The sequence below is a fragment of the Janthinobacterium sp. LS2A genome (genome assembly GCF_036543145.1).
Taxonomy (GTDB): domain Bacteria; phylum Pseudomonadota; class Gammaproteobacteria; order Burkholderiales; family Burkholderiaceae_D; genus Janthinobacterium; species Janthinobacterium aestuarii.
In genome coordinates, this window is record NZ_JAZHPB010000001.1 from 1 (window position 1) to 230,686 (window position 230,686).

205 protein-coding genes and 6 tRNA genes (1 of these 211 cut by a window edge) are annotated in these 230,686 nt (G+C 62.7%); 125 read left to right on the forward strand and 86 right to left on the reverse strand.

Annotation, left to right across the window (positions count from 1 at the left end):
* Positions 1–122 precede the first annotated feature (122 nt).
* On the forward strand, positions 123–752 hold the full coding sequence (locus V3C40_RS00005; RefSeq protein ID WP_034754929.1) for a LysE family translocator: 630 nt from the start codon (positions 123–125) through the stop codon (positions 750–752).
* On the opposite strand, the gene V3C40_RS00010 is transcribed toward V3C40_RS00005, so the two are convergent.
* Positions 715–1,443 (reverse strand): YceI family protein, encoded by a 729-nt coding sequence (locus V3C40_RS00010; protein WP_331776094.1) that lies wholly within the window; start codon positions 1,441–1,443, stop codon positions 715–717. The genes V3C40_RS00005 and V3C40_RS00010 overlap by 38 nt on opposite strands.
* Positions 1,444–1,989: 546 nt before the next feature.
* Positions 1,990–4,683, reverse strand: a complete 2,694-nt coding sequence (locus tag V3C40_RS00015; RefSeq protein ID WP_331776095.1) for a M1 family metallopeptidase — start codon at positions 4,681–4,683, stop codon at positions 1,990–1,992.
* Positions 4,684–4,935: 252 nt separating this feature from the next.
* On the opposite strand from V3C40_RS00015, the gene V3C40_RS00020 reads away from it, so the two are divergent.
* Positions 4,936–5,559, forward strand: a complete 624-nt coding sequence (locus tag V3C40_RS00020) for a glutathione S-transferase family protein (protein WP_331776096.1) — start codon at positions 4,936–4,938, stop codon at positions 5,557–5,559.
* A gap of 150 nt (positions 5,560–5,709) precedes the next feature.
* Here V3C40_RS00020 and V3C40_RS00025 read toward each other — a convergent pair whose 3' ends face one another.
* From V3C40_RS00025 to V3C40_RS00040, 4 genes are all read right to left on the reverse strand, one after another.
* On the reverse strand, positions 5,710–7,821 hold the full coding sequence (locus V3C40_RS00025; RefSeq protein WP_331776097.1) for a prolyl oligopeptidase family serine peptidase: 2,112 nt from the start codon (positions 7,819–7,821) through the stop codon (positions 5,710–5,712).
* 178 nt (positions 7,822–7,999) lie between these two features.
* Positions 8,000–8,659, reverse strand: a complete 660-nt coding sequence (locus tag V3C40_RS00030) for a hypothetical protein (RefSeq protein ID WP_331776098.1) — start codon at positions 8,657–8,659, stop codon at positions 8,000–8,002.
* A complete protein-coding gene (locus V3C40_RS00035; RefSeq protein WP_331776099.1) occupies positions 8,652–9,287 on the reverse strand; it encodes a DUF4304 domain-containing protein in 636 nt (211 codons plus the stop codon). The genes V3C40_RS00030 and V3C40_RS00035 overlap by 8 nt, the downstream gene beginning before the upstream one ends.
* 125 nt (positions 9,288–9,412) lie before the next feature.
* The gene (locus V3C40_RS00040; RefSeq protein WP_331776837.1) at positions 9,413–9,808 is read right to left on the reverse strand and encodes a RidA family protein; all 396 of its coding nucleotides are present in this window, start codon (positions 9,806–9,808) and stop codon (positions 9,413–9,415) included.
* Between the two features lie 128 nt (positions 9,809–9,936).
* Here V3C40_RS00040 and V3C40_RS00045 point away from each other — a divergent pair, with 128 nt between their 5' ends.
* Positions 9,937–10,869: a LysR family transcriptional regulator gene (locus V3C40_RS00045; protein WP_331776100.1), complete on the forward strand. Its 933-nt coding sequence runs from the start codon at positions 9,937–9,939 to the stop codon at positions 10,867–10,869.
* Here V3C40_RS00045 and V3C40_RS00050 read toward each other — a convergent pair.
* Positions 10,853–12,475, reverse strand: coding sequence for a CehA/McbA family metallohydrolase (locus V3C40_RS00050; protein WP_331776101.1), 1,623 nt, complete (start codon positions 12,473–12,475; stop codon positions 10,853–10,855). The two genes, V3C40_RS00045 and V3C40_RS00050, sit on opposite strands and share 17 nt — an antisense overlap.
* 404 nt (positions 12,476–12,879) lie before the next feature.
* Here V3C40_RS00050 and V3C40_RS00055 point away from each other — a divergent pair, with 404 nt between their 5' ends.
* The 7 genes from V3C40_RS00055 to V3C40_RS00085 are packed head-to-tail and all read left to right on the forward strand — an operon-like array spanning position 12,880 to position 23,618.
* Positions 12,880–14,175: an MFS transporter gene (locus V3C40_RS00055; RefSeq protein WP_034754948.1), complete on the forward strand. Its 1,296-nt coding sequence runs from the start codon at positions 12,880–12,882 to the stop codon at positions 14,173–14,175.
* A gap of 10 nt (positions 14,176–14,185) precedes the next feature.
* Positions 14,186–16,738, forward strand: a complete 2,553-nt coding sequence (gene nirB, locus V3C40_RS00060) for a nitrite reductase large subunit NirB (RefSeq protein ID WP_331776102.1) — start codon at positions 14,186–14,188, stop codon at positions 16,736–16,738.
* A gap of 12 nt (positions 16,739–16,750) precedes the next feature.
* Positions 16,751–17,104 (forward strand): nitrite reductase small subunit NirD, encoded by a 354-nt coding sequence (gene nirD / locus V3C40_RS00065; RefSeq protein WP_034754999.1) that lies wholly within the window; start codon positions 16,751–16,753, stop codon positions 17,102–17,104.
* Positions 17,101–18,339, forward strand: coding sequence for an NAD(P)/FAD-dependent oxidoreductase (locus V3C40_RS00070; protein ID WP_331776103.1), 1,239 nt, complete (start codon positions 17,101–17,103; stop codon positions 18,337–18,339). Before nirD ends, V3C40_RS00070 begins: the two co-directional genes overlap by 4 nt.
* 22 nt (positions 18,340–18,361) lie before the next feature.
* Positions 18,362–21,031: a molybdopterin-dependent oxidoreductase gene (locus V3C40_RS00075; RefSeq protein WP_331776104.1), complete on the forward strand. Its 2,670-nt coding sequence runs from the start codon at positions 18,362–18,364 to the stop codon at positions 21,029–21,031.
* 29 nt (positions 21,032–21,060) lie between these two features.
* Positions 21,061–21,624 (forward strand): adenylyl-sulfate kinase, encoded by a 564-nt coding sequence (gene cysC, locus V3C40_RS00080; RefSeq protein ID WP_442907222.1) that lies wholly within the window; start codon positions 21,061–21,063, stop codon positions 21,622–21,624.
* Entirely contained in the window at positions 21,621–23,618 is a 1,998-nt protein-coding gene (locus V3C40_RS00085) for a diguanylate cyclase domain-containing protein (RefSeq protein ID WP_331776106.1), read from the forward strand. Before cysC ends, V3C40_RS00085 begins: the two co-directional genes overlap by 4 nt.
* A 3-nt stretch (positions 23,619–23,621) precedes the next feature.
* On the opposite strand, the gene V3C40_RS00090 is transcribed toward V3C40_RS00085, so the two are convergent.
* The 3 genes from V3C40_RS00090 to V3C40_RS00100 all read right to left on the reverse strand — a co-directional run bounded on the left by V3C40_RS00090 (position 23,622) and on the right by V3C40_RS00100 (position 26,243).
* On the reverse strand, positions 23,622–24,539 hold the full coding sequence (locus V3C40_RS00090; RefSeq protein WP_331776107.1) for a pyridoxal-phosphate dependent enzyme: 918 nt from the start codon (positions 24,537–24,539) through the stop codon (positions 23,622–23,624).
* Positions 24,540–24,624: 85 nt separating this feature from the next.
* On the reverse strand, positions 24,625–25,128 hold the full coding sequence (locus V3C40_RS00095; protein ID WP_046684031.1) for a MarR family winged helix-turn-helix transcriptional regulator: 504 nt from the start codon (positions 25,126–25,128) through the stop codon (positions 24,625–24,627).
* Between the two features lie 356 nt (positions 25,129–25,484).
* Positions 25,485–26,243: a DeoR/GlpR family DNA-binding transcription regulator gene (locus tag V3C40_RS00100; RefSeq protein ID WP_175539324.1), complete on the reverse strand. Its 759-nt coding sequence runs from the start codon at positions 26,241–26,243 to the stop codon at positions 25,485–25,487.
* 191 nt (positions 26,244–26,434) lie between these two features.
* On the opposite strand from V3C40_RS00100, the gene glpD reads away from it, so the two are divergent.
* The 8 genes from glpD to glpK all read left to right on the forward strand — a co-directional run bounded on the left by glpD (position 26,435) and on the right by glpK (position 35,619).
* Complete coding sequence (glpD, locus tag V3C40_RS00105; RefSeq protein ID WP_331776108.1) at positions 26,435–27,979, forward strand: glycerol-3-phosphate dehydrogenase; 1,545 nt, start codon at positions 26,435–26,437, stop codon at positions 27,977–27,979.
* Between the two features lie 80 nt (positions 27,980–28,059).
* A complete protein-coding gene (locus tag V3C40_RS00110) occupies positions 28,060–29,154 on the forward strand; it encodes an ABC transporter ATP-binding protein (RefSeq protein WP_070302013.1) in 1,095 nt (364 codons plus the stop codon).
* A gap of 1 nt (position 29,155) precedes the next feature.
* Positions 29,156–30,256, forward strand: a complete 1,101-nt coding sequence (locus V3C40_RS00115) for an ABC transporter ATP-binding protein (RefSeq protein WP_319991131.1) — start codon at positions 29,156–29,158, stop codon at positions 30,254–30,256.
* Positions 30,256–31,140 carry a carbohydrate ABC transporter permease gene (locus tag V3C40_RS00120; protein WP_034754965.1) on the forward strand — a complete coding sequence of 295 codons (885 nt, stop codon included), beginning with the start codon at positions 30,256–30,258 and terminating at the stop codon, positions 31,138–31,140. The genes V3C40_RS00115 and V3C40_RS00120 overlap by 1 nt, the downstream gene beginning before the upstream one ends.
* Positions 31,137–31,943 (forward strand): carbohydrate ABC transporter permease, encoded by an 807-nt coding sequence (locus V3C40_RS00125; RefSeq protein WP_034754968.1) that lies wholly within the window; start codon positions 31,137–31,139, stop codon positions 31,941–31,943. Before V3C40_RS00120 ends, V3C40_RS00125 begins: the two co-directional genes overlap by 4 nt.
* Before the next feature lie 28 nt (positions 31,944–31,971).
* Positions 31,972–32,247 (forward strand): DUF2160 domain-containing protein, encoded by a 276-nt coding sequence (locus V3C40_RS00130; protein ID WP_034755012.1) that lies wholly within the window; start codon positions 31,972–31,974, stop codon positions 32,245–32,247.
* Between the two features lie 72 nt (positions 32,248–32,319).
* Complete coding sequence (locus V3C40_RS00135; RefSeq protein ID WP_331776109.1) at positions 32,320–34,047, forward strand: ABC transporter substrate-binding protein; 1,728 nt, start codon at positions 32,320–32,322, stop codon at positions 34,045–34,047.
* 78 nt (positions 34,048–34,125) lie between these two features.
* Positions 34,126–35,619: a glycerol kinase GlpK gene (gene glpK / locus V3C40_RS00140; protein WP_331776110.1), complete on the forward strand. Its 1,494-nt coding sequence runs from the start codon at positions 34,126–34,128 to the stop codon at positions 35,617–35,619.
* 10 nt (positions 35,620–35,629) lie between these two features.
* Here the strand turns inward: glpK and V3C40_RS00145 are convergent, their stop codons facing one another.
* A complete protein-coding gene (locus V3C40_RS00145) occupies positions 35,630–36,190 on the reverse strand; it encodes a YdcF family protein (protein WP_331776111.1) in 561 nt (186 codons plus the stop codon).
* 54 nt (positions 36,191–36,244) lie between these two features.
* Positions 36,245–36,877, reverse strand: coding sequence for a cysteine hydrolase family protein (locus V3C40_RS00150; RefSeq protein ID WP_331776112.1), 633 nt, complete (start codon positions 36,875–36,877; stop codon positions 36,245–36,247).
* Positions 36,878–37,019: 142 nt separating this feature from the next.
* Between V3C40_RS00150 and V3C40_RS00155 the strand changes: the two genes are divergently transcribed.
* Positions 37,020–37,982, forward strand: a complete 963-nt coding sequence (locus V3C40_RS00155; RefSeq protein ID WP_442907223.1) for a GlxA family transcriptional regulator — start codon at positions 37,020–37,022, stop codon at positions 37,980–37,982.
* On the opposite strand, the gene V3C40_RS00160 is transcribed toward V3C40_RS00155, so the two are convergent.
* Complete coding sequence (locus V3C40_RS00160) at positions 37,965–38,825, reverse strand: tetratricopeptide repeat protein (RefSeq protein ID WP_331776114.1); 861 nt, start codon at positions 38,823–38,825, stop codon at positions 37,965–37,967. The two genes, V3C40_RS00155 and V3C40_RS00160, sit on opposite strands and share 18 nt — an antisense overlap.
* Positions 38,826–38,949: 124 nt before the next feature.
* Between V3C40_RS00160 and V3C40_RS00165 the strand changes: the two genes are divergently transcribed.
* Together V3C40_RS00165 and V3C40_RS00170 are read left to right on the forward strand one after the other, a co-directional pair.
* A complete protein-coding gene (locus V3C40_RS00165; protein ID WP_331776115.1) occupies positions 38,950–39,723 on the forward strand; it encodes a helix-turn-helix transcriptional regulator in 774 nt (257 codons plus the stop codon).
* Positions 39,724–39,781: 58 nt separating this feature from the next.
* Entirely contained in the window at positions 39,782–40,726 is a 945-nt protein-coding gene (locus V3C40_RS00170) for a DMT family transporter (protein WP_331776116.1), read from the forward strand.
* Here the strand turns inward: V3C40_RS00170 and V3C40_RS00175 are convergent.
* Together V3C40_RS00175 and V3C40_RS00180 are read right to left on the reverse strand one after the other, a co-directional pair.
* Complete coding sequence (locus tag V3C40_RS00175; protein ID WP_034754978.1) at positions 40,692–41,039, reverse strand: hypothetical protein; 348 nt, start codon at positions 41,037–41,039, stop codon at positions 40,692–40,694. The two genes, V3C40_RS00170 and V3C40_RS00175, sit on opposite strands and share 35 nt — an antisense overlap.
* A gap of 148 nt (positions 41,040–41,187) precedes the next feature.
* Positions 41,188–41,688, reverse strand: coding sequence for an Lrp/AsnC ligand binding domain-containing protein (locus V3C40_RS00180; protein WP_034754979.1), 501 nt, complete (start codon positions 41,686–41,688; stop codon positions 41,188–41,190).
* A 106-nt stretch (positions 41,689–41,794) separates the two neighbouring features.
* Between V3C40_RS00180 and V3C40_RS00185 the strand changes: the two genes are divergently transcribed.
* The 13 genes from V3C40_RS00185 to V3C40_RS00245 all read left to right on the forward strand — a co-directional run bounded on the left by V3C40_RS00185 (position 41,795) and on the right by V3C40_RS00245 (position 55,472).
* A complete protein-coding gene (locus V3C40_RS00185) occupies positions 41,795–43,084 on the forward strand; it encodes a D-amino acid dehydrogenase (RefSeq protein ID WP_034754980.1) in 1,290 nt (429 codons plus the stop codon).
* 13 nt (positions 43,085–43,097) lie between these two features.
* Entirely contained in the window at positions 43,098–44,213 is a 1,116-nt protein-coding gene (gene alr / locus V3C40_RS00190) for an alanine racemase (RefSeq protein ID WP_331776117.1), read from the forward strand.
* A gap of 88 nt (positions 44,214–44,301) precedes the next feature.
* Entirely contained in the window at positions 44,302–44,859 is a 558-nt protein-coding gene (locus V3C40_RS00195) for an NADPH-dependent FMN reductase (RefSeq protein WP_034754982.1), read from the forward strand.
* A 143-nt stretch (positions 44,860–45,002) separates the two neighbouring features.
* A complete protein-coding gene (locus V3C40_RS00200) occupies positions 45,003–46,577 on the forward strand; it encodes a sensor domain-containing diguanylate cyclase (RefSeq protein ID WP_331776118.1) in 1,575 nt (524 codons plus the stop codon).
* A gap of 117 nt (positions 46,578–46,694) precedes the next feature.
* Positions 46,695–47,231 carry a hypothetical protein gene (locus tag V3C40_RS00205; protein WP_331776119.1) on the forward strand — a complete coding sequence of 179 codons (537 nt, stop codon included), beginning with the start codon at positions 46,695–46,697 and terminating at the stop codon, positions 47,229–47,231.
* Positions 47,232–47,272: 41 nt separating this feature from the next.
* Positions 47,273–47,689, forward strand: a complete 417-nt coding sequence (locus V3C40_RS00210) for a hypothetical protein (RefSeq protein ID WP_319991139.1) — start codon at positions 47,273–47,275, stop codon at positions 47,687–47,689.
* A gap of 120 nt (positions 47,690–47,809) precedes the next feature.
* A complete protein-coding gene (locus V3C40_RS00215; RefSeq protein WP_331776120.1) occupies positions 47,810–48,163 on the forward strand; it encodes a hypothetical protein in 354 nt (117 codons plus the stop codon).
* 1 nt (position 48,164) lies between these two features.
* A complete protein-coding gene (locus V3C40_RS00220; protein WP_331776121.1) occupies positions 48,165–49,523 on the forward strand; it encodes a TolC family protein in 1,359 nt (452 codons plus the stop codon).
* A gap of 2 nt (positions 49,524–49,525) precedes the next feature.
* Positions 49,526–50,908 carry a multicopper oxidase family protein gene (locus V3C40_RS00225; RefSeq protein ID WP_070301998.1) on the forward strand — a complete coding sequence of 461 codons (1,383 nt, stop codon included), beginning with the start codon at positions 49,526–49,528 and terminating at the stop codon, positions 50,906–50,908.
* Between the two features lie 164 nt (positions 50,909–51,072).
* A complete protein-coding gene (locus V3C40_RS00230) occupies positions 51,073–52,728 on the forward strand; it encodes a methyl-accepting chemotaxis protein (RefSeq protein ID WP_072453002.1) in 1,656 nt (551 codons plus the stop codon).
* Between the two features lie 77 nt (positions 52,729–52,805).
* Positions 52,806–53,570 (forward strand): transporter, encoded by a 765-nt coding sequence (locus V3C40_RS00235; RefSeq protein WP_331776122.1) that lies wholly within the window; start codon positions 52,806–52,808, stop codon positions 53,568–53,570.
* Between the two features lie 90 nt (positions 53,571–53,660).
* Positions 53,661–54,158 (forward strand): hypothetical protein, encoded by a 498-nt coding sequence (locus V3C40_RS00240; protein ID WP_331776123.1) that lies wholly within the window; start codon positions 53,661–53,663, stop codon positions 54,156–54,158.
* 15 nt (positions 54,159–54,173) lie between these two features.
* Positions 54,174–55,472 (forward strand): NAD(P)/FAD-dependent oxidoreductase, encoded by a 1,299-nt coding sequence (locus V3C40_RS00245; protein WP_072453008.1) that lies wholly within the window; start codon positions 54,174–54,176, stop codon positions 55,470–55,472.
* A 42-nt stretch (positions 55,473–55,514) separates the two neighbouring features.
* On the opposite strand, the gene V3C40_RS00250 is transcribed toward V3C40_RS00245, so the two are convergent.
* Together V3C40_RS00250 and V3C40_RS00255 are read right to left on the reverse strand one after the other, a co-directional pair.
* Entirely contained in the window at positions 55,515–56,030 is a 516-nt protein-coding gene (locus tag V3C40_RS00250; protein ID WP_331776124.1) for a DUF6265 family protein, read from the reverse strand.
* Positions 56,031–56,107: 77 nt separating this feature from the next.
* Positions 56,108–56,821, reverse strand: coding sequence for a sensor histidine kinase (locus tag V3C40_RS00255; RefSeq protein ID WP_331776125.1), 714 nt, complete (start codon positions 56,819–56,821; stop codon positions 56,108–56,110).
* 282 nt (positions 56,822–57,103) lie between these two features.
* Between V3C40_RS00255 and V3C40_RS00260 the strand changes: the two genes are divergently transcribed.
* A complete protein-coding gene (locus tag V3C40_RS00260) occupies positions 57,104–57,499 on the forward strand; it encodes a hypothetical protein (RefSeq protein ID WP_034754991.1) in 396 nt (131 codons plus the stop codon).
* Between the two features lie 75 nt (positions 57,500–57,574).
* Here V3C40_RS00260 and V3C40_RS00265 read toward each other — a convergent pair whose 3' ends face one another.
* The gene (locus V3C40_RS00265; RefSeq protein WP_070301992.1) at positions 57,575–58,564 is read right to left on the reverse strand and encodes a GGDEF domain-containing response regulator; all 990 of its coding nucleotides are present in this window, start codon (positions 58,562–58,564) and stop codon (positions 57,575–57,577) included.
* 305 nt (positions 58,565–58,869) lie between these two features.
* On the reverse strand, positions 58,870–61,377 hold the full coding sequence (locus V3C40_RS00270; protein ID WP_331776126.1) for a hybrid sensor histidine kinase/response regulator: 2,508 nt from the start codon (positions 61,375–61,377) through the stop codon (positions 58,870–58,872).
* 425 nt (positions 61,378–61,802) lie between these two features.
* Here V3C40_RS00270 and V3C40_RS00275 point away from each other — a divergent pair.
* The 4 genes from V3C40_RS00275 (at position 61,803) to V3C40_RS00290 (ending at position 62,430) form a co-directional block, all read left to right on the forward strand.
* Positions 61,803–61,879: transfer RNA gene (locus tag V3C40_RS00275), tRNA-Arg, on the forward strand.
* An 82-nt stretch (positions 61,880–61,961) separates the two neighbouring features.
* Positions 61,962–62,038 (forward strand) — tRNA-Arg (locus V3C40_RS00280).
* A gap of 78 nt (positions 62,039–62,116) precedes the next feature.
* Positions 62,117–62,193 (forward strand) — tRNA-Arg (locus V3C40_RS00285).
* 160 nt (positions 62,194–62,353) lie between these two features.
* Positions 62,354–62,430, forward strand: a tRNA-Arg gene (locus V3C40_RS00290).
* A 55-nt stretch (positions 62,431–62,485) separates the two neighbouring features.
* Here V3C40_RS00290 and V3C40_RS00295 read toward each other — a convergent pair.
* The gene (locus V3C40_RS00295) at positions 62,486–63,361 is read right to left on the reverse strand and encodes an AraC family transcriptional regulator (protein ID WP_331776127.1); all 876 of its coding nucleotides are present in this window, start codon (positions 63,359–63,361) and stop codon (positions 62,486–62,488) included.
* Positions 63,362–63,476: 115 nt separating this feature from the next.
* On the opposite strand from V3C40_RS00295, the gene V3C40_RS00300 reads away from it, so the two are divergent.
* Complete coding sequence (locus V3C40_RS00300) at positions 63,477–64,448, forward strand: phytanoyl-CoA dioxygenase family protein (RefSeq protein ID WP_331776128.1); 972 nt, start codon at positions 63,477–63,479, stop codon at positions 64,446–64,448.
* Between the two features lie 82 nt (positions 64,449–64,530).
* The gene (locus tag V3C40_RS00305; RefSeq protein ID WP_070304600.1) at positions 64,531–65,676 is read left to right on the forward strand and encodes an alpha-hydroxy acid oxidase; all 1,146 of its coding nucleotides are present in this window, start codon (positions 64,531–64,533) and stop codon (positions 65,674–65,676) included.
* 40 nt (positions 65,677–65,716) lie between these two features.
* Here the strand turns inward: V3C40_RS00305 and V3C40_RS00310 are convergent, their stop codons facing one another.
* The 4 genes from V3C40_RS00310 to V3C40_RS00325 form a co-directional block, all read right to left on the reverse strand.
* Entirely contained in the window at positions 65,717–66,421 is a 705-nt protein-coding gene (locus V3C40_RS00310) for a hypothetical protein (RefSeq protein WP_139143480.1), read from the reverse strand.
* 120 nt (positions 66,422–66,541) lie between these two features.
* Complete coding sequence (locus V3C40_RS00315) at positions 66,542–67,048, reverse strand: AAA family ATPase (RefSeq protein WP_331776129.1); 507 nt, start codon at positions 67,046–67,048, stop codon at positions 66,542–66,544.
* 253 nt (positions 67,049–67,301) lie between these two features.
* Positions 67,302–68,042, reverse strand: a complete 741-nt coding sequence (locus V3C40_RS00320; RefSeq protein ID WP_219327254.1) for a CPBP family intramembrane glutamic endopeptidase — start codon at positions 68,040–68,042, stop codon at positions 67,302–67,304.
* A gap of 35 nt (positions 68,043–68,077) precedes the next feature.
* Positions 68,078–69,661, reverse strand: coding sequence for a sensor domain-containing diguanylate cyclase (locus V3C40_RS00325; RefSeq protein WP_331776130.1), 1,584 nt, complete (start codon positions 69,659–69,661; stop codon positions 68,078–68,080).
* Between the two features lie 139 nt (positions 69,662–69,800).
* Between V3C40_RS00325 and V3C40_RS00330 the strand changes: the two genes are divergently transcribed.
* The 7 genes from V3C40_RS00330 to V3C40_RS00360 all read left to right on the forward strand — a co-directional run bounded on the left by V3C40_RS00330 (position 69,801) and on the right by V3C40_RS00360 (position 74,699).
* Positions 69,801–70,364 carry a GNAT family N-acetyltransferase gene (locus tag V3C40_RS00330; protein WP_034751971.1) on the forward strand — a complete coding sequence of 188 codons (564 nt, stop codon included), beginning with the start codon at positions 69,801–69,803 and terminating at the stop codon, positions 70,362–70,364.
* Positions 70,361–70,708: an SMI1/KNR4 family protein gene (locus tag V3C40_RS00335; RefSeq protein WP_046684058.1), complete on the forward strand. Its 348-nt coding sequence runs from the start codon at positions 70,361–70,363 to the stop codon at positions 70,706–70,708. The genes V3C40_RS00330 and V3C40_RS00335 overlap by 4 nt, the downstream gene beginning before the upstream one ends.
* Before the next feature lie 15 nt (positions 70,709–70,723).
* Positions 70,724–71,263 (forward strand): GNAT family N-acetyltransferase, encoded by a 540-nt coding sequence (locus tag V3C40_RS00340; protein WP_331776131.1) that lies wholly within the window; start codon positions 70,724–70,726, stop codon positions 71,261–71,263.
* Positions 71,260–71,961 carry a response regulator transcription factor gene (locus tag V3C40_RS00345; protein WP_331776132.1) on the forward strand — a complete coding sequence of 234 codons (702 nt, stop codon included), beginning with the start codon at positions 71,260–71,262 and terminating at the stop codon, positions 71,959–71,961. The genes V3C40_RS00340 and V3C40_RS00345 overlap by 4 nt, the downstream gene beginning before the upstream one ends.
* Positions 71,958–73,181, forward strand: a complete 1,224-nt coding sequence (locus tag V3C40_RS00350; protein ID WP_331776133.1) for a sensor histidine kinase — start codon at positions 71,958–71,960, stop codon at positions 73,179–73,181. Before V3C40_RS00345 ends, V3C40_RS00350 begins: the two co-directional genes overlap by 4 nt.
* Positions 73,182–73,253: 72 nt before the next feature.
* Positions 73,254–74,135, forward strand: coding sequence for an alpha/beta hydrolase family esterase (locus V3C40_RS00355; protein WP_331776134.1), 882 nt, complete (start codon positions 73,254–73,256; stop codon positions 74,133–74,135).
* Between the two features lie 60 nt (positions 74,136–74,195).
* The gene (locus tag V3C40_RS00360; protein WP_319991157.1) at positions 74,196–74,699 is read left to right on the forward strand and encodes a DUF1993 domain-containing protein; all 504 of its coding nucleotides are present in this window, start codon (positions 74,196–74,198) and stop codon (positions 74,697–74,699) included.
* 3 nt (positions 74,700–74,702) lie between these two features.
* Here the strand turns inward: V3C40_RS00360 and V3C40_RS00365 are convergent, their stop codons facing one another.
* Genes V3C40_RS00365 through V3C40_RS00375 form a run of 3 tightly spaced genes read right to left on the reverse strand, consistent with a single transcriptional unit; the run spans position 74,703 to position 77,085 of the window.
* The gene (locus V3C40_RS00365) at positions 74,703–75,158 is read right to left on the reverse strand and encodes a hypothetical protein (RefSeq protein WP_331776135.1); all 456 of its coding nucleotides are present in this window, start codon (positions 75,156–75,158) and stop codon (positions 74,703–74,705) included.
* Complete coding sequence (locus V3C40_RS00370; protein WP_331776136.1) at positions 75,155–76,126, reverse strand: D-2-hydroxyacid dehydrogenase; 972 nt, start codon at positions 76,124–76,126, stop codon at positions 75,155–75,157. Before V3C40_RS00370 ends, V3C40_RS00365 begins: the two co-directional genes overlap by 4 nt.
* The gene (locus V3C40_RS00375; RefSeq protein ID WP_034751962.1) at positions 76,123–77,085 is read right to left on the reverse strand and encodes a LysR family transcriptional regulator; all 963 of its coding nucleotides are present in this window, start codon (positions 77,083–77,085) and stop codon (positions 76,123–76,125) included. Before V3C40_RS00375 ends, V3C40_RS00370 begins: the two co-directional genes overlap by 4 nt.
* Before the next feature lie 190 nt (positions 77,086–77,275).
* Here V3C40_RS00375 and V3C40_RS00380 point away from each other — a divergent pair, with 190 nt between their 5' ends.
* The 6 genes from V3C40_RS00380 to V3C40_RS00405 all read left to right on the forward strand — a co-directional run bounded on the left by V3C40_RS00380 (position 77,276) and on the right by V3C40_RS00405 (position 85,316).
* The gene (locus tag V3C40_RS00380; protein WP_157808778.1) at positions 77,276–77,446 is read left to right on the forward strand and encodes a hypothetical protein; all 171 of its coding nucleotides are present in this window, start codon (positions 77,276–77,278) and stop codon (positions 77,444–77,446) included.
* Positions 77,443–78,303 carry an alpha/beta hydrolase gene (locus V3C40_RS00385; protein ID WP_034751961.1) on the forward strand — a complete coding sequence of 287 codons (861 nt, stop codon included), beginning with the start codon at positions 77,443–77,445 and terminating at the stop codon, positions 78,301–78,303. The genes V3C40_RS00380 and V3C40_RS00385 overlap by 4 nt, the downstream gene beginning before the upstream one ends.
* A gap of 270 nt (positions 78,304–78,573) precedes the next feature.
* Entirely contained in the window at positions 78,574–79,818 is a 1,245-nt protein-coding gene (locus tag V3C40_RS00390) for an efflux RND transporter periplasmic adaptor subunit (RefSeq protein ID WP_070304626.1), read from the forward strand.
* 2 nt (positions 79,819–79,820) lie between these two features.
* Positions 79,821–83,021 (forward strand): efflux RND transporter permease subunit, encoded by a 3,201-nt coding sequence (locus V3C40_RS00395; protein ID WP_034751959.1) that lies wholly within the window; start codon positions 79,821–79,823, stop codon positions 83,019–83,021.
* A 44-nt stretch (positions 83,022–83,065) separates the two neighbouring features.
* Positions 83,066–84,511 (forward strand): efflux transporter outer membrane subunit, encoded by a 1,446-nt coding sequence (locus tag V3C40_RS00400; protein WP_331776838.1) that lies wholly within the window; start codon positions 83,066–83,068, stop codon positions 84,509–84,511.
* A 247-nt stretch (positions 84,512–84,758) separates the two neighbouring features.
* Complete coding sequence (locus V3C40_RS00405) at positions 84,759–85,316, forward strand: fasciclin domain-containing protein (protein WP_442907199.1); 558 nt, start codon at positions 84,759–84,761, stop codon at positions 85,314–85,316.
* A 66-nt stretch (positions 85,317–85,382) separates the two neighbouring features.
* Here V3C40_RS00405 and V3C40_RS00410 read toward each other — a convergent pair whose 3' ends face one another.
* The 6 genes from V3C40_RS00410 to V3C40_RS00435 all read right to left on the reverse strand — a co-directional run bounded on the left by V3C40_RS00410 (position 85,383) and on the right by V3C40_RS00435 (position 88,647).
* The gene (locus tag V3C40_RS00410) at positions 85,383–85,646 is read right to left on the reverse strand and encodes a hypothetical protein (RefSeq protein ID WP_070304632.1); all 264 of its coding nucleotides are present in this window, start codon (positions 85,644–85,646) and stop codon (positions 85,383–85,385) included.
* 42 nt (positions 85,647–85,688) lie between these two features.
* Entirely contained in the window at positions 85,689–86,039 is a 351-nt protein-coding gene (locus tag V3C40_RS00415) for a hypothetical protein (RefSeq protein WP_070304634.1), read from the reverse strand.
* Between the two features lie 115 nt (positions 86,040–86,154).
* The gene (locus V3C40_RS00420; protein WP_331776137.1) at positions 86,155–87,168 is read right to left on the reverse strand and encodes a serine hydrolase domain-containing protein; all 1,014 of its coding nucleotides are present in this window, start codon (positions 87,166–87,168) and stop codon (positions 86,155–86,157) included.
* Between the two features lie 201 nt (positions 87,169–87,369).
* Positions 87,370–87,711, reverse strand: a complete 342-nt coding sequence (locus V3C40_RS00425) for a hypothetical protein (protein ID WP_331776138.1) — start codon at positions 87,709–87,711, stop codon at positions 87,370–87,372.
* A 39-nt stretch (positions 87,712–87,750) separates the two neighbouring features.
* Positions 87,751–88,113, reverse strand: a complete 363-nt coding sequence (locus tag V3C40_RS00430) for a hypothetical protein (protein ID WP_331776139.1) — start codon at positions 88,111–88,113, stop codon at positions 87,751–87,753.
* A 222-nt stretch (positions 88,114–88,335) separates the two neighbouring features.
* Positions 88,336–88,647 (reverse strand): hypothetical protein, encoded by a 312-nt coding sequence (locus V3C40_RS00435; protein ID WP_034751951.1) that lies wholly within the window; start codon positions 88,645–88,647, stop codon positions 88,336–88,338.
* A gap of 209 nt (positions 88,648–88,856) precedes the next feature.
* Here V3C40_RS00435 and ligD point away from each other — a divergent pair, with 209 nt between their 5' ends.
* Positions 88,857–91,346, forward strand: coding sequence for a DNA ligase D (ligD, locus tag V3C40_RS00440; RefSeq protein ID WP_331776140.1), 2,490 nt, complete (start codon positions 88,857–88,859; stop codon positions 91,344–91,346).
* Here ligD and V3C40_RS00445 read toward each other — a convergent pair.
* The 3 genes from V3C40_RS00445 to V3C40_RS00455 all read right to left on the reverse strand — a co-directional run bounded on the left by V3C40_RS00445 (position 91,330) and on the right by V3C40_RS00455 (position 95,627).
* Positions 91,330–93,642, reverse strand: coding sequence for a PAS domain S-box protein (locus V3C40_RS00445; protein WP_331776141.1), 2,313 nt, complete (start codon positions 93,640–93,642; stop codon positions 91,330–91,332). The genes ligD and V3C40_RS00445 overlap by 17 nt on opposite strands.
* A 119-nt stretch (positions 93,643–93,761) precedes the next feature.
* Positions 93,762–94,637, reverse strand: a complete 876-nt coding sequence (gene ku / locus V3C40_RS00450; RefSeq protein WP_331776143.1) for a non-homologous end joining protein Ku — start codon at positions 94,635–94,637, stop codon at positions 93,762–93,764.
* A gap of 3 nt (positions 94,638–94,640) precedes the next feature.
* Positions 94,641–95,627 carry an SDR family oxidoreductase gene (locus tag V3C40_RS00455; RefSeq protein WP_331776144.1) on the reverse strand — a complete coding sequence of 329 codons (987 nt, stop codon included), beginning with the start codon at positions 95,625–95,627 and terminating at the stop codon, positions 94,641–94,643.
* Between the two features lie 127 nt (positions 95,628–95,754).
* Here V3C40_RS00455 and V3C40_RS00460 point away from each other — a divergent pair, with 127 nt between their 5' ends.
* From V3C40_RS00460 to V3C40_RS00470, 3 genes are all read left to right on the forward strand, one after another.
* Entirely contained in the window at positions 95,755–96,324 is a 570-nt protein-coding gene (locus V3C40_RS00460; RefSeq protein ID WP_331776145.1) for a TetR/AcrR family transcriptional regulator, read from the forward strand.
* 66 nt (positions 96,325–96,390) lie between these two features.
* Positions 96,391–98,031 (forward strand): SulP family inorganic anion transporter, encoded by a 1,641-nt coding sequence (locus tag V3C40_RS00465; RefSeq protein WP_072453088.1) that lies wholly within the window; start codon positions 96,391–96,393, stop codon positions 98,029–98,031.
* A complete protein-coding gene (locus V3C40_RS00470; RefSeq protein ID WP_331776146.1) occupies positions 98,028–98,417 on the forward strand; it encodes an Imm1 family immunity protein in 390 nt (129 codons plus the stop codon). Before V3C40_RS00465 ends, V3C40_RS00470 begins: the two co-directional genes overlap by 4 nt.
* A 104-nt stretch (positions 98,418–98,521) precedes the next feature.
* Here the strand turns inward: V3C40_RS00470 and V3C40_RS00475 are convergent, their stop codons facing one another.
* The 7 genes from V3C40_RS00475 to tssF form a co-directional block, all read right to left on the reverse strand.
* Positions 98,522–99,001, reverse strand: a complete 480-nt coding sequence (locus V3C40_RS00475) for a GNAT family N-acetyltransferase (protein WP_219327235.1) — start codon at positions 98,999–99,001, stop codon at positions 98,522–98,524.
* A gap of 72 nt (positions 99,002–99,073) precedes the next feature.
* Positions 99,074–100,201: a T6SS immunity protein Tli4 family protein gene (locus tag V3C40_RS00480; protein WP_331776147.1), complete on the reverse strand. Its 1,128-nt coding sequence runs from the start codon at positions 100,199–100,201 to the stop codon at positions 99,074–99,076.
* A gap of 3 nt (positions 100,202–100,204) precedes the next feature.
* Entirely contained in the window at positions 100,205–102,058 is a 1,854-nt protein-coding gene (locus tag V3C40_RS00485) for an esterase/lipase family protein (protein ID WP_331776148.1), read from the reverse strand.
* Entirely contained in the window at positions 102,055–104,649 is a 2,595-nt protein-coding gene (locus V3C40_RS00490) for a type VI secretion system Vgr family protein (RefSeq protein WP_331776149.1), read from the reverse strand. The genes V3C40_RS00485 and V3C40_RS00490 overlap by 4 nt, the downstream gene beginning before the upstream one ends.
* 12 nt (positions 104,650–104,661) lie before the next feature.
* Positions 104,662–104,916, reverse strand: a complete 255-nt coding sequence (locus V3C40_RS00495; protein ID WP_070258054.1) for a PAAR domain-containing protein — start codon at positions 104,914–104,916, stop codon at positions 104,662–104,664.
* A 29-nt stretch (positions 104,917–104,945) separates the two neighbouring features.
* Complete coding sequence (tssG, locus tag V3C40_RS00500; protein ID WP_219327232.1) at positions 104,946–105,971, reverse strand: type VI secretion system baseplate subunit TssG; 1,026 nt, start codon at positions 105,969–105,971, stop codon at positions 104,946–104,948.
* Entirely contained in the window at positions 105,935–107,740 is a 1,806-nt protein-coding gene (gene tssF / locus V3C40_RS00505) for a type VI secretion system baseplate subunit TssF (protein ID WP_331776150.1), read from the reverse strand. The genes tssG and tssF overlap by 37 nt, the downstream gene beginning before the upstream one ends.
* A 174-nt stretch (positions 107,741–107,914) precedes the next feature.
* Between tssF and tssK the strand changes: the two genes are divergently transcribed.
* The 12 genes from tssK to V3C40_RS00565 all read left to right on the forward strand — a co-directional run bounded on the left by tssK (position 107,915) and on the right by V3C40_RS00565 (position 122,820).
* Positions 107,915–109,261, forward strand: coding sequence for a type VI secretion system baseplate subunit TssK (tssK, locus tag V3C40_RS00510; RefSeq protein WP_331776151.1), 1,347 nt, complete (start codon positions 107,915–107,917; stop codon positions 109,259–109,261).
* Positions 109,262–109,406: 145 nt separating this feature from the next.
* Positions 109,407–112,457, forward strand: coding sequence for a sensor histidine kinase (locus V3C40_RS00515; protein WP_331776152.1), 3,051 nt, complete (start codon positions 109,407–109,409; stop codon positions 112,455–112,457).
* Positions 112,454–114,619 carry a sensor histidine kinase gene (locus tag V3C40_RS00520; RefSeq protein WP_331776153.1) on the forward strand — a complete coding sequence of 722 codons (2,166 nt, stop codon included), beginning with the start codon at positions 112,454–112,456 and terminating at the stop codon, positions 114,617–114,619. Before V3C40_RS00515 ends, V3C40_RS00520 begins: the two co-directional genes overlap by 4 nt.
* Positions 114,620–114,793: 174 nt before the next feature.
* The gene (locus V3C40_RS00525; RefSeq protein WP_331776154.1) at positions 114,794–117,016 is read left to right on the forward strand and encodes a two-component system response regulator; all 2,223 of its coding nucleotides are present in this window, start codon (positions 114,794–114,796) and stop codon (positions 117,014–117,016) included.
* Positions 117,017–117,146: 130 nt separating this feature from the next.
* The gene (locus V3C40_RS00530) at positions 117,147–118,013 is read left to right on the forward strand and encodes an urease accessory protein UreD (RefSeq protein WP_331776155.1); all 867 of its coding nucleotides are present in this window, start codon (positions 117,147–117,149) and stop codon (positions 118,011–118,013) included.
* Positions 118,014–118,025: 12 nt separating this feature from the next.
* Positions 118,026–118,328, forward strand: coding sequence for an urease subunit gamma (locus V3C40_RS00535; RefSeq protein WP_034751936.1), 303 nt, complete (start codon positions 118,026–118,028; stop codon positions 118,326–118,328).
* 23 nt (positions 118,329–118,351) lie between these two features.
* Positions 118,352–118,681 (forward strand): urease subunit beta, encoded by a 330-nt coding sequence (locus V3C40_RS00540; RefSeq protein ID WP_034751935.1) that lies wholly within the window; start codon positions 118,352–118,354, stop codon positions 118,679–118,681.
* A 1-nt stretch (position 118,682) separates the two neighbouring features.
* Positions 118,683–120,383, forward strand: a complete 1,701-nt coding sequence (gene ureC, locus V3C40_RS00545; protein ID WP_331776156.1) for an urease subunit alpha — start codon at positions 118,683–118,685, stop codon at positions 120,381–120,383.
* Positions 120,384–120,396: 13 nt separating this feature from the next.
* The gene (gene ureE / locus V3C40_RS00550; protein WP_331776157.1) at positions 120,397–120,921 is read left to right on the forward strand and encodes an urease accessory protein UreE; all 525 of its coding nucleotides are present in this window, start codon (positions 120,397–120,399) and stop codon (positions 120,919–120,921) included.
* Entirely contained in the window at positions 120,921–121,601 is a 681-nt protein-coding gene (locus tag V3C40_RS00555; protein ID WP_331776840.1) for an urease accessory protein UreF, read from the forward strand. The genes ureE and V3C40_RS00555 overlap by 1 nt, the downstream gene beginning before the upstream one ends.
* 23 nt (positions 121,602–121,624) lie before the next feature.
* Positions 121,625–122,263, forward strand: a complete 639-nt coding sequence (ureG, locus tag V3C40_RS00560; RefSeq protein ID WP_219327223.1) for an urease accessory protein UreG — start codon at positions 121,625–121,627, stop codon at positions 122,261–122,263.
* Positions 122,260–122,820 carry a HupE/UreJ family protein gene (locus tag V3C40_RS00565; protein ID WP_331776158.1) on the forward strand — a complete coding sequence of 187 codons (561 nt, stop codon included), beginning with the start codon at positions 122,260–122,262 and terminating at the stop codon, positions 122,818–122,820. The genes ureG and V3C40_RS00565 overlap by 4 nt, the downstream gene beginning before the upstream one ends.
* Here the strand turns inward: V3C40_RS00565 and V3C40_RS00570 are convergent.
* On the reverse strand, positions 122,817–123,428 hold the full coding sequence (locus V3C40_RS00570; protein ID WP_034751930.1) for a 1-acyl-sn-glycerol-3-phosphate acyltransferase: 612 nt from the start codon (positions 123,426–123,428) through the stop codon (positions 122,817–122,819). The two genes, V3C40_RS00565 and V3C40_RS00570, sit on opposite strands and share 4 nt — an antisense overlap.
* A gap of 250 nt (positions 123,429–123,678) precedes the next feature.
* Between V3C40_RS00570 and V3C40_RS00575 the strand changes: the two genes are divergently transcribed.
* Positions 123,679–123,900 (forward strand): hypothetical protein, encoded by a 222-nt coding sequence (locus tag V3C40_RS00575; RefSeq protein WP_034751929.1) that lies wholly within the window; start codon positions 123,679–123,681, stop codon positions 123,898–123,900.
* 117 nt (positions 123,901–124,017) lie between these two features.
* On the opposite strand, the gene V3C40_RS00580 is transcribed toward V3C40_RS00575, so the two are convergent.
* The 5 genes from V3C40_RS00580 to V3C40_RS00600 form a co-directional block, all read right to left on the reverse strand.
* Positions 124,018–125,082: an alkene reductase gene (locus V3C40_RS00580; protein ID WP_331776159.1), complete on the reverse strand. Its 1,065-nt coding sequence runs from the start codon at positions 125,080–125,082 to the stop codon at positions 124,018–124,020.
* Between the two features lie 56 nt (positions 125,083–125,138).
* The gene (locus V3C40_RS00585; protein WP_034751927.1) at positions 125,139–125,435 is read right to left on the reverse strand and encodes an ArsR/SmtB family transcription factor; all 297 of its coding nucleotides are present in this window, start codon (positions 125,433–125,435) and stop codon (positions 125,139–125,141) included.
* 139 nt (positions 125,436–125,574) lie between these two features.
* On the reverse strand, positions 125,575–126,747 hold the full coding sequence (locus V3C40_RS00590; RefSeq protein ID WP_331776160.1) for a helix-turn-helix transcriptional regulator: 1,173 nt from the start codon (positions 126,745–126,747) through the stop codon (positions 125,575–125,577).
* A 72-nt stretch (positions 126,748–126,819) separates the two neighbouring features.
* Positions 126,820–127,401: a hypothetical protein gene (locus V3C40_RS00595; protein WP_319991186.1), complete on the reverse strand. Its 582-nt coding sequence runs from the start codon at positions 127,399–127,401 to the stop codon at positions 126,820–126,822.
* Positions 127,402–127,565: 164 nt separating this feature from the next.
* Positions 127,566–127,925, reverse strand: a complete 360-nt coding sequence (locus V3C40_RS00600) for a DUF1304 domain-containing protein (protein ID WP_034751924.1) — start codon at positions 127,923–127,925, stop codon at positions 127,566–127,568.
* A gap of 213 nt (positions 127,926–128,138) precedes the next feature.
* On the opposite strand from V3C40_RS00600, the gene sugE reads away from it, so the two are divergent.
* Entirely contained in the window at positions 128,139–128,459 is a 321-nt protein-coding gene (gene sugE, locus V3C40_RS00605; RefSeq protein WP_046684095.1) for a quaternary ammonium compound efflux SMR transporter SugE, read from the forward strand.
* A gap of 22 nt (positions 128,460–128,481) precedes the next feature.
* Complete coding sequence (locus V3C40_RS00610; protein WP_070217979.1) at positions 128,482–128,811, forward strand: SMR family transporter; 330 nt, start codon at positions 128,482–128,484, stop codon at positions 128,809–128,811.
* Between the two features lie 161 nt (positions 128,812–128,972).
* On the opposite strand, the gene V3C40_RS00615 is transcribed toward V3C40_RS00610, so the two are convergent.
* A complete protein-coding gene (locus tag V3C40_RS00615; protein WP_442907201.1) occupies positions 128,973–129,935 on the reverse strand; it encodes a succinylglutamate desuccinylase in 963 nt (320 codons plus the stop codon).
* A 139-nt stretch (positions 129,936–130,074) separates the two neighbouring features.
* Here V3C40_RS00615 and V3C40_RS00620 point away from each other — a divergent pair, with 139 nt between their 5' ends.
* A complete protein-coding gene (locus V3C40_RS00620; RefSeq protein WP_331776162.1) occupies positions 130,075–131,187 on the forward strand; it encodes an acyltransferase family protein in 1,113 nt (370 codons plus the stop codon).
* Position 131,188: 1 nt separating this feature from the next.
* On the opposite strand, the gene V3C40_RS00625 is transcribed toward V3C40_RS00620, so the two are convergent.
* Positions 131,189–131,653 carry a hypothetical protein gene (locus V3C40_RS00625; protein ID WP_331776163.1) on the reverse strand — a complete coding sequence of 155 codons (465 nt, stop codon included), beginning with the start codon at positions 131,651–131,653 and terminating at the stop codon, positions 131,189–131,191.
* A 136-nt stretch (positions 131,654–131,789) separates the two neighbouring features.
* On the opposite strand from V3C40_RS00625, the gene V3C40_RS00630 reads away from it, so the two are divergent.
* The 12 genes from V3C40_RS00630 to V3C40_RS00685 all read left to right on the forward strand — a co-directional run bounded on the left by V3C40_RS00630 (position 131,790) and on the right by V3C40_RS00685 (position 142,514).
* Positions 131,790–131,866 (forward strand) — tRNA-Val (locus V3C40_RS00630).
* Between the two features lie 63 nt (positions 131,867–131,929).
* Positions 131,930–132,006: transfer RNA gene (locus V3C40_RS00635), tRNA-Val, on the forward strand.
* Between the two features lie 213 nt (positions 132,007–132,219).
* Entirely contained in the window at positions 132,220–134,127 is a 1,908-nt protein-coding gene (thrS, locus tag V3C40_RS00640) for a threonine--tRNA ligase (protein WP_034751987.1), read from the forward strand.
* A 12-nt stretch (positions 134,128–134,139) separates the two neighbouring features.
* Positions 134,140–134,700, forward strand: a complete 561-nt coding sequence (gene infC, locus V3C40_RS00645; RefSeq protein WP_205711303.1) for a translation initiation factor IF-3 — start codon at positions 134,140–134,142, stop codon at positions 134,698–134,700.
* A 227-nt stretch (positions 134,701–134,927) separates the two neighbouring features.
* Positions 134,928–135,125 (forward strand): 50S ribosomal protein L35, encoded by a 198-nt coding sequence (gene rpmI, locus V3C40_RS00650; protein ID WP_038493025.1) that lies wholly within the window; start codon positions 134,928–134,930, stop codon positions 135,123–135,125.
* Between the two features lie 26 nt (positions 135,126–135,151).
* Positions 135,152–135,511, forward strand: a complete 360-nt coding sequence (gene rplT / locus V3C40_RS00655) for a 50S ribosomal protein L20 (RefSeq protein ID WP_010399214.1) — start codon at positions 135,152–135,154, stop codon at positions 135,509–135,511.
* A gap of 145 nt (positions 135,512–135,656) precedes the next feature.
* On the forward strand, positions 135,657–136,673 hold the full coding sequence (pheS, locus tag V3C40_RS00660) for a phenylalanine--tRNA ligase subunit alpha (protein ID WP_034751917.1): 1,017 nt from the start codon (positions 135,657–135,659) through the stop codon (positions 136,671–136,673).
* Positions 136,674–136,751: 78 nt separating this feature from the next.
* Entirely contained in the window at positions 136,752–139,178 is a 2,427-nt protein-coding gene (pheT, locus tag V3C40_RS00665; RefSeq protein ID WP_331776164.1) for a phenylalanine--tRNA ligase subunit beta, read from the forward strand.
* 170 nt (positions 139,179–139,348) lie between these two features.
* Positions 139,349–139,696 (forward strand): integration host factor subunit alpha, encoded by a 348-nt coding sequence (locus V3C40_RS00670; protein WP_010399205.1) that lies wholly within the window; start codon positions 139,349–139,351, stop codon positions 139,694–139,696.
* A 10-nt stretch (positions 139,697–139,706) separates the two neighbouring features.
* Positions 139,707–140,111, forward strand: coding sequence for a MerR family transcriptional regulator (locus V3C40_RS00675; RefSeq protein WP_034751915.1), 405 nt, complete (start codon positions 139,707–139,709; stop codon positions 140,109–140,111).
* Positions 140,112–140,321: 210 nt separating this feature from the next.
* A complete protein-coding gene (locus tag V3C40_RS00680) occupies positions 140,322–140,954 on the forward strand; it encodes a response regulator (protein ID WP_010399201.1) in 633 nt (210 codons plus the stop codon).
* 144 nt (positions 140,955–141,098) lie between these two features.
* Positions 141,099–142,514, forward strand: coding sequence for a sensor histidine kinase (locus V3C40_RS00685; protein ID WP_034751914.1), 1,416 nt, complete (start codon positions 141,099–141,101; stop codon positions 142,512–142,514).
* Between the two features lie 64 nt (positions 142,515–142,578).
* Here the strand turns inward: V3C40_RS00685 and V3C40_RS00690 are convergent, their stop codons facing one another.
* Complete coding sequence (locus V3C40_RS00690) at positions 142,579–143,388, reverse strand: Crp/Fnr family transcriptional regulator (RefSeq protein WP_034751913.1); 810 nt, start codon at positions 143,386–143,388, stop codon at positions 142,579–142,581.
* Between the two features lie 225 nt (positions 143,389–143,613).
* Positions 143,614–145,671 (reverse strand): methyl-accepting chemotaxis protein, encoded by a 2,058-nt coding sequence (locus tag V3C40_RS00695; protein WP_331776165.1) that lies wholly within the window; start codon positions 145,669–145,671, stop codon positions 143,614–143,616.
* A 186-nt stretch (positions 145,672–145,857) separates the two neighbouring features.
* Between V3C40_RS00695 and V3C40_RS00700 the strand changes: the two genes are divergently transcribed.
* Complete coding sequence (locus tag V3C40_RS00700; RefSeq protein WP_070304828.1) at positions 145,858–147,534, forward strand: peptide chain release factor 3; 1,677 nt, start codon at positions 145,858–145,860, stop codon at positions 147,532–147,534.
* 122 nt (positions 147,535–147,656) lie between these two features.
* Here the strand turns inward: V3C40_RS00700 and V3C40_RS00705 are convergent, their stop codons facing one another.
* Complete coding sequence (locus V3C40_RS00705) at positions 147,657–149,549, reverse strand: putative bifunctional diguanylate cyclase/phosphodiesterase (RefSeq protein ID WP_331776166.1); 1,893 nt, start codon at positions 149,547–149,549, stop codon at positions 147,657–147,659.
* A gap of 450 nt (positions 149,550–149,999) precedes the next feature.
* Here V3C40_RS00705 and V3C40_RS00710 point away from each other — a divergent pair, with 450 nt between their 5' ends.
* Together V3C40_RS00710 and rnk are read left to right on the forward strand one after the other, a co-directional pair.
* On the forward strand, positions 150,000–150,125 hold the full coding sequence (locus V3C40_RS00710) for a hypothetical protein (RefSeq protein ID WP_331776167.1): 126 nt from the start codon (positions 150,000–150,002) through the stop codon (positions 150,123–150,125).
* Between the two features lie 10 nt (positions 150,126–150,135).
* The gene (gene rnk / locus V3C40_RS00715) at positions 150,136–150,543 is read left to right on the forward strand and encodes a nucleoside diphosphate kinase regulator (protein ID WP_162835757.1); all 408 of its coding nucleotides are present in this window, start codon (positions 150,136–150,138) and stop codon (positions 150,541–150,543) included.
* Positions 150,544–150,593: 50 nt separating this feature from the next.
* Here rnk and V3C40_RS00720 read toward each other — a convergent pair whose 3' ends face one another.
* From V3C40_RS00720 to V3C40_RS00730, 3 genes are all read right to left on the reverse strand, one after another.
* A complete protein-coding gene (locus tag V3C40_RS00720; protein WP_175560449.1) occupies positions 150,594–151,622 on the reverse strand; it encodes a transporter in 1,029 nt (342 codons plus the stop codon).
* Between the two features lie 107 nt (positions 151,623–151,729).
* Positions 151,730–152,425 (reverse strand): YXWGXW repeat-containing protein, encoded by a 696-nt coding sequence (locus V3C40_RS00725; protein ID WP_219327218.1) that lies wholly within the window; start codon positions 152,423–152,425, stop codon positions 151,730–151,732.
* Positions 152,426–152,614: 189 nt separating this feature from the next.
* Complete coding sequence (locus V3C40_RS00730) at positions 152,615–152,851, reverse strand: hypothetical protein (protein ID WP_331776168.1); 237 nt, start codon at positions 152,849–152,851, stop codon at positions 152,615–152,617.
* Between the two features lie 332 nt (positions 152,852–153,183).
* Here V3C40_RS00730 and V3C40_RS00735 point away from each other — a divergent pair, with 332 nt between their 5' ends.
* The 5 genes from V3C40_RS00735 to V3C40_RS00755 all read left to right on the forward strand — a co-directional run bounded on the left by V3C40_RS00735 (position 153,184) and on the right by V3C40_RS00755 (position 159,977).
* A complete protein-coding gene (locus V3C40_RS00735) occupies positions 153,184–155,502 on the forward strand; it encodes a hypothetical protein (protein WP_331776169.1) in 2,319 nt (772 codons plus the stop codon).
* Between the two features lie 19 nt (positions 155,503–155,521).
* Positions 155,522–157,834: an SUMF1/EgtB/PvdO family nonheme iron enzyme gene (locus V3C40_RS00740; RefSeq protein WP_331776170.1), complete on the forward strand. Its 2,313-nt coding sequence runs from the start codon at positions 155,522–155,524 to the stop codon at positions 157,832–157,834.
* A 62-nt stretch (positions 157,835–157,896) separates the two neighbouring features.
* Positions 157,897–158,616 carry an SIMPL domain-containing protein gene (locus tag V3C40_RS00745; protein ID WP_331776171.1) on the forward strand — a complete coding sequence of 240 codons (720 nt, stop codon included), beginning with the start codon at positions 157,897–157,899 and terminating at the stop codon, positions 158,614–158,616.
* Between the two features lie 78 nt (positions 158,617–158,694).
* Positions 158,695–159,093, forward strand: coding sequence for an OsmC family protein (locus V3C40_RS00750; protein WP_331776172.1), 399 nt, complete (start codon positions 158,695–158,697; stop codon positions 159,091–159,093).
* Positions 159,090–159,977 carry a pirin family protein gene (locus V3C40_RS00755; RefSeq protein WP_034751903.1) on the forward strand — a complete coding sequence of 296 codons (888 nt, stop codon included), beginning with the start codon at positions 159,090–159,092 and terminating at the stop codon, positions 159,975–159,977. The genes V3C40_RS00750 and V3C40_RS00755 overlap by 4 nt, the downstream gene beginning before the upstream one ends.
* Positions 159,978–159,986: 9 nt before the next feature.
* Here the strand turns inward: V3C40_RS00755 and V3C40_RS00760 are convergent, their stop codons facing one another.
* The 6 genes from V3C40_RS00760 to V3C40_RS00785 form a co-directional block, all read right to left on the reverse strand.
* Positions 159,987–162,461, reverse strand: a complete 2,475-nt coding sequence (locus V3C40_RS00760) for a TonB-dependent siderophore receptor (RefSeq protein ID WP_331776173.1) — start codon at positions 162,459–162,461, stop codon at positions 159,987–159,989.
* 127 nt (positions 162,462–162,588) lie between these two features.
* Positions 162,589–163,551: a FecR domain-containing protein gene (locus tag V3C40_RS00765; protein ID WP_331776174.1), complete on the reverse strand. Its 963-nt coding sequence runs from the start codon at positions 163,549–163,551 to the stop codon at positions 162,589–162,591.
* A complete protein-coding gene (locus V3C40_RS00770) occupies positions 163,551–164,069 on the reverse strand; it encodes a sigma-70 family RNA polymerase sigma factor (protein WP_072453170.1) in 519 nt (172 codons plus the stop codon). The genes V3C40_RS00765 and V3C40_RS00770 overlap by 1 nt, the downstream gene beginning before the upstream one ends.
* Positions 164,070–164,178: 109 nt before the next feature.
* A complete protein-coding gene (locus V3C40_RS00775) occupies positions 164,179–164,778 on the reverse strand; it encodes a metal-dependent hydrolase (RefSeq protein ID WP_034751900.1) in 600 nt (199 codons plus the stop codon).
* 389 nt (positions 164,779–165,167) lie between these two features.
* Positions 165,168–166,823, reverse strand: coding sequence for an FHA domain-containing protein (locus V3C40_RS00780; RefSeq protein ID WP_331776175.1), 1,656 nt, complete (start codon positions 166,821–166,823; stop codon positions 165,168–165,170).
* A gap of 187 nt (positions 166,824–167,010) precedes the next feature.
* Positions 167,011–167,859: a class I SAM-dependent methyltransferase gene (locus V3C40_RS00785; RefSeq protein WP_331776176.1), complete on the reverse strand. Its 849-nt coding sequence runs from the start codon at positions 167,857–167,859 to the stop codon at positions 167,011–167,013.
* Between the two features lie 148 nt (positions 167,860–168,007).
* Between V3C40_RS00785 and V3C40_RS00790 the strand changes: the two genes are divergently transcribed.
* The gene (locus tag V3C40_RS00790; RefSeq protein WP_331776177.1) at positions 168,008–168,427 is read left to right on the forward strand and encodes a DUF2177 family protein; all 420 of its coding nucleotides are present in this window, start codon (positions 168,008–168,010) and stop codon (positions 168,425–168,427) included.
* On the opposite strand, the gene V3C40_RS00795 is transcribed toward V3C40_RS00790, so the two are convergent.
* The 3 genes from V3C40_RS00795 to V3C40_RS00805 all read right to left on the reverse strand — a co-directional run bounded on the left by V3C40_RS00795 (position 168,408) and on the right by V3C40_RS00805 (position 170,610).
* Entirely contained in the window at positions 168,408–169,358 is a 951-nt protein-coding gene (locus tag V3C40_RS00795; protein WP_331776178.1) for a PP2C family protein-serine/threonine phosphatase, read from the reverse strand. The genes V3C40_RS00790 and V3C40_RS00795 overlap by 20 nt on opposite strands.
* 148 nt (positions 169,359–169,506) lie before the next feature.
* Complete coding sequence (locus tag V3C40_RS00800; protein WP_046684114.1) at positions 169,507–169,959, reverse strand: glycine zipper 2TM domain-containing protein; 453 nt, start codon at positions 169,957–169,959, stop codon at positions 169,507–169,509.
* A gap of 120 nt (positions 169,960–170,079) precedes the next feature.
* Positions 170,080–170,610, reverse strand: coding sequence for a GNAT family N-acetyltransferase (locus tag V3C40_RS00805; RefSeq protein WP_070304745.1), 531 nt, complete (start codon positions 170,608–170,610; stop codon positions 170,080–170,082).
* A 175-nt stretch (positions 170,611–170,785) separates the two neighbouring features.
* Here V3C40_RS00805 and V3C40_RS00810 point away from each other — a divergent pair, with 175 nt between their 5' ends.
* Together V3C40_RS00810 and V3C40_RS00815 are read left to right on the forward strand one after the other, a co-directional pair.
* Positions 170,786–172,234 carry a M20/M25/M40 family metallo-hydrolase gene (locus V3C40_RS00810; protein WP_331776179.1) on the forward strand — a complete coding sequence of 483 codons (1,449 nt, stop codon included), beginning with the start codon at positions 170,786–170,788 and terminating at the stop codon, positions 172,232–172,234.
* 6 nt (positions 172,235–172,240) lie between these two features.
* Positions 172,241–173,146: a LysR family transcriptional regulator gene (locus tag V3C40_RS00815; RefSeq protein WP_331776180.1), complete on the forward strand. Its 906-nt coding sequence runs from the start codon at positions 172,241–172,243 to the stop codon at positions 173,144–173,146.
* Between the two features lie 14 nt (positions 173,147–173,160).
* Here the strand turns inward: V3C40_RS00815 and V3C40_RS00820 are convergent, their stop codons facing one another.
* Together V3C40_RS00820 and V3C40_RS00825 are read right to left on the reverse strand one after the other, a co-directional pair.
* Positions 173,161–174,591 carry an MFS transporter gene (locus tag V3C40_RS00820; protein WP_331776181.1) on the reverse strand — a complete coding sequence of 477 codons (1,431 nt, stop codon included), beginning with the start codon at positions 174,589–174,591 and terminating at the stop codon, positions 173,161–173,163.
* 121 nt (positions 174,592–174,712) lie between these two features.
* On the reverse strand, positions 174,713–175,570 hold the full coding sequence (locus tag V3C40_RS00825) for an MBL fold metallo-hydrolase (RefSeq protein ID WP_219327205.1): 858 nt from the start codon (positions 175,568–175,570) through the stop codon (positions 174,713–174,715).
* Between the two features lie 176 nt (positions 175,571–175,746).
* Between V3C40_RS00825 and V3C40_RS00830 the strand changes: the two genes are divergently transcribed.
* A complete protein-coding gene (locus tag V3C40_RS00830; RefSeq protein ID WP_070220955.1) occupies positions 175,747–175,983 on the forward strand; it encodes a hypothetical protein in 237 nt (78 codons plus the stop codon).
* A 123-nt stretch (positions 175,984–176,106) separates the two neighbouring features.
* Positions 176,107–176,355 (forward strand): hypothetical protein, encoded by a 249-nt coding sequence (locus V3C40_RS00835; protein WP_034751890.1) that lies wholly within the window; start codon positions 176,107–176,109, stop codon positions 176,353–176,355.
* Between the two features lie 16 nt (positions 176,356–176,371).
* Here the strand turns inward: V3C40_RS00835 and V3C40_RS00840 are convergent, their stop codons facing one another.
* Positions 176,372–176,665 (reverse strand): hypothetical protein, encoded by a 294-nt coding sequence (locus tag V3C40_RS00840; RefSeq protein ID WP_331776182.1) that lies wholly within the window; start codon positions 176,663–176,665, stop codon positions 176,372–176,374.
* Positions 176,666–176,715: 50 nt separating this feature from the next.
* Between V3C40_RS00840 and prpB the strand changes: the two genes are divergently transcribed.
* The 7 genes from prpB (at position 176,716) to V3C40_RS00875 (ending at position 187,593) form a co-directional block, all read left to right on the forward strand.
* Entirely contained in the window at positions 176,716–177,603 is an 888-nt protein-coding gene (gene prpB / locus V3C40_RS00845) for a methylisocitrate lyase (protein ID WP_070304753.1), read from the forward strand.
* A gap of 69 nt (positions 177,604–177,672) precedes the next feature.
* Positions 177,673–178,827, forward strand: coding sequence for a bifunctional 2-methylcitrate synthase/citrate synthase (gene prpC, locus V3C40_RS00850; RefSeq protein ID WP_035819899.1), 1,155 nt, complete (start codon positions 177,673–177,675; stop codon positions 178,825–178,827).
* A gap of 11 nt (positions 178,828–178,838) precedes the next feature.
* A complete protein-coding gene (acnD, locus tag V3C40_RS00855; protein WP_331776841.1) occupies positions 178,839–181,433 on the forward strand; it encodes a Fe/S-dependent 2-methylisocitrate dehydratase AcnD in 2,595 nt (864 codons plus the stop codon).
* Positions 181,434–181,532: 99 nt separating this feature from the next.
* On the forward strand, positions 181,533–182,723 hold the full coding sequence (gene prpF, locus V3C40_RS00860; RefSeq protein ID WP_331776183.1) for a 2-methylaconitate cis-trans isomerase PrpF: 1,191 nt from the start codon (positions 181,533–181,535) through the stop codon (positions 182,721–182,723).
* A 144-nt stretch (positions 182,724–182,867) separates the two neighbouring features.
* Entirely contained in the window at positions 182,868–184,424 is a 1,557-nt protein-coding gene (locus V3C40_RS00865) for an MBOAT family O-acyltransferase (RefSeq protein ID WP_331776184.1), read from the forward strand.
* A gap of 9 nt (positions 184,425–184,433) precedes the next feature.
* Complete coding sequence (locus V3C40_RS00870) at positions 184,434–185,660, forward strand: hypothetical protein (protein ID WP_331776185.1); 1,227 nt, start codon at positions 184,434–184,436, stop codon at positions 185,658–185,660.
* Positions 185,661–185,706: 46 nt separating this feature from the next.
* The gene (locus V3C40_RS00875) at positions 185,707–187,593 is read left to right on the forward strand and encodes a propionate--CoA ligase (protein WP_331776186.1); all 1,887 of its coding nucleotides are present in this window, start codon (positions 185,707–185,709) and stop codon (positions 187,591–187,593) included.
* A 44-nt stretch (positions 187,594–187,637) separates the two neighbouring features.
* Here the strand turns inward: V3C40_RS00875 and V3C40_RS00880 are convergent, their stop codons facing one another.
* Positions 187,638–188,351, reverse strand: a complete 714-nt coding sequence (locus tag V3C40_RS00880; protein ID WP_070304769.1) for a S24 family peptidase — start codon at positions 188,349–188,351, stop codon at positions 187,638–187,640.
* Positions 188,352–188,500: 149 nt separating this feature from the next.
* Between V3C40_RS00880 and V3C40_RS00885 the strand changes: the two genes are divergently transcribed.
* From V3C40_RS00885 to V3C40_RS00965, 17 genes are all read left to right on the forward strand, one after another.
* The gene (locus V3C40_RS00885) at positions 188,501–188,917 is read left to right on the forward strand and encodes a FeoC-like transcriptional regulator (protein ID WP_070304771.1); all 417 of its coding nucleotides are present in this window, start codon (positions 188,501–188,503) and stop codon (positions 188,915–188,917) included.
* Between the two features lie 25 nt (positions 188,918–188,942).
* Positions 188,943–189,485: a zinc finger-like domain-containing protein gene (locus V3C40_RS00890; protein WP_034751879.1), complete on the forward strand. Its 543-nt coding sequence runs from the start codon at positions 188,943–188,945 to the stop codon at positions 189,483–189,485.
* A 331-nt stretch (positions 189,486–189,816) separates the two neighbouring features.
* The gene (locus tag V3C40_RS00895; protein WP_072453204.1) at positions 189,817–191,022 is read left to right on the forward strand and encodes a phage tail tube protein; all 1,206 of its coding nucleotides are present in this window, start codon (positions 189,817–189,819) and stop codon (positions 191,020–191,022) included.
* 80 nt (positions 191,023–191,102) lie between these two features.
* The gene (locus V3C40_RS00900) at positions 191,103–191,546 is read left to right on the forward strand and encodes a hypothetical protein (protein ID WP_331776187.1); all 444 of its coding nucleotides are present in this window, start codon (positions 191,103–191,105) and stop codon (positions 191,544–191,546) included.
* A 104-nt stretch (positions 191,547–191,650) separates the two neighbouring features.
* Complete coding sequence (locus V3C40_RS00905; RefSeq protein WP_442907224.1) at positions 191,651–191,890, forward strand: phage tail assembly chaperone; 240 nt, start codon at positions 191,651–191,653, stop codon at positions 191,888–191,890.
* Between the two features lie 51 nt (positions 191,891–191,941).
* Positions 191,942–195,121, forward strand: a complete 3,180-nt coding sequence (locus tag V3C40_RS00910) for a hypothetical protein (protein ID WP_331776189.1) — start codon at positions 191,942–191,944, stop codon at positions 195,119–195,121.
* Entirely contained in the window at positions 195,118–196,587 is a 1,470-nt protein-coding gene (locus V3C40_RS00915; RefSeq protein WP_331776190.1) for a hypothetical protein, read from the forward strand. The genes V3C40_RS00910 and V3C40_RS00915 overlap by 4 nt, the downstream gene beginning before the upstream one ends.
* Entirely contained in the window at positions 196,584–198,065 is a 1,482-nt protein-coding gene (locus V3C40_RS00920) for a hypothetical protein (protein ID WP_331776191.1), read from the forward strand. The genes V3C40_RS00915 and V3C40_RS00920 overlap by 4 nt, the downstream gene beginning before the upstream one ends.
* A complete protein-coding gene (locus V3C40_RS00925) occupies positions 198,065–198,553 on the forward strand; it encodes a DUF4376 domain-containing protein (protein ID WP_331776192.1) in 489 nt (162 codons plus the stop codon). The genes V3C40_RS00920 and V3C40_RS00925 overlap by 1 nt, the downstream gene beginning before the upstream one ends.
* Positions 198,550–199,380: a hypothetical protein gene (locus V3C40_RS00930; RefSeq protein ID WP_331776193.1), complete on the forward strand. Its 831-nt coding sequence runs from the start codon at positions 198,550–198,552 to the stop codon at positions 199,378–199,380. Before V3C40_RS00925 ends, V3C40_RS00930 begins: the two co-directional genes overlap by 4 nt.
* The gene (locus V3C40_RS00935) at positions 199,380–201,365 is read left to right on the forward strand and encodes a tail fiber domain-containing protein (protein ID WP_331776194.1); all 1,986 of its coding nucleotides are present in this window, start codon (positions 199,380–199,382) and stop codon (positions 201,363–201,365) included. Before V3C40_RS00930 ends, V3C40_RS00935 begins: the two co-directional genes overlap by 1 nt.
* A gap of 154 nt (positions 201,366–201,519) precedes the next feature.
* Positions 201,520–203,109 carry a tail fiber domain-containing protein gene (locus tag V3C40_RS00940; RefSeq protein ID WP_331776195.1) on the forward strand — a complete coding sequence of 530 codons (1,590 nt, stop codon included), beginning with the start codon at positions 201,520–201,522 and terminating at the stop codon, positions 203,107–203,109.
* A 70-nt stretch (positions 203,110–203,179) separates the two neighbouring features.
* Positions 203,180–203,608 carry a hypothetical protein gene (locus V3C40_RS00945; protein WP_331776196.1) on the forward strand — a complete coding sequence of 143 codons (429 nt, stop codon included), beginning with the start codon at positions 203,180–203,182 and terminating at the stop codon, positions 203,606–203,608.
* 14 nt (positions 203,609–203,622) lie between these two features.
* Entirely contained in the window at positions 203,623–204,120 is a 498-nt protein-coding gene (locus V3C40_RS00950) for a glycoside hydrolase family 19 protein (protein WP_331776197.1), read from the forward strand.
* Entirely contained in the window at positions 204,117–204,443 is a 327-nt protein-coding gene (locus V3C40_RS00955; protein ID WP_070304789.1) for a hypothetical protein, read from the forward strand. Before V3C40_RS00950 ends, V3C40_RS00955 begins: the two co-directional genes overlap by 4 nt.
* 128 nt (positions 204,444–204,571) lie before the next feature.
* Positions 204,572–204,736 (forward strand): hypothetical protein, encoded by a 165-nt coding sequence (locus V3C40_RS00960; RefSeq protein WP_175444602.1) that lies wholly within the window; start codon positions 204,572–204,574, stop codon positions 204,734–204,736.
* A 499-nt stretch (positions 204,737–205,235) separates the two neighbouring features.
* Complete coding sequence (locus V3C40_RS00965; protein ID WP_331776198.1) at positions 205,236–206,735, forward strand: nucleobase:cation symporter-2 family protein; 1,500 nt, start codon at positions 205,236–205,238, stop codon at positions 206,733–206,735.
* Positions 206,736–206,762: 27 nt separating this feature from the next.
* On the opposite strand, the gene V3C40_RS00970 is transcribed toward V3C40_RS00965, so the two are convergent.
* The 5 genes from V3C40_RS00970 to V3C40_RS00990 form a co-directional block, all read right to left on the reverse strand.
* Positions 206,763–211,805, reverse strand: a complete 5,043-nt coding sequence (locus tag V3C40_RS00970; RefSeq protein ID WP_331776199.1) for a diguanylate cyclase domain-containing protein — start codon at positions 211,803–211,805, stop codon at positions 206,763–206,765.
* 260 nt (positions 211,806–212,065) lie between these two features.
* Positions 212,066–214,333, reverse strand: coding sequence for a phosphocholine-specific phospholipase C (locus V3C40_RS00975; protein ID WP_331776200.1), 2,268 nt, complete (start codon positions 214,331–214,333; stop codon positions 212,066–212,068).
* 1,822 nt (positions 214,334–216,155) lie between these two features.
* On the reverse strand, positions 216,156–217,457 hold the full coding sequence (locus V3C40_RS00980) for a Y-family DNA polymerase (protein ID WP_331776201.1): 1,302 nt from the start codon (positions 217,455–217,457) through the stop codon (positions 216,156–216,158).
* Position 217,458: 1 nt separating this feature from the next.
* Complete coding sequence (locus tag V3C40_RS00985; RefSeq protein WP_331776202.1) at positions 217,459–217,932, reverse strand: LexA family protein; 474 nt, start codon at positions 217,930–217,932, stop codon at positions 217,459–217,461.
* Positions 217,933–218,003: 71 nt separating this feature from the next.
* Positions 218,004–218,687 carry an SOS response-associated peptidase gene (locus V3C40_RS00990; protein WP_331776203.1) on the reverse strand — a complete coding sequence of 228 codons (684 nt, stop codon included), beginning with the start codon at positions 218,685–218,687 and terminating at the stop codon, positions 218,004–218,006.
* 40 nt (positions 218,688–218,727) lie between these two features.
* On the opposite strand from V3C40_RS00990, the gene V3C40_RS00995 reads away from it, so the two are divergent.
* Both V3C40_RS00995 and V3C40_RS01000 read left to right on the forward strand, forming a co-directional pair.
* On the forward strand, positions 218,728–218,934 hold the full coding sequence (locus V3C40_RS00995) for a hypothetical protein (protein WP_331776204.1): 207 nt from the start codon (positions 218,728–218,730) through the stop codon (positions 218,932–218,934).
* A 286-nt stretch (positions 218,935–219,220) separates the two neighbouring features.
* Entirely contained in the window at positions 219,221–220,087 is an 867-nt protein-coding gene (locus tag V3C40_RS01000) for an HNH endonuclease signature motif containing protein (RefSeq protein WP_331776205.1), read from the forward strand.
* 80 nt (positions 220,088–220,167) lie between these two features.
* Here V3C40_RS01000 and V3C40_RS01005 read toward each other — a convergent pair whose 3' ends face one another.
* The 11 genes from V3C40_RS01005 to V3C40_RS01055 form a co-directional block, all read right to left on the reverse strand.
* On the reverse strand, positions 220,168–220,452 hold the full coding sequence (locus tag V3C40_RS01005; protein WP_331776206.1) for a hypothetical protein: 285 nt from the start codon (positions 220,450–220,452) through the stop codon (positions 220,168–220,170).
* Positions 220,453–220,460: 8 nt separating this feature from the next.
* On the reverse strand, positions 220,461–220,838 hold the full coding sequence (locus V3C40_RS01010) for a hypothetical protein (RefSeq protein ID WP_331776207.1): 378 nt from the start codon (positions 220,836–220,838) through the stop codon (positions 220,461–220,463).
* Positions 220,835–221,299: a D-Ala-D-Ala carboxypeptidase family metallohydrolase gene (locus V3C40_RS01015; RefSeq protein WP_331776208.1), complete on the reverse strand. Its 465-nt coding sequence runs from the start codon at positions 221,297–221,299 to the stop codon at positions 220,835–220,837. The genes V3C40_RS01010 and V3C40_RS01015 overlap by 4 nt, the downstream gene beginning before the upstream one ends.
* Positions 221,296–221,625, reverse strand: coding sequence for a hypothetical protein (locus V3C40_RS01020; RefSeq protein ID WP_331776209.1), 330 nt, complete (start codon positions 221,623–221,625; stop codon positions 221,296–221,298). Before V3C40_RS01020 ends, V3C40_RS01015 begins: the two co-directional genes overlap by 4 nt.
* 244 nt (positions 221,626–221,869) lie before the next feature.
* Positions 221,870–223,108, reverse strand: coding sequence for a tail fiber domain-containing protein (locus tag V3C40_RS01025; protein WP_331776210.1), 1,239 nt, complete (start codon positions 223,106–223,108; stop codon positions 221,870–221,872).
* Complete coding sequence (locus tag V3C40_RS01030; protein ID WP_331776211.1) at positions 223,109–223,963, reverse strand: hypothetical protein; 855 nt, start codon at positions 223,961–223,963, stop codon at positions 223,109–223,111.
* Complete coding sequence (locus V3C40_RS01035) at positions 223,960–224,496, reverse strand: hypothetical protein (protein ID WP_331776212.1); 537 nt, start codon at positions 224,494–224,496, stop codon at positions 223,960–223,962. Before V3C40_RS01035 ends, V3C40_RS01030 begins: the two co-directional genes overlap by 4 nt.
* A 200-nt stretch (positions 224,497–224,696) precedes the next feature.
* Positions 224,697–224,969: a hypothetical protein gene (locus V3C40_RS01040; RefSeq protein ID WP_331776213.1), complete on the reverse strand. Its 273-nt coding sequence runs from the start codon at positions 224,967–224,969 to the stop codon at positions 224,697–224,699.
* Entirely contained in the window at positions 224,966–226,528 is a 1,563-nt protein-coding gene (locus tag V3C40_RS01045) for a hypothetical protein (RefSeq protein WP_331776214.1), read from the reverse strand. The genes V3C40_RS01040 and V3C40_RS01045 overlap by 4 nt, the downstream gene beginning before the upstream one ends.
* Positions 226,525–227,994: a hypothetical protein gene (locus V3C40_RS01050; RefSeq protein WP_331776215.1), complete on the reverse strand. Its 1,470-nt coding sequence runs from the start codon at positions 227,992–227,994 to the stop codon at positions 226,525–226,527. Before V3C40_RS01050 ends, V3C40_RS01045 begins: the two co-directional genes overlap by 4 nt.
* Positions 227,991–230,686 carry the 3' portion of a tape measure protein gene (locus V3C40_RS01055; protein WP_331776216.1) on the reverse strand. It continues 2,545 nt past the right edge of the window, so 2,696 of the gene's 5,241 nt are visible here — the last part of the coding sequence; the start codon falls outside the window, past its right edge — the gene reads right to left on this strand; it ends in the stop codon at positions 227,991–227,993. The genes V3C40_RS01050 and V3C40_RS01055 overlap by 4 nt, the downstream gene beginning before the upstream one ends.

The window sequence follows — 230,686 nt, forward strand, 5'->3', positions numbered from 1 at the left end:
GGCAACGCCGTTTGCATTGGAGTGCCCATTTTAATCGACTCTCGGTGACACACGGGCAATTTCATGTCCTGTCCGCCTGACGCCAGCTCCGGTATCATGGCGCCTTTGCCCGCGAGATATTCATGCTCAGTCCCGACCAGTTCCTGGCCTTCCTGGCCGCCGCCGTGTTGATCACCGCCAGCCCCGGTCCCGACAACCTGATGGTGCTGGGCGTGGGCATGTCGCGCGGACGCCGCCAGGGCATGGCGTTCGGCCTCGGTTGCGCCCTTGGCTGCCTCACGCACACGGTGCTGGCGACCATCGGCGTGTCGGCCCTGCTGGCCGCCTCGCCCACGGCATTTACGGCGCTCAAAGTGGCCGGCGGGCTATATCTCGTGTGGCTGGGCATCGGCGCCTTGCGCAGCCGTGGCGGCGCCAGAGTCGATGGCGCGGCGGCCTTGCCCGACGAATCCTTGCTGCGCCTGTTCGGCAAGGGACTGTTTGCCAACAGTATCAATCCGAAAGTCGTGCTGTTTTTCCTGTCGTTCCTGCCGCAGTTCATCGTCGCTGGCCAAGGCAATGCCAGCTGGCAGACGGCGCAGCTGGGCCTGGTCTTCACGGCGCAGGCGTGCGTGCTGTTCGGCCTGCTCGGCTATTTTTCCGGCGCCGTCGGCCTGTGGCTGAACCGCCGCCCGCGCGCCGGCCTGTGGCTGGACCGGGTGGCCGGCACCATCTTCATCGGCCTGGGCTTGCGATTGATCCTGGCACGCTGAGTTCTTGCCGGGCGGTAATGCGGAACGCCAGTTCCATCTGATCCTGCACGGCCATGGCGCCGCCCAGGACGGCGAACGGCACGATGCCGAAGTCGCTCTGTTTCAGCAGCAGGCTGCCGCTGGCCTGCAGGCGGCGTCCATCGGCCGCTTGCTCGACCCGCACCGGCAGCTGCACCGTGCGCGTCACGCCATGCAGCGTGATGTCGGCATCAAACACCTGCTTGTTGCCCGTGCGGCGCGCGGCGATGCTGACCCACGGATAGCGTTCCGCCTCGAGCACGCGCACCAGCATATTGTGGCGCGTGCCGGCGATGGCGTCGGCCGACGGCGTCGTCGTCAAACCGGCCGCCTGGCGCAGGCTTTCTTCATCCACGCTCATCTCGTCAAGCCGGAAGCGGAATTGCGCGCGCCCCAGCGCGGGCGCAACGACGCCCTGCAGGCTGCGGCTGGCCACCACGTGGTCATGCCCGAGCCGCGCCAGCGCACCGCCGCGCCGCACGGTGATGGTCAGCAGGGATTCGTCGGGCGCGATGTGCAGCAGCTGCACGCCCTGCCGCTGCCACGCGGGCGCGGGCATCGCGGCAGGGGTAGCCGGCGCGGAAGCCGGGGCAGGCGCGGGCGGCAGGGGTGTGCAGGACGCCAGCAAGGCGCAGGCAAGCAGGAAAACGGTGCGAAGATTCTGGCTGGGCATGGGGCAGATGGAATAGATGGAACAAGGGCGATGGGCGATGGGGGAATAGTACGCGATCCGCGCGGAGGTGCGCGTGCAATGTTAGAGCTAGGTCATATGGCGGTCATATGACGCTGTTATGATGCTTTTGTTGGCACACAGCATGCGATGCGCAGATCACTACGCTCCGGGAGCGATAGGATGCAGGCATGACTCAACAGCTTAGCCGGTGAGCTCAACCATCGGCACCAGACATGTAAAATTTGTTTTATGGCAATGATTGCAGGGCGGGGCAGGGGAAATACGGGAAACGGGCGGGGATTTAATGAAGTCCTAAGCCTGTCTCAACGAAGGGCTGGCATAGTGGATACATGGCGCACGGAAACCCCGAGCGCAAGGTTGCCGGACACCTCAATGACCGGCACGATTTCCACTTTTTCATGTGTTTTCCCGTTTTATCCCTGCGCTCTGAAACAGCGTTTCAACCGGCTACCGCACTTTGCGAAGCCGGTTTTTTTTGCCTGCGTTTTCATCAGTTCCCGGCACCAGGGTCGGGATGCCAATTACTTAGCCCGCCTGTTTCGCCAGCCACGCATCGACTGCCGGCAGGCGCTCGGCGCGCACCTTGATGCGGTACTTGATACCGGCCACCGAGCTGTCGGCGTCGCCGCGCGCGCTGGCCGGCAGGTTCGCTTGCGCGTACGCTTCCAGCTTGGCGATCATGTCCGGCTGAGCCGAACCGGCGGCCAGACGCGGGAAATAGCGGCTGCGCGAGCTGGCGTCGATGCGCGCATTGACTTGCTCCAGGTGCGCCAGCGCGAAGTCGAAGGCCAGTTCCGGATGCGAGCGCGACACGCGCGAGATCATGGCAGGGCTGTTCGTCACGCCCGGTTCATCCGTCAGTGCCAGCGCCAATGCGCGCTGCGCCAGTGCGGGATCGTCGGTCGAGGCCAGCAAGTCGTACAGCTGATTCTTGACCAGCGGCGTCTTTTCCTGCCGCGCCTTGGCGTGCAGCTGCTCCCAGGTGGCGGCGTCCGCATGCTGCGCCACCACGCCCAGGATGGTACGGCGCAATGGCGCGGGCATGGCGGCGGGATCTTGTTCGTTGGCCGCGTAACGGCGGCGCGCTTCCGCGATCACGCCCGGTTCGCCCATGTCGCCGAGGATGGCGATCAGGTGTCCGCGCAAGGTCGCCACGCTCGATGCTTCACCCGCGCGCGCTTCCCAGCCCGTCTGCGCCATCATCGGCGCCAGGCGCGCCACGGCGAAGCGGCCGAAAGCCTGCTGGCGAACGGCATCACCGGCATACTGTTCGTACAGGCTGCCCAGGGAAGCGGCTACCTTGCCCAGCACCTGCGGATCGGCCGACAGCGGCGTCGCCTTCACCAGTTCCAGGAAGTCGGCCAGGTTTTGCGCACCGGCCAGGCCCAGCGACTGGCTGTCCGCCAGCAAGCCCAGCTGGTCGATCGGCGCCAGGCGCGCAAAGCTGCCCGCCAGCGCGCGCGTGTTGGCCGGCGCGTACACGGTACGGTAGTAGCCGCTCTGGCCCGCGTTCACGAGCAGGGCGCCGCAGCCGGGCACGTTCAGGGTGGCCTTGCCATCCTTGAGCACCACCTTGGCCAGCTTGCCGTTGCCGACCGTCGACGCGATCACGGGCACTTTCCACGACAGCGGTCTCTTATTCGGCTGGTCCTTGGAAAATTCCGTCTGCGTCAAGCGCACGCGCGTATTGCCGTTTTTGCATAAGGTCTCGCCCACCGTGATCATTGGCACGCCCGGCTGCAGGGTGAAATCATGGGCGATGGCGCTGACAGGCTTGCCCGCGGCCGCATCGACTTCGCGCCACAGGTCGTCGGATACGGTATTGCCATACGCATGCTTGCGCATGTAGTTGCGCACGGCCGTGCGCCACGTATCGGCGCCCACATACGCTTCGAGCATGCGGATCACGGCTTCGCCTTTTTGATAGGTGATGCCGTCGAACGCCTGGCTGGCCTGCTCCACGGTGGCGATGCGCTGCACCACGGGGTGCGTGGTGCGCAGCGCATCCTGGCTCATGGCCGACTCGCGCCCGCCGACGCTGGACAGGGCCGTGTTCCATTCAGGGTGCAAACGCTCCGTGGTGCGGCCTTCCATCCACGAGGCGAAACCTTCGTTGAGCCACAGGTCGTCCCACCAGCGCATGGTGACGAGGTCGCCGAACCACTGGTGCGCCATTTCATGCGACAGGGTGGTGTAGATGTTTTCCTTGTCGGCCTGGGTCGAGATGGCCGGGTCGAGCAGCAGGCCATACTCAAAAGTGAACACGGCGCCCCAGTTTTCCATGGCGCCGAAGAACTGGCTGCGGCCCGGCGCGGCGATGTTGTCGAGCTTGGGCAGCGGGTAGCGCACGCCGAAATAATCGTTGTATTCGCGCAGCAGGGCGGCCGACTCGTCGAGCGCGAAGCGGCTTTGCGCCAGCGCGCCCTTCTTCGTGATGACGCCTATTTCCGTGCCGTCGCTCATGGCCGTGGCCCGCTCGAAGTCGCCCAGGCCGAAGAACAGCAGGTAGGTCGACATGCGCGGTGTGGTAGCGAAGCGCACGTGCTTGGTGCCATTGCCCAGGTCCTCGCTGCTGGCGACCGGCATGTTACCGACGGCCATCTGGCTGCTCGGGACGATCACGTCCAGCGCGAAGGTGGCCTTGTAGTCCGGTTCATCCCATGACGGCAGCATGCTGCGCGCGTCGGAATTTTCGAACTGCGTGTACAGCGCGCGCTGGCGGCCCTGCGGCGTGTCGTAGTCGAGCGAGAACAGGCCCGTGGCCTGCGTGCCGATCTTGCCGCTGTAGTCGATGCGCAACAGGTACTCGCCCTTGGCCAGCGGCTGGGCGAAATGCACGGTGGCCGTCTGCTTGTCCGCATCGAAATCGATCTTGCGCGTCACCTGCTTGCCGCCGCCCGCGCCTTCGATGGCGGCAGCGGCAAACTCCAGGTTCAAGGCGTTGAAGGTGATGCTGGCGGTCGGCGCGTCGACGGCGACCTTGATGGCGGCTGCGCCCTTGAAGGTGGAGGCGGCGGCGTCCGGCGTGATCGACAGCGCATAGTGCAAAGGCGTGACGCCGCGCGGCAACTGCGTGGTGGTCGTAGCGGCGTGGCTGGCCGAGGCGTATCTGCTGGCGGGTGCGGCGTGGCCCGCATGGGCGGCGGTGATGGAAGCCAGTGCCAGGACGGCGGCGGCCAGTTGGCTGCGGCGGAAGCGCGGAGTCGGTGTGCGATGCATGGTATGCCCTAGTTTCATGGATAAAACGCCCGCCAGCCGGATGGGCTGCGGGCGTTGATGACGTGTGGGGGACATCGCTGGAACTGGCGGCCAGCGTTCCCGTACAGCAATCTAAGGCGAAACGGGGGCAAAGTCAACGCGCCAGGGGCGCCGCACCATGGCAGTGCGCTGGTATGATGGGTGCCTGACTGTACTGCCGCAGACCTGTCCCGCAGCCGCGCCCGCCAACATAACAAGACGAGACCCAAGCATATGAAACTGATTATCAGCCCCCGCACGCCCAATCCGCGCCGCGTCACCATGTTCATCGCCGAGAAGGGCATCACCGGCATCGAGGAAGTGGCGCTCGACCTGATGGCGGGCCATCACCGCGACCCTGCCTTCCTGGCGAAAAACCCGCTGGGCCGCGTGCCCGTGCTGGAACTGGACGACGGGCGCGTGCTGACCGAGACCCGCGCCATCTGCACTTACCTGGAGGGCTTGCAGCCGCAGCCGAACCTGATGGGAGAAGGTTTCGAGGAGCGCGCGTTCATTGAAATGGCAGACCGCCGCGTGGAACTGCATTTGTTCAGCGCAGCCGCCAACTGGGTGCGCCACGGCCATCCGGCCCTGGTGGCGCTGGAAAACCCGCAGTTTCCCGATTTCGCCACGGCGCAGGCGGGCAAGCTGCGCGAGACGGCGCAATGGCTGGACCAGGTGCTGGCTCACCAGCCGTACATCGCCGGCAACCGGTTTACGATTGCAGACATCACGGCTTTCTGTGCGCTGGAATTCGTGCGTGGCCTGATGAAGTACCGGCCCGGCGCGGAAGGCTTGGCCAACCTGCAGGCCTACCGCGACCGCATCGCGGAACGCCCCAGCGCGCAGGCGAAGTAAGGATATTTTGCTACCGGCCCACGTCAACAATGTTTGTCGGGTTACGCCCGCTGGGCTAACCCGACCTACGGCCTTGGGGACCGACATGCCGCGTAGGTCGGATTAGCGGGGCCGCCGAGGCGCGTGAGCGCGTAATCCGACACCACCACATTACTTCAGCTGCTCCCACAGGAAGGTGTAGGTCAACGCCCACATCAGCGCCTGCTGGTCGTTGTTGGCGGCGCCCGCATGGCCGCCCTCCGTGTTTTCCCAGTACAGCACGTCGTGGCCTTGCTCTTCCATCTTCGCCACCATCTTGCGCGCATGGCCAGGGTGGACCCGGTCGTCGCGCGTCGAGGTGGTAAACAGCACGCGCGGATATTTCTTGTCCTTGAAGACGTTCTGGTACGGCGAATACTTGCTGATGTAAGCCCATTGTTCCGGCACATCCGGGTCGCCGTACTCTCCCATCCACGAGGCGCCCGCCAGCATCTTGTTATAGCGGCGCATGTCGAGCAGCGGCACCTGGCTGACGACGGCGTTGAACAAATCGGGACGCTGCACCAGTACGGCGCCCGTCAGCAGGCCGCCATTGCTGCCGCCCATGATGCCCAGGTGGCGCGGGCTGGTGACCTTGCGCTTGATCAGGTCTTGCGCCACCGAGATGAAGTCGTCATACGCGCGCTGGCGGTTTTCCTTCAGCGCCGCCTGGTGCCAGCGGGGACCGAACTCGCCGCCGCCGCGGATGTTCGCCAGCACATACACGCCACCCTTTTCCAGCCACGCCACGCCGGTGGTGCCGCTGTAGCTCGGTTTGAGCGACACTTCAAAGCCGCCGTAGCCATACAGCACGGTGGGGTTGCTGCCGTCGAATTTCGTCTTCTTGCCCATGATGGCGAAATACGGCACCTTGGTGCCATCCTTCGACGTCGATTCGAACTGCTCCACCTTGTATGGCGTGGCGTCGTAGTAGGCGGGTAGCGACTTGATTTTCGTGCGCTTGTCGCTTTGCGCCGTGGCCAGGTAAAGGGTGGTCGGGTTGAGGAAGTCGGTCATCGTCAGGAAGTACTGGTCCGAGTCGACGGAGTCGAGCGCGCTGACGGCCAGGGTGCCCAGCTTCGGCGCATCGACGGCGCGGCGCTGCCACTTGCCGTTCACATGACGCAGTTCCGTCAGGCGGTTCTTGACCTTGTCCAGGGTGGTGACGAGGATGGCGGACTTGGTCGCCGTCACATTGTCCAGCGACGACGTGGCCGTGGGCGCATACAGCACTTCCAGCTCCTGCTTGCCCTGCATGAAGGCCTTGAAGTCGGTGGCCAGCAAGGAGCCTTGCAGGTAGGTCTTGCCGTTGACTTTCCAGTCCGAGCGCAAGGTGATGACCAGCTGGTCGCGCACGGTGAAGGCCGTAGCGTCGTCCGGCTTCGGCACTTTCTTCAACTCGGCGCCGTCGCGCAGGAACATCTCGCCGCTGTAGAAATCGATTTGCCGCTCGATAAATTGATGTTCGTGGCCTGGCGTGAAATCCTTGTAGGCGCTGGCGCTCAGGTCGTCGGGCTTGGCTTCATACAGCGTTTTCGCCTGCGCCAGCGGCGTGCCGCGCTGCCACTGCTTGATGATGCGCGGGTAGCCCGAGCTGGTCATCGAACCGGGGCCGAAATCGGTGGACACGAACAGGGTATCCTGGTCGATCCAGCTGGTGCTGCCCTTCGCTTCGGGCAAGGTGAAGCCGCCCTCGACGAAGGCGCGCTTGGCCACGTCGTATTCGCGCACCACCTTGGCGTCGCCGCCGCCGCGCGACAGGGAAATGAGGCAGCGTTCGCCTTTCGGATACAGGCAAGAGGCGCCGCCCCAGACCCAGTTTTCACTCTCGCCGGCGGCCAGCTGGTCAAGGTCGATCACGGTTTCCCAGACAGGTTCGGCCAGCTGGTATTGCGCCAGGGTCGTGCGGCGCCAGATGCCGCGCACGTGCTGGGCGTCGCGCCAGAAATTATAGTAAAACTCGCCTTCCTTGCTGACGTAGGGAATGCGTTCCTTCGAGTTGAGGATGGTTTTCAGGCGCGCCTGCAGGGCGGGGAAGCCGGGCTGGGCTTCCAATTCCCTGGTGCTGACGGCATTGTGCTGCTTGACCCAGGCCAGCGGCTTGTCGCCGAGGACTTCTTCCAGCCACAAATGGGGATCGGCCGGAGCGGTGGAGGAGGCAGGCGCGGGTGCTTGTGCATGGGCGATGCCCGCTGCGGCCAGGCCGAGCAGCATGCTGCCGGCGAAGGTGCGATATGACGACATATAGGGTTCCTGGTTGGTCCGATGGAGGCCGCGTTGCAGGCAAAACGGCGCAGCCATGGTGCCATGGATTGCTGCGAGGAACCAGTGTCTATGGACGGCTACTTAAAAAATAATTACTTTTCCAATATTGTTTGCTGGAATGGAAGCTGGCCGCAGAATCTGCGGCGTACTGCCCCCTTCAGGATACGCCAGGCCCCATCAGCGAGGTCACGGTGAGCCGCGTCTGTTCGACATCGCCGCCGTCGCAGTGATAAATCCATAAGGCATCGTTGTCGCGGCTGTCGATGAACAGGATGCGCGTGTTTTCCTCGCCGATGGCCAGGCACTCAGCCAGCTCGGCAGGACTGAACGGTGCAGCCTGCTTCGACCCCGTTCCCGCCGCTTCTGCCAGCGCCTGCGCAAAGCCAGCCAGTTGCCTGACTGCCAGATAGCTTGTTCCATCCACATTGACCTCTTTGCACAACGCGTCCAGGCTGTACAGCGTGAAGGGGGCTTCATCCCTGAAGATCGCCACGTCGGGACGTGGCTTTGCGCTGCGGAGGTGAGCGAGATAGGCCTGGGGCAGGACCACTTTTTCCCTGGCCAGCAATTTTTCCAGCTGCTTGCCGCTTTTCTTCCCTGGCCGGGCGGCCTTGGGCGCGACGGCTTCGCACGTCTGCGCTGTCCAGGCGACTGGATTGAACTGAAACATCCTTGCACATGCGGGGCAGTGCAGGAACATGAAGGTCATTCTTTTGCCGATGGCCGTTTTCAAGAACGCGCCATCCGAGGCATCCATTGCGCTGCTGTCGAAGTGGCGTCCGCAGTCGCCATCGTAGGGACACGTGATGTCAAGCATAGGCGTATTTCTCCATCCGCAAAGCGATCTCTTCTTTTTCTTCCGGAAAAGAGGCTGCGGGATTTTTCTGCCAATAGGCAATGCCTTCGTTCAAGGCCCACAAGGCTTTTTCCTGCTTGCCCGCCATCAGATAAAAATCGCAGGCCCTCGCATGCGATTCTTGCGCTTCGACGAGAGCCAGGGCCGCATTTTCCCAATTGGACAGGCGCTCAAGCCAGGGGACGGCCAACTCCAGCAGATTGTCCCGCAGGCAGGCCATGACCGTTGCCCGATGGGACGGATCGACGAGCTGGTGTTCTTTGTCCTGCTTGCCATCGAGGATAGGGAATTGCCAGTTTCTTATATTCCAGTCCGCCACGCCGCCAACGATATTGTTGACAGGTTCACGGCCGTAGCGCGCCGTGTGCCATGTTGAATAGGATCTGGACGAGACTTGATAGTGACTCCAGAATGCCACGCAGACATCTTCTTCGTTGTGACGGTTGGCCTGGAAATGGATGGCCTGGACGAATTCGTTCTGCGTGCGCTTGAAGGTCAGCTGGCTAGGCGAGAACTTGAAGCCCGCTGCGCTCAGCGGCTCCAGCAAGTACGCTTCAATATTGGCGATGATCAGCGCTTTTGGTTTCATTGCGTTTCCTGGCATGCGTCGGTTGCGCAATGTTGCCATAGATCAGTGCCAGCGCACCTTGCGGCGGGCAATCGTGCGAGGGAAAGCCTGCTGCCATTTCCCTGCACGCTGGCGGACGCCGTGTTCTAGCCCGGCAGCTTGGCCACCACCTTGATCTCGAACTGGAAACCATACAGCCACGTCACACCAACGGCCGTGACCGTCGGGTGCGGTGCCTGGCCCCAATACTCAGTCTGTACGATATCCCAGATGCGCTGGAAGTGCGATTGTGGATCGACGATAAAAATGGTCACGTCCTGCACGTCGTCGAAGGTGCAGCCGGCGGCGTGCAAGATGGCGTTCAAGTTGTCGAAGGCGCGCCGGACCTGGGCGTCGAGCCCGGGTTCGGGCGTGCCATCTTCGCGGCTGCCGACCTGTCCCGAGACAAACAGCAGGCCATTGGCGCGCACGGCAGGGGAATAGCGGTTCTGTTCATACAGGGCTTGGCGGCCCGCAGGGAATACGACGTCGCGTTTCATCAGCTTTCCTTTATTGATACAGCGAAGTTGCTGCCTGGAGAACACTTTATCTGCTGCCAACCTGCGGATAAAGCGGCCAGATCGGACTGGACTATTTGTATAATCCAAACAATCGAATGGCGGAGGCGTGGATGGACAGGTTTGATGCGATGAAGGCGTTCGTGCGGGTGGTCGAGACGGGCAGTTTTACGCGCGCAGCCGCGACCTTGTACATGAGCCGCACCACGGTGACGCAACTGGTGCAGCAGCTCGAGGCGCGCCTGCGCCTGAAATTGCTGAACCGCACCACGCGCAAGGTCAATGTGACGGCCGATGGCGCGGCCTATTACGAACGCATCGTGCAGGTGCTCGATACCCTGGAAGAAATCGAAACGAGCTTGCCGCATGCCGCCGCCTTGCCACGGGGCCAGTTGCGGGTGGACGTGCCCAGTCCGCTTGCCGCCTTGCTGCTGGTGCCGGCGCTGCCCACGTTTCATGCGCTGTATCCCGATATCGTGCTCGACATGGGCGCCAGCGACCGCATGGTCGACGTGATCGCCGACAATGTCGATTGCGTGATACGCGGCGGTGACATCACCGACCAGTCGCTGATGGCGCGCAAGCTCGCCAACTTGCCACTGGGCGTGTATGCGGCACCGGCCTACCTGCAACGGGTGGGCACGCCCTTGCATCCGCTGGACTTGCAGGACAGCGCGCACCGCATCGTGCGCTTTCGCTGGGGACGCAGCGGCAACGGCTTTCCGTATGTGATGCACCGCGAGGGCAAGAGCGTGAAGATCCATGGCCAGTATGTGTTGTCGATCGACGACGGCAACGCCTATCTGGCGGCCGGGGTGGCGGGGCTGGGCGTGCTGTGGCTGCCCGATTATATGGCGCGCCCGCACGTGGCCAGGGGCGAGCTGCTGCCGTTGTTCGAAGCATGGACGGTCGATCCCATGCCGCTCTATCTCGCCTATCCGCCGAACCGCCATGTCAGCAAAAAACTGCGCGTCTTTATCGACTGGGTGGCCGAATTGATGGCCCTGCATTCCGCCCGCCCTGTCGCCATCACGGCAGCTGATTGACCCACACGGGCGCCGACCAGACGATGTTGCCGTCATCCTGCGTCAGCCGCGCGTAATAGAAATGGGGGCCCGGCGCGGGCGTGATGGTGAGATCGGCCTGGTCCGATACTTGTGTGACCGAGCCGTTGCCGCCCGGCACGCCGTGGAAGATGGCGATGGCGGCCGCTTGGCGCCCGGCGCTGTTGCTGAAGCTGGTGGCCAGGCGCAAGGGACCGTGGTTGTCGAAGCGCTCTCCCATCAGCTTGCCATTGGCTGTGAACAGTAATTGCGCATGCTTGTCCATCGTGGCGTAGACGCGGCGCGCGCGCAGCGCGTCGAGGAAGCTGTCGCGTGAAACGGGCGTGCCGGCGGCCGGGCCGGCCACCAGGACGGCCGTGCGGTTGCCATACGACGCGCCCCAGTTGGCGCAGTGGTTGTCCTGGTTGCTGCTGAAGGCCACGTGGTAGCCGGCCGCCAGAGCCCGGTTGCAGGCGGGTTCGTAATTGCTGCGCCGGGTTTCCGTTTCCGCGTCGTTCGTGGAAAACGCGGACGTATTCATGACTTCGCACAGCACCATGGCCACGTCGCCGTCCGGCGTGTAGCCGAGCGGCTGCTCATTGACGAGAAACTGGCCCGTTTGGGCCGGATGGTTGAACTGCCCGATCCAGCCCCGTTCGCGCATCAGCGTGTACAGGCCCGCGTAATCGCCCTTCGGCGTCTCCACGTCGGCCAGCAGTTCCCCGCCGGCATTTTTTTCCCAGCCCAGCAACTGCTCGCTATTGATGATATTCAGGTGGCCACCCTTGTTGATGACGCCCCATTCCATGCCGTACAGGGCCAGGAAACCGGGATGGGCGGCAGTGTAAGCGGCCGCTTCAGCCAGCCCCGTCTGGTACAGCGCGATCGCTTCGGCAGGGGTGGCAGTGCTATTCGTGCCGTCCGAACCGTCGTACATATGGTTGTGCTCGGATGTCAGCAGGACGTCGAGCCCGTGTTCTTGCGCATATTTATAGGCATCGATGGGGCCGTAGGGCGCCGTTTGCGGGTCTTGCGCGCCATGGCAGGCGTCGAGCGCCGCGCCGCCGTCGCTGTGGCGCGTCTGGCTGTGCAGGTTGGCGTAGACGATGCGGTAGCCGGGCTGGCCTTCCAGGCCGGGCAGTTGCTGCAGGCCGGCCTGGAAGGCGCGCACCATGGGCGCCGTGCTTGCACCGCGCTGCACCTGGATGGGCCACTGCTGTTCCACCTGCGCTTCCCGCGGCGTGCCGGCATCGGCCACCGCCAGCAGGCGTAACTGATACAAGCCGTCCTGTGCCAGCACCCTCCGTTCGCGCGCATCGGCGTCGGCGCGGCCATCCCAGGGCAGGTTCACGCTCTTGCCGTTGGCCCCCACCTGTTCCGTGCCCGACCAGCGCCGCAGCACGGCGCCTTGCGGGCCGGGACCCGATAGTGTCAAGGTCCAGCGCACGGCATGGCTGCGGCCTTCGTCGGGATAGGTGAGCCGCACGACAAATGTACGCGCCTGCGTGACACGCTCACCGCGCGCGGCGTGAAAGGGCGCGACAACGGTGGCATCGAGCTCGCTGTGTTCCTTAGTCTCTTGCGCGGCGGCAGTGTTACTCCATGTCATCAGCAACAAACCCGCGCACGCACATGCCATCCATGGCGACCAAGGTGGCCTTAGGCGTCGTCGTTGCAGTGTCTTGACCATCGTGGCCTCCCGCTACTGCTTCAGATGCAGTTTAGACAAGAAATGCCGTCGCTGGTTCCCCGCATGCACCAGCAAGTGGCGTGCTTGCACCGTGATTGGCCATGATCTGGCGCAAAGCCAGTGCGAATGGTGCCGCTTGCCCGTCAGACAAGCTGGCACGGCGCTTGCTAAACAGAAGGTACGGATCAACGGCGATCCCCTGAATAAACGCACAACGGTCCAACGACGGACCACATGGACAACGGCGTCCGCCCAGGCTGATTTTTCATCGGCGGGGGCGGGCGCCGTTTTGTTTTATCAACGGGATATTTCGGGAACCTATCATGGCCAGCCAAAAAGCAACGCGCATCGCGCTCTTCTCCCTCGCCACGCCGCCCATGCGCGCATTCCACCTGACGTGGATGGCATTTTTCGTGTGTTTCTTCGCCTGGTTCGCTTGCGCTCCCCTGATGCCTGTCATCAAGGGCGAGTTCGGCCTTTCCTTGGCGCAAGTGGCCAACATCAATATCGCGGCCGTCGCTATCACCATCCTCGTGCGCCTGATCGTCGGGCCATTGTGCGACCGCTACGGCCCGCGCAAGACTTACACGGGCTTGCTGCTGCTGGGCGCCATTCCCGTGCTGGGCGTGGCCGCGTCGCAAAGCTATGAAAGCTTTCTGTTCTTCCGTCTGGGCATCGGCGCCGTCGGCGCCAGCTTTGTCATCACGCAATATCACACCTCCGTGATGTTCGCTCCGCGCGTTGTCGGTACGGCGAATGCCGCCGCCGCCGGCTGGGGCAATGCGGGCGGCGGCGCGGCGCAGGCGCTGATGCCACTGCTGCTCGGTGCCGTGGTCATGCTGGGCGTGTCCGAATCGCTGGGCTGGCGCGTGGCCCTGCTGGTGCCGGGCGTGCTGATGCTGGTGATGGCCGTTCTCTACTGGCGTTATACGCAGGATTGCCCTGAAGGCAATTACTCGGACTTGCGCGCCGCAGGCACCGCCATCGAAGGTGGCAAGAAGGGTGGCTGGGACAGCTTTAAGGCGGCCAGCACCAACTACCGCGTGTGGCTGCTGTTCGTCACCTATGGCGCCTGCTTTGGTATCGAGATTTTCATCCACAACATCGCCGCCGTGTACTACGTCGACCATTTCGGCTTGTCCTTGAAATCGGCCGGCCTGGCCGCCGGCAGCTTTGGCTTGCTGGCCCTGTTTGCCCGCGCTTTGGGCGGCTGGATGTCCGATAAACTGGCCCTGCGCGGCAACTTGAACAGCCGCGTGACCCTGCTGTTCATGCTGATGATAGGCGAAGGCGTGGGCCTGCTGTGGTTTGCCAAAGTCGACAGCGTCACCTGGGCCGTCATCGCCATGCTGGTCTTCGGCCTGTTCACCCACATGGCGTGCGGCGCCACCTACGCGCTGGTGCCTTTCATCGACAGCAAGGCGCTGGGCGGCGTGGCCGGCATCATCGGCGCGGGCGGCAACGTGGGCGCCGTGGCGGCCGGCTTCCTGATGAAGGGCACGGGCGACATCCGCCAGACATTGATCATCCTCAGCGCGCTGGTGGTGATCTCGGCCCTGTGCGCCATCGCCGTGCGTTTTACCCGTGCAGCGGCCGAACCGAACATGGCCGCGGCCTGAGGAGAGAGTAATGAACCACCCCTTGAACATCGTCGTCCTTGGCCATGGCATGGTCGGACATAAATTCCTCGAACGCCTGGCATTGGAAAACGCGCCGCACCTGTCCGTGACGGTCTTGTGCGAAGAGCCGCGCCCCGCCTACGACAGGGTGCACCTGTCCGAATTTTTCAGCGGCAAATCGGCCGACGACCTGTCGCTGGTGGCGCCCGGCTTCTTCGACAAGGGCAACGTCGTCCTGAAACTCAATGCGCGCGCCGTCTCGATCGACCGCGTGGCCAAAACCGTCACGGCCAGCACCGGTGACGTGCTGGCCTACGACAAGCTGGTGTTCGCCACCGGCTCGACGCCGTTCGTGCCGCCGCTGCCCGGCAAGGAGCGTGATGGCTGCTTCGTCTACCGCACCATTGAAGACCTGGAAGCCATGCTGGCCTGGGGCGGGAAGTCCAAAACGGGCGTGGTGATCGGCGGCGGGCTGCTGGGTCTCGAATGCGCGAAGGCCTTGCGCGATTTGAAGCTGGACACCCACGTGGTGGAATTCGCGCCGCGCCTGATGGCCGTGCAGGTGGACGAGGGCGGCGCGCGCGTCCTGCGCCGCAAGATCGAAGAGCTGGGCGTGACCGTGCACACGCAAAAAAATACCCTGGCCATCGTCGACGGCGAAGAAGCCACGCACCGCATGCAGTTCGCCGACGGCAGCCACCTGGAAGCGGACATGATCGTCTTCTCGGCCGGCATCCGCCCGCGCGACGAACTGGCGCGCGCCTGCGGCCTGGACGTGGGCCCGCGCGGCGGCATCGCCATCGATGACAGCTGCGTCACCTCCGACCCTGACATCTATGCGATCGGCGAATGCGCGCTGTGGGGCGGCCTGGTCTTCGGCCTGGTGGCGCCCGGCTACGAGATGGCCCGCATCGCGGCGCGCCACCTGTTGCAGGAAGAGGGCGAAGCATCGTTCAAGGGCGCCGACATGAGCACCAAGCTCAAACTGATGGGCGTGGACGTGGCCAGCCTGGGCGACCCGCACGGCAATGCGCCGGGCAGCCGCTCCTACCAGTTCATGGATGAGCGCAAGCAGATCTACAAGAAAATCGTCGTTTCCGATTGCGGCAAATACCTGCTTGGCGGCGTGATGGTGGGCGACGCCAGCGAATACGGCACCTTGCTGCAGATGATGCTCAACAAGATCGAGCTGCCGGAATTCCCCGAGTTCCTGATCCTGCCGCAGGCCGATGGCCAGCAAAAGGTGGGCCTGGGCGTGGACGCCTTGCCCGAGTCGGCGCAAATCTGCTCGTGCAACGACGTGTCGAAAGGCGCGCTGTGCGCGGCCGTCGCCGAGGGCGCCACCACCATCGGCGCCCTGAAAAGCTGCACCAAGGCGGGCACCGCGTGCGGCGGCTGCGTGCCGCTGGTCACGCAGATCATGAAGGCGGAAATGCAGAAGCAGGGCCTGATGGTGAACAACCACGTGTGCGAACACTTTGCGTACTCGCGCCAGGAATTGCACCACCTGGTCCGCGTGGGCAAAATCCGCAGCTTCGGCGAACTCTTGGGCGCGCATGGTCAGGGTCTCGGTTGCGACGTGTGCAAGCCCGTGGCGGCGAATATCCTCGCCTCGTGCTGGAACGATTTCGTGCTCTCTCCCGTGCACGCCAGCCTGCAGGACAGCAATGACTACTTCCTCGGTAATATCCAGAAGGATGGCACGTACTCGGTGGTGCCGCGCATGCCGGGCGGCGAAGTGACGGCCGACGGCTTGATCGCCGTGGGCATGGTGGCAAAAAAATACGGCCTTTACACCAAGATCACGGGCGGCCAGCGGGTCGACCTGTTCGGCGCGCGCGTCGACCAGTTGCCGGCCATCTGGGAAGAACTGATCGCGGCCGGCTTCGAGTCGGGCCACGCCTACGGCAAGTCGCTGCGCACGGTGAAATCGTGCGTCGGCTCCACCTGGTGCCGCTATGGGGTGGCCGACAGCGTGGGCTTTGCCATCGAGCTGGAAAACCGCTACAAGGGCTTGCGCACGCCGCACAAGATCAAGTTCGGCGTCTCCGGCTGCACGCGCGAATGCGCCGAGGCGCAGGGCAAGGACATTGGCCTGATCGCCACGGAAAAGGGCTGGAACCTTTACGTGTGCGGCAATGGCGGCATGAAGCCGCGCCACGCGGAACTGATCGCTTCCGATCTCGATGAAGCCACCTTGGTGCGCTATGTCGACCGCTTCCTGATGTTTTACGTGCGCACGGCCGACCGCCTGCAGCGCACCAGCGTGTGGCGCGACAACCTGGAAGGGGGGCTCGATTACCTCAAGCGTGTCATCATCGACGACAGCCTGGGCATCGCCCACGAGCTGGAAGCGGACATGCAGCACGTGGTCGACACCTATGCCTGCGAGTGGAAGGAAGCCGTCTCCAACCCTGCCGTGCGCCAGCGCTTCCGCCATTTCGTCAACAGCGAGAAGAACGATGAAAACGTGGTGTTCGTTGAAGAGCGGGGCCAGATCCGGCCCGCCACTGAACTGGAACGCCGCAGCACCGTGATCCCCATCCTTGCCGTGGAGGCGTGAGCCATGAATGCGATGAATGAACTTTCCGGCGCCACCGCCGACAACTGGGTAGCCATCTGTCCCTTGGCCGACATCGTGCCCGACACGGGCGTGTGCGCGTTGCTGGGTGGCCGCCACGTGGCCGTGTTCCGCGTCGGCGATGCGGCGCCGCGCGTGTACGCCATCGACAATATCGACCCGAATGCGGGCGCTTCCGTGCTGTCTCGGGGTCTCGTCGGCAGCATCGGCGAGCGCGTCGTCGTCGCCTCGCCCATCTACAAACAGCATTTCGACCTGGCCAGCGGCGAGTGCATCGAAGCGCCCGAGCATTCGGTCGCCGCCTGGCCGGCGCGCGTGTTTGCCGACATGGTGTGGGTGGCCCTGTGAATCCGCCAGTCAAGGCCACTGCGCGTCCCTCGCTCGTGGTCGTCGGCAACGGCATGGCCGGCATGCGCACGGTCGAGGAACTCTTGAAACTGGCGCCGGACCTGTACGACATCACCGTGTTCGGCGCCGAACCGCACGGCAATTACAACCGCATCCTGCTGTCGCCCGTGCTGGCCGGCGAGAAGTCGGTGGACGACATCATGCTGCACACGCGCGACTGGTATGCGCAGCATGGCATTACCCTGCACGCGGGCGACCCCGTCGTACGCATCGACCGCAAGGTGCGCACCGTGCAATCGCTGTCCGGCATCACGGTTGCCTATGACCGCCTGCTGCTGGCCACCGGTTCCACGCCGTTCATCGTGCCCGTGCCCGGGCATGATCTGCCTGGTGTGATCGGTTTTCGCGATATCAGCGACGTCGACACCATGCTGCGTGCGGCGCGCACGCACCGCCACGCGGTGGTCATCGGCGGCGGCTTGCTGGGACTGGAAGCGGCCAACGGCTTGCAGCGCCAGGGCATGGACGTCACCGTCGTGCACATGAGCGGCGCCCTGATGAACCAGCAGCTGGACGCACCCGCGTCGATGCTGTTGAAATCGGCGCTGGAAGCGCGCGGCCTGCGGTTTTTGATGCATGCGCAAACGGCGGAAATCCTCGGCACCGACCGCGTACAGGGAGTTCGCTTTGCCGATGGCACGTCGATCCCCGCCGACCTGGTGGTGATGACGGCCGGCGTGCGCCCCAACATCGCGCTGGCGCAAGCGGCCGGCCTGCACTGCGAACGGGCCATCGTCGTCGACGATTGCCTGCAAAGCTACGACCCGCGCGTGTACGCCGTGGGCGAATGCGTGCAGCACCGGCGCGCCACGTTTGGCCTCGTCGCGCCCATCTGGGAGCAGGCGCGCGTGTGCGGCGCCCACCTGGCCGGCGCAGGGCATCGCCGCTACGTGCAGCAGGCCAGCGCCACCAAATTGAAAGTGACGGGCATCGATCTGTATTCGGCCGGCGACATCATCGGCGGCGAGGGCAGTGAAGACCTGGTGCTGCGCGATCCGCGCCGCGGCGTCTACAAGCGCCTGGTGGTGCAGGGCAGCCGCCTGGCCGGCGCCGTGCTGTATGGCGACGTGCAGGACGGCCCCTGGTATTTCGACCTGATCCAGCAGCGCCGCGACATCAGCAAGCTGCGCGCCCATTTATTGTTTGGCCAGGCGCTGTGCGCCCAGGCCGCCTGACAGCGACCAACAGGATACGCCCATGACAAGCTGCACGCCCGTGAAAACCACTTGCCCGTATTGCGGCGTCGGCTGCGGCGTGGAAGCGACACGCCTGCCCGACGGCGCCATCCGCATCGCCGGCGATGCCAATCACCCGGCCAACCAGGGCAAGCTGTGCGTGAAAGGCTCTGCCCTCGGCGACACCCTGAACCTGGAGAACCGTTTGCTGCAACCGCAGGTACGCGTCGATGGCGTCCTGCAGCCGTCCTCCTGGGATGCCGCGCTGGACCAGGTGGCCGGCGGCCTGCGCGCCATCATCGACAAGCACGGCCCCGACGCCGTCGCCCTGTACGTCTCGGGCCAGCTGCTGACGGAAGACTATTACATCGCCAATAAATTCATGAAGGGCTATGTGGGCAGCGCGAATATCGACACCAATTCGCGCCTGTGCATGTCGTCGGCCGTGGCCGGCCACAAGCGCGCGTTTGGCGAGGATATCGTGCCGGGCTGCTATGAAGACCTGGAACTGGCCGACATGGTGGTGCTGGTGGGCTCGAACACGGCCTGGTGCCACCCGATCCTGTTCCAGCGCATCGCCCGCATCCGCGAAACCCGGCCGGAGATGAAACTGGTGGTGATCGACCCGCGCCGCACGGCCACCTGCGAGCTGGCCGACCTGCACCTGCCCGTGAAACCGGGCACCGACGTGTGGCTGTTCAACGGCTTGCTGTGCTATCTGGCGAAGGAAGGCGTGATCGCCGATGATTTCGTGACGCGGCACAGCAGCGGCCTCGATGAGGCGCTGGCCGCCGCCCATGTCGACTGTTCCGATCCTTTGCGTGTGGCGAAAATCTGCAAGGTCGACCCGCAAGCCTTGCTGGCGTTCTACCAGGCGTTTGCCGCCACGCGCAAGGTCGTCACAGCCTTTTCGCAGGGCGTCAACCAGTCGTCTTCCGGCACGGACAAGGTCAACAGCATCATCAACTGCCACCTGGCGACCGGGCGCATCGGCCAGCCCGGCATGGGGCCGTTTTCCCTCACGGGCCAGCCGAACGCCATGGGCGGGCGCGAAGTGGGCGGCCTGGCCAATATGCTGGCGGCCCACCTGGATCTCGACAAGCCGGCGCACCGCGAAGCCGTGCAAACCTTCTGGGACTCGCCGCGCATCGCCGACAAGCCTGGCTTGAAGGCGGTGGAGCTGTTCCACGCCATCGAGGCGGGCAAGGTCAAGGCCGTGTGGATCATCGCCACCAATCCGCTGGTCAGCATGCCGGACGCCGACCAGGTGCGCCGCGCGCTGGCCAAGTGCGAGCTGGTGGTGGTGTCCGACATCAGCACTGGGTCGGACACGAACGCCCACGCCGACGTGCTGCTGCCCGCCCTGGGCTGGGGTGAAAAGGATGGCACGGTGACCAATTCCGAGCGCCGCATCTCGCGCCAGCGGGCCTTCTTGCCGGCGCCCGGCGAAGCGCGCGCCGACTGGGACGTGCTGTGCGACGTGGCGCGCCGCATGGGGTATGCCGGCTTCGATTTCACGGCGCCGCAAGCCATCTTCGATGAACACGCGCGCCTGTCCGCCTTCCGCAATGACGGGTCCACAAAGCGTTTGTTCAACCTGGGCCACCTGGCGGGCCTGGATGCGGCGCGCTACGACGCCCTTGCGCCGCAGCAGTGGCCGCAAGGCCAGGCGCGCCTGTTCGGCGACGGCCGCTTCGCGCATGCCGATGGCCGCGCGCGCTTCGTGCCGACGGCGCCGCGCGCACCGCGCAACCTTCCCGACGAGGACTATCCGCTCATCCTGAATACGGGCCGGGTGCGCGACCAGTGGCATACGATGACGCGCACGGGCAAGGCGGCGAAACTGTCGGGCCACGTCGCCGAAGCCTTCATCGACCTCCACCCGCAGGATGCGCTGCTGTACAGCGTGCGCGAAGGCGAGCTGGCGCGCATCAGCAGCGCCTGGGGCGCGATGGTGGCGAGGGTCGTGCATGGCGGCGGCATCGCGCGCGGCCAGGTCTTCGTGCCGATCCACTGGAACGACGCGAATGCGTCGGACGCGCGCGTGGGCGCCGTCGTCAATCCGGTCGTCGACCCCGTCTCGGGCGAGCCCGAATTCAAGCACACGCCCGTGCGCATCGAGCAGTTCCGCGTGCACTGGCATGCTTTCGTATTGAGCCGCACGCCCTTGAACCTGGACGGCGTGGCGCACTGGACGCGCATCCAGGGCGAGCAGTTCCTGCGCTACGAGCTGGCCGGGCGCCAGCGCATCGACGACCTGGGCGCCTGGGCGCGCGCGCTGCTCGGTGTCACGGACGACAACGCCGACTGGCTCGATTACGCGGACGCCAGCGCCGGCGTGTACCGCGCCGTGCACCTGGACGAGGGACGCATCGCGCAATGCGTGTATGTCTCGCCCCGTCCCGACCTGCCGTCGCGCAGCTGGCTGGCGGGCCTGTTTGCGCACGCGCAGATGGATGCGGCCGACCGCGCCGGCGTGCTGCTGGGCCAGCCCATCGGCAAGGGCGTCGATGCCGGCCCCACCGTGTGCTCGTGCTTTGGCGTGGGGCGCAACACCATTTGCGCGGCCATCGTGGAGCAAAAACTGACGACGACGGCGCAGGTGACGGCCTGCGTCAAGGCGGGCGGCAATTGCGGCTCCTGCGTGCCGGAGATACGACAGTTGCTGCTTGAGGCGCGCAGCGCTGCCTGATAGTCTGTCCTTTCCTGCGCGGCTTTGTTATATTGCCAGCTCTACAGGAGAGAGGCAGTGTGATGACAGCAGGACAACACGACACGGTCTGGCTGACGGGCTTGAGCGGCGCCGGCAAGTCCAGCATCGCCGATGCGCTGGCGCGCCAGCTCAAGGCGCAGGGCCGCGCCGTGGCGGTGCTCGACGGCGACCAGCTGCGCCATGGCTTGAACCGCGATCTCGGTTTTACGCCCGAAGACCGGCATGAAAACATCCGCCGCGCGGCCGAAGTGGCGCGCCTGATGAACGGGGCGGGCCTGACCGTCATCGCCGCCTTCATTTCCCCGTACCGCGCCGACCGGGCCATGGCTGCAGACATCATCGGCGCTGCGCATTTCATCGAAGTTCACGTCAGCACGCCGCTGGCCGTGTGCGAGGCGCGCGATGCCAAGGGCTTGTATGGAAAGGCGCGCGCGGGGCAGCTCGCGCAATTCACGGGCATTTCCGCGCCGTACGAGGCGCCGCTGGCGGCGGCGCTGACCCTGGACACGGGCACCCTGGCGCTGGACGAATCGGTCGAGCGCCTGTGCCACTACCTTCAGCGACGTACGTGACGAACTGGCGAAAACAGCTGCGCCGGCGCCTGCCCGCCAGCCTGAAGGCGCGCATGAGCATGGTCGTCTTCCTGCTCGTGCTGGGCGCGGTCGCCTCGCTGGCGCTGGCCACCCTGGCCGTGGCCGAGCGCGGCATGCGCGACGTGATGGGGCGCCAGCAGTACGTATCGCTGGCCAGCGCCGCCGTCTTCATCGACGAGGAACTCGACGCGAAGCGCAATGTGTTGCGCGCGATCGCGGACAGCCTGGCGGCCAGCGGTGCGCACGACGGCACCGGCCTGCAGCGCTTCCTGGCCGCGCAAACGGTGCTGGGCAAGGAGTTCTATTCGGCCGGCGTGGTCGGTGCCGACGGCATCGTCCTGGCCAGCGTGAGTCCCTTCAAGCCGCAGGCGGGGCTGAACGTGAAGGGCCGCCCTTACTTTGAACAGACGCTGGCGACCCGGCGTTCGGTGATTTCCTCGCCGCTTAACGGCAGCATTTCCGGCATGCCCATCGTGGTGGTGACGCAGCCCGTGTTCGACGCGCACGGCGGCGTGCGCTATGTGCTGGCGGCCAGCGTCAACCTGCGCCAGCCCGATTTCCTCGGCCGTCTCGGCGCCCTCAAGCCGGGCCCTGGCGGCTACCTGTACATCATGACCAGCGAAGGCGTCATCGTCGAGCATCCCGACAAATCGCGCATCATGCAGCATATCGAAGCCCACGGCCCCGTCAGCGTGCCCACGCGGAGCGCCATGCAGGGCTACGAAGGCTGGATGACGGGGACCACCACGCAGGGCATCGATGCCCTGTTCGCCTACCACCGCATCGCCTCGACGGGCTGGATACTGGCGTCCGTGTATCCGATGAGCGAGGCCTTTGCGCCGCTGCACGCCATCCGCAGCAAGATCCTGCTGGCCGCCGTGCTGCTGGCGGCGCTGGCGGGCCTGGCCGGCTGGCGCGTCGTATTGCGCCTGTTGCGGCCTTTGGAACGCTTGCGCCGGCAGGTGCATCAGATCCGCCGCCAGCGCCTGGGCATCGAGGCGCTGCAAATCGAGCGGCGCGACGAGATCGGCGACTTGAGCCGTGATTTTTATTCGCTGGTGGCCGAGCGTGAAATCGCCGAGGCGCAAACGCGCGACAGCGAGCGGCGCTTGAAACTGCTGACGGACCATGTGCCCGTGGTGATCGTGTATATCGACCGCGAACACCGCTACCAGTTCATCAATGCGACGTTTGAGCGATGGTTCGGCGTCTCGGCCAGGGAAAGCCTGATGCATTCCATGCGCGAGGTGCTGGGCGAGGAAGCCTACCAGCTGCGCGAGCAGCACCTGCTGCGCGCCTTTGCGGGCGAGGAGGTCGACTATGAATTCACGGTCGACAACGAGGCGGGGGAGCGCACCTTCCATACCAGCTACGTGCCCGATGTGGGCGAGAGCGGCGCGGTGGAAGGCGTGTATGGCCTGATTCACGAAATCACCAAGACCAAGGCGATGCACACGGCGCTGCAGTTCGCCGCCGCCACCGATACGCTGACGGGCATCGCCAACCGGCGCCGCTTCGACGAGCAGCTGGCGCAAAGCATGCAGCGCACGCGGGCCACGCGCGCGCCGATGGCGCTTGCCTATCTCGATATCGACCGTTTCAAGGCCATCAACGACAGCCTGGGACACAAGGCGGGCGACGAGGTGCTCAAGGAATTCGCCTCGCGCCTGGTGCGCAGCGTGCGCGCCAGCGACCTGGTGGCGCGCCTGGCCGGCGATGAATTCGTGATCATTCTCCAAGGCGTGAACGGCGCGGCCGAAGTGCGCCAGGTCGGCGCCAAGATCGTCGACGCCATCCGACAGCCCTTCGAGCTGGCCAGCGGCCCGCTGCCGGTGACGACCAGCATCGGCATCGCCATCTTCCGCGAAGGCACGCTGACGCCGGCGCAGCTGCTGGACCTGGCCGACCAGGCCCTGTACGCGGCCAAGGGGCAGGGCCGCGATGGCGTGGCGCTGCTCGAGGCGGCGCCGTAGCGGCTACAGGGTGGCGCTCCAGTGGTCGAGCTGCTGCGTGGTGGCCGTCACGCCGCCGCACACGATGACGAGCACATTGCGGTAGGGCGCCAGTTCCGGTACTTTGCCGTAGACGGCCGCCAGCGCCGCGCCGCAGGCCGGTTCCACCACCAGGCGCTGGTCGGTAATAAAGCGCTGGCAGGCGTCGACGGCGGCCCGGTCGGACACCACCACGCTGTGGAGCAGGCGCGTCTGACTGATGGCGTATGCCTGCGCACACACCTGGCGCGCGGCCAGCGAGGTGGCGATGCTGTTGACCGCCGGCAGGGCCACGTGTTCGCGCGCGGCCACGGCCGCCGACAGCGAGGCGGCGCCTTGCGTTTCCACGGCCACGATGGCCACGTCGTCCCAGCCGTTGCGCTGCAAGCCTTCGGCCACGCCGGCCAGCAGGCCGCCGCCACCGACTGACAGCACCACGGCGTCCGGTTTCAGGCCCGCGCTGGCCACTTCATCGATCATGCCGGCATGGCCCTGCCACAGCAGCGGGTCGTCGAACGGATGCAAAAAGGCGTCTTGCGGTGTGAGCATCGATTGGGCCAGCGCGTTCGCTTCCTGCCAGGCGGCGCCGTGCACGATGACTTCGGCGCCCTCCTGCGCGATCAGGGCCTTGGCCCGTTCGCTGGTCGTTTCCGGTACGACGACGATGACGGGAATGCCCAGCTGGCGTCCCGCATAGGCGACGGCGATGCCGGCATTGCCGCCGGAAGATGAGATGAAACGGCTGGCGCCGCGCCGCGCGTATTCTTCGCAGGCCAGGCCGATGCCGCGGATCTTGAAGGAGCCGGGCGGCTGCAAGGCTTCGAGCTTGAGCCAGATGGCGCGTTCGCTGTGCAGGCTCAGCGCGCGCGAGTTGAGCAAGGGAGTTTCGATGTGCAGGGCCATGCGTGTTCCTGGTAAACAGTCAGGCCAGCATCATAGCCGAAGCGCGCGCGCCGCCGCGTCACCCTTGCCGTATGTGTTACTGCTGTCAGTTCAGCGGGGCGCTCTTGAGCTGGTGCGTGCGCGCCACTTCCTTCATCGCTTCGAGCAGGTCGTCGCGCAGCTGGCGCGGCAGCTTGCCGAAGAATTCCTCGTCGTTCTGGTCGGCCATCTCGGCCAGCACGGGCACCAGCGCCTCGCCTTCCGTGGTCAGCTCGATCGAATGCTGGCGGCGGTCGGCCAGCAGGATGGACTTGCTGACCATGCCCTTGCTTTCCAGGCGGTCGATCAGTTTCGATACGGCGCCCTTGCTCATGCCGGACACTTGCGCCAGCACCGTGGGCGAGGTGCAGCCTAGGCGGAACATTTCGCGCAGCACCACCCATTCGGACACCGTCACGCCATTGGCTTCGGCTTTTTTCTGGAAACTGTGGGAAACGTGGTTGGAAACGAAACGCAGCCAGTAACCGAGGTGGGCTTCCAGCTCGCTGACGGGGACGCTGTTGGGATGGGCGGCTTGCGGCATGGCGGCCGATTCAAAATTATGGCTCATTTCTCTTCCTTCACTGGGCGGCGTTGCCGGCATGGTTAAGGCCTTCACGCTTGCTGTCGAGTGGTTTGTTTGGGAACAATCATCGTGCTTGAGGTATTTTTAACACTGTTTTCACAGGAAATCACTCAGCGGCAAAGAGTTTTTTCCTTTTTCCTTACTCTAGATAAATAAAAAGCAATATCAAGCAAATAATCGTATTGCGAGAGAGGAAGATTAAAAAAATAACTCATGTTGCATCAATGGTAACAGCATTTTTGCCGAATTGATAAATATTTCATATCATTCTGTATGCTGGCCCACACAAGACGTATTGCCCACGCGACAGCGCGCAGTTTTACTGCGGAAATGCGGCCCGCTCAGGCCAGCACCACCTTCACGCCCGCTTCGCGCAGCACTTCGGCAAAGCGGGGCGGCGGTGGCGCATCCGTAAACAGGACGTCGATTTGCGCCAGGTCGGCCAGGCGCACGAGCGCCTTGCGGCCGAATTTATGCTGGTCGGCCACCAGCCACACTTCGCGCGACTGCTCGATGATGGCTTGCGCCACTTTCACTTCGCGCGCGTCGAAGTCGCGCAGGCTGCCGTCCTCGTCGATGCTGGAAATGCCGATGATGCCGATGTCGACCTTGAACTGGCGGATGAAGTCGATGGTCGCTTCGCCCACGATGCCGCGGTCGCGCCCGCGCACCACGCCGCCGGCCACGATGACTTCGCAGGCCGCGTTGTCGGCCAGGATGGCGGCCACGTTCAGGTTGTTCGTCACCACGTGCAAGCCCGTGTGCCGGCCCAGCGCGCGCGCTACTTCCTCGGTCGTCGTGCCGATATTGATCAGCAGCGAGCAGCCGTGCGGCACTTGCGCGGCGACGGCGGCCGCGATGCGCCGCTTGGCGTCGCTGTTGAACACCTGCCGCTGGCTGTAGTCGATATTTTCCACGGACGAGGGCAAACCCACGCCGCCGTGGTAGCGGGCCAGCAGGCGCGCTTCTTCCATCTGCTTGACATCGCGGCGCACGGTTTGCGGCGTCACGTCCAGCTGCTGGGCCAGCTCTTCGACGGACATGGTGACCTTCTGGCGCACCACTTCGAGCAGTCGGCGCTGGCGGGGATTCAAGATCATGGTGCTCTCTTTAAAAATCACAAAACGAACAGAAACGAACAAATAGTACTAAAAATATGTTGCTATGGGTTCGTATTCTGGCGTAACCTTATTCATATTGCATGCGTATTACGAAATGGTGATCTTAACGACAGTCGCCGGCGATGCCTAGTCTTTCCTCGCCGGCGTGTCCTGACCTACATGGAGTCCCGATGGCCGCAGCACAGCAAGGTGTGGAGACAGCGATCAAATGCGACGTACTGGTGGTCGGCGGCGGCATCAATGGCGCCGGCATCGCGCGCGACGCGGCGGGACGGGGCTTGTCGGTGGTGCTGTGCGAAAAGGATGACCTGGCTTCCCACACCTCTTCGGCCTCCACCAAGCTGATACATGGCGGCCTGCGCTACCTCGAATACTATGAATTTGGCCTCGTGCGCAAGGCGCTGATCGAGCGCGAAGTGCTGCTGCGCTCGGCGCCGCACATCATGTGGCCGCTGCGCTTCGTCATGCCGCACGCGAAGGGCCAGCGCCCGGCCTGGCTGATACGCGCCGGCCTGTTCCTCTACGACATGCTGGCGAAGCGGGAAATCTTGCCGGCCTCCAGCGGCATCGACCTGACGCGCCATGCGGCCGGCACACCATTAAAACCCCAGTTCAAGCGCGGCTTCGTGTATTCCGACGGCTGGGTCGACGATGCGCGCCTCGTGGTGCTCAACGCCGTCGACGCGGCAGACAACGGCGCGCACGTGCTGACGCGCACGCGCTGCACGATGCTGACGCGCGAAGGCGACGCTTGGCTGGCCACCTTGCAGCACGCCAGCGGCACGCAGACGACGGTGCGCGCGCGCAGCGTCGTCAATGCGGCCGGGCCGTGGACGGCCGAGTTCCTGCAGCAGGCGGCGCCCGGCGGGCAGGGCCGGCACTTGCGCCTGATCAAGGGCAGCCATATCGTCGTCAAGCGCCTGTTCGAGCATGATCACGCGTATATCTTCCAGCATCCGGATGGGCGCATCGTGTTTGCCATCCCGTATGAGCACGATTTCACCCTGATCGGCACCACCGACCTCGACTACCAAGGCGACCGTGGCAAGGTGGAAATCGATGACGAGGAAATTCGTTACTTGTGCGAGCTTTCCAGTTACTATTTCAGCAAGCCGATCGTGCCGGCCGACGTGGTCTGGACGTATGCGGGCGTGCGCCCGCTGGTGGAAGACGCGGCGGCCGACGCCAAGGCCGTCACGCGCGATTACCGTTTCGAGCTGGACCGGGAAGGGGCGCCGCTGCTGAGTATTTTCGGCGGCAAGATCACCACCTTCCGCAAGCTGGCCGAGGAAGCGATGGACATGCTGGCGCCCTTGCTGGGCAACGCGCGTCCGGCCTGGACGGAGCACGCTTGCCTGCCCGGCGGCGACGTGTATGGCGCCGTGCCGCAGAACCGGGCCGTGCGCGAGTTCGGCCAGTTCGTGCAAGGCTTGCAGCGCGAGTATGCGTGGCTGCCGGCGGCGCTGGTGGCGCGCTATGCACGCGCCTACGGCACGCGCATCCACGTGCTGCTCGAGGGCAGGGCGGACGTGGCGGCCATGGGCGAGGAAATCGCCGCCGGCCTGTACGCGGCGGAAGTTGATTATGTGCGGCGCCATGAATGGGCCGTCAGCGCGGCTGACATCCTGTGGCGGCGCTCCAAGCTGGGCTTGCACCTGCCGCGCGAGACGGCGGACACGCTCGACGCCTGGCTGTTGCAGCACCCTTTGCCGTAAGCAGTAAGCAGCACACGTAGGCGACCGCGCCCCACAGAGGGTGCGGCGAAGAATAAGATACATCACTGGAGGAGAAGCGCGTGCAACTGGTACTGGACAAGATCAGCAGGAAGCAGGGGGCTGACGACTTTTTATATCCGATGTCACTGGCCCTGGTGCCGGGCGCCATCAACGTCTTGCTGGGCACCACGCGTGCCGGCAAGACGACCCTGATGCGCGTGATGGCGGGCCTGGACAAGCCCAGCGGGGGCACGGTCACGGCCGATGGCGTCGACGTGACGGGCGTGCCCGTCAGCAAACGCAACCTGGCCATGGTGTACCAGCAATTCATCAACTATCCGGCCTTCACCGTCTACGACAATATCGCTTCGCCCTTGCGCCTGCGCAAGGTACCCGAGGAGCAGATACGCACCAAAGTGTTGGCGCTGGCCGAGCGCCTGCACATCACGCCGTATCTGCAGCGCACGCCCGGAGAATTGTCGGGCGGCCAGCAGCAGCGCACGGCGCTGGGGCGCGCGCTGATCAAGGATGCGTCCCTGCTGCTGCTCGACGAGCCCCTGGTGAACCTCGACTACAAGCTGCGCGAGGAATTGCGCCGCGAATTGACGGAACTGTTTTCCAGCGGCAGTACGACGGTCGTGTACGCGACCACGGAACCGCTGGAAGCGCTGCAGCTGGGCGGCCACGTGGCCGTGCTGCACGAGGGACGTTTGCTGCAGCAGGGGCCGACCCTGGACGTCTTCAACGCCCCCAATTCCATCGACGTGGCGCGCACCTTCAGCGACCCGCCCATCAACCTGATCCCCGCGCGTGTGGATGCGAGCGGCGTGGCGCAGGCGGCCGATGGCCTGTCGATCCATTTGAGCGGCGCACAGCGCGCCCGCCTGGGCGGCAGCACGCAGGTGATCCTCGGCGTGCGCGCGCACAGCCTGCATTTGTCACCGCAGTCCGATGGCGACGTGGCTATCGCAGCTACGGTGGACCTGGCGGAAATCAGCGGCTCGGAAACCTATGTGCATGCGCGCCGCGGCGACCTGGCCCTGGTGGCGCAGCTGGGCGGCGTGCACAACCTGGAGATCGGCAGCGCCTGCACCGTGTATTGCCAGCCGCATGCCTTGCTGATTTTTGCCAGTGATGGCGGCCTGCTGTTCGCTCCTGCGCAAGGAGGGGTGTGACATGGCGCGCATCGAACTGGTCGACCTGGCCCACGCCTACAAACCGAACCCGACGGCCCCCGCCGACTATGCGCTGCGGCCCATGAGCATGGAATGGCATGACGGCGGCGCCTACGCCTTGCTGGGGCCGTCCGGCTGCGGCAAGACGACCTTGCTCAACATTATTTCCGGCCTGGTCAAGCCGTCGCATGGCAAGGTGCTGTTCGACGGCAAGGACGTCACGCAGCTGCCGACCGAGGCGCGCAATATCGCGCAAGTATTCCAGTTTCCCGTCATCTACGACACCATGACCGTGCACGACAACCTGGCGTTTCCGCTGCGTAATCGCGGCTGGAAAGAGATCGAGGTGAAAAAGCGCGTGCAGCAGGTGGCGCAGATGCTGGAATTGACGGGCGACTTGAAATTGCGCGCCAGCGGCTTGTCCGTGGATGCCAAGCAAAAGATTTCGCTGGGACGCGGTCTCGTGCGTCCCGACGTGGCGGCCGTGCTGTTCGACGAACCGCTGACGGTGATCGACCCGCATTTGAAATGGCTGTTGCGCCGCAAACTCAAGGAAATCCACCACGAACTGAAATTGTCCCTGATCTATGTCACGCACGACCAGGTGGAAGCGCTGACCTTTGCCGACCAGGTGGTCGTCATGACGCAGGGCGAAGTGGTGCAGACGGGCAGCGCGCAAGCGCTGTTCGAGGAGCCCGAGCACACATTTGTCGGCTATTTCATCGGCAACCCGGGCATGAACTTGCTCGATTGCACCCTGGACGACGGCGGTGTGCGCGTGGCGGGGCAGCTACTGGCCGTGTCCGCTGCCGCCCGCGCGGCGCTGTCTGGCGCGCAAGGGAAAATCACCGTGGGCGTGCGGCCGGAATTTGTCGAATGCGTGAAAGCGGGCGAGGGTGGCGAAGGTGGCGACCATTGCCTGGACGCCACGGTCACGGCCGTGCGCAACATGGGCACGCATTACCTGGCGGAATTCCAGCTGGGCGGCGCGACGGTGGCGGCCAAGCTGCGCGCCATCGACGCCGTCGCCGGGAATGCTGTGCGGCTGCGCTTTCCGCCGCAACGCACCCTTTACTATGTCAACGATAAGCGGGTGGCCTGATGATACATAACGGTAAAACCGATAACAACCGCCGCGCCTGGCTATTGATCTTGCCCGTGCTGCTGTGCGTAGCCTTTTCCGCCATCCTGCCCCTGATGACGGTGGTCAATTATTCCGTGCAGGATATTCTGAGCCCCACGCAAAAGGTCTTCGTGGGCACCGAATGGTTCCGCATGGTCATGCTGGACGGCGACTTGCACAGCGCTTTGCTGCGCCAGTTGCTGTTTTCCGGCTCCGTGCTGGCCATCCAGATTCCGCTGGGTATTTTGATTGCCCTGTGCATGCCGGCCGATGGCTGGAAGGCGTCCCTCGCCTTGGTGCTGATCGCGCTGCCCCTCTTGATACCCTGGAACGTGGTGGGCACCATCTGGCAAATCTTTGGCCGCGGCGACATCGGCCTGATGGGCTATACCCTGAACCAGCTGGGCTTTGACTACAACTACAACGGCAATTCGCTCGACGCGTGGCTGACGGTGATGGTGATGGATATCTGGCACTGGACGCCTCTCGTCGTGCTGCTGTGCTATGCGGGCTTGCGCGCCATTCCCGACGCGTATTACCAGGCGGCGCGCATCGACGGCGCCTCGCGCCTGGCCGTGTTCCGCTACATCCAGCTGCCGAAACTGCGCAATGTGCTGATGATCGCCGTCTTGCTGCGCTTCATGGACAGTTTCATGATCTACACGGAACCGTTCGTGCTGACGGGCGGCGGGCCGGGCAATGCCACCACGTTCCTGTCGCAGTACCTGACGCAAAAGGCCGTGGGCCAGTTCGACCTGGGGCCGGCGTCCGCGTTTTCCCTGATCTATTTCCTCATCATCCTGCTGTTCTGCTTTGTGTTGTACACGTGGATGCAGCGCGTTGGCACGGGAGACCAGAAATGATGCACAAGAAAATGAGCAGCACCATCCTCGTCGTCTTTCTGCTCGCGTCCCTGTTGCCCATCTACTGGATGCTCAACATGTCTCTCAAGACCAACGAGGAAATCGTCGGCGTGCTGAGCCTGTGGCCCCAGCAATTGACGTTCGCCAATTACCACACGATTTTTACGGACCGGTCCTGGTACAGCGGCTACATCAATTCCATGATCTACGTGGCCTTGAACATGGTGATGTCGGTCACGGTCGCCTTGCCGGCCGCCTATGCTTTCTCGCGCTACAACTTTGTCGGCGACAAGCATTTGTTCTTCTGGCTGCTGACCAACCGCATGACGCCGCCCGCCGTCTTCCTCGTACCGTTCTTCCAGCTGTATTCGACGGTGGGCCTGATGGATACGCACCTGGCCGTGGCGCTCGCGCACATGGTCTTCAACGTGCCGCTGGCCGTGTGGATACTGGAAGGCTTCATGTCCGGCGTGCCCAAGGAAATCGATGAAACGGCGTATATCGACGGCTACAGCTTCCCGCGCTTCTTCATCCGCATCTTCTTGCCGATGATCAAGTCGGGCGTGGGCGTGACGGCGTTCTTCTGCTTCATGTTCAGCTGGGTGGAGTTGCTGCTGGCGCGTACCTTGACGTCCGTCAATGCCAAGCCGATCGCCGCCACCATGACGCGCACCGTGTCGGCGGCCGGCATGGACTGGGGCGTGCTGGCGGCGGCCGGTGTGCTGACCATCGTGCCCGGCGCGCTGGTGATCTGGTTCGTGCGGCATTACATTGCCAAGGGTTTCGCGATGGGGAGGGTGTGACATGGAAAATACCGATAGCACAGCCAGCCTGTTCGGCTGGATGGCGTGGACGCCGGAAGTGGCCATCTTCTTTATTTGCATCGGCTTGATGCTGGCCGGCATGACGGTGTGGCAAATCCGTTCGCCCAGCATCGAGCGCAAGGGTTTTTTGCCCATGCCGACGACGCGCGGCGACCGTTTGTTCATCGGCTTGCTCACGGCGGCCTATGTGAATCTGGCGTGGGCGGGGTTTACGGAAATGCAGCAGGCGATTGGTGCTGCCATCAGTTTTGTGTTGTTGTTGATTGTCATGCGTTGGGGATAACCGGCTTGCCGGTGTTGATGGATGCCGTACCGCCAGCAGGCGGCCGGTAAAAACTATAAAAGGAGATTCACGATGAAATTGAAGTTCACGGTCTTCGCGGCTGCGGCCATGCTCGTGTCGAATGCGGCCCTGGCCGACGCCAAGCAGGCGCAAACCTGGATCGACAAGGAATTCCAGCCATCCAGCCTGAGCAAGGAGCAGCAGCTTGCTGAAATGAAATGGTTCATCGATGCGGCGGCCAAGCTGAAAGCCAAGGGCATCAAGGAAATTTCCGTGGTTTCGGAAACCATCGACACCCACGTCTACGAATCGAAGACCCTGGCCAAGGCCTTCGAGGAAATCACGGGCATCAAGGTACGCCACGACATCATCCAGGAAGGCGACGTGGTGGAAAAGCTGCAAACGTCGATGCAGTCCGGCAAGAGCATCTATGACGGCTGGATTTCCGATTCCGACCTGATCGGCACCCATTACCGCTACGGCGCCGTCGAGCCGCTGTCCGACTACATGGCCGCCAAGGGCAAGGAATATACCAATCCTGGCCTGGACTTGAAAGATTTCATCGGCATCAGTTTTACCACGGCGCCCGATGGCAAGGTCTATCAACTGCCCGACCAGCAATTTGCCAACCTGTACTGGTTCCGTGCCGACTGGTTTGCGCGCAAGGATTTGCAAGCCAAGTTCAAGGCCAAGTATGGCTACGAGCTGGGCGTGCCGCAGAACTGGTCCGCGTATGAGGACATCGCCGATTTCTTCACGAATGATGTGAAGGAACTGGACGGCAAGAAAGTCTATGGCCACATGGATTATGGCAAGAAAGATCCGTCGCTGGGCTGGCGCTTCACCGATGCGTGGCTGTCGATGGCTGGCGCGGCCGACAAGGGCATTCCGAACGGCATGCCTGTCGATGAGTGGGGCATCAAGGTCGCGGCTGACAAGTGCACGCCCGTTGGCGCGTCCATGTCGCGCGGCGGCGCCACCAATTCGCCGGCGGCCGTCTTTGCGCTGACGAAATACATCGACTGGATGAAGAAATACGCGCCGCCGCAGGCGAACGGCATGAATTTCTCGGAATCGGGCCCCGTGCCGGCGCAGGGCGAAATCGCCCAGCAAATCTTCTGGTACACGGCGTTTACGGCCGGCATGACGAAACCGGGCTTGCCAGTGGTCAACAAGGATGGCACGCCGAAATGGCGCATGGCGCCGTCGCCGCACGGCCCGTACTGGAAAGAGGGCATGCAGAACGGCTACCAGGACGTGGGTTCCTGGTTCCTGTTCAAGTCCACGCCCGACGACCGCAAGGCCGCCGCCTGGCTGTACGCGCAATTCGTTACGTCGAAAACCGTGTCGCTGAAGAAATCGATCGTCGGCCTGACGTTTATCCGCGATTCCGACATCCGCCACGATTACTTCACGAAACACGCGAACGAATACGGCGGCTTGATCGAGTTCTACCGCAGCCCCGCTCGCGTGGCGTGGACGCCGACCGGCAACAACGTGCCCGACTATCCGAAGCTGGCGCAGCTGTGGTGGAAGAACGTGGCCACGGCGATCACAGCGGAAAAAACGCCGCAAGCCGCCATGGATAACCTGGCCGAGGAAATGGACCAGGTCATGGCGCGTTTGCAGCGTGCCGGCATGAAGGCCTGCGCGCCCAAGCTTAATCCCAAGGTCGATCCGAACCAGTATCTGTCGGACCAGCACGCTCCATGGAAAAAGCTGGCGAATGAAAAGCCGAAGGGTGAAACGATAGCCTACGACAAGCTGCTGCAAGCCTGGAAAGAAGGCAAGGTAAGGTAAACTGCCGCTGCAGTGCTGAGGGCACGGAGCTTGATGGCTCCGTGCCTGTTTTTACCCGTTTTTCCGCGCCACCAGACAATGACCAAATATATACTTGCTTTAGATCAGGGCACCACCAGTTCGCGCGCCATCCTGTTCGACCATGGGGGACGGCCGCACGCCAGCGCGCAGCGCGAGTTCCGCCAGATTTTCCCCCAGCCGGGCTGGGTCGAGCATGACGCGAACGAAATCTGGGCCTCGCAAGAGGGCGTGCTGCACCAAGTGCTGCGCGACAGCGGCGTGGCCGCGTCCGACGTGGCCGCCATCGGCGTCACCAACCAGCGCGAAACGACGGTGCTGTGGGACCGCGCCACGGGTGAACCCGTCGCCAACGCCATCGTCTGGCAAGACCGCAGAAATGCCGCCTATTGCGAGCAGCTGGTCGAGCAGGGCAAGGCGGACGTGATCCAGCAAAAGACGGGGCTCGTGCTGGACGCCTATTTTTCCGCCACCAAACTTAAATGGCTGCTCGACAACGTTCCCGGCGCCCGTGCGCGCGCCGAACGGGGCGAGTTGGCCTTCGGCACCATCGACAGCTGGCTGATCTACAAGATGAGCGGCGCCCATTTGACGGACACGAGCAACGCGTCGCGCACCATGCTGTTCAACATTCATACTTTGCAATGGGACACGGATTTGCTGGCGCTGCTGGACATTCCCGCCTCCCTGCTGCCCGACGTCGCGCCCTCGAGCGGCGTGGCCGCGCACACGCATGCGGCACTGCTGGGCATCTCCGTGCCGATCGCCGGCATCGCGGGCGACCAGCAGGCGGCCACCTTCGGCCAGGCGTGCCTGAAGCCGGGCATGGCCAAGAATACCTACGGCACCGGCTGCTTCATGCTGATGAACGTGGGCAAGCGCCCCCTGCCATCGAAAAACCGGCTGTTGACGACGGTGGGCTGGAGCCTGGGTGCGGGCAGCGACAAGACCGATTACTTGCTCGAAGGCAGCGCCTTTATCGCCGGTGCGGCCGTGCAATGGATGCGCGACGGCATCGGCATCATCCGCGACTCGTCCGAAGTGGAAGCGCTGGCCACCAGCGTGCCCGATTCGGGCGGCCTCGTCTTCGTGCCCGCGTTCGCGGGACTCGGCGCGCCGTACTGGGACCCGTATGCGCGCGGCACCTTGATCGGCATCACGCGCGGCACGGGCAAGGCGCACATTGCGCGCGCGGCATTGGAGGGCGTGGCGTACCAGAACGTCGACGTCCTGTCCGCCATGCAGGACGACGCGGGCATCGCGCTTTCCGAACTGCGCGTGGACGGCGGCGCGGCCCGCAACGACATGCTGATGCAGTTCCAGGCCGACATATTAAATGTGCCCGTGGTGCGCCCCGTGGTAACGGAAACGACAGCCCTGGGCGCCGCCTACCTGGCGGGCCTGGCCGTGGGCTTCTGGGAATCGCAGGAAGAAATCGCCGCCCAGTGGCAGGTGGGACGCCGTTTCGAGCCGAAGATGGCGGCCGATGAACGCTTGAGCCGGCTGCACAAGTGGCAGCGCGCCGTGGAAAGGTCGCGCGACTGGAGCGAGTAAATGTATTGGCTCAGTGCAGCGCAAAATACACGGCGTAACCTACCGTTTCGCGCGGCACCGAGTACACGTCGCGCAGCTCGAAATAGGGCGCATGCACGTTGCCGCTGACGGTGATGCCGCTGCGCTCCAGCGCCAGCCGGAAGCGGGGCACGTGAAAGTATTGCGTGGCCACCATGGCCGTGTGCCAGCCGTGTTGGCGCATCAGGGCTGCAGCGTTGCGGGCCGTGGCGTCCGTCGTCCAGCCTTGATTATCTTTGATGATGGCGCCAGCCGGCACGCCGCGCGATTGCAGGTAGCGGGCCATAGCTGCGGCCTCGTCAAAACCTTCCTTGCCCGTCGCCCCGCTGACGAGGATGCGCGGCGCCCTGTGTTCCTGAAATTGCTTGAGCGCGACGTCGAGTCGCGCCTGCAGCCGGGGGCTGGGCGTGCCGTCTGGCAAGATGGTATTGCCGGGCACGACGATCACGTCGGCGGCGGCGAGTTTGTCGTTGAGTCCCGCCAGCACCAGGGCGGCGGTGGCCAGCAGGAATACGCCAACAGCGCTTGAGCCCAGCACAGTTATTTTTCGCATCGTTCATCATCAAGTTGGGAATGGACGCATGATACCCGTCCATTCCCGCCGGCGTCAGTTCGCCAGTGCCTTGCGCGCGCGCTGGTTCGACAGATAGATATTGTCGATTTCCAGCGGCTTGCCTTCGCTTACGGCCTTGAGCCAGTCCTGCGTGCTGGCGACGGCGGCGAAATTCGAGTGGAACACGGCGCTGAAGACGCGGTGGATTTCCTCGGCGCTGGCCGTGCCGCCCGCATTGGCATAGGGCAGGGTGCCGGTGGCGTCTTGCAGAAACTCGACTTGCAAGCCATCGTGCGCGGCCTGGTAAATGGTGGCCGCGTCGCAGTTGTGCGTCATGTAGCCGATGACGCTCAGGGTGTCGATGCCGTGGCCGGCCAGCCATTCGCGCAAGTCCGTGCCCGCAAACGCGCTGCCCATGGTCTTGTTGATACGGTGGTCGGCGGCAAACGCTGCCACTTGCGGATGCAGCTGCCAGCCGTCGCTGCCCTTGGCGAAGATGGGGGAAGCTTCCGGCGCATCGTGCTGGACGACGATCACGGGCACGCGGGCGGCGCGGGCGGCGGCCATGGCCTGGACGATGTTCGGCAGGGAAATGTCGACGGATGGATATTCGATGGGCATGTCGCCCGTGAAGTATTCATTTTGTACGTCGATGACGAGCAGGGCGCGGCGTGGGGTGCTGGACATGGGTTCTCCTTGAGCGGTTGAAAGAGGAGACAGTTCCTCGATACAGCCATTTTCAAGCTGCTGGCTGCAAACAAAAAGTGGCCCGAAGGCCTATCTGCGATAAAATCGGGCCATGACTACTTCTCTTGCCCTTGCCGCTCCGTTGACGGTGGCCGTGATCGCCTTCGACGGCATGACGCCGTTTCACCTGTCCGTGCCTTGCCTCGTGTTTGGCGCCCAGACGGACGAGGCCGATCTGCCGCCGTTCCACGTGCGCGTATGCGCCGCCGACACCGTACCGTTGCGCACGGCGGCCGGCTTCGGCATCACGCCCGAGTTCGGCCTGGAAGGGCTGGACGGTGCCGATATCGTCATCATGCCGGCCTGGCACGACGATTGCCGCGATGCGGCCGCGCCCCTGGTCGCGGCGCTGCAAGCGGCCAGCCGGCGCGGCGCGCGCATGGTGGGCCTGTGCCTGGGCGCATTTCCCCTGGCGCAGGCGGGCTTGTTGGATGGCAAGAGCGCGGCCACGCACTGGGGCATGGCGGACCGGTTGGCGGCCCGTTATCCCAAGGTCAGGGTGGACCGGGAAGTGCTGTATGTGGACGATGGCGCCGTGCTGACGTCGGCTGGCGTGGCGGCCGGCCTCGATTGCTGCCTGTATCTGCTGCGCCAATTGGCGGGCGCCGAGGTGGCGAACCGGGTGGCGCGCCGCCTGCTGGTAGCGCCGCACCGCCAGGGCGGCCAGGCGCAGTTCATCGAGCGCCCGCTGCCCGTGTCCGGCAGCGAAGGGCGCTTTGCCGACGTGCTCGCCAGCGTGACGGCCAGCCTGGGCCAGGCGCACAGCATCGATGCGCTGGCCGAACAGGCCGCCATGAGCCGGCGCAATTTCACGCGCCACTTCCGCCAGGCCATGGGCACGTCGTTCAAGCAGTGGCTGCTGAACCAGCGCCTGGCGCATGCGCAAGGCTTGCTGGAAAAGAGCGCGGCCTCGATCGACATCGTCGCGCAAGAGGCCGGCTTCGGCACGGCCCTGTCGCTGCGCCAGCATTTCCGCGCGAACTTGCAGACGTCGCCTTCGGCGTATCGCAAGCTGTTCCGGCAGCAGCTAGGCCAGGTCGCCTGACCATAGCATGGCGGGGTCCCGGCTGTCGTGCGGCAGCATCGCGCTGACGGCGATTTGCCGCGCGATGAAGGCGGCTGGATCGAAGGCGTAGCGTTCCTGGAACGAGACGGTTTCCGCGCTCATCAGTTCGGCATACGTTTGCATCAATGTCGAGGCGCGTATCGGGTCGCCCTGGGCCAGGTAGTCGTCGATGGCGGCCAGCAGCACGCGATAATCCCCATTTTCCTTGCTGCCGCCAAAGTGGAACGACAACTGCCCGCAGGCGCGCCAGATGGGGTCAAGCTCCCCCTCCGGCACCGGCTGCGTGCGCAGCCATTGCAAGGCTTTCAGGGGCGGGCCGCCGAATGACGGGGGCGAGATGATGGCCTGGATGGCCACTTTGACGGCGTCGTCGGTTCTTCCCGCGCGCACGTACTGGCCGTGCAGCAGTATCAGGGCGTCCGTATATTCGGGAACGATGGCCAGCGCCGCTTCCAGCAAGGCGATGGCCGCCTCCGGCTTGCGCTGCGCGATCTGTTCCTTGGCTTCCAGGAAAGCGGCGCGCGGCGAAGCGGGGTCGTCGGCCAGCGATGGCGTGCCGACATACTCATCCTCCGCTGCTGCGTAGGCTTGCAGAAACGCCGTCAGGCTGGAAAAGTGCGGCTGGATGCGCCACTCGTCGTGCCACGTTTCGACGACGATGGGTTCGCTCGCTTCGCGGCCGATGGGCCAGTACAGGCCGAACGTGTCGCCATTGCCCAGTGCACTTTCTGCAAACGGGGTGAAGCCGAGCGGCGGATACGCAGTCGTGTGTTGCCAGTCTTGTTGCGCCGAGATGTGGGCGAGGCTTGCGGGTAATTGCATGGAAGCACCGGAGGAGAAAACGCCAGTGTAGGGCAAGAGGACGCGGCGGGCGCGCGCATCTGCGCATCAGCAAGGGAGCACTGAACTGATAAAATGGAGGCTTCTTCGCCCAGGCGGTCTCGCCATGTCCAGTCCATCACACTTTGCCATCGGCCTCAGCTTTCGCAGCTATGCGCACATCGGCGCGCCGGACCGCCACGATTTCGTACAGCTGGTGCTGCCCATCAGCGGACAGCTATTGCTGGAAATCGATGGCAGGCAGGGGAAAGTCGATACGCAGCTGGGCGTGGTGATCGCGGCGCACGCCTGGCATGTCCAGCATAGCCAAGTGGCCAATCATTCCATCATTGTCGACGTGGACGCGGCCGCCGTGGCGCGCAGCGGCTGGCAACGCCTGCTGGACGGTCCCTACACGGCGATCGGGCCGGGCGCCCGCAAGCTGATGGACTACCTGGGCGTCATGGCGCAGCAGCGGGCGCTGACGCCGGCCATCGTCACGGGCTGGACGCCGCTGTTGCTCGATACCTTGTTGCTGGGAGAGCCGCAGCCCCGTTCGCGCCTGGGCGCACTGCTTGCCCGTGTGCAAGCCGAGCCGGGCTTGCCGTGGTCGACGGCGTCGATGGCGCACTTTGCGAATCTCAGCGTCAGCCGCCTGCATGCGCTGTTTCGTGAAGAAATGGATGCCAGCCCGCATGCCTGGCTGTTGCAGCAGCGCTTAGGACGCGCCTGCGACTTGCTTGCCGCCGGCGATGCCAGCCTCGCCGAGATCGCGCTGGCGGCCGGCTTTTCCGAACAGAGCGCATTGACGCGCGTCATGCGCGACAGCATGGATGTCACGCCAGCGGCCTACCGGCGCGCTTGTCGCGATAAATGGGAGAAATGGTCAACAAGGCAGTAGCTGGCGCCAAGAATCGACGCGGCAGACTTGCCACAATCTCCTTTTCAGGAGATTGACCATGCATCAAGAAAACAAGAGCCGGCTGGGCATGCTGGCTGGCATCGCCGCAGGCGCACTGTGGGGGCTGGTATTCCTGGCGCCGGCGCTGATCCCCGCTTTCCAGCCGCTGGAACTGTCCGTGGGCCGCTACCTGGCGTATGGCCTGATCGCGGCCGTGCTCGTTGCACCGTCGTGGCGGCGCCTGCTGCGCGCCTTGAGCTGGCGTGAATGGCGCGGGCTCGTCTGGCTCAGCCTGACAGGCAATATCGTGTATTACGTGCTGCTGGCCAGTGCCGTGCAGACGGGCGGCGTGGCGATGACGTCGATGGTGATCGGCTTGCTGCCGCTGGTCGTCACGCTCGTCGGCAGCCGCGACCGGCATGCCGTGCCGCTGCGGCGCCTGATCCCTTCTTTGCTGCTGAGCGCGGGCGGGCTGGCCTGCATCAGCTGGCAGTCGCTGGCCAGCCCCCGCCATGCGTCCCTGCTGGGGCTGCTGTGCGCGCTGGCGGCGCTGCTGTCGTGGACGGTGTATGCGGTCGGCAACAGCCGCTGGCTGGGACGGCTGCACTCGGTATCGGCGCAGGAGTGGAATTTGCTCACGGGCGTGGTGACGGGCGCTGCCGCGCTGCTGCTGGCCATTCCCGTCGCGCTTGCCGCACCTGCCGCGCATGGCGGCACGGCCTGGCTGCAGTTTGCGGGTGTCGTCATGGGTGTCGCGCTGCTGTGCTCCGTCGTCGGCAATGGCTTGTGGAACCATGCCAGCCGCGTGTTGCCGCTCACCCTGATGGGGCAGATGATAGTCTTTGAATTCCTGTTTGCCTTGCTGTACGGTTACTTGTGGGAGCAGCGCTGGCCTACGCTGGCCGAGGCGGCGGCCACCATGCTGTTGCTGGCAGGCGTGGCGGCGTGCGCTGCGGCGCACCGGCCGCCTACTTGCGCGGCTCGTGTATCCGGAATTTCCTGACGATACCCGCCTGGTCGAACATGACGGCCACTTCGCGCGTGCCTTTTTCGCCGAGCAGGGGGATCAGCCGCGTCACCTTGGGCGCTTGCAGCTGGTTCTTGTAGACCCAGACTTCATAGCCGGGATCGAAGCTGACGACGGTGGCGTTGCCCAGGGCCGCGTCGAGGTCGAGGCGGGTGGTCTTGCCGACCTTGATGTTCTGATAGATGGCGCCATTGTCCGGCGCGCGGTTGACCTTGTATTCACTGGCGGTGCACATGGCCACGGCCAGGCCCGCGAGGCAGGAAGCTGCCAGTTTGATCAATGTGTTCATAGGGACTCCCAGTGTGCATCACTGCTTCCAATCTCAGAGGGGACGGGCGTGATGTCAGGAGAGGAGTGTGCTTGCGAACCAGGCAATGTGCTACAAGATTATACAAAGGTGCACAAAACGATGCCTTTGGTTCCGGCAGACGGTACTTTTATCGACTCTGCAATACGTCGGTCGACAGCGCCAGCGTTTCCTTGATTTCTTCCATCACCACATAGCTTTTCGATTGCGCGGCGCCCGGCAGCTGCAGCAGCATGTCGCCCAGCAGCTTGCGGTACTCGGCCATTTCATGGATGCGCGCCTTGATCAGGTAATCGAAGTCGCCCGACACCAGGTGGCATTCCTGTACCTCGGGAATTTGCAGCACTTCGCGGCGGAATTGCTCGAAGGCGGACGCGGATTTTTGATTGAGCGTAATCTCTACAAAGACGAGCAGCTTGGCGCCCAGCGCGGCCGGGTTCACCTTGGCATGGTAGCCCGTGATGACGCCGTCGCGCTCCATGCGCTTGACCCGCTCGATGCAGGGCGTGATGGACAGTCCCACCTGTTCACCGAGGTCTTTCATCGAGATGCGGCCATCCTGTTGCAGGATGCGCAGGATGTGGCGATCCAGCTTGTCGAGGCCACGTGCCGATTCTTTAAGGATTCTCATGATTTATTGCTGAATATCTCGATTTATACGTGAACAAATACTGGCTCTTTCCCAATATGATAGCGGTTAATCTGGCGTCAGCCTAAAAAAATATAATGAGGAAACTATGCGTATCGTGATTCTGGGTAGCGGCGTCATCGGCGTCACCAGTGCTTACTATCTGGCCAAGGCAGGACATGAGGTGACCGTCATCGACCGTCAGCCGGGCCCGGCACTGGAAACCAGCTTTGCGAATGCGGGGCAAATCTCGCCCGGCTACGCTTCGCCATGGGCTGCGCCCGGCATTCCCCTGAAAGCCGTGAAGTGGATGATGCAACGCCACGCGCCCCTGGCCATCTCGCTCGACGGCAGCGCCGCCCAGCTCAAATGGATGTGGCAGATGTTGCGTAATTGCACACCGGAAGCGTATGCCGTGAACAAGGAACGCATGGTGCGCCTGGCCGAATACAGCCGCGACTGCTTCAAGGTCTTGCGCGCCGAGGCGGGCATCACCTACGAAGGCCGCCAGCAAGGCACGATGCAATTGTTCCGCACCGAAAAGCAATACAACGACGCCGCCAAGGATATCGAAGTGTTGAAAGACGCGGGTGTGCCGTATGAAGTACTGCAGCGCAACGAACTGTCGCGCGCCGAGCCGGCCCTGGAAGCCGTCAAGGATAAGCTGTTCGGCGGCTTGCGCTTGCCCAACGATGAAACGGGCGATTGCCAGCTGTTTACCACGCGCCTGTCCGAGATGGCCGTGGCGCTGGGCGTGAAGTTCCGCTATGGCGTATCGATCGACGCGCTGCTGACGCAGGGTGATGAAATCGCCGGCGTGCAGTGCGGCGCGGAAATCGTCAAGGCCGACTCCTACGTGGTGGCGCTCGGTTCCTATTCGACGGGCTTCATGAAGCCGCTGCTCGATATTCCCGTGTATCCGTTGAAGGGCTATTCGATCACCGTGCCTATCGTCAACGCGGCCAAGGCGCCCGTGTCGACCATCCTCGATGAAACCTACAAGATTGCCGTGACCCGTTTCGACGACCGCATCCGCGTGGGCGGCATGGCGGAAATCGCCGGCTACAACCTGAACCTGAACCCGCGCCGCCGCGAAACGCTGGAAATGGTCGTCAACGACCTGTTCCCTGGCGGCGGCAATACGGCGGAAGCGACCTTCTGGACGGGCTTGCGCCCGATGACGCCGGACGGCACGCCGATCGTCGGCCGCACGCCGCTGCGCAACCTGTTCCTGAACACGGGCCACGGCACCCTGGGCTGGACCATGTCCTGCGGTTCGGCACAGTTGCTGGCCGACCTGATGTCGTCGAAGAAGCCGGCCATCCTGGCCGACGACCTGTCCGTCAGCCGCTACAGCGGCGCGCAGGGCCATGGCAAACTGCAGCACGCGGCGGCCTGAGATGGGGGCCAGCATGCCTCCGAAGGAACGTAGCGGCGCCATCCTGACGGTGGACCTGGACGCCGTGCGCGCCAACTACCGCTTGCTGCGCGACAAGGCGCACCCGGCCGCCTGCTCGGCCGTCGTGAAGTCCGACGCGTATGGCCTGGGCGCCGCGCAAGTGGGCGCGGCCCTGTATGAAGAAGGTTGCCGCCACTTTTTTGTGGCGCACCTGGAAGAGGGCATCAGCCTGCGCCCGCATGTGGCGCCCGACGCGGACATCTTCGTGCTGCACGGTCCGCCCGTCGGCACGGAAGGCGAATTCACGGCCCATGGCCTGATTCCCGTGCTCAACAGCGAGCCGCAGGTGGCTGGCTGGCGTGCGCATGCGAAGGCGCTGGGCAAAACCTTGGAAGCGAATGTGCAGGTCGACACGGGCATGTCGCGCATGGGTTTGTCGCCGCAGGAAATCGACGCTTGGCTGCTGGACCCGCACTTTCTCGACGGCATCAAAGTGCGCTACCTCATGAGCCACCTGGCTTGCGCCGACGAGCGCAGCAACCCGATGAATGGCGAACAGCTGGCACGTTTTACGGCCATCCGCGCCCGTTTGCCACAATACCGCGCCAGCCTGGCCAATTCCTCGGGCATCTTTTTGTCGCCCGATTATCACTTCGACCTGGTGCGCCCCGGTGCGGCCCTGTACGGCATCGGGCCGCAGGGCGGCGAACCGAATCCCCTGCGTTCCGTGGTGCGCCTGCAAGGCAAGGTCTTGCAGACGCGCACGATTGCCGCCGGCGACCACGTGGGTTACAGCCGCCGCTATACGGCCAGCGAGCCGCGCCAGGTGGCCACTGTTTCCGTCGGTTACGCCGATGGCTGGCTGCGCAGCATGAGCAACCAGGGCCTGGCCATCGTCGATGGCGTGAAAGTGCCGCAGATCGGCGCCATCTCGATGGATTCCATCACCTTGGACGTGAGCGCCATCGCCGAAGAGCGCGTCGCGCCGGGCAGCCTGGTCGACCTGATCTGCGCCGAACACCCGGTCGACGCCGTGGCGGCCATGGCCAATACCATCGGCTACGAGGTATTGACGAACCTGGGCGGGCGCTACTACCGCGAATACCAGGGATTGGCTGGCGCACGCTAAACAGCGCGAAACCCATGATTGTGTGGCAAGATAGCCCCGGTGTGAACTCCACTCCGGGGCTTCTTTTTAACCATCATCGGGGATATATATGAGCCAATATAACGTTGCTATCATCGTCGGCAGCCTGCGCAAGGATTCCTTCAACCGCAAGCTGGCCGACGCCATCGTCAAGCTGGCGCCGCCCGAATTTTCCTTCAAGCACATCGAAATTGGCGACTTGCCGCTGTACAACCAGGATGACGATGGCGCACAGGCCGAGCAGGTGCTGCGCCTCAAATCCGACATTTCCGCCTCGCAAGCCTTGCTCTTCCTCACTCCCGAATACAACCGCTCGATTCCCGGCGTGCTGAAAAACGCGCTCGACCACGGTTCGCGTCCGTATGGCCAGAGCGTGTGGGGCGGCAAGCCGGGTGCCGTGCTCGGCGTGTCCGTCGGTGCCACCGGCACGGCCCTGGCGCAGCAGCATTTGCGCAATGTGCTGTCCTACCTGGACGTGCCGCTGCTGGGCCAACCCGAAATGTTTATCCAGGCCAAGGATGGCCTGTTTGACGAACATGGCGGCATCGGTCCGGCCAGCCTCGGTTTCTTCCAGGGCTGGATGCAGCGCTACGTGGACTGGGTCCGCAAGCACGCTATCCACGCTTGATGCAGATCAAAGCGGCAGCGTTCTGCGTTGCCGCTTGTACATTTTCTTTGACCATGGATGCCAACATTTCAATATTGGCACGGGCGTCTCGGTATAATGCGCTCTTTCTTTAGCGCAATACTTTCCAACTTCTTGCCGACCCCATGTGGACTAAACCTGTTCTGCGCATGAACCTGCGCCGTTTGATCGTGCTCGTGGCCTTTATCAGCGCCCTGGTGTCCCTGGCCAATACCTTCTATGCCAGCTACAGCGTGCAGCGCCAACTGCTGATCGATACGACCCTGGAAGCGAACCACGCGTATGCGAGCAAGCTGGCCAGCACGGCCGAGGATTTCCTGCAGTCGGCGCGCCAGCAACTGGCCTACAGCGCCGGCAGCCTGCCATCGCGCATGGGCGACGATGGGTGGCTGACGGACGAGGCGCAGCGCCTACGTTTGCAAACGAACAGCTTCAATTCCGTGCTCATCGTCGATGCGGACGGCAAGGTGCTGGGCGTGTCGCCGGAAACGCTGGCCCTGAAAAACCGCACGCTCGACTCCGTCGGCGCCGTGCAGGCGCTGCGCGAACGGCGCCCGCTGGTGACGCAGCCCTACGTTTCCTCGGCCGGCAACCTGGTGGTCTTCATTTCGCATCCCATCATTGGCAAGGATGGCCGCTACCTCGGCTATGTGGGCGGCAGCATCTACCTGAAACAGAAAAACATCCTGTACACCATGCTGGGCCAGCATTACTACCGCGACGGCTCCTACCTGTATGTGGTGGACCAGAACCGGCGCCTGCTGTACCACCCGGACCCCGAGCGCCTGGGCGACCTGGCCGGCAAGAATGACGTCATCGACACCATCGTCGCGCAGCAGGGCGGCGGCAACCGGCGCATGAGCAACAGCCTGGGCGTGGACATGCTGGCTGGCTACGCCGTCATGCCGTCGACGGGCTGGGGCATCGTGGCGCAGCGTCCCACGGCCATGACCCTGGCCCCGCTGAACCAGCTGATGGCCAACACGGTATGGCATTCGCTGCCGATCGCCTTGCTGAGCCTGCCATTCATCTGGTGGCTGGCCAGCCTGATTTCACGCCCCCTGATGCAGCTGGCCGACGGCGCGCGGCGCATGGATGCGCCCGGCACGGCCGAGCACATCGCCGGTATCCGGGCCTGGTATGTGGAGGCGGCGCAAATCAAGAAAGCCCTGCTGAAGGGCTTGGCGTTGTTGCAGAACAAGATCGGCAAGTTGAAGACCGACGTGCAGACGGACCCGCTGACGGGCCTGTCGAACCGGCGCGGCATGGCGGCGGCGCTCGACGTCTGGCAGGCGCAGGCGCGGCCGTTTTCCGTCATCGCCATCGACATCGACCATTTCAAGCAAGTCAACGACCAGTGGGGCCATGCCGTTGGCGACGACGTCATCCTGCGCCTGGCGCAGCTGATGCGCGCCTGTTCGCGCGATGCCGACGTGCTGTGCCGTACTGGCGGCGATGAATTCATCATGCTGCTGCCCGACGCCGACCTCGACGCGGCCCTGCAGGTGGCCGAGCGTTTGCGCGCCAGGGTGGCCGCCGCCGTGATTCCCGGCGCAGGCGCCATCACGGTCTCGCTGGGCGTCGTGTCGTCGGAACAGGAGGCGGGCACCACGGACGCCGTGCTGCTGGCTGCCGATGCCGCGCTGTACGTGGCCAAGGAAAACGGACGCAATTGCGTGGGCATCACGGAGCCTGCCTGATAAACTGATCCGCTATTTTCTGTTGCATCTGAGCCTGTCCGCTTTGCCCGCCAGCGCTTACCATGTGACCCTGATCAGCTACAACGAGGACAACGGGCATGGCAGGGATGGATATTGATGACGTTTGAGCAAGCACCTGGCATCCGTTGCGAAGTCGCTGGACAGCCGCACCCGCTGTCCTTCCTAGGCTGCCGCGGACTCAACTATGGCCAGCACAGCGTGCTGCCGCTGCACCCGTTCCGCCTGAGCGTGCCGGAAGCGGCGCTGGCGGCCTTGCTCGACGAGCCGTTCAACAGTTTTATCCAGACTTGCCGCGAGGACGACCTGCAGGACGAGGAAAGCGACTTGCCCGCGCTCAAGGAAGCGGGCTATCCCGACATCACGGCCATGCTGGCGGGCCACCGGCAACTGCTGGCCGAAATGCTGTACGACTTCATGATCAGCGATTTAATGGACGCGATCGGGCGAGCCAGCGGCTACCGGAGTCAGGTTCCACGCTACTGGGGCGACGTGGAGGCGGCGGACAACCGCGCGTATTTCATCGTCAATGAAGTGGAGACAGTCTCTTTTGCCGATGGTCAGGTCATCTTCGAAGGGCAGGGCTACTACGGCACCTACGTCATCTGGCTGACGCACGGCTACGTCCGTAAATAGGGGCTTGACCTTCCTCGTGTGGGAAGGTTTATAGTTGTGTCATGAACCGTGCCTTTTTCCGCTTTCTCGCCCGCTCGCTGCTCTGGCTGCTAGCCGTCACGCTGCCCTTGCAGGGCTTTGCGTCGGCCATGCGCAGCTGCTGCGTGGATGAGCTGGCGGTCACGGTCACGGTCGCCGTCGAGGCAGTGCAGGCGCCCCAGTGCCACGACATGGCCGGCATGCACATGCAGAACCAGCCGATGAAAATGGCCATGGACGATGGCGGCGCCACGCACCACGGCCATGATTGCAGCAACCATGGCGCTTGCACCGTGGGTGCCACGGCGCCGCCCGGCATGCCTGCCTTGCACGCCTTGACCCTGCGCGCGCCGCCTCCGGCGCTGGCGCCCGATTCCCTGTTCGCCGGGCATATCCCGCCTGGTCCCGAACGTCCCCCGAGAAGCACGCGCTCCGCCTGACCGCCCGTTGAACCTGGCGGTGCGGCCATCGCACGTCCCAGCATCCTGAGCCTTGCACCGGCCGCGCCAGCGTTCCAGTCGCGCGCCCGCCGCGCCATACCCTGTCATTCAAGGAATACCATGAAACACCTGTTCAGCCTCGCGCTGGCTGTGCTGCCGCTGGCTGCCGCAGCGCAGTCCCAATCCGCCCCGCAAGAGGCGCAAGCATCCGTGCCTGCCACCACCTACCGCTCCGCCTTTGCCGGCTACCGTCCCGCCGCCGAGGAAGAGGCCACGCCCGACCAGACCTGGCGCGCCGTCAACGACAAAGTCGGCAAGGCCGGCGGCCACATGGGCATGATGAAAATGGATGGCCACAAGATGGACGGCCACAAGATGGAAGGGCACAAGATGCCGATGGCCCAGCCCAACCCCAGCCCCAAGCCGGATAAGCCTGCCCCGCAACATCAGCACCACCAGCATGAAGGACACTGACATGACGCGTTTCAAGAACCCGTATGGCCTCACGCCGCTGGCCCTGGCGGCCGTCCTGCTGCTCAGCGGCTGCGCCAGCTTCAGCCAGGATGGCGGCATGCAGACGGTCTCCGCGCTGGCCGACGCCCGCACGGGCGCCCCGGCGGCGCTGGCGGACAAGGGCGGCGAGGACAAGCTGACGCAATTGCTGGCCCAGCCCCTGGACGCCGACAGCGCCGTGCGCATCGCCCTGATGAACAACCACGGCATGAAGGTGGCGCTGGCCGAACTGGGCGCGTCCGAATCGGACCTCGTGCAAGCGGGGCGCTTGCGCAATCCCGGCCTGTCGTTCGGCCGCTCGCACGGCAGCCACGGCAATGAAATCGACCGCGGCGTCAGCTTCGACCTGGCTGGCCTGCTGACCATGCCGATGCGCGTGAACATCGAGCGGGGCCGTTTCGAGCAAGCCAAGCTGCAGGCCGCCAGCAGCGCCGTGCAACTGGCATCCGACACGCGCCGCGCCTACTTCAACGCCGTGGCCGCCGTGCAGACGGAAGCGTTCATGCAGCGCGCGCTGCTGTCGGCCGAGGCTGGCGCCGAACTGGCCACGCGCTTGCAGCAGGCGGGCAACTGGAGCCGCCTCGACCAGGCGCGCCAGCAAGTGTTTTATGCGGACGCCGCCGGCGACCTGGCGCGCGCGCGCCACCAGGCATTGGTGACGCGCGAGCACCTGACGCGCTTGCTGGGCCTGTGGGGCAAGCAGACCAGCTTTACTTTGCCATCGCGCTTGCCCGACTTGCCGGCCCAGGCGGCGGACGCGGGCAATATCGAGGCGCAGGCGATGGAGCAGCGCCTCGACGTGCAAAGAGCGAAACTCGACGTGCATGCGACGGCCGATGCGCTGGGCTTGTCCAAGGTGACGGGCTTCATCAATGTGCTCGACGTGGGCTACACCAACAAGAGCAGCAGCGAGGCGCCGCGCGAAAACGGCTATGCAGTGTCGCTGGAATTGCCGCTGTTCGACTGGGGCTCGGCGCGCAATGCGAAGGCGCAAGCCTTGTACGAGCAGTCGCTGCAGCGCACGGCGGGCACGGCTGTCAAAGCCCGCTCGGAAGTGCGCGAAGCGTATTCGAGCTACCGCACGGCCTACGACCTGGCGCGCCACTACCGCGATGAAGTCGTGCCGCTGCGCAAGACGATCTCGCATGAAGTATTGCTGCGCTACAACGGCATGCTGGCCAGCGTCTTCGAGCTGCTGGCCGACGCGCGCGAACAGGTCGCCAGCGTCAACAGCGCCATCGAAACCCAGCGCGATTTCTGGATCGCGCAAACCGAATTGCAGTCAGCCATCAATGGCAGCGGCCCAGCCAACAAGGAATAATGATGATTACACGTAGAAACTTTTTCATGAATGCGGGCGCCGTCGCCCTGAGTGCGGCCGCTGTCAGCCGAGTCGGCGCGGCATCGTTGCCGGAAGCCGTCAGCATGGCCGGCGCCGATACCAAGGCGCCGCCACCACCGCCGAACGGGCGCCCGTACAATCCCGTCGTCACCCTCAACGGCTGGTCCTTGCCCTGGCGTATGAACAACAACGTCAAGGAATTCCATCTGGTGGCCGAACCCGTCGTGCGCGAACTGGCGCCCGGCATGCAAGCGAACCTGTGGGGCTATAACGGCCAGTCGCCAGGGCCGACGATCGAAGTGGTGGAGGGCGACCGCGTGCGCATCTTTGTCACCAACAAATTGCCGGAACACACGAGCGTGCATTGGCATGGCCAGCGTTTGCCGAACGGCATGGATGGCGTCACGGGACTGACCCAGCCGGGCATCGCCCCCGGCAAAACCTTCGTCTATGAATTCGTTGCCAAGCGGCCCGGCACCTTCATGTACCACCCGCATGCCGATGAAATGACGCAGATGGCCATGGGCATGATGGGTTTCTGGGTCACGCACCCGAAAGACCCGAACTTCATGAAGGTGGACCGCGATTTCGTCTTCTTGCTCAGCAACTACGACATCGATCCCGGCAGCTACACGCCGAAGATCATGACCATGACGGATTTCAATTTGTTCACCTTCAACAGCCGCGTCTTCCCCGGCATCGACCCGATGGTCGTGCGCCAGGGCGACAAGGTGCGCGTGCGCGTGGGCAATCTCACCATGACGAACCACCCGATCCACATGCATGGCCACGAATTCGAGGTGACGGGCACCGATGGCGGCTGGACGCGCCCCGAATCGCGCTGGCCCGAAGTGACGACCGATATTGCCGTGGGCCAGATGCGCGCCGTGGAGTTTACCGCCACGGACCTTGGCGACTGGGCTTTCCACTGCCACAAATCGCACCACACGATGAATGCCATGGGACATGATGTGCCCACCATGATCGGCGTCGACCACCAGGGCGTGGCGGCGAAGATCAACCAGCTCGTGCCCGGCTACATGGTGATGGGCGAACGGGGCATGGCCGACATGGGTGAAATGCAGATGCCGATTCCCGACAATACCCTGCCGATGATGGCCGGAGACGGCCCCTTCGGCGCCATCGGCATGGGCGGCATGTTTACCACGGTCAAGGTACGCAAAGACCAGAAACCGGGCGACTACCGCGACCCGGGCTGGTACAAGCATCCGGCCGGCAGCGTGGCCCATGAATGGACGGGCGCCTTGCCGGCACCGGTGCGCGGCCAGGGCGCGGGCAAGCCGGTGACAAAAAGCGGCGTGGAGATGACGGTGCGCAAGCCAGGTGGGCACAGCGGGCATTGATGCGCCCCTCCCGGGGACTTGCTAACACGGCAAGCTCCGGGGTGTGTTGCTTCAAATCAATGAATTGTTGCTTAGTGACAATCCGAGCATTTTAGTGACTGTTTTTTCCTTATATTCAAGTCATACGCTTGAATTATTGGCTATCGTCTTGCCTAGGAGGAAACATGTTGAATCAAATGAAAGTGGGGACGCGCCTGCTTGCAGCCTTCTTTTGCGTCGCGCTGATGGGAGCCATCGTGGCCGGCATCGGCATTTTCAACATGGGCAAGATCGATACCATGGCGGGGCAGATGTACAACCATGAGTTGCTGGGACTGTCGTACATCAAGGAAGCCAATATCGCCCTGATCAAGGTGGGCCGCGCGCGCAGCAATTTCCTGCTGGCTACCACCAGCGAAGAGCGCGCCGGGCGCCAGGCCGATATCGCCAAATACCTGGAAGAGAACAAGAACAACCTGGCCAAGGCCCAGCCGCTGTTCGTCACGCCGGCCGCCAAGGAGCTGTTTGCCCGCTTCGCCACCGTTGAGGCCGAGTATGTGAGCACCTTGCAGCAGTCGCTGGCGCTGGCGGCGGCCGAGCCGCTGGCGCAGCGCAGCGCGCAGCTGACGGCGCTGCTGGCCAAGACGCGCCAGCACGCCGATGAGCTCGATGGCGTGCTCGATAAATTGTCATTGCAGAAGGAAGCGCGGGCCAAGGCGGCTGCCGAGCAGGCGTCCGGCGTGTACCAGGCCAGCCGCAGCTTCATGATCGCGCTCGTGCTGGGCAGCGTGGCGGCCGGCCTGGCGCTCGGAGCGCTGATCACGCGCGGACTGACGCGCCAGCTCGGTGGCGAACCGGCGTATGCCGTCAAGATCGCCGGCGCCATCGCCGAGGGCGATCTCACCGTCGAGATCCGCACGGCCAGCCACGACAGTGCCAGCCTGCTGTTTGCCATGAAAACCATGCGCGACAAGCTCGTGGGCATCGTCAGCCAGGTGCGCTCGGGCACGGACACCATCAATACGGCCTCGGGCGAAATCGCCCAGGGCAACCTCGACTTGTCGTCCCGTACGGAAGAGCAGGCCAGTTCGCTGGAAGAGACGGCGTCGTCGATGGAGCAGCTGACGTCGGCCGTGCGGCAGAACGCGGACAATGCGCGCCAGGCCAATGCGCTGGCCGGCGCCGCGTCCGACGTGGCCGGCAAGGGCGGCGCCGTGGTGGGGCGGGTGGTGCAGACGATGGAATCGATCAATGCGTCCTCGCGCAAGATCGTCGACATCATCAGCGTCATCGACAGCATTGCCTTCCAGACGAATATCCTGGCCTTGAACGCGGCCGTGGAAGCGGCCAGGGCGGGCGAGGAGGGGCGCGGATTCGCCGTCGTGGCAGCGGAAGTGCGCAACCTGGCGCAACGCTCTGCCAGTGCCGCCAAGGAAATCAAGACACTGATCGGCGACTCCGTCGAGCAGGTGGAAATCGGTTCCAGACTCGTGCATGACGCGGGCAAGACGATGGATGAGGTGGTCACCAGCGTGCGCCAGGTGGCCGACATCATGCAGGAAATCACGGCCGCAAGCGCCGAGCAAAGCGCCGGCATCGAACAAGTCAACCAGGCCGTGCTGCAGATGGACCAGGTGACGCAGCAAAACGCGGCTCTCGTGGAAGAGGCGGCGGCCGCCGCCGAATCGCTGCAAGACCAGGCGCAGACCTTGACGGAACTGGTGGGCGTATTCCGCCTGCATGCCCAAGCGCAACAGATGGCCGTGCCAGCGGCCAGCAACGTCATGCCGCTGCGCCGGTCAGCGCCGGCCGCCAGGCAGGACGTGCGGCGCCTGGCCTGATAACGGCGGGCCCGGGCGCAATCGGCGCGGCGGTGGTAGGCTGTCGCTATTGCGCGTTTGCCACTTCCGGATCTTTCATGCCGTCTCCCCGCTTGCTTTGCTTATCCTTGCTGCTGTCCCTGGCGCCGCTGGCGCAGGCGCAGCAGGGCGATCCCGTCCTGCCTTACCGGCCTTCCGTGGCCAGTCCCGCCCAGCTGCCCGTGCCGGGCCAGCTGGAATTCGAGGCAGGCGGACTGCTGTCGAAAACGGACGAGACGCGCCGCGCCAGCCTGCCTTACGCTTTCAAACTGGCGTTCACGCCCGAATGGGGCGTGCTGCTCGAAGGCGAGGGTGTAGTGCGTGCGCGCGACGGCACGAGGCGGCGCGAGACGGGCGTGGGCGACACGACGGTCGTGCTCAAGCGCGCCTTTTTGCTCGACAGCGCCACGGCGCTGGGCCTGGAGCTGGGCTGGAAGTTGCCCACGGCCAAGGACAGCATCGGTAGCGGCAAGAGCGACGTGTCGCTGAACGGTATTTTGAGCCGCGACCTGGGCGCCGTGCACGTGGACGCCAACCTGAACGCCACGCGCCTGGGGGCGTCCGACCCGGATACGGGCAGGGTGCAGACGGGCTGGGCGACCTCTTTTTCCACGCCCGTCAGCGGCCGCTGGGGCGCCACGGCGGAAGTGTCGGGCACGCGCTTGCGTGGCGCGGCGGCCACGGCGCAGCTGCTGCTGGCCGCTACCTACAGTCCCACGCCACGGCTGGCCATCGATATCGGCATGGCGCGCGGCTTGACGGCGGCGTCGCCGGACTGGTCGCTGTTCAGCGGCTTGGTCGTGCCCTTGGGCAAACTGTGGTGAGATTGCGACGGAGTTCCTTATGTGTCCTTGCGAACAAACAGTTAGTCACACAAGGTCTACAATGACGGCATAACTAAAAGGAGTGTCACCATGAAAACCCTGATTCTTGCCGCCGCCTTGCTGTCGGCAGCTACCGCTGCCGTCGCCCAGGTCGGCGTCTCCGTTACCGTCGGCCAGCCAGGCTTTTACGGACGTCTCGATATCGGCGACTATCCCGCGCCGCAACTGATCTATGCCCAGCCCGTCATCGTACAGCGCCCGCAATACTATTCGGCCCGTCCGATCTATCTGCGCGTGCCGCCCGGCCATGCCAAACACTGGTCGAAGCACTGCCGCAAGTATAATGCCTGTAACCAAGAGGTATATTTCGTCCAAGATAGTTGGTATAACAACCAATATGTGCCCCGTTACCGCCAGCAGCATGGCGACCATGGCCGTCCCGATTACGGCGACCGCGGCCGTCACGACTACAAGCATGATGACAAGCGCGACAAGCATGAAGGCAAGCGCGACAAGCATGATGACCATCCGGGCAAGGGTCATGGCAATGGCCGCGGCAACGGCAACGGCAACGGGCACAAGGATTAACAGGCAGGAGGATATTTGCATAGTAAAATCGTTATCGTAGGAGGAGGTGCGGGCGGCCTGGAGCTGGCCTGCAAACTCAGCCGTAAGCTCGGCCCCGGCCAGGTCACCCTGGTCGACAGCCGCCTGTACCACATCTGGAAGCCGTCGCTGCATGAAGTGGCGGCCGGCACCCTGGACATTCATCAAGAGGGCCTGTCGTACCAGATGCTGGCGCATGACAATGGTTTTACCTATGTCTATGGTCCCTTGATCGCGCTCGACGCCGGCTCGAACAGCCTCACCGTGGGCGCCATCGCCACGGACAAGGACGAGCAGCTCTTGCCGCAGCGCACTGTCAGCTATGACCAGCTGGTGCTGGCCGTGGGCAGCACGTCGAATTACTTCGGCGTGCCCGGCGCCAAGGAAAACACGATTTCCCTCAATGCCACGGAAGACGCGGAACGTTTCCGCTTGACCCTGCTGAAACTGCTGGCCATGGCCGAGCAGCGCCAGGGCGACGCGGGCCATCCCGGTGTCGACATCGTCATCATCGGCGGCGGCGCCACGGGCGTCGAGTTGGCGGCCGAATTGCGCGAAGCGAGCGGCGTGTATGCCGCGTATGGTTTTCAGAATCTCAACGCCATCAAGGATGTACGCATCACCCTGCTCGAAGGGGCGCCGCGTATCTTGGCACCGCTGCCCGAGCGCGTCTCCATTGCCGCCTCGAAACTGCTGCACCAGCATGGCATCACCGTGGTGACCGATACGCGCGTCACCACGATCGAAGCCGACAAAGTGACGGTGGCCAGCGGCACCAGTTATGCGGCCGACATCTGCGTGTGGGCCGCCGGCATCCGCGCGCCGGAATTCCTCGCCACTTTGGGCTTGCCGACCAACCGTTCCGGCCAGCTGGAAGTGACGGGCATGCTCAACGTGCAGGGCCATGCGAATATTTTCGCGCTGGGCGACTGCGCCGCCTGCACGGGGCCGGACGGCAAGCTGGTGCCGCCGCGCGCCCAGGCTGCCCACCAGCAAGCCGATTACCTGCTGAAAACATTCCTGCTGCAAGCGAAGGGCAAGCCGCCGCAAACGAAACCGTACGAATACCTGGACTACGGTTCGCTCGTGTCGTTCGGCCGCACCACCTCCGTCGGCACCCTGATGGGATCGCTGAAGGGCCTGAGCTGGTTCGTCGAAGGCTTTGTCGCGCGCATGATGTATGTGAGCCTGCACCTGATGCACCACAATGCCGTGCTGGGCAGCGTGCGCACGGCCGTCATGGCCATGGGCCGTTTCCTGATCAAGCGCAGCACGCCGCAGGTCAAGCTGCATTAAGCACGCTGATATCCGAGCAGAAAGGGGCCGCGAGGCCCCTTTTTATTTGCTGCGCGGAATTGGCGCCGCTTCGCAGCGGCCCCGCGTCATGGGGAAGTCGATAGTGGTGAGCTTGCCCTTCAAGGTGCCGGTAATGCTGGCGTGCAAGATGCGCTCGCTGTCGTGGCGGTAGATGATGCGGCTCGGGAAGTCATTGTCCAGGTTGGCGAAGATGAATTCATTCGGCTTGTCCTGGCGCAGCAGGTTGAAGATCACGGGCGGCTGGCCCGACGGCTGCACGATGTAGGCCAGCTGGCCCGGCTCGGTGAGGCGGATCTGCACGAATTCAAACGCCGTCGTCTTGCCGCCCTTGACGGTGCGGCTGGTGCCGAGGAGGGTGCCGCCGGCAGCCGTGCTCCATTGTTCTCCGGAACCGGGCTCGGCGCCGTCGACGTTCCAGCAGCCGGCCAGCCAGGCCAGCTTGTCCACGGTTTCCGGCGGCGGCACGGTATTGTCGGCGGCCTGGGCGGTGCCCATGGCCAGCAGCGCTGCCAGCAGGGTGGGGATCAGTCCTTGCATGCGGTCTCCTGTCGTCGAATAGTTCTGCGGTCCGGGGTGCCCCGGCAGTGTTCTGGCTTGATGCGGCCTGGCAAAGACTATTCTTTCGGAGCCACACGCGGCAAGACGACGGTCAGGGCCGTGCCGCCTTGCGGATTGGCCGCCAGGCTCAGGCTGCCACCGAGGTAATGCACGCGCTCGCGCACGGAGCGCAGGCCGTGCTTGCTCATTTCGACGGGCTCGCTGGCGGGCAAGCCCACGCCGTCATCCTTGACGGTCATCATCAGCGCTTCGTCATTGTCGTCGATGATGATGTCCACTTGCGTGGCATTGGCGTGCGCGGCGATGTTGCCGAGCGCTTCTTCCAGGGTGCGCAGCAGGGCTACGCCCACGTTGCGCGGGCAAATCAGTTCATCTTCGGGCAGGCTGCAGCGCACGGTGATGTTGTGCTGTTCGGCAAATTGCGTGGCCAGCTCGCCCAGCGCGACATTCACGCCGAGAAACTCGAGCTTGTCGTTCCACAGCTTCATCTGCATCTGGCGGTTGGTCTCGATCACATTGAGCAGCAATTGCTTCATGGTCGCCGCACGGTCGAGCAAGGCCGCTTCCTGCGGCATCTTTTGCGTCAGCAGCGACAGGTGCATGGTCAGTGCCGTCAGCGACGAGCCGAGGCTGTCGTGCAGCTGGCGCGACAGGGCGCGCCGTTCATTGTCCCAGCTGGTGTTGACATGGCCGAGCAACTCGCTGAGATCGGCGGCGCGTTCCGCATCGGCCTGGGCCGTTTCCTTGTTCGGATCTATTTGTGCGGACATAGCGCCCCGTGAATGGTGAAAGGTGGACCAAATTCAAGTTGTGGATCATACATGAGGATTTCATCGCGGGGCGCATGGATGGAAAATTTCTGTCTTTTCGGCAATTTTGATCTCCTTCCATCACTTTTATATTGTAGGCAATATTATCGTTTGCGCCAGCAGCTGCCGTTCCTGCCGTTACGTACGGCTGCGCACATACCAGGGCGCCGCACGCTGCCATAGTGGTGTCATGCATTTTCTCCATGCAGCACAGACCCGCTTACCGAAACGAAAGGACATGCCATGAATATCGATACCATCGTCGACCAGGAATACGCCGACAAAAGCTTCCGCGACATCGTCAATGCGCCCATCAGCGCCCTGCGCGGCGTCAGCCCGAAAGATGCCAAGGCCTTGCAGCAAGCGTTTGGCGTGCACACCGTGCGCGAACTGGCCAACCTCAATTTCGTCAAATGGGCCAGCGCATTGGCCATCCTGGCCGATGAAGAGGGCATGAGCGGCGAAGAGCGGGCCAAGGAAGAGTTGCTCGACGACGCCGTGGAAATGACCTTCCCCGCCAGCGATCCGATTTCCGTCGATGCCGGTATCACGCGCATCGAAGTGCCGCCGGAAACGGTCGATGCGCAAACGGACCACCAGCATGCGGGCCAGCATGAGGCAGCCGCTGGCAAGAAATAACGCATCCTGCGCATAAAAAAACCGGCTGGCCGTGAAGGCTTGCCGGTTTTTTTGCGTGCTGTGCGGTAAGAAAACTCAGGCGATCGACGGGACGTTGTTTTTTTGCATGTTTACTTGCGACTGCGCGGCGATCACTTCGTGCGGGATGCAGCAAAAGCGGTTCTTGCCGGCGCGCTTGGCTTCGTACAGGGCCGTGTCCGCCGCGCCCAGCAGCGAGTCGACGGTACTGGCGTCGTCCGGGTAGATGGCGATGCCGATGCTGGTCGACAGGCGCAGGGTCAGGTCGTTGATGAAATACGGCTCGGAAATGACTTCGATCAGCTTGGCAGCCGGTTCGCGCGCGTCGCCCTTGCCGGCCAGGTTGCCCAGCACGATGACGAACTCATCGCCACCGATACGCGCCACCGTGTCTTCCTTGCGTGAGGCGCCCACCAGGCGGGCCGCCACCATTTTCAGGATTTCATCGCCATAGCCGTGGCCGTAACTGTCGTTGATGGCCTTGAAGCCGTCCAGGTCCAGGTACAGGATGGCTGACTTGCCGCGGCTGCGGGCCGATTGCTGCAAGGTATGCTCGATGCGGTCTTCCAGCAGGCGCCGGTTCGGCAAGCCCGTCAGCGGGTCGTGCAGCGCCAATTCCTGCTGCTGCTTGCTGTATTGCGCCAGTTCCTTGTACAGCAGGCGCACTTCCAGCATGTTGTGGATGCGCTTGTGCACTTCCATCAGGTCGAAGGGTTTGCTGATGAAGTCGCGCGCGCCCGCTTCCAGGGCGGCGATCTTGAAACTCGGTTGGGCCGTCAGGGCCAGCACGGGCAGGTAGCCGCCATGCTCGATTTCCTTCAAGCCTTTCATGACCTGGAAACCATTGAGTTCCGGCATTTGCAGATCCAGCAAGATCAGGTCGTAGCAATGCTCCCGGTGCAGGGGGCAAACCTGGGCCGGACGCATGGTGGCCGTCACATTGGTATAGCCGGCATCGCGCAGGATTTCCAGCATCAGGTCAACATTGTCGGGTGAATCATCGACGACCAAAATTTTGGCTTTCAAAATCTCATCTTGGCTGGGCATGTAAGGTCTCGGTTATACGGTCTATGCAACGCTGGCTTCTACCGCAGATGATAGGCTGACGGCTGTGGAAAGATAGTAGCGCCTTGCAACAAGATAGGGCGCACAACAGCGCATGAGTTCGCTTCTGCCGTTCTCGCCGGCCAGGGCCGCCGTCTCCGGCCTGCCGTGCAGGTGTGCTTCTGCATTTCAGTGTAGCAAACTTTCGCTTAGTTGCTTGTAGGACAGTGCCGCGTCTGAAAGTAGGAAGGCTAACCCATGAAAATAGTCATTTTGTACTGCACTATGTATTTCTTTGCATCATCTTTTTAGGGTGGTGTATTGCGGCCCTGTTCAGGGCGGGGGGAAGTTCCGCGCTGCGCGGCCAGCTGCGCCACGGCCGCCAGCAGTTCGGCCGGGTCTATCGGTTTCGAGATCCAGGCCTGGAAGCCGCTGGCCAGCGCCCGCTGGCGGTCCTGCGGTTGCGCGAACGCCGTCAGCGCCAGTGCCGGCAGACTGGCGGCATCGGGGGAGGCGTGCGCACGGATTTGCGCCAGCAAGTCGAAACCGTCCGCGTCGGGCATGCCGATGTCGCTGACCAGCACATGCGGGTGCACCTGGTCCAGCAGTTGCAGCGCTTGCGCCACGCTGCCCGCGCCATGCACGTCGGCGTGGCTGTCGCGCAGGATGCGCGCCGTCAGTTCGCGCGCATCGGCCTCGTCATCGACCAGCAGCACCGTAACGCCGCGCAAGTCGTGGCTGGCGGACGGATCGCCGCCCTTCGGGCGCGCCAGCGCGGCCCGCGTCCCCAGGGGCAGGCGCACGGTAAAGCTGGCGCCCTGCATGTCGCCGGCGCTGCTGACCGTGACCGTGCCGCCATGCTGCTCCACCAAGTGCTTGACGATCGCCAGCCCCAGCCCCAGGCCGCCATGGCGGCGCGTGGTGGAGGCGTCGGCCTGGCGGAAGCGGTCGAACACGTGGGGCAGGAAGTCTTTCTTGATGCCGACGCCGTTGTCGGCCACCGTGATGGCCAGGCGGCTCGCCTCGCGGTGCACGCCGATCTCGACCCGCCCCCCTTGCGGCGTGAACTTCAGGGCATTCGACAGCAGGTTCCAGATCACTTGCTGGATACGGCTGGGGTCGCCCGTGATGGTGCCCGCATCGCTGGCGATGTTGCTGTGGATGGCGATGTGCTTGGCGTCGGCCGCCGGGCGCAGGGTTTCGATGGCCGAGGCGATGATGCTGGCGGGCACGATGGTTTGCAGGTCCAGCAGCACCTTGTCTGAGGTGATGCGGCTCATGTCGAGCAAGTCTTCGATCAGTTGCGCCTGCGCGCGCGCATTGCGTTCGATGCTTTGCAGGCCCCGGTGCAGGTCGGCCTGGTCGCGCGTGCCGCGCCGCAGCACCTGGGCCCAGCCCAGGATGGCCGACAGCGGCGTGCGCAGTTCGTGCGACAAGGTGGTGAGGAAATCGTCTTTCAGCTGGTTCGTGCGCTCGGCGTCGGCGCGCGCCTCGCGTTCGCTGTCGAGCAGCACCTTGCGCTCTTCGGCGGCGCGCGTGGCGGCCGCGTACAGGCGCGTATTGTCGAGCGCGACGGCGGCCTGGGCCGCGATGGCCGACACGATGCGTTCGCTGCGCGCGCTGAACATGCCCGCTTGCGGATGGCCGAGCAGCAAGCGCCCCAGCAACAGGCCCGAGCGCGAACTGACGGGCAGGCTCAGGCAGCTGCGCAGCGGCGGCGCGGCACCGGCGCTGGCGTCGGGCGCGGCCAGCAAGTCGTTCTGGCGCATGGCCGCTCCCTGGCGCAGTTCCGTGGCGATGGCATCGGCCTCGCGCAGGCTGATGCCGTTGACGGCGCGTGCCGATGGCAGGGGGGCGACGCTGTCGTGGACCTCGCCCGCATCGTCATAATAAAAGGCGCCGAAGCGCGCGCCGCTGATGCGCGTGGCCGCATCGACGGTTTCCTGCAGCAGGGCCGGCAAATCGAGGGTGCTGGCCAGGGCCGCGCCCGTATTGTTGAGCAACTCGAGCACGCGCGTTTCATCGCGCAAGGCTTCCTGCGCGCGCTTGACCTGGTCGACGTCGGTGCTCGTGCCAAACCAGCGCAGCAGCTGGCCGCCCTGGTCGCGCACGGGATTGGCGCGCGTCAGGAACCAGCGGTACTGGCCGTCGGCGCCACGGATGGGGAACTCCATTTCGAAGGGCGTGCCATCGCGTAGAGCAGCCTTCCATGCTTGCAGCATGGGCGGCAGGTGCTGCGCGTCATAGGCGATGCTCCAGCCGTCGCCCGCCATCTGCTCGGCAGTGGTGCCCGTGTAGTCGTGCCAGCGCTGGTTGTACCAGGCAATGGTGCCGTCGAAGCTGGCGATCCAGGCCAGTTGCGGGATGGAATTGGCCAGCGCGCGCAAGTCTTCCTCGCTGTGGCGCAAGGTTTCCTCGGTCGCCTTGCGCTGGCTGATGTCCTGGATATATGTGGTCAGTCCGTCGCTGGAAGGGAAGATGCGCACGTCCAGCCAGCGCCCCAGCGGCGGATACAGCAGCTCGAAACTGCTGCTGTGCTGCTGCGCCATGGCGCGCCGGTACTGCGTTTCCAGTTCCGTACCCAGCAGGTCGGGGCAGGCTTGCCACAGGTTCTTGCCCGTCAGGCTCGCGCCAGGCGCGTGCTGCGGCGCCAGCATGGCAGCGCCGCGCGTATTGAGGTAGCGGATGGTCCAGTCGCGGTCGAGCAGGCAAAAGCCGTCGGTAATACTTTCCAGTAAGTTGGACAGGCGCTCGTCGGAGAGGCTCAGCGGCGCTGATGGGGGAAGCAGGTCTTGCTCGCGGTCATGCTTGGCCATCGGAAATCCTGCAACAGTGAGTCTGCCGCACGGGCACTTGCCCCGCCGGGCCGCCGCTAAGCTCAGTTAAATAGGTCATGATGCTCAATGCCCGCCGTCATGCATTAGGGGAGGCACAAACGCCCCTGTCTGGCTGGTATTGTAGCCCCAAGCGGCGCGCCGCCACCGCACGCTTGCGCGCCACCTGCAGATAGCACTGGACAGGCTGGAAAGCAGTCCCTATAATCCCGCTTCTTTCGAGACAGCAACTTCTCGATTCGCTGGGCGCCACTGTGAAAGCAGAAGTGTCCACCGATAAAAAGGCGTGCGCTTTTTGGCAGTGAAAAGGTAGTCGATCATGCGGGGCGGTACTCTGCAAAATCAGCTAAGCGATTGAAAAATCGAACTTTTCAAAGCGAAATGAATACGCTATAATGTTTGCCTGCGCGGCTGTAGCTCAGCTGGATAGAGTACTTGGCTACGAACCAAGGGGTCGTGGGTTCAATTCCTGCCAGCCGCACCAGAATACTGAAAATCAGACTTTGCCTGGTTTTGTTGTAACAAGTTTCACCTCCATGTTGTTGATGGAATGTTGTCGAAGTTTTGCGGCTGTAGCTCAGCTGGATAGAGTACTTGGCTACGAACCAAGGGGTCGTGGGTTCAATTCCTGCCAGCCGCACCAGTATTGCCAAGACGGAGTTCGCTTCGTTTTGATGAAAGTTTCAAGCTTCGCGCCGTCCGGCGAAGTGTGTCAGAGTTTGCGGCTGTAGCTCAGCTGGATAGAGTACTTGGCTACGAACCAAGGGGTCGTGGGTTCAATTCCTGCCAGCCGCACCAGTATCAGCAGTAGTGAAAAAACCCGGAAAGTTCGCTTTCCGGGTTTTTTTTCGTCCAGATGGCGGGCAAGCGGGGGCCATGTTGGCGACCTGGGCAATTGTGAAATATCCGCACGGCGCCCTTTGCCATTCTGCAAAGCCCTGCTATAATCTTGTCTTAGGCGGCTGTAGCTCAGCTGGATAGAGTACTTGGCTACGAACCAAGGGGTCGTGGGTTCAATTCCTGCCAGCCGCACCAGAATATTGGGGGTCAGATTGTAAAATCTGATCCCCTTTTTCGTTTCCGAACGGATTTACGCCAAGTCTTTGGCGCCGCGCCGGTATTGCAGGCGAAACGCGCGCGGCGTGACGTGCTTGGCGGCGCGGAACTGGCGGTTGAAATGCGCGAGGTTGCGGTAGCCCGCCTCTTGCGCGATGACGGCAATGGCGAGATTGCTTTCGATCAGCTGTTGGCAGGCGCGCCCGATGCGCAGCCGCGCCAGGTACTCGCCCGGCGTGCAGTGCGCGTGGCGCTTGAAGCAGCGGTGAAACGCGCCCAGCGACAGGGCGGCCCGCTGCGCCAAGGTTTCCAGTGCGATCTCTTCCCGGAAATGCGCGTGCATGAAGTCAAACACGATGGCCATGCGCTTTTGCTGCCCATCGGCATGCACCGGCGCTTGCGCTTGTGAGGCCAGCGGCCGCGCGGCGCCATCGGCCGCCAGGTCCAGCAGCACGTCGAGCAGCAGCGGCAGGCGCTGCGGCACGGGCAGGGCGTTCAGTTGCAGCAGTTGATGGGCGCAGCGCGTGCTCGCGTCCGCTGAAAAATGCAGAGCCGGGCCGGCGCGGGCCGCCAGTTGCCGCACGCCGTGCAACTCCGGAAAACAGGCCACCAGCTGCTCCACCCACTCGAGCGAAAACCACACGACGACGGCCAGCATCGGTTGCGCGCTGTCGATGCGCTCGCTGGCCGACCACGTGTGCGGCAAATTCGGCCCCAGCAGCACCAGGTCGCCCGGTTCGAAGTCGCCCAGATGGTCGCCGATGTAGCGCTGCCCCCGCGCATTCACGGTCAGGGTCAGCTCGAATTGCGGGTGGTAATGCCAGATGAAGGGAATGGCATCGAGTTCGCGCCACAGCAAGCCCCAGGAGTGGCCCGTCGGGATCGTGACTTGTTCGAATAAAGGCGTCATCGTGACGTTTATTAGCTATGGATGATCAGGATAGTATCAGTATTGGTCGCTCCGCACGCATTTCCCTCTAATCTTCCGTCGCACAATCTGTCTCACACCAACACAGGAGACAGCGATGCAAGACCAGGTTCAGTATGTAAACCCGCAGTACGGCGAAGACCGTCCCGGCAACCCGTCCGTGGCCTACACGGAACAAACCCAGTTGCGCGACATCCAGAAACAGCTGCCGTTGCGCGTGCTGTCCGACAGCGACTTCTTGCACTGGCAAACCTACGGCTACGTCATCGTCAAGGATGCCGTATCGCCCGAGCAGGTGCGCCGTACAACGGACTTTCTGTGGGAATTCCAGGGACTCGATGAGAACGATCCGGCCACTTGGAACCGGGACCAGTTGCGCGACCACGCGATGAAGGAACTCAACGGTTCCGGCATGGTCGAGGCGTATCACAACCAGACCCTGTGGGACAACCGCCAGACCCAGCGCGTCTATGACGCCTTTGTCGACATCTGGGACCGCGAAGACCTGTGGGTGACGATCGACCGCGCCAACCTGAACACGCCGAACAATGGCAAGCGCAAGTTTGGCGGCTTCATCCACTGGGATGCCGACACCACGCTCGACCCGCTGCCCGTCAACGTGCAAGGCGTGCTGGCCCTGTCCGATACGTCGCCCGAGAGCGGCGGTTTTCAATGCTATCCGGAACTGTTCAACAACTTGCTGGCGTGGCGCAAGACCGTGCCGCTTGACCGCAACCCATGGCAGCCGGACCTGGCGAAGGTGCCGTACCCGATGGAATTCATCGCCATGAAGAAAGGCGAGTTGCTGATCTTCAACAGCCTGCTGGCGCACGGCATCCGCCCGAACACGTCGACGGACCAGGTGCGCCTGGCCCAATACATTTCCTTTACGCCGGCCCAGGAAGACAATCAGTCCCTGCGCGACTGGAGGGTGCAAAGCTGGCGCGAGCGCAGCGCGCCGCAAGGCTATGCGTTTCCCGGCGACCCCGAGGAAAAGGAAAAGCTGCGTTATCCGCAAGCGCGCCTGACGGAGTTGGGCGAGAAAATCCTCGGCGCACGCGCTTGGTAAGTGTGGCGGCATTGCCTGCCGGATAGACAATTGCAGGCAAATGCACGATCATGGCTTGACTTGCCATCGACCGAGGAAACGCATGAGTATCATCACCAGCATCGAAGACTTGCGCGTGCTGGCCCAGAAACGGGTGCCGCGCATGTTTTACGACTACGCCGATTCCGGCTCCTGGACGGAATCGACGTACCGCGCCAACAACAGCGATTTCGCCAAGATCAAATTCCGCCAGCGCGTGGCCGTCAACCTGGAAAACCGCAGCCTGGCCTCGACCATGGTGGGCCAGCACGTATCGATGCCGGTGGCCCTGTCGCCCACGGGCTTGACGGGCATGCAGCATGCCGATGGCGAAATCCTCGCGGCCCAGGCGGCCGAGCGCTTCGGTGTGCCGTTTACCCTCTCGACCATGAGCATCTGCTCGATCGAGGACGTGGCGGCGAACACGACAAAGCCGTTCTGGTTCCAGCTGTACGTGATGAAGGACCGCGAATTCATCAACCGCCTGATCGACCGCGCCAAGGCGGCGAAATGCGGCGCGCTCGTGTTGACCCTGGACTTGCAGGTGCTGGGCCAGCGCCACAAGGACTTGCGCAACGGCCTGTCGGCGCCGCCGAAGCTGACGATTCCGAACATCATCAACATGGCCACCAAGCCGCGCTGGGTGGCGGGCATGCTGGGCACGAAGCGGCGCGGTTTTGGCAACATCGTCGGCCACGCCACGTCCGTGTCCGACATGTCGTCGCTGTCGGCCTGGACGCAGCAGCAGTTCGACCTGAGCCTGTCGTGGGCGGACGTGGAATGGATCAAGCAGCGCTGGGGTGGCAAACTGATCATCAAGGGCATCATGGACCCCGAAGACGCGCGCCTGGCCGTCGAAAGCGGCGCCGACGCGCTGATCGTCTCGAACCACGGCGGTCGCCAGCTCGATGGCGCGCAATCGTCGATCGAAGCCTTGCCCGCCATCGTCGACGCCGTCGGGAGCCAGATCGAAGTGCACATGGACGGCGGCATCCGCTCGGGCCAGGACGTGATCAAGGCCGTGGCCCTGGGCGCGAAAGGCGTGTACATCGGCCGCCCGTTTTTATACGGCCTGGGCGCCATGGGCGGGCCGGGCGTGACCAAATGCCTGGACATCATCCGCAACGAGCTGGACCTGACGATGGCCTTTTGCGGCTTGCGCGACTTGCAGCAGGTGGATAAAAAGATCCTGCTGCCGGGCACGTTTTAAGGCCAGTGGGGCGGCAATTGCCTGGCCGTGCTGTCACGTATCAGCGCCGGATGGAGGCCAGTCTGCCATTTGTGAAAAGCAAGGAACGCCTGCTTTCGTATAGCCACTCTTCGTGCGCGCCGGCCGCATCGGATTTTTTGTGCATGCTGACAGGTTTTCCCCAGCCGGAGGCGCGTACCTGCTTCGCGCTCATGCCAATGTTGACGTCGCCTTTTGCTCGCAGGGCGGTCTCGAAGATAATTTCCAGGATGCCTTCTTTGGCCTCTGCTATCTCGATATCTTTGGGTGGCGAGGTGAAAAGATACTCGACAAAATCCAACCGCGAGCGTTTGGCCGGATCGTAGACATTGCGAAATAGCGTCAGCGGTCCCGGCCTGGACTCGAATAGATAGAAGGAGAGCTCCAGCGCCGCGTCCTTGTCATCTTCGAAGACGATCCGCGCATAGTGCCGGAAGTCTTTATCTACATAGCTATGCACGGTGAAACTCGTCGTTTCCGTGACGACAAACTTTTTTCCAGCGGGATTCCCGTCCTCGTCCAATTCCTGGAACTCATAGCGCGAGATGGCTTGTGGATTGGGAACGATCCAATACCTGGTCTGTTTCAAGGACTCAAGCATCAATTTGGCCGCTGCCTCGTTCTTTGTCCGCGCGGCATCGACCGGCGCATATTGCGCCTGTGCGGATCCAGCCAGCAAGGCAAGCAGAATGGCCAGGCCGCTGCCGGCGAACTTCATTATTTTCACGGAGTGCTGTCCTGTTTCTTATTGTGAGACATGCAGAGTATCAGCCGAAACGAAGACATGTCAAAAAAAGCATCCTGGTCGAAAGTACACAAGCTCTTGCCGACAGCCAGCCAGGAAACATTAACGGCTTGTTTGAACGATGTAAAAACCTTCCGAAGCATCGGGCGGCACGAAGTGGCGCGTGATGGCGTCAAAATCAGCGTCGCTGGTGGAAAACGGGTGCAACCCGCTTTCATTGCGCTGGCGCAAGCGCGCCTTGCATTCTTCGTCCGGCACGTCCAGATAGTGCAGCACGTGCGCCACGTCCGCCTGCTGGAACAGCTCGCGCATCCAGGCGCGGCTGGCCGGCGTATTGGCGGGGAAATCGAGCACGACGGACACGCCCGCCTGCAGCATCTGCAGGGCCAAAGGAGCGATGGCCGCACGCAGCCGCGTAGCGCACGCCACGTAATCGGCCAGGCTGGCGATCTGGCCCGGATACAGCTGCGCCAGCAGGCTGTCTTCGCTGATGCGCACGGTCTGTGGCGCGCTGGCCAGCCGGGTTGTCAGAGTGGATTTTCCGGACGCGATCTTGCCGCAGACGAGGTGCAGGGTGGGGGGAGCGGTGGTGCTGGAAGTTGGGGACATGGTCGCTCGCTAAAAAAGAAATGAAGCCTGCGAGACGGTTTGACCAGTGACTGCACATCAAAGCCGCCTCTCAGGCGGCTTTGGCAATCACACTGCTGCTAAGCCACCATCGTTGGAATGGCGGCAATAATCGATGGCAGGGGAGGGAGTGGCGATTGCATGGGGCAACGATGCCATGCGATGGGCCGCGCTGTCAAGCCTCCCTTATGCGCGGCCATTTTCTTGGTCCATGGATGGAAAGCTTGTCGCGACATTATGGCTGCGGTTGCGATATGGCCGCGCGCTGGCTGGGCCGCAGCAGGTAGACGCCATACAGGCACAAGGGCAGCACGGCCAGCAGGGCGATATACGGCAGGATGGACGCGCCGTCTTCGGCCGGGTTCGGCAAGGTGGCCGTCACCAGTGCGTAATCCCATATCCCATGCACGAGTACCATCGGCCATATCGAACGGGTGCGCAGGCGGATGGCCGCATAGCCGACACCCTGCAAGGTGGCGGCCACAGCTTGCCACAAGGCGCCGCTGACGTCGCCCGTGGCCAGGCCGTTGGCCGTATGGGCCAGGCCGAACAGCGCCGAAGAAATCAGGACGGCCGGCCAGACGGCGTAGCGGTCCAGCATGCCCTGCAGCAAGATGGCGCGGAACATCAGTTCTTCCGAGATGGCCACCAGCGCCGCATTGCACGCGACGATCAGCAGCACGCGCGGCTGCGGCCAGCCGCCGGCCCAGGCCAGCAACAGCATCAGCAGCGCATACAGCAGGGGTGGGCAGACGAGCCACAGCGTTTTCCACGGCTGCGGCGCGCACAGGCCCGCTTCGCGGCGCTGTCGCGACGCCAGCAGCAGCGCCAGCGCGAACAGTGCGGCCAGCGCCCACGACAGGCCGATACGGCCGGTGACGGCTGCGCCCGGCAAGGCGTAGCCGGCGGCTTCCAGCCAGCGGCCGCCCATGCTCAAGCCCAGCCAGACGGCCAGTGCGATGAGGGACAGCGGCATGGTGAGAGCGATTCTTTTCCCGGACATAAGCGGCCTCATGCTGCTGCTACGCCGCCGCTGACGCGGTTGCGGCCCGTGTTTTTCGACTGGTACAGCAAGGCGTCGGCCTCGCGTATCAGCTCGCTGCTGTCCGTGGGGCGGTCTTGGCCAGGCTGGACCGTGGCCGCGCCCAGGCTGACGGTCACGACTGCGTTCGCGCTGGCCGCGTGGGGAATCTGCAAGCCTTCCACGGCCGCCCGGATGGCTTGCGCGACTTCCAGGGCGCCCGCCGCGCCCGTGCCGGGCATGATGACGGCGAACTCTTCACCGCCATAGCGGGCCGCCAGGTCTTCGGCCCGGCCGACGCTGCGCGCCACGGCACCGGAAACCGCCTGCAGGCACTCGTCGCCCGCCACGTGGCCATACTGGTCGTTGAATTTCTTGAAGAAATCCACGTCCAGCATGATCAGCGACACTTCATGCCCGCTGCGCTGGGCGCGCTTGAGTTCATGCGCCAAGGTCTCGTCGAAACAGCGGCGGTTGGCCAGCCCCGTCAAGCCGTCCTGCGCCGCCCGCGCCGCCAGGTCTGCATTCGCGTGTTGCAACTGCGTCGTGGCCACGCGCAGGCTGGCTTCGATACGGTCGCGTACGGCAATCTGCCGCATCAGCTTGCGGAACAGGTAGATCAGCGCCGCGCCTGCCGCCAGCGACGCCAGCACGATTTGTATGCTCAAGCGCTGCCATTCGGCGAAAATATCTTCCTCCGATAGCCCCGCCGCCACGATGACGGGAAAGCGCTGCAGGTGGCGATAGCTGTACAGCCGTTCGATTTCGTCCACCTTCGCCGTCATCATGGCCGTGCCGACAGGCCCTTTTTCGCGGTAGGCGCGCAGGACTGCACCCGACGAAATATCCATGCCGATGACGCCGGGCTGGAATGGCCGGCGGTAGATCAAGGTGCCGTCGTCGAGGGCAAAGAAGGCCGTGCCCGTATTGCCAAGGTTGAGGCTATCGTAGATGCGTTCGAAGGAGGCGAGCCCCAGGGTGACCAGCACCACGCCCGCAAAGGAGCCGTCCGCCAATTCCACCCGGCGCGACACGGGCAAGACCCATTGCCCGCTGGATTTGCTGCGTACGGGCGCGCTGATGCGGCTGCCCAGTTGCGCATGCGTCTTGTGATAAGTAAAGTAGTCGCGGTCCGCATTGTTGCCGTCCTGTCCGGTGCCGGACGAGCTGGCCAGCCAGTCTCCGCGGCTGTCAAAAATGAAGACGCCGGCAATTTCCACGATATTTTTCGACAGCTGCTGCAGATGCGATTGCAGCCGCTCGCCGGTCGCGTCATTATTGCCTTCGTTGCGGATGTGCTCGACGATATCTTCCAGCATCACATCGGCGACTTCCAGCTCCATGTACGCTTGGGTCGCCAGGGTGCGCGCCATGTGTTCCGTCGTCGCCCTCGCTTCGTGCAAGCGCACTTCGCGCGAAGACCAGACGATCCAGATGGTCATGCCAAGCAGCATGGCGCACATGCAAAAGAAGGCGATGCTGGCCCAGATGATCACTGGCCGCTTGTGCTTGCTCAAGACCTCGGGCTGCGCCGGGATGGCGTCGGTATGTGCTGCTTCTTTTGTTGCGTGCATAGGCGGATCATGAAGTTGCATCTATGATATGGTGAAACATTGCCATACTACATTAAAAAGCAAGATCACAAAGTTGCCACATCGTTATAGTTGCATGGAATAATAAGCGTTGCCCCTTTGAACCTTTGATTGGAGTCGCATGGCCTACACGAAAACCATCACCACTGAACGCCTGATCCTGCGCAAGCCGCAACCGTCGGATGAAGCGGACTTCTTCGCCATGCATGCCGATCCCGAAGTGATGCGCTATTTCAGCGAGCCGCCATGGCAGGATGCCAGCATCGCCGCGCGCAAGCTTGCCGAGGACATCGCCGCTTTCGAGAGCGAGGAATTCTTCCGTTTCGCCGTCACGCTGAAGGCGACGGGCGAATATATGGGCAGTTGCAGCCTGTTTTCCGAACACCGCCAGAACCGCCGTGCCGAAATCGGCTATGCGCTGGCGCGACCGCATTGGGGCAAGGGCTATATGCAGGAAGCCTTGTCGGCGCTGCTGGAATACGCGTTCATCGAGCGCGACCTGAACCGCCTGGAAGCCGATATCGATCCGCTCAATACGGCTTCGGCCAGCGCCCTGGAACGCCAGGGTTTCAGCAAGGAAGGTTTCTTGCCCGAACGCTGGATCGTCGGAGGCCACGTCAGCGATACGGCCCTGTACGGCTTGCTGCGGCGTACGTGGGAGGCACGGCGCAAAGGCGCCGCGTGAGCCAGCAGGAAACCGAAGCGCTCGAGCGCTGGCTGGGCCGCGCCTTGCCGGCGTACTACCTGCGCTTTCTCCAGGACTGGCAGGAAGGTCTCCGTGGCGAACAGGTATTGCTGTATGGCGCAGAAAGTTTGGTGGAGCGTAACGAAACATATGACACGCTGCAATCCTGCCCCGGCCACATCACCATCGGCGACGACAGCGGCGGGCGCGCCGTCATGCTGGCCCTCGATGATGGCGACCGCGCCGTGTATCTGGTGGGGCATGGATCGATGCAGCGCGACGATTTCGAACTGGCTGCCGATGATTTCATGTCCTGGCTGGCCGCCGATTGCCCGCTGGATTGAGGAGGATGTCAAGCAATGAAAGCTGTCGATTTACCCGTTTCAGCCCATCCACTGGTGACGTTGCGCCAGCTGGAACGCAGTGACGCGCCCGCCTGGTATGCGTACCTGGCCGATCCTGTTGTCGTGGAACACACGAGCTGGGACTTGCGTTGCGCCGACGATCTGCAGGCCAATTTCGATGATTACGCCTCGGCCCAGCCAGCGTCGTCCATCCGCCTGGCCATCGTGCTGCGCGAGGGCGGCCAGCTGGTGGGCACGATCGGCTTCAATGCGATTTCCCCGCAGCACCGCACGGCCGAAATCGCCTACGATCTGTCTCCTGCCGTATGGGGGCAGGGAGTGGCCACGTCCATCGCCGCGTCGGTCATGGACTGGGGCTTCCAGCGCCTGGGCTTCCTGCGCATCCAGGCAACCGTACTGGAGAGCAATGAACGTTCGATCCGCGTACTCGAGCGCTGCGGTTTCGAACGCGAAGGCTATCTGCGCTGCTACCGGCAAATTCGCGGTAGGTCCGGCAATTTCTGGCTGTATGCGCGCATTGCCCACACTCCATGAATCGCTTGCCCCTGAGCATACTGCTGGTGGAAGACCACCTGGCCATCGCGCGCCAGGTGCTCGACTTCCTCGACGGCCTGGGCTGGCAGACCGACCATGCGGGCACGGGGGCGCTGGCCGTGCAATTGGCCACGCGCAACAGCTATGACGTGGTGCTGCTGGACCTGAACCTGCCCGACATCGATGGCTTGCAAGTGTGCCGCACCATCAAGGTGGGGGCACCCAGCAATGTGCCGATCTTGATGCTGACGGCGCGCGATGCGTATGAAGACAAGGCGCGCGGCTTTCGCGACGGTGCCGACGATTACCTGAGCAAACCGTTCGACTTGCGCGAAGTGGCCTTGCGCTGCGAAGCGCTGGCGCGCCGGCACCAGCTGCATGTGCACCAGGAAATGCGCGTGGGCCCCTTCATCTTGCAGACGCGCGAAGGGCGCGCCCTGCTCGGTGACGTGGCGCTGCCTTTGACGCAGACGGGTTTTAAAATCTTGCTGCTGCTGTGCCGCGAGCATCCGCACGCCGTGTCGCGTTCGGCCTTGCTGCAGCATCTGTGGGGCAGCCAGCCACCCGACAGCGATGCGCTCAAATCGCACATCTACGCGCTGCGCAAGCAGCTGGAGCTGGCCGGCGGTGCGGGCATGCTGGTGACCATACCGCAGCTGGGCTACCGCCTTGTCTTCGACACTGCGGCGTTTCCATGAGCAAGTCGATCCGGCAGCGCCTGTTCGCTGCCCTGGCCGGCTTTACTGTCTTGCTGTGCCTGTGCTACACGGGCCTGGCGCTGGTGATTGCCTACGTGACAGAAGACATGCTGGTGCAGCGCCTGCTCGAGCGCGAAGCGGCGGTGGTCAGCCAGCGTTTGCGCCAGCACGGTGAGCTTACGCCGTCTGGTAGCGACCTCATCAAGACATACGCCAGCTACCATGATCTGCCTCAAGTGGTGCGCGAGCAAGTGCCGCCGTCAGCCCCGCGCGGGGAAGTGTTTACCACGACGGGCCAGCATTATCACGTGCTGGCGCTGGACCTCGTTGCCGCTGGCCAGCCCCAGCGCAGCTATCTGCTGGCCGATGTGGCGCCCGTGCTGGTGGTGCAGCGCCTGGCGCAAGAGGTGGGCGGTGTCGTGCTGGGCGTGGCGCTGGCGCTGATCGCGCTGGCCTTGCTGCTGGCGTACTGGCTGGCGCGGCGCCTCGTGCTGCCCCTGCAGCGCCTGGCCCGGGAAGCGCGCCAGCTGGCGCCCGGCAGCGCCGTCCATTTCAGCGAGCGTGACCGCACCGACGAGATCGGTTTCCTGGCGCGCCGCCTGGAAACCACGTTTGCCGAACTACAGGCGGTGTTGCAGCGCGAACAGGCCTTCACCCGCGACGTCAGCCATGAGCTGCGTACGCCGCTGACCTTGATGCACAACACCTTGGCGCTGGCCGAGGCGCAGCCCCTGGGCGGGCAAGAGCAGGCGCAGCTGCGGCAATCGACGGACGAGATGCGCGCCAGCATCGACGTGCTGTTCGCGCTGGCGCGGGCCGAGCAACTGCCCGGCGACGTGGTGGAGTTGCGCGGCTGTATGGAACAATGCCTGCTGCGCCTGCTCGACGAACATCCGTGGGACGCCAGCCTGCTGACCCTGGACTTGCCCGAGCGGCTGGACGTGGCGGGCAACGGGCAGCTGGTCATGTTGCTCATCAATAATTGCCTGGCGAATGCGCTGTTTCATGGCGGCCCCGATTGCCGCATCAGCATTGCGTTTGCGCAAGGCCACCTGAACATTGTCAATACCGTGCAGGCGGGGCAGCCACGGCGCGTCCACGGTTTCGCGCATGGCCAGAACCTGCTGCTGCGCCTGGCGCAAGCGATGCGCTGGGACATTGCTTTCCACCCCGGCGCGACGCAGTACCGTGTCGCCATCGTTCCCACCCAAGTGCAATAAACTCAGCGGATTTCACCGCGATTTCACCTGCTCCTGCTTATGCTGGCTGCTCTTTGACTTGAAGGGAAGCCCATGAAAATCGCCATCAGCCTGTTGATCCTGTCCTGCGTGTGCACATCCGCGCCGGCCCAGGTGAGCAGCCTCGTCTACAAGGAAGACAAGCGCCGCTACATCGTCTACACGCCGCCGTCTTACCAAAGCGCGCCGCAGCAAGCCTTTCCCGTCGTCTTCAATTTCCATGGCGGCGGCATGAGCATGGCGGAACAAATGCTGTACACGCAAATGAACAAGACGGCCGAGCGGCACCAATTCATCGTCGTGTATCCGCAAGGCATCAAGCAGGACTGGAACGTGGGCTTCGGCATGGATTACCTGGCGGGCACGGATGACGTCGGTTTCACGCAAGCCATGTTGAGCAAACTCAAGCAGGATTACCGCATCGATGACAAACGGATCTATGCGACGGGCCTGTCGCGCGGCGGTTTCTTTGCCCTGCGCCTGGCGGCCGAGCTGCCGCAGCAGTTCGCCGCCGTCGCCTCGGTGGGCGCGCCCATGCCGGAACCCGTGGTGCGGCACCATCAACAGCGCGGAAAGGTCGGCATGCTGTTGATACAGGGGACGGCCGACAAGGTCGTGCTGTACGAAGGCAAGGCCGCCGGCTACCTGTCGGCGCAGGGCACCTTTGATTACTGGCGCAAGCACAACGGCATCGATGGCGCCACGCCGCAGCCGCGCCTGATTCCTGGCCCGGCTGGCGATACGACGCAAGTAAGCTGGCTGGAGCAGGGTGGCGATGACGGCGGCGCCAGCGTTGCCTTGCTCACCGTCAAGGATGGCGGCCACACGTGGCCTGGCGCCGATGCCTTCAATGTCGGGCTGCCCATCGGCAAGACCACGCGCGCCGTCGATGCGAATGACGTCATCTGGGAATTTTTCAGCAAGCACCGGCGTTAAGGTGACGGGGACGCGGTTGCCTGTGGCACACTCTTGTCATATTGAATCTTGCACAAGGAAATGATGAACAGCCACCCCGTCACCATATTCTGCCGCTCCTTGGCGCAGCTTTCCGCCATGCTCGACAAGACCGGCACCGCGCCATCGATGCTGGCGGCGCGTTTGCACCCGGACATGCTGCCATTTGCCCAGCAAGTGCGCGCGGCAGTGAGCTTTTCCCTGCGCGGCTGCTGCCCTCTGGCAGGGCTGGACGTGGCCGATTTCAGCGCCGCCGCCAGCCTGCAGGAGCAGATCGCACAGACCACGCGCTACCTCAAGGACATTCCTGCGGAACGTTTTGACGGGCCGCCCGAACGCATCTGCCGCGACCGCGCCGGCTTTGCCGACATCGCGCTGCCGGCCGGCGAATATTTGAACTTGTATATCCTGCCGAATTTCTATTTCCACTTCAGCATGGCGTATGCGATTGCCCGCAGCCAGGGAGCCAGCATCGGCAAGGGCGATTTCGATGGCTATCACGCGTATGCGCCGGGATTTTCCTTCGAGACGCCAGTCGCATCGTAAGAACTACAGTCCCGCTTCCTTCCAGGCGGAAAACCCCAGCCGTTTCAGCAGCCGTCCCGACAGTCCGCAACTCCAGCAGCTGATCTGGATTTGCCGGTGCCGTGCCGGGTTCGCATGCCAGGCTTGCTCGGCGTAATCGAGCAGGGCGTCGCTGAGCGGGGAGGCGTCGGCTGTCGCAGGCAGGCGGTTCATCAGTTCAAACACGCCGTGTGGGGCCTCCTTGACCTGCAGCAAACCGGCCAGCAGGGCGCGCAGCACGGCGCCGTCGATGGAGCCGCTCGCTTGCGTGTAGCGTTGCCGCCAGCACAGGCTGCGCGCTTGCCACAGGGCCAGCAGTGCGGGCACGTCGGCCACCCGCAGTTGTCCGATCAGCTCGTCCGCTTCGTGAAACAGGTCGAGGCGGTCGTATTCCTCGTCGTCGCCGCACAGCAGTTCATCGAGTTCGTGCAATACGCTCATGCCACCACGTTCGTGGGCGTGCCCCGTTCGAACGCTTCCACGTTGCCGATCAGGATGTCCGCCAGCTTTTGCATGGCTTCGCCACTGGCCCAGGCCGTGTGCGGCGTGAGGATGAAGTTGGGCAGGCGTAAATTCAACAGCGGATTGTCGGGCAGCGGCGGCTCCTTCGATAACACGTCGAAGCCGGCGCCGGCGATCACGCCGTTTTTCAATGCTTCAGCCAGCGCCGCTTCATCGACAAGGCCGCCACGCGCCGTGTTGACCAACAGCGACGTCGGCTGCATGCGCGCCAGTTCTTGCGCGCCGATGATGTTGCGCGTCTTGTCCGTCAGCGGCAGGTGCAGGCTCAGCACGTCGGACGTGGCCAGCAGCTCGTCGAAGCTCACTTGCGTCACGCCGTCCTCATCGATGGGGGAGCGGTTGTGGACTTGCACCTGCATGCCGAAGGCGCGCCCCAGCTGCGCGACGGACTTGCCCAGCGCACCGTAGCCGAGCAAACCCAAACGGCTGCCGGCCAGGTCGCGGATCGGGTGGCCGAACAGGCAGAAGCGGTCCGATGCCTGCCACAGGCCCGCTTCCACGTCGGCGCGGTAGGCAAGCAGCTGGCGGCGCAGGGCCAGCATCAGTGCCAAGGTATGTTCGGGCACGGTGGCGCGCGCATAGTCGCGGATATTCGCCACGACGATGCCCCGCTCGCGGCAGGCGGCCAGGTCGATGATATCCGTGCCGGTGGCGGCCACGGCGATCATCTGGAGCTTGGGCAGCTGCGCCAGCTCGGCTGCGCGCAGCGGTACTTTATTCGTGATGGCGATGGTGGCGCCTTGCAGGCGGGATACGGTCTGTTCGCTGCCCTTGGTGTGCGCATGCTCTTCCCAGCTGTGCGCGAAGGCGGGCGGGCGCACGGTAGCGATCAGGCTGTCGCGGTCGAGAAAGACGATGCGGTGGGGCGATGTGCTTGCTGCGGTCATGGCTGGGCCTCGGTCAGGGTGGCGCGCGGGCTCGGGCTGGCGTTCTTGCCCTTGAGCTGCGTGGCCGGGTGGTTGGTAAACATGTCGGCGACCCATTCGACAAACACGCGCACCTTGGCGGACAGATGGCGGTTGGGCGGATAGATCACGTGGATGGGCAGCGGGTCGGATTCCCATTCACTGAGCAATTCCACCATTTTGCCCTGTTCTATCAGCGGCGCAAGCATGAAATGCGTCATTTGCACGATGCCCAGGCCCGCCAGGCCCGCGGCCGAGTAGGCATTCGAGTCGTTCAGGGCGATATGGCTGGGCATGGCGATCTGGATGCGTTCGCCGGCACGCGTGAAATCCCAGTCAAACGTTTTGCCCGTCTTGGCGGAGAAAAAATTCACGCCGCGGTGCCGGGGCAAGTCGTTCGGATGCAGCGGCGTGCCGTGGTGCGCCAGGTAGCCGGGCGAGGCGCACGTCATGAAGTGCAGCACGCCGACCCTGCGCGCGATCAGGTTCAGGTCGCCCAGTTCGCCGCCGCGCACGGCGCAGTCGACGCCTTCCTCGATCAGGTCGACGGGACGATCGCTGCAACCGAGCTCCAGCGAGATGTCCGGGTAGCGGGCAAAGAAATCGGGCAGGGCGGGGATGATCAGTTCGCTGGCCAGGGCCGTGGGCGCATCCACGCGCAGCCGCCCGCTGGGGCTCAATCGCGTGCGCGACAGCGATTCCTCGGCCTCGCGTACGTCCGACAGGATGCGCACGCAGCGTTCGTAATAGGCGGCCCCGTCGGACGTGATGCTGACGTGGCGCGTGGTGCGGTTAAGCAATTTAACCGACAGGCTCGCTTCCAGCGACTGGATCAGGGTCGACACGGTGGCTTTCGGCAGCTGCATGTTTTCCGCCGCGCGCGTAAAGCCGCCCGCATCGACGACTTGGATGAAAACTTCCATTGCTTGCAGCTTGTTCACTTGAATTCCTGTCACTTTATCCGTGATTATTCAGAATCCTGAACAATCAATTCGTCATTGCACTCTTTATCAGATTGTAGATCAAGTCTATAGTTGTTGTACTGCAGCATAAATGTGATGCCGCAGGCAGGACAACAGGAGAAACATCATGGCTTATCGGAATGGAATCTTTGCAGTGCTCGCTCTCGCTATGAGCTCGCTCGCTCTGGCCGCGATGGTATCGACGGATGCGTATTCACTGGCGGCGCAAAGCGAAGCCAGTGCTTACAGCGCCCTGACCCATGAAGTGGGCGGCATCGCCCTGTTGTGCCTGAACGACACGGTACTCGATGCTGCGGTGCAGCCGGTGGTGGCGCAATGAGCGTTGCCGGCACCGTGGCTGAACTGGCTCCTGGCCAGGCGCTGAAGATACGCGATATCCAGGTGCAGGGCGCGCAGGATGCGCTCGCCGCGCGCGTCTACACGGCCGGCGTGCCGGGCGCCAAGCAGTCGAGCCTGATCGTCTTCTTCCATGGCGGCGGCTTTGTTGACGGCGACCTGGACGACGCGGACGACTTCCTGCGCTGCCTCGTGCTGAGCAACCCCGACCACGTGGTGCTGGCCGCGAACTACACCTTGGCGAAGGTGCGGCCATTCCCCGCCGCCGTGGAAGACGCGCATGCCGTGCTGCTGTGGGCAAAAAAGAACAAGTCCAAGCTGGGCTGGACGGGCAAGCAGATGGTGGTGTCGGGCATCGAAGCGGGCGCCAACCTGGCTGCCGTGTGCGCCATGATGTCGCGCGACCGGGGCGGACCGCCCCTCGCGGGCCAGGTGCTGATCATGCCGATGCTCGACCCCGGCCTGTCGACCTGTTCGATGCGCAACTTGCCGACGTGCCCAGACCTGGCGGAAGTGGCTGATCAATGCGCCGCCGCCTACCGTGGCTACCTGCCAAATGCCGCTGACCGTACCCATCCGTACGCGTCGCCATTGCAGTCGAGCCGCCTGAAGAACCTGCCGCCGGCGCTCATCCTGTCCGGAGAAGACGACCCATTGCGCGACGAGGCCGAACAATACGGCAGCAAGCTGATCGCCTGCGGCATCAAGACCACCGTGCGGCGCATGCCCGCCGCGCCGCTGCAGGATGCGGGCGCGCGTAATGAGTGCGCTTGCAAGGTGCATGCCTTGAACGAGATTGCCAGCTTTGTCGCCGGACTGGGGCAGGAGCCCGAGTCATGACGCCGCCATCCGCGGCACCGCAAAAAACTTACACTAATCAGTTTACTTTTTGAGTTTTGGTTGTTACACTACGGAGTGTAGTTCCCATCTTGCCTGAGTTGTGCGATCGCACAGCCAGCTTTGTCGTCCCCGTCCGCTTTTAAATAACTGGCGGCCTGTTTACCTTTGATCGAGCGCCGTCGGGCGCCATGGCACCACCATTCACTTTTTCAGTTGGGTTGCTTCCTGCCGCCCATACCATTAGAAATTTTCATAAAACAGGGAAATAAAATGAAAAACGTTCAACAATTTTCCACTCTGCTGAAGCCCCTGGCTGCCTCGCTCGCGCTGGCGGGACTGGTGGCCGTGAGCCTGGCCGGCTGCGATTCGGCCAATAGCAAGGTGCCCGACGCGCCAGCGGCCGGCGGCCCGCCCATCTCGGCCGCCGCCGTCGTTGAAAAACAGATCACGGAAACGCAGGAATTCTCGGGCCGCCTGGAAGCGATCGAGCGCGTGGAAATCCGCTCGAGAGTCGGCGGTTTCATCACGGCCGTCAATTTCAAGCCGGGCAGCGAAGTGAAAAAGGGCGATGTGCTGTTCGTCATCGATCCGCGCCCATTCCAGGCCGAAGTGTCGCGCGCCGAAGGCACTGCCGCCTCGGCCCGCGCCAAGGCGGAACTGGCCAAGCTGGAACTGTCGCGCGCTGAAAAGCTGCTGGCCGAAAAAGCCATCGCCCAGCGCGAATTCGATGAAAAGGCGTCGGGCCTGAAAGAGCTGGACGCGAATGTCCGTTCGGCGCAGGCCGCGTATGAAGCGGCGAAACTGAACCTGTCGTACACGCAGGTGCAGGCGCCGATCAGCGGCCGCGTCAGCAAGGCGGAAATCACCGTCGGCAACCTGATCGACGCTTCCGCCATCCTCACCTCGGTGGTGTCGACGGACCGCATCTACGCCAGCTTCGACGGCGATGAAGATACCTATCTGCGCGTGGCCGGCACGGCGCAAAAGGGCACGCCCGTCACCGTCAAGGTCGGCCTGGCCAACGAAACGGGCTTCCCGCATGAAGGCAAGCTGGAATTCGTCGACAACCAGCTCGACCCGGCCACGGGCAGCGTGCGCATGCGCGCCACCTTCGCCAACGCCGAGCGCCAGTTGGTGCCTGGCCTGTTCGCGCGCATCCAGCTCGACGGCGGCAACGGCCCGCAGGCGCAAAGCACGGCGCTGTTGATCAGCGACCGCGCCGTCGGCACGGATCAAAGCCGCAAATACGTCTACGTGGTGGGCGCCGACAACAAGGCCGAATACCGCGCCGTCAAGCTGGGCCCGACTTCGGACGGCTTGCGCGTGGTGCGCGAAGGCTTGAAGGCGGGCGAGAAAATCGTCGTCAACGGCTTGCAGCGCGTGCGCCCGGGCGCCCCGGTGACGCCGCAGATAGTGGCCATGGATTTCGATCCGACCGCGCCTGCCGCTCCTGCAAAACCTGAAGCAAAAGATGCCAAGATCGCCGCGAAAGCAGCATCGACTTCCAAGGAATAAACATGAACTTTTCCCGCTTTTTCATCGACAAGCCGATTTTCGCGGCGGTGCTGTCGATCGTCATATTCGTGGCCGGGCTGCTGTCGATTTTCGGCCTGCCCATCTCCGAATATCCCGACGTCGTGCCGCCATCCGTGGTGGTACGCGCGCAGTACCCGGGCGCCAACCCGAAAGTGATCGCCGAAACCGTGGCCGCGCCGCTCGAAGAGCAGATCAACGGCGTCGAGAACATGCTCTACATGTCCTCGCAAAACACGTCCGATGGCGCGATGATGCTGACCGTGACCTTCAAGATCGGCACCAACGTCGAGCAGGCCGAAACGCAGGTGCAGAACCGCGTGCAGCGCGCCTTGCCGCGCCTGCCCGAGGAAGTGCGCCAGATCGGCGTGACGACCGTCAAGTCCTCGCCCAACCTGACCATGGTGGTGCATCTGGTCTCGCCGAACAAGCGCTATGACGATATGTATTTGCGTAACTACGCGGTGCTGAACGTCAAGGATCAACTGGCCCGTTTGCCCGGCATGGGCGACATCCAGATCTTCGGCGCCGGCGACTACGCCATGCGCATCTGGCTCGACCCGCAAAAGGTGGCGGCGCGCGGCATGACGGCCAATGACGTCGTCGACGCGATCCGCGAGCAGAACGTGCAGGTGGCCGCCGGTGTGATCGGCGCCTCGCCAGCGAAGAACTCGGACTTCCAGCTGACCGTCAATACCCAAGGTCGTCTGCAGACGCCCGAGGAATTTGGCGCCATCATCGTGCGCACGAATGCCGATGGCGCCGTGACGCACCTGAAGGACGTGGCGCGCGTGGAAATGGGCGCCAACAGCTACTCGCTGCGTTCGCTGCTGAACAATAATCCGGCCGTCGGCATGGGTATTTTCGAAGCGCCGAACGCCAACGCGCTGCAACTGTCTTCCGACGTGCGCTCCAAGATGGACGAACTGAAAAAAGACTTCCCGCAAGGCGTGGAATACCGGATCGAGTACGACCCGACGCAGTTCGTGCGTTCGTCCATCGAAGCCGTGATCCATACCCTGCTCGAAGCGATTGCCCTGGTGGTGCTGGTGGTGATCATCTTCCTGCAAACCTGGCGCGCATCGATCATTCCGCTGCTGGCCGTTCCCGTCTCCATCGTCGGCACCTTTGCCGTGATGCTGGGCTTTGGCTTCTCGATCAACACCCTGTCGCTGTTCGGCCTCGTGCTGGCCATCGGTATCGTCGTCGATGACGCCATCGTGGTGGTGGAAAACGTCGAGCGCAATATCGAAGAGGGCTTGTCGCCGCGCGACGCCACCATCCAGGCCATGAAAGAGGTCAGCGGTCCTATCGTTGCCATCGCCCTGGTGCTGTGCGCCGTGTTCGTGCCGATCGCCTTCGTGCCTGGTCTGTCGGGCGAGTTCTACCGCCAGTTCGCGCTGACCATCGCCATTTCGACCGTGATCTCCGCTTTCAGCTCGCTGACCCTGGCGCCAGCCCTGTCGGCCGCGCTGCTCAAACCGCACGATGCGCCGAAAGACGCGCTGACGCGCGGCATGGACATGGTCTTCGGCCGCTTCTTCGCCTGGTTCAACCGCTTCTTCGGCCGCGCTTCGCACCGCTATGAAGCTGGCGTAAAAGGCGTGTTGGGCCGCAAGAGCGCTTCGCTGGGTGTGTATGCGCTGCTGGTCGTTGCCGCCATCTTCACCTTCAAGTCCGTGCCGGCCGGCTTCGTGCCAGCGCAGGACAAGCAATACCTGGTGGGCTTTGCGCAATTGCCTGACGCCGCGTCGCTGGACCGCACCGAAGATGTCGTGCGCCGCATGTCCGACGTCATCAAGTCGGTGCCTGGCGTCGAATCGACCATCGCCTTCCCCGGCCTGTCGATCAACGATTTCACCAATGCGCCGAACGCCGGTATCGTCTTCGCCACCCTGAAACCGTTCGACGAGCGTACCAGCAAGGAATTGTCGGGCGGCGCCATCGCGGCCGAGATCAACAAGCGTCTGGGCGGTATCCAGGACGCCTTCATCATGGTCTTCCCGCCACCGCCGGTCAACGGCCTCGGCACCATCGGCGGCTTCAAGATGATGATCGAAGACCGCGGCAATCTCGGCTACGACGCGCTGTACAACGCCACCCAGGCGCTGGCCGCGAAAGCGTACCAGACGCCGGAACTGGCGGGCGTGTTCTCGGGCTACCAGATCAACGTGCCGCAGCTGTTCGCCGACGTCGACCGCGTGAAAGCCAAGCAGATGGGCGTGCAGCTGCAAACGATTTACCAGACCTTGCAGATCAATCTCGGTTCGCTGTACGTGAATGACTTCAACCAGTTTGGCCGCACCTACCAGGTGCGCGTGCAGGCCGATGCGGCGTTCCGTTCGCATGCGCAGGATATCGCGCAGCTGAAGGTACGCAACGACAAGGGCGAGATGATCCCGCTGTCGTCGCTGATGCGCGTCAAGGACAGCTATGGCCCGGACCGCGTGCAGCGCTACAACGCGTATGCCGCAGCCGACTTCAATGGCGGCGCAGCACCTGGCGTATCGAGCGGCCAGGCGCAAGCCGCGCTGGAACGCATCGCCAAGGAAGTGCTGCCGCAGGGGATTTCGTATGAATGGACGGAGCTGACCTACCAGGACATCTTGTCCGGCAATACGATGATCTATGTGTTCCCGCTGTGCGTGCTGCTGGTGTTCCTCGTGCTGGCCGCCCAGTACGAAAGCTGGACCCTGCCGCTGGCCGTGATCCTGATCGTGCCGATGTCGATCCTCTGCGCACTGCTGGGCGTGAAACTGACCGGCGGCGACAACAACGTGTTTACCCAGATCGCGCTGTTCGTGCTGGTGGGGCTGGCGTCGAAGAATGCGATTCTGATCGTGGAATTTGCCCGCGAACTGGAAGAGCATGGCCGTACCGTCGTGCAAGCGGCGCTGGAAGCGTGCCGTCTGCGTCTGCGTCCGATCCTGATGACGTCGATCGCCTTCATCATGGGTGTGGTGCCCTTGGTGTTCTCGAACGGCGCCGGTTCGGAAATGCGCCATGCCATGGGTGTGGCGGTCTTCGCCGGCATGCTGGGCGTGACCTTCTTCGGCCTGTTCCTGACGCCCGTGTTCTACGTACTGCTGCGCACCCTGGCGCAGCGTTTTGAGAAAAAACCAGCCGCCGTTGCCGCCAAGCCTGTCGCCGCGCCAGCGCTGGATCTGGAAGGAGATATATATTGAAAACCAAGGAAATCATCTGGCGCGTCAAGCCCGTGCTGACCGCCATGGCTGCCGCAGTCCTGCTGGCCGCTTGCGCGGCGCCGGAGTTCAAGCAGCCGCAGATCGAGACGCCGGCCGCGTTCAAGGAAGCGCAAACCTTGCCCGCCGTGCAGACGGCGGCCGACGGCACGCGCTGGAAGCAGGGCGTGCCGGCCGAGCGCCAGGCGCGCGGCGAGTGGTGGCTGGCGTTCAATGATCCTGCTTTGACTGGTCTGATCAACGAAGCCACGCAAGCGAATGCCAACCTGGCCATCGCCGCCGCCCGCGTCAAGCAGGCGAGGGCGATTGCCGGCATCGCCGAAGCGGACCGCATCCCGCAAGTAGGCGTGAACGTGGGCGGCCAGCGCAACCGCGCTTCCGCCGTGTCGCTCGGCTTGCCGAACGGCGCGCCGGTGGCGGCCACGAATGTCTACCAGGCCAACCTGACGGCCAGCTACGAAGTCGATCTGTTCGGCCGCGTGGCGTCCAACGTCAGCGCCTCGCGCAGCGATGCGCTGGCCGTGGAAGCGACTTACCGCTCGGTGCTGCTGTCCTTGCAGGCCGACGTGGCGCAAACGTACTTCCAGCTGCGTGCCACGGACGCCGAACTGGCGACCCTGGAGCAGACGGTGCGCCTGCGTGAAGAAAGCGTGCATGTGAACCAGCGCCGCTATGACCTGGGCGACATCGGCGAATTCGATCTGTCGCGTGCCCGCACGGAGCTGTCGACCGTGCGCGCCGAAGCCATCGGCCTGCAGCGCCAGCGCGCCACCAGCGAACATGCGCTGGCCGTCCTGCTGGGCAAACCGGCCGCCAGCTTCACGGCGACCGTCAACCCGCTGCGGGATAGCGGCTTCCTGCCCGTGATCCCGGCCGGCATGCCGTCGTCCCTGCTGGAGCGCCGTCCCGACATCGCGTCGGCGCAGCGCACCATGGAAGCGTCGAATGCGCGCATCGGCGTGGCGAAATCGGCCATGTTCCCGGCCTTGACCCTGAACGCCTCCGGCGGCGGTGCGTCCGATACCTTCTCGGACATCTTCAAGTGGAGCAGCCGCTCCTGGCTGCTGGGCGCCCTGATGTCGATGCCGATCATCGACGGTGGCCGTAATAAAGCTGCCGTAAGCCGCAGCGAAGCGCAGCTGGAAGAGTCGGTGGCGACGTATCGCCAGAGCGTGCTGGTGGCCTTCGCCGAGGTGGAAGACAACCTGGCCGGCCTGCGCATCCTGTCGGGCCAGACGCAGCAGATCGACGAAGCCGTCGTCTCGGCGCGCCGTTCGGCCGACCTGGCGCAAAAGCTGTACGACGCGGGCCGTTCCAGTTACCTGGACCTGCTCGACGCGCAGCGCAACCTGGCGGCCATCGAGCGCAACGCCGTGCAATTGCGCGGCAACCGCGCCGTCACCACGGTGGCGCTGATCCGCTCCCTGGGCGGCGGCTGGGGCGAGACGGAGCCGCAGGTCGCGGCCAACTAGTTTCCGGTCCGCGGCGATAAGCCTGCCGAAAACGGCGTCGTGCTTTGCACGGCGCCGTTTTTTTATGGCTTGCGCAGGCCGGCTTGGCACGCAGCGCGGTAGGTCGGCTTAGCGCATCGCGCGTAAGCCGACACCACCCGCGTCCTCAATCAAGGCCAGACCAAAAAAATAAATTGAATCCAATCCCCGACCCACCACGTAAATACTCCTGCAATCATGCAAACGCCGTCATCCAGGAGATACCATCATGCGCACCTTCGTTCCCGCAGCACTGTTCATTACTTCCATGCTGGCCGCCAGCGCCACGTTTGCCGCCGACATGACGACCATGGTCGGTGGCCAGAGCATGTATCCGTCCAAGGACATCGTCGACAACGCTGTCAATTCGGCCGACCACACGACGCTGGTCGCCGCCGTCAAGGCGGCCGGCCTGGTCGATACCCTGAAAGGCAAGGGCCCATTCACCGTGTTCGCGCCGACGAATGCGGCCTTCGCCAAGCTGCCGGCCGGCACCGTCGAGACCCTGGTGAAACCGGAAAACAAGGCGACCCTGACGAAAATCCTGACCTATCACGTGGTGCCCGGCAAATACGACTTCAAGGCGCTGGCCAAGGAAATCAAGATGCACGACGGTAAAGCCACCTTGCCCACGGCCAGCGGCGGCAAGCTGATGTTCGCCATGAACGGCATGCACAACATCGTGGTGATGGACGAGGGCGGCAACAGCGCCAGCATCAGCACCTACGACGTGTACCAGTCGAATGGCGTGATCAATGTGATCGACTCGGTGCTGATGCCTAAATAAGCGGGCGAAAAACGGACGAAAAAAAAGACAGGGAAAACCCTGTCTTTTTCATTCGTGCCGCCGCGATTACTTGGCTGGCGTTGCTGGCACTGCTGGTTCTGCAGGTGTGGCCGGTGCTGCTTTTTCTGCAGGAGCGGCTTTCTTCGCCTTGTGATGCTTGGCTTTCTTGTGCGCCGCTGGCTTGACGGCGGCTGCCGGCGCTTCTGCCTTGACTGCTGGCGTGGCTGCGACGGCAGGCGTCGCTGGCGTGGCGGCAGGAGCGGCTGGCGCCTGGGCGAAAGCAGCGGTGGCGAACAGGCTGGCGATCAGGGTGGCGATAACTTTTTTCATGATGAAATCCTTGGTATGTGTGGTCAGTAAAGAGTGTCGGAATTACTTGGCTGCTGCTGGTGCCGCTTCGGCGGTGGCCGATGCCAGCTTTTCGTCAGCCTTGGCCTTGGTTTTCTTGGCCTTGTGATGTGCCTTGGCTTTCGTGGTAGCCGCTTCCGCTTTGGCGCTGGCCACTTCCGTTTTTGCGGCGACGACTGCTTTCGCTTCTTTGGCATCCGCTTTGACGACGGCTTGCGCTTCCTTGGCGTCCGCTTTCACGACAGCCTTGGTATGGGCCGCTTCCACTTTGGCAGGAACCGAGGCTGCAGGAGCGGCTGCAGGTGCTGCCGGGGTTTGGGCGAAGGCTGCGGTTGCGAACAGGCCGGCGATCAGGGTAGCAATTACTTTTTTCATGGTGCAGTCCTCAGTGGTGGTTTGTCTGGTATGTCTGTTGGTGCCGGGATGATTCCCGTGTCACTGAGCATAAAACGCGCCCGGGATCGCTGCCGTTGACGGTCATTACAAACGCTTACATCTGCGTGGCACCCGCCTTCAGGATGGCCTTCAGGATGTCTTCCGAACGGCGCTGTCCATAGGGCTTGCCATACGCGTCGGACGCGATGCTGACCACCATGCGGCGCGCAGGTATCACGTAGATCTTGTTGCCGCCATTGCCCGAGGCGAAATGCACGGCGATCTTTTGGCCTCCGATGTCCTGCGTCTTCGCGTACCAGAAATAGCCGTAGCTGTCGGCATAGCGGTCGCCGGCGCCGATGGCCACGCGCGGCGCCAGCGCTGCGTGCAGCCAGGCCGTATCGATCACCCTCTTGCCGTCAACTACGCCGTCGTCGAGCACCATCTGGCCGATTTTTGCCGTGTCGCGTGCGCGCAGCGACAGATTGCCCTGGCCCTTCGGATGGTTGGCCACGTCGCGGCCCCAGCGCCAGCGCGTGATGCCCAGCGGCGCGAACAGCGCCTTGGCGGCGACATCTTCCAGGTCGGCGCCGCTGGCGCTTTCCACCACTCTGCCCGCGATATATGCGCCCAGCGAGTTGTAGCGGTACGTGCTGCCCGGCGCCGTTGCAGACGGCACGCCGCGCACGAAGGCGGCAGGGTCGGGCGCCGCATCGAGCTTGTCTTCATTGCCTGGCGACTGCTCGTCTTCATCGAAGGCGGCCAGGCCCGAACGCATGGTCAGCAGGTCGTCGATGAGCACCTTGCCTGCCGGGCTGCCAGCCACTTCAGGCCAGTAATCTCCCACCGTCTTTGTCGTCGCCAGCTGGCCGCGCGCCACGGCCGCACCCACCAGCAGTGCGGTGATGCTCTTGCCGGCCGAGCGGATGTCGTGCAGGGTGTCGGCCGTCTCGCCGTTGTAATAGCGTTCGGCGACGATGGCGCCATTGCGCAGCACGACGACGGCCCGCAAGTCGCCATGGCTGTCATGGTCCTGGGTGAGCAGGACTTGTTCGAGGGCGGTGGGGGCGTTTTGCGCATTGGCGGCGCAAGGCAGGGAAAGGGCGGTAATCAGCAGCAGGTGGCGCATGGAATAGGCTTCGCGGCGATGGTCGGAGTGCCAGTGTCCACCATCTGCGCCGCTTTGTCGTGCGCAAGCTGCTTTGTTCGCTGAAGTTTGCATGAAGGCGCGCCATGCAAAAAGGACAGCCGAAGCTGTCCCTGGGAATGCGGGCGAAGTGGCCACGCAAGCGCAGACCCGGCGGATGCGTTTGCGTGGCGTCGTTCGCGCTTACTTCGCCGGCGCTGCCGGTGCTGCCGGAACGGTTTCCGCCGCTTTCGCCGCATCCGCTTTTACTTTCGCCTTGTTCGCCTTGTGATGGGCCTTGGCCTTGGTGACTTTGGCGTCGGCCTTGACGCTGGCCACGTCTGCTTTTGCATCGGCGACGACGGCCGCTTCTTTTGCATCGGCTTTCACGACGGCCTTGGTTTCCTTGGCTTCAGCCTTGACCACGGCTTTCGTGTGGGCCGCTTCCGCCTTGGCTGGAGCCGATGCTGCCGGAGCGGCAGGGGTTTGAGCGAAGGCTGCGGTAGCGAACAGGCCGGCGATGAGGGTGGCGATAACTTTTTTCATTGTGTTTTCCTGGCGAGTGATAAGCGATTGTGTGGGGAATTACTTGGCTGCTGCTGGTGCTGCTTCGGCGGTGGCCGATGCCAGCTTTTCGTCAGCCTTGGCCTTGGTTTTCTTGGCCTTGTGGTGTGCCTTGGCTTTCGTGGTAGCCGCTTCCGCTTTGGCGCTGGCCACGTCCGTTTTTGCAGCGACGACTGCTTTCGCTTCTTTGGCATCCGCTTTGACGACGGCTTGCGCTTCCTTGGCGTCCGCTTTCACGACAGCCTTGGTATGGGCCGCTTCCACTTTGGCAGGAACCGAGGCTGCAGGAGCGGCTGCAGGAGCTGCCGGGGTTTGGGCGAAGGCTGCAGTTGCGAACAGGCCGGCGATCAGGGTAGCGCTCAGGTTGAAAATGCGTTTTTTCATGGTGCAGTCCTCAGTGGTGGTTTGTCTGGTATGTCTGTTGGTGCAGGGATGATTCCCGTGTCACTGAGCATAAAACGCGGCCCGGAATGTTACCGTTGACCTTGTTTACACTTTCTTACAATCGGCTGATTTAAGCGACGTTAATTGAAGAAGGCGGCGTAAAAATGCAAAAAGACAGCCGAAGCTGTCTTTTTGCATGGCGCATGAAACGCGCTGTAGGGATTATTTGGCTGCTGCTGCGGTCGCTTCAGTTTTGGCTTCGTCAGCCTTGGCCTTGGCTTTTTTCGCTTTGTGATGGGCTTTTTCCTTGGTGACTTTGGCGTCGGCCTTGGCGCTGGCAACATCGGCTTTCGCATCGGCGACGACGGCCGCTTCCTTGGCATCGGCTTTGACTACGGCCTTGGTTTCCTTGGCTTCCGCTTTTGCCACTTCCTTGGTGTGCTTGGCTTCGGCCTTGGCAGGTGCGGCTGGCGTTTGAGCAAAGGCTGCGGTAGCGAACAAGCCGGCGATCAGAGTAGCGATTACTTTTTTCATGGTGCAGTTCCTCAAGAAGTGGGTTTGTAGTTCAGGAGATCAGCCCCCTGTCACTGAGGCAAAAACGCGCCGTGCGGCAATACCGTTGACACGTTTTTTTCTAATTACAAACACTTACATTTGCGGCGCAGGCACTCTGTTAGCTGGCGTACCGCGCCATGACCTGCAGCGGACTAGACTCGAAGCCATCATCACCGCATGGGGCCGCCATGAAAGCCGCCTTGAAAACGTATCAAGCCAAACGTAATTTCGCCGTCACGCCCGAGCCTGCAGGTGGCGACGAGGATGCAAACGACGTGCTCACCTTCGTCATCCAGAAGCACTGGGCCAGCCGTTTGCACTATGACTTTCGGCTGGAACTCGACGGCACGATGAAAAGCTGGGCCGTGCCGAAAGGCCCCAGCTACGACCCGCGCGACAAGCGTATGGCCGTGCAGGTGGAAGACCATCCGATTGCGTATGCCAGCTTTGAAGGCACGATCCCCGAAAAACAGTATGGCGCGGGCAAGGTCATCATCTGGGATAAAGGGACGTGGCAGCCCCAGCCAGCCACGCCCGATGCGCGCAAGGCGCTGGCGGCCGGCGAACTGAAATTCACCTTGCATGGCCACAAGATGCATGGCAAGTGGGTGCTGGTGCGCATGAAGGGCCGGGAAGACAAACGCAGCGAAAAGCAGCCTGCCTGGCTGCTGATCAAGGAAAAAGACGACTATGCGCGGCCGGTACAGGAATTTTCTGTCGTGGACGAGTTCCCCGACAGCGTCCGGAACAAGGCCATGCCCAAGCGCAAGGTGGCTGCCGCGCCGCCAACTGCCGAGTTGTCCGCCACCCTGTCGCCCCAGCTGGCCACCCTCGTCGATGCACCGCCGCCGGATGCGCAAGACTGGATTTTCGAGGTGAAATTCGACGGCTACCGCATCCTCGCGCGTTGCGATGGCGATCATATTGCGTTAATCACGCGCAATGGCAATGACTGGACAGCAAAATTGCCGAAGTTGCGGCAGGCGTTGGAACAGTTGAGCTTGCCGCCCGGCTGGTATGACGGTGAAATCGTCGTCAACGATACCAGCGGGCACCCGGATTTTGGCGCCTTGCAGCGCGCGTTCGACGCGGAAACGACCAGCGAGATCGTGTACTACCTGTTCGACGTGCCGTACTTCGATGGCCACGATCTGCGGGGCCAGCCCGTCGAGGCGCGCAGGGCGCTGCTGCAAGGGCTGCTGCAGAGCTTGCCCGCGTCGCCCCTGGTGCGCTTCAGCGACGCGCTCGATGCCGCCCCGCAGCGGCTGCTGGACCACGCCTGCCGCCTGGGACTGGAAGGGGTGGTCGGCAAGCGGCGCGGATCGCCCTACGTCACGCGCCGCTCGGGCGACTGGATCAAGCTCAAATGCGGCTTGCGCCAGGAATTCGTCATCGGCGGCTATACGGCGCCGCAGGGCGCGCGCGAAGGGATCGGTTCGCTGTTGCTGGGCGTGCATGATGAGCAGGGCAAGCTGCGCTATGCAGGCAATGTGGGCAGCGGCTTTGACGATGCCAGCCTGCGCGACTTGCGGCGCCAGCTCGATGCGCTGGCTATCGAGACGAGTCCGTTTGAAGGCAAGGCGGGCGGCGTGCGCCAGCCCATCTGGGTCCGGCCGCAATTGGTGGCCGAAGTGAGTTTTGCGCAATGGACCAGTGGCGGCGCCGTGCGCCATGCCGTGTTTCACGGCTTGCGTGAAGATAAAAAGCCGGCCGCCATCGTGCGCGAGCGGGCGCGGCGAATCGAGAAGGAGAAGACAATGGAGAGCAAATCCATGCCGGACTGTACCTTACCGGCCAGTTTCAAGGTCAGTCATGCGGATCGCGTGATCGACAGCGACAGCGGCGCCAGGAAGATCGATCTGGTGTGCTATTACGCGCTGGTGGGCAAGCTGATGCTCGTACACCTGCGCGGGCGCCCCGTGTCGCTGGTGCGTGCACCCGCTGGCGTCGGAGGCGAGCTATTTTTTCAGAAACATGTTGACACTTCGACAATGCCGGGTATCAAACAGCTCGATGCACGGCTGGACCCGGAGCACCCGCCCATGCTGGAAGTGGCCAGCCTGCAAGGGCTGTTGTCCGCGGCGCAGTGGAATGTGGTGGAATTTCACACGCAAAACGCGCTGGCCAGCGCCTATGACACGCCGAACCGCCTGGTGTTCGACCTGGACCCGGGCAAGGGCGTGGCCTGGCCCGCCATTCGCGAAGCGGCCATACTGCTGCGCGCCTTCTTGACGGAGCTGGGCTTGCCCGCCTGGCTGAAAACCAGCGGCGGCAAGGGTTTGCACGTGGTCGTGCCGATCCGGCCCAGGCACGACTGGGACACGGTAAAAGCGTTTTCGCAAGCCATCGTGGCGCACATGGCGCGGCACATCCCGGAGCGGTTTGTCGTCAAGAGCGGTCCCGCAAATCGCGTCGGCAAGATTTTCATCGATTATTTGCGCAACGGCCGGGGCGCCACCACCGTGTGCGCGTGGTCGGCCCGCACGCGCTCGGGGCTGGGCATTTCCGTGCCGCTGGCCTGGGAGGAACTCGACGAGCTGGAGGCGGGCGACCAGTGGAACGTGGGCAATGTGCACAGCCGTCTCGGCGTGGGCAATACCCCGTGGGACGGCTATGCGCGCAGCGCGAAAGGCCTCGACGCGGCCATGAAAAAGCTGGCTTTTACGCCTCCGGCTTGAGCGGCAGGGTGGCGCGCGCCAGTTGCAGGGCTTCCTCGATGGCAGCGTTGAGCTGGGGAATCTCGACGGGTTTGGTCAGGTAGCGGAAAAAGCCCGAGGCCAGGCCATGCCGGATGTCGCCCTTCATGGCGTTGGCCGTCAGGGCGATGACGGGGATGTGCGCCGTGCGCGCATCGTTGCGCAGGATGCGCTGCGCCTGGTTGCCATTCATGCCGGGCAGATTGATATCCATCAGGATGACGTCGGGATGGCGTTCCAGCGCCAGCGCGATGCCCTGGCGCGCGTCGGTGGCCGAGATCATGCGCAGGTGGGGCAGGAAGCTGACGATGTCTTCCACCAGACGCAGGCTAGCCGGATTGTCTTCCACGTACAGCAGCAGCGCCTGGCCGCCGTCATCGTCCCCGCTGTCGCCGGCGGGCTCGGGCAGATATTCCGTGTCCGGCTGCCGGCTGGCGGGCGGCGCGGCCGTGGTGCCCAGTTCGATCCAGAATACGCTGCCCACGCCAATGCAGCTGTGCACGCCCATGCTGCCGCCCATCAGTTCGACCAGGCGCTTGGTGACGACGAGGCCGATACCCGTGCCTTCCTCGCTGCCCGCCTCCTGTCCCAGGCGGTTAAACGGCTGGAACAGTTCCGCCACCTGCGCCTCGTCCAGGCCCTTGCCCGTGTCGCGGATGGCGATGCGCACGTGCTGCGCATCGGGCTGCGAAATTTCCAGCTCCACCTTGCCGTCCGGGCGGTTGTACTTGATGGCGTTCGACAGCAGATTCAGCAGGACTTGCTTGAGGCGCGTATGGTCGGCCCGGACCGTAAGCGGCTCGCAAGCGGGAAAAACCAGGTGGATATGACGCTGCTGCGCCTGCTCTTCCACCATCACGCGCACTTCCTCGATCAGCGCGGGCAGCGTCACCGCTTCCATCGACAGGCTCAGGCTGCCCGATTCGATCTTTGCCAGGTCGAGGATTTCATTGATCAGGGTAAGCAGGTGGCGCCCCGACGTGACGATGTTCTGCACGAAGGCGCGCTTTTGCGGCACGGTGGCGGGCAAGGATTCGTTGGCCAGCAGCTGGGCAAAGCCGAGGATGGCGTTCAGCGGCGTGCGCAGTTCATGCGACATGCTGGTGAGAAAGCGGTCTTTCGCCTGGCTGGCCCGCTCGAGTTCTATTTTCTGTTCGTTGAGCGTGCGCTCGATGCGCTTGCGCTCGGTGATGTCGCGGATGGCCGACGAGACCAGCACGCCTTCGTCCGTTTCCAGCGGCGACAGGCTGATTTCGACGGGAAACTCGGTGCCATCGCGGCGCAAGCCGTACAGTTCCAGGCCCGCGCCCATGGAGCGGGCGCGCGGCGCCGTGGAAAACGACTGGCGGTGGCGCGGGTGATCGTGTGCATAGCGGGCCGGGATCAGCACTTCCACGTTGCGCCCCAGCAGTTCCGCGCGCGAGTAGCCGAACAGGCGTTCCGTCTGCGAATTGACGAGCACGATTTCGCCATCGCCGTTGACGATGACGATGGCGTCCGGCGCCGATTCGAGCAGGCCGCGGAATTTCTGCTCGGCCCGGCGGCGGTCGCTGACGTCGCGGATGGCGCTGATGACGAAGGTGCCGATCTCCGTCTGGATCGGCGACAGGCTGATTTCGACGGGGAACTCGATGTTGTCCTTGCGCAAGCCCAGCAATTCCAGGTCGGCGCCCATGGTGCGCGTGCGCGGCTGGTCGAAATAGCGCGAGCGGTGCGCCACGTGCGAATGGCGCAGGCGTTGCGGCAGCAGGCTATCGATTTGCCTGCCGTTCAATTCGCCTTCCGCGTAGCCGAACAGGCGTTGCGCCTGCTCGTTGGCCAGCACGATGGCACCCGTGGCATTGACCATGATGACGCTGTCCGGCGTCGATTCGAACAGCACGCGGTAGCGCACGTCGACGAACTGGGCGTCGCGCGCCGCCTTCAGCAAGGTCGTGTCCTTCATGGTGGAAATCAGGTAGCGTGGCGCGTCCACTCCCGCCTGCGCGGTCTGGCACGCGACATCGACGTAGATGAGCTCGCCATCCTTGCGCCGCCGCAGCGATTCGCGGTCGTAGCTGCCGTGCTGGGCCAGCTGCTCGTCGATCAGCGGGGACGCTTCGGCCTGTCCCGGCAGGGAGATCAGCTCCCACAGCGTCTGACCCAGCGCTTCTTCGCTGGCATAGCCGAAAATGCGCTGCGCACCGGGCGTCCAGCGCACGACGACATGATCTTCGTTCGTGATGACAACGCCGCCAGGGGCACCGCTGAGGATAAGCTGATCTAACTCGGCATCCATTTTTTCCGCACGCGTGACAGGGCTTGCCGGGCGGCACGCCTGTGCATAACGTAGCGAGAAGCCTGATCAAAGTCAATGCATTTGTATTATTGAAGAGTCTCCCGGGCCGCATGGGTGGTTCAGGCCGCCTTGCGTCTCGATGGTGTCGGTTTGCGGGCAGTGGACGAGGCCGCGCGCTTGCGGGCCGGTGCGGCGGGCGCTTTCTTGCCCAGGCTTTGCTGCAGCAGGGCGACCAAGTCGATGACGTTGCTGCCTTGCTCTTCTTCCCGCTCGGGGGCGGGCGGTGTGATGGTCTTGGTCTGTCGGGCCTTGATTTTCTTCTTCACCAGCGCCAGCACGTCTTCGCGGTAGCTGTCGCGGTATTGCCCGGGTTCCCACTCGTCGCTCATGCCTTCGACCAGCGACAGGGCCATTTTGAGCTCCTTGTCGGAAATACCTGCCGCCCTCATGGTGTTGGGCGGCAAGTCCAGGTCATCCGTGGGGCGGATTTCATCGGCGTAGCGCAGGGTGTTGAGCACGATGGCGTCGCCCACGCACACGAGCGCGCACAAATGCTGCTTGGTGCGCATGACCACGCTGGCGATGGCTACCTTGTTGGCTTTGCGCAAGGTTTCGCGCAGCAGTGCATAGACTTTCTCGCCACCCTTGGCGGGCAGCAAATAATACGGATGCTCGTAAAAGGTCAACGGTACCTCGGCCGCATCGACAAAGGTGTCTATGTCGATGGTTTGCGTGGCCTTCACATTGGCTTGCCGTAAATCCTCCTCGGACAGCACCACGTACTCATCTGTCTTGTATTCATAGCCCTTGATGATGTCGTCCCACTCGACTTCCTTGCCCGTCTTCTTGTTGTAGCGCTTGTAGCCGATGGGGGCGAAGTCGCGCCGGTCCAGCATGGACAAGTCCAGTTCATGGTCGAGACTAGCGGAAATCAGCTCGACGGGGATGTGCACGAGGCCGAAACTGATGGCGCCTTTCCACAGTGCGCGCGCCATCGCTTATTCCCCCACGCTGCCGGTGATGGGCAGGACGATGCCGCTGATGTAGCTGGAACAGGCGGGCGAGGCCAGGAAGACGTAGGCGGGCGACAGTTCTTCCGGCTGGGCCGGGCGGCGCATGTCCGTGTCCTGGCCGAATTTCTGGATGTCCTCGGGCGACTTGTCGGCCGGATTGAGCGGCGTCCAGACGGGGCCGGGCGCGATGGCGTTGACGCGGATGCCCTTGTCGAGCAAGTTGCCTGCCAGCGCCATGGTAAACGCATGGATGGCTCCCTTGGTGGTGGAATAGTCGAGCAAGTGCTTCGAGCCTTGCAAGCCCGTCACCGAGCCCGTGTTGATGATGGACGCGCCCCGCTGCAAATGGGGCAGCACGGCCTTGGCCATGTGAAAGTAACCGTAGACATTGGTTTTCATGGTGAGGTCGAAGCGTTCCTCGCTCAGGTCGAGCAGCGACTCGGCATGTTCCTGGAAGGCGGCGTTGTTCACCAGCACGTCGATATGCGTGAACTTGGCCAACACCTGGCTGACGGCTTCCTGGCAAAAGCCCTGGTCGCGCACGTCGCCGGGAATCAGGAGGCAGCTTTGGCCTTCCGCTTCCACGTAGCGCTTCGTTTCGTGGGCATCGGCGTGTTCGTTCAGGTAAATAATGGCCACGTCGGCCCCTTCGCGCGCATACAGCACGGCTACGGCGCGGCCGATGCCCGAATCGCCGCCCGTGATGACGGCCACCATGCCGGCCAGCTTGCCGCTGCCGCAGTAGTCGGGCGCCAGGAAGCGCGGTTGCAACTGCATCTCGCCTTCGATGCCAGGCTTGTCCAGGTGCTGGGCGGGCAGGGGAGGAGCAGGCTGGCTGCGGTGGCCCGTCTGCACGGGCGGCTTGCTTTCCTGGCCGGATTTGGCGGCATCGTGCTGCTGATCGTGCTGATCCTGCTCCTGTTGGATGCTGCGCTGCAAATTGCCGGCGGACTGGTCCTTGTTCTCGTTCATGCTGGCCTCCTTGTAAACGAAGGTCCAGTATCGGCGCGGCACCCGCATCAAACGGTGCGCTCGCTAACAGAGTGGCGAAAACGGGTGTAAAGTTATATGATGATTGACATAAATGTGGGAGGGTAGCATGAAAGTAAGCAGGGAACAGGCGGCGCTGAACCGCGAGCGCATCGTGGAGGTGGCGGGCAGATTGTTCCGCGAAAAGGGTTATGACGGCATCGGCGTGGCCGACCTGATGAAGAACGCGGGCCTCACGCATGGCGGCTTCTACGGCCATTTCGCGTCCAAGGAAGACTTGATGATCGAGGCGTGCCAGCATGCCCTGGAGAAATCGCTGGAAGGCTGGCGGGCGAAGGCCGCCAGCGACCCGCAGCGGGCGCTGCCGGCGATTATCGACAACTATCTGACCACCCGGCACCGCGACCAGCCCGGCGGCGGCTGCCCGGCGGCCGCCATGGGCGTCGATGCGGCGCGCATGTCGCCCGGCGCGCGTCCCGTGTTTACGAAGGCGACGCAGCAGCAGTTCGCGCTGCTGGAAGGCTTGCTGCCCGACGGCGCACCGGAAGAGCGGCGCCAGCAGGCGATCGCCACGTTCGCCGCCATGGTGGGTGCCATGGTGCTGGCGCGCTGCGTCGATGACGAGGTGTTATCGGCGGAAATCCTCGACGCCGTGAAGGCGCAATTGCTGCAAGAGTAAGTACGTCCCCCTGTCAGCCGGCCTCGTCGCATGATAGGCTTCGGTTTTCAGATTTTGGGATCATCCATGCTGCTCTGGCTCAGGCAATACCGGCGTCCTCTGTTGGCCGGAGACATCACTGCCGGTATCGTCGTCGCCATGATGATGGTGCCACAAGGCATGGCTTACGCGCTGGTGGCGGGTTTGCCGCCCGTGGTGGGCATCTACGCCAGCATCCTGCCGCCCGTGCTGTACGCCTTGTTCGGCAGCAGCATGACGCAATCAGTGGGCCCTATGGCCATCGTTTCCCTGATGACGGCCGCCGCCCTGGCGCCGCTGGCCGATCCCGGCTCCTCCCTGTATATCGTGCTGGCCGCCCAGCTGGCTTTCATCAGCGGCCTCGTCCTGCTGCTGTGCGGCGTGCTGCGCCTGGGCTTCATGGCCAGTTTTTTATCACGCCCCGTGATCAGCGGTTTCAGCAATGGCGCCGCGATCCTGATCATCTGGGGCCAGATCACGCCGCTCCTGGGCGCCACCTGGCCCCACTGGCACACGCCCAGCCTCGTGCTCGGGCTGTCCGGCCTGCTGTTCCTGTGGCTGGCCAAGCGCTATCTGTCGCGGCTGTTGCAACGCTGCGGCCTGAACAAGGTGGCGGCCGACGTGGGTGCGCGCCTGGCGCCGATGGCGCTGGTGCTGGCCGGCATCGCGCTGGTGTCTTATTGCGGCCTGGAAGCGATGGGCGTGCAGACGACGGGCCACGTGCCCAGCGGTTTGCCGGGCCTGAACCTGGCCACCTCGAGCGCCCATTGGCGCACCTTGCTGTCGCCGGCGCTGCTGATCGCCTTCATCATCTTCCTGATGAGCATGTCCGCCGCCCAGACCCTGGCGCAAAAACGCGGTGAAAAGCTGCATACGAACCGCGAACTGCTGGGCCTGGGCGCGGCCAACGTGGCCAGCGCGCTGTCGGGCGGCTTCCCCGTCACGGGCTCGATTTCGCGCTCGGCCGTCAATTTCCAGGCGGGCGCCAACACGCCGCTGGCCAGCATCATCACGGCGGGACTGCTCGCGCTGGCGCTGGTGGCGCCCACGGGCTGGCTGGCCCTGCTGCCGCTGCCCGTGCTGGCAGCCACCATCATCTTTGCCGTCAGCAGCCTGCTGGACTGGGACACCTTGAAACTGTCGTGGCGCTACGACCGCAGCGATGCGCTGGCCCTGCTGGCGACGACGGCCGGCGTGCTGGTGCTGGGCGTGGAAGCGGGCGTGGTGATTGGCGTGCTGCTGTCGATGGGCACCCTGATCTGGCGCGCCAGCCGCCCGCACATCGCCGTGCTGGGCCGTATCCCGAATAGCGAGCACTTCCGCAACGTGGAGCGCTATGAAGCGCAAACCCTGCCCGACGTCTTGCTGCTGCGCATCGATGCTGGTCTGTTCTTCGGCAACGTCGAAGCCGTGACGGAGCGCGTGGAAGACGAGCTGCGGGGACACCCGACGGCGCGCCACCTGGTGCTGGTGCTGTCGGCCGTCAACCAGATCGACAGCACGGCCTTGCTGGGCTTGATCGAACTCAACAGCACGCTGATCAAGCGCGGCATCAGCCTGAACCTGGCCGAAGTAAAGGGGCCCGTGATGGACCGCCTGCGCCAGAGCAGCCTGCTGCACGACCTGAGCGGCAAGCTGTACCTGAGCACGGCACTGGCCATGGATGACCTGAGGGGGGAAAAAGCATGACGATGGAACTGAATCTGCATGGCGAGCCGCGTGTGGTCGATAGCATCCCTATGCTGGAACAGGCGCTGCTGGAAGCGCGCACCTTGGCCCAGTGCGAGCTGTGGCTGACCATGGCCGAAGTTGCGGAGCAGGGCCCGGCCCTGTGCATGCTGCGCAATGGCGGCAATGCCTGGCTGATGTATCTGTCGGGACAGGACGACCTGAGTTTTCACTCCTTGGGAGACGAAGAGGAAACGGGCGAATGCAGCTATCTGCTGGCCAATGGCCAGGTGGATGTGTATCCGGAAACATGGTGCGTGGATGTGGAACAATGCCAGCGGGCTATCGTCGCGTTTTTCAAGACGGGCGGCGCGCGACCGGCTGGCATTGCGTGGGAAGCGGATTGAAATGCTAACCCGCTGGACCTGGACGACGAGCAAGTGCGCCCTGATCGCGAAGCTGCAGCAATGCCTGGCCGAGTCCGAAGCTGCTGCCAGCAAAGACTGACGTCTCAGGCCACCACCAGCTGCTTTTCCATCGCCACGCTGGCCAGGCTGATGCCGCTCGGATGCGCATATGCTTCCTCGCGCAAGGAGATAAATCCTGCGGCCTGGTAAAACGGCACGGCGTTCAGCGACGCGGACAGGTGCAGGCGCGCAATGCCTCGTTCGCGCGCCAGTTGCTCCAGCGCCGCCAGCAGCCGCTTGCCGATACCGAGTCCCGCGCGCGAAGGATCGACAAACACGGCATCGACTTCGTGTCTATCTACGTCCAGCATGGCATAGCCGGCAATGGCCTCGCCCTGCATCGCCACGATGCCGCCACCGGCAGCCAGCATGGCCGCATAAGCTGGCGGCACGAGCGAAGCCGTCCACACAGTAATTTGCTCCGGCGCATAATGCGTCGCGCAACTGACGCGCACGGCCACCGTGCGCAGGGCCCACAGGGCGTCGATATCAAGGGGCAGGGCGGGGCGCAGGGTGATGGGCATGGAAGCTTTCGGGGCAAAAGAAACATGCTAGCGCAATGGCTTGCATCACGCCAGCATGAGCTTATTCAGCTGTCACTGCGCAGGCTTGTCCGGATCGATGTAGTACGAACCCAGCGGCGCACCCGGCACCTTCACCCGGAACTTCAAGCCGGACAGCAGCTTGTCCCACAATGCAATCGCCTCCTCATCGGTCAGCGACGATGCTTCGGCGGCGCCGACCATGTTGTGGGCGACTTTGGTGTACATGGATGCTTCCAGCACCGATGGATAGGCGATATCGCGCGGCGTACCCACCAGTGTCCATTCAAAATCATGCACGCCATCGGTACGCCGTATCAACGATTCCTCACCATGCCAGTGCTGCACGTCACGCTTGCCTTCGCGTAGCAGCGTGCGAGCAGGATAATTCTTGCCTTGTTGGTCTTTCGCCCGCTGGATGCGGGCAAGTAATGATAATTCCCCACGTACTTTTGCATCATATTCAGCAGGAGGATAGTCACCGTATGCATTTTTATTCGATGTAATGGAAAAAGTCACGTCTGGAAAGCTGGGGAAATACAGGCCTGCATCCGCCATCTCCTGACTGTCATACTTGTTGTTGCTCATGAAGCCATGTTCAAGGCAATAGCCAGGTTCTTTTGGGACTTCATCTTTATCGCGCGGGCGCAAGCTATTGACGCGGATTAGTTGATTTTCTTTAGCACTTGCTACTGTTCCACCTTTTGGGATTGAGCCGTCAAGAACGAATATGTAGTTTCCTTTTATGATGTAGGTCTTGAAGAATAGATCGCCATCTTCCTTGGAAAATTTACCATCATAATATTGAAGTTGCCAGCTATTTTCTACTGGACCTTTTCCATTGTATGTAATTTCAGATGTTGGATCCCTTTTTTTTATTTTTTCAATTTCTTCGGCTATGCTTTCATTTTTTTCCGCTATTCCGCCTGGTATAGTTTTAATCTCCGAAAGAAGTATTGTTCCTCCTAGTATTAACTGTGCTTCTTGCGGAATTTCTACTGCATAGCGTCCGAAACATACAATTTTTGTTTTAAAAAATAGTGTTTCCAAACGTTTGCTAAGCTTGAAATTTTCAGGCATTATAGTTTCCTTGTCTGTAGTTTTTTTTGCATAAGTGGATAGGAGTGCCATCGCAATTATTGTTATGGTGAAGAGAAGTATTTTCTTTGTCATATTTTTCATGGCTCACTCCCATTTTGCCATCTTGGCGATTTGCACGATGGAATACAGCATGGATGCCATTACATTTGCATCCGCGTAGCTATTCTGATGTTCGTAACCATTCTCTTCCGCCATGCCGTGTACGAATAATGTACCGGTGATGTGTTGAGCTGAACGATCTGATGGCACTGTTCCATCACCGGGCGCACTGGCTGGCTGTAGCTTTAATTTTAAGAATTTCCCTCCGGCCTGAACCAAAAGTTGCCCCTTGCTATCATCTTCAAGTAGTTTCCATTTTTCAGGTAACGGCTCGAATTTATTCCAAGGATCATTTGAACCACTGTGAAGGCCTTCAATTAATTTAAATACGACATCACCATAGCTTAAAAAATTTCTGGATGAGCAATAACTTGCATAAGTGTTTGGGTGAAATGTTTTCTCTATGGATGATAAAAATCCTGCGGCATTCTTTATTCGCTTCATTGTTTTTTCTATGCCACCACCTTTTTCACGAGGGAGGTCTGCGGGATTTACCCATTTCGGGTTGATTAGTCTCCACCACGCATTGGCGGGCTGAAGGTAAATGCTTTCCAGTGCTGTGGCCTTGTCGCGAGGCCAACTCCATAAAACTTTATCCTGTGCATCTACAATTTTCAGCCAATTCTGGCCATATGCCTCACCTGGCATCATTTCCAGTGGCGCCGGTGCGTTTGCCAGAATGGCGGTGGCATGCATACCATCGATGCCTAGAACGCGGGCCTCTATTTCGGCTACGGAGCCTTCCCTTTCCTGAAAGCCAAAACGCATGCGTTTATACGCCCCTGCGGCTCCAATGGTTGGCATCACGTTGTGATAAATTCCGAGGATTTTTACATCCTTATCATCAAGCATCTTTCCATAACTTGGGTGTATCAATGCACGGGCCAGCAAGCCCCCCATGCTATGCGTGACGATGATAACTTCGTTACATTTGAATCCGCGTTTCTTGTAGCCTTTGACTAGTCCGCGTAGTCGCTCTGCAATAATGACGGCAGATTCACCATTGCTCTTGATAAAGTTGTAACCCATCGCATGTACTGGATACCAACAAGGAGAAATTTTCTTTAAATCGCTGACGGTAATGGCTTTGCCTGATGATGCACCAAAATTTTTTGGATCTTGCAAAAGCAGTGTGCCAAGACCATTTGTTTGGCGCCAGACCGGATGTGGCTTACCGTCGGAAATCATGTTATTGAGATGCAATTCGGCAGCCCGCAGCATTGTTCCATATGCACCAGCAAATAACACTTCACTCCATCCTCGCCAACGGGCTATTTGTGCTGGGCTTTGATATGAACAGGCTTTACCTTGATTCGGACTTGTTGTTGTCGCGACCCTGTTAGTTCCCATCAAAGGAGGAATGGGTGTAAAGCTGTCTGGCACATTTTGATGCCGTGCGTCTGCAGCTTTGGTTTCCGCGCCATCCGGATCGAAGCGGCTGTTGCTCTCCGTATAGTGGTAGTACTCGACTTCTGTTTCAGTGGGGTCAAACACCAATTGACGCTGCCGTGGCGACGCATCTTTGAACCAGCCACCCAAGCCATTGCCTGTGAGGACTGCCGTCTTGCCTCCCGCACCCATCATATCGTCTGGTCGCCAGGCCCGATTGTCTGAACGGCGCAATTCTTCTTGGCGAACCTTGCTCATCCTTAGATTGCTACCCATCACGCCTGGTAAGAAAATGACAGGAATTACTTTGCTTGGTGGTAGGGTGACGTCATGTCGCGCGGTATCTTTTGTTTCCGTCATCAAGACGGTGAGTTCCGCCCAGCCTCCCACGCCTTGACTAAACTTCGCAGGATGATTGCCGCGGTTATTCAAGTCATCACATTTGCTCATGGCAGTTCTCCCTTATAGCGAATAATGTAACTATCCATACCGGTGGATTTTTGTAATTGCGTGGAACCGTCTTCCGCGCTTTTGCCGGCCATGTTGCCGTCATCGCGCAGGATTTCAAAAGCAACGCCAACGGCCGGCGTATCGTCGGCATTCACTAGCAAGACCTCCTGATCAAAACGGGTTACGGGCCTCTCATTAAATTCCTGCGAAACGCTCTTCGGCGCCAAGGTTTCCAGGTTGCCGTTGAAGAGCACGGGGGAAGAGGTGAAGAACTGCACCTTGTCGCTGATTTCCAGCATGTGGTTGGCGCCGTGCAGGCGTACGCCTTTCTTGCCCTTGATGTTGATCCAGTCCGCTTCGCTGATCAGCGACAGGACTTTCTGGGCGAGGATTTCCACCTCGTCGCTGTGGGCCTGGATGGACACTTTGCCGCTGGCGGCGATCAGTTTCATGCCGGCCTTGTGCACGAACAGGCTGAAGGTCTTGGCGATGCTGGCAAACATGCTGTCGCCGCTGGCGAGTGAAATATGCTTGCTGCTGGTGAGCGCCACATGCTCGCTGGCGGCCAGGTGCATGGACTGGGCCGTGCTCAGCTCGATGCCGGCGGGACTGGCCAGCAGCAAATGCGGTTCGGACAGCTCCGGGAAATCGCCACCGGTACCCTTGATGGCGGCGTTTTGCCGCTGGATGGATTCAGCGACGGCGCCCTGTTGTGCTGCGCTGTCTTGCGCACCCGCGTCGATGGCCATGCCGGCCAAGCCCTGCTGCAGTTGGCGTGCCTGCGCCAGGCGGGCCTGTGTTTCGTCGAGCTGTTTGACTGATCCCGTTCCTGTTGATGTTTCTGTGGTGATCAGCATGCCTTTGGCTGCGCGCAGGGCGCCCCAGGCGCTGCTGGCCAATTCAAAGCCCACGCCGCGCGCTTCCCTGCGGCCGGCATTGTCGTCGATGCGGGTGATGCTGCCCAATGAAAGACGGCTATCCTGATGCTCGCTGCGCAGCTGCGCTTGAATCGCGCCCTTGGTATCGTCGAGCACGAGATGGTTGGCGCTGCGGGCGCCCAGTTCGCGGCTGCGCAAGCCGGACAGGGCGCGTTGCTGCGGCAATTGCCAAGGCGGTGGATTGGCGCTGTTGTAGACCACGCCGATGACGATGGGATGGTCGATATTGCCGTCCTGGAATTGCACGACGACTTCCTGACCCACGCGCGGCAGGGCGATTTGTCCCATCTGCGGACCCGCCATCGGCATCATGACCCGTATCCATGGCGAGCTGCGCTCATCGAATTCACCGAGGCGATCCCAGTGAAATTGCAGACGGATGCGTCCCAGTGCATCGGTATGGATTTCCTCCCCGGCCGGTCCGACCACCAGCGCCGTCTGTACACCGGCAACCACGCACGGCGTGCTGTTGTAGCTGCGGCCCGGGCGCCAGCGGATGTCCCGGCGCACGCACAGCATATTGTTGACATAGTGGGAGGTTGCGTTCGGGCCGACCTGATAATTATTGCTGGCGCTATGCTCAACTGACAGGATCAGGTACTCGCGTTCGGCAATACTGTCCGGGCGTTCCTCGCCAGGCTGATAGCGCTTTTCCTCGGCGCTGAAATGTCCATTGAGCCGGAAGCAAAGACCGGGCTGCGCGCCACGGTGATTGCCGGCCGCCTCGAAATACTGGCGCAAATGGTCGCTTTCTTCCATGCGGCGCTGTGCCAGAGCTTCCCCGGCATCGACATCCTTATAGCCATAGGCGCCCGTGTTTTCATACAGTTCGTGGGCAAATACATCACCCTGGCGATTCAGCGAGTAGCCGCTGGCAAGGCGCGGTTGCGGATTTTTATAGTCGAAACTGGCCAAGGTCAGTTGCCCGGAGCCGATCCGGCGCACGGCTTGCCACTGTTGCAAGCCATCGTCTTCCATGGAACCCGACTCGGAGTGAAAACGCATGGCGCCGTCGCCGGACGCCGTGGCGATCATGTCAGCCAGGGTGCTGTTGTCTGCGAGCCATAGCGTATGGCCATCGGCGCGGTGCTCGTACCAGTAGTGCCAGCCCAGCGCTTCCCAGCGCCGGTGCAGGTGGTTGTAGTCGGTTTCATTGTGCTGGTTGGCGCAGGTGATCTGCGGATCGTCGCCATGGATGCTGGTTTTCCAGTCGCGCTGCTCGTAGTGGGCAAACGTCGTTTCGGTCAGCTGCATTACGCTTTGGCCATGAAAGGACACATTGTCCTGGCGCAGCCTGGCGAAGGCCAGCCATGGTTGCAGCACCATCCGGTACCACGCAAAGCCGCCATCGGCGCGCAGCAGGCAAAACTCGCCCACATAGCCGTTAAAGTAGCGCAGCGTACCATCGTCGCGCACCATGGAAATGGTCACCATGCGGCCCATCATGGCCTTGAGCGCAATATGCGCATCATCGGACAGTAATTCGGCCTCGAAACGGAAGTCGCGCGACACTTCCTCCCTGGCGGTCAGCGAATTGACCAGCAGGATGGCGCCGGCAGGTCCATCTTCATGGGGAAAGTCGATCTTCAGCAGGCGCCGTTCTTGCGCGGCGAGGTCGAAGGCCGACAGTGCCGCCTGGATGTTTGCATGCATGGCCTGCCTCCGTTACAGGGATGTGATCAGGTGGGCGCCACAGGCGGTGGCGTCGCCGTCATAGGCGTACGGCTTGCCCATGTGTTTTGCGCCGGCGCCATCGGGCGTGATCGGGAAGTTGCCCTTGCACTTGGGGCAGAAGGTGGTGTCATCGGCCAGCGCCGCCGTCTTCCCCATCACGGTGCTGCCTGATGAGGCGCTGGTGACCTTGCCGCCGTGATCGGTTGCGTCTCCGAGCCGGATGACGCCGCGTCCCGCATGTTTCATGCTTGCCTCGCTTTCCAGTGATGGGCTGCTCAGGTCAGTTGCAGCAGATAACGCACTTCGGCGCCGCGTACCTTGCCTGGTGTTGTCTGCAAGAACGTCGTCCAGCCAAGCAGCCGTCTTTCTGACGGGTTGGAGCTCAGGAGCAGGGGAGTAATGCATGGTGGACTCAATATCAGCCGCACTTCATATTGCAAGTCTGGTACGCCAAACAGCGCCAGCATCTTTGCCAGTGCCGCCGCGCCTGTACTGCGCGGCAGGAAGCGTTGCAGGCCGACGGGATCCAGCGGGCCGATATGCAGGCAGACGCGCATGTCCTGACGCCAAAGCCGCAGGCCAAGCGTTGCGCCGCGTGCCAGGGTAAAGTTGACACTGCCCAGCAGGCTGCGCCGGTTCTTTTCCAGATAGTCCCAGCCACCGACAAATTGCTGCACGGTTACGGGTACGCCGCAGTACTCGGCCAGCACGGGGCCAATCGCCTGCGCGGAGACGGGGCGGCAGCGCAGCAGACCCGCGTACCAGGCCGCGACATCCTGCGTCACGGCATCAGCTTCGCCGCTCGACGGCAGCGCACCGCGCCGCACGCCGGCCAGTGCCGTCAGCAAAGGCAGTTGTACATCCCTTGCCTGGGTCTGGAGCGTGGATTCCAGCCGATACTTTTCCCATGCCTGGTAATACAGCGTGAGCATGCGGTGTGAAAAGATATCGAGGAAGGCCGAGACGCCAGCATCTTTGCTCGACAAGCGGTAGGCGGCGATGCGTTCCGAGTGGTGCAAGGGCAGGGTGCCGCCGACGCCCAGAAAACGCATGAACGTCGGCGTCAGGGTCAGTTGTTCATTGTCGTCGAGCGAGAGCTGTTCGATTTCACTGGCGGGGAAACTCAGCGACAAGCTGTTCTTGAAGCGCAACACCTGGCCAAAGGCTTGCGCATGGGACACGTTCTGCTCGCGTAGCCAGCACAGCAGAATACGCACCGCCTGCACGAACTGGTAGCGGTATGGTTCGGCCAGCAAGTGTTGTACTACACCAGATTCTGCAGTCCGCTTCTTGGTTTGCATCGGATCAGCTCCTCTCCGCTTTGCAGTGACAGCACCACCAGTTCGATGAAACTGTTGATTTGCACATACAGCCCAAGAAAGTGATCGATCACCTGCACAAACAGGTGCATGCCGCTGCCGACGAACGCTTCCTCGTCCAGCGTGAGGCGAATCTCCACGCCATGCGCCAGCGAGGTGCCGCGCTTGTGCCGCAGCCATGTCGTGGTCGGCGAGTGCGCGAGCGCGACGATGCCGCCGATCTGGCGTTGCGAGCTTGCCGATTGAGACAGGTCATACAGTGTCAGCATTTCACGCAGTGCCGGCAGGCCTTCCTGAACCAGCGCGTGATGATTCAGCGTCAGGTGCGAAATCAGCCGCCAGTGCAGGCCCGCGCCAGGTGAAAAGCATCGCGGCTGGCTGGGGCGTCGCAGCATGTGCAGTGCAGGTCCGCCGCAGCACGGTTGCAAGTCTCCTTGCGGCTGGCCGTATTTGAGCGACAGCGGAAGGTCGCGGTTACTGCATGTCAGCGACAGCGACAAGCTGGCTTTTTCGTTGATCAAGGGGTTGAAGCCGCTATCGACCAGCGTGATTTTCTTTTCGTGGCCAGGACTTTTCATGGCCAAAGCCATGTCGTGGCGCACGATCCAGTAATGGCCTTGTTGCGCCGCGCCCTCGCCATGGCGCAGGCTGTACAGCGGGCGAAATTCGGTCAGCGTGCTTTCGCCTCCCCGTTGGCGCAGCAAACGCACGGCATCGACAGTGACGACTTCGTAACCATGGGCATGGGTAGCATGGGCCAGCACGGAATAGTCGGTTTTTTGCCGGGTGATGGCGATCGGCACGCCATCCTGGCGGAAGAGGTTGATCGCCGGACTGCAGCCCAGCCTTAAGTTGTCGCTGGAAATACTGGACAACATGCGCGCCGCAGCGGAATCGGGTCGCAAACCGGCCATGCACAGATGCAGGGTAAAGCGCTGGCAACCAGGCGGCAGGGTGGCGCTCAGCGCCGCGATATCGATGTCGAAGAAATTGAATTTTTCCGGATATGCAAAATACTCGCTCAGGATGCGGTAGGCCGGTTGCGAACGGGCACCGAAAGGTATCAAGGCATCCGTGTCGGCGAAGCCGACGGGCGCCAGGGGGACGGCGGGTAGGGCTATCCATTGCGGCGCGTCGATGGACACAAAAGCGCAGACTGCATGCATGAACAGGGCATCGCGCAAGGCGGCGGAAAAAGAAGCTTCGCCATCGATGAAAACGCGCAGTGATGCGGGCGCCGCATCGAGATGCCGGATGCCGATGTTCAGCGAGGAACTGGCTGATGCTGGCAGGCGTACGCCTGGCGGTGGCTTGATCATCGCATCGAAAACCGCGCTTTCCAGTACCGATGCTCCGGTCGTCATGTCGTAGACCGTCTTGAAGCGGCAGCGTACGCCACGTACCGGCGTGGCGTCCATTTCACTGCCGGCCGGCAGGTGCATTACACCCGCTCCAGCCGCTGGGACAGACTGATGGACGATGGTGGACGATGGGAAGGGGCGCAGATAATGTGGAAACAGGGCTTCGAACAGGGCTTCGGTAAATTGCGGGTAGTCGTCATCGAGCCGTTTCGAGATGCGTGCCGCCAGCATCGCCACCGATTCGATTAAGTGTTCGACGTGCGGATCCTCGCAAGACTCGCCGGACATGTGCAATTTTCCGGCGATTCTCGGATAGCGCTCGGAGAACTCACGGCAATGCCGCCTCAGCATCACCAGCTCGCGTTCGAAATACGGCAGCAAGTCCTCCATCTCTCTTTTCCTGTGTCTTCGCGGCGGAATAGCCAGTATCCGAGCGTTTGCTCCAAGGTAAATTGCGTTTGCGCAATAATTGAACAGAGTTGCTGCGCAACATCAAGGACTTTCAAGCTGGCAACATCAGACTGGCAAGGCAGCATGATTCCAACGGTCAACATGGAGAACGCCATGACATTGCCATCCAAATTACTGTGGTCCGAGGGGCTGGCCATCGGCCCCCAGCAATTCCAGCAGCTGGACCGCTACCATGAAGCGCGCTTGCAGCGTCTGGCTTCACTCATCAATCCACATCTATGGGGTGTGCACGGCGTCAGCTGGAATGCGGATGCACTGGCCAACAATAGCCTGCGGGCGGACGCCATGTCGCTCGTCTTTCAGGATGGGGAATTCTTTGAGGCGCCGCTTGGCGATGTATTGCCCAGTGCGGTTGACCTGTCCAAGCTGCCTTCTAGCGAACATAGTTTTACTTTTTACGCCGCGTTGCCGACGCTGCAGGCACACGGCGGCAATGTGAGTTCTGCCGGCGCGCGCTATGTCCAGGCGGATATCGAAACCCCTGATCTGTACAGCGAGGCAGTCAGCATCGATGTGGCTTACCTGAAGAAGCGCGTGTATCTGCTGTCGCAACTGGATCCGCTCCATGATTATCTTGCCATCCCGGTGATCCGTTTGTACCGCGCTGGCAATGGCAGCTTTGAAGTCGATGCCTCCTTCATTCCGCCTGGCCTGACCATCAGCGCCGAGTCTTCGCTGCAGAAAATGCTCGATTCGCTGATCGACCGCATGGGCGCGAAAATCGGGGCGCTGTACAGCCGTCATCGTCAGCCCGGTAACAATACGGTTGAATTTCATGGCGGGGATGTTTCCTCATTCTGGATGCTCAATACATTGAGCACGGCCAGCGCCACGCTCAGTCATTGCGCCAGTTACCGGCGCCACCATCCGGTATATTTGTTTGAAAAATTGATGGCATTGGCCGGCGGCTTGATGACGTTCTCGAAAAAGTACACGCTGAGCGACTTGCCGGCGTATTGTCACGATGACGCGGCTCCCGGTTTCGGCAAGCTCGATGGCATCATTCGCGACTTGATCGATACGGTGCTCCTGTCGCGTTACTTCCCGATTCCACTGTCCAATGACACGCAACAAAACACCCACTATCACGGTTTGCTCGATGCCAAGCGGATTGACCGTCAGACTGAACTCTGTCTTGCGGTCAACGCCGATATGCCGGCGCTGGAACTGGTTGCCACGGTGCCGTTGCAGTTCAAAATATCGTCTCCGGACAATATCGAACTATTGCTTGGCAGGGCACTTCCGGGTGCCGAGTTGCGTCATATGGCCCAGGTTCCTGCTGAAGTGCCAGTGCGGCCCAATACCTATTACTTTTCGATCGATAACAAGGGCAGCATTTATGACAGCATGATCAAGGCCCAGGCGATTGCGATTTATGTGCCGTCTGGCATAAAAGGGCTGAAGCTGGAATTGTTCGGCATCAGCGGTACCGCCGCGTAACGATGGTTGTTTTGTCAAAAGATTGCCCTAAGCAATAGACTTGCCCCGGCAGTTGACGTTATCATGTTTTTGTAAGTGTCGGTCGCTGAGCAGTCAGCGCAATGGTGAAACATGGTGACAGCGAGAGTGAGCATGGGCATGGCGAATGATGCGTGATGTGCCTGGCGGCGGGATGGGCAGGGCAGCGGTGCGCCGCTGCGGCCGCGCATTGCTGTTGGCGTTGTGTGTTGCCGCGGCCCCTGCGGCCGTGCCGGCCGCGCCGCCGCACCAGGGGCAGCGCGTGCTGGTCCTCAACGCCTACGATTACGGCCGCGCTGGCGTGGAATCGTACACGCGCACTTACGTGGCCGCCATGGCCGCAGCGGGCCTGGCCAGCGAAGACATCATGGTCGAGCACCTGAACCTCAATACCCAGGGCGACCCGGCGCTGCGCAACGAGATGCGTGATTTGTTGCTTTTAAGATACACCCAGATGATGGGGCGCAAGGCTGACCTGATCGTTGCCATGCAGCAGCCGGCGCTCGATTTTTTGCTGTCGGACCTGGCGCCGCTGGCGCGCGGCGTGCCCGTGCTGGCGATTAACACCTCGGGCAAGGCCTTGCCGGTAGGCAGCCCGCTGGCCATCTGGCAGCAAAAGGCGAACGTCGATTTTCCCGGCACCCTGGCGCAAGCGATGGCGCTGTTCCCGGAGACCAAAACCATCGTCATGGCCGTCGGCGCCAGCGAAGCCGACCAGGCCTTGAAGCGCAGCATGCAGCAGGCGGCGCAGGCGTGGCAGGGTATCGTTTTCATGGAGTATCTCGACGGCCTGACCCTGGCGCAGATGCGCGCGAAGGTGGCGCGCCTGCCCGCCGATACGCTGCTGGTGACGGGCAATGTCAACCGCGACGTGGACGGCGCCATCGCCACCCCCGTGCAGTTTGCCGGGGAACTGGCGCGGCTGGCGAACGTGCCCGCCTTCGGCATGTACAACACAAACGTGGGCAAGGGCATCCTGGGCGGCTCCATCCTGCACATCGAAGGGGCCGCGCAGCAGGTGGCGCGGATGTCGCTGGCCGTGTTGGCCGGCAAGGCGCCAGCCGCACCGGGCGCCTTGCTGCCGCCGGTCCGTCCCGTGCCCATGTATGACTGGGAGCAGCTGCAGCGCTGGGATGCCGACATCAGCCGGCTGCCGCCGAACACCCTGTTCTTCAACCGTCCGCCGCAGCTGTGGCACGAGCACCGCGCGGCCGTGCTGTCGGCTGGCGCCGTGTTTCTCGCCATGGCGTGCATGCTGAGCGCCTTGCTGCTGCAGCGCCGCCGTTTGCGCCGCGCCGAGGGCGATGCGCGCGAAAGCGAGCAGCGCTTCCGCATCCTCGTCGAGCATGCGCCCGAAGCCATCGTCGTGTATGACCTGGACCTGGACCGTTTTATCGACGCCAACAGCAGTGCGCAGCGCATGCTGGGCATGTCGCGCGAAGCGCTGCTGGCGCGCGGGCCGTTCGACCTGTACACGGGCGAGCAGCCCGATGGTCTGCCGCTGGGACTGATGATGGAAGAGCATCTGCGCCGCGCCATGCTCGGTGAACCCATCCTGGTCGAGCGCAATGTGCGGCGCGCCGACGGCAGCATCTTCCCTTGCGAAGTGCGGCTGGTGCGCTTGCCGATGGAAGGGCGGCGCCTGGTGCGCAGCGGTATCGTCGACATTTCCGAGCGCAAGCAAAGCGAGCAGGAACTGCTCGGCTACCGCGACCACCTGGAGGAACTGGTGCAGCAGCGTACGGCCGCCCTGTCGGTGGCCGTCACCGAGGCCGAATCGGCGAACCGCGCGAAAAGCGTCTTCCTCGCCAACATGAGCCACGAGTTGCGCACGCCCTTGAATTCCGTGATCGGCTTTTCGCAGATGATGGCCGATTCGAGCAGCATGTTCGAGGAAGAAAAGCATAACCTGGCCATTATCAACCGCGCCGGCCACCATTTGCTCACCTTGATCAACGACATCCTGGAATTGTCGAAAATCGAGGCGGGCCGCATGCAGCTGCAGGCGGGGCCCGTGGATTTGAATGGCTTGCTCGACGAAGTGCTCGAGATGGTGCGCATGCGTTCGAGCGACCAGGGCATCGCGCTGCGGCTCGAACGTGCTGGCGTGCCGCCGCTGGTGCGCCTCGATGGCGCCAAGCTGCGCCAGGTGCTGCTCAATTTGCTGTCGAACGCGCTCAAGTTCATCAAGCAGGGCAGCGTGACCCTGTCGCTGGCCTGCCAGGCGCAGGACGATGGGCAAGTGGCGCTGGCCTTTGCCGTGCGCGATACGGGCAGCGGCATCGCGGAAGAGGACCTGGAGCGCATCTTTGAACCGTTCGTGCAGGCCGACAGCGCCGTGGCGCAGGCCGGCACGGGACTGGGGCTGACCATTTCGCGCGAATTCGTGCGCCTGATGGGCGGCGAGCTGCGCGTCGAATCGACCCTGGGGGCTGGCTCCATGTTCCATTTCGACTTGCGCGCGCCCGGCGTACAGTGCCCGGCCGTCGCGCCGCTGGCGCCGGGCCGCGTGGCGCGCCTGCCGGCGGCCCAGCGCGGGCGCACGGTGCTGCTGGTCGACGATGACGACAACTGCCGCAAGCTGCTGACCGGCTTGCTGGAGCCGCTGGGCTTCCAGCTGCAGGAGGCGGCGGGCGGCGTGCAGGCGCAAGCCATGCTGGCGGCGCAGCGCTACGACATCGTGCTCAGCGACTGGCGCATGCCGGACATGGACGGCCTGGCGCTGACGCGCTGGCTGCGCGCGCAGCCGGCGCTGGTGCAGCCGCGCCTGGTGATCATGACCGCTTCCGCCTTCGAGGAAGAAAAGCAGGAAGCGCTGGCGGCCGGCGCCGACGGCTTCCTGCGCAAGCCGATCGAGCAGGAACACCTGTTCGCCATGCTGGAGCAGCAGCTGGGCGTGCGCTTCCAGCGCACCGGCGCCGTGCCGCCGCGCGTGCCGGTCGCGCCATTTGACTTGCAGCAGTCGCTGGGCCAGTTGGGCGCGGACGAGCGCCAGGCGCTGCTCGCATCCGTGCAAGCCCTCGATTTGCGGCGCAGCGCCATCGTGCTGGCCGGCGTGGCGACCAGCCTGCCGCAGCTGGCCGCGCACATCGCCGCCATGCTGGAACAGCATCAATACCAGCCGCTGTGCGCCTTGCTGGCGCAGCTGGCCAGCGAGCCGCAGGGCGAAGACGCATGACGCTTCACCCATCCAAGGGCGCGCGCCTGGGCGGCGTGTCCATCGTGCTGGTCGTCAGCGTGGCGCTGACCTTTGTCGTCACCGCGCTGCTGCTGGTGTTTGCCGTGCTGTTTTACCAGTCCGAACGCGAGCAGCGCTGGCAGCAGCTGCAGCGCAGCCTGTCCGTCAGCGCGGACCAGCTGGCCGTGGCCATCGAACTGCCCTTGTGGAATCTCGATGAAAAGCAGATGCAGGCCATCATGCGCAGCATGCTGGGCAAGCGCGACCTGGTGGCCAGCTCGCTGACACCGGGCATCGGCAAGGAAGCGCTGGTCCTGCGCCGCACCGCGGACGGCGCCATCGGCAGCTTTTCCTCGCTGTCCGCGGAGCCGGACTGGCTGGTGCAGCGGCGTCCCGTGACGATGGGCGGACAAGTCATCGGCAGCGTTGCCGTGTATGCGACGCCTGCCCTGCTGCATGCGCAGCTGCGGCAGCGCGCGCTGGGCATCGGCGCCATGATCGTGGCGCTCGACGTGATCCTCGTGGCCAGCATCTGGCTGCTCATGTGGTGCCTGATGCTCAAGCCCCTGAAGGCGATCGGCCAGTATGCGGCCGGCATCCAGGCGGGGCAGGGCGAAGCGTTCGGCACGCCGCCGAAAGCGTGGTTCCTGGGCGAGCTGCGCACGCTGTACCGTTCCATCCGCGACATGGTGGCGCTGCTCGACAGCCGCTACCGCGCCTTGCAGCGCAGCGAGGAACGCGTGCAGATGGCCACGGGCGCGGCCAGCATCGGCATCTGGGACTGGAACGTGATCAACGGCGCCTTGCAGTGGGACGAGCAGATGTACGCGCAGTTCAGGGCCGATGCGGACAGCGGCACGGCGCCGGCGGCGATCTGGCGCGCGGCGCTGATGCCCGACGACGTGCCGGCCGCCAAGGAGGCCCTGCGCGCTGCGCTGGGCGCCGGCCAGGCGTTCACGCACGAATACCGCATCCTGTGGCCCGATGGCGCCATCCGCTACATCAAGGTCGACGCCGTGATCTTCCGCGACGGGCAGGGCCAGCCCATGCGCCTGGTGGGGTCGAACTACGACATCACGGCGCACCGCGAGGCCGAACTGGAACTGCTGCGCCACCGCCATCACCTGGAAGAACTGGTGGCCGAGCGCACGAGCGCCCTGTCGGTGGCCGTCAGCCAGGCGCAGGCGGCGAACCGCGCCAAGAGCACCTTCCTGGCGAACATGAGCCATGAACTGCGCACGCCCTTGAATTCCGTGATCGGCTTTTCGCGCCTGATGGCCGCCTCGCCCAATATGCACGACGATGAAAAGCGCAACCTGGCCATCATCCACCGCTCCGGCAATCATTTGCTCACCCTGATCAATGAAATTCTCGAACTGTCGAAGGGCGAGGCGGGGCGCCTTCACGCGCAGACGGCCGTGGTGGCGCTGGCGCCTCTGCTGCAGGAAGTGATGGACATGCTGGGCATGCGCGCCGAGCAGCAGGGGCTGGCCCTGCGCCTCGATTGCGCGGGCCTGCCGGCGGCCGTGCTGCTCGATGCGACGCGCTTGCGCCAGGTGCTGCTGAACCTGATGTCGAACGCCGTCAAGTTTGCCGGCGGCGGCGAAGTCACCCTGCGCGTGCGCGCCGAGCGGCGCGGTGGCGATCAATGGATGCTGTCGTTCGCCGTCAGCGACACGGGCATCGGCATCGCCCCGGAAGACCAGCAGCGCATTTTCGAGCCCTTCGTGCAGGCCGACAGCGCGGGACCGAAAGATGGCACGGGCCTGGGCCTGGCCATCTCGCGCGAATTCGTGCAGCTGATGAAAGGCGAACTGACGGTGGAATCGACGCCGGGGCAGGGCGCCGTCTTCAGCTTCAGCATTCCCGCGCAGGCGGCCGAGGCGCCGCTGCAGGTGCCCGTGCCGCAGCCCGTGTCGCCGGCGCCCGAGGCGCGGCCGGCACTGCGGGCGCAAGATTTGCTGCTGTTGACCGGGGAAGAGCGCGCCGCCTTGCTGGTGGCGCTGCGCGAATTGAACCTGGCCAGGGTGGCGCAGCTGCTGGCGGCCCTGCCCGCAGTGGCGGCGCCGTTGCTGGCGCCGCTGCAAGCCATGCTTGACCAGCATCAGTACCGCCAGCTGTGCGACTTGCTGGAGAATGAAGGCGTGCTGGCGCACGCTTGAAAGTGTGGGCTGACAACATCGGATTCGCTGAAAAGAACGACTAAGTAGCGCCGATGGATGGTGCTAAATTGCAATAAAGATTATGATGATAGTACGTAGTTCATCGCAAAGAAATGTCTTGTCCAGCGTGGCAACCGACCGCCGCGCCTCATCCAAAGCTGAGAGAACTGCTACATGCATCGCGATTTTTCGGAAGTGAACTCGAAGGGCGAAGTACTGATCGTTGAAGATACGCCGGCTTCGCTGAAGCTGTTGAGCGATTTGCTGGGCGGCGCCGGCTATGCCGTGCGCCAGGCGCCGAACGGTGAACTGGCCCTGTGGACGGCCCAGGCGCGCCCGCCGGAGCTGATCCTGCTCGACGTGCGCATGCCCGGCCTCGACGGCTTTGAAGTGTGCCGCCGCCTGAAGGAGATACCGTCCCTGCGCCAGGTGCCGGTGATCTTCCTGTCGGCCCAGTACGACACGGACGACAAGGTGCGCGGCTTTGCGCTGGGCGCCGTCGACTTCATCGCCAAGCCCTTCCAGGCCGAGGAAATCCTGGCCCGCACGGACGCCCACGTGCGCCTGGCGCGGGCGCAGCTGCAACTGGCGCAGGAGCGCGCCAACCTGGAACGGCGGGTGGCCGAACGCACGGCCGAACTGGAGCAAGTGGCCAGCACCCTGGCGCGCGAAGTGCAGATCCGCCGCGCGAATGAAGAATTGCTGCGCCTGTCGGGCCAGGTCTTCGAAGCGACCCAGGACGCCATCCTGATCACCGATGCGGCCGGCGTCATCGTCACGGCCAATCCCGCCTTTACGCGCATCACCGGCTACGCGGCGCAGGAAGTGGTGGGCACGGACATCATGCGCCTGCACGCCGAATACACGGGCGAAGCGGTGCTGCTGGCCCTGCGCCAGGGCTTGCGCAGCAGCGGCTGCTGGTCGGGCGAGGTGCAGACGCGGCGCAAGAGCGGCGACACCTATCCCTGCCTGCTCAGCGTCTCCACCGTGCACGGGCCCGATGGTGCCGTCGTCAACTATATCGGCGTCTTCCTCGACATCAGCGAACGCAAGGCCGAGCAGCATCTGATCGATTTCCTTTCCTACCACGATGCGCTGACCGGTTTGCCGAACCGCGTGCTGCTGCGCGAGCGCTTCGAGCAGGCGCGCGCGAACGCCGTGCGCGACAGCCAGCAGGTGGTGCTGATGTGCCTCGACCTGGACCGTTTCAAGAATATCAACGATTCGCACGGCCAGGCCGTCGGCGACAAGGCGCTGCAAGTGGTGGCGCGTTTCCTGTCCGGCTGCGTGCGCGAAGGCGACACGGTGGTGCGCCAGGGCGGCGACGAATTCCAGATCCTGCTGCAGGACGATGCCCTGCTGGGGCGTACCCTGGGGCTGGCGCAAACCATCCTGGCCGGCCTGCGCGAGGAACTCAGCGTCGATGGCGAACGCCTGGCGCTGACGACCAGCATCGGCATCGCCATGTGCCCGGCCGACGGCGACAGCCTCGACGACGTGCTGCGCCACGCCGACACGGCCCTCGTGCGCGCCAAGGAAATGGGGCGCGACCATTACGCCTTCTTCACGGAGCGCATGGGCAGCGATATCCGCGCCCGCCTGGCGATGCAGCAGCAGCTGCGCGGCGCCATCTGCCGCGATGAATTCGAAGTGCACTACCAGCCGCAGATGTGCTTGCGCACGGGTGCCTTGCTGGGCGCGGAAGCCCTGCTGCGCTGGGATAACCCGGTGCTGGGCAAGGTGCCACCCGGCCTGTTCATCGCGCTGGCCGAGGAATACGGCTCGATCACGGCCATCGGCGAATGGGTGCTCGAAAGCGTGTGTGCGCAAATCCGCGCCTGGCACGACGCTGGCCTGGGCAGCATCAAGGTGGCCGTCAATCTGTCCGGCAAACAGTTCGCACAGGACCGCACGGTGCCGTTCGTCGAGGCGGCCTTGCGCAAATACGGCATCGCGCCCGCCTGCCTCGGCATCGAGATCACGGAAAGCACGGTGATGGGCGACCCTGACAAGGCCGTGGCAGCCCTCACGCGCCTGAAGGATATCGGCGTGGGCATTTCGCTCGACGATTTTGGCACCGGCTATTCCAGCCTCGGCTACCTGAAACGTTTTCCCATCGACGTGCTGAAGATCGACAAATCCTTCGTCGATGACGTGACCACCAGCAGCAGCGACGCGGCCATCGCCCGTTCCGTCATCTCGCTGGCGCACAACCTCGACATGCGCGTCATCGCCGAAGGCGTGGAAACGCGCGAACAGGTCGACTTCCTGACGGAACACGGCTGCGATGAAATGCAGGGCTATTTTTTCAGCCGCCCCCTGGCCGCGGAAGCCTTCACGGCCTTGCTGCGCGAACGGCGCACCCTGGCCGTGACAGTGACAGTGGCCGTGGCCTAAGCGCCGCGGTGCGGCAGATGCACCATGCCGGTGCGCCCGCCGCAGCGCGGTGCACGATTCTCACTTTTCCTTCCCCTGACGCTGGCACATATCCTGCTTAGGTAATCGCTTATTTACGCGATTGCCCCGCATGCCAGACAGCACCCGACCAGTCACGCCTTTACCAGCCAGCGCGCACGGCGCCTGGCAGGCGCACCTGCGCCTGGGCTTTGCCTTGCACGATGGCGTCAGCCGCCTCGTCGAGCGCACGCACAGCGGCCCCCTGCGCGTGCAAAAGCCCCTGTATCCTGAAGGCGACGCCGTCTGCCACGCCATCATCATCCATCCTCCCGGCGGCGTCGTGGGCGGCGACCAGCTGGCCGTCGACGCCACGGTGGGCGAGGGCGCGCACGCCTTGCTCACGTCGCCGGGCGCCGCCAAGTGGTACCGCGCCAACGGCCACGTCTCGGGCCAGCACATCGTGCTGCGCGCCGGTAGCGGCGCGGCCATCGAGTGGCTGCCACAGGAAAGCATTTTCTTCGACCAGGCGTGCGTGCGCCTGCGCCACGAAGTGGAACTGGCGCCGGACGCCAGCTACATCGGCTGCGACATCGTCTGCCTGGGCCGCAGCGCCTCGGGCGAAGTTTTCAGCACGGGCGGCATCAGCCAGCAGGTGCAGATCCGCCGTGGCGGCAAGCTGCTGTGGTGGGAGCAGGGCGTGCTGGCCGCCGGCGGCGCGCTGATGGCCAGCCCACTGGGATTGGCGGGGCACACCGTGTGCGCCACCCTGATCGCCGTCGGCGCCCCCGTTCCTGCCGCCGTGCTGGCGGCCGTGCGCGGGATCGCCGTGCCGGCCGGCGCCGCGTTTGGCGCCTCGCACATGAAATCGCTGGTGGTGGTGCGCCTGCTGTGCGGTGACAGCGAAGCGGCGCGCCGCGTCATGCTGGCCGCCTGGCAGCTGCTGCGCCCCGCCATGCTGGGACGCGACGCCGTCGTGCCCCGCATCTGGAATACTTGAAGAAGGAAGAACATGGACCTGACTCCCCGCGAAAAAGACAAGCTGCTCATTTTTACGGCCGCGCTGCTGGCCGAACGGCGCCTGGCGCGCGGCTTGAAATTGAATTATCCGGAAGCGGTGGCCCTGATCAGCGCCGCCATCATGGAAGGCGCGCGCGATGGCAAGTCGGTGGCGCAGCTGATGTCGGATGGTACCAAGATCCTCTCGCGCGCCGACGTCATGGACGGCATCGCCGAGATGATCCCCGACATCCAGGTGGAAGCGACCTTCCCCGATGGCAGCAAGCTGGTGACCGTGCACCACCCGATACCGTAGTTTTTTTTGAGAAGGAGCCCCTCATGACCCCAGGCGAATACCAATTGGAAGAAGGCGAAATCAGCTTGAATGCCGGGCGCGCCACAGCCACCGTGGTGGTGGCCAACCGGGGCGACCGGCCGATACAGGTCGGCTCGCACTTCCACTTTTTTGAAGTCAACCCGGCGCTGGCCTTCGAGCGCTGGCGCGCCTACGGCATGCGCCTGAACATCACGGCTGGCACGGCCGTGCGCTTCGAGCCGGGCCAGCAGCGCACCGTGGAACTGGTGGCGCTGGCGGGCGAGCGCAAGGTCTACGGCTTCAATGGCGAAGTGATGGGCGAACTGCAAGACACACCACCGGGAAAGGATTGAGATGGCCAGCATTCCCCGCAGCGCGTATGCCGAAATGTTCGGCCCCACCAAGGGCGACCGCATCCGCCTGGCCGACACGGAACTGTTCATCGAGATCGAGCATGACTATGCGATCTACGGCGAAGAGGTAAAATTCGGCGGCGGCAAGGTGATCCGCGACGGCATGGGCCAGTCGCAGCGCTGCGCCGCCGAGGTGATGGATACCGTCATCACGAACGCCGTCATCCTCGACCACTGGGGCATCGTCAAAGCTGACATCGGCTTGAAGAACGGCCTGATCTTCGGCATCGGCAAGGCGGGCAATCCGGACATCCAGCCTGGCGTGACGCTTCCCATCGGCGGCGCCACCGAGATCATCGCCGGCGAAGGCATGATCATCACGGCCGGCGGCGTCGACACGCACATCCACTTCATCTGCCCGCAGCAGATCGAGGAAGCGCTGATGAGCGGCGTAACCACCATGCTGGGCGGCGGCACGGGACCGGCCGTGGGTACGGCCGCCACCACCTGCACGCCGGGACCGTGGCATTTGCACGCGATGCTGGCGGCCGCCGACGCCTTCCCGATGAATTTGGGCTTCATGGGCAAAGGTAACGTCAGCTTGCCGCTGCCGCTGGAAGAACAGGTGCGCGCGGGCGCCATCGGCCTGAAACTGCACGAAGACTGGGGCAGCACGCCGGCCGCCATCGACAACTGCCTGTCGGTGGCCGACCGCATGGATATCCAGGTGGCGCTGCACAGCGATACCCTCAACGAGGGCGGTTTTCTCGAGCACACGCTGGCCGCCTTCAAGGACCGCACCATCCACACGTTTCACACGGAAGGGGCGGGCGGCGGCCATGCGCCCGACATCATCGCCGCCGTGGGGCAAGCCAACGTGCTGCCCTCGTCGACCAACCCGACGCGACCATTCACCGTCAACACGCTCGACGAGCACCTGGACATGCTGATGGTGTGCCACCACCTGGACCCGGCCATTGCCGAAGACGTGGCGTTTGCCGAGTCGCGCATCCGCCGCGAAACCATCGCCGCGGAAGATATCCTGCACGACATCGGCGCCATCTCGATGATGTCGTCCGACTCGCAAGCGATGGGGAGAGTGGGCGAGGTGATCATGCGCACCTGGCAGACGGCGCACAAGATGAAGGTGCAGCGGGGTGCGCTGGCGCCCGATACGGCGCGCAGCGACAATTTCCGCGCCAAGCGCTACATCGCCAAGTACACGATCAATCCGGCCATCACGCACGGGATTGCGCATGTGGTGGGCTCGATCGAGGCGGGTAAGATCGCCGACATCGTGCTGTGGAAGCCGGCGTTTTTCGGCGTCAAGCCGTCGATGATACTGAAGGGCGGCATGATCGCGGCCGCGCAGATGGGCGACCCGAACGCGTCGATTCCCACGCCGCAGCCCGTGCACTACCGCATGATGTTCGGCGCCTTCGGCGGCGGCCTGAAAAAGTCGTTTACGTTTGTCTCGCAGGCGGCCTACGACCTCGATATCGGGCACCAGCTGAAACTGAACAAATCCGTCATCGCCGTGAAGAACATGCGCGGCTTGCGCAAGCACGACATGATCCACAACAGCGCCACGCCGCACATGGAAGTGGACCCGGAAACCTACGCCGTGCGCGCCGACGGCCAACTGCTCGTGTGCGAAGCGGCTGCCGTGCTGCCGATGGCGCAGCGCTATTTTCTATTTTAAGCAGGAGACAAGCATGCTGACTTTGCATACCAAACTGGGACCTGGCGATGAACGTACGCCGTTTGCCCAACTTGTGCTGCCCTACGACCAGCGCGAAAAATGCCGGCTGCGCGCCGTGCTGTCGAATGGCGACGACGTGGCCGTGTTCACCGTGCGCGGCACGGTGCTGCGCGACGGCGAGCGCATGACGGGGCCGGAAGGGCAGGTGGTGCAGATCGTCGCCGCGCGCGAACCGACCTACCTGGTGCGGTGCGCCGACGCGCACACCCTGCTGCGCTGCGCTTTCCATTTGGGCAACCGCCATACGCAGGCGCAGGTGGGCGACGGCTTTTTGCGCATCCGCAAGGACGTCGTGCTGAAGGAGATGCTCGAAGGCTTGCAGGCGATGGTGACGGAAGAAAGCGTACCGTTCGAGCCCGAGGCGGGCGCATACGGCGGCGGCCATGGCCACCACGACGGCCACGGCCAGCACTTGCTGGCGCCCGTGCCGCTGCGGCAGAAAATCCACCGTCCCGGCGATGTGCCAGGCGCCGCGTGATGCAGGCCTCGGCCCTGCTGCATTTGCTGCAGTTCGCCAGTCCGGCCTTGCCGATTGGCGCCTACAGCTATTCGCAGGGGCTGGAAGCGGCGCTGGAGTCTAGCCTGGTGCACGACGCGGCCACGGCGCGCGCGTGGATCGCCGAGCATCTGGCGCAGGTGGTGGCGCGCTGGGAAGCGCCCCTGTGCTGGCGCTTGATGCAGGCGTTTGAAGCGCAGGATTTGCGCGCCGTGCAGCGCTGGAGCGAGCGTTTCATCGCGTCGCGCGACACGGCGGAATTTCGCGCCGAAACCATCCAGATGGGCTATTCCTTGACCAAGCTGCTGGCCGAACTGGGCGTGGCCGACGGCGTCCTGATCGACATACTGCAGGGCCAGACGGAAGTGGCCCTGCCTACCGCGTATGCCTGCGCCGTGGCGGCACTGGCGATTCCCCGCGAAGAGGCGCTGCTGGCCATGCTGTTCGCCTGGGCGGAAAACCAGGTGCTCGTCTGCGTGAAATCCGTGCCGCTGGGGCAGGTGGCCGGGCAGCGCCTGCTGCTGTCGCTGCGCCCCGACCTGGAAGCGGCGGCGCTCACGGCGCAAACCTTGCCAGACGACGAGATGGGCAACTGGGCGCCCGGCCTGTCGCTGCTGTCGATGCGCCACGAAGTGCAGTACAGCCGCCTGTACCGTTCCTGAACATTACAACGAGAGACCATACTATGACTTCGATCACTTCCAATCCGCTGCGCGTGGGCATCGGCGGGCCCGTCGGCTCGGGCAAGACGGCCCTGTGCGAAATGCTGTGCAAGGGCATGCGCGAGCGTTACGACATGGCCGTCATCACGAACGACATCTACACCAAGGAAGACATGGAAATCCTGCTGCGCGCGGATGCCTTGCCGGCCGAGCGCCTGATGGGCGTGGAGACGGGCGGCTGCCCGCACACGGCCATCCGCGAAGACGCTTCCATCAACCTGGAAGCGATCGCGCGCATGCAGGCGGATTTTCCCAACCTCGATTTGATCCTGGTCGAATCTGGCGGGGATAACTTGGCCGCCACCTTCAGCCCGGAATTGTCGGACCTGACGATTTACGTGATCGACGTGGCGGGCGGTGAAAAAATCCCGCGCAAGGGCGGGCCCGGCATCACGCGTTCTGATTTGTTGATCATCAACAAGACGGACCTGGCACCGTACGTGGGCGCCAATCTCGACATCATGGCGCAGGACGCCCAGCGCATGCGCGGCGCGCGCCCCTTCGTATTTACCAACCTGCGCAGCGGCGACGGCGTGCAGGTGGTCATCGATTTTATCCGCGAGCAAGGTTTGCTCGATCAACCAGGCAAGGAGCTGCAATGACTGCAAGACTGATGAAGAAAACGGCCGCCGTGGCTGCCCTGTGCCTGCTGGCCGTGCCCGCCATGGCGCATCCCGGCCATGGCGAGAGCGTGGGATTCCTGGCCGGGTTCGCCCATCCGTTCACGGGCATCGACCATCTGCTGGCCATGCTGGGCGTGGGCATCTGGGGCGGCCAGCAGCGCCGCGGCCTGGCGCAGCCCGCCACGTTCCTCGGCATGATGCTGCTTGGCGCGCTGGCCGGCATGGCGGGCTTGAGCATTCCCGGGCTGGAAACGGGCATCGCCGCCACGGTGGCGCTGGTAGGGCTGGCCATCGCGCTGGCGCTGGCCTTGCCGAACTGGCTGGGCATGGGACTGGTGGGCCTGTTTGCGCTGGCGCATGGCAATGCGCATGGACAGGAATTGCCGGCCGCCTCGGCCGCCTGCGGCTTCATGCTGGCCTCGGCCATCCTGCTGTGGGCCGGACGTTTCACCGGCCAGGTGCTGGCCGAGCGCATGCTGCGGGTGGCCGGCGTGGCCTTGACGGCTGCCGGCGTGGTGCTGATGGGAGTTGCTTAGGCGCCGGGGCGGCGTTCCGACAGCACGATGGGCGCCGCCTTTTCAGGGTGCAAGCCTTGGTGGCCCGCATACACGGCGGCAATCGCCGCCATGTCGGCGTCCTTGTCGCCCGTCAGATATAAATGGTCGACGACGCCCAGCACCTTGTTCGGGTAGTCGATGTAGACCAGCAGCAAGGGCACCTTGGCCGCCACGGCCAGGTGATAAAAGCCGCTTTTCCAGTTCGGGCGGTAGCTGCGCGTCGCTTCCGGCGTGATGGCCAGCCAGTACCAGTCGGCCGCCAGCATGCGTTCGGCCTGGCGCTGTATCGTGCCGCTGGTGGTGCTGCGGTCGACGGGTTCGCCGCCCAGGTAGCGCAGCACCTTGCCCATCGGACCGCGGAACAGCGAATCCTTGGCCAGCCAGCGGAACGGCAGCGACAGCGCCCATTTGCCGAACAGGCCGACGATGAAATCCCAGTTGGACGTGTGCGGGTAGACGACGGCAATGCCGCGCGGCCCTGGCAAGGGGCGAAAGCGCATGCGCCAGCCAAACAGGTGAAGTACGCGCAGCGCGCAGCGCTGGTGCCAGGTCGGCAAGTCGCCCGCTTGTACAAATAAATCGTCCATTGATACCCTTCAGTGACACTGTTCTTAATGGGATGGCGCTGGTGGCCATTTTCCTTGAAGCAAAAATTCTGCGCAGGCATTCTATACGGGGCTGGCGGTGGCGACAAGCAGCCGAAGCCGCTATTCATGCGGTGCCGCGGCCGTTGCTGCCCCTATTTTAACGATGCTTTGCCACGGTGTCGGGCACTAAATGCGCACAATGTGGTCAAAACTTGATGCAAGGTTGATCCACCCGATAGGGAGCCATGGCATGAAAAACAATATCGATGATGGACATGGGCAGCAAGTCCGAACGGACAAAGTGATGGCCGAGCTCGTAGAGCGTGGCGTGGCGTTTCATCATGCGCTGGGGCGAACGGTGGCGACGGCCTACCTGCGTGAGCACGCGGTGCCGGCCGAGGTGATACGCCGTGTCTTCAGCAGCGTGCAGGCGCGCCGTCCGGCAAGGCCAGCTCGGCGCCGATGGCGCTGAAGGGCAGAAAAAACGGCGGGCGCCGCGATCGTCACGCAGTTAGTTGCGTTGGTATCGTTGCGCCCGCCGCTGGGGGGAGCCGCTAGTTGCTGCTCAGGGTGCCGCTCAGGGCGCCGTTCAGCCGTGGGCCGCCAGCGCCGGGTAGTCCGTGTAGCCGGCTGCGTCCGGCGCGTACAGGGTGGCCGGGTTCAGCGGGTTCAACGGCGCGTCGCTGTGCAGGCGGATGGGCAGGTCGGGGTTGGCGATGAACCACAGGCCAAAGGCGACGGCATCGGCTTCACCCTTGGCCAGCAGGGCTTCGGCCGCCGCCTTGTCCATTTTTTCGTTGGCGATGTACACGCCGCCGAATTCCTGTTTCAGGTACGGACCCAGGCGGTCGTCGCCGAGCGCTTCGCGCGCGCAGATGAAGGCGATGCCGCGCTTGCCCAGTTCGCGTGCCACATAGCCAAAGGTGGCGCGCGGGTCGGAATCGCCCATGTCGTGCGCATCGCGGCGCGGCGCCAGATGCATGCCGACCTTGTCCGCGCCCCATACTTCGATACATGCGTCCGTCACTTCCAGCATCAACCGGGCGCGGTTTTCAATTGAGCCGCCATAGTTGTCGGTGCGCAGGTTGGTGCTGTCTTGCAGGAACTGGTCGAGCAGATAACCGTTAGCGCCGTGGATTTCCACGCCGTCGAAGCCCGCTTTTTTCGCATTTTCCGCGCCAAGGCGGTAGGCCGCGACGATACCGGGAATCTCTTCCGCATCGAGCGCGCGCGGCGTGACGAATTCCTGTTGCGGGCGCACCAGGCTTACATGGCCTGCAGGCTTGACGGCGCTGGGCGCCACGGGCAGGTCGCCGTCGAGGAAGAGTGGTGCGGAAATGCGGCCCACGTGCCACAGTTGCAGCACGATCAGGCCGCCCGCGTCATGCACGGCCTTGGTGATGTGTTTCCAGCCTTCCACCTGTTCCTCGGACCAGATGCCCGGGGTGTCGGCATAGCCCACGCCCTGCGGCGTGACGGCCGTCGCTTCCGAGATGATCATGCCGGCCGAAGCGCGCTGCGTGTAGTACTCGGCCATCAGGGCGTTGGGCACGCGGCCCGGATTGCCGGCGCGCGAACGCGTCAGCGGCGCCATGATGATGCGGTTTTTCAGTTGCAGGCTGCCAATGGTGATGGGATCGAATAAAGTTGCCATGATGGTTGTCTTTCCTGTCGAGAGTGCCGCGTGCGGCGATGTGGATGGGGTTGCTGTTACAAACCTTGCTGCATGTGATCGAGAAAGGCCTGAATGGTGGCTTCATTGCGGCTGAAGAAACTCCATTGGCCCACCTTGGTGGCCGAAATCAGGCCCGCCTTCTGCAAGCTGGCCAGGTGCGCCGACACTGTCGATTGCGACAGGTTCAGGCGCCGGTCGATCAGGCCGGCGCACACGCCCAGGTGCAGCGGGTGATCCTGCTCCTGGAAATACTGTTCCGGCTCCTTCAGCCATTGCAGGATCTGCCGCCGCACGGGATTGGCCAGCGCCTTGTGGATGGCGTCGATATCCATATTGTTTCTCCTGAACATACAATTCGCTTTTCAGCGATGTATATATCGTGTTTGTTCAATCCTAATATCGCTGTTTTACGATATGACTATCTTACGATATAAATGAAAAGCGTGCTGGCGGCACGCACTTTTGACGGATTCAGGCGGGAAGGGGATTGCGTTGCAGCACGGCCGGACCCGTCAGCACGATGCGCACCAGGTCCACCTGGCGCTGGGCGCCGGCCTTGGCGGTGGCGCTCTTGATCTGCGTGCGCGCCGTGTGGATGGAAATGCGCTGGCGTTCGGCGTATTCCTGCAAGGAATAGCCGTTGACGAGCGCTTCCGTCAGGCGCGCCTCGGCCACCGTCATGCCATAGAAATTGCGCAAGGTGGCGGCCAGCGAGGTGATCAGGTCGCTGCTGTCGCTGAGGAAAACGGCGATGGCGCTGGCCGAACCGAATGGGCTGTGCCAGGAGGGCAGGGGCGTGACGCGCAGGCGCAGCTGCTCGCCCGTCAGTCCGTTCAGATTGAGCACGCCGCCGGGGCCGCCTGCCGCCGTCGTGCCCGTTTGCGCGGCCTCGTGCAGCAGGCGCCGCAGCGCGCCGTTGTCCGCTTCGCGCGGGCAATACAGGGGCGCGCCTTCGCGCAGCTGCAGCAGCCGCGTCGAAGCCGTCATGGCCAGCGCCCGCTCATTGGCGTACAGCAATTGCGACGTGGCGTCGAGCAGCAGCACGCCAAACGGCAGCAATTCCAGTACCTGGGTGGAACTCTGGGACAGCACTTCCAGCCGGCGCAGCTTGCGCTGCAGGGCAAACGCCGTTTGCAGATGCGGCATCAGCTTGCGCATCAGCGCCAGCTCGCCCGCATCGTAGGCGCCCGCCCGTTCGCGGCGCACCACGGTGACGTTGGTGGAGCGTTCTGCGCGCAATTCGACGATGGCCGCCGCCGTATAAAAGATGTCTTGCGGGCGCAGCCAGTCCGTCCAGTATTCGGTTTTCTTCAGGCAATGGTCGGGAAACAGCATGGAGCCGGTGACGACGGCGCCTTCACGGTGCAGGGAGGCGTCTTCCAGCCAGACGTTGCGCGCACCGTAATAGCTGGCAAAGCTGGCCATGGCATCCGATTCGAAGCCATACGTGGCGGCCAGGCCGCTGCCCGGCAGCTGGACATCGACTGAGCGGTTGCTGAAATCATTGGCCCAGATCAAGCCTGCGTGCGACTGCAACTGTTGCGCCAGGGCGGCCAGGAATTTCGACCAGGCACCATGTTGTGTGGCCGCTTCGTAGATCAGGGTAATCAGTGCCTGGCTGGCGACGGCGAGCGATGGCGTCATTGGCGACCCTCATGGCGGCAAGCGGTGGGCAAGACAAACAAGGGCGGCCTTTGCTTCGGCCGCCCGGCTTTCTTAACGCGATTCCAGCCAGCTTTTGCCGCCGGACGTGCACGTGCTGAGGCTGGCGTACTGGCTCACATAGTTATAGCCGCTGCCGCAGCCGCCTTCGCCCGATTTGACGGGGCCGTAGCAAGCGCCTTCATAGCTGAGCTTACCATTGACGGTGGTACTTTTGACACAGAAATTGTAGTTGCTTGCCGTGGTGTTGTTGGGCAAGGTGGTGCCATTGTTTTGCCCGCAGCCCAGTTCCTTGCTCACGTTGCGCGCGTAGTCGACCATTTTCTGGTACGTGCCGCTGTAGTAGGCATCGGCCTTGGCTTTTTCTCCCAGCTTGCAGGCGGCGATCACGCTGTCATAGCCGGAATCGGCCTGCGCATAGTTGCCTGACACCTGGATGCCGCAGGCGCTGGCCTGCTTGCGTTCCGCGTCGCTGATCAGATTGCTGTACTGGCAGTTTGCCGAGGTGCCGCTGGTGCCGCCGGCGCTGGTGGAACCGCTGCCTGAGCTGGTGTCGTCGCTGCCGCCGCCACCGCAGGCGGACAGCATGAGACAGCCGAGTAAAGTGACGGCAAAGGTGGTTGGATGTGCTTGCATGATTTCCCCTGTGGACTGTGACGTGCCACCATGTATCTGGTGGTATCTTTTTTATTGCTACAAGGAATTGTATCGGGCATGTTTTTTGGAAACATCACCCATATGGGGTATGCGCAGGCAGCACGGAGCGGGGAAGGGCGGCCGGCTGGCCGCCCCGGCAGGCATCAGGCGAAGTGGAACAGCAGCAAGGCGATGACGGCAGGCACCGTTTGCAGGTAGAGGATGCGCGTCATGACGGTGGCCGCGCCCCACACACCGGCCACGGCGATGCAGGCCAGGCCGAACACGGTGAATGCATAAGCGATGGCCGCGTCCGGGTGAAAAAAGCCCAGTGCCAGCGCTGCGACGAGAAAACCGTTGTAACAGCCCTGGTTCGACATGGCGGGACGCACGATCTCCGCCTTTTCCTTGGACAGACCAAACACCTTGCGTCCGCGCGCATCGAACAGCACGGTTTCCAGCAGCACGATATACACGTGCAGCAACAGGATGAGGGCGGTAAGGATTTGGGCCAGTAGCAGCATTGTTGTTCCCGAAAGTGAATGGATGCGGCAATTATGCTGCCAAGTGCATGTTTTTTGGCAACTTTCGACTAGAGCGATGGTACTAGCGCAAAGTGTGCTTGGGGCAAGATTTTTCACCCAATGGTATACTTTTCCCTTTGCTCCTGTGGGGACGACCCCGCTCGATGTGGGGGCTGTATGGCGGGGACGACCCTGCCGCCTCGGGAGAAAAGTATGGCATGGATCATTCTGGTATTGGCGGGTTTGCTGGAAATCGGCTGGGCCATCGGCCTCAAGTACAGTGCCGGCTTTACGCGGCTCGTGCCCTCCGTGCTGACGGCGGTTTCCATGGTGGGCAGCGTGGTGATGCTGGGCCTGGCCTTGCGCACCTTGCCGCTGGGCACGGCCTACGCCATCTGGACGGGCATCGGCACCGTTGGCACGGCCATCTTCGGCATCATGGTGCTGGGCGAGCCGGCCAGCGCCGCGCGCATCGCCTGCATCGCCCTGATCGTGTCCGGCATCCTGGGCTTGAAACTGCTCAGCCCACAATAAGGAGGCCAGCATGAGTCTCGCCATGACCTATTTCTACCTGGCCATCGCCATCATCGCCGAAGTGATCGCCACCAGCGCCTTGAAGGCGTCCGAGGGCTTCAGCCGCTTGTGGCCCAGCGTCATCACCGTGGTTGGCTACAGCATCGCCTTCTGGTGCCTATCCCTGACCTTGAAGGTCATTCCTACCGGCATCGTGTATGCGATCTGGTCGGGCGTGGGCATCGTGCTCATTTCCGCCGTCGGCTGGTTTTGGTTCAAGCAAAGCCTCGATACGCCGGCCTTGATCGGCCTGGGGCTGATCATTGCCGGCGTGCTCGTGATTAACTTGTTTTCCAAGTCCGTCGGGCACTAGGAGCCTATCCCAGTAGATGAATACATCCCCTGCTGGCGCCCCTCAGAAGCGGGGACTGCGTTGATCGTCGTCGCGTGGCTCGCCACGCGTCCTCCTCACGCCTTGTCCGCGCTCCTGATGAACTACCAGCAGATGACGCTCCCTACTGGAATAGGCTCTAATCAGAAACTGCTGGCAACCCGCGCCAGGTAATACCACTCGGCATTGGCTTGCGCGTTGACGTCCGGGAACAGGATGTAGGCGTCGAACTCGGCCGTCACGGGCGTGCCGTCCGCGCGCACGCCGATCTGCTCGCCCTGTTGCACCTTGTCAAAGCTGGACCAGGTCTTGATGAAGCGGTCGCCCGCATCGCGCTTGTCGTGCACGACGACCATGTTCAGCGCTTCCATGTCGGCATCGGCGATCGGTTCGGGCTGCGGCGCGTCGATGAAGCCGAGGAAGGCGAGCGTGTTCATGATGGCGCGGTAGGCAACGTCCGGCGCGGCCGGGTCCGCGTGCTGGCCGCATTCCAGGGTCAGCGCATAACCGCCCGTCGAGCGCATGTATTCCGTCGTGCCCACGCCGTAGCGCAAGACCATGCCCACCTGGTCGCTGGTGCCCAGGCGGCGCTGTACGCCGGCGCCATACGTTTGCAGCCAGCCATCGACGAAGCGGCGCACGCCCAGGCGGCGTGCCAGCGCGCGTTCCTTGTCTTCGTGCTTGAACGGTTGCAGCGGGCCATCGTTGTTGCGCGGTCCCACCATGACGAAGGGCTGGCTGTCGGCATTGAACGAGTGCAAGTCCAGCAGCACGTCGTGCTGGCCCAGCAGCGGGCATAGCCAGTTGGCGATGCGGTCTTCGAAATCCTGTGGATTGTCGTTGGGGAACAGGTTGCGGTTCAGGTTGCGGTCGCCGCTGCGCACGCCCTTGGCGTAAGCGAGCGGGTTGGTGATGGGCACGAACGTGACGCTGCCGGCCACGATGGAGAGGGCGCCGCTGTCGAGTTCAGCCATCACGCGGTGGATGCCCTTGGTGCCGCAGGTTTCATTGCCGTGTACGGCGCCGGTGACGATCAGGCGCGGGCCGCTGCCCTGGCCCGTGTAGTTGATGGACTTGAAGTGGAGTGCGCTGCTCATGCTGGACATATCCTATTGTGTATCAGGGAAGGGAAAGCGGGGTCGGCATATTTTAGCGGGATTCGCCACAGCCTCTCGTAAAAATGTGCGCATCGTCGGGCCCGGCATGGCATGATCGGCGCCACCGTTGTTTTCCCTTGCCGATTCCATGCCCAGCACTTCCCATCCTTCCCGCCTTTACGGCCTCGATACCCTGCGTGCGCTGGCCATCGTACTCGTCTTCATGAACCATTATTTGCTGTTCGTCAGCGAGGGCGGGGCGTTCGGTTTCTGGGGCGAAATCGGCTGGACGGGCGTGGACCTGTTCTTTGCCCTCAGCGGCTACCTGATCGGCAACCAGATCTTTGCGGCCTTGCGCAGCGAGCACGGCTTTTCCTTGCCGCGTTTCTATGCGCGGCGCTTCCTGCGCACCTTGCCCAGTTTCTACGCCGTGCTGGCCCTGTATTACTTGTGGCCCGCGTTTCGCGGCGATAGCGCGTTATTGCCGCTGTGGAAATTCCTGACCTTTACGCAGAATATCAATCTGACGCCGGGTACGGCGTTTTCGCATGCGTGGTCGCTGTGCGTGGAAGAACAGTTCTACGTGCTGCTGCCGGCCGTGGCGCTGTTGATCGCCGCCTGCCGCAAGTCCCTGCTGTGGGCCTGGCTGGCCGTGGCCGCCAGCTTTATCGTCGGCATGCTGGTGCGCGCCTATTTGTGGGATGAGTATGTGCAAGTGCCGCGCGGCGGCCTTGGCTATTACAAGTATATTTATTACGCGTCGTGGTGTCGTTTCGACGAGCTGGTGGCGGGCGTGGCGCTGGCGCTGCTGAAGAATTACCATCCGGCCGCCTGGACGCGCCTGACATCCCATGGCAACCGCAGCTTGCTGGCCGGAATTGTCGGCACGGCGCTGATGTTTTATGTGTTCCTGAACGATCACTATGGCTACTGGGTGACGGTGTTCGGTTATCCGGCCCTGGCCGCCAGTTTTACCCTGCTGCTGATCGCGGCGCTCAGTCCAGCCAGCGCACTCTATCGACTGCGCGTGCCGGGCGCGGCCAGCCTGGCCCTGTGGTCGTATGCGATTTACTTGCTGCACAAGCAGCTGTGCATTTTATTGCGGCCCTATTTGCAAGACGTTGGCCATGGCGCCGATAGCCTCACAGCGATACTGGCCAGTATTGCTGCCAGCATCGCCACAGGCTGGCTTTTATATGCTTTGGTGGAAACGCCGTTCATGCGCTTGCGGGCGCGCTACGTTCCCGCCACCCACGCCTGATTTACATATCGATGACGTCGAGCCCGCGCGGCGTGCCCACCAGCAATTCCAGGATCGCATGCACGCGCAGATTCGTGTCCTCGTGTTCCGTGTTGAAGATCAGGTTGCGCAGGCCGGGCACGGCTTCCGTGATGTGGTCGCTGGCGTAGGCGTTGATCAATAACAAGACCAGGTCCGTGGCGCCTGCGCCGGGCTGACGCCGCAACCGGCCGTGGATCACGTTCAGCAGCGCACGCTGCATGCGCGGCGTGGGATTGGTGATGTAAGCGAAGACGCTCGGCGTGTTGGCGATGGCCGCGCAGATGCGCCGCTCGATCTCGTCGGGCTTCACGTCGGAGGCGATATCGAAATACGCGGCGTCCCAGCGCGTACGCGCGTACGGATGATGGGGCGGGAAGGAGTCGGCCGTTTCAAAACCGCAAATGCGGCTCAGGGTTTTCAGCCAAGTTAGTATGGTGGAATTCATGCCCCGATTCTAGCGGCATTCCGCATGCGCCGGGCCCTCTCCATATAAAGGAGGCTGACGCCCGGAGAATGATTAAAGTTTCCTGTAAAACAGCCCTTGTCATTCTGGGAAAGCCTCTCTATAATGCTGGTCTTCGGGGCGGTTAGTTCAGCTGGTTAGAATACTTGGTCGACATCCAAGGGGTCGGGGATTCGAATTCCTCACCGCCCACCAGAATTTGGCAGTAGATGGTTTTAAAGACGATTGCTGATGCAGTGATCGATAAAAAAGTTTTACGGGCGGTTAGTTCAGCTGGTTAGAATACTTGGTCGACATCCAAGGGGTCGGGGATTCGAATTCCTCACCGCCCACCAGAATGCAGTTAGAGAGAAAGGGTAAACCGGTTATGACACCGCGAACTACTACCAAGCTTTGGGAGTGACGCTAGTCGAACGGGTTTCCTTTGTCTCAAGAAAGTGAAAAACGCGGCTAGTCCGCGTTTTTTTGCGTCCGCGTTTTCCTTTCAGTTTTTCAGTCCACACCACATTGCAGTTTTACCTGGCGCCAGCGCCGATATGGAGATCAATATGCTTACAATCCGACTTCCCGATGGTTCCGCCCGTCAATTCGACGGTCCGGTCACCGTGGCCCAGGTTGCGGCCAATATTGGTACCGGCCTGGCCAAGGCTGCCTTGGCCGGCAAGGTCGATGGCAAGCTGGTCGATACTTCCTATCTGATCGAGCAAGACGCGGAACTGGCGATCGTGACGGACAAGGACGCCGATGGCCTGGAAGTGATCCGCCACTCGACGGCCCACTTGCTGGCGTATGCCGTAAAGGAATTGTTCCCCGACGCGCAAGTGACCATCGGTCCCGTGATCGACAACGGTTTTTACTATGACTTCGCCTACAAGCGTCCGTTCACGCCCGAAGATCTGATCGCGATCGAAAAGAAAATGGCGGAACTGGCCAAGAAGGATGAGCAAGTCACGCGCAAGGTTGTCGCGCGCGACGAAGCCATCGAGTACTTCAAAGGCATCGGCGAAGCGTACAAGGCTGAACTGATCGGTTCGATCCCGGCCGACCAGGAAGTGTCGCTGTATTCCGAAGGCAAGTTCACGGATTTGTGCCGCGGCCCGCACGTGCCATCGACGGGCAAGCTGAAAGTGTTCAAGCTGATGAAGCTGGCCGGCGCCTACTGGCGCGGCGACTCGAAAAACGAGATGCTGCAGCGTATCTATGGCACGGCCTGGGCCAAGAAGGAAGATCAGGAACTGTATTTGCACAACCTGGAAGAGGCGGAAAAGCGCGATCACCGCAAATTGGGCAAGCAGCTCGATTTCTTCCATTTCCAGGAAGAAGCGCCAGGCTTGATCTTCTGGCATCCGAAAGGCTGGTCGATCTGGCAGCAAGTCGAGCAATACATGCGCAATGTGTACCAGGTCAACGGCTATCAGGAAGTCAAGGCGCCGCAAATTCTCGACCGTGGCCTGTGGGAAAAAACGGGCCACTGGGACAATTACCGTGAAAACATGTTCATCACGGAATCGGAAAACCGCGCCTATGCGCTGAAGCCGATGAATTGCCCTGGCCATATCCAGATTTTCAACAATGGCATGCGCAGCTACCGCGACCTGCCATTGCGCTACGGCGAATTCGGTCAATGTCACCGCAACGAACCGTCGGGCGCCTTGCACGGCATGATGCGCGTGCGCGGCTTTACGCAGGATGACGGCCACATCTTCTGCCTGGAAGAGCAGATCGCCGGCGAAGTGACGGCGTTCCACCAGCAGGCGATGGATGTGTACACGGCTTTCGGCTTCACGAATATCGATGTGAAACTGGCTTTGCGTCCTGATAACCGCATCGGCACGGAAGAGTCGTGGGATTTCGCCGAGGAATCCCTGCGTTCGGCCCTGCGCGCCTGCGGCGTGGAATGGACGGAATTGCCGGGCGAGGGCGCGTTCTACGGTCCGAAGATCGAATACCACCTGAAGGATAGCCTGGGCCGCGCATGGCAAGTGGGCACCGTGCAGATCGATCCGTCGATGCCGGGCCGCCTGGGTGCCGAATATGTGGCCGTGGACAATACGCGCCAGGTGCCGATCATGCTGCACCGCGCGATCGTCGGTTCGCTGGAACGTTTCATCGGCATCCTGATCGAACACTATGCGGGCGCCATGCCGTTGTGGCTGTCGCCGGTGCAAGTGTCGGTGTTGAATATTTCCGACGCTCAAGCCGACTATGTACAGGAAGTTACAACAAAACTGCGCAAAGCAGGGCTGCGCGTACAGGCTGATTTGCGTAACGAGAAGATTACCTATAAAATACGTGAACATTCCGTACAAAAATTGCCTTACATCTTAGTGATTGGCGACAAAGAGCGGGATGCGAATACAGTGGCCGTGCGGGCGCGGGGCAATGTCGATCTGGGCGTGATGTCCGTCGATGCCCTGATAGAGCGACTCAAACATGAAGTCGACACCAAGGCCTGACGAGGAAACTCGCTGCACGACCGTCTTACAAGATTTTTAAAGGAAATTACAATAGCTACTGACAAGTCACATCGCATCAATGGCGAAATCACTGCCCCTGAAATGCGTTTAAGCGGGGTCGATAACGAGCCACTCGGTATCGTAAGTTTGGCTGAAGCCTTCCGCCTGGCGGAAGAGGCAAACGTCGATCTGGTGGAAATTGCGCCTACCGCGCAGCCACCGGTGTGCCGTTTGATGGACTACGGCAAATTTAAGTATTCGGAGCAAAAGAAAGCTCACGAAGCCAAATTGAAGCAAAAGATCATCCTCGTGAAGGAAGTCAAATTCCGTCCGGGGACTGATGATGGTGACTACAATATCAAGTTGCGTAATCTCATCAAGTTCCTTGAAGATGGCGATAAAACCAAGATCACCTTGCGTTTCCGCGGTCGGGAGATGGCGCATCAGGATATTGGCTTCCGCATGCTGGAACGTCTGAAAGCCGATCTGGAGCCGTATGGCCAGGTTGAGCAGTTCCCGAAGATGGAAGGCCGCCAAATGATCATGGTTCTTTCGCCTAAGAAGAAGAAGTAAGATACAATAGCGTTTTACTGTGGATCGACGTGGTTTGTGCCTGCATGGGTGCGACACCAGATTCCAGGCAGAATTTGCGCGGCCCGGTCAGCAATGCCCGGGCCGCGTGAACTGTAGTGGACTCGCATCCGCTGCACAACATGTGAAAGCAGGCATCTAAGCGCAGCGTCGTGTTGCCACCTGCAATCCTGTTATAAATGGAGCTGTCCGTAAGAGGACAGATTGCTATGCCTAAAATGAAGACCAAAAGCTCCGCGAAAAAACGTTTTCGCGTGCGTCCAGGTGGAACAGTCAAGTCGGGTCACGCGTTCAAACGCCACATCCTGACCAAGAAAACCACCAAAAACAAACGTCAGTTGCGCGGTACCCGTAACATCAACGCATCGGATGTCACATCCGTCATGCGCATGATGCCGACTGCTTAATCTCACACTCAATTTAAGGAGTTACTATGCCTAGAGTAAAACGTGGGGTTACAGCTCGTGCCCGTCATAAGAAGATTCTTGTTCAAGCTAAAGGCTACCGTGGTCGCCGCAGCCGTGTATACCGTGTTGCCAAGCAAGCAGTTATGCGCGCTGGCCAATACGCTTACCGCGATCGCCGCAACAAGAAGCGCGTTTTCCGCCGCCTGTGGATCGCCCGTATCAACGCCGCTTCCCGTGAGCATGGCGTAACGTACAGCGTATTCATGAACGGCTTGAAAAAAGCAAATATCGAACTGGACCGTAAAGTCCTGGCCGATATGGCTGTGATGGACAAGCCAGCATTCGCTGCGATTGTCAACGCAGTTAAAGCAAAAATCGCTGCGTAAGCATCGGTCATTGCACAACGTCATCCGTAGGGTGACGTCATAAAGAGCGGGGCAGGGGTGTGAACCTTATGCCCCGTTTCCGTTTTTGATTGTTGGACTTTTGCTAATCGAGTCCAGAATTGATGTCCAAAACAGGAAATGCCGCATGAACTCCCTAGAAGAACTCGTCGTCTCGGCCCAGGCTGACTTTATCGCCGCCGCAGACGCTGCCGCACTTGAAAACGCCAAAGCCCGCTACCTGGGCAAGACTGGCCAGATTACCGAAATGATGAAGGGCCTGGGCAAGCTGGACCCGGACGCGCGCAAGGCGCAGGGCGCCCTGATCAACGCCGTCAAAGTGCAGATCGAAGACGCGCTGACGGCGCGCCGTGATGCGCTGGCCGATGCCCAGATGCAAGGCCGTCTGAACGCCGAGGCGATCGACGTGACCCTGCCAGGCCGTGGCCGCATGCCAGGCGGCATCCATCCCGTGATGCGCACGTGGGAGCGGGTCGAGGAAATCTTCCGCTCCATCGGTTTCGACGTGGCCGACGGCCCTGAAATCGAAAACGACTGGACCAACTTCACGGCGCTCAACAGCCCGGAAAACCACCCAGCCCGTTCCATGCAAGACACGTTCTACATCGATGGCAACGACACCGATGGCAAGCCCTTGCTGCTGCGCACCCACACGAGCCCGATGCAGGTGCGCTATGCGCGCACGCATACGCCGCCGATCAAGGTCATCGCGCCGGGCCGCACCTACCGCGTCGACAGCGACGCCACCCATTCGCCCATGTTCCACCAGGTCGAAGGCCTGTGGATCGCCGAAGACATCAGCTTTGCCGACCTGAAGGGCGTGTACCTGAATTTCGTCAAGGCCTTCTTCGAGACAGATGACCTGCAGGTGCGCTTCCGTCCATCGTACTTCCCGTTCACGGAACCGTCGGCCGAGATCGACATCGCCTTTGGCTCCGGCCCGTTGAAGGGCCGCTGGCTGGAAGTGTCGGGCGCCGGCCAGGTGCATCCGACCGTGGTGAAGAACTTCGGCCTCGATCCCGAGAAATTCATCGGTTTCGCTTTCGGCTCCGGCCTGGAACGCTTGACGATGCTGCGTTACGGCATCAACGACCTGCGCCTGTTCTATGAAGGCGACTTGCGTTTCTTGAAGCAATTCAACTAAGCGTTGTTCCGTTTGATTCATGGCGCTTGAGCGCCTGTGCGCTCGCGCTGTGAGCTTTGACCCTTTGAAGGCTTGATTATGCAATTTTCCGAAAACTGGCTCCGTACCATGGTCGATCCGAAGATGACTTCGGACGAACTGGCCCATCTGCTGACCATGTCCGGTCTCGAAGTCGAAGACGTCGATCCTGTCGCGCCCCCGTTCTCGAACGTGGTGGTGGGTCTGGTCCTTGAGATGGAAAAACATCCGAACGCGGACCGCCTGAATGTATGCCAGGTCGACGTCGGCACGGGCACCATGCTCAACATCGTCTGCGGCGCGCCGAACGTGCGCCCGGGCTTGAAAGTCGTCTGCGCGATGGCCGGCGCCGTGCTGCCGCCTGGCGCCGATGGCAAGCCGTTTGAAATCAAGGTGGGCCAGCTGCGCGGCGTCGAGTCGCAAGGCATGCTGTGCTCCGCGCGCGAATTGAAATTGTCGGAAGAAAACGCCGGCTTGATGGAATTGCCGGACGACGCGCCGATCGGCCAGAACTTCCGCGATTACTTTGCGCTCAACGACTTGAAATTCACCATCAAGTTGACGCCAAACAAGGCGGACTGCCTGTCCGTGCTGGGCGTGGCGCGCGAAGTGTCGGCACTCACGGGCGTGCCCCTGAATGCGCCGCAGTTCCGCACCGTGCCTGTTTCCAGCGACGAAATCCTGCCCGTGAAAGTCAGCGCGCCGGACCTGTGCGGCCGTTTCACCGGCCGCGTCATCCGCGGCTTGAATGCCAAGGCAGCCACGCCGGACTGGATGAGGCAGCGCCTCGAGCGCAGCGGCCAGCGTCCGCTGTCGGCCCTGGTCGATATCTCGAACTATGTCATGCTGGAACTGGGCCGTCCCAGCCACGTGTTTGACCTGGCCAAGATCCACGGCAGCCTCGACGTGCGTTGGGGCAAGGCGGGCGAATCCGTCAAGCTGTTGAACGGCAATACCATCGCCGTCGACGAGTGGATCGGCGTCATTGCTGACGATAAAGAAATCGAATCCTTGGCCGGCATCATGGGCGGCGACGCCAGTTCCGTGTCGGATGATACGGACAGCATTTATCTGGAAGCGGCATTCTGGTGGCCGAACGCCATTCAAGGCCGCGCGCGCCGTTTGAATTTCTCGACCGATGCGGCGCACCGCTTCGAGCGCGGCGTCGATTTCGCCACCACCGTCGAGCACATCGAGCGCATCACGGCGCTGATCGTGGAAATCTGCGGCACGCCAGCGACCACCGTCGGCCCCGTCGACGACCACGTGGTGAACTTGCCGCAACGCCAGCCCGTATCGATGCGCACGGCGCGCGCGCAAAAAGTCATCGGCGTGCCGCTCAACGATGAGCTGATTGCCGATATCTTTACGCGCCTGGCCCTGCCATACACCTTGGCGGACGGCGTGTTTTCCGTGACCTCGCCCAGCTACCGTTTCGACATCGAGATCGAGGAAGACCTGATCGAGGAAGTGGCGCGCGTGTACGGTTTTGAAAACATCCCGACCTTGCCGCCCGTGGCCGCGAACGTGATGCAGATTGCACCGGAAAATACCCGCTCCTTGTTTGCGGTACGTCATGAACTGGCCGACCTGGGCTTCCAGGAAGTGGTTAACATGAGCTTTGTCGATACGGCATGGGAGCGCGATTTCTCGGGCAACACGAATCCGATCAAATTGCAGAACCCGATCGCCAGCCAGATGAGCGTGATGCGCTCCTCGCTGATCGGCAGCCTGATCGCCAATGTGCGCTACAACCTGAACCGCAAGACGAACCGCGTGCGCATCTTCGAAGTGGGCGCCATCTACCAGCGCGACGACAGCGTGGAAAACGGCCCGTTGTCGGTGGCTGGCTACGCCCAGCCGAAGCGCGTGGCTGCCATGGCCTACGGCGCGGTTGCCGACGAGCAGTGGGGCCAGGCCGCACGCACGGTCGACTTCTTCGACGTGAAGGCGGACCTGGAAGCGCTGTTCGCGCCGCTGGTCTTGCGTTTCACCAAGGCGGAGCATCCGGCACTGCATCCGGGCCGTTCGGCCAACGTGGAGCTCGATGGCAAGGTCATCGGTTTCATCGGCGAATTGCACCCGCGCTGGATGCAAAAGTATGACTTGCCGCTGGCACCCGTGCTGTTCGAAGTCGACGCCGCTGCCTTGACGCAAAGAGTCGTGCCCGCATACCAGGAAATCTCGAAATTCCCTGGCGCCAGCCGCGACCTGGCCGTGGTCGTCAAGCAATCGGTGGCCGTGCAGGATCTGCTCGACAGCTTCCACGCGGCAGCGAAGGCGAGCCCGGCAGCGCGTATCGTGCAAGCCATTGTTTTATTTGATGAATATCGTGGAAAAGGTCTGGAAGCGGATGAAAAAAGCCTTGCTTTCCGGATTAGCTTGCAAGATACTCAAAACACCCTGCAAGACGATGTCGTCGATGGCCTGATGGCTGTCCTGATCGATGCTGCCAAGCAGGGCCACGACGCGAAACTGCGTTCGTAATTATCGGACTGGCCGTCGCCTTGCGTGACGGTCTTTCCGTCGTCAATCGTAGACGAGCTTGCCATGTGGCGAGCTCGGGCGCACAGAAAAGGCAGGGCAGGAAAATTAATAACAGCGACGTTGATTCCGCCGTACTGCAATCCGCACTGGCCGCCGATTTGCATCGGGCCATGCTGGTTGCCAAAGTGCGCCAGGAAGCGGAAAAAGATTTACCGACCTTGACCAAGGCGGAACTGGCCGAACTGTTGTTCGAGCAAGTGGGCCTGAACAAGCGCGAAGCGAAGGATATGGTCGAGACCTTTTTCGACGAAATCCGCAACGCGCTCGAGCGTGGCGAGGCCGTCAAGTTGTCCGGTTTCGGCAATTTCCAGTTGCGCGACAAGCCGCAGCGGCCGGGCCGCAATCCGAAGACGGGCGAAGAGATCCCCATCACGGCGCGCCGTGTCGTGACCTTCCATGCGAGCCAGAAGCTGAAAAGCATGGTCGAAGAGACCAGTCCGCTGGCACGTGCTGCCTGAGTGAGTGGCGATGAACGAGCGCATCAGTAAAACCGAGTTGATCGCCTTGCCGCCCATTCCGGCGAAACGCTATTTCACGATCGGCGAGGTGAGCGAGTTGTGCGGCGTCAAACCGCACGTACTGCGCTACTGGGAGCAGGAGTTTTCCCAGCTCAAACCGGTCAAGCGACGTGGCAACCGCCGTTATTATCAGCACCATGAGGTGCTGCTGATACGCCGCATCCGCGAATTGCTGTACGAGCAGGGCTTTACCATCAGCGGCGCGCGCAACAAGCTCGACAGCCGCGGCGCCTCGCATGGCATCGCCGACGAGCTGCCAGTGCTGCCGGCCATGCCTGCCGTGCCGCAGGAAGCGCCGCTGGACCGCGTGTGGATACGCAATGAATTAATGGCGATTTTAAACTTGCTAAAATAAGATTTGTACCAATATAGGTGGGGTTGTCCGTTAGCGGTTGGCCAAGTTGACTATACTGCATGGATGCTCCGCCTTGGCGTTGACGCTACCGTACGGCGCGCCATATTTTGAATATAATGTTAATGTTGCGTTTTTGTTAGTGACGCTGAACCGGAGCAGCGTTCAGGTTCCGGTAGTCTTTCCCAGGCCAGGAAAATTTAAGGGGAAACAATGATACGCGTTGCCATTTGTGATGATCACCAAATAGTACGAGCTGGATTCAAACAGATTTTTTCGTCTTCTGACGATTTCAGTGTGGTGGCGGAAGCCGGTACGGGGCGCGAAGCGCTCGATATCGCCCGCCGCGAAATTTGCGATGTATTGCTGCTCGATATAGCCATGCCCGATCAAAGCGGCATCGATACCTTGCGCACGATCCGCCAGGGCCAGCCGGAATTGCCCGTGCTGATACTCAGCGGCTATCCCGCGCAGCAGTACGCGCTGAACCTGTTCAAGATGGGCGCGAACGGCTATCTGAACAAGGAATGCGAAGCCGACGAGCTGATGACGGCCGTGCGCACCGTATTCCAGGGACGCCGCTATGTCAGCTCGACCGTGGGCGAATTGCTGGCGCAGTCGTTTGACCGCGACACGAATGCCGCGCTGCATACGGAATTGTCGGACCGCGAGTTCCAGGTCTTCCTGCGCCTGGCGCGTGGTGCCACCGTGTCCGATATCGGCGTGGCCTTATCGCTGAGCATCAAGACGGTCAGTACCTACCGTACGCGCATCATGGAAAAAATGGGCTTGCAATCTAACAGCGACTTGACCTATTACGCAATGAAAAACAATTTGCTTGACTAGCGCTGCGGTGCGATCATTGAAACATGATCGCTCAGCCAGCTAGCCAGCACGACTTGTGCAGTGCAGCAGTTTGTGGCGAGGACTATAATTGGCCGGCGCCGGCGCTCTCTCCCGCGCCGAACCTTGCTAAGGATGCACATCAGGATGTATTTCACCGCTGAACCGGCCCCGAATCACCGCCTGCCCCTGTACAAGACGATTCTGTGCGTGACGTGCGCCTTGTTGCTTGTACTTAATGGCTTCAGTCTTTATCACAACCTGCAGTCGCTGAAGGGCACGAATGCCTTGCTCAGCCAGAGCGCCCGTGTGGCCGACCGCCTGCAGTATTTGAATGTGCTCGTGCTCGATGCGGAAAGCAGCTTGCGCGGCTATTTCATTTCCGGCTCCGAAACCTATCTGGGGCCGTCGAAGACCGCCACCACCGAAATCGAAAACGAATTCAACGAGCTGCAAACCTTGCTCGCGGGCAGTCCCACCCAGCTGAAAAACCTGGGTCAGCTGAAAAGCTTGATCCGGCGCAAGATGTCGATGTTGCAACAGTCAATCGACGTCTACAAGCAGGGCGGGCTGGCCGAGATCGTCAACATTTCCCGCGTCACCGATGACCGCGCCACGATGGACGAGATCCGCCTGCAGGTGGTGATCATGACGCGCGAGCAGAACGAAGCGCTGTCGACCGGCAGCGCCGCCTTTTATCATGAGTACCAGAAAGCCGTGCTGCTCGGCATCGGCATCAATGCCTTGGCCATCCTCGTGCTGATCATGTTTTACCAGCTGGTGCGGCGCAGCTTCCAGAACCGCGCGGCCGTCGAGTATGCATTGCAAAATGCTAACGACACCCTGGAATCGACGGTCAGCAAGCGTACCGAGCAGTTATCCGTGCTGTCGCGTCATTTGATCAGCGTCAATGAAGTGGAAAAAGCGCGGCTGGCGCGTGAGCTGCACGATGAGCTGGGCGCCAACTTGACATCGATCAGCATGGACTTGGGCGCCGTCACGCAGCAACTGGCGCACACGCAGCCGGAACTGGCGACGCAATTGCGCCGTGCCAAGGCGACCTTGCTGGAAACGGTGGAACTCAAGCGCCGCATCGTCGAGGATTTACGCCCGAGTCTGTTGGACAACCTGGGCCTGTGCGCCGCCATCGAAAGCTATTGCGAGGATTTTGCGCGCATGAGCTCGGTTCGTTGCGAAACGGACGTGGCCATCAATATCGACAACCGCGAGGCTACCCTGACGATTGCCCTGTTCCGTATCGTGCAGGAATCGCTGACGAATATCATGAAATATGCGCGTGCCGGCATGGTCAGCGTGACTTTGAAACGCAACGAACACGGCCTGGTGCTGCGCGTGATCGACGACGGCATCGGCATCACGGAAGCTGCGCTGCAAAAACCGATGTCGCACGGCTTGCTCGGTATGCGCGAACGGGCTTTGCTGCTGGGCGGTACTCTCACCGTGCGCCAGGGACCGGAAGGCAAGGGGACATGCGTGGAAGCCGTGATTCCGCTGCCGCTGACGCCGGAGCCGGAAGACATCGACGCGGATATCGAAGCGTAATTTTCTTTGAGATAAAAAAATGGCCGGGCATGCAGCCCGGCCATTTTTTATTTATCTTGCAGGATCAGCAGCGGGAAACGTCGCGCAGCAAGCGGTCGTATTCCGTCTTGGCCACTTTGTAGCACTCGCCCGCATAGCATTCCAGGCCGGCGCGGTCCAGCACCGTGATATTGCCGCGGCGATAGTGGATCAAGCCTTCTTCCTGCAGCTTGCCGGCGGCGGCCGTGATGCTTTCGCGGCGCACGCCCAGCATGATCGAGATCAACTCTTGCGTCACTTTCAATTCATTCGATGGCGAACGGTCCAGGCGGTCCAGCAGCCAGCGGCACAGCTTTTGTTCGATCGAGCTGTGGCGGCCGCCGACGGCGTTCTGCGCCATTTGCGCAAACAGGGCGTTGGTGTAGCGCATCAGCAGCTGGGGCAGGGCGCCGCCTTGATTGAAGGCGTCGCGCAGGCTTTGCGTTTTCAGGCGGTAGCCGTAGCCGGCGCTTTGCACGACGGCCGTGCACATGGCGCGCTCGCCTGCCAGCAGCGAGGCACCGGCGACGCCTTCATGGCCGACGACGGCGATTTCCGTCGTGGCGCCATCTTCCATCACGTACAGCAGCGAAATGATGGCGGTGGTAGGGAAGTAGCTGTATTCCAGGTTGTTACCGTAAGCATACAGTTCCTTGCCGAAAGGCAGCTCCACCAGTTCCAGGTCTTCGAACAGCGATTCAAGCGCGGCGCGCGGCAGGGCGGCCAGCAATTCATTCTGTTGGGCACTGCTGAGGCTAACCCGCGACGCAAGCTTGATTTCCCGTCCGGCCGCCGGCATGGCGCGCGGCAGCAACTGGTTCTTCTGGACCGGGGTGCTAAGTTGAGTTTGGTTCATAGTATTCCTCACAGGCTTTTTACATCGGAGTGCGACTGCCGCGTTGCTGGTCAAAGAAGCTGCCGTTCTCATGTGATAACGGCGTTTTGTTCGACCGCGCGGTGCAGATCGCGATGTAGCTACTTTAAAAGCTTATGTAAGTGGCGAACATAAGATTAGCAGTCGCCACTTTGTAGTCTCATTTGAGGCGGAATTGTAGTCCTTGTCCTACGTGCACACTTTTGACTAGCTAGCCTTGCGCCGTTCCGCGCGATTTTGTGATATGACGCGCGGTTTGTTGGCGCTCCACAGACCGGCCGGACGCACGCTGGGCAAGCCGTCGCGCACGGCTGCGGCTGGCGCCAGGCGCGGGTTTGGCGTCTCGTGCTCGCCCAGGCGGAAGCGGCTGACGGCCTGCGTCAGCGCTTCGCCTTCCTGGTGCAGGCGCTGCGAACCGGCGCGCGCCTCGTCGACCAGGCCCGCGTTCTGGCGCGTCATGTCGTCGATTTGCGCCAGCGCCTGGTTGATGCGGGCGATCTCGCCATTCTGCTCGGCGCCGGCGCTGCTGATGCGTCCGATCACCACGGCCACCTGCTGCACGGCGTCGACCACTTGCCGCATGGTGTTGCCGGCCGCATTGACGAGGTCGCCGCCGGCATCCACGGTGGCGACGGAATCGCCGATCAGGCGCTTGATTTCCAGCGCCGCCTCGTTCGAGCGCTGGGCCAGGCTGCGCACTTCGGAGGCGACGACGGCAAAGCCGCGTCCTTGCTCGCCGGCTCTAGCCGCTTCGACGGCCGCGTTCAGGGCCAGGATATTCGTCTGGAAGGCGATGCCGTTGATGACGCCGATGATGTCGACGATCTTGTGCGAGCTGGCCTTGATCGAGGCCATGGTGTCGACCACGGCGCCCACGGTCTGGCCGCCGCGCAGGGCCACGTCGGCCGCCGTCGCCACCAATGTGCGGCCCTGTCCTACATGTGCCTCGTTGCGGCCCACGGTGGCCGTCAGCTCGCGCATCGAGTCCACGGTGGCGCCCAGTGCATCGGCCTGCGTGGCCGTGTGGCCGGACAGGGCGGCGTTGCCCTGGGCGATATCGGCGCCGGCCGCCGCGATGACGGCCGCGCCGCCGCGGATTTCCTGCACCAGGGTGGCCAGGCCGTGCGTCATGGCGCCGAAGTCGCGCACCAGGTCGCCGATCTCGTCGTGCGCCTGCGAAGTGATGCGCTGCGACAGGTCGCCCGCCGCCGCCGCGCCGACGGCCACGCGCAATTGCGTCACGTCGCGCGCGAACGCGGCATAAAAGCCCGCGCACAGGTAGGCGGCGGCCAGCAGCACCAGCAGCATGGCGGCCAGGATCAGGGCGCGGCGCGCCTCGTCGCGGGCGATGCGTTGCGCCAGCAAATCGTCCAGGGCGCCGGCGGAAGCGCCGGACAGCGCCTGCAGGGCGTCGATCGCCTGCATGCCGGCCGCATGGAATTGCGCGCCCGACGTCTGGTCGTAGGAATTCGTCACTTCGTTTTTCGTGCGTTCGAGGAAAGCCAGCGCGGCTGGCACGGCTTTCAGGGCCGGCTGCACGCTGGCGCGCAATTCCGGCCGGGTGGCGAGGATTTCGTCGAAGCGGGCCGGCAGGCGTTCCAGTTCGTGGCGCGCGATCAGCGCGTTGGCGTTGACGAGCTGATCTTCATTCGCTTCGAACAGGCCCGTGTCGATGTAGGCGGCGCCGCGCCCGGCGATGTCCGACAGGCTTTCGGCCAGGTCGGGCAGGGTGGCGGTGAAGACGGCGCTCAGGTGGTTGGCGCCCGCGTCCGGGTCCAGGCTCAGGTGCGAACGGTCGGCCACCAGCTGGCCCAGTTTCGCCGCCTGGCGCAGCAGCGCCGTATGCGCCGCGTAGCTGTCGCGCGCCGCGAGACCGGCCTGGCGGCCCAGCAGGGCTTGCCACTGTTTCGTCAGCTCGGCCGCCTGCGGCAGGCCGGCGCCGGCCGGCAGACGCGCCAGGGCCGCCAGCGCGGCCGTGATGCGTGTGTTCAGGGCCGTGTTGTCCATGCCCGCCTTGCCGCTCAGACGCAAGTGTTCGAGGCCGCGCCGCTGCTGCAGCAGTCGTGTGCCTTCCTGCAGCTGGCGCACATAGGCCACGCCCCGCTGCGCATCCTGCGCCTGGGCCAGCGATTTGCCCAGCTCCGAGATCAGCAGGGTGGTCGCCAGCGCCAACGGCAGCAGGAAGACCAGGCAGACAAGCATGAATTTGGGCAGCAGGCGCAAGCGCTGCATGAGTCGGATGGCGGGGGTGAGGAGGATTTTCATCGGGTTTCCAGGGTAGGGTGACAACATTTCTGCAGTGCAATGTTGCCTGCGGATTGTGACCCCTTGATGAAGTGCGCCCTGATGCGGTCATTTTTGCCGTTCGCCAGAGTGAAGCAGTTCACACGGAAGGCCGATCCTTCTGTAAAATCGAGGGTTTTTTGCGAGGGCCATATTATGGTCACCAATATGGCCAACGAGAACGACATCACTACCCCCGATTCCAGCGACAACGCGGACATCGCCGCAGCGCCAGCGAGCAGCAAGGCGCCGGCCGTGATCGCGCGCGAAGTGCAGCGCCGCCGCACCTTCGGCATCATTTCCCACCCGGATGCCGGTAAGACCACCCTGACGGAAAAACTGCTGCTGTTCTCGGGCGCGATCCAGATGGCCGGTACCGTCAAGGCGCGTAAATCGGGCCGCCACGCGACCTCGGACTGGATGGAGATCGAGAAGCAGCGCGGCATTTCCGTCGCTTCCTCGGTGATGCAGTTCGAATTCCGCGACCACGTCGTCAACCTGCTCGACACCCCCGGCCACCAGGACTTCTCGGAAGATACCTACCGCGTGCTGACGGCGGTCGACTCTGCGCTGATGGTGATCGATGCGGCCAAGGGCGTGGAAGCGCAGACGATCAAGCTGCTGGCTGTGTGCCGCATGCGCAATACGCCGATCGTCACCTTCATGAACAAGATGGACCGCGAAACGCGCGATCCGCTGGACCTGCTCGACGAACTCGAATCCGTGCTGAAGATCCAGTGCGCGCCCGTCACCTGGCCTATCGGCATGGGCAAGAACTTCCGCGGCGTGTACCACCTGCTGAACGACGAGATCATGCTGTTCAAGGCCGGTGAAGAGAAGGCCGACGGCGCCTTTGAAATCATCAAGGGCATCGACAACCCGCGCCTGCAGGAGATGTTCCCGCTCGAGATGGACCAGCTGCGCATGGAAGTGGAACTGGTGCATGGCGCATCGAACCCGTTCAACCTGGAGGAATTCCTCTCCGGCGTGCAGACGCCCGTGTTCTTCGGTTCGGCCATCAACAACTTCGGCGTGCGCGAGATCCTGTCCGCGCTGGTCGACTGGGCGCCGGCGCCGCGCGAGCGCGATGCGACCGTGCGTTCGGTGGCCCCGTCCGAGCAGCCATTTACCGGTTTCGTCTTCAAGATCCAGGCGAACATGGACCCGGCCCACCGCGACCGCATCGCCTTCTTGCGCGTGTGCTCGGGACGTTTCGAGCGCGGCATGAAGGTCAAGCATTTGCGCCTGGGGCGCGAGATCAAGGTGTCGAACGTGGTGACCTTCATGGCTTCCTCGCGCGAACAGGTGGAAGAAGCGTACGCGGGCGACATCATCGGCTTGCCGAACCACGGCAACATGCAGATCGGCGACAGTTTTTCCGAAGGCGAGATGCTGACCTTTACGGGCATCCCGTATTTTGCTCCGGACTTCTTCCGCTCCGTGCGCATCCGCAATCCGCTGAAGATCAAGCAGCTGCACAAGGGCTTGCAGCAGCTGGGCGAAGAGGGCGCGGTGCAAGTCTTCAAACCGGTGCAGGGCGGCGAACTGGTACTGGGCGCCGTCGGCGTGCTGCAGTTCGAAGTGGTGGCGAGCCGCTTGCTCAACGAGTATGGCGTCGATGCCGTGTTCGAAGGCACGAGCATCAGCAGCGCGCGCTGGGTCAGCTGCGACGACAAGCGCATCCTGCAGGACTTTGAAAACGCGCTGGGCCACAACGTGGCCTACGATGCGGCCGGCAACATGGCCTACCTGGCCACGTCGGGCGTCAACCTGCGCTTGACGGAAGAGCGCTGGCCGAAGCTGAAATTCCACGCGACGCGCGAGCATTCGGCGAAATTGGCTTGATGTAGCGTGGTGATGTCGGGTTACGCGCTTTGCGCTAACCCGACCTACGCCGACCTACCTGTTCATGGCGTAGGTCGGATTAGGCCAACGGCCGTAATCCGACAACCATCGTTGGCGGTAACTCAAGCCGGCAAGATCGTGCGCGTGCTCCAGTCGCGCCGCTCCAGCAGCAATGCCGTCAGCTGCGCCGCCGTCATCGGGCGCGCGAAGAAAAAGCCCTGCACGTTGTCGCAGCCCGCTGTCCGCAAAAACTCCACCTGCCGCAAGGTTTCCACGCCCTCGGCCACCACTTTCAGATGCAGGCTGTGCGCCATGGCGATGATGGCCGTGACGATGGCTTCGCCTTCGCCGGGCAGGTCGTGCACGAAGCTGCGGTCGATTTTCAATTGGTCGATCGGCAGGCGCTTCAGGTAGGACATCGACGAATAGCCGGTGCCGAAATCGTCGATCGACAGATGGATGCCCGTTTCCTGCAGGCGCCGCATCAATTCCACGTTGGCGTGGATATTGTCCATCAAGACCCCTTCCGTGATTTCCAGCTCCAGCAAGCCATGCGGCAGCTGCGTTTCGTCCAGGATGGCGCGGATGTCGTCCATCAGGCCCGGGTCGCGCGCCTGGCAAGCTGACAGGTTGACGGCCACGTGCTCGAGCGAATCGAGCAGGCCCGCCTTGCACCAGACGGCCGCCTGGCGGCAGGCGCTTTGCAGCACCCAGCGTCCCAGGTCGACGATGATGCCGCTTTCTTCGGCCACGGGGATGAATTCGGCAGGACTCAGCTGGCCCATCTCGCGGCAGTTCCAGCGTATCAGCGCTTCCACGCCGACGATGCGCCCGCTGCGCAAGTCGATCTGCGGCTGGTAGTGCAGATACAGTTCCTCGTTTTGCAGCGCGCGGCGCAGGTTCGCTTCCATGCGCAGGCGGCGCTGGGCGCGCAATTCCATTTCGGCCTTGAAAACGGCGTAGCGGTTCTTGCCCTGGTGCTTGGCGTGGTACATGGCCGTATCGGCATTGCGCGTCAGGGTGGCCACGTCCTGCGCGTCGAACGGATACAGGCTCACGCCGATGCTCGCGCTGACATACAGCTGGTGGCCTTCGAGATCGAACGGCGCGGCCAGCACGGCGAGGATCTTGCGCGCCACGCTGGCCATTTCCGAGGCGTCGTCGGCCGGTTCGACGATGACGACGAATTCATCGCCGCCGATGCGGCAGATGATGTCGGTGCCGCGCAGGATGGCCACCAGGCGCTCGGCGACGAGCTTGAGCAGCTGGTCGCCGCAGTGGTGGCCCAGCGTATCGTTGACTACCTTGAAGTTGTCCAGGTCCAGCAGCAGCAGGCCTACGCTGCTGTCCTGGCGGTCGGCGCGCGCCAGCGCGTAGGCCAGGGCGTCGTTGAATTCATGGCGGTTCGGCAGTTGCGTGACGGAGTCGACGTGGGCCAGGTAGTGCAGATGGTTTTCCGCATGCTGGGCCGCGGTGCGCGTGCGGCGCACCATCAGGAACGTCAGGCCGAACGCGCACAGGCAGACCAGCACGGTGAAGGCGGCAAATTGCGCCAGGCTGGCGTACAGCGGCGCCAGGCTGGCGCGCAGGTAGAGCGCGCCGCCGCCGGGCAGGGTCTTCAATATCGCGGCGCTGCCGTCCAGGTAATCGAGATGCAGGCCGTTGCGCGGCGCCGCCGGCACGGCGTCGTTGCCGCTGCGCGCGTAGCGGGCAAACGGTGTGCCATAGGGGCTGTAGAGCAGGGCTTGCCGGATATGCGGGGCGGCGGCGAGGGGAGCGAGCAGTTGTTGTGCCGCGAGACGATTGTCTTCGCGCATGGCCTGGGTGGCGGCGGGTGCCAGCATGTCGGCCTGGATGTGCAGGTTGCGCTGGAAGGATTCCTGAAGGGAAAACAATTGGAAGAGGATCAGCAGCAGGCTGGCCGTGGCCAGCATGGCCGCCGCGGCCAGCAAGTTCAGCCGGGCTATCCGGTCGCCGCGTAATTGCACGGACGGCAGTATCAATGGCGTCATCATGACGCTTCTTCCTGCCGGCCCCGCCTGCCGCCGCCCCGTGTGATCACGCCTCGCCCTGCCATACTTTACGTTCCAGTCTGATGAAAACCGAAGTGAGCCGGAACTCTCAACGTGTTGCCAAGTGTTGCTAAGGCCGACATATTGTCATTTTGCAGCGTGAAAGTACAGGGCGTGCGGCAATTTATATCCATGCGGCACACCGGTGGCAGCAGGCAAGGCGACAAGACAGGCGGAAAAGGCGGACGTGTCTTTCTAATAATAATTCATGCTGAATTTTAATCCTTTTTTTGCCCGCCGTTTTTTTTCTCTTAAAACAATGCTGATAGTAAACAAAATACCAGCAAGAACTTCAATGCACCCGGCCATCGCGGCACGGATAAACTTTTTGACTATATCAGCCATTGCAAGTCATTGATTTTTATAAATTTTAATGAAGAATGCGAGAACGCTATGGCCTTGCTCCGCGAGTTCGTCCATAATCCGCTGATGATGGACGTCCTGATGCTGTTTGTTTTGTCTGCCGCGGCCAAGTCAGCAGCCGCCAGTAAAGCCGGACGCCGCCCTGATGATCAATAGTGAGGATATCTTGGAAAAAAAACCAAAAATTATTTTGTCGTCACAAGACCTGGAACGACTGGAAGCGTTGTTGTATGCCTTGGGTAATAACTTATCGCCGGACAAGGCCGCCTTGCTCGATGAGCTGGGCCGCGCCGAGGTGCTCGAGCCGCAAGAGATTCCACCGACCGTCGTGACGATGAATTCCACCGTGCGCTTCACGGTGGAAAACAAGGAGGAATTCTGCCTGACGCTCGTGTATCCGAAGGACGTGGAAGGCCAGGCCGACCGTATTTCCGTGCTGGCGCCCGTCGGCAGCGCGCTGCTGGGCCTGTCCGTTGGCGACAGCATCGCCTGGCCCATGCCGGGCGGCGTAGTCAAAGTCAAGATCGAGGAAATCGTTTACCAGCCTGAACGGGCCGGCGAATACCACCGATAAGCAGTGACGGCGGACGGCGCCTGCCGTTCGCCTGCCAGGCCGTGCCGGACTTAACTGTTTCGCTGCACGCGCACCACCAGCCATCCCGCCACGACCGTGAACGTGACGATGATGGCGACGATGATCCAGAAGCCCTGCGGGTGCTGGGCCAGCGGAATGCCCCCCACATTCATGCCCAGCATGCCGGCGATGATATTGATCGGCAAGGCCAGCACGGTGACGATGGTCAGCACGAACAGGCTGCGGCTGTTTTCCTCGTTGACGCTGGCGGCGATCTCTTCCTGCAGCAGCTTGATGCGTTCCTGTAGCGAAGACATATCGCTGAGTACGACGGAGAATTCCTCCGTCGACTGGCGCAGTTCCAGGCTGTCGAGCTCCGACACCCACGATGGCGGGCGTTGCAGCAGGCGGAACAGGGCAGCCGGTTCCGGCGCCAGCAGGCGTTGCAGCCGCACCAGCACGCGCCGCATGGCGCCCAGATCTTCGCGTTTCGGCACCAGGCGCCCCGCCAGCAAGTGATCCTCGATATCGTCGACCCGCGCCACGGCGTCGCGCACGATGTTGACCAGCACGTCCGCCTGGTCGCGCAGCAGATGGATCAGCAATTCCACCGACGAGCGTATCGGCTCGTGGTTCTTGATGACGGCCTGGCGCAGGCGTTCGATCGACTGCAGCGGCGCGCGGCGCGCCGTGATGACGAGGTTTTGCGCCACGCTGGCCCACATGGTGGATATGTCGGACGCCTCAAACGAGAAGTTGTGCACCACATCGTTGACCACGGCGATCAGGGTGTTTTCCGCCTGTTCGATGCGCGTGGAACGGGAACCCTGGTGCAGGGTTTCATAGAATTCATCGGCCAGCTGCGTGTGCGTCATCAGCCATTTTTCGCTGGCCGCATGCGACAAATTGAAATGCAGCCAGACGAATTCCTGCGCCGGGCGCGCCGCGCCATCGGCCAGCCAGGCCAGCGCCGCCGTCGAGTCGAGCGCCAGCGGCTGCCCGTCGCGGCCAAACAGGAAGCCCCAGACCAGGCCCGAGGTGTCCGAGCCGTAGGTAAAACCGGCAGTTTCCATCGCCATCGTGAATCTTTCTCGTGCAGTGTGATTGATCGTCGCGCGATGTTAATACACGGATGTGTCGGGAAAATGACAAGGCCACCGCGAGGGGTGGCCTTGGTGTCCGCTGCTTAATAGCGGCGGGGATTATCTGGCCGGCGGTCATCGCGGTTTGGGACCCCGTCGCCATCGCGGTCGTGGCGGTTGCCATTGTCGCGGTCATAGCGGTTGGGGATGCCATCGCGGTCGCGGTCGCCGTTCGGACCGCGCGACCAGCGGCCTTGCTCCATCTGCCAGCGGCCGTCGCGCTGGTTCCAGGCGGGCGGCGCATACACGTAGCCGCGGCGTTCGGCGATCCATACGCCTGGCGTCCAGGCGTAGCGCTGGCCGCGCCATTCCCAGTGGCCGGGTGCCCAGACGTAGCCGTGGCGGGCGCGCGGGATGGCTTCGCGGCGCGGTGGCGGCGGGGCGATGCGGATGTCGTCATAGCGCACGGGCTGCACTTGCGCGGCGACCCAGCCGCCACGGTCCAGGCGCCAGCGGTTGTTCTCCTGTATCCAGGCGGCGCGGCGGTACTGGTTGCCGCCCCGTTCGCGCAGCCATTCGCCGCCGGTCCAGACGTGGCGCTGGCCATCCCAGTTCCAGTAGCCTGGCGCCCAGACATAGCCGGCGCGCGGCGCTGGCGCGCTTTCAAACCGTGGCGGAGGCGGGGCGTCGCCGATGACAATGCTGACGCCGAGCTGATTCTGTGCCATCGCTTGCGCAGGCAGGAAGGCCGCGGTGCTGATGGCAAGCATGGCTGCTGCGTAGAGTGTGATGGGTTTCATGATGTGCTCCATTTCGGTGATTGCTTGAAATGGACTATAGGCGCTTGCAGGCGGGCAGATCGCCTTTGATTCAACTTATTACAATTGACACAATGCTGGGTGTCCGTGTATCCGTGGCAGATACAAATGGCGGCCTGGCGCGGCGGTATTCAAACTGGCGCCAGGCGGCGTGGTGTCAGCATAGTTGGCTCACAGGGTGCTGGCGGTGGCGTTGCCCAGCAAGGCTTGCCGTTCTTCGATCAGCGAGATTTTCTTTTCCTGTTCCGTCAGGCGTTTGGCGCTGACCACCACGACGGGGCTGGCGTTCGCTTGCGCAGCAGCGGCGGTTTGTGCGGCCTGTGGCTGGTTGAAGCTGGCATAGCTGGCGCCGCAGGCGATGGCGACGGCGACGGTAAAGATGGCTTCCATATTTTTCAGCGTTTTCATGATCGTTCCTTTCGGGTGGCGGGTGGGTATGCATGCACTGTAGCCATGCGCGGGCCGGCGCGCCATGCGCATGCGACCAGCCGTGGTTTTGGCGGGATGGCCTGCAAAAAAACGGCGCTGAAATGCCTGCGCGCGGCGCGGGCAGGCGACGGCTTGAATTGAGGCCTAATTAGCCCTGTATCCGCGCATATGAATGCAATTGCCCTATGGCATTATCTGATGCTGCGCACTGCTGTGCCCATGCCGTGCGCGGCAAGTGAGGCCCGGCTATCCTGCTAGAATCGGCATGGCAGCCGTGTTGCGCACACCATTATTCTCATCAGGAGTCACACATGTTCCAATTGTTTGGTTTTGGCGGCGCCCGCTGCCCGCGCTGCGAGCACAAGAACGGCGCCGCCGCCGGCTATTGCGCGCAATGCGGCTTGTCGCTGGGCGCCCCCGACAGCGACGCGGTGCTGCATGCCAATCAATGGCATCTTGCTGATGGGCAACTGGCCCTGTTCTTTGGCGTGCGCGAACTGTCCTCGCTGTTCGGCAGCGCCGCGCGCCGCCTGCGGGTGCCTGCCGAGTCGCGCGCCTGGATCGTGCAATCGGACGCTTTCACCTTGATACCGGCTGGCGATTACGACAGCGCCGCCTTCTTTGCGCGCCTGCCCGCGCTGCTGCCGGCGCGCCCGGCCGAAGTGCTGATCGCGCGCGCCGACGCCATCAGCCTGGAATTCGACCTGCCGGCCCTGGCCAGCACGGAGTTGCTCAATGTCGCCGCGTCCTTGCGTGTCGACATCGCGCTGGGCCAGCCCGACGCGTTTGCGCGCCAGTTCATGCGCGCGCCGGGCGCCGTCACGCGCGCCCATTTGCACGCCTTGCTGCTGCCATCCGTGCGCCAGATCGCGCTGGAATTCATCGGCAGCCGCGCGCTGCGCGAAATGGACGCGAATGCCGACCTGCGGCCCGAATTGAATGAACGCCTGCAATCGGCGCTGACGCAGCGCCTGGCGCCCAGCGGCCTGGCCGTGGCGCGCGTGGAAACGCTGAGCCTGCGGCACGACAAGCGTGAGGGCGACGCAGGAGCCAGCATCGGCACCCTGTGGCTGGGCGGTTTGCCGGCGCAAGAACTGGAGCAGCACAGCCTGGAACGCATGAAGCAGCTCGACCAGTTGTATGACGAGGAAGAGTGGCAGCGCATCCGCCGCGAGGAACTGGCGGCGCGCCACGCGCACCGCCGCGCCGAGCTACGGCAGGATGCGACGGTGGAAAAGGCGGAGCTGAACCACCAGGAAGCGGAGCGCCTGCAAGCGCTGCGCGGGCGCCAGATCGACCTGTATGGCCGCATCCTGGAAGCGAAATCGCGACGCCAGGCGCTCGACCATGGCGCCGCGCTGGCGCTGGGCGAGCTGGAACAGGAACTGGCGCAGAAGGGCGCGCAGCGGGCCGATGAAGCGGCCAACTGGGAGCACGTGCGGGCGCTGGCCGCCATCAAGATGCGCAGCGAGCTGGAACTGTCGCAGCTGCACGGGCGCGAGCAGATCCAGCTGGCGCAGCAGCGCTTTACGCATCAGGTGCATTTGCAGTCGATCGCGCAGCAAGTGGAAAGCGCGCTGCTGATCGACGATGAGACGGGCCGCCGCACGCAGCTGGCGCGCCTGCGCCAGGCGGAAGCGGATGCGGCCCAGCGCGAGGCGCAGCTGGAGGCGGAGCAGCACCAGGCCGCGTGGCAGGGGCTGATGCTGGCGAATGCGGCGCGCAAGCGCGAAGCGGAGCGGGTGCAGGAGTGGGAAGACCAGATGCAGCTGGCGCGCCAGCGCGAATTGCTGCGCGCCGAAGCGCACAAGGATGAAGCGGCCCAGGTGCAGGCGGCGGAAATCGCGGAAAAAGTGTCGGCGCTGCGGCGCGGCGGCGCGCGCGAAGACGCCATCGCGCAGCAGGAAAAGCTGCTGCGCACCATCGAGGCCGACGGCGTGCACGCGTGCCAGCTGCAGCAGCAAACGCAGCTGGCGCAGCTCGACGCGCTGGCCATCGAGGAGCAGCGCCAGCAGCTGCGCCAGCTGGAACAGGAAGCGCAATGGCAGCGCGACTTGCTGGCCATGGCGCAGCAGCGCGAAAGCGATTACGCGCGCTGGAAAGGTGAGTATGAAGCCCTGCTGGCGCAACAGGCGCATGCGGCCGAACTGGCGCGCATCGACATCGACCGCATCGAGAAAATCGGTTCGCTGAGCGACACGGGCAAGGTAGCCATGGCCGCCGGGCAGAATGCGGCCGTGCTGGCGCAAGTGCTGAAAACGCAGCTGCAGGCAGGCATGAGCGCCGAGCAGATCCACGCGCTGGCCGCGCTGGCGGCGGCCGAGAACAGCGCCGCGCCGCTGGACGCCATGCGCATGGCGCAGGACAGCGTGGCGCAGGAGCGCAGCTACCTGGAAGGCCAAGCGGAACGCGAACGACGCCAGCAGCTCGACCTGATCAACCTGCAGAACGCGGCGCACGCGCATGGCCTGTCGGCGCAGGCGCAGCTGGGCGTGGCCGTGGCGCAGGCGCTGCAGCCGGGCGCCGCCACCGCAGCAGCGCCGGCCCGCTGCAAGAACGGCCACGCGCAGCGCGCGGGCCATCCGGAAGATAAATTCTGCGCCGCCTGCGGCGTCGCCTTGCAGCCTTGATGGAAGCGTTTTACCCCAGATGATGCAAAAAGCACGAGACAAACTGCGGGAACTGCGCGCCCTCCACGACGACGGGCTGCTCAGCGAGCAGGAATTTGAACGCCGCAAGAACGCCATCCTCGACGCCGAGTACGCGCCGCCCGGCGCCGCGCCTGTGCCGGCGCCGCTGCCCGTACGCCAGGGCACGGAGCTGGGCTTCATGACGGGCCAGGAAATCGGCCCGCAAAACCGCCGCTACCGGCTCGAGCGGCTGATCGGCACGGGCGGCATGGGACAGGTGTGGCAAGCGACCGACCTGGCCACGCACGCAGAGCTGGGCAGCAGCGAAATGGTGGCGCTGAAGATCTTGCCGCCGCAGCTGACGCAAAGCGCCACGCACGCCAAGCTGCTGATCGAGGAAGCGACGCAGGCGCGCAAACTCGCGCATGAAAACATCGTCCGCGTCTACGAGTGGGCGCAGGACCCGGCCACGGCCAGCTATTTCATCATCATGGAATGCCTCGATGGCGAAGACCTCGAGCACTATCTGGCGCGCGAGGGCGCGCTGCCCCTGTCCACCGTGCAGGAACTGCTGCAGCCGGTGGCCGACGCCCTGTCGTATGCGTGGGAAAAGCACAAGCTCGTGCATCGCGACATCAAGCCGGGCAATGTCTTCCTGACGGCGAAAGGCGACGTCAAGCTGCTCGACTATGGCATCGCATCGCGCGTGCGCAATGCGGACAGCAGCCTGGCGCTGGACATGCCGAACGCGGGTACGCACGGCTACCGGGCGCCCGAGGCCGGGGCCAACCAGCGCCAGCCCAGCCCGCGCCTGGACGTATATGCGGTGGCCGTGATGATCTACCAGATGCTCGAAGGGCGCATGCCGTTCGACGACACGCGCAGCGCCAGCCATTTGCCGTCGGCGCCGCAAGCGCTCAACGCGCAGCAGTGGCAAGTGCTGCAGAACGGGTTTTCGCTGACGCCGGAACTGCGGCCGCAATCCGTGCAAGCCTTGCTGGAAAGCTTGGAGCGCGCCGCCGGGCCGTCGCCCGAAGAACTGGCGGAACAGGCGCGCCAGCAGCAGGCGCGCGCGGCGCAGCAGCAAAAGGCGGCGGCGCTGGCCGCCGAACAGGCCCGCGAGGCGGCGCTCAAGGAAGCGCGTGTGCGACAGGAAGAACTGGACCAGCGCCGCAAGGCGGAAATCCAGGCGGCCGCGCTGGAAAAGCAGCGGCAAGATAAACTGCGCCGCGAACAGGAGGCGCAGCGCCATTTCGAAGCGGAAGAGGCGCGCAAGCTGCGCAAGGAAGCGCTGCGCGGCCAGTTGCGCGCGCGCCGCGAAGCCGATGCGGCCACCGCCTTGCAGGAGCACCAGGAATTGCAGCGCAAGGCCATCATCGCCAAGGCGGAAGCGGCTTACCGCGCCGAGCAGGAACGTGCGCGCAAGGAACAGGCCAGCCGCGCCGCCGCAGCAGCTGTCCCTGCGCCGCCATCCGCACCGGCGCCGGAAGCCGAGCACGTGGAACCGGTGCCCAATGCGGAAGGCGTCTTGCGCGATGATTTCCTCGATGGTTCGGGACAGGGACCGGAACTGGTACTGATTCCCAGCGGCCGCTTCCAGATGGGCGCGCACGAAACGGAACACAAGGCCGCCATCCAGGCTGGCTCGCAGCAGACGTGGCTTGAGCGCGAAATGCCGCAGCACTGGGTCGGCATCGAGCGCCCGTTCGCGCTGGCGCGCCACCCCGTCAGCGTGGGCGAATGGCGCGCCTTCGTCAAGGCGACCGGCTGGGCGGGCGGTTCCGAGACGGACTGGGACAATCCCGGCTTCGTGCAGAACGACCAGCACCCGGTGGTGGGCGTGAGCTGGAATGACGCGCAGCTGTACCTGGCGTGGATGAGCGAGCGCACGGGCCGCCACTACCGCCTGCCCAGCGAAGCGGAATGGGAATACGCATGCCGCGCCGGCACGCGCACGGCCTTCAATGTGGGCGACACGATCAGCACCGAGCAAGCCAACTACGACGGCCTGTATGTCTATAACGGCGGTCCGCGCGGCGTGTACCGGGGCGGCACGACGCCGCTGGGCACTTTCGCGCCGAATTCATGGGGCCTGTTCGACATGCATGGCAATGTGTGGGAATGGGTGCAGGACGTCGTGCACGATAATTACGAAGGCGCGCCCGTCGATGGCAGCGCCTGGGAAGAGGGCAGTGACAGCAGCCGGCGCATCCTGCGCGGCGGCTCGTGGCTGTACCACCCGCGCTATTTGCGCTCGGCCCTGCGCAACGGCTTTTCCACCGTGCTGTCGAACGATATCGTGGGCTTCCGCGTGGCGCGCACGCTCGACTAATTCATTGTCATATCGGCCATCTTGACGGATACTTCATGCACCTTAACCGTGCTGGAGTGTCCGTGTTCAAACGCCGCCTGCTGTCCATCGTGTTCGCCTGCCTGCCCATCTCAGCCCTGGCCGGCGATTTGCCTTCCTATCCCTTCATCCACGCGACCGGTACGGCCTACAGCTTCGTCACGCCGGACCTGGGCGAGATCGATTTCGACGTCAGCGTTTTCGACCCGGCGCCGGAGGTAGCCACCGCCCTCGTGCAGACGCGCATCACGGAAATCAAGGCGCTGCTGGTGGAGCAGGGTTTGCCGGAAGCGGCGGCCGGCATCGAGGTGCGCGACGTGCGCAAGGAAATCCGCAAGGGCGCGGAACAGGACCCGGCCAATCCGCAGTACCAGATCAAGGCCAGCGTGCATATCAACGTGGCCGATTTGTCGAAATGGCCCGCCGTCATAGGGCCGCTGCTGGCCATGCCCAACCTCGATGCGTTTGCCGTCACCTTCGGCGCCACGCAGCGCATCCGCCTGGAAGAGGAACTGGTGGGTGAGGCCGTCAAGGATGCGCAGCGCAAGGCCGACGCCATGGCGCGCGGCTTCGGCAAGCGCGTGGGCGCCGTGGCCGGCATCTCGTCGGACCAGCTGAAAAACCTGGGCAATGCGGTGGGCCTGGTGCCGTCCGACCGCTACCAGCGCGCCAACAGCCGCCAGCGGCAAAATCCCGACGACATGCTGATGGTCACCGTCCTCAAGATGAGGCAGACGGTCGATGCCGTGTTCCGTATCAAATGACCAGGTAGCAGGGCAGCGGGCTGCGCCAAGCGGCCAAACGGTGTAAATTGTGGCTTTCCAAACGCACCAAGGAACGCCATGACCATCAAAGCCATCCGCGACCAGTCGCAAGCCATGCGCCACATCGTGCACGTGCGCGACCACATCATTTCCGCCGACGCCTCGGTGGAGGAGGGGGGCGGCGACGCCGGCCCTTCGCCGCACGACCTGTACGACGCGGCCCTGTCGGCCTGCAAGGCGCTCACCGTCGTCTGGTACGCCCGGCACAAGGGCATCCCGCTGGAGCACGTGGAAGTGTCGACCGAGCGCGATGCCAGCGAAGAGCGCAAGGGTGTGTACCGCCTGGCGGCCACCCTGCACCTGACGGGCGAGCTGACGGATGCGCAGCGTGAGGAATTGCTGGCCGTGGCCGGCAAATGCCCGATCCACAAGCTGATGACGGCCGTCACCACGGAAATCACGACGGTGCTGGCATGAGCGCGGCCATCCTGAAAAGCCACGAAAAGGACCTGGGCGGCGGCTTCGTCGTGCGGCGCTTGCTGCCGTCCGCGGCAAAGCAGGCCGTCGGTCCCTTCATCTTCTTCGACCATTTCGGCCCCATCGACGTGGCCCCCGACGCCAATCACGACGTGCGCCCCCATCCGCATATCGGCCTGGCTACCGTCACCTATCTGTTCGAGGGCGCGATCGACCACCGCGACAGCATCGGCTCGTACCAGCGCATCGAACCAGGTGCCATCAACTGGATGACGGCCGGGCGCGGCATCGTGCATTCGGAACGCACGCCGCACGACCTGGCCGGCCAGCCGCACCGCACGCACGGCTTGCAGCTGTGGGCCGCGCTGCCCAAGGCGCACGAGGAGGACGAACCGAGTTTCACGCACACGCCGCAAGCCGACATTCCTGTCGTGCCGCTCGATGGCGCCGTCGTCAAGGTGTTGATCGGCACGGCCTTTGGCCAGACCTCGCCCGTGCGCACCTACATGCAGACGGTGTACCTGGACGTGGCGCTGCAGGCGGGGCGCGAGTTGCGCCTGGAAGGCTTGCCGCCGGAAGCGGCGATTTATCCAATCAGCGGGGACGTGCTGGTCGATGGCGTGGCACTGGTGCCGCACACCATGGCCTTGCTGGAAACCGGGGCCGTGCCTGTCGTGACGGCAGGCGGCGGCCAGGTGCAGTTTGTCGTCATCGGCGGCGAGCCGCTGGACGGCCACCGTTTCCTGTTCTGGAACTTCGTCTCGTCGAGCAAGGAGCGATTGTCGCAGGCGGCCGACGACTGGACCGCCCAGCGCATGGGACAAGTGCCGGGCGAGACGGAATTCATTCCGCTGCCGAAGGCGCCATTGCGTCCTCCGGCATAAGCGTTTCGTCTAGAACCGCGCGCGCAAGGTCAGTTGCGCCTTGCGCGGTTCGCCATAGAAATTGCCCCACGCCGGCGCGCCCACCGTCTGGTAGTAGCGCTTGTCGAGCAAGTTCGTCACGGACAGCGACGCCGTCCAGTTGCGGTCGATCTGATAGGCGCCGCGCGCGCTGAACAAGGCATACGCGCCTTGCGCCACCGTAATGTTCTGCGTCACGCGCGAGCTCTCCGTCTGGAAGTTCACGCCGCCGCCCACGCTCCACTTCTGCAAGGCGCCGGGCAGGCGGTAGTCGCTCCACGCGCGCAGCATGTGACGCGGCGAGTAGGTGCTGGCGAACATCACGCCCGCATTCGACGTCTGTTCCAGGTACTTGAAGTTATTCAGGGTGTAGCCGGCGAACAGCTGCCAGCCCGGCGCCACTTCGCCGCTGATTTCCGCGTCGAGGCCTTCGCTGCGCACCTTGCCCGCCGAGAAATAGCACTCCGTGCCGCTGGAGCAGGTGTTGACCAGGTCCAGCTCCGCGCGGTTGCGCTGCTCGATGCGGAACAGCGCCAGCGAGGTATTGACCTTGCCGTCGAACAGTTCACCCTTGACCCCCACTTCCAGATTGCGCCCCTTGAGCGGATCGAGCAGTGCGCCTTCGGCCGTGCGCTGGTTTTGCGGCTGGAAGATGTCGGACACGCTGGCGTAGCCGGACCAGCGCTTGTCGAACGCGTAGATCACGCCGCCATACGGCGTGACGACGCCGTTTTCGCGGTAGGGGTCGATGTATACCTCGCCCGTGTCGCGGTACACGCTGCTCCATTTGTAATTCGATACGCGCGCGCCCGCCACCACGGTGAGCGGATCGCTGACGCTGAAGCGGGCCACGCCGTAGGCGCCCGTCTGCGTCATTTTCGTCAAGCTGGGATCGCCGCGGTAGCTGTTCTCGCGGAACCAGGCGTCGCTCGGTTCGGCCACGCCGTGATTGGGCCGCAGCGGGTTGTTCGGCTGCTGCAGCAAGGCCAGGCTGAAATCGCTGTCGCTTTCCAGGCGGTTCGTGTTGATGCCGGCGCTGAAGCCGTGGCGGCGGCCGAAAGCGTTGAATTTGCCGTCGAGCGACAGGTCGAGTCCCTTGTTGGTGCTGCCGTAGTCGAACACGCCGCCATACATCATCATGCCGGCCATGGTGGCGGGATCGAGCGCGCCCTGGCTGAACATGTATTTCACGTCATGCCGCTCGCGCGTGTAGTTGGCGCTGGCCTTGAGCGACCAGTCGGCGTCGAAGCGGTGCTCGAATTCGGCGAAGACGGCCGTCTGGCGGCTGACCCAGCGGTTCCAGTCGGCGCCGAGGAAGGTTTCGCGCGGCAGTTTCGGGTCGCTGCCATCGCGGTAGCGGGCCATGCCGGAAAAGAACGGCGTCGAATGCAGCTTCTCGTAGCTGGCGCCCGTCGTCAGCTTGCTGCCCGGCGCCAGGTCGAATTCCAGCACGCCATACAGTACGTCGGTGCGGCTGTCGGCCACGTCATAGAAATAATCGCGCTGCTCGTGCGCGGCCACGGCGCGGCCGCGGATGCTGCCCGATGCGTTCAGCGGACCGGTGACGTCGACTTCGCCGCGCACATCGTTCCAGCGGCCTGCGCTCAGCGCCAGCTGCACCTGCTTTTCCGCCAGCGGACGCTTGCGCACCATGTTGATGGCGGCGCCCGGCGAGCCCGTGCCCTGCAGCAGGCCGGTGGCGCCGCGCACGATTTCCACCCGGTCCAGCACGGCCGTGTTGCTGGTAAAACTGTTCGCCTGCGGGTAGTACATGGCGCGGTTCACGCCGTCGAACTGGTAAGTGTCGACCATGAAGCCGCGTGAATACACATAGCGCCCGCCCATGGGGCTGTCGTACATGGTGATGCCGGTGGTGTTGGCCAGCACGGCATCGATGGTGTTGAGATTCTGGTCGTCCATTTTCTGGCGCGTGACGACGCTGACGGATTGCGGAATTTCGCGCAGGGTTTGCACGCCCTTGCCGACGGTGACGGCGCGCGCCGCATACGAGTTGCTGTGTTCACTGACGGGGTCGCGCTCCATGCTGGCGCTGACCGTCACGGGTGCCATGGTCTTTTCCACGCCGGCCGCCGCTGCGGACGATGGCGCCCCCTGGCGCAGCACGTAGGCGCCGTTTGGCAGTTGCATGGCTTCCAGGCCGCTGCCGGCCAGCACCTGGGCAAAGCCCTGGGCTACGCCAAAGCTGCCGCGCACGCCGGGCGAGCGCAGGCCCCGCGTCTGCGCCGGGTCGGTCGACAGGCTGACGCCGGCGGCCACGGCAAAATCGTTAAGGGCGGTGGCCAGCGGGCCGGCTGGTACGGCAAACGCTTGGGCGGTGGCGGCCTGGCCTTGCGCCAGCGCGGGTGCGGCGATAAAGGCGGCGGCGGGGGCGGCGCAAGCCATGGCGAGGACGGCCAGGCGGATGGCGCGCGCGGCGGGATGGAGGACGGGGGTGGTCAGCTGCATGCTCGGTCTTTCTGCTCTAAGGGATAAGAATTGGCGTGTGAATCGGCTACGTGAATTGGCTACTTATCTAGGAAGCCGAAGCAGCGCAGCGAAACACCAACCCCTGGCGCAAAAAAACTGAAAATAATTATGTGGCCCGGGCCGACACCGTGGCCCAGTAGCGCGTGAAATACGTCACTTGCAGTCCGTGCGAGGCGCACAGGCTTTCCAGCACGGCGTCGATATCGTCGAGCCGGTAAGTGCCCGTGACGGGACGCCGCGCCACGGACGCGTCGCACGCGAGGCGCCCGCGCCGGTAGCGCGCCAGCTCCTGCACCAGTTGCTGCAGGGGCCAGTCGGCGGCCACCAGCATGCCGCGCAGCCAGCTGTCCTGGTGCGCGGGCATGGCCAGTACGTCCTCCGAGCCGCTTGCGCTGAAACGCAGCTGCTGGCCCGCTTCCAGGCGGCGCACGGCGTCCGGGCGCGCCGCGCAGCGCACTTCCACGGCGTGTTCGTAGACGCTGACCGTGCTGCCCTGCGCATCGCAGCGCACGCCGAAGCGCGTACCGAGCGCGCGGATCACGCCGTGCGGCGTGTCGACGAGGAAGGGGCGGGCATCGGATGCCGTCGTGATCATGATTTCGCCATGATGCAGGCGGATGCGGCGGTGGGTGGCGCCGTAAGCGACATCGAGCGCGCTATCCGTATTCATTTCCATGCGCCCGCCATCGGCCAGGGTCACGTGGCGGCGCTGGCCCGGCGCCGTGCGCAAAGACGCCGTCCAGGCTTGCCATGGGGCGGATTGCAGGCCCGCCTGGCCCAGCGCGATGCCGCCGCCGGCCGCCACCAGCATGGCCAGCACTTTTGCGGCGGCGCGCCGGCGCTGCTGCGCCGCCTGCAGCGCGGGAATCGCCAGCGCTGCCGGTATCGCGCCCAGCTGACCGTCCATGCGCCGCAGCAGCTCCCAGGCCCGCTCATGTTCGGCGCTGGCATCGCGCCATGCCTGCAGGGCGGCCGGGTCGGCGCCGCCGCACTGGAGTTCCACATGCCAGTGGGCGGCGGCGGCCAGGACCTTGCGGGCGATGGGAGTGGACGAGGATGCGCCGAACATCAGTTAGCCGCCAGCATCAGGCATTCCGTGTAGGCGCGCACCAGGTGCTTTTTCACGGTGGGCAGGGATACGCCGAGGCGCCGGCTGATGTCCACATAGCTGAGCTCCTCGATCTGCGCCAGCAGGAAGATGTCCCGCGTGCGCGCACCCAGGCGGTCGAGCAGGCGGTCGATGGCAAGCAGGGTTTCGATGATGATGGCATGCGTTTCGGCGCTGATCGATATCGGCTCGGTTTGCTGCGCCAGCGCTTCCAGGTAGGCGTGTTCCAGCGCCTGGCGCCGGTAGCGGTCGATCAGCAAGCCGCGCGCGATGGTCGCCAGGTAGCCGCGCGGTTCGCGCAGCGGTGCCAGCGGTGTCACCTCGCGCTTGCCCAGCAGGCGTAGAAACGTGTCCTGTGCCAGGTCGGCCGCCTCGGCGCGGTTGCCCAGCTTGCCGCGCAGCCAGCCATACAGCCAGCCGTGATGCTCGCTGTACAGGGTGCTCAGGTGATTGGCATGGATGGGACTGACGGTGCTCACTGCGTTCTCCAGGCAAGGGAATAGCTGGGCTGACGGAACGCGGAGTGCCGGCTGGCTGGGCTGTTTGAGAATGATACTCATTATCACATTGCCATGCGTCTTGCGTCAATTACTGTTGGTCGCCCAGACGCCAGCGCTCCTGCCACTGTTGCAGATCCGTCCAGGCTTGCTGCAGAGCAGCGCCGGACCAGTGCAGCAAGCCATCAAACGCCAGCACAGTGCGCTGCCAGTGGATGCCGTCAAAAAACACGTGGTCGGCCACGATGGTGGCGGCCAGCCAGGCGGCGATGATGACGATGATGTCGTGGCGGCCGCTTTTCCACCAGCGCAGCGAGTGGCGGCGAAAAATCCACGGCACGCCCAGCGGATTGGGCCAGTCCGCCAGCAGATGCATGATGCCGCCGGCGGCAAAGCCGAACAGGGGCGGCGCCCACAGGTGGTGTGGCAATTGCAGATACGTGTAGACGAGCAGGGCGATCCAGGCCAGGCCCCAGTGCGTCCACGTGCGGTGCGTAATCCACAGCTTGTGCGTGCGCGCCCACCAAGCCACTTCCAGCCAGTCCGGCGCCGTGCCGCCCAGCGCTCCCATGACAAAGGCGAGCACGCTCAGCACTTGATAGGGACCACCGGCGCCAGCGTGCGCGACCAGGGCCGCAGCGATCACGCCGGCAGCCCAACCGGTCGCATGATGCGCTTTGTTGGAAGCCATAGAAAATGTAAAACGCCATGCGCGGCGTTGTATGAAATGCAGGGGATATTAACTGGATGAATATACAGTATGCAAGGGCGTGGAGGGGTGCTATTTGCAGAATATCTGCTGATAATTTGTTAAATTGTGTGTCGGGATGGCTTGGTCAGCGGACTCGGCAAGCCATGCCGTCCCGTCAATTGTGTTGTGCGGCTGATAATGTAATTGGCGCAGGGCGCGCTATGCTGAAAGCAGTTTGACGTTTTGAGGAGGTGTCGCCATGAAAATCCCGCGCGAATTGCAGATTCCCGCCCTCGTGTTTTCGCTGGAAGCGGTGTTCATTATTGGCTTGTCGCTGATTTTCCTGGTGCTGGTACCGCGCTAGCGGTCAGGTGTCAGGAGGTGCTGTATCAGGCCGTTTGCATGGTTGTGCTGTCGCACAGCGCCGCGCCTTCGGTGCGGATGATCCAGCATTCCGGATACGGTTCGCTGGCGAAGCGGTTGTGCCGCGCGAAGCCGCTGAGCTTGTCGAGCGCGGTGGCGGGGGCCAGCGCCGTTTCCTTGCCGCTGGCCGTGTCCAAGTGCCAGAAACCGCCGTTGCGGTGGAAGAGCACGGGCAGGCAGCTTGCTTGCGGCGTGGCAAGGTGGCTTGCCGGCGTGGGCTGGGTGTCGGGCAGCAGCAGGTAAAAACACTCGGCGCGGGCGCCGTGGTCGATGCGGTGCAGGATCACGCCGTGCGCGAGCAGGGCCGTGACGCTGAGCACGACGATGCCCTTGATGCTGGCAGACAGTTCGATGCGCATGCCCAGGCGTAGCGGCACGGGCTTGTGCTTGCCGGGCCAGACGCCGTCGAGCAGCAGGCCGTAGCGCGACACGTCCTCGATTTCAAAGCCTTGCTGGTGCTGGCTGCGCCGGATGATGGCGTGGCGGCCCGACAGGCGGCGCGTCAAGCCATTGTTGTCCTGGCCGTCGGGGCTGAAATGGCTGAGCAGCACATCGGCTTCCGGGTCCACCAGCTCGAAACGCCCCAGCATGCATTCTTCCAGCGCGAACAGGCGGATTTGGCGCTGTTCGCCCGCTTCCGGCGCAGCATTGACGAGGCAAGCGGCCTGGCTCGGGTGCGGATGGCAGTGGCTGGCGGCGGGCAGGTCGACTTCGATCAACTCCTCGTCCCAGGCAATCGTGGTAAAACCCATGTCGATCTTGCCTTGCGGCGCGGACAGATCCACGTGGGCGATGCCGGCATTGCGCGCCGTCACGTCGAGATTGCAGCCGTCGCCGCCCGTCACGCGGGCGATCGAGGCGTCGTCGGCCATCACGCGCACGTTCTTGTGCGTGCTGAGGAAGATCTGGTGGATTTCCGTCAGGGTGGCGTCGCGGCGCGGCACGAGGATGACAAACGTGCACACCCACTTCTGCGCCACGGCGCCGTCGACATGGCTGTGGACTTCCACTTCGATCTGGTATTGCCCGTGTTCCTTGTTGCGTGAGGAAAACTCGACAAACACGGGACGCCAGTCGCCGCGCGTGGTGCGTACGAAATCATGCTGCACGTGGCCGCGCGGGATCAGGTCCGAGCGCAGGCGCAAGGTCAGCTGCGGTGCGCAGGCGGCGCTCATGCCGCGCAATTCCATTTTTAATGTTTGCCGTCCGCCTGCCGCGCGCGGATCGAAGCCGCTGATGTGCAGGTGGGCTTGCACGGGCTGGTAAGCTGATGGCGCCGTTGGCGGCGCAACGGGCGCTGGCGTGAACGCCGGGGTGGCGGCAGAGGCCCCCACGGAGCGGCTTACCGTTTGAATGGCCGCATCGCGGATAACGGCATCGCGAATAACAGCATCGCGAATATCAGAATCATCTGCAGGGGCGTGCGGAAGCGCCGTTGCCGATGGCTCGGAACGGGCGCTGCGCAGTGCGGTCAACAGGTCGTAGCTGCTGGGGGCAGTCGTCGCTTGCGGGTGGTTGCCCGCGCAGACTGTTTCCCCAGGCAAGACCCAGAACGTACAGTGCGGGTGCTCCGGGTTGCTGCATTTTTTCATGACATTCTGACTCGAATCGAGCGGGGACATTTTGCCCTCTGTTATACATGAGAGCTTACGCGCTTTTGCGCCTGCTTGGCAACTTTCGCGACACCGGAATGCGCTCTTTTTGCCCAAATTCATGCCCCTGGTCACACCTTGTCATACATGTCATGGAAACTATTGCCTAAAAACACATTTTATATCTTTCTGGATATGTTATTTTGCCAAGAGTGTCTTAGCCGCACCGTTTGCTGACGATGACTTCCAAGTACTCGCCCGGCACCACCAGCGAGTGGGCGCCGGCCGTATTCAGGCGTTCAAGCATGGCGAGCAGTTCCTGTTCCAGCGCTCCGGCGCCAGTCGCGTCGAGCGCGGCAAACGCCTTGTGGACGGGGCCGTAATAATCGCGGAAGATTTGCAGCCAGTGTTGGGCGGAAGCGTAGCGGAAATTGAAGACCTTGCTTTGGCCGTGCACCTGCTCCGCCCCCTGGCCGAACAGGTCGCGCACATACGCCTCTTCGCCCCAGCGGGCCGGCGACACCATGCCTGCCGGGGGCGGCACATATTTGCCTATGGTCTTGAACAGTTGCCCGACAAAGCCGTCCGGCGTCCAGTTGGCCATGCCGATGCGTCCGCCGGGGCGCAGCACGCGCAGCATTTCGCTGGCCGCGCGCTGGTGGTCGGGCGCGAACATCACGCCAAAGGTCGACAGGGCCGCGTCGAAACTGGCATCGGCGAAGGGCAGGGCTTCGGCGTCAGCCACGCGGAAGGTCACGGCCAGCCCTTCCGCCTCGGCGCGTGCGCGGCCCTTGTCCAGCAGCGCCGGCACATAATCGGTGGACACGACACGGGCAAAGCGGCGCGCGGCCGCCAGGGTGGCGTTGCCATTGCCGGCGGCGATGTCGATGACGTCTTCGTGGGCGCGGATATCGGCGGCCTCGGCCAGCAATTCGCCAACCGGCTGCAGGGTCACGCCGATGATGGCGAAGTCGCCGCTGGCCCAGCTCGCTTGCTGGCGCTGCTTGATGGCGGCGTAGTCGGGCGCGCTTGCGGCGGCCTGCGGTGTCGGGATAGTGTTGCTCATGGCGTGCTCCTGACGTTGGAGAGGTCTATCCTTCAGACCGCGCGCCATGGGCATGGTTCAATTCATACAGGCCGTCGTGAGCGTGGCGGCGTTTTGCATTATGCTGGCGCAACTGTTTCCCCACGCTGCCTGACGCCGAGAGATGACCATGCCTGCCCAACGCCCGCTCCAGCTTGCCATTGCCTATGGCGCCACCCTGTGCGTATTTCTCGCCATCGATGCCCTGTGGCTGGCGGTACTGATGAAGCCCGTGTACGCCGCGGTGCTGGGGCCGCTGCTGGCGGACACACCGCGCTGGGCCCCGGCCGTGCTGTTTTATCTGCTGTACGTGGCGGGGCTGGTGGTGTTTGCCATCTTGCCCGGCTTGCGGGCGCGCCGCGGACGCACGGCGGCGGCGCTGGGCGCGCTGCTCGGGCTGCTTGCCTATGGCACCTATGATTTGAGCAACTATGCGACCTTGCGCGATTGGCCGCTGGCCTTGACGGCGATCGATATGGCCTGGGGCAGTGTGCTGTCGGCCGTGTCGGCAACGGCCGGCTACCTGGTCGCTAGCCGGTCGGGGCGCTGAACTCCGCATCGAAGCGCAGCGCCAGCATGGTAATGTTGTCGCTATGCAAGCCTTTTGGCGGATGCAAGAGGAAGTCGTCGAACACGGCGCTGACGGCCTGCGCCGCAGTCCTGCCGGCGCACAGGGCGGGCCAGCGGGCTGTGAGGGCGAGCGGATCCTCGCAGGCCCAGAAACCGTCGCTGGCCAGCAGATAGTGGGCGCCGGGGCGCACGCGCAGCACGCGGCGGTCGCCCAGGTGCGCGAGGAAGGGCGGCAAGGTGGCCGCGTCGAGGCCCATTAAAGGCTTGGCGAGCTGCAAGCTGTCGCTGATGGCGTTGCCTAAAATAAAGGCCTGCGAGATTTGCGGATGGTGTTCGCCATGCACGGCGGCCCGCCAGCGGGTCTCGTCGAGCGAGCCGCGCATGGCGTACACGGTGGCCGGCACGTGGTCGACGGTGAGGATGCTGGCCACCCCGTCGGCAATTTCATACAGGCGCGAATCGCCCACGTGATACAGCAGCGGCGCTTCGCCGGGCGGCACTTCCAGCAAGGTCAGGGTGGTGCCGGGCGGACGCGCCTGGGCTGGCGCCGTCCTGGCGAAGGTGTCCTGTAAGCGCGTGTGCAGCTGGTCGAGCCAGGCCGCCAGGCTGGCCGTGTCGAGGCAGGCGGGCATGGCCAGCAAGCCTTGCACGGCCGCTTCCGCCGCTTCGCGTCCATGTCCGTGGCCGCCCATGCCATCGAGCACGGCGGCGCGCACATGGCCGCGCGGCCAGCCCGGCACCTGGCAGTGGAATGGCGCCTGCTGCGACAGGCAGACGGCGTGGCCGCTGGCATCGATCAGCAGGAAATTGTCCTGGTTCTCGCGGCGCGGCATGGGGCCGGCGCCCACGCTGGTGCCGGCGGCGGCGTCGAGCCAGGGGCCGAAGTCGAGCCCGTCTTTGATTAAATGCATCGGTTGTTGCGGTCCACGCGGCCAGCAATGTTGATCATAGGACACAGCTTAGCCGAAATCATGCGGGAGCGATACCTTGCCTATTTCGCAAAAAAACCTGCGGCAGCAGGCTGGCGCAGGTTTTTCATGGTGCAGTGCAGGGCGGTGCTTAACGGCGATGGCCCCAGCCGTGACCGTGGCCGTGACCGTGGCCACGGTCATAGTAGTCGCGGCGGTCATAATCACGGTAGTAGCCGCGGCCCGGTTGCACGTAGACGACAGCCGGCGGGCCATAGTAGCGCGGTGGCGGCGCGTAGTACACGGGCTGCGGCGCCGGGGCGTAGTACACCGGTTGCGGCGCAGGCGCGTAATAGGTTTCGCGGTAGCCGCCGCGATAGCCGCCACGGTCGTAATAGCGGTCATTCGTGCTGATGCTGTTGCCGACGGCGGCGCCCAGCACGCCACCGACGATCGCGCCATTGCGCCCGCCGGTGCTGTTGCCAATGGCCGCTCCGACAACAGCGCCTGCAACGGTATTGAAGTCGCGGTCACCGGCGACTGCGGCCGAAGACACAGCCACTGCCGCTACCATTACCGCACCCAGGAGTTTCTTGTTCAACATGGCATTTCCTTCCATTCCGGCGAGATCACAATGATCTGCATGAAGTGGACTATATCTGCTGCCGCAAGCTTGCTCCACGTCTAATACAACTTATTACAATCCTGCCCCGGCCGTAACAAGTCAGCGCCGGCGCGCCTGCCATTCGGGACGCAGCAGGCTGTACATTTTGACATCGCGCATCACGCCATTGATAAAGAAGGCCTGGCGTAGCAAGCCTTCCTGGGTAAAGCCGTTCTTTTGCGCGATGCGCTCGGAGCCGATGTTCAGCGGGTCCATCAGCAGCTCCAGCCGGTGATACGGATAGGCGCTGAACAGGTAATCGACCACCAGGCGAGTCGCTTCGCTCATGTAGCCTTGTCCGTCGCGCTGCCGGTCGAACAGGCGGTAGCCAATCTCGCGCGAGGACGGTGTCCGGCTCTTGAAGTGCGTGATCGTGCCGATGATGTGCTGTGAGTGATCTTCGATGAGGAACAATTCGCTGTCCTCGGTGACAAAGCCCGATTGCAGGAAGTCGCGCCGCATGGCCTCGGGCGACTTGAATTGCATGGAGAAAAACTCGCCGCGCGAGGGCAGGTCGTTGACGAGGGAAATATAGGTATTCAGGTCGGCGGCCTGCAAATGCCGGATGGTGCAGAGGGTTCCCTTGAGCATGTCGGTTTCCGGTAGCGATCACGAATCCTGATGGTAATCGACTCTGGGGGAAACAGGCAATCGATCCCGTAAAAGTTGCTGCAATGACAGAACAAATACGCTATCGTAGAAAGCCGCGCCTTGCCCATGACCAAGGCGTACCCGCTTCGACCTCGTTGACTGGAACTGACATCACATGCCTACCATCCTGACTGGCGCGCCACTGCGCCGTTCCGTTTTATCCATCGCCCTTGGCTGCATCGTCAGCGCCGGGGCCTTTGCCGCAGCGCCAGGCAATACCCCGCAAGCGCTGGCGCAGGTGCGCGACACGGCGCTGCAAAGCGACTGGGCGTATGCCCGCCTGGCCGACATGACGGATCTGATCGGCCCGCGCCTGTCCGGTTCCGCCGGCGCGGCCGCCGCCGTGCAGCAAGTGGCGAACACCATGCGCCAACTGGGCGCCACCGTCACCCTGCAGCCCGTGAAAGTGCCGCACTGGGTACGCGGCGTGGAAACGGCGGAAATCGTCGACTATGCGGGCCGTCCGCAGGGCGTGTCGCAGCGCGTGGTGCTCACGGCCCTGGGCGGCTCGGGCGCGACGCCGGCCGCCGGCCTGACGGCTCCCCTCATCATCGTCAAGAGCCTGGAAGAACTCAAGGCACGCGCGCCGGAAGTGAAGGGCGCCATCGTGCTGATCGACACGCCGTTCGACCAGGAGATGGCCGAGCGGGGCCTGGCCGGCGTCACCTATGGCCAGGGTTCGCGCTCGCGCTTCCTCGGACCGAAGGCGGCGGCCAACCTGGGCGCGGCGGCTGCGCTCGTGCGCTCGGTCGGCGGCGCGAACTTCCGCATCCCGCACGCGGGTGCCACGGGACTGGACGGCAATAAGCGCATTCCGGCCGCCGCCGTCACCGTGGAAGACGCCTTGCTGATCGGCCGCCTGGCCGCGCGCGGCCCCATGAAAATGCACCTGACCCTGACGCCGCAAAACCTGCCGGAAGCGGACAGCTACAACGTCATCGCCGACTGGCCGGGCACGGACAAGGCCGACGAAGTGGTGGTGGTCTCGGGCCACCTCGATTCCTGGGACCTGGCGACGGGCGCGCATGACGACGGCGCCGGCGTGGTGGCGGCCATGGGTGTGGTGGAAACCCTGAAAAAGCTCGACTACCGCCCGCGCCGCACCATCCGCGTGATCGCCTGGATGAACGAGGAGAACGGCGGGCGTGGCGGCCAGGCCTACTTCGAGGCCCACAAGCAGGCGCTCGGCAAACAATATGCGGCCATCGAGATGGATAGCGGGGCTGGCCGCCCGTTCGGCATCAAGGCCAGCGTGGGACCGAAAGCGGAAAAACTGTTTACGCCTTTGCTGGCGGCCCTGCAGCCGATGGGCGCGCACGCGTTCACGCGCCGCGACGCGCTGGGCACGGGCGACCTGCACCGCCTGGAAACGGGCGGCGTGCCCAGCTTCGAGCCGCTGGTCGACAGCCACAGCTACTTCCACTACCACCATACGCCGGCCGACACCCTGGACAAGGTCGACCCGGATAACCTCAAGCGCAACGTGGCGCTGATGTCGTCGCTGGCCTGGTTCCTGGCCAATATCGACGGCGAGATCGGCCGCGCGCCGGAGCAGGGCGAGTAAGCGCCAATGTCGCTACCCGACCTGAACCTGTTGATTACCCTCGATGTCCTGCTGGCCGAGGGTAGTGTCACGCGCGCGGCGCGGCGCTTGCGCCTGAGTCCATCGGCCATGAGCCGCGCCCTGGCGCGCCTGCGTGAGACGACGGGCGATCCGCTGCTGGTGCGCGCCGGCCGTGAACTGGTCCCCACGCCGCGCGCGCTGGAGCTGCGCGCAAGGGTGGGGCCCCTGTTGGGCGAGGTGCTGGCCGTGCTGGGACCGGCGGAGCAGCTGGACCCGCGCCAGCTGGCGCAAACATTCACGCTGCGTTCGAGCGACGGTTTCGTGGAAAATTTCGGCCCGGCGCTGCTCGCGCATATCGGCGCGCAGGCGCCTGGCGTGCGCCTGCGCTTCGTGCAAAAGCTCGACCGCGAAAGCGCGCAGCTGCGCGAGGGCAGCATCGACCTGGAAACGGGCGTGATCGGCAGTCTCACCAGCCCGGAAGTGCGCACGCGCAGGCTGTTCGGCGACCGTTTCGTGGGGGTGGTGCGCAGCGGCCATCCGCTGGCGCAGGGCGAGATCAGCGCCGAACGCTATGCCGCCGGCCAGCACGTGCTGGTGGCGCGGCGCGACCAGGATACGGGACCGATGGACGACGCGCTGGCCGCCCTGGGACTGCAGCGCACGATCGCCAGCATCGTCGGCGGCTTTACGGCGGCGCTGGCGCTGGCGGCCGGCTCCGACCTGATTGCCACCGTGCCGGAGCGGCATACGGGCAATCTGCGCGCCGGCATGTTTACCTTTGTGCTGCCGCTGCGCATGCCGGAGCTGACCGTGTCATTGATGTGGCATCCGCGCATGGATGCGGACCCGGCCCACCGCTGGCTGCGCGGCTGCGTGGTCGACGCCTGCGCGGCCCGGATCAACGCGGGCTGATGCCGCCGCGCGCATCATGCGGGCTTTCCAGCCTTGCTCATGGCGCGCCCGAGCACGAAAATGGCCAGCGCGGCGAGTATCAGTACGCTGGCCACGCCAAAGGTGGCGTGCATGCCGGCTATCATGGCGGCCGGCCTGGCGCTGGCGATATCGCTGGCGCCGGCAGCGAAGACGGCGCCCATCACGGAGGCGCCCGTGACAAGCCCCAGATTGCGCGACAGATTGAGCATGCCGGAAATGACGCCGCGCTGCTCGGGAGCGATATCGACCATCACGGCCGTATTGTTGGCTGCCTGGAACAGCGCGTAGCTGGCCGTCAGCAGCATGATCGGTGCGACGTAGCCGGGAATGCCCAGGCTGGCGGGCAAGAAGGCCAGCGCCAGGCAGGCGCCGGCCGCGCCGCACAGGCCCGCGCCGCCCATGCGCTGTGCGCCGTAGCGGTCCACCAGCCAGCCGGACGGCACGCCGCAGAACGCCGCCACCAGCGGTCCGGCCGCCAGCACCATGCCGGTGGCGGCCGCACCCAGGCCCAGGCCGCGCGCCAGGTAGAAGGGGCCGACCACCAGGGTGGACATCATGACCGTCGACACCAGCATGCTGGTCGCCAGGCCCGCGCTGAGCACGGGCGCGCGCAGCATGGCGAGGCGGATCAGCGGCGCCGGCGCCTTCAGTTCAACGCGGACGAACACGATGGCGCCCACGCAGGCGGCCAGCAGCAGCGCCACGTTGCGCATGCCGAAATGGCCGTGGCCCAGGGTCATGGCCAGCGCATAGGCGGCCAGGGTCAGCGCCAGCAGCAGGGTGCCGCGGTGGTCGAACACGGGCCGCTTGGCATTGGCGCCGCGCTGGTCGGCCGGCAGGAAGCTCCAGGCCATCAGCAGCGCCACGCCGGCCAGCGGCACGTTGACGAGAAAGATAGATTGCCAGCCGAAGCGGGCGATCAGCAGGCCGCCCAGCGCGGGGCCAAGCGTGGTGCCGACGGCCGACATGGTGCCGAGCAGGCCCATGGCGCTGCCCGTTTTGGCCTTCGGCACGGTGCTGCCGACGAAGGCCATGGTCAGCGCCATCATGACGGAGGCGCCCAGTCCCTGCAGGGCGCGCGCGGCGACCAGCAGCCACAAGGTGGATGCCAGCGCGCACAGGATGGAGGCGACGGCAAACAGGGCGATGCCGGCCAGCAGCAGGCGGCGCCTGCCGACCATGTCGCCAAGGCGGCCCACGCTGACGATCAGGGCCGTGATGGCCAGCAGGTAGGCCAGCACGATCCATTGCACATCCTGGAACGGCGCATGCAGGGCCGTGGCCATGTCGGGCAAGCCCACGTTGGCAATGCTGGTGCCCAGCGCCGGCAGCAGCATGGCCAGCGACAGGCTGGCAAGCGCGCCGCGCACGGGTAGCGTGATGGCCTGCTGCTCGTGTGGTGCGGATTTTGACGGTGGTTGCATGGCGTGGCGGATCCTCGGATAGGGTCACCACATGGTACTGAGGGATCTGGCATGGCGGAAGACGCAGCATGTGCATTGTGTTGTTGCGTCTGACGCCATGTGAGGGAACTACATCACCAGGCTAGATCGCATTGAGCGGTATCTTCAGGTAGCGCACGCCGTTGTCTTCCGGTTCGGGCAGCTTGCCTGCATTGATGTTGACCTGGATGGCGGGCAGGATCAAGGTCGGCATGTCGAGAGTGGCGTCGCGGCTGGTGCGCATGGCCACGAACTGTTCTTCCGTGATGCCGTCGCGCAAGTGGATATTGCTGGCCCGCTGTTCGGCCACCGTCACTTCCCAGCGCGCCTCGCGGCCGTTGGGCGGGTAGTCGTGGCACATGAACAGCCGCGTTTGCGGCGGCAGCGCCAGCAATCGCTGCGCGGAGCGGTACAGCAGGGAAGCGGAGCCGCCGGGAAAATCGCAGCGGGCCGAGCCCACGTCCGGCATGAACAGGGTGTCGCCGACAAACACGGCGTCGCCGATCTGGTAGGCCAGGTCGGCCGGCGTGTGGCCGGGCACGTGCAGGGCGCGCACTTCCAGCTGGCCAATATGAAATACCTGGTCCGGCGCGAACAGCTGGTCGAACTGCGAGCCATCGGCCCTGGCGCCATCCTGGTGGTAGACGGCCGCGAACGCCTGCTGCACCGTCTGGATGGCGGCGCCGATGGCCACGTCGCCGCCCAGTTGCTGCTGCAAATAGGGTGCGGCGGAAAGATGGTCGGCGTGCGCGTGGGTTTCCAGCAGCCAGCGGCATTGCAGGCCGTGTTCGCGCACGAAGGCGATCACCTTGTCGGCCGAGGCGGTCGAGGTGCGGCCCGCCTTCGGGTCGTAGTCGAGCACGGAGTCGATGATGGCGCAGTCCCGCCCATCGGCCTCGTAGACAACATAGGTGACGGTGGCGGTGGCGGAGTCGAAAAAAGCTTGGATTTGTGGAGTCATCACGGCGGCAGGGGACAGGCAGGGAATAACATTATATCGCCAGAGTTCGTTCAAAAAATGTTGAAAATTAACATTTAACATGCGAAAAACAGATAAGCGAACGAGCCAGGCGCGCGACTACCGTGCGCACCCTGTGTCTTGCCGCGTGCTAACCTCATTCTTCCAAGGAGGATTTCATGAACGATATCACTGCACGCAGCGAACAATACCGCGGTTTTACGATTTCCGTGACCCCGCAAAAGGATAACGACGACTTATGGGATTTTACCTACCGCCTGCAGCGCGACGGTGAGCCGGAAGCGCAGGCGATCACGCGCAGCCGCACCTTGGGCGGCTACGCTGCCCCTGAGACGGCTTGCACGGCGGGCCTGGAAGTGGCCAGGACGGAAGTGGATAATCTGCTGCGCCCTTGAGCCAGCGTAAATCGTTTAGCCCGAAAGTGCGCCTGGCTATGGCCGGCGCGTGAAACACGTCGCTGCCAGTCGCGCTTCATGCTACGATTTCCAGTATTGAGTCAGTCACCAAGGAGGCACCCCATGAATAGCAGTTCTAAAATTCACTATAAAGGCTGGGAAATCGTTCCCCTGGCCGTGCCCACCACCGACGGCAAATGGTCGGCCAGTTGCGACATCGAACGCGCCACGGCGGAAGGCCTGGAAGTGTTCGAAGGCTCGACCATGCAGTTCGTGCGCGACGACGAGGAGGGCGCCATTGCCGCCGCCTGCGAAGAAGCCGTGCGCCAGATCGACAATATCATCGCCAATCCGCTGGTGCGGCTGGCCTAGTTTGCCCTGGGTAGTATCAATTGTATAAAACAGCCGGCGCCCGCCGGCTGTTTTTATTGCGCGTCTTGCCAACCTGGGCTTTCATCGCCTTGTCTGTTCGTCTGTTTCGTGTTTCAATAAATGTTTCAAAATAAGTTTCATGAAACAATATTGAAACATTTTTGACGCCAAACGTGACATCGCTGTTCCGCTGCGTCACAGCGCACGGTGCGTGGCCTCGTGGCCGTTTGCCTGCCTTTTCACTCTGCATTCGGCGTTTTCCGCCCAGCCTGAAGGGGCCTGGCACGGCATTTGCAATACTGATGCTCATACCCACTCCGTGAAACATTCGGGACCATCCGAAACCCATAAGGTGAACACATGACTCAATACTCCGCAGGTGCCGCATTCCGCAAGGCCGTCCAGGAAGAATCCCCGTTGCAAGTGGTCGGCGCCATCAACGCCAACCACGCCTTGCTGGCCAAGCGCGCCGGTTACAAGGCCATCTACCTGTCCGGCGGCGGCGTCGCGGCCGGCTCGCTGGGCTTGCCCGACCTGGGCATTTCCAGCCTGGACGACGTGCTGACCGACATCCGCCGCATCACCGACGTGTGCGACCTGCCGCTGCTGGTCGACGCCGACACGGGTTTCGGTTCGTCCGCCTTCAACGTGGCGCGCACCGTGAAATCGATGATCAAGTTCGGCGCTGCCGCCCTGCACATCGAAGACCAGGTGGGCGCCAAGCGTTGCGGCCACCGTCCGGGCAAGGAAATCGTGAGCAAGGAAGAAATGGTCGACCGCATCAAGGCCGCCGTCGATGCGCGCACGGACCCGAACTTCGTCATCATGGCGCGCACCGATGCGCTGGCCGTCGATGGCCTGGAAGCGGCGCTCGAGCGCGCCGTCGCCTGCGTCGAAGCGGGCGCCGACATGATCTTCCCGGAAGCGATCACGGACCTGGACATGTACGCCACTTTCGCCAAGGCCGTCAACGTGCCGATCCTGGCCAACATCACGGAATTCGGTTCCACGCCGCTGTTCACCCTGGACGAACTGCGCAGCGCCCACGTGGGCCTGGCGCTGTACCCGCTGTCCGCCTTCCGCGCCATGAACAAGGCGGCGGAAAACGTCTACCAGGCGCTGCGCCGCGACGGCACGCAAAAGAATGTGCTCGACACCATGCAGACGCGCATGGAGCTGTATGAATCGATCAATTACCACGACTTCGAGCAGAAGCTCGATGCGCTGTTCGCCGCGCAAAAGAAATAAACAGAAGCAGGGGCCGCATGCCGGCCCCGCAGTGATGCAACCGAGACTAGTCAATTTTTGGAGAAATCAATGAACGCACCGCAAGCCGCCACTTTCAAGCCTAAAAAATCCGTCGCCCTGTCCGGCGTCACCGCCGGCAACACGGCGCTGTGCTCGGTCGGCAAGACCGGGAACGATTTGCACTACCGCGGCTACGATATCCTGGACGTGGCCGACAGCTGCGAGTTCGAGGAAATCGCCTACCTGCTGGTGCACGGCAAGCTGCCGACGTCCGCCGAACTGAAAGGCTACAAGGCCAAATTGAAATCCTTGCGCGGCTTGCCGTCGGCCGTGAAACTGGCGCTCGAAGCGCTGCCGGCCGCCGCCCACCCGATGGACGTGATGCGCACGGGCGTGTCCGTGCTGGGCTGCACCTTGCCGGAAAAAGACGATCATAACGCGCCGGGCGCGCGCGACATCGCCGACCGCCTGATGGCGTCGTTCGGCTCCATGCTGCTGTACTGGTACCACTACAGCCATAACGGCAAGCGCATCGAAGTGGAAACGGACGACGACTCGATCGGCGGCCACTTCCTGCACCTGCTGCATGGCGAAAAACCGTCGGCGTCGTGGGAAAAAGCCATGCATACCTCGCTGATCCTGTACGCGGAACATGAATTCAATGCGTCGACCTTCACCAGCCGCGTGATCGCCGGCACGGGTTCGGACATCCACTCGGCCATCACGGGCGCCATCGGCGCGCTGCGCGGCCCGAAACACGGCGGCGCGAATGAAGTGGCGCTGGAGATCCAGAAACGCTACGACAACCCGGACGAAGCGGAAGCGGATATCCGCGAGCGCGTCGCCAACAAGGAAGTGGTGATCGGTTTCGGCCACCCCGTCTACACGATTTCCGACCCGCGCAACGTGGTCATCAAGGAAGTGGCCCGTTCGCTGTCGCAGGAAGCCGGCTCCACGAAAATGTTCGACATCGCCGAGCGCCTGGAATCGGTCATGTGGGAAATCAAGAACATGTTCCCGAACCTGGACTGGTTCTCGGCCGTGTCCTACCACATGATGGGCGTGCCGACGGCGATGTTCACGCCGCTGTTCGTCATTTCGCGCACCTCGGGCTGGGCCGCCCACATCATCGAGCAGCGCATCGACAACAAGATCATCCGTCCGAGCGCCAACTACGTGGGCCCGGAAGACCTGGAATTCGTGCCGATCAAGGACCGCAAATAATGAGCACCCCCATGAATACCCTGTACCGCAAATCCTTGCCGGGCACCCAGCTAGACTACTTCGACACGCGCGCCGCCGTCGATGCGATCCAGCCAGGCGCATACGCCACCTTGCCCTACACCTCGCGCGTGCTGGCCGAAAACCTCGTGCGCCGCTGCGACCCGGCGACATTGAATGCCTCGCTGAGCCAGTTCATCGAACGCCGCCGCGACCTCGATTTCCCGTGGTTCCCCGCGCGCGTCGTCTGTCATGACATCCTGGGCCAGACGGCCCTGGTCGATCTGGCCGGCCTGCGTGACGCCATCGCGGCCCAGGGCGGCGATCCGGCCCTGGTCAACCCCGTGGTACCGACGCAGCTGGTAGTGGACCACTCGCTGGCCGTCGAATGCGGCGGTTTCGACCCCGACGCCTTCGCCAAGAACCGCGCCATCGAAGACCGCCGCAACGAAGACCGTTTCGACTTCATCGACTGGACCAAGAAGGCGTTTAAAAACGTCGACGTGATCCCGCCGGGGAACGGCATCCTGCACCAGATTAACCTCGAGCGCATGTCGCCCGTGATCCAGGTGCAGGACGGCGTGGCCTATCCCGACACCCTGGTCGGCACGGATTCGCATACGCCGATGGTCGACGCGCTGGGCGTGATCGCCATCGGCGTGGGCGGCCTGGAAGCGGAAAGCGTGATGCTGGGCCGCGCCTCGTGGATGCGCCTGCCCGACATCATCGGCGTCAAGCTGACGGGCAGGCCGCAGCCGGGCATCACGGCCACGGACACGGTGCTGGCGCTGACGGAGTTTTTGCGCAAGCAGAAGGTCGTCTCGTCCTACCTGGAATTCTTTGGCGAAGGCGCGTCGCACCTGACCCTGGGCGACCGCGCCACGATTTCCAACATGGCGCCGGAATTTGGCGCCACGGCTGCCATGTTCTACATCGATGCGCAAACCATCAAGTATCTGAAACTGACGGGCCGCGACGACGAACTGGTGAAACTGGTGGAGCTGTACGCCAAAGAGACGGGCCTGTGGGCTGACAGCCTGGTCGACGCGCAGTATGAGCGCGTGCTGACGTTTGACCTGTCGTCCGTCGTGCGCAATATCGCCGGACCGTCGAACCCGCACAACCGCGTACCGACGTCGGAACTGGCTGCGCGCGGCATTTCCGGCGTGGTCGAGAACGAGCCGGGCAAGATGCCGGACGGCGCCGTCATCATCGCGGCCATTACCAGCTGCACCAATACGAACAACCCGCGCAACATGATCGCCGCCGGCCTGATCGCGCGCAATGCGAACCGCCTGGGCCTCACGCGTAAACCCTGGGTGAAATCGTCGCTGGCGCCCGGCTCGAAAACCGTGGAACTGTATCTGCAGGAAGCGGGCCTGATGCCGGAGCTCGAAACATTGGGCTTTGGCGTCGTGGCGTTTGCCTGCACCTCGTGCAACGGCATGTCGGGCGCGCTCGACCCCGTGATCCAGGATGAAGTGGTATCGCGCGACCTGTACGCCACGGCCGTCCTGTCGGGCAACCGCAACTTCGACGGCCGCATTCACCCGTACGCGAAACAGGCTTTCCTCGCCTCGCCGCCGCTGGTGGTGGCGTATGCGATCGCCGGCACCATCCGCTTCGATATCGAGAAGGATGTGCTGGGCCATGATGCGGATGGCAAGGCCATCATGTTGAAAGATATCTGGCCATCGGACGAGGAAATCGACGCCATCGTCGCGTCCAGCGTCAAGCCGGAGCAGTTCCGCAAGGTGTACATTCCGATGTTTGCCGCGCAGGCGGACGACGGCATCAAGGTCAGCCCGCTGTACGACTGGCGTCCGCAGACGACGTATATCCGCCGTCCGCCGTACTGGGAAGGCGCGCTGGCTGGCGCGCGTCCGTTGAAGGGCATGCGTCCGCTGGCGGTCCTGGGCGACAACATCACGACCGACCACTTGTCGCCATCGAACGCCATCATGCTCGATAGCGCGGCCGGCGAATACCTGGCGAAAATGGGTTTGCCGGAAGAAGACTTCAATTCCTACGCCACGCACCGGGGCGACCATTTGACGGCGCAGCGCGCCACGTTTGCCAACCCGACCCTGAAGAACGAGATGGTCATCGAGGACGGCAAAGTGAAGGCGGGTTCGCTCACGCGCATCGAGCCGGAAGGCAAAATCTCGCGCATGTGGGAAGCCATCGAGGTGTACATGGAGCGCAAGCAGCCCTTGATCATCATCGCCGGCGCCGACTATGGCCAGGGTTCGTCGCGCGATTGGGCCGCCAAGGGCGTGCGCCTGGCCGGCGTGGAAGCCATCGTGGCCGAAGGTTTTGAACGCATCCACCGCACCAATCTGGTGGGCATGGGCGTCTTGCCGCTGGAGTTCCTGGCTGGCGTGAACCGCAAGACCCTGGGCCTGGACGGCAGCGAAACCTATGACGTCGTCGGCGAGCGCACGCCGCGCTCCACCCTGACTCTCGTCATCCACCGCAAGAACGGCGAAACGGTCGAAGTGCCCGTCACCTGCCGCCTCGATACGGCGGAAGAGGTGTCGATCTATGAGGCCGGTGGCGTGCTGCAACGGTTTGCGCAGGATTTCCTCGAGTCTTCGAAAGCCGCGTAATTCACGATTGATGCAACGTAAATCAGGGGGCAGACCCGACGGGTCTGACCCCAGCTCTTTGCCTCTGGGTTTAATCAGCAATTCAACGCAGGAACTCTAATGACCCACACCCCCCAAATCAAAATCCCCGCCACCTACATGCGCGGCGGCACCAGCAAGGGCGTGTTCTTCCGCCTGCAGGATTTGCCCGCCAGCGCGCAAGTGCCGGGCGCGGCGCGCGATGCCTTGCTGCTGCGCGTGATCGGCAGCCCCGACCCGTATGGCAAGCAGATCGACGGCATGGGCGGCGCCACCTCGAGCACCAGCAAGACGGTGATCCTGGCGAAAAGTACCAAGCCGGAGCACGACGTCGACTACCTGTTCGGCCAGGTGTCCATCGACAAGCCGTTTGTCGACTGGAGCGGCAACTGCGGCAACCTGTCGGCCGCCGTTGGCTCGTTCGCCATTGCCAGCGGCCTGGTGGACGCCGCCCGCGTGCCGGCAAACGGTATCGCCACGGTGCGCATCTGGCAAGCCAATATCGGCAAGACCATCATCGCCCACGTCCCCATGACAAATGGCGAAGTACAGGAAACGGGCGACTTCGAGCTCGATGGCGTGACCTTCCCGGCCGCCGAAGTGAAACTGGAATTCCTTGATCCGGCCGCGGAGGAAGAGGGTGGCGGTGGCGCGATGTTCCCCACCGGCAACCTCGTCGATGACCTCGACGTGCCCGGCATCGGCGTGTTGAAAGTCACGATGATCAACGCCGGCATTCCGACGATTTTTGTCGACGCGGACGCCATCGGCTACACGGGCACGGAGCTGCAGGACGCCATCAATGGCGATCCGGCCGCGTTGGCCCGTTTCGAGACCATCCGCGCGCATGGCGCACTGCGCATGGGTTTGATTTCCCACCTCGATGAAGCGGCGAAACGCCAGCACACGCCGAAAGTGGCGTTTGTCGCCAGGCCGGCCGGCTACGTCTCGTCCAGCGGCAAGCAGGTGGAAGCGGGCGACATCGACCTGCTGGTGCGCGCCCTGTCCATGGGCAAGCTGCACCACGCCATGATGGGCACGGCCGCTGTCGCCATCGGCACGGCGGCGGCCATTCCCGGCACCCTGGTCAACCTGGCGGCCGGCGGCGGTCCCCGCAATTCGGTACGCTTCGGCCACCCGTCCGGCACCCTGATGGTGGGCGCGGAAGCGGCGCTGGCCGATGGCGCATGGAGCGTCACCAAGGCCATCATGAGCCGCAGCGCGCGCGTACTGATGGAAGGTGTCGTGCGCGTACCCGGCGACGCGTTTTAAGCTGCCAGGCGAAACAGGCGGATGCGCATGCAGATCAGTTGATATTTCTGCTAGCAAAGAAACAGAGCGACAAGGAAAATGGGGGAGCGTCAGCCGCGATGCGTATGCGGTGGCGCACTCCCATGCTTCCTGACTGGTGAACAGATGCTATTTAACTCCTACGTCTTCCTGTTTGCGTATCTGCCCATCACGGTGGCGGGCTTTTTCATCCTGGGACGGCGCAGCCAGTCATGGGCCGCCGCCTGGCTGGCCGGCGCCTCGCTGTTTTTCTACGGTTGGTGGGACTACCGCTACCTGCCGTTGCTGCTCGGCTCCATTGTCTTCAATTACGGCTGCGCCACCTTGCTTGGGCCGGGACGCATCCGCCACCGCAAGGGCCTGTTGATCGCGGCCATCGCCGCCAACCTGGGCATGCTCGCCTATTACAAGTATGCGGGCTTCTTCGTTGCCAGCCTGGCGCAATTGCTGGCGCAACCGATGCCCGTCCTGCACGTGGTGTTGCCGATCGGGATTTCGTTTTTTACGTTTACCCAGATCGCCTTCCTGGTCGATACCTACCAGGGCAAGGCGCGGGAAAGCCGCTTTGTCCACTATCTGCTGTTTGTCACGTATTTTCCGCACCTGATCGCCGGCCCTGTGCTGCACCACAAGGAGATGATGCCGCAGTTCGCCGACAAGCGGATCTTCCGGCTCTCGGCCAGGAATGTGGCCATCGGCTCGACGATTTTCATCATCGGGCTGGCGAAAAAAGTACTGGTCGCCGATAACATCGGCCCGTATGCGGCACCGCTGTTCAGCGATCCGGCCGCGCCATCGCTGCTGGCCGCCTGGGGCGGGGTACTGGCGTACGCGTTCCAGCTGTACTTCGATTTCTCCGGCTATTCCGACATGGCCATCGGCTTGTCGAGATTATTTGGCGTGCGCCTGCCGCTCAATTTCGACTCGCCCTACAAAGCGCGCAATATCGCGCAATTCTGGCGCCGCTGGCACATGACCCTGTCGCGTTTCCTGCGCGACTACCTGTATATTCCGCTGGGCGGCAAGCGCTGCGGCCCCGCGCGGCGCTACCTGAATCTGATGATCACCATGGTGCTGGGCGGCCTGTGGCATGGCGCCGGGTGGAATTTCATCGTCTGGGGCGCGCTGCATGGCGCTTACCTGGCTATTCACAAGGGTTGGGGCACGGTGGCGCGCACGCTTCACCTGCCGTCCGATACGCGTGCGGGCAATGTCGTGGCGACTTGCCTCACTTTTACCGCCGTTTGCATCGCCTGGGTTTTCTTCCGCGCTTCCGATATGGACAGTGCCCTGACAATATTAACAGGCATGGGCGGCGGCTACGGACTGGCCTTGCCCGATGCGCTGGCTCCCTATCTGCTGCCGGCGCAGCCCGTGCTCGCGTCGATGGGCGTGTCCTTCTATCTGGGCGGCGGCATGGCGTTTGTCGAAAGCTGGACGTGGATCGCGATGGCGGCCATGCTGGTTTTCGCCATGCCCAATACGCAGCAAATCATGCGGCATTTCGAGCCGGCGCTCGATTTCCAGGAAGGCCAGGCTGCGGCAGGGGCGGGCGGCTTGGGCGTCTTGCGCTGGCTGACCTGGCGCGCGTCGCCCGCGTGGGCCGCCGCCATTGCCGCGCTGGCGCTGGCGAGCACGCTGGCCTTGAACCGGCCCGCCGAGTTCCTGTACTTTCAGTTCTAGGGGGAAGCCATGACACGCTCCCCATTCAGGTTTTATCTGCTGACGATGCTGATCCTGCTGGTGTCGGGGGCCATCATCGTTTGCGCCTTTGTGTTCATCGTCGACCCGTATGGCGTGTATGGGATCGTGCGCCGCGACCATTTCAATGCCGTCAAGCCGGGCCTGACCCGCTACCAAAGCCAGATCAAGCAGGAACATGCGCTGCGTCTGCGGCCGCAATTCATCATCCTGGGAAACTCGCGCGCCGAGATCGGCTTCGATCCGCGCGCCAGCGCCTTGTCAGCGCTGGGCGCCGGCTACAACCTGGCGATTCCTGGTACCGGCCTGGCCACATCCGCCAGCCAGTTCGCGCAATTGCGCCAGGCTGGCGTCAAGCCGCGCACGGTCATCGTGGGCATGGAGTTCATCGATTTTCTCAATCCCGCCGTTGCGCCAGCCGTACGCCAAGCACCAGCGGCCGCTGCGCCCGCGCATGGCCGCGCTGACTGGCGCTTCGATGCGCTCTTTTCGCTGGCCTCCGTCAAGGATGCCGTGCACACGCTGCGCATCCAGCATGACGGCGAGGCGGCGACCATGTCGGCCGACGGCTTCAATCCCTTGCTCGACTATGGCGCCCATGCGCGCCGGGACGGCTATCACAAGATGTTCGCGCAACGGGCGCGGGAAAGCGCCGCCAACTTGGGCCGCAAATCGACGCGCGGCCTCGCCACCGAAGACTTCCAGTTGCTGCGCACCTTCTTGCTGGCGATGGCGGCCACGCAGGCCGACATCAAGCTGGTGATCTATCCGTATCACGCCCAAATGCTGGCCATGTTCGAGGATGCGGGGCTGTGGCCCCTGTTCGAGGAGTGGAAAGACCAGCTGGTGCTGGCAATTGGCGAGGTCAGGGCGCGGTACCCGGACGCGCACATTTCCCTGACTGATTTCAGCGGTTACGGCGCATACAACTGCGAGCCGATACCCGCCGCCAACGAGCGGAGCAAGGCCACGCGCTGGTACTGGGAAGCGGGGCATTTCAAGAAGGCGCTGGGTGACATCGTGCTGCGGCGGGTGATGTCGCCACAGGAAACTGCACCGGACGACGGGCAGTTCGGCATGCCGCTCGATGCTGCCAGACTGGAGGAAAACCGCGCGCGGATCGCGCAGGAACGCGGCAGTTGCGTGGCGGCGCAGCCGGGATTGTTTGCCAGGCAGCTGCTGGCTGAACAGCATGGCCATGCCGGGGGACGCAGATGAACAGATAAGTAAAGAAGCATGAAAAACAACAACTACCGGAGGAGAAATGAATTTCGCAAGTTTTTATCAACGCTCGATCGACACGCCAGACGCTTTCTGGCGCGAGGAAGCGGACAAGATCGACTGGAATACCCCGTTTTCGCAAGTGCTCAATTATTCCCGGCCGCCGTTTGCCAAATGGTTCATCGGCGGCACCACCAATTTGTGCCACAACGCCGTTGACCGCTGGGTGGACAGCCAGGGCGATGCCGCCGCGCTGATCGCCATTTCCACGGAAACGAACACGGAGCGCACCTACAGCTTTCGCGAGTTGCAGCGCGAAGTGGAGCGCTGCGCCGCCATGTTGCTGTCGCTGGGCGTGGTCAAGGGCGACCGCGTATTGATCTACATGCCGATGATCGCCGAGGCGGCGTTTGCCATGCTCGCTTGCGCCCGTATCGGCGCCGTGCATTCCGTGGTGTTCGGCGGTTTTGCCGCCAACAGCCTGGCCAGCCGCATCGATGATGCGCAGCCAAAATTGGTGTTTTCCGCCGATGCCGGTTCGCGCAATGGCAAGGCGATCGCCTACAAGCCGCTGCTCGACGAAGCCATCCGCATCGCCGCGCACAAGCCGCAACAGGTGCTGCTGGTCGACCGCCATCTCGTGCCGATGGAACTGGCGCCAGGCCGCGACGTCGATTACGCGGTCTTGCGCGAGCGGCATCTGGACGCGCAGGTACCTGTCACCTGGCTCGAATCGAACGAGCCGTCGTACGTGCTGTACACCTCGGGCACGACGGGCAAACCGAAGGGCGTGCAGCGCGACGTGGGCGGTTATGCGGTGGCGCTGGCATCGTCGATGCAGTACAACTTCTGCGGCAAGCCAGGCGAAACCTTCTTTGCCACGTCGGATATCGGCTGGGTGGTGGGCCATTCCTACATCGTGTATGGCCCGCTGATCGCCGGCATGGCCACCATCCTGTACGAGGGCTTGCCCGTCTGTCCCGATGCGGGCATCTGGTGGAGCATCGTCGAGAAATACAGGGTCACGCGCATGTTCTCGGCGCCGACGGCCATCCGCGTACTGCGCAAGCACCCGGTGGAGCTGATGCGCAAGCACGACCTGTCGTCATTGAAAGCGCTGTACCTTGCGGGCGAGCCGCTCGATGAAACCACGTCGCAATGGATCGCCGATGAACTGAAAGTGGACATCATCGATAACTACTGGCAGACGGAGACGGGCTGGCCGATCCTCTCGGTGGCGAAAGGCGTGGCCGACACGCCGACGCGCCTGGGCAGCCCGGGCCTGGCCATGTACGGCTACCAGGTCAAGCTGCTCAACGAAGCGACGGGCGAGGAGTGCGGCGCCAACGAGAAGGGCGTGCTGGTGCTGGAAGGCCCGCTGCCGCCGGGCTGCATGCAGACCGTGTACGGCGACGATGCGCGCTTTGTCGACACCTACTGGTCCACTTTCAGCGGCCGGCAAGTGTATTCCACCTTCGACTGGGGCGTGCGCGATGCGGACGGCTATTATTTCATTTTGGGCCGTACGGACGACGTGATCAACGTGGCCGGCCACCGCCTGGGCACGCGTGAAATCGAGGAAAGCATCACCAGCCATCCGAACGTATCGGAAGTGGCCGTCGTGGGCGTGGAAGACAAGCTCAAAGGCCAGGTGGCGATGGCCTTCGTGATCCTGAAGGACCCGCAAGGCTTCGACAGCGTGGAAGCGAAAGCGGTGCTGGAACGCGAAGTGATGGCCGTCGTCGACCGCCAGCTGGGCGCCGTGGCGCGGCCTGCGCGCGTGCTGTTCGTGGCGCAGCTGCCGAAGACGCGCTCGGGCAAATTGCTGCGCCGCTCGATTCAGGCCATCTGCGAAGGACGCAGCCCGGGCGATCTGACGTCGATGGATGACCCGGCATCGCTGCAGCAGATCCAGACAGCGCTGGCATAAGCGCCACGATGAAAGCGAAGTTTATCAATCGATAAATTTCGCTTTCAAATCCGGTCGCTTTCCTTGCGCACGACCCGGCCCACGATCAGGCATTCATTGCCGCGGCACAGCTTGCGGTGGTATTTGCGCTGATCGGGGTTGTCCGACGTCAGCCACCATTCGCCGATATCGCGCGCCATGCGCTTGACCACCGGTTCGCCTTCATAATTGATGGCAAACACGATGCCGTCGGCCGGCCGGTTGTCGGCCGTATTGATGATCACCACGTCGTCCTCGTACAGGGCCGGCTCCATGCTCTCGCCCTTGACCTTGATCGCCACCAGTTTTTCAGGGTGGTAGCCATTGCGCTCGACCCAGCTGCGCGGCACGCTGATGGTACTGCCATCGTGCGTTTCCGGTTCGATGGCAAAGCCCGTGATGCCAGCCGACAGCCGCAGTTTCACCTTGCGGATCGGGTAAAAACGCGCATCCTCGCCATCTTCCACCACCACGGGCTGCGCGCCGGCCAGCGCGCGCGCGGCCATGGCCGCCTGGTCGGGCGCCGCGCCCTGGTCGAAGTACATGCTATCGAGCTGCAGATCCGCTTCCAGCTTGCGCGCGATCTTTTCGCTGAACGCGCGTCCCTCGCGGTAGGTGGGCGAGAGGATTTGCGAGATGCGCGCCTCGCTCCAGCCGCTGACGTCGGAAATCTTCTTGCGCGTGTTGTCGTAGTGCTCGCGGATCAGGGCCAGCAGGCGGTCGCGTCTGTATTGATACATATTCATCTCCACATTAAACCTGAAATTTACCGTTTGATAAATTACCAAATGCTTGACTTTAACATTAGCGATTGATAAAGTCCACTTGTTGCCTGTCGCAAACGCACTACAGCGTCTGCCGGTTGGCGACACCATGGGAGGTCAGGCAGATGTTGAACAGCAGTCAGTTGGTTGAAAGCAGGCCGGCGCCGCGGCAGGGGCGCCAGTTACAGGGACGCAGCAAGAAGTCGCAGCTGCACATTGCCCGCATCGCGCAGTACATCCGCGAGCAGGGCCAGGCCAGCGCGGCACAGTTGTCCGCCTTGCTGGGACTCGATGCGGGCACCATGAGCCGCTATCTGCGCCACATGTGCGGCATGGGGCAGATCCATCTGGCGCAGCGCCATTGCACGGAGCCGGGACGCCAGCGGCCCGCCCTGTACGCCCTGGGCGAGCAGGATGACGAGGTTGACGGCTGGGCCGAGCTGCCGCCGCAGGTGCGTCGCACGGCCAGCTGGGCACGCGGCACGGCGCGCCGCGATCCGCTGGTGGCGGCGCTGTTTGGCCCGGCAAGTAACAACGATTAGTATCAACGAGGAACGAGGAGATATCATGGGATTCGCAGAAAAATTCATCGCATCGCTGTCGTCGCAAAACCTGCGCGACGATGCCGTCCACCACGACCTGGACGTGATCGCGGCGGCCGCGCTGGCCGGCGACATGGGCGCCTTGCTGTGCCGCGTCAAATACGCGGACGGCACCGTCAGCCGCCTGTTCGAAGGCAATGCGGGCAACCTGGCGCAGCTGCTGCGTGCCTGGACGGCCGCCGTGACGCAGAAGGGCCGCGCGCGGCGCTGGGTCAAGGCGCAGACGGCCTGGGATGCGCAGGCCGCCAATACCTTGTACCGCCGCGTGGCCGAAGCGTCGCTCGCGCATTGGCTCGACAGCAAATGCAAGGTGTGCCACGGCACGGGCGTTGTCGCCGCCATGCAGGCCGGCGCGCCTGTCGTTTGCAAGGCGTGCCACGGTGGGGGCGAAGCGGCCATCAGCTGCTCCGGCGGCTTTGAGCTTGAACGCATCAAGGACATGGTCAGCGAACTGGAAGGCATCTTCCAGTCGCACGGCGCCCGCGCCATGCGCCGTCTCGGTCACTGAAATTTTTTTTGCAATATGCCTGGCACTGAAAAAAACGCCCCTAGAATAGAGTCTCGATCACGCAGCAACAGAAACACAGGCAATACCGCAGTACACCACATGCTTCTCCACTCGTAATAGACGCGCTTTCGGCGCGACACCGATAGGGGAAATCAGCGCAGCGAACGGCCTTCATGGCCCCTTCGCCCAACATCCATCTGGCATGCCCCCATGCCATCCGGACGCCAGCCCGCCGCCTTACCGCGCGCGGGCTTTTTCGTTTTATCTCCCATTTTTCAGTTTCTCCCACAAGACCGCCCCGGCGGTTTTCATCCCACGAAAGGTATTACTTATGGCACTGACAGCAAACGGCATCGACAGCGTAATCGTTATCAGCAAACAAAGCGCCGAAGGCAGCAAGGCCGCCGCCGGTGGCGGCCAGATTTATCCCCGCGTGACAGCCACCTTCGACACGGAAGCGGACAAATACGCGAGCGCCGAAATCGACGCCAGCCAGCAGCAGGGCGATACCCGCCTGGGCAACTTCCGCACCACGGGCGCCATCAAGGCCGAAGCTGCGTGCGGCACGTATGCGCCGCTGATGGCCGCGCTGCTGCGCCGCGACTTCACGGCGGGCGGCGTGGCTGCCGCGCAAACGACCATCGCCGCTGCCGCCTCCGGCCTGACCCGCAGCGCCGGTTCCTGGCTGGCCGAAGGCTTCCGCGCCGGCAGCGTCGTGCGCATCACCGGCATGACGGCACCGGCGGCCGCCAACAACGCGAAGAACTTCTTCGTCACGTCGGTGACAGCTACCAACCTGAATGGCCAGTTCATGGACGGCTCGGCCATGATCGTCAAGGCGGCCGGCGACTCGGTCGGCGTGGCGGCCATCGGCAAGCGCAGCTTCACCCCGTTGACCGGCCATACCACGGACTGGTTCACGGCCGAAGTGCAGGACCCGAACATCGGCGTGCACCGCAGCTTCGTCGACCAATTGGTCAGCAAGATGGATATCGCCGTGCAGCCGAACGGCATCACCAGCCTGGACTTCACCCTGATGGGCAAGTCGGAAGGCCCGACCACGGCCGTGCCGCATTTCGCCACGCCGCTGGCCGCGCCGGGCACGGGCAAATTCTCCGGCGCCACGGCCATGCTGTCGGTGAACGGCATCCCGTCGCAGATCTGCACCGGCATGTCCGTCTCGCTCGACGGCCAGGTCAAGGTCGACCCGGTGATCGGCTCGAAGTACGCCACGGCAGCCTCGCGCGGCAAGGTGATGGGTTCGGGCCAGTTCACGGTGCTGCTGCAGGACGCCACCTACCTCGACTACTTCAAGTCCGAGACGGAAATCCCGCTGGCCTACGCCATGGCGTCGGGCACGGCGCCGGCAGCCGACGTGCTGGCGCTGGCCATGGGCCGCATCAAGATCACCTCGGCCAAGATCGACGACGGCGAGAAAAACAAGATCGTCACCTGCGCCTTCGACGTCCTGCGCTACAAGGGCACGGACGCGCAGCATGAAGCGACCACCCTGACCATCCAGGACAGCGCGCTGTAAGCAGCCAGCGCCTGCACCGGGGCCGCCGCGATGGCGGCTTTTTTTTTATATTTTTCTACTTCATCCAGAAAGCATCACACATGAACAACGCGCAAAAAATCCAGGCAGGTTTCGACATCGGCAATATCCACGCGGCGGTCACGCCCGTCACCTTCGACGTGCCCGTCATCTTCGATGCGGACGGCGAAGCGGTGGCCGGCCTGACCATCGTCGGCAAGAATAGCGACCAATACCGCGTCGCCAACAACGCCGTGCGCGCCGAAGGCTACAAGAAATCGGCACGCCGCAAGACGGCCATCGACGCCTCCACCGACGAAGGCGCGGAACTGCTGGTGCAAGCCATCGACGGCAACCAGAAGCGCCTGGCACTGGCCGTGGTCACGGGCTGGTACGGCTTCACCAGCAACGGCGCACCCGTGCCGCTCGATCCGGCGCTGCTGGAAGCGGCCTTTGAAAAGTATCCGACCTGGCAGGAAAAAGTGACCACCGCGCTGGAAAACGAGTCGAATTTTTTGAAACTCTGACGGCCAGCCTGCTGCGCTACGCCGGGCACCAGTTCGAGCGCGGCGCGCGCGCGGCCGATGGCCATGCCAAGGGCGAGCATATCGATGCCGCCCGGCGCCATCCGCTGTACCGCGCGCCGCCCGAGGAGGCGACGCCACCCATGCCGTTCGAGCTGGCCCACGTGTGGGAATGGTTTGCGCAACTGAACCGCAAGCGGCAGAACGGCATGGCTGTCAACCCCATCACCAGCACGGAAATCCTCGCCTGGCAGGCGCGCCACGCCATCGCCATCGAGCCGTTCGAGCACCAGCTGCTCGACCAGCTCGACGCGCTGTTCCTGTCGCATCAGCATGCGGCGGGCTGACCCGCATTTTCCAACCCGGCCGCCATGCGCGGCCTTTTTTAGGGGCCAAACATGCCAGAGATAACAGAATTAAAACTTGTCATCGACTTGACGAAGGCAACGGACACGGTGCAAGTGCTGAAAGCAATCAGCGAGGCCAGCCTGGCTGCGGCCGAAGGCCTGAAAGTCGTCAATACGGAGGCGGAATCGTCGGCGTTGTTGCTGCGCGCCCAGGCGGAACAGGCACGCGATGCCACCGCCGCCGCAAAGGCCTTGGGAGCATTGAATACCGGCGAGGCGAAATCGCTGGCCGATGCCAGCAAAGTGGTCGGTGGCCTGGGCAATGCTTATACGCGGCTGGCGGCTTTTCGCGCCGCAGGTAACCCCGCCACAGCCGGCGCAGGCGCCAAATATGGCGCTTTTGCGTTTGAAGAGCAGCGCCAGGACAAGCTGGACACCGCAGGCAAAGAGGCGGCCGATGCCAAGGCAAAAGCGGCACCGGCGGCGCCCACGCGCAAATATAGCGAGGCGGAGTGGAAGGAGGCTGGTGAATTTACCGGTCAACTGGCGACAAAACTGGAGAAGGCCTTTGGCAATGTCGGCGGCACCATCGGCAAAATGACCACTGCCTTGCTGGGATTCAGGAAGGCGCAGGACGATATCGATTTTACCTTTGCCAAGGAAGTGAAGGAGGACCCGTCCGAAAAAGGGCAGGAAAAGGCACAGGAAAACAAGAAAAAGGCCACGGTCAAGCAGTATCACGACATGGCGACCGCCGCGAAGGGGTTTTTCAAAGAAAAGTCGGCCGGCTATGAACTCATGGAAAAGGTGGAAAAAGGCTTCCGCGCCTATGAATTCGCCATGAATACGAAGTCGCTGTTTGAAAAACTGACGAGTATCACCCTTGTGACGACGGCAAAAACTGCCGCGACGACGGCGGAAGTCGCAGGCGCGGCGGCATCGGTCGGACCGGTAACCGCCGCGGAAACGGCCAAGTCCAGCGCGTATGGCGTGTCGGCGCTGGCATCGGCTTTGGCGGCGCCGTTTCCTGCCAATATCGGCGCATTTGCCATGGTGGCCGGCATGCTGCTTGCAATCGGCGTTGCCGTTTCTGGCGGCGGTGGCGGCGCCGACACGACGGCCAGAGACCGCCAGGCCGCCAACGGCACCGGCACGGTGCTTGGTGATTCATCCGCGAAATCGGCGTCGATCGCAAACAGCCTGGAAATCATGGAGAAAAACTCCGGCCTGGGTCTCGCGTATTCCTCGTCGATGGTGGTCTCGCTCAAGCAGATCGTCTCGGGCATCGGTGGCTTGGGCAGCTTGCTGGTGCGTTCGGACATCCTGACGTCCGCGCTGGGCACCAAAGGCAGTTCCAGCGGCGGCGTCATTGGCAATGTCGTCAGCAGCATCTTTGGCGGCAAGACCACGGTGCAGGATGTGGGCATCGTAACCAACTCGTCGAGCCTGGGCGACCTTGATACTAAGCGCTTCAACGTGAATTCCTATGTCGATCTCAAGAAGTCCGGCGGCTGGTTTTCCAGCGACAAGAAGTCCACGAATCTCACGGCCATGGGGACGGAAACGAATGACCAGTTTACGAAAATCGTGCTTGGTCTGCGCACGAGTATCGTCTCTGCGGCCGACTTGCTGGGTGTCGGCGGCGATGCCTTCGCCGCGCGCTTGAATTCCTTCGTCGTCAGCCTGGGCAAGATCAGCCTGAAGGACTTGAAGGGCGAGGAAGTGCAAAAGGCCCTGGAAGCGGCCTTTTCGAAGCTGGGTGACGACATGGCGAAGTTCGGCGTTGGGGGGCTGGAAAAATACCAGGCCGTGGGCGAGGGCTATCTGGAAACCTTGGCGCGTGTGGCCAACAACTACATGCAGGTGTCGGATGTGCTGGCCGTGCTGGGCAAGTCGTTCAACAGCTCCGGTCTTTCCGCCGTGGCGCTGAGCGAAAGCCTGATTCAAGCGGCGGGCGACCTCGATACCCTGACCAGTGGCACCAGCTTCTTCGTGCAGAATTTCCTGACCGAGGCCGAGCAGATGGACCCGGTCACCAAGTCGGTGCGTAGCGCCATGGCGGCGATGGGGCAGTCCGGCGTGACGACGAGCGAGCAATTCAAGGCGCTGGTGCTGGCGCAGGACTTGAACACGGTGGCCGGCCAGAACATGTATGTGCAGCTGCTTGCCATCGCCGAACCGTTCAAGAAGGCGGCCGATTATGCGGCCGACCTCACCGCCGCCACCGGTGAACTGGCCGAAGTGAACAAGACGGCCAGCGACATCGCCAGCGAACGCAAGGACATGCAGCAGCAGTTGAACGAACTGACGAAAACAGAAGCGCAGTTGCTGGCTGCCCAGCGCGCCGGCGTCGCCGATGCCAATCGCGGATTATTCGACCAGATTCAGGCCGTCAAGGCTGTAACCAGTGCGAAGGATGCGCTGGCCAAGGCTTATGAAACCGAATCGGCGGCGGCCAAGTCGGCGCTGGAGAAGTCGAAATCGTGGGTGACGACCTTGAACGGGCTGAACTCCAGCATGGCGCTGGGCGCTCAGTCGACGCTGACGCCGGAGCAAAAATATGCGGAAGCGCGGGCGCAGTTCGAGAAAACCCTGGCTGCCGCGAATGCGGGCGATACGACGGCGCAATCGGGGCTGTCTGCCGCCGAACAGGCGTTTCTGACGGCATCGCAAGTGGTCAACGCCTCCGACGCCCGTTATGCGGCGGACTATGCCCGCGTGGTGGAAGCGAACAAGGAAGCGTTGAAATGGGCAGCCGCGCAGGTCGACGTGCAGCAGGCCAGCCTGGATGCGCTCAATGCCCAGGTATCGGGCCTGATCACGATTAACGACAGCGTGCTGACGGTGGTCCAGGCCATCGCCGGTCTGCGGGCGGCGATGGGCGGTGCGGCGGATCTTGGCGTGCAACTCGGTATTCCTCCCGTGGTCGCAGCACTGGCCGCGATGACTTCTCCCGTGACAGCGGCGGTCTTCGACCCCGTGCGCTACTCGTCGGCTGCGAACGTCGGCTCCGACGTACTGGTGGCTGAAATCCGCGGCCTGCGTGAAGACAACCAGGCCATGCGCGTGGAACTGGAAGGCTTGCGCGCCGACCAGCGGGCGCAAACGGGCGCCACCATCCAGGCTACCTTTGAATCGAACGCCAACGCCGCCAGGACGGTGGTCGATGGCGTGGACAAATCGTCCCGGGCATCCGCCTGGGCCAATGCAGTGAAAGGAGAATACGCATGACCGATGCGCAATTTCAGGAATGGCTGCAAAGCCCGTCGGCCATCCGCATGGTGCTGATCGAGGCGCAGGTGAATGTGGGCGGCAGCGAGGTGACGCGGTATATCGCTTCACGGCCCTACGTCACCGGGCCGCGCGAGGTGCCGGCGAATACCGCGTACCAGCCGCTGGCCAAGGGCGGCCTGGCCTTCACGGAACAGGTCAGCCTGTCCGGCGAGGCGGGCCTGTCGGGCGGCGATATCGAACTCGATAACGCCGATGGCGCGCTCGATGGCTGGCTGGACGACGTATGGATGAACCGGCCGGTCAAGGCCTGGGCTGGCGACCCCTCCTGGCCGCGTGCCGACTTCCAGCTGGTCTTCGACGGCATCATCGCCGACGTGGCCAGTGCAGGACGCGAGTCGGTCAACCTGGTCCTGCGCGACAAGCTGCAGCGTTTGAATACGCCGATCTCCGAAGCCAAGCTGGGAGGCACGACGCCGAACAAGGACGCCATCTTGCCGATTCCGTTCGGCGAGTGCCACAACGTGACGCCCTTGCTGACCAATCCGGCAACTCTGGAATACGGTTTTCTCGGCGCGGTCGAATCGACGTTTGAAGTGCGCACCAACGGCAAGCCGATCGCCGTGGCCTTGAATGACCAGGCGGGCCGTTTCAACCTGACCACCGACCCGTTTTCCACCACGATCACGGCCAGCGTGCAGGGCGACAAGGGCGGCGGCTATGCGCCGCGCATCGCGCCGCTGGTGCAGCGTATTGCCACCGCCTACGGCAAGGCGGCCGACCGTTTTACCACTGCCGATCTGGACCTGGACAACCTGGCCGCCTTCGATGCGGTTCACCCGCAGCCAGTGGGGCTGTACGTTGCGGACCGCACGAACCAGGCGCAGGCCATCCAGCAGCTGGCGGCCAGCGTGGGCGCCCAGGCGATCATGTCGCGCACCGGCCAGCTGCGCCTGGTGCAGATCGCCTTGCCTGCCGCCGGCGTGCCGCTGGCGATCGGCCCGGAGCAGATGCGCGAACGTTCGCTGCGCCCCGCGCAGCGCCTGCCGGTGACGGCCGCCGTGAAGATCGGCTTCGACCGGAACTACACGCTGCAGGCAGGCCTGACGACCAGCATTCCGCCCGCGCATGCGGATTTGTATACCACGGAATGGCTGACGGAGACGGTCATCGACGCGGCGGTACGCACGCGTTACCGCCTCTCCGACGATCCGGTGCAGATCGATACGTGCCTGAAGACGCGGGCTGACGCCCGCGCGGAAGCGCTGCGGCGCCTGGCCCTGAACAAGGTGCCGCGCACCATTTATGAATTCGATGGAGAACCCGAGATGATGATGCTGGAATTGGGGCAGCCCGTGCAACTGCGCGCTGAACGCTTTGGCTTGCAGGACGGCGTGCCGGGTGTGGTGGTGCTGCTGTCGCGCTTCTGGCTGACGGGCAGAGTGACGGTGGGGGTGCTCGTATGAGCGCCATAGTGGGAGAACGCGACAGGCTGATCATGAATACCGTGCCGCGCTTCGCGCCGGCCAACGACCGCGTGCTGTTGCTCGCTGCCACGGCGCAGGCGTTCAAGGTGGCCGCCACCACGCTTGCCGCGCCGGCAAGCATCGACTTTACGGCAGGCTTGGTGAATATGCAGGGGCAGGTGGCGTTTTCTGCCAGTAACGCCAGCGTGCTGACGCGCGTCGGCAACGTGGCCACGCTGGCGTATGCCGGCATGGTGGGCGATAGCGTCACGGTCAGGGCCACGATTGTAGTCGATAGCCTCACTTACACGGCCAGCCAGACGGTCAGCAAGGTTTTTGATGGCGTGACGGGCAATTCTTCGCGCGTCGCCTACAGCAAGACAGGCCTGTCGTCGCTGGGGAGCGCGCCGGCGACCATCAGCTCGCAGGGCGATGCATCCTTTCCGCCAATTAACACCTGGGGGGCCGGCACGGTGTGGGAAGGTTCGCCACAGGCATTCGGTGCCGGAGAATCGCTGTACCGGTCCGATGGAATTTTTAATCCGGCCAGTGGCACTACCAAGTGGGCGGCGCCGTATCTGAATGCACTCAAGGTTGGGCAGCTGAGCGCAATCAGTGCCGACCTTGGCAAGGTCACGGCGGGCGACATTTACAGCGCGACAGTGCACGGCGGTACTGGCTATCCCAGCAGTGCCTATGCATGGCCAAGCAACGGCGGTAGCGGTTTCCACTTGAGCGAGAGCGGATTGCTGTTTGGTAATCCTGCACTGGGAAAGTATATGCAGATCGATGCGGCAGGCAATATCTATGCGCCTGGCTTTTCCATCGTCAATGGCCACGCAGTTTTCAGCGGCAAGCTGGACAGTGTCAAGGGTACGTTCTCGGGAGAGTTGATAGCGGCAAAGGGCAGCTTTTCTGGTGTCCTCGATGCCGCCAAGGGAAAATTTTCCGGTGAGTTGGATGCTGTGAAAGGTACATTTTCTGGCGACCTTTCATCTGCGCGTGTGTCCGTCGGCACTGCAACTGAGGCAACGGCGTTTTTCGAGCCCGGTTACCCATCGATTTCCCTGCAGTCGTCCGCATCCGGGGTATTTGTTGAGACTTCAACTCTCAGTTCCGCAGCTGTATTTACCAATCTGGAAGTACTGTTCAAACACAACGCTCCAGGGTGGCCTGCCGCGCTCCGCATCCGCTCTGGCAGCGTATTTTTTTCAATCGTTTGTACGGCGGTGGTCGACGACCAACTGAGCATTTGGTATCGCATGAATGGCGGGAACTGGCGCTGGTTGAGCGGAGTCCAGGAGCGGCAGGACGGCGATGCCCCTGCCGCAACGGTCTACGGACTTACTTTGAACATCAACGTGGGTGACACCGTCCAGTTCGGAGTTTCCGGCACCAATGCTGACCTTGGCGCAGCGAATATGGGCAAGCTTTATGTTAAACAATGTCAGGCGATTGTGATCGCAAGGAATTTTTAATGGAAACAATCGTAATCAACGGTGATGGCACTCAGACTAACGAACGCACAGGAAAGACGTTGCCACCCCGGCCTGGCGCGCATCACATTTACGACGCTGGTGCCGACTTGTGGATAGACACCAAAACGTTGGAGGGCACCAGGATATCTACCTGGGCACGCATCAAGCTGGCACGCGAGGCAGCCGAGCTTTCTGATTTTACATGCGCCGGATTGCGATACCAGGCCGACAAGGCACGCATCACAGGTGCAGCGCACATGGCTTTGTTGGCACAAGTGGCAGGCCTGCCATATAGCATTGATTGGACGTTATCCGATAACACGACGGTGGCGCTTGATGCCGCCGGCATGATCGCTGTTGGTGCCGCATTGGTCGCACAGGTCTCGGGTGCGTTCGTCATTGCCCGTGGCTTGCGCGAACTGATTGCGGCGGCAGCTACCATCGAGCAGCTCGACAGCATCGTTTGGCCCGCCACGGAGGCAGCATGAACAAGATACGCATCATCCACGACAATGTCGCCGACCATGCGGTGTTAATCGCATCCAGCCAGGCTGGAGCTTTGGGGCCAGCCAATCTGCAGCGCGAAGGCAAGTCATCGGTGTTCCGTTCGGTCGGCACGCAATTGAGCATTACCGCGATCTGGCCAACACCGGAGATCATCGGTGGCGTGGCCCTGCCATTCTGTAACCTGACACCAACTTCCACCATTCGCGTGCGTGGTTACGCCGAGCCTGGAGATGGCACGTCCGTCTTCGATACCGGTGCCGTGCCAGCTTGCGAGTATGCACGTCTGGGTATGTGGAACTGGGGGGCGCTACCACTGGGGGTCAATGCCTTCAGCTATGGCGGTGCAACCTATGGCCGCTGCTGGTTCCAGATGCGCAGCCTCAAGAAAATGGTGATCGACCTGGTCGATCCGGACAACCCTGCCGGCTACATCGAGGCAGCGCGCCTGGTGGCTGGTGCTTACTGGGAACCCCAGGTCAATGCTGCGTACGGGGCCGGCGTAACACCGGGCGACACCAGCAGCCTGTATCGCAGTGGAGCCGGCGAGCAGAAAGTGGAACGGGGCACGCTGTTTCGGAAGCTATCGCTGACACTTGATCATATGACACCCCAAGACCGCGCTGACCTGTGGCGCATCGTGCGAGGTAGCGGCTTGTCGCGGCCCATCTTTGTCAGCCTGTTTCCGGATGACGACGACGTCGAGCTTGAGCAGGCACATCAGGTCTACGGACGCCTGACCAACCTGGCAGCCATCACGATACCGTCTTTCCAGGCATATGCCACCAACATTGAAATAGAGGAGCTGTAATGAGCGATGCTTTTTACTACGGGCAGCGCGACACGCTGTACCAGCTGAACCGGTTGGCACGGGCGCAGGATGTCGTTGATATACCGGCAAACTCGGCTGCCGCCGCCGCGAGTGCTACGGCAGCCGCTGCCTCAGCGAAGTCTGCGGCCGGGAGCGGGAATACTTCGACAACATCAGCCGCTGCTGCTGCGGCATCATTTATCTCGTTCGACGCGCGCTATCTTGGTGCCAAAGCGCTGCCGCCGACATCGGACAACGCTGGCGGTGCGCTCCTGGCGGGCGCTACGTATTGGGATATGGCGCTGAATGGCGGTTGCCTGCGCGTGCGCCAGGACGGACAGTGGGTGACGGTCCCCGCCAATGTGGCTTCGCAGATTGCCAGTACCCCCTCGGGGACGGCGCTGGCGACGGATGTCCAGGCGGCGTTGAATGAGCTTGAGCTGAAAAAGGCGACAACGACCAGTCTGGCCAAGGTGGCCATTTCCGGTAACAAGATTGATGTTGGCTTGGGGAATGTCGACAATACGGCAGACGCGGCAAAACCAGTTAGCGCTGCGGTGGACAGTGCGTTGTCATTGAAAGCCAATGCATATAACGCGGTGTTTGGCGGTGTCATCGGTGGGGATTTCTCCAATGCGACTCACGATGCCCGGGTGCTGTTGCGTACGACAACAGCGAATAGTTCCACTATTATTGGCGCGATTCCTAACGGTACCGGTACGGTCGCGCAATTCAATGCCTATGCCGACGACAATCCGCTGAATACCTCCTTGGCCGCGCTGGGCGTCGTCAGGGCTGACAGTGTCAGGCTGTCGTCTGCGCAAATTGGTACGGGAAGCTATCTTCCATTGAAGTTTTATACGGGTAATGCGAACACCATGACTCTTGGTATTAACGGTAACGTGAGCGTGGGAGAGCAGCGTCCGGTTGTCGGCTATCGGTATCTGGATGTGGTGAACGAGGCCGGCGGAACGGGCAATTGTTCGATCATAAGGCTGATTACAAAGGCGGCATCGGGGGGCGCGTCCACCTCGGCGGATATCCTGAAGAACTCCAACGGTCAGTTTGCGATTATTAACTATGAGTCGAGCAGCGCCGGAACCATTTACTTCAAAACCAGTACGTCAGACGCGACGTTGTTTCCGGGAGGCTTTCAGGTCAATGCGCCTGGCCAGAATACAGTGGCCGTCAAATCTTTAGGGGGCTACACAGCGCTGGCGCTGGACGCAGCGCAGGGCCAGGCATCGTATATTTTCAGTTATAACAACGCGATCGAACATGGACGTGTCTGGTTTGATAATAATGCAACACTGGGAAGTTTCACTATCGCAGTAAAGCGAGCCGGAGTGTTAACTGCCGTATTATGCGTGCAAGGAGACTACGTCTACCCTTGGGAAGACAATGTAATTGGACTCGGCAGCTTTAACCGGCGCTGGACCAATATATACGCCTCTACTGGCGTGGTCCAGACATCCGATGCCCGGCATAAAACGGCAGTCGTTGCCTTGTCTGGCAATGAAATCGCCGCTGCCATCCAATTGGCCAGAGAAATAGGAAAATATCGCTTCCTGGAAGCGGTGAGGGAGAAGGGAACGGCAGCGCGTCAGCATATTGGCATGACGGTGCAGCGGGCAATCGAAGTGATGGAAAGCCACCGGCTGGATCCGCTCGCCTACGGCTTTATTTGCTATGACGAGTGGGATGAAAAAACCACCGAGCATCCGCAGATCCAAGTGCCGGACAAAGTGCACCCACCCGTCGTGGTCCGCCATGCAGCCACAGAGACAGCCGAAGCATACGACGAGGTACTCACAGAGGGGTATACCGAACCCGGTGAAGTTCAGCCTGCTCGAACGGAAGTCCAACTCGCCGGCAGCATGTACAGTTTTCGTCCTGATGAGTTAAATCTGTTCATTGCACGTGGCCAGGCCGCCCGCCAGGATCAGCTGGAACTGCGGCTGGCGGCACTCGAGCTTGCTGCCTAGTCATCTACTTGTTACCACTTCAACCCGCTACGGCGGGTTTTTCATGTCCACTACCTTGCAGGCAATTTTTTGTATGGAAAGCGATCTCACGAGAATATCGCTTTCAGGAAGCATTGCGGGCCTGTTCGGCATCTACCACTTTTGAGGAAAATGAATGCCAGCTAATTTTTATCCGGGCCAGATGGACTATCTGCGCAAGCTCAATGAGCTGGCGCGTGCGCAGGATATTGTCGATATCCCGCTCAATGTCGCCGCCGCTGCGGCTAGCGCGGCAGTTGCGGAGCAGGCCTCCACCGATGCCAGATCCGATGCGGCCAGTGCGACGGCATCCGTCGCGTCCGCAGTCGCCACCTTCGCCTCGTTCGATGCCCGCTACCTCGGTGCCAAGGACATCGCACCAGGCCGGGATAACCATGGTGCTGCGCTCCTGGACGGCGCCGTGTACTGGGATACGGTGCTCAATGGCGGTTGCCTGCGCGTATTCCAATCCGGCGCGTGGGTGACGGTTCCCGTCAATGTGGCTTCGCAAACCCGTAGCACGCCAGTCGGCGGGATCGTTGCGGCGAACGTGCAGGCGGCGCTGGCTGAGCTGGACGAGAAAAAGGCGACGCGCGCGACGACGCTGGCGGGCTATGGCATCACGGATGCGCTGCCGGGATCATACATGCCGGCCTGGTCAGATATTGCAGGACGTCCATCGTTTGCGGCAGTCGCGACGTCAGGCAACAAAGCCGACGTCGGCCTGGGCAGCGTGGACAATACCAGCGATACGAATAAGCCGGTGTCAGCGGCTCAGGCCGCGGCGCTGGCACTGAAGGCGCCGTTGGCCAACCCGGTCTTTTCAGGGACTGTGCAAGCCGGTATCGGCGTCCTGTTCGGGCCAGGGCACGGCTTGTACTCTCCCGTGGCGGGGGCATTGGTGATGATTACAAACTCGGTCGAGCGATTTCGTGTAACGGCGGCTGGTGACATGACGTTTACTAACCTGCAGTCCCTCAAGGCTTTGACACCATCATTCATCCTTGAAGCACCGTCGACTGCAACTATCACATCGAAAAGTGGTGAAGGCTATGGTACGTTCTTGGCTTCATCAGGCAATACCCTCCCGGCTATTGTCGATTTCGCAAATGCCGCCAGCGGAACGTCGGGCCGTATTCTTTGTGTAAATGGGCCTGATGCGTCGCTATTGTGGCAAGTCAACAAGCGGGGGGTCTTGAGTGACGTGATTGGCGTGAATGGTAATTACCTATACCCCATCGCTGATAGTGTTACCGGATTGGGTGCGCCGTCCAATCGGTTTGCCGTTGTGTACGCTTCCACTGGCGCTATCAACACATCGGATGCTCGCTTGAAAACGGCCATTTCCCCGATGACGGAAAGGGAGATTGCCGCTGCTCTGGACATCGCTGAAAGCTTAGGGACATACCAGTGGCTCGAAGCGGTGCAGAGCAAGGGGGCTGATGCTCGCAAGCACATCGGCGCGACTGTTCAGGGAATCGTCAGCATCATGGAGGCGCACGGACTTGAACCGTTCGAGTACGGATTCATCTGCTATGACTCGTGGGGGGAAGAATATGGACATCGTCCACCAGTTGACGGCAAGGGTGGTGGCGACGTGAAACTGCGAGAAGCTGGCGAGGTGTACTCGTTACGCAATGACCAGCTTAATATGTTCATCGCCCGTGGCTTGAGGGCCAGTATGGCCAGAACAGAGGCGCGCCTCGCCGCTTTGGAGGCTATCTAACGCAAATATAGATTTTCCTGTCAAACCCGCTTCGGCGGGTTTTTTCATTTCCACCACCTGAAAGGCAACCATGGCCCTCGAAACCACCGCCGCCGGCGGCGCATTGATCAAACTGTTTGGCGTGCCGGTGCTGGCCGGCGCCGCCGCCACGTCGCTGGGCTTCATGTTCATGTGGCCCCGATCCACCAAGGAGGCATTTATTCGTTTTTGTTCCAGCATCATCATTTCCACCTTTCTCGGCCCCGTATTGGTGGCCGTCGTGCTGTCGTGGTGGCCCAGCCTGTTCGACAGCGCGAAGACCGTGGCGGGTTTGTATGGCGGCGACCCGTCCACGGGGTTTTTATTCATCGCCGCCCCAGTGATGGTGGCGGCCGGCTTGCCTGCCTGGTGGGTGCTGGGCGCCTGCGTGCGCTGGTTCGACAAGCGGCGCGGCAAGGATATTGGCGAACTGGCGGCCGATGCAGCCGCTGCCGTCAAGGATGTGCGGGGCATGCTGTGACAGGCGCCCAATTGATGCAGATCATGCCCTTGGCCGGTCGCCGCGCTACGCTGTTCCTGGCGCCCTTGAATGCGGCGATGGCCGAATTCAGTATCGACACGCCGCTGCGTCGGGCCTCGTTCTTGGCGCAGGTGGGCCACGAATCGGGACAGTTGCGCTATGTGCGCGAACTGGCCAGCGGCGCGGCCTATGAAGGACGCGCGGACCTGGGCAATGTGATCGTCGGCGATGGTGTGCGTTTCAAGGGGCGCGGCTTGCTGCAGGTGACGGGGCGCGCCAACTATGCGGCGTGCGGCGTGGCGCTGGGCCTGGATTTGCTGGCGGCGCCGCAACTGCTGGAGCAGACATTTTTCGCTTGTCGCTCGGCGGGCTGGTTCTGGCAATCGCGCGGCTTGAACCGCTTGGCCGACGCGGATGACCAGGAACGGGTGACGCGCCGTATCAACGGCGGCGTGAATGGACTGGCCGAGCGTCTGGCCTTGTACCAGGCAGCGCGCAAGGTGCTGGCATGAAGCCGTCATTGAGCATTGTGGCCATGCTGCTGTTGCTGGGGGCAGCCGTGTTTTGCGCCCAGCGCTGGGGCCGCGAAACGGGCCGTGCCGCGTGCGCGGCGCAAGTGCTGGAGGTGCAAGCCGTGTTGCGGCGCCAGAACCAGGCCCTGAATGCGATGCGGGAGGAGGGTGTGCGCCGGTCGGCGCGGGTAGGGCAGGCGCTGGCCACGGCGCAGGCCGGGCAGGCAGATGCGCAAGCGGCTGCGGCCCGCATCCTGGCGCTGCAGCCCGAAGGCGACGCCTGCCGTGCCGCAGAGGCGCTGATCGCCAGCGAAATGCCATGAGGCCGCCGCGTGAAGGTGCCGGAAGGTATGCAGGCAGCCTCGCCAGCAGGCTAGCCACTTTATTACTGGCGAGCTTGTTGACCGGCTGCGCGGCATGGGCGCCGGCATCGACGCTGGAAGCTTGGCCCGTGAACGCGCCGTGCATCGCCACGCGCCCCGCCGCGCCCGTCTTGCCGGCTGTACCGTCGCACGGTATCTTCGAGCAAGTGCAAGCCTTGCTGGCGCGCGAACAATTGCGTGCCGCCCATGTACGTCAACTGGAATCGCTGCTCGATGCTTGCGGCGGCGGCTAAGCGGTTAGCAGCGGCTAACAACGCCTGGCAACGCGTAAAATGCCTGGCAACTAACAAAACTGCTGCGGGAGGAAGGAGGGCTTGGCACCGCTGTTGGCCCAAAAGGCGCAACTGCACGAGGTGCGGAGCCGCCGAGATAGTGAGCATCGCAGGCCGCAAATCACGACGGGCAGCAGGTATTGACAGGCACTCCAAGCAGCAGTCACCAGTGGCCTGCCAGTGCCGCCGCCTTTGCCGCCTTCTGGTGCAGGTGCGCGGGGCGGCATGCGAGAAAACGGTGCATCCACGGTCAAATTGACCAATCCCTGGTGATTTTTGCCACAATTTCTGTATACAATCCACCTGGCACGAAGCATGCATGGCTATCTTGGTCGTCCCATCCAAGGAGCTTCGCATGCATCAGCCGTCACCGTCGTGTTCCTGCCGTCCCGTTTCCGTCTTGCTTTTCCCTTTCACCTGCGCCCATCCGGGCCGCGGTAACCCAGGAAGTGGAGCGTAAATGGCCTCTCCCCGTCTGAAATCCATCCACCGCAGCGTGCCCGGCAGTAAGCCTGCCGCGCCATCTCCCGTCGATGAAATCCTGCCAGCTGGCAAACTGTTTACCTTGGGCTTGCAGCACGTGCTCGTCATGTATGCGGGCGCCATCGCCGTACCGCTGATCGTCGGGCGCGCCCTCAAGCTGCCGCCCGAGCAGGTGGCGGCGCTGATCAGTGCCGACCTGTTCTGCTGCGGTCTCGTGACCCTGATCCAGTCCCTGGGCATAGGCAAGCATTTCGGCATCCGCCTGCCCGTCATGATGGGCGTCACCTTTGCCGCCGTCAGTCCCATGCTGGCCATGGCGAACAATCCGGCCCTGGGCATCACCGGTATCTTTGGCGCCGTGATCGGCGCCGGCGTCGTCTCGATGCTGATCGCGCCCTTCATCAGTCGATTGCTGGCGCTGTTTCCGCCCGTGGTTACCGGCAGCATCATCGCCGTGATCGGCGTGTCGCTGATGCGCGTGGGCGTGAACTGGGCCATGGGCGGGCCGCCCGCCATGGCGCAGATCGCCGATCCCGCCTTTCTCAAGATGGCCTCCACCGCCACGGCGGCTGGCCTGCCCGCGCCAGCCGGTCCCGTGCCCATGATCGCCAACCCCGGCTATGGCGCGCTGGACAACATGGGCATCGCCTTCTTCGTGCTGGCCGTCATCTTGTTGGTGGCCAAGTATGGCCGTGGTTTCCTGTCGAATATCGCCGTGTTGATCGGTATCATCGCCGGCACGGCCCTGTCGTTTGCGCTGGGCAAGGCCGATTTCGCCAAGGTGGCCAGCGCCAAGGCTTTTGCCGTCGTCACGCCATTCCAGTTCGGCATGCCGACTTTTGACGTGGTTGCCATCATCACCATGAGCCTGGTGATGATCGTCGTCATGATAGAGTCCCTGGGCATGTTCCTGGCCTTGGGCGACATGACGGGCAAGCGCATCGAGCAGGCAGACATCAGCCGCGGCTTGCGCGTCGATGGCCTGGGCACCCTGATCGGCGGTATCTTTAATACCTTCCCGTACACCTCGTTCTCGCAAAACGTGGGCCTGGTGGGCGTGACGGGCGTGCGCAGCCGCTGGGTCTGCGTGGCGGCCGGCATCATTCTGCTCGTCATGGGCGTGATTCCGAAGATCGCGCAGACGGCCGAAGCCGTGCCGGCGTTCGTGCTGGGCGGGGCAGGGCTGGTGATGTTCGGCATGGTCGCCGCCACGGGCATCCGCATCCTGGCCGGCGTCGACTACAAGAGCAACCGCAACAACCTGTTCATCGTAGCCCTGTCGATCGGCTTCGGCATGCTGCCGCTGGTGGCGGAACAGTACGCGCAGCACATGCCGAAAGCCCTGTCGCCGCTGCTGCACAGCGGCATCCTGCTGGCCGCCATCGTTGCCGTGCTGCTCAATCTGTTCTTCAATGGATTGGTGTCGCAGGAAAAGGCGCAGGAGCAGGCGCGCGAGAACAGCCATGGCAGCGATTGAGGAGTCGCCCCACGCCGTGAACGCGGATTAGCCGGGCGGCAGAATTCTCAGCACCACGCAATTGCGCCCCGCATCCTTGGCGTAGTACAGCGCGGCATCGGCCAGGCGCAGCAGGGCGTCCGGATCGGCGGCGCCCGGTGCCGACTGGACCGCGATGCCGACGCTGATCGTTACCTGCAGTGCATCCGCGTTCACGTGGGCGATGCCCAGCTCTTCGATGGCGCGCCGTAGCGCTTCGCCGATCTGGCGCGCTTCGTCCGCCCCGGTGTTTGGCAGCACGATCGAAAATTCTTCGCCGCCGTAGCGCGCCGTCAGGTCGCCCGCGCGCCGCATGCCGGCCGCCAGCGCATGCGCGACCCGGATCAGGCATGCGTCGCCGGCCTGGTGGCCGTGACGGTCGTTGAAGCGCTTGAAATAGTCGACGTCGAGCATGACGACGGCAAGCGGCTGGCCGACGCGCGTGGCACGCGCACATTCGGCGCGCAGCACGTCGTCGAAATGGCGCCGGTTCGCCAGGCCCGTCAGGCCGTCGGTGATGGACAGGGTCGCCAGCTTGCGGTTGGCGTCCTCCAGCTGTTCCGTGCGTTCGGCAACGCGCCGTTCGAGACTGTCATGCAGCCTGGCGCTGGAAATCGAGATCATCGCCTGCGCGCCGAGCATGCGCAGGAACGCTACGCGTTCTTCCGTGAACGAGGCGTCGGCAAGCCTGTTCTCGAAGTACAGGATGCCGCCGATCTGGCCGCCGTGCCGGATCGGCAGGCACATGACGGCGCGCGGCAGGTGCAACTGCACGTACGGGTCGGCGGCAAAGCGCGAAGCGCCCGTGATGCAGTCTTCGATCACCTCGGCACCGGTGCGCACGACGTAGCGCAGCAGCGATAGCGGGAAATGCGGGTCGCTGGCGGCGCTCAGGTCGAGCTGGCGCGATTGCAAAACGGTGACGCCATCGCCATCGATATTGGCCTCCAGCTGGTAGCTGCCTTCGGACAGCAGCAGCAGGCGCGCCACCTGCGCACCGGCGTTTTCGCATACGATGGCAATGAGGCGCGTCAGCACCTTGCGCAGGCCCACCTCGTTCGACAGGATCTGCGATGCCTTCAGCAGCGACACGAGGTCGAGCGCGGAACTGCCGTGCGTGTGGGAGACAGAATGCCGCTGCGTGCTGCGGCCTTCCATCCTTGACAGCAGTACGCCGTGGCGCGCATGCAGCTGCGCCACTTTGCCCTGCGCACCCCACTGGCCGTAATGCGCGATGGCGTCCTGGATAAAGACGCCGGCCACGCGCGCATGTCCCTGGTCGAACCAGCATTCGCCGCACAGTTCATTGCCCAGCGCTTGCATGTTGACGTAGCCGGCCAGGCCTGCCGCGTCGATCGCCTGTTGATAATAACGTGTGGCCAGTTGCAGCTCTTCCCGGTAGCGTGCCATCTCGGCCTGCACCAGCAGGTGTTTGGCTTTGCTGTTGTCCGAGCCTTGTTTGGCCCATTTGGCGAGACTCGCCTGCAGCGTGCCGATCACGGTCAGCATATCGCCCGCATCGGGGCGCGCAGGATCGCGCCGCAAGGCACGGATCAGGATCAGCGCGGCGTAGAAGCTGCACTCGACAACCTTGGCCTGGCCGCGCATGATCTGGGTGACGTTGCCGAGCTGGCCGGCCAGCTGTTCGGCGTCGGCGCCGTCGAACAGGTAGGCGTTGCGTATCTTCCCCTGCAAGAAGTAGGCGCGGTACAGCTGCGAGCCGCCATACTGATCGAGGAAGCGCGCCTCGCTGAAGGCCCCATCGTCGTAGCTGTCGTGGCGGGCCAGGAGACCCATCAGGCACTTGATCGGCTGGATCGCGGCGGCGACGCAGCAATCGGCCATCGCCTGCTGGCCGTTGGCGCGCATCAGCGCCAAGTCATGCTCGATGTCGTGCATCAGGTGTGGCAGGTAGTCGCCGAGGATGAGCCGGTCGGTGGCGCGCACGGCCGCCACCACGCCGACCTGCACGAAATCGGCGATTTCCAGCGCCCAGCCAAACGCTTCTTCGTACAGGGCGTCGGAGCTGCGCAGCGGCTGCGTCCAGTGGTTGCTGAGCGCGCCGAACATCAGGCCCGTGAGCGTGCGCGTCTGCAGGTTGGCACGGCGCCTGGCCAGCGCCATCGCCATCGCGCCGAAGGCGTAGCCGCGCGCGATGTCGCCGCTGTACAGCGCCACCATCATCGCGTAGCCGACATAGGCGACGGCGCTGAAATCGCTGTTCCCCCGCTGTATGGACAGCCGCGTCATCGACACCACCATCAGCGCGCTGAGATCCTGCTGGCCGGCGTAATAGCTGGCCATCCACAGGCCCTGCATCATCTGCATCGCGGCCACCGCGTCCGGCTCGCACATCTCATCGGCCGCCAGCAAGGTGTCGGGCGCCTGCGCGCCGGGCTGCCGCCCGATGTCGGCGAGGATATCGGCGAAGCGCGCCTTCATCTGCGTCACATCGTGCGGAATGTCGATGTGCAGCAGCGCCAGGCCGTCGCGCTGGACGGCAATGGCGTCGAGCAGGCGGCCCTGCAATTGATACTGGTGCGCCTGGATGGCAATGCAGCGCACCTGCAGCAAGGGAATCAGGGTACGGGCGCGCACCTGCGGGTAGATCGCCTCGGCCGCATCGAACTGGCCGCACAAATAGGCCGCTTCGGCCGCGCCCAGCTGCAGGTCGAGCCAGAGGTCGGCGTGGACGCTCCATGCCTGCGCCGGCAGCAGGTCGAGACCGGTGCGCATGTGCTCCAGCGTGGACTGGAATGCGGCGGAGCGCCGTGCCTTGACGCCGGCCTGGAGATTGAGCATCGCCAGCTGCGCGCGCTCGTCCGCATCGTTGATCAGCGCGCGGCCGGCATTGAGCTGCTCGACGATCTCGAACAGTGTCTCGTCCCGACGCTCCGGCGTCGCATGCCGCAGGAGCAGGCGGCCGATGAGAAGATGGTTGGCCGCGCGCGCATCGTCGTCAGCGACCAGGTAGGCGGCCTGCTGCACCCGGTCATGCAGGAAGCGGTAACTGACGCCGCTGTTGGCCGCATCGGTGTCGCCACTCACGTATTTATAGCGTTCGTCGAGCGGCTGGATCAAGCCTGCACTGAGCGCCGGCCACAGGTCTTGCTGCGTTTTCCGGGGCGCGCGGTCCACTGCCAGCGCGAGCGTGTCGAGTGCGAAGCGGTTGCCGCACGAGGCGGCCAGTTGCAGCAGGTGCTGCGTCGCGATGGGCAGGCGGCGGATTTTCTCCAGCAGCACCTCGACCACGTTGTCGGTATATCTGGCCTGTTCTATCGCGGGCAAGTCCCAGTCCCAGCAATCGTCGGCGGCCCGGTAGCGCAGCTGGCCCGTCTCATTGAGCGAAGCGAGAAACTGGTTGAGGAAAAACGGATTGCCGGCCGTCTTGCGGTAGCAAATGCTGGTCAGTGGCGCGCAGTCGGTGGCCGCCACGCGCACGGTGGCCGAGACCATTTGCGCGACCTGCGGCTCGGTCAGTGCGCCCAGTGACAGTGTCGACAGACGTACGTCACGGGAGAGCAGCTTGTCGCGCAGTGCGATGAGCGGATGCGCGGGACTCACCTCGTTGTCGCGGTACGCGCCGATGAACAGCATGCAGCTCTTGTCGCACGAGACCATCAGCAGTTCGATCATCCGCAAGGTTGCCGCATCGGCCCATTGCAGGTCGTCGAGGAACAGCACCAGCGGATGCCCGGCGCAGGCGAATACTTCGACGAAGCGGGGGAAGAGGCGGTCGAGGCGCAGCTGGGCCTGTGCCGGCGCCGACGCGGGCATCGGGTCCGTGGGGCCGACGATCAACGCCAGCTGGGGAATCAGCTCGACCAGCATGCCGATGCCGCTGCCCAGCGCCTGGTGCAGTTTGGCGGACCACTGGCGCAGCGTTTCCTCGGGCTGGCCGAGCAGCTGGCGCACCAGCCCCTGGAAGGCCTGGATCAGCGAGGCATACGGCACGTCGCGCTGTAGCTGGTCAAATTTGCCGGACAGGAAACAGCCGCGCCGGGCGATGATCGGTTTCTGCACTTCGTTGATGACCGCCGACTTGCCGATGCCCGAATGGCCGGCCACCAGCAGCATCTCGCACCTGCCCGTGGCGCCGCGCTCAAACGCCGTGAGCAGCTCGGCGATGGCATCCTCGCGCCCATGCAGCGTTTGCGGCACGAGGAAGCGGCCGTTGTGGTCGGACAGCTTGAGCGACAGCGCCGGCTCTTGCGCGCGGCAGGCTTCGAGGTCGCTGCGCAAGCCCTGCAAGCTCTGGTAGCGCTGGTCGGCATTTTTTTCCAGCAGCCGCTGGATGATCGGCAGCAGCTGGCCAGGCAGGCTTGCCAGCGCCGGGTGCGACCAGTCGGGACTGCGCGCAATGTGGCAGTGCACGAGTTCCATCTCGTCGCCCGTCTCGAACGGCGCCTGGCCGGCCAGCAGTTCGTAGAAGGTGGCGCCCAGCGCATAGAAATCGGCGCGCCAATCGACCCGCCGGTTCATGCGCCCCGTCTGTTCCGGCGCCATGTAGCGCAGTGTGCCTTCCAGCGTTTGCAGATTGACGATGCCGTGGCTTTCGTACGGCAGTTCGCAGGCGATGCCGAAATCGATCAGTTGCAGCCGCCGCCGCTCGCCATTCCACACCAGGTTGGAGGGATTGATGTCCTTGTGGATCACGCCATGCGTATGGACCTCCTCCAGCGCAGCGCATAGTTGCAGCGCGATGTCGAAAAAGTCGTCCAGCGCCAATGCGGGCTGCGACGGCGTCCTGCGCGCCGCCACCTGCGCGCGCAATACGTGGTCGAGCGCCTGGCCGCCAGTATCCTCGAGGACCATCGTCCAGCACCCGCCGTGCAGCTGCAGCGCCAGCGGATGCGCCACGCCAGGATGGCGGCAGCGGCGTGCGATCGCATACTCGCGCTTGAATTGCGCCAGTTGCTGAAAGGAGGGGAACGGCTGATTGGGTTTCTTGACGATCAGCGCGGCACCATCCGCAGCCCTGGCGCGGTAAACCCGTGAGCGGGCACCGCTGTGCAGCTGTTTGATGATCTCGTGATCGAAAAGGGAGCGCATGGGCTGGGCTAGCAGTACACAGACGGTTGCGGGAGCCGGAAGGCGCACATTTCGGAATATTACTTGATTGTAAGTATTATATCAGCAGGGGGCTGTGGGGGAGCCAGCGGGCTGATGGGGGGTGTTGTAAAAATGCCAGTGGAGAGGTTAGTGCGGAGGCGGGAACTTATCGTGATGACAGTACGAACTTGCGGCGCATCCCCGTACCGGGTGGGGTATACGCCGCAGTCTTATTTGTACCTTCAGGATCAATTTTTGAGCTATGAAACTCCCAGCGACGGGTCGCTCACGGAATCCTTGCCATTCTCGATTCGCCCTGCGACACGGCGCCGGAAAGTCTTCTGAGTACTGCAGGTAACCGAGAAGTCATACCAGTTGCCGCTGTCGGCCAACGACCAGTTAAGCGTTCTCACCTCGCCGGCGGGTACCTCTACCATCCAGGGACCGTCGCTTCGATATGCTTCTGCCGCTACTATGAATGAGCAGCGCGCGCTGCTTTTGTTGTGCAGTTTGAGCGCGAGTTCAGTAGGGCTGCACGTCATATAGCAGGCCTGAATTTCCGGGCCTCTCGGATCGCCCTGTTCCTTGAGGTCGCCAATAAAGTGGCGGTGGAAGCCGTTGGGACCGAGCACCCACAGGCGGTACGCTCCCCCATCGGACGCAACTTCCCAACTTCCCTCCAGTGTCTTTCCGGCCTCTACGACATAGCGCCGCGGGATCCGGTCGAGATGCAGCTCGTCATACACATGGAACACCGCGCCGGCCTGGTTGCCGCTGTCGTTGGCAAACACCAGCGTCACTTTTTTTGCGCCGGAGTCGGCGCGGGCCGTCACATGCAGTACATACGGCAGGGCACGCGATGGGCGGGTACCACCAGCCTGCACTGGTAACCTCGATGTTGTAGACGCCAACGGTCTCGCCAGGGTACGGGCAGTGCTCTGGCTTAGTGCCAGCGCGTCGACATCCGCTTTGCTGCCATGCCCGGGGAGTGTTGGCAACACTCCGGCATTCGGGGTGACAAAATTAAAGCAGGAGGTCAGGTCACCACAGACGGCACGCCGGTAAGCGCTGATCTGTGGCTCGAGGACGCCGAACCGCTTCTCGAGAAATTGCAGCACGGAGGTATGGTCGAAGACCTGCGAGTTGACCCAGCCGCCACGGCTCCACGGTGAAACGACCCACATCGGCACACGCAGTCCTGGCCCATATGGCCGGCCATCAATGCCCGGTTGAAGATTGGTTGCCGGCTTGTGGTTGTGGTACTCGGCCGCGATGTCGGCCTTGCTGAGCGTGGTGGCACCTGCGACGCTGCCGTCAGGATTGACCGATGGTGCGCACGGCGGTGGCAGGTGGTCGAAGAAACCGTCGTTCTCGTCGAAATTGATCAGCAGAACGGTCTTGCTCCATACATCCGGATTCGCCGTGAGCGCATCGAGAACCTGCTGGACATACCAGCCGCCCTGGGCAGGACTGGAACACTCAGGATGCTCGCTGTAGGCCGAAGGTGCAATGATCCATGAAACGGCTGGCAGCTTGCCTTTGTTGATGTCTTCGCGGAAGGTTTCCAGAAAGCCATGGGGCATGGTGTTGTGGAATCCCTTCGCCAACGGGCTGAGGGCGTCGTCGATGCTGGATTCATAGAATGGACCTGCGCGGGTGACATCCTGGGTGATGTCGACTGCGGAAACATGGAGTGGACGGCGACTGGCGGGCAGTTTTTCAATTTCAGCGCGCCAGTGGCGAAAACTCATCATCTCATTGCAACCAAAGTTGTCGATCAGACTCTGGTAGACCTTCCAACGGACCCCGGCCTTTTCCAGGCGGTCTGCATAGGTGGTCCAAGTCCATCCTTCGCTCGAAGGCCCGATGTCATTGCCTCCGTTGTACTGGTTGTTGAGTACAGCGATCTCCACTTTTTTGCCATCGATGGGGCTCCGGCCGTTGGGGCCGTTTGTGCCCGTAAAATAGAATAGCCGGTTTGCAATTGTCCCCGTGTGCATGCCACAGTGATAGTGGTCACAGACGGTAAAGGCATCGGCTAGCGCGCGTTGAAACGGCACTTCCGCTGTATCGAAATATCCCATGGACAAGGGGCCCTTGGCGTCTGGCCAACGATTCATCCGGCCGTGGTCCCACGCTGCCTGCGAGTCGGCCCATGTGTGTGGTGTGCTGCCGGCGCGTTGCGCATTGCCCTTGGTTTCATCAAGGCGGAAGGGAATATACGTTCCGGCAGGTTTTGCCTGAGTATAGGTCTGGTACATGATGTTGTACCCGTTCGGCGATGGTGCTGCGAACCGGTCACCGTATCCCCGAACGCCCTTGAAGGTTCCGAAGTGGCTGTCGAATGAGCGGTTTTCCAACATGATCATGACGACATGTTGAACATCCTTGATCGTGCCGGTGACGTTGTTGGCTTCGATCGCCAGGGCACGACGGATTGCCGGTGGGAATGCGGACAATGCGGCAATAGACGCCATCGTACCGAACGAATTACGCAGGAACGTGCGTTTGGAATTGTTTGTGGACATGGTGGAGTGGCTGCAGGGCGCGATGTTTGGTGGATAGATGATCAGGTGGCAAAGGTTGCTTGGCGAAGCTGACGCGGGCTGGCACGTCTATCCTGGATGCCAATCGGACGATTCGCGTTCATGGCGTCAGGGAGAGGGGGCGCACTGCGATTTCTCGCATGTTGACGGAGTCGTGCCCGGAACCAGGATCGGAGCCGGGGTCGACGCCGAAGTTCCGCCTCCGCCGCCACAGGCTGCGAGTGCGCATAGCAGTGACAATGGCAATACGCGCTGGAAGTGGTCGCGCGAAAGGCACAAGGTTGCAAAAGTTTTTTTCATTTGAGTACGCAAAAAGTTGATTGCAAACGCAACGACCTGCCTGGGTGCATCGTGTGATTACCCAGTCTTGGCCACTGTCGCAGGTTTGTTCATGGGTATTTGCTTTGCACCGCAATACCGTTAGCCAGGGAAATGCTGATCAATTCCCTTTCCTGGCGAGGTTGACGTGCCAAATGGTCGAACGGCGAGTCATTCGCCGGGGCAGTTTTTTTTGGGCGGCGTATTCAAGGTCGGAAAAGCTTTTTTGCATGATCAATGGCGGCCTATTGTGATATCGATATTGTCTCAGATCAATGCGTCGTAGGGAATGGCGACCGGTGAAATAATCAATGCTTCCTTAAGAAAACTGAATGAAATCTCTAAATTTCATCTAGGAAGATGAGTGGGTAGACCCGCAGGAAAAATGCCTGGCATCTGGTAATGAGAATGACGTTTGTTGCGATGTGCAATCAACCGAAATAGAAGTACCGACTCGCCATGCATACAATTACTGCGTTCTGCATTGAAGTCTATTCTTGCGGCAATCGACAATGTTGATGTAAAGCAGCTCTTTAGCATGGAAACCATCATGGCGCCTCATGCCACTTGACCACTGCGAAGCGCCGGCAGTGGATGAAAAATGACCTTATCCTTCATTTTCCTCCACACTTGCGGACCGGTTTGCCGTCTTTGGCAAGGTTTTGCGTCGCTTAATAAGTGGTACTGATTTATCGTCTATCCCGACCAAGTCGAGTATTCATTTCCGCAGCAAGGCCATGGATAATTTGGCGCAATATGTTCTGTTGAAAACTTAATATTGAAAATCCCTTTGATTTTCTCCAAAGAAGTGGAGTGCGTTATCACGATTGCGCTCTTTGCTTCAAGAAGATTGGATCAATTTAGCATATGGGTATAGCTTAAATTTCAATAATGCATAATTTGCATTATTGATAATGAATTCTATCTGGCATAGAACGCTTGTCAAAACCGCCTGCGCGTCGTAATTTATGACCTGAGATGCTTGCTGCTCCGGCGGCCCCGTACTTCTAGAGTTGCGCTTCTGGACCACAACTTCCTTCCGATCGAGGCGATTTTGATAAGAACTGTTAGCCTCTGGCTTTTGCCGGGTTTACTCTCGATTAAGAGAAATGCCAAGGCGAAAAAAAACCACTAACCCCTTGGGAGTTAATGGCTTTTCTGACGTTTCCAAATTCTGTGCGCTGGTGCCCGGAGCCGGAATCGAACCGGCACGCCCTTACAGGCGGGAGATTTTAAGTCAGTAGGGAAAGCCTTATTATTCAATGACTTAGTACAATTTTTCGTTCCGCAAAAAATCTAATTCGCGCCTCTAAAGGCCGCATGATTGCATGCCTACTCCATTTTTTGCGGAACAATTTTTGATCCTGGCTTGCTTACGATGGAGGGCTTTGTGTCCCATATCAGCACCAGATTATTGCAGTGAACTATCCTTGACTTCGCCTTTACTAAATTTTCAATTAATCGCCAACAAATTTTGAGCCTTGGCTTACTGCGCCCTTACCTTCGGTAGCTCCATCCAGTTGGTGGTGTACCGCGGTGTGCGGTTTTCCGACAGCATTGCCCAGCGCCTGATCAGGCCAGCTGAGCCAAGGTGTACCGTGTCGCGCCCGAATCGTTCATTTAGCACATCAAGGGCGGCCATGGCACGCACCGATCGTTCGCGGTCCGGGACGGCATCAAACAATACGCCCTGGCGCTGAGTATCAGGTTGCAGATCCATCAGCATGATTCCGGCCTTCTTATATTTGTATCCGGCTCGAAAGATCATGGCCAGGCCGTGCAGCGCGGCGCCGGCCAGGATGCGATTATCAGCACTGGGCTCAACCAAAGGGATTGTGATGCCATTGCTGTATTGCTCGTCTTTTTCGCGGAACCGGTTAGTTTGTACGAAAACATGAACGGCGCCGCACAGCGATCGCTGACCGCGCAGTTTCTCGCCGGCGCGCGCGGCGTAGGTCGATATCGATTCGCCTAGCTCAGCCGCCGTCATGACCATCGAACCGAAAGAGCGCGACGACACGATTTCCTTGCGCGGCGGCGCCATCTCTTCGAGCTCCAGGCAGGAAATACCGCGCAGCTCATTGCATGTACGCTCGAGCACGACGCCGAAGTGCGCCCGCATGGTACTGAGCGGCGCATCTTTCAAGTCCTGCACGGTGTTGATGCCCATGGCGCGCAGCTTGGCGCCAATGCGCCGGCCGACGCCCCACACCTCGCCGACGTCAATGCGCTGCAGCAGCCAGGCGGTTCGAGCTTCCGACATGGTCGTGAAATCGGCAACGCTATCGAACAGCGGGAATTTTTTTGCGACGTGATTTGCCAGCTTGGCCAGAGTCTTCGATTGGCCTATACCCACGCAGACAGGCAGGCTGGTCCACCGCGCCACCTTGGCCCGGATGTCCTGCCCCATGATTGTCGGCGAAGGCCAAAGACCGCCCATGCCGTTCAGGCTCAGGAAAGACTCATCAATCGAGTAGACCTCGACATTGGGGCTGTAAGTTCGCAGGATCGTCATTATCCGGTTGCTCATGTCCGCGTACAACGTGTAGTTCGACGATAACCCAACAATTCCATGCTGGCGTGCTAGGTCGCGCATCTGGAACCAAGGCGCCCCCATCGGCACGCCCAAAGCTTTCACCTCATTCGACCGCGCCACGGCACAGCCGTCGTTATTCGATAGCACCACTACCGGGCGGTCGCGCAAGCGAGGGTTGAAAGCGCGCTCGCAGCTGACGTACATATTGTTGACGTCGACAAGCGCATAAATCTGCTTGGTCGGGTCGCCCATGTCACACCCGCAGCTTACGCACGACGCCCGTCACCACGCCCCATATCTGAAGCTCGCTACCCTCGGCCAGGCAGATCGACTTGTATGCCGGGTTGTCTGGACGCAGTTCTACACGGCCACGCTGGCAATAAAGGCGCTTGAGGGTATATTCGGCATCGATGACAGCAATGACGATGTGGCCATGCAATGGCGCGACGGAGCGGTCGACCACCACCTTGTCACCATCCAGTATGCCGGAGTCGCGCATCGAGTCGCCCTCGACAGTGAAAAAGAATGAGGCGGCTTTGTGCTGCACCAAGAGCGCGTTCAAGTCCAGACCATCTTCGGTGTAGTCGGCGGCCGGCGACGGGAAGCCAGCGGATATCCGGTGGGAAATTTCCGGCCGGGCGCTGGGGATTGGGTACTGCGCAAGCGGCAAAGGCGCCTGCGAGACACCCGGCTGGCTAGATTGAAGTATTAGTAATGTTGCATTCATGGCTGGCCGATATACTGTGTTTTTATACAGTATATCGGCAGAAGCAAGAAACAGGAAGTATAAAATTGTTTCTAGAAAAGGGAGTCAGGCGGCGCAGCATCAGGTTTCACCGTCGGCTTCGCTCTTGTCCGAGGAGGCAAGGGATCAGGCTGCGCGACCAGCAACTCTGCAGGATACTGCCGATAAACGTCCTCTTCGGAAACCAGCGAGCCGTCCAGCCAGCCTTGGTACTGGTCAGGGTCCAGGATCATCACCATGCGCTTTTCATCGTCGGGCTTGTGGAAGCGCTGCATCAGCGGGTGCCCGTCGGCGTTGATCGTCAGCATCGAGAACGACAGCAATTGATCTGACGGGCGGAATTCCCATATTCCAGCGATGGCCACCGGCTCGCCGTCGGCGCGCTCGATGCGCCAGCGGACTGGCTTGCCGGTTTCGTAATTGGGTTCGAAGAAATTGGAGGCCGGGATGATGCAGAACTGCTTGCGCTTCCAGGCGCTGCGAAATGAAGGCTTGCTGGCCACTGTCTCCGTCCGGGCGTTGTAGGTCTGGCGGGCCAGCTTGTGGTCGGCCCAATGGGGCACCATTCCGAACATGGCCGGGGAGATTTCCAGTTCGCTGGGCGCTTCGTGTGAGCCACGCAAGATTGGCGCCATGTAGCCGGGCCATGCCTCGGGCGGCAAGTCGAGCAGCGGGTATCCTGCCCGAAAACTTTCTTCGATCTGCTCTTTACGGCTGGGTGTGTAGTCTGCGCACATGATGCTATCCTATGGATTGCTAACAAAACAGGAGGTCATTATGCCAAAAGAATTAGAAATACATAGCCAAAATTCTGACGAAGTTCAACATGGCACCAGCATTTGCGCAATCCCATGCCCGAAAAATCCACAAATATTAATATTCGAACTTGCATACATCTCTTGGGATGATATTGAACGTCACTTAGACGAAAATAAAATACCTTACAAGACTGATGGAATGCCTTTTCACGGCGCAAATTGGTGATAGGGGGATAGCGTGATAAAACGAAAAAATGAGATTTTTTGGAAAATTGTACACAGGAATGGGACAATGAATTTCATGAGGAAATTTAAAAAATATTTTTAAGATTAGCAAACAATATATCCGCATAGCCTAGCAAGTTGCGACGCGCTGATTAATGTCATGTGAGAACTCCATTACTCTCGAATGATAAACAAAAACATTATCAAAATCGGATTACTGACTGCAATTTTATATTTTTCATCATTTATCATGACTGTTGTCGCACTTTATCTATTAAAATTATAATATGAAAACAAATAAGACAGGGCAACGAAAAACGATTCCTTTGAAAGTGAGAGAAATATTACGCGCAGAGGTCGGATTTGGATGTCCAATAGAAAATTGTGGGGTTCCCTATCTTGAATATCATCATTTCGACCCACCGGTACATATTGAATCGCACAATAATCCAGAGGGAATGATCGCACTTTGCCCCATGCACCATGGGAAGGCAGATGGGGGAGCATACACTGTAAAACAACTTCACATATTTAAAACAAACAGAGTAAACGCTGAAAACGTAAAGGGAAAATTAGAATACCTAAGAAACGAATTGCTCACTATATTGGGAGGTAATTTTTTATATGGAACTGAAAAAATAGTACAAATTGACGGTATTGATGTCGTTACTCTTGAACGTGATGCCGAAGGCTATCTACGACTATCCATCAACCTACCAAGTCTCGTCGCAGAGGAAAGAATCATAATAGATAAAAATTCTTGGGAAAACATTGGAAATCCAGTTGACTTAAGATGCCCCCCTCTTGGTCGAGAGTTGGAAATAAGATATAAAAATGGCGATTATTTGTATTTGCGTTTCTCGGAATTCAAAAATCAGGAAGAAATATCTAAAAAATATCTAAGGGATTTTAATATTTTTGAATTATCATTTCCTATCACAACACTTGAAATAAATCTAAAGATAGCTGATACAGGAATAGAATTAACGCCAGAAATTGCAAACTTCGGGGGAGTTGGCATGAAAGGTGGCTTTGTAAGATCTAAGAATGGCGCCATACTAGATATCGGTCTACCTTGGCGCCAAAATCCAATTTCACCTGCACATGAAATAAATGGAAATGTAATAATGGTAAACTTTAACAAAAAAAAATAAAAACAAATATATTTACGAAACTTGGCTCCTTGGCCAGAACAATTGCCCGAGACTGATTGACGCTGTTGATGCAGCGACAATCAGCGCTCTGCTTTTTCCTCTTGCGGTATGCAGCCTAGAATTACCGCCTCCAGTTCCGCCTCATACTTCCGGCCACGCGGCCAGTCTCGCGCCAGCGCCAGGATGACTTCCCCATCCGTTGCCGCTGGCACCAGCCTGTCGAATTCATAGACTGGGCGCTGCGGCGCCACCTTTACACATGGCGTAAAGACGGGAATTTCGACGCGCTGCGGCACTGGGGATGCGCTGGCGCAGCCGGCCAGCACTGCGGCAAGAATAATTTTTGAAATGATTTGTCGTGCCATCCGGCGTTTCATCGCACACCATCCAGTACCAGCCTGACGGCCGGCATGGCTTCGTCGCAGTTCGTGGCGCGCGCACCAGCAACTTGCGCCAGGACCGCGTCGTACTTCTTGCCCTTGGCAGCGGCGGCCGCCTGCGCCACAGCGCCGCGCTCCTGCGCCGCCATAGTTGCCTTGGCCATGCCATCGATGGCGCGGTTTTGCTCGGTAATCGACGCGCGCAACGCAGCGCTGATTGCCTGCTCCAGCACCAGCGCAGCGCGCGCGGCGTCACGGTCGCCAGTGGCCAGCCACCAGCCGGTGCCGGTGGAGCTAGTCACCAGCAGCAGCATGGCAGCGAAGGTGATGGCCGACACCTTCCAGATACCGCCTGAGCTCAGGGCACTCAATGCCGCACCTGCAAGATGCCAGCGCGCGTGCCGTGGCGGTCGATGGTGATGATGCGGTTGATTGGCTTGGCCACCATCTTTGTACTGACATGCACCCAGGTCAGCTCATTGATAATCTGGCCGATGCCGAATTCGTCCAATTTCGGCAGCAACGCCTGGCATACTTGGTACGGCGTCATGCGCAGCGCCGTGAAATCAGCCGCGCAGCCGCGCACATGATCGCTTCCATCGCTGCTGCCGATTCCCCGATTCACTGGAATCGCGCGGTAGCCGCTGATATTGGTCAGTGGCGTGTCGATGCCGGCGCAAGCCGTCAAGTAATTGCGGATGCGCTGCAGCATTTCGGCCGTACGCTGCAGTTCGGTCAGCACGACGGCCGTCGGCGTGTTGTCGACACCATGGCGCGCGGCCCAGTCGGAAGCAGTCAGCTCCTGCAGGGTGAAATTCTTGGTGAGGTTCACAGGCCACCCCGCACTTCCTTGACGACAGCGGCCGCGTCACTCGCCATCTCGCCAATGTCCTTGTCCTTGCGCTTGTCGAACCAGCGCACCGTGGCGCCCAGCACCCACCAGGCGGGCAAGCCGGCGGCCACCATCAGCGGCGCAGCGATAAAAAGGAAACCCAGCGCCGGGTCGCTGCCGTACAGCACGGCGACGGCGCGCGCGCTGTCGAACAGGCTTGGCATCCAGTTGCGCACGACCACGACCAAGGCCGGGCCCATCAGGGCGGAAAAAAGAATGGTGACGAAGAAGCGCACGCCCGCTTCCTTGGCGGTTTTTGGCCACATAAACATGAATCCCAGAGAGGTTGCGGCAGCGCCGGCAAGGACCGGTATGCCAAAAATTTTAATCAGTGCGCTGCCAGCGGCGGTTGTTTCGATGGCCATGAGTGCCTTTCAGTGGAGAGGTGAAGAAGTGTTGTTACCGACAGTACGGCGATGGCTGTCTCATTTCTAGGGAAAAGCGAGACAGTATTTTTGCGACAGGCAATAAAAAACCCGCCGAAGCGGGTTTGTGGTGGAGCATTAATTTCTATGCCGCTTCAAGCGCAGCCAGCCGCGCCTCCTGGCCCGCAGCAATGAACATTGCCAGTTCGTCATAACGGAAGGCATAGCGGTCGCCAGCCTCCTGCGTGACTTCCGTGTACGCGCCGCGCGCCTCGATGGCAGGAACACCCGCGCTGGCCGGCACGGCTGCCGTGACGACATCACCAAACGAATTCCGCACCTCTGGAACCGCCTCGGTGGCGGGAACGGCTGGCCGGGCGTCGATGGCTGGATGCTCGACAGTTTGCTCTTCCCAGCTGTCGTGGCAGATAAATCCGTAGTTGAACGGCTCCAGGCCGTGGGCCTGCATGATCTCGATGGCGCGCTGCACAGTCGGACCGACGTGCTCGCGTGCATCAGCCCCCTTGCAGTCGACGGCATCCCGCCAGCGGTAAATGCTGATGGCGCGTGCCAGATCCTTGGCAGCGGCAATCTCGGCCGTGGTCAGTTCGCGGAAATCCCGCTTCAGGCGCGCGTCGGAGGTATTGATGGTGCCCGTGCGCGCATAGATTGTCCGGTATGCCACCGCCGCCCGACCCATGTCATAGGAATTATCCACAGCCGGGTACACATGCCGGCCGACATAGTCACAGACGGTTTCAAGCGTTGTCGTCGTCACCGTAAAGGTGTTGCCGGCGCCCAACTTCAGGCCCCAAATTCTGACAGCGGCAATGGCGGTATCTGGCGGCAGGATGCCGGCACCAAGAAACTCAACTGGCTGCGACAGCCACATATTGGTATCAGCATAGACAGACAGCTGGAAAAATGTTCCGGTGCTGACATAGACCACGCCGTCGAGCCCGATCTTCACATCCCGGATCGTGTCATTCGATACCGCCCCGACAGTATAAAAAGAGCCACGGCATTTACTATCGTTATCTACGCGCAACAGGATGGTGGTCAATGCACCGTTGGAGGCGCCATCGATGGCGGAATAGCCCGTGGTTCCCGAAATGCGCACCACCGCCTCGCTACCAGGCTGAAGACTGAATTTCGCTACCCTCCACCAGCCGGGAGTTCCCCCAGCAGAAGCCGCAAACCGTGGCGCGCGCGCGGCGGCAACGATTTGCTTGTCGACGCTGAGGGCGCCTCGTGACGACACGTCACCGGTCAAAACGCCACCAGACAGCGGCAATGCGCTGTACGGCCCGGCAGCGAAGGCCAAGTACAGCAGATTCAGCCGTTCGTTGACGTTCGGCATGCCATCATAAAAATAATCAGCCATTTAAATTCCTTCGATTTGTAGTGGTGCTGAATACGTTTCAAAATACGGCGTTGCCACCGCGTCGATATTGCTGGCTTTGCCATACAGCGTGTGGTCCTGCTCCAGCAGGGGATCCGGGTTTTCAGGAAACAGGCTGAACAGCATGGCCCGATCCTTGCCGTTTTCGCGCAGGATGCGCATGAAGCGCGCTCGATCCGATGGCGTCAGCTGCGCCAGGTTGATGCTCAGCTTGTCGCTGGTTGGGCGAATCTGCGTCTTGAGGTCGCCGGCGCTCGTGCGGTAATCCTCGCTTCCGTCTTGCAAGAGAAGCTGGGCGCCATACTCGGCGTTGTGTTCCGGGGACCAGTAGTTGCCCGTCACCAGGCGCGAAATTTCCAAGTAGCCTTCTGCGCTCTGCGGAGACGACACTTCGATTACCAGCTGGCGTACGCGCACAGGTGCGAACCAAGCCACGGCATCGGCGCCGCCGCCGCGCGCCCAGGTATTCACGCCACCCCATTTGTAGGCGTTCCAGCCCAGGGGCAAGACGCCCCAGGGATAGGAGCCATGCACGGCGGCAGCGCACGGAAAAATGCTGCCGGTGTCGAGCACCGGGACAGCGTCGCCCGGCTGGGCATAGCCGCGCACGCGCATGCGCGCGCTGCTGGTCATGTTGGTGAAGATCAGCGCCACGCAGGCGATGGACTCCTGTGTCGGCCAGGTGGCGATGACGGTCTGTGCCGTACCGGCGGCGCGCAGTACGGCGCTTTTGCTGTCGCGCTGCAGATTGGCCGGTCCTAACGCGCCAGTCTGACTCGATGCGGTCAGAACGGCGCGGTCGGCAACGTTGTCGTAGATGATGCGTAAATTACTCATGGCAATAGTGCCCCTTCAATAATGATGCTGGGCCCCGGGCCGTCCGCATTGTTTTCTGGATCTTCAGGGTCGTTGATGGTGTATTGCAATAGCTTGCGCGACACGGTCTTCAATGCTGTGTTGGACGTGCGGCACCAAAAATCCATTTGATCGATGTAGTCATTTAACAGTCCAGTATCGCGCGGTCGAGTGAACATGGAAAACCGTGTTGGCATCCCCAGCACCACCGGCCGAGTCAAAGATGGAATCTCTAGATTTGGCACACCATACGGGTCGACCACCGCCCGAGGCCAAAGCAGATGCGGTTGGGAAAAGTCAGCGGCCAGCCTCTCATTCGAGTTGAAGAGTGCCATTCCCCATGACCCAGCTAAGGCTTCTGCAAATCCAAATGCCCAAATATCGATTGCGTATTGAACCGTATCGAATCCATCAGCATCACCAAGTGCGCCGCAAAACATTTCAATATCCCAAACCCCAGAAGAAATCTCGTTGACACTGACCACGCCAACGTTTCGATTTAGCGGCAAGTCCATGGCAACCAGGAATGGCCCTAGGCAATTGATTCGATATAAGGAATGTCCGCACCGTTTCGGATTTGGCCTGCCTTGATCTGCTCTTCCACTTGGCTGTGTTAGGCTCAATAAAGCAGGCCGCCCCAGGCAGTGCAGCAAATTCGCATTGCTGCTAACTGTCAACTCGTTCACCCCATTAAATGCTTGCAGTCCGAAATTACTCATTTGACCAGCAGCGCAACCACACGCCCCCAATTGAGGTCGGCAAAGGTAAATCGCGGATATCCCAATGCGTTGTCATAGGTCATTCCTGCCACATTCCGGCCAACAAGATTGATGGAAAATCCGCGCCAATCACCGCCCATATCGGGAAATGTAAACACGGCACCTGCATGCGGGACTTCAAATATTCCCAGGCACACGCCGCCAGCTGCGAGATACGAGTCAAATACGACATTTTCAGCAGCATCAAAAACTTGTAGTCCGTAATTCATTTCAGGCGCCCCAGTAGTACACGACGCTTATTGTTCTCGTCGAACACTTGGATCGTCTCGCCAGCAATTTCAATGCGACCTCCAGTGTCCCGGCTGCGCAGCAAGCCAATCGTTCCGGTAGCGGCCACCAACTCACCGGAAAACCTCGCAACGGGAGCGGCTCCGGCCGTTCCAGGCGTCACTGTGAGTCCTGGCATATCCAAAAGGCCCGTACTCGACAGTTGAATGTAACCTCCGGGCACATAGCGATTCCCGATCAGCAGCCCCTGTGAACTCAGGTGGAACCCCGTGCCGCCATTGCTAGGCCAAGCGTATGTGTTGGTCGGGTATCCTGAGCCACCATGCAGCGTCGTGCCGTACAAGTCGCCGGCGGTCACATTCCCCAGGTTCGCGTTGATTGCCGCCAGGTTACCCACCGACAACGCCTTGGCTGCCACCGATCCGTCCACCAGCAAGTTGCCATTCAGCACCGTGCCAAGCACCAGCCAGGCGCCGTTATCAAAATACTTCGTCACCGCATGTGTGGCGTCGTACAAGGTCACCACGTCGCGATTGATCGGCGCGCCATAGCCGGCGCGGCCCAGCTCATACACGGCCGAGGCATCCGACCAGGCCGAGTAGCCTGGCGCCGTCACCGTGACGGTGCCGCGCTGGCCGGTGGCGCCGTCGGCGGCCAGGCGCGCAGCGGCGGCCCATTCGCCTGCGGCGATGTCGTCGGTCGCTGTACGCGATGCGGCCGTGGCGCCCGAAGTGAACAGGTAGGCGCCACCGGCTGTCGGCACCTGCGTCGACCAGCCGTTATTCAAGCCCGTCAGCGCGCCGGTGGCAAAAGTGAACGTGCAGGCCGCCGTGGGCAGCGCCGGTGCGATGTTGGTCGCACCGCGCTGGTAGATGCGCACGGGTGCCACGTTCAAGCCGTCGGCGCCGTCCTTGGCCAGCTGCACCGCGCCCGCCCACTCGTTGGTCACGATATTGTCCGTGGCATTGCGCGAGCTGGCGGCCGCCACGCGCACGTACAGCGGCGCCGTGCCTGCCGGGATGTTCTTCGACCAGCCATTGGCCAGGTCGTTGCCGGCCGGCGTTGTGATGGCGGCCGTGGCAAAGGTGAAGATCACGTCGCCGGGCGAATCGGCTGGCGCCGCCGCCGCCCGCTTGTAGGCGAAGGCTTGGCCAGTATTCACGCCGGCCAGGCCCGTCTCGCCAGCAACGCCATCGAAGACTTTGCTGATCATGTAGTTGCCGACGTAGTCGACGCCGAATTCGCGGATGCGCGCCTGCACCAGGGCCGTATCCGTGGTCATGGTGGCAAAGTCGACCGTGGCCACGTTGCCGTTGACAGTCATCTGCGTGCCGGCGGAGACAGAAAACACGATATCGCCCACCACGTTCACCGGCTTGGCAGTAATGGCAATCGAGCCCGGCGCGCCGGCGCCGGCACTATTCACGCGAAACACAGGCGTGCTGCCAGCCAAAAGGATCGCCTTGCCATCGGCCGTCGTGCTGAAGCGCTCCGCCGTGGCCTGCAGCAGCTTGTCGCGGGCGCCTCCGATGGCGGTCATACCAGCACCCCCACCGTCACGCGACCGGCCAGCCATTGGTGCGACAACAGCACTACCACGCCAGGCACGCCGCCCTGCAGGCCGAAGCGGTCATCGCGCAGCACCACGGGCTGCCCCAGTTCCAGCATCATCATCTCAGGCTCTCCATCAAATTCGTAAATCGTGCGCTGCACCTTGTTCAAGGCCAGGCGCCGCGCCGCTTCCGCCTGGGCGTCTGCGTTGGTCTTGAGGCAGGTGTCGACCTGCGGCGGGTCGTCCGTCAGTCGATAGCGCGCGCGCACCGCCTCATCGACTGCCGTTTCGGTCAGCCATTCCGTGGCGTACAAGTCCGCATGCGCCGGCGGGATGCTGGTGGTCAGGTTCGTTTGCACTGTCCAATTCTTGTCGAAACCGATCTTGACGGCCGCCACCACCGGCAGGCGCTGCACCGGACGCAGGGAATCGAGCCGCATGTGTTCGGGGCCAATTTCCACCGGCACGCCGGCGGCAGGCAGCGCGATCTGCACCAGGCGCAGCTGGCCAGTGCGCGACATGACCGCCTGGGCGCCCACACTGGCCGCCAGCTGCTGGATGGCCTGCGCCTGGTTCGTCCGGTCGGCTACATACAGGCCCACCAGTTGGGGGTGGGCCGCATCGAAGGCGGCCAAGTTGACCAGGTCGAGGTCGGCCAGGGTGAAGCGATCCGAGGCCTTGCCGTAGGCGGTGGCAATGCGCTGCACCAGCGGGGCGATGCGCGGCGCATACCCGCCGCCCTTGTCGCCCTGCACACTGACCGTGATCGTGGTGGAAAACGGATCGGTGGTCAGGTTGATGCGCCCCGCCTGGTCATTCAAGGCCACGGCAATCGGCTTGCCGTTGGTGCGTACCTCGAAACTCGACTCCACGGCGCCCAGAAAGCCATACTCCAGCGTGGCCGGATTGGTCAGCAATGGCGTCACGTTATGGCATTCGCCGAACGGTATTGGCAAGGTGGAGTCCTTGTTTGGCGAGGTGCCGCCCAGCTTTGCCTCGGCAATTGGCGTGTCCAGCCGCTGCAGCTTGTCGCGCAACGACAGGTTGATCGACTCGCGTGCGGAAATGCCGATATCGGCGACGATGCCGTCGAAGACCAGGCGAAAGTCGCTGCGCGGCCAGGCCGGATCTCCGGACCAGGCCTTGATGGGACGATTGCGCCAGACGTCGGCCAGCCAGCCGTCGAGCGCGCCATCAGCATTATCAAGTTCAATATCGCCGCCCGAAAGGCCAGCCTCACCGGTCAGGCTGACCTGTTCGGTGAAGGCCAGCCCGCCGGTGGCCAGCGGCAAGTACTCGACGTTGGGCGGGAGGTCGCCCGGGCCGGTGATATACGGCCAGGATGAGATAAACCGCGTCAACTCGACACCCGCCACATTCACCTGCACCTCGATCAGCACCATACGGATGGCGGACGGCCTTTGCAGCCATGCCAAAAATTGCGCATCGGTCATTCGGAATACTCCACTTTTTTCGCCCAGGCAGATGCCCTGGCGGATTTATCGACACCTGCCACGACCGTCTTGGCCGCCTTGTCGTTCGATTCGACGGTGGCCCTGATCGCCGCGCCGGTCTGATCCTTCTGCTCCGCGCGCAAACCCTTGACCTCTTCCCGCAGGCCCTTGATTTCCGCCACCAGCGCATCCGTGTTTCCACCGCCATGGCTTGGCGCGCCGCCGAAATAGCGCCGCATGGCTGCCGCCGCTGGCGCGTCGACCACAACCTCACCGCGGTGCAGCTCGGCCGCGTAGCCGTCAAACGGCACATTGGCAAGGCCGCCGGCATGAGAGCCGTCGAACTTCACGCCCAGCCCCGTGGCCGTGCCCATCGCCGCTTTCAGGTTGGCAATGGCTTGCGCCACCGTCAGCACGCTGTCGTTGATGGTGATCAGGCCCGACACCTGGGCCTTCAGGGCATCCAGGCTGGCCTGCTGCACGTCGACCTGGGCCGAGGCCCATTTCAACGCCTCGCTATTGGCCGCCAGCACGCGCGCGTAATCTGCCGCGTATTTGGCATCCGACGCGTTGACTACCTGCGAAGCCGTCAGGAACGCCTGTTCGGCGGCCGACAGGCCGGACTGCGCCGTCGTGTCGCCGGCATTCGCTGCCGCCAGGGTTTTTTCGAACTGGGCCCGCGCCTCGGCGTATTTCTGCTCCGGCGTCAGGATGGACTGGCTGCCCAGGGCCATGCTGGCGTTCAGGCCATTGAGCGTGGCCACCCACGATTTCGATTTCTCCAGTGCCGTCGTGGCCGCTGCCGATTCCGTCTCGTAGGCCTTGGCCAGCGCATCCTTGGCCGATACCACCGCCTTGGCCGCCTGCACCTGGTCGAACAGCGCACGGTTGACGGCGGCGATGCTGGAGCGCTGGATGGCCAGCAGTTCCGTTTCGCTTTTCGTCAATTCGTTCAGCTGTTTTTGCAGGTCCAGGTGTTCGCTGGCAATCTCGCTGGCCGACTTGACCACGGCAGCATAGTTGCCGGTCGCGGCAGCCAGCTGGCTGCTGTAATCAGATGCTGCCTTGAACGCAGGCGCCAAGGCCAGCAGCTTGATATACAGTTCTTGATCTGCCGCGCTGGCCAGATTCAGGCCCAGCACCTTTTTCTTGTAATCGTCCATGGTCGTGGCACCGGCCATGCCCAACTTGCCCAGCGTATCGGCCACGGTCGACAGCACCGGCGCCATCTGCTCGGCTTCTGTCAGGAAGTTCTCGGCAAAGAAGCTGGTCCCGCTGGTGAGCGAGTCCAGACTGCCTGCCAACTTGATCAGGTTCTCTCGCGCGCCAATGGTGGCCACGCCTACCGCGCCAAAGGCATCCTGAGATGTGCGGCCGGTCATAAGCAGGGCAGCGTCGACGGCGGCATAGTTGGTACCGACGCGCTGAAGCGTTTCGCTCAATTCTTCCGTTCCTACTTTGAACTGAACCAAATTTGGCACAATTTCCAAGGCAATCGAGTTGGCAACTTCACCAAAGAACTTTTTGACAGCCTCCTCGTTTTTCGCGGCATCACTCGTCAACGCTATGTTGACCGCCTGGGAGCGTGACTTGATACCGGCAGCGTCAACTCCCAAAGTCGTAGCCATGGCCGCAGACACCTCCCGGATGGCCGCATATGTACTGGAGAACGCGCCGGACGTCGCCGAATCGACCTTGCCTATGTCAACATCCGACTTATCGCTACGGAACCAACCTCCTTTTTGCTTCCAGGCTGCAAATGTCTCACCGTTGAAGGTGCTATCTGCCCCCAGGGTTCCACGAATTCCCGATGACGTAACCTGCTTTTCCCGCATGCCAAAAGCACGATTAACCAGGCCGCCCACGATACCGCCCAGAATCGGCACAGAATTTGTCAGTGTGGAAAAGTTAATGAAACCGCCGCCGTTGCCGCCATTGACGGAGTAACCGTCAGAAATCTTGTTGCCCAGGGCCCGGCCAATGCCGGCGGCAGCCAGCCAAGCGGTTGCCACGGTGAGCGCGGAACCAGCCGCCGAACCGCTCGTCAACGACCCTGCAGTGCTGGAGTCGCCAGCCTTCAAGTAGGCCTGCGCTGCGGTACCGGCCTGATCGCCCGATAAGGACATTCCCTTGCCAAAGCTCGACAATGAGCTGGAGTTGAAGAAATTCCCAGCGGAGCCGAGCGCATCGCCCAGAGAGGCCGTCATGCTTGAGAATCCTTCAGTTGCAATGGTGTACGCAGTTTTGGCACTTTGTGCCAGGCTGGCAATGCCCCCCAAACCACCGCCAGCCGCGCCGCCTGTCAGGCCAAGGCCACCGGCTGAGGCCAGGCCGGCGGCACCGGTGCCGGACACCGAGGCGCCGATGTTTAAGATCCACTTCTTGATTGTCATCTGGTAGAGCAGATCGAGCAGGCCGTTTTTCAGCGTGTCCCGCAGGCGGTCGAACGCTGACTTGCCCGAATCGAAAATAGAGACGAACGTGTCGTGCGCCGTCGCGTCGATCGATTCCCACATTTTGCGGTTGGCTTCGATCTCGGGCTTGGCCAGCTGGTTGATATACCAGGTCGAATATTCTTCCTGCAGGCGTTTCTGGGCGTCCGTGCCGGCGCCGGCCAGGGAAATGCGCTCTTGCCACATGGCGGCATCGATTTTCAGCAGTGCACTCGCGCGCGCCTTTTCATCGAATTGCG

Coding starts and splice junctions, on each gene's coding strand:
- V3C40_RS00005 (WP_034754929.1), top strand. CDS start 123: ATGCTCAGTCCCGACCAGTTCCTGGCCTTCCTGGCCGCCGCCGTGTTG.
- V3C40_RS00010 (WP_331776094.1), bottom strand. CDS start 1,443: ATGCCCAGCCAGAATCTTCGCACCGTTTTCCTGCTTGCCTGCGCCTTG.
- V3C40_RS00015 (WP_331776095.1), bottom strand. CDS start 4,683: ATGCATCGCACACCGACTCCGCGCTTCCGCCGCAGCCAACTGGCCGCC.
- V3C40_RS00020 (WP_331776096.1), top strand. CDS start 4,936: ATGAAACTGATTATCAGCCCCCGCACGCCCAATCCGCGCCGCGTCACC.
- V3C40_RS00025 (WP_331776097.1), bottom strand. CDS start 7,821: ATGTCGTCATATCGCACCTTCGCCGGCAGCATGCTGCTCGGCCTGGCC.
- V3C40_RS00030 (WP_331776098.1), bottom strand. CDS start 8,659: ATGCTTGACATCACGTGTCCCTACGATGGCGACTGCGGACGCCACTTC.
- V3C40_RS00035 (WP_331776099.1), bottom strand. CDS start 9,287: ATGAAACCAAAAGCGCTGATCATCGCCAATATTGAAGCGTACTTGCTG.
- V3C40_RS00045 (WP_331776100.1), top strand. CDS start 9,937: ATGGACAGGTTTGATGCGATGAAGGCGTTCGTGCGGGTGGTCGAGACG.
- V3C40_RS00050 (WP_331776101.1), bottom strand. CDS start 12,475: ATGACATGGAGTAACACTGCCGCCGCGCAAGAGACTAAGGAACACAGC.
- V3C40_RS00055 (WP_034754948.1), top strand. CDS start 12,880: ATGGCCAGCCAAAAAGCAACGCGCATCGCGCTCTTCTCCCTCGCCACG.
- nirB (WP_331776102.1), top strand. CDS start 14,186: ATGAACCACCCCTTGAACATCGTCGTCCTTGGCCATGGCATGGTCGGA.
- nirD (WP_034754999.1), top strand. CDS start 16,751: ATGAATGAACTTTCCGGCGCCACCGCCGACAACTGGGTAGCCATCTGT.
- V3C40_RS00075 (WP_331776104.1), top strand. CDS start 18,362: ATGACAAGCTGCACGCCCGTGAAAACCACTTGCCCGTATTGCGGCGTC.
- V3C40_RS00090 (WP_331776107.1), bottom strand. CDS start 24,539: ATGGCCCTGCACATCGAAACTCCCTTGCTCAACTCGCGCGCGCTGAGC.
- V3C40_RS00095 (WP_046684031.1), bottom strand. CDS start 25,128: ATGAGCCATAATTTTGAATCGGCCGCCATGCCGCAAGCCGCCCATCCC.
- V3C40_RS00100 (WP_175539324.1), bottom strand. CDS start 26,243: ATGATCTTGAATCCCCGCCAGCGCCGACTGCTCGAAGTGGTGCGCCAG.
- glpD (WP_331776108.1), top strand. CDS start 26,435: ATGGCCGCAGCACAGCAAGGTGTGGAGACAGCGATCAAATGCGACGTA.
- V3C40_RS00115 (WP_319991131.1), top strand. CDS start 29,156: ATGGCGCGCATCGAACTGGTCGACCTGGCCCACGCCTACAAACCGAAC.
- V3C40_RS00120 (WP_034754965.1), top strand. CDS start 30,256: ATGATACATAACGGTAAAACCGATAACAACCGCCGCGCCTGGCTATTG.
- V3C40_RS00125 (WP_034754968.1), top strand. CDS start 31,137: ATGATGCACAAGAAAATGAGCAGCACCATCCTCGTCGTCTTTCTGCTC.
- V3C40_RS00135 (WP_331776109.1), top strand. CDS start 32,320: ATGAAATTGAAGTTCACGGTCTTCGCGGCTGCGGCCATGCTCGTGTCG.
- glpK (WP_331776110.1), top strand. CDS start 34,126: ATGACCAAATATATACTTGCTTTAGATCAGGGCACCACCAGTTCGCGC.
- V3C40_RS00145 (WP_331776111.1), bottom strand. CDS start 36,190: ATGCGAAAAATAACTGTGCTGGGCTCAAGCGCTGTTGGCGTATTCCTG.
- V3C40_RS00150 (WP_331776112.1), bottom strand. CDS start 36,877: ATGTCCAGCACCCCACGCCGCGCCCTGCTCGTCATCGACGTACAAAAT.
- V3C40_RS00160 (WP_331776114.1), bottom strand. CDS start 38,825: ATGCAATTACCCGCAAGCCTCGCCCACATCTCGGCGCAACAAGACTGG.
- V3C40_RS00165 (WP_331776115.1), top strand. CDS start 38,950: ATGTCCAGTCCATCACACTTTGCCATCGGCCTCAGCTTTCGCAGCTAT.
- V3C40_RS00170 (WP_331776116.1), top strand. CDS start 39,782: ATGCATCAAGAAAACAAGAGCCGGCTGGGCATGCTGGCTGGCATCGCC.
- V3C40_RS00175 (WP_034754978.1), bottom strand. CDS start 41,039: ATGAACACATTGATCAAACTGGCAGCTTCCTGCCTCGCGGGCCTGGCC.
- V3C40_RS00180 (WP_034754979.1), bottom strand. CDS start 41,688: ATGAGAATCCTTAAAGAATCGGCACGTGGCCTCGACAAGCTGGATCGC.
- V3C40_RS00185 (WP_034754980.1), top strand. CDS start 41,795: ATGCGTATCGTGATTCTGGGTAGCGGCGTCATCGGCGTCACCAGTGCT.
- alr (WP_331776117.1), top strand. CDS start 43,098: ATGCCTCCGAAGGAACGTAGCGGCGCCATCCTGACGGTGGACCTGGAC.
- V3C40_RS00195 (WP_034754982.1), top strand. CDS start 44,302: ATGAGCCAATATAACGTTGCTATCATCGTCGGCAGCCTGCGCAAGGAT.
- V3C40_RS00200 (WP_331776118.1), top strand. CDS start 45,003: ATGTGGACTAAACCTGTTCTGCGCATGAACCTGCGCCGTTTGATCGTG.
- V3C40_RS00205 (WP_331776119.1), top strand. CDS start 46,695: ATGACGTTTGAGCAAGCACCTGGCATCCGTTGCGAAGTCGCTGGACAG.
- V3C40_RS00210 (WP_319991139.1), top strand. CDS start 47,273: ATGAACCGTGCCTTTTTCCGCTTTCTCGCCCGCTCGCTGCTCTGGCTG.
- V3C40_RS00215 (WP_331776120.1), top strand. CDS start 47,810: ATGAAACACCTGTTCAGCCTCGCGCTGGCTGTGCTGCCGCTGGCTGCC.
- V3C40_RS00220 (WP_331776121.1), top strand. CDS start 48,165: ATGACGCGTTTCAAGAACCCGTATGGCCTCACGCCGCTGGCCCTGGCG.
- V3C40_RS00225 (WP_070301998.1), top strand. CDS start 49,526: ATGATTACACGTAGAAACTTTTTCATGAATGCGGGCGCCGTCGCCCTG.
- V3C40_RS00230 (WP_072453002.1), top strand. CDS start 51,073: ATGTTGAATCAAATGAAAGTGGGGACGCGCCTGCTTGCAGCCTTCTTT.
- V3C40_RS00235 (WP_331776122.1), top strand. CDS start 52,806: ATGCCGTCTCCCCGCTTGCTTTGCTTATCCTTGCTGCTGTCCCTGGCG.
- V3C40_RS00240 (WP_331776123.1), top strand. CDS start 53,661: ATGAAAACCCTGATTCTTGCCGCCGCCTTGCTGTCGGCAGCTACCGCT.
- V3C40_RS00250 (WP_331776124.1), bottom strand. CDS start 56,030: ATGCAAGGACTGATCCCCACCCTGCTGGCAGCGCTGCTGGCCATGGGC.
- V3C40_RS00255 (WP_331776125.1), bottom strand. CDS start 56,821: ATGTCCGCACAAATAGATCCGAACAAGGAAACGGCCCAGGCCGATGCG.
- V3C40_RS00260 (WP_034754991.1), top strand. CDS start 57,104: ATGAATATCGATACCATCGTCGACCAGGAATACGCCGACAAAAGCTTC.
- V3C40_RS00265 (WP_070301992.1), bottom strand. CDS start 58,564: ATGCCCAGCCAAGATGAGATTTTGAAAGCCAAAATTTTGGTCGTCGAT.
- V3C40_RS00270 (WP_331776126.1), bottom strand. CDS start 61,377: ATGGCCAAGCATGACCGCGAGCAAGACCTGCTTCCCCCATCAGCGCCG.
- V3C40_RS00295 (WP_331776127.1), bottom strand. CDS start 63,361: ATGACGCCTTTATTCGAACAAGTCACGATCCCGACGGGCCACTCCTGG.
- V3C40_RS00300 (WP_331776128.1), top strand. CDS start 63,477: ATGCAAGACCAGGTTCAGTATGTAAACCCGCAGTACGGCGAAGACCGT.
- V3C40_RS00305 (WP_070304600.1), top strand. CDS start 64,531: ATGAGTATCATCACCAGCATCGAAGACTTGCGCGTGCTGGCCCAGAAA.
- V3C40_RS00315 (WP_331776129.1), bottom strand. CDS start 67,048: ATGTCCCCAACTTCCAGCACCACCGCTCCCCCCACCCTGCACCTCGTC.
- V3C40_RS00320 (WP_219327254.1), bottom strand. CDS start 68,042: ATGCCGCTGTCCCTCATCGCACTGGCCGTCTGGCTGGGCTTGAGCATG.
- V3C40_RS00325 (WP_331776130.1), bottom strand. CDS start 69,661: ATGCACGCAACAAAAGAAGCAGCACATACCGACGCCATCCCGGCGCAG.
- V3C40_RS00330 (WP_034751971.1), top strand. CDS start 69,801: ATGGCCTACACGAAAACCATCACCACTGAACGCCTGATCCTGCGCAAG.
- V3C40_RS00340 (WP_331776131.1), top strand. CDS start 70,724: ATGAAAGCTGTCGATTTACCCGTTTCAGCCCATCCACTGGTGACGTTG.
- V3C40_RS00345 (WP_331776132.1), top strand. CDS start 71,260: ATGAATCGCTTGCCCCTGAGCATACTGCTGGTGGAAGACCACCTGGCC.
- V3C40_RS00350 (WP_331776133.1), top strand. CDS start 71,958: ATGAGCAAGTCGATCCGGCAGCGCCTGTTCGCTGCCCTGGCCGGCTTT.
- V3C40_RS00355 (WP_331776134.1), top strand. CDS start 73,254: ATGAAAATCGCCATCAGCCTGTTGATCCTGTCCTGCGTGTGCACATCC.
- V3C40_RS00360 (WP_319991157.1), top strand. CDS start 74,196: ATGATGAACAGCCACCCCGTCACCATATTCTGCCGCTCCTTGGCGCAG.
- V3C40_RS00365 (WP_331776135.1), bottom strand. CDS start 75,158: ATGAGCGTATTGCACGAACTCGATGAACTGCTGTGCGGCGACGACGAG.
- V3C40_RS00370 (WP_331776136.1), bottom strand. CDS start 76,126: ATGACCGCAGCAAGCACATCGCCCCACCGCATCGTCTTTCTCGACCGC.
- V3C40_RS00380 (WP_157808778.1), top strand. CDS start 77,276: ATGAGCTCGCTCGCTCTGGCCGCGATGGTATCGACGGATGCGTATTCA.
- V3C40_RS00385 (WP_034751961.1), top strand. CDS start 77,443: ATGAGCGTTGCCGGCACCGTGGCTGAACTGGCTCCTGGCCAGGCGCTG.
- V3C40_RS00390 (WP_070304626.1), top strand. CDS start 78,574: ATGAAAAACGTTCAACAATTTTCCACTCTGCTGAAGCCCCTGGCTGCC.
- V3C40_RS00395 (WP_034751959.1), top strand. CDS start 79,821: ATGAACTTTTCCCGCTTTTTCATCGACAAGCCGATTTTCGCGGCGGTG.
- V3C40_RS00400 (WP_331776838.1), top strand. CDS start 83,066: ATGGCTGCCGCAGTCCTGCTGGCCGCTTGCGCGGCGCCGGAGTTCAAG.
- V3C40_RS00405 (WP_442907199.1), top strand. CDS start 84,759: ATGCGCACCTTCGTTCCCGCAGCACTGTTCATTACTTCCATGCTGGCC.
- V3C40_RS00410 (WP_070304632.1), bottom strand. CDS start 85,646: ATGAAAAAAGTTATCGCCACCCTGATCGCCAGCCTGTTCGCCACCGCT.
- V3C40_RS00415 (WP_070304634.1), bottom strand. CDS start 86,039: ATGAAAAAAGTAATTGCTACCCTGATCGCCGGCCTGTTCGCAACCGCA.
- V3C40_RS00420 (WP_331776137.1), bottom strand. CDS start 87,168: ATGCGCCACCTGCTGCTGATTACCGCCCTTTCCCTGCCTTGCGCCGCC.
- V3C40_RS00425 (WP_331776138.1), bottom strand. CDS start 87,711: ATGAAAAAAGTTATCGCCACCCTCATCGCCGGCCTGTTCGCTACCGCA.
- V3C40_RS00430 (WP_331776139.1), bottom strand. CDS start 88,113: ATGAAAAAACGCATTTTCAACCTGAGCGCTACCCTGATCGCCGGCCTG.
- V3C40_RS00435 (WP_034751951.1), bottom strand. CDS start 88,647: ATGAAAAAAGTAATCGCTACTCTGATCGCCGGCTTGTTCGCTACCGCA.
- ligD (WP_331776140.1), top strand. CDS start 88,857: ATGAAAGCCGCCTTGAAAACGTATCAAGCCAAACGTAATTTCGCCGTC.
- V3C40_RS00445 (WP_331776141.1), bottom strand. CDS start 93,642: ATGGATGCCGAGTTAGATCAGCTTATCCTCAGCGGTGCCCCTGGCGGC.
- ku (WP_331776143.1), bottom strand. CDS start 94,637: ATGGCGCGCGCACTGTGGAAAGGCGCCATCAGTTTCGGCCTCGTGCAC.
- V3C40_RS00455 (WP_331776144.1), bottom strand. CDS start 95,627: ATGAACGAGAACAAGGACCAGTCCGCCGGCAATTTGCAGCGCAGCATC.
- V3C40_RS00460 (WP_331776145.1), top strand. CDS start 95,755: ATGAAAGTAAGCAGGGAACAGGCGGCGCTGAACCGCGAGCGCATCGTG.
- V3C40_RS00465 (WP_072453088.1), top strand. CDS start 96,391: ATGCTGCTCTGGCTCAGGCAATACCGGCGTCCTCTGTTGGCCGGAGAC.
- V3C40_RS00470 (WP_331776146.1), top strand. CDS start 98,028: ATGACGATGGAACTGAATCTGCATGGCGAGCCGCGTGTGGTCGATAGC.
- V3C40_RS00475 (WP_219327235.1), bottom strand. CDS start 99,001: ATGCCCATCACCCTGCGCCCCGCCCTGCCCCTTGATATCGACGCCCTG.
- V3C40_RS00480 (WP_331776147.1), bottom strand. CDS start 100,201: ATGAAAAATATGACAAAGAAAATACTTCTCTTCACCATAACAATAATT.
- V3C40_RS00485 (WP_331776148.1), bottom strand. CDS start 102,058: ATGAGCAAATGTGATGACTTGAATAACCGCGGCAATCATCCTGCGAAG.
- V3C40_RS00490 (WP_331776149.1), bottom strand. CDS start 104,649: ATGCATGCAAACATCCAGGCGGCACTGTCGGCCTTCGACCTCGCCGCG.
- V3C40_RS00495 (WP_070258054.1), bottom strand. CDS start 104,916: ATGAAACATGCGGGACGCGGCGTCATCCGGCTCGGAGACGCAACCGAT.
- tssG (WP_219327232.1), bottom strand. CDS start 105,971: ATGCAAACCAAGAAGCGGACTGCAGAATCTGGTGTAGTACAACACTTG.
- tssF (WP_331776150.1), bottom strand. CDS start 107,740: ATGGAGGACTTGCTGCCGTATTTCGAACGCGAGCTGGTGATGCTGAGG.
- tssK (WP_331776151.1), top strand. CDS start 107,915: ATGACATTGCCATCCAAATTACTGTGGTCCGAGGGGCTGGCCATCGGC.
- V3C40_RS00515 (WP_331776152.1), top strand. CDS start 109,407: ATGATGCGTGATGTGCCTGGCGGCGGGATGGGCAGGGCAGCGGTGCGC.
- V3C40_RS00520 (WP_331776153.1), top strand. CDS start 112,454: ATGACGCTTCACCCATCCAAGGGCGCGCGCCTGGGCGGCGTGTCCATC.
- V3C40_RS00525 (WP_331776154.1), top strand. CDS start 114,794: ATGCATCGCGATTTTTCGGAAGTGAACTCGAAGGGCGAAGTACTGATC.
- V3C40_RS00530 (WP_331776155.1), top strand. CDS start 117,147: ATGCCAGACAGCACCCGACCAGTCACGCCTTTACCAGCCAGCGCGCAC.
- V3C40_RS00535 (WP_034751936.1), top strand. CDS start 118,026: ATGGACCTGACTCCCCGCGAAAAAGACAAGCTGCTCATTTTTACGGCC.
- V3C40_RS00540 (WP_034751935.1), top strand. CDS start 118,352: ATGACCCCAGGCGAATACCAATTGGAAGAAGGCGAAATCAGCTTGAAT.
- ureC (WP_331776156.1), top strand. CDS start 118,683: ATGGCCAGCATTCCCCGCAGCGCGTATGCCGAAATGTTCGGCCCCACC.
- ureE (WP_331776157.1), top strand. CDS start 120,397: ATGCTGACTTTGCATACCAAACTGGGACCTGGCGATGAACGTACGCCG.
- V3C40_RS00555 (WP_331776840.1), top strand. CDS start 120,921: ATGCAGGCCTCGGCCCTGCTGCATTTGCTGCAGTTCGCCAGTCCGGCC.
- ureG (WP_219327223.1), top strand. CDS start 121,625: ATGACTTCGATCACTTCCAATCCGCTGCGCGTGGGCATCGGCGGGCCC.
- V3C40_RS00565 (WP_331776158.1), top strand. CDS start 122,260: ATGACTGCAAGACTGATGAAGAAAACGGCCGCCGTGGCTGCCCTGTGC.
- V3C40_RS00570 (WP_034751930.1), bottom strand. CDS start 123,428: ATGGACGATTTATTTGTACAAGCGGGCGACTTGCCGACCTGGCACCAG.
- V3C40_RS00575 (WP_034751929.1), top strand. CDS start 123,679: ATGAAAAACAATATCGATGATGGACATGGGCAGCAAGTCCGAACGGAC.
- V3C40_RS00580 (WP_331776159.1), bottom strand. CDS start 125,082: ATGGCAACTTTATTCGATCCCATCACCATTGGCAGCCTGCAACTGAAA.
- V3C40_RS00585 (WP_034751927.1), bottom strand. CDS start 125,435: ATGGATATCGACGCCATCCACAAGGCGCTGGCCAATCCCGTGCGGCGG.
- V3C40_RS00590 (WP_331776160.1), bottom strand. CDS start 126,747: ATGACGCCATCGCTCGCCGTCGCCAGCCAGGCACTGATTACCCTGATC.
- V3C40_RS00595 (WP_319991186.1), bottom strand. CDS start 127,401: ATGCAAGCACATCCAACCACCTTTGCCGTCACTTTACTCGGCTGTCTC.
- V3C40_RS00600 (WP_034751924.1), bottom strand. CDS start 127,925: ATGCTGCTACTGGCCCAAATCCTTACCGCCCTCATCCTGTTGCTGCAC.
- sugE (WP_046684095.1), top strand. CDS start 128,139: ATGGCATGGATCATTCTGGTATTGGCGGGTTTGCTGGAAATCGGCTGG.
- V3C40_RS00610 (WP_070217979.1), top strand. CDS start 128,482: ATGACCTATTTCTACCTGGCCATCGCCATCATCGCCGAAGTGATCGCC.
- V3C40_RS00615 (WP_442907201.1), bottom strand. CDS start 129,935: ATGTCCAGCATGAGCAGCGCACTCCACTTCAAGTCCATCAACTACACG.
- V3C40_RS00620 (WP_331776162.1), top strand. CDS start 130,075: ATGCCCAGCACTTCCCATCCTTCCCGCCTTTACGGCCTCGATACCCTG.
- V3C40_RS00625 (WP_331776163.1), bottom strand. CDS start 131,653: ATGAATTCCACCATACTAACTTGGCTGAAAACCCTGAGCCGCATTTGC.
- thrS (WP_034751987.1), top strand. CDS start 132,220: ATGCTTACAATCCGACTTCCCGATGGTTCCGCCCGTCAATTCGACGGT.
- rpmI (WP_038493025.1), top strand. CDS start 134,928: ATGCCTAAAATGAAGACCAAAAGCTCCGCGAAAAAACGTTTTCGCGTG.
- rplT (WP_010399214.1), top strand. CDS start 135,152: ATGCCTAGAGTAAAACGTGGGGTTACAGCTCGTGCCCGTCATAAGAAG.
- pheS (WP_034751917.1), top strand. CDS start 135,657: ATGAACTCCCTAGAAGAACTCGTCGTCTCGGCCCAGGCTGACTTTATC.
- pheT (WP_331776164.1), top strand. CDS start 136,752: ATGCAATTTTCCGAAAACTGGCTCCGTACCATGGTCGATCCGAAGATG.
- V3C40_RS00670 (WP_010399205.1), top strand. CDS start 139,349: ATGCTGGTTGCCAAAGTGCGCCAGGAAGCGGAAAAAGATTTACCGACC.
- V3C40_RS00675 (WP_034751915.1), top strand. CDS start 139,707: ATGAACGAGCGCATCAGTAAAACCGAGTTGATCGCCTTGCCGCCCATT.
- V3C40_RS00680 (WP_010399201.1), top strand. CDS start 140,322: ATGATACGCGTTGCCATTTGTGATGATCACCAAATAGTACGAGCTGGA.
- V3C40_RS00685 (WP_034751914.1), top strand. CDS start 141,099: ATGTATTTCACCGCTGAACCGGCCCCGAATCACCGCCTGCCCCTGTAC.
- V3C40_RS00690 (WP_034751913.1), bottom strand. CDS start 143,388: ATGAACCAAACTCAACTTAGCACCCCGGTCCAGAAGAACCAGTTGCTG.
- V3C40_RS00695 (WP_331776165.1), bottom strand. CDS start 145,671: ATGAAAATCCTCCTCACCCCCGCCATCCGACTCATGCAGCGCTTGCGC.
- V3C40_RS00700 (WP_070304828.1), top strand. CDS start 145,858: ATGGCCAACGAGAACGACATCACTACCCCCGATTCCAGCGACAACGCG.
- V3C40_RS00705 (WP_331776166.1), bottom strand. CDS start 149,549: ATGATGACGCCATTGATACTGCCGTCCGTGCAATTACGCGGCGACCGG.
- V3C40_RS00710 (WP_331776167.1), top strand. CDS start 150,000: ATGGCCTTGCTCCGCGAGTTCGTCCATAATCCGCTGATGATGGACGTC.
- V3C40_RS00720 (WP_175560449.1), bottom strand. CDS start 151,622: ATGGCGATGGAAACTGCCGGTTTTACCTACGGCTCGGACACCTCGGGC.
- V3C40_RS00725 (WP_219327218.1), bottom strand. CDS start 152,425: ATGAAACCCATCACACTCTACGCAGCAGCCATGCTTGCCATCAGCACC.
- V3C40_RS00730 (WP_331776168.1), bottom strand. CDS start 152,851: ATGAAAACGCTGAAAAATATGGAAGCCATCTTTACCGTCGCCGTCGCC.
- V3C40_RS00735 (WP_331776169.1), top strand. CDS start 153,184: ATGTTCCAATTGTTTGGTTTTGGCGGCGCCCGCTGCCCGCGCTGCGAG.
- V3C40_RS00740 (WP_331776170.1), top strand. CDS start 155,522: ATGATGCAAAAAGCACGAGACAAACTGCGGGAACTGCGCGCCCTCCAC.
- V3C40_RS00750 (WP_331776172.1), top strand. CDS start 158,695: ATGACCATCAAAGCCATCCGCGACCAGTCGCAAGCCATGCGCCACATC.
- V3C40_RS00755 (WP_034751903.1), top strand. CDS start 159,090: ATGAGCGCGGCCATCCTGAAAAGCCACGAAAAGGACCTGGGCGGCGGC.
- V3C40_RS00760 (WP_331776173.1), bottom strand. CDS start 162,461: ATGCAGCTGACCACCCCCGTCCTCCATCCCGCCGCGCGCGCCATCCGC.
- V3C40_RS00765 (WP_331776174.1), bottom strand. CDS start 163,551: ATGTTCGGCGCATCCTCGTCCACTCCCATCGCCCGCAAGGTCCTGGCC.
- V3C40_RS00775 (WP_034751900.1), bottom strand. CDS start 164,778: ATGGCTTCCAACAAAGCGCATCATGCGACCGGTTGGGCTGCCGGCGTG.
- V3C40_RS00780 (WP_331776175.1), bottom strand. CDS start 166,823: ATGTCCCCGCTCGATTCGAGTCAGAATGTCATGAAAAAATGCAGCAAC.
- V3C40_RS00785 (WP_331776176.1), bottom strand. CDS start 167,859: ATGAGCAACACTATCCCGACACCGCAGGCCGCCGCAAGCGCGCCCGAC.
- V3C40_RS00790 (WP_331776177.1), top strand. CDS start 168,008: ATGCCTGCCCAACGCCCGCTCCAGCTTGCCATTGCCTATGGCGCCACC.
- V3C40_RS00795 (WP_331776178.1), bottom strand. CDS start 169,358: ATGCATTTAATCAAAGACGGGCTCGACTTCGGCCCCTGGCTCGACGCC.
- V3C40_RS00800 (WP_046684114.1), bottom strand. CDS start 169,959: ATGTTGAACAAGAAACTCCTGGGTGCGGTAATGGTAGCGGCAGTGGCT.
- V3C40_RS00805 (WP_070304745.1), bottom strand. CDS start 170,610: ATGCTCAAGGGAACCCTCTGCACCATCCGGCATTTGCAGGCCGCCGAC.
- V3C40_RS00810 (WP_331776179.1), top strand. CDS start 170,786: ATGCCTACCATCCTGACTGGCGCGCCACTGCGCCGTTCCGTTTTATCC.
- V3C40_RS00815 (WP_331776180.1), top strand. CDS start 172,241: ATGTCGCTACCCGACCTGAACCTGTTGATTACCCTCGATGTCCTGCTG.
- V3C40_RS00820 (WP_331776181.1), bottom strand. CDS start 174,591: ATGCAACCACCGTCAAAATCCGCACCACACGAGCAGCAGGCCATCACG.
- V3C40_RS00825 (WP_219327205.1), bottom strand. CDS start 175,570: ATGACTCCACAAATCCAAGCTTTTTTCGACTCCGCCACCGCCACCGTC.
- V3C40_RS00830 (WP_070220955.1), top strand. CDS start 175,747: ATGAACGATATCACTGCACGCAGCGAACAATACCGCGGTTTTACGATT.
- V3C40_RS00835 (WP_034751890.1), top strand. CDS start 176,107: ATGAATAGCAGTTCTAAAATTCACTATAAAGGCTGGGAAATCGTTCCC.
- V3C40_RS00840 (WP_331776182.1), bottom strand. CDS start 176,665: ATGAGCATCAGTATTGCAAATGCCGTGCCAGGCCCCTTCAGGCTGGGC.
- prpB (WP_070304753.1), top strand. CDS start 176,716: ATGACTCAATACTCCGCAGGTGCCGCATTCCGCAAGGCCGTCCAGGAA.
- prpC (WP_035819899.1), top strand. CDS start 177,673: ATGAACGCACCGCAAGCCGCCACTTTCAAGCCTAAAAAATCCGTCGCC.
- acnD (WP_331776841.1), top strand. CDS start 178,839: ATGAATACCCTGTACCGCAAATCCTTGCCGGGCACCCAGCTAGACTAC.
- prpF (WP_331776183.1), top strand. CDS start 181,533: ATGACCCACACCCCCCAAATCAAAATCCCCGCCACCTACATGCGCGGC.
- V3C40_RS00865 (WP_331776184.1), top strand. CDS start 182,868: ATGCTATTTAACTCCTACGTCTTCCTGTTTGCGTATCTGCCCATCACG.
- V3C40_RS00870 (WP_331776185.1), top strand. CDS start 184,434: ATGACACGCTCCCCATTCAGGTTTTATCTGCTGACGATGCTGATCCTG.
- V3C40_RS00875 (WP_331776186.1), top strand. CDS start 185,707: ATGAATTTCGCAAGTTTTTATCAACGCTCGATCGACACGCCAGACGCT.
- V3C40_RS00880 (WP_070304769.1), bottom strand. CDS start 188,351: ATGTATCAATACAGACGCGACCGCCTGCTGGCCCTGATCCGCGAGCAC.
- V3C40_RS00885 (WP_070304771.1), top strand. CDS start 188,501: ATGTTGAACAGCAGTCAGTTGGTTGAAAGCAGGCCGGCGCCGCGGCAG.
- V3C40_RS00890 (WP_034751879.1), top strand. CDS start 188,943: ATGGGATTCGCAGAAAAATTCATCGCATCGCTGTCGTCGCAAAACCTG.
- V3C40_RS00895 (WP_072453204.1), top strand. CDS start 189,817: ATGGCACTGACAGCAAACGGCATCGACAGCGTAATCGTTATCAGCAAA.
- V3C40_RS00900 (WP_331776187.1), top strand. CDS start 191,103: ATGAACAACGCGCAAAAAATCCAGGCAGGTTTCGACATCGGCAATATC.
- V3C40_RS00910 (WP_331776189.1), top strand. CDS start 191,942: ATGCCAGAGATAACAGAATTAAAACTTGTCATCGACTTGACGAAGGCA.
- V3C40_RS00915 (WP_331776190.1), top strand. CDS start 195,118: ATGACCGATGCGCAATTTCAGGAATGGCTGCAAAGCCCGTCGGCCATC.
- V3C40_RS00920 (WP_331776191.1), top strand. CDS start 196,584: ATGAGCGCCATAGTGGGAGAACGCGACAGGCTGATCATGAATACCGTG.
- V3C40_RS00925 (WP_331776192.1), top strand. CDS start 198,065: ATGGAAACAATCGTAATCAACGGTGATGGCACTCAGACTAACGAACGC.
- V3C40_RS00930 (WP_331776193.1), top strand. CDS start 198,550: ATGAACAAGATACGCATCATCCACGACAATGTCGCCGACCATGCGGTG.
- V3C40_RS00935 (WP_331776194.1), top strand. CDS start 199,380: ATGAGCGATGCTTTTTACTACGGGCAGCGCGACACGCTGTACCAGCTG.
- V3C40_RS00940 (WP_331776195.1), top strand. CDS start 201,520: ATGCCAGCTAATTTTTATCCGGGCCAGATGGACTATCTGCGCAAGCTC.
- V3C40_RS00945 (WP_331776196.1), top strand. CDS start 203,180: ATGGCCCTCGAAACCACCGCCGCCGGCGGCGCATTGATCAAACTGTTT.
- V3C40_RS00950 (WP_331776197.1), top strand. CDS start 203,623: ATGCAGATCATGCCCTTGGCCGGTCGCCGCGCTACGCTGTTCCTGGCG.
- V3C40_RS00955 (WP_070304789.1), top strand. CDS start 204,117: ATGAAGCCGTCATTGAGCATTGTGGCCATGCTGCTGTTGCTGGGGGCA.
- V3C40_RS00965 (WP_331776198.1), top strand. CDS start 205,236: ATGGCCTCTCCCCGTCTGAAATCCATCCACCGCAGCGTGCCCGGCAGT.
- V3C40_RS00970 (WP_331776199.1), bottom strand. CDS start 211,805: ATGCGCTCCCTTTTCGATCACGAGATCATCAAACAGCTGCACAGCGGT.
- V3C40_RS00975 (WP_331776200.1), bottom strand. CDS start 214,333: ATGTCCACAAACAATTCCAAACGCACGTTCCTGCGTAATTCGTTCGGT.
- V3C40_RS00980 (WP_331776201.1), bottom strand. CDS start 217,457: ATGGGCGACCCGACCAAGCAGATTTATGCGCTTGTCGACGTCAACAAT.
- V3C40_RS00985 (WP_331776202.1), bottom strand. CDS start 217,932: ATGAATGCAACATTACTAATACTTCAATCTAGCCAGCCGGGTGTCTCG.
- V3C40_RS00990 (WP_331776203.1), bottom strand. CDS start 218,687: ATGTGCGCAGACTACACACCCAGCCGTAAAGAGCAGATCGAAGAAAGT.
- V3C40_RS00995 (WP_331776204.1), top strand. CDS start 218,728: ATGCCAAAAGAATTAGAAATACATAGCCAAAATTCTGACGAAGTTCAA.
- V3C40_RS01000 (WP_331776205.1), top strand. CDS start 219,221: ATGAAAACAAATAAGACAGGGCAACGAAAAACGATTCCTTTGAAAGTG.
- V3C40_RS01005 (WP_331776206.1), bottom strand. CDS start 220,452: ATGGCACGACAAATCATTTCAAAAATTATTCTTGCCGCAGTGCTGGCC.
- V3C40_RS01020 (WP_331776209.1), bottom strand. CDS start 221,625: ATGTGGCCAAAAACCGCCAAGGAAGCGGGCGTGCGCTTCTTCGTCACC.
- V3C40_RS01025 (WP_331776210.1), bottom strand. CDS start 223,108: ATGGCTGATTATTTTTATGATGGCATGCCGAACGTCAACGAACGGCTG.
- V3C40_RS01030 (WP_331776211.1), bottom strand. CDS start 223,963: ATGAGTAATTTACGCATCATCTACGACAACGTTGCCGACCGCGCCGTT.
- V3C40_RS01035 (WP_331776212.1), bottom strand. CDS start 224,496: ATGGACTTGCCGCTAAATCGAAACGTTGGCGTGGTCAGTGTCAACGAG.
- V3C40_RS01040 (WP_331776213.1), bottom strand. CDS start 224,969: ATGAATTACGGACTACAAGTTTTTGATGCTGCTGAAAATGTCGTATTT.
- V3C40_RS01045 (WP_331776214.1), bottom strand. CDS start 226,528: ATGACCGCCATCGGAGGCGCCCGCGACAAGCTGCTGCAGGCCACGGCG.
- V3C40_RS01050 (WP_331776215.1), bottom strand. CDS start 227,994: ATGACCGATGCGCAATTTTTGGCATGGCTGCAAAGGCCGTCCGCCATC.